Source organism: Pelagicoccus enzymogenes, from assembly GCF_014803405.1.
In the GTDB taxonomy this organism is placed as follows: Bacteria; Verrucomicrobiota; Verrucomicrobiia; order Opitutales; family Opitutaceae; genus Pelagicoccus; species Pelagicoccus enzymogenes.
The window spans coordinates 57,672-288,357 of the sequence record NZ_JACYFG010000002.1 but is presented as its reverse complement, the minus strand read 5'-3'; the positions used below and the strand labels follow the sequence as shown (position 1 = coordinate 288,357).

The 230,686-nt window shown below is 57.4% G+C and carries 158 protein-coding genes (2 of these 158 only partly in view); 67 read left to right on the top strand and 91 right to left on the bottom strand.

What is annotated here, in order from left to right:
- From IEN85_RS00995 to IEN85_RS00975, 5 genes are all read left to right on the top strand, one after another.
- A protein-coding gene (locus IEN85_RS00995; RefSeq protein ID WP_191615197.1) for a tetratricopeptide repeat protein crosses the window boundary here: on the top strand, nucleotides 1-1,393 show its 3' portion. It extends 206 nt beyond the left edge of the window; the window shows 1,393 of its 1,599 coding nt (coding positions 207-1,599); the start codon falls outside the window, past its left edge; it ends in the stop codon at nucleotides 1,391-1,393.
- Nucleotides 1,394-5,701: an FG-GAP-like repeat-containing protein gene (locus tag IEN85_RS00990; protein WP_191615196.1), complete on the top strand. Its 4,308-nt coding sequence runs from the start codon at nucleotides 1,394-1,396 to the stop codon at nucleotides 5,699-5,701.
- Nucleotides 5,702-5,869: 168 nt separating this feature from the next.
- A complete protein-coding gene (locus IEN85_RS00985; RefSeq protein WP_191615195.1) occupies nucleotides 5,870-7,330 on the top strand; it encodes an MFS transporter in 1,461 nt (486 codons plus the stop codon).
- A gap of 7 nt (nucleotides 7,331-7,337) precedes the next feature.
- Nucleotides 7,338-8,330, top strand: a complete 993-nt coding sequence (locus IEN85_RS00980; protein WP_191615194.1) for a LacI family DNA-binding transcriptional regulator — start codon at nucleotides 7,338-7,340, stop codon at nucleotides 8,328-8,330.
- A gap of 46 nt (nucleotides 8,331-8,376) precedes the next feature.
- Complete coding sequence (locus tag IEN85_RS00975; RefSeq protein ID WP_191615193.1) at nucleotides 8,377-10,686, top strand: glycoside hydrolase family 2 TIM barrel-domain containing protein; 2,310 nt, start codon at nucleotides 8,377-8,379, stop codon at nucleotides 10,684-10,686.
- Here the strand turns inward: IEN85_RS00975 and IEN85_RS00970 are convergent.
- Nucleotides 10,678-11,592: a helix-turn-helix transcriptional regulator gene (locus IEN85_RS00970; RefSeq protein ID WP_191615192.1), complete on the bottom strand. Its 915-nt coding sequence runs from the start codon at nucleotides 11,590-11,592 to the stop codon at nucleotides 10,678-10,680. The genes IEN85_RS00975 and IEN85_RS00970 overlap by 9 nt on opposite strands.
- 146 nt (nucleotides 11,593-11,738) lie before the next feature.
- Here IEN85_RS00970 and IEN85_RS00965 point away from each other — a divergent pair, with 146 nt between their 5' ends.
- From IEN85_RS00965 to IEN85_RS00950, 4 genes are all read left to right on the top strand, one after another.
- Entirely contained in the window at nucleotides 11,739-15,101 is a 3,363-nt protein-coding gene (locus tag IEN85_RS00965; protein WP_318186569.1) for a tetratricopeptide repeat protein, read from the top strand.
- Nucleotides 15,102-15,139: 38 nt separating this feature from the next.
- Nucleotides 15,140-16,672, top strand: a complete 1,533-nt coding sequence (locus tag IEN85_RS00960; RefSeq protein ID WP_191615190.1) for an SLC5 family protein — start codon at nucleotides 15,140-15,142, stop codon at nucleotides 16,670-16,672.
- Nucleotides 16,673-16,707: 35 nt separating this feature from the next.
- Nucleotides 16,708-19,098, top strand: a complete 2,391-nt coding sequence (locus tag IEN85_RS00955; protein WP_191615189.1) for a beta-galactosidase — start codon at nucleotides 16,708-16,710, stop codon at nucleotides 19,096-19,098.
- 107 nt (nucleotides 19,099-19,205) lie between these two features.
- Entirely contained in the window at nucleotides 19,206-20,279 is a 1,074-nt protein-coding gene (locus tag IEN85_RS00950; RefSeq protein ID WP_191615188.1) for a glycoside hydrolase family 43 protein, read from the top strand.
- A 37-nt stretch (nucleotides 20,280-20,316) separates the two neighbouring features.
- Here the strand turns inward: IEN85_RS00950 and IEN85_RS00945 are convergent, their stop codons facing one another.
- The 3 genes from IEN85_RS00945 to IEN85_RS00935 form a co-directional block, all read right to left on the bottom strand.
- The gene (locus IEN85_RS00945; protein ID WP_191615187.1) at nucleotides 20,317-21,414 is read right to left on the bottom strand and encodes an arabinan endo-1,5-alpha-L-arabinosidase; all 1,098 of its coding nucleotides are present in this window, start codon (nucleotides 21,412-21,414) and stop codon (nucleotides 20,317-20,319) included.
- A gap of 174 nt (nucleotides 21,415-21,588) precedes the next feature.
- Nucleotides 21,589-22,566 (bottom strand): glycoside hydrolase family 43 protein, encoded by a 978-nt coding sequence (locus tag IEN85_RS00940; protein WP_224772380.1) that lies wholly within the window; start codon nucleotides 22,564-22,566, stop codon nucleotides 21,589-21,591.
- A gap of 24 nt (nucleotides 22,567-22,590) precedes the next feature.
- Nucleotides 22,591-24,999, bottom strand: coding sequence for a glycoside hydrolase family 88 protein (locus tag IEN85_RS00935; RefSeq protein WP_191615186.1), 2,409 nt, complete (start codon nucleotides 24,997-24,999; stop codon nucleotides 22,591-22,593).
- A 245-nt stretch (nucleotides 25,000-25,244) separates the two neighbouring features.
- Between IEN85_RS00935 and IEN85_RS00930 the strand changes: the two genes are divergently transcribed.
- The 12 genes from IEN85_RS00930 to IEN85_RS00875 all read left to right on the top strand — a co-directional run bounded on the left by IEN85_RS00930 (nucleotide 25,245) and on the right by IEN85_RS00875 (nucleotide 43,837).
- On the top strand, nucleotides 25,245-28,157 hold the full coding sequence (locus tag IEN85_RS00930) for a glycoside hydrolase family 2 TIM barrel-domain containing protein (RefSeq protein WP_191615185.1): 2,913 nt from the start codon (nucleotides 25,245-25,247) through the stop codon (nucleotides 28,155-28,157).
- 79 nt (nucleotides 28,158-28,236) lie between these two features.
- Nucleotides 28,237-28,785: a sigma-70 family RNA polymerase sigma factor gene (locus tag IEN85_RS00925; protein WP_191615184.1), complete on the top strand. Its 549-nt coding sequence runs from the start codon at nucleotides 28,237-28,239 to the stop codon at nucleotides 28,783-28,785.
- Entirely contained in the window at nucleotides 28,782-30,428 is a 1,647-nt protein-coding gene (locus IEN85_RS00920; protein ID WP_191615183.1) for a LamG domain-containing protein, read from the top strand. Before IEN85_RS00925 ends, IEN85_RS00920 begins: the two co-directional genes overlap by 4 nt.
- 105 nt (nucleotides 30,429-30,533) lie before the next feature.
- Entirely contained in the window at nucleotides 30,534-33,083 is a 2,550-nt protein-coding gene (locus tag IEN85_RS00915; protein WP_191615182.1) for a glycoside hydrolase family 2 TIM barrel-domain containing protein, read from the top strand.
- 38 nt (nucleotides 33,084-33,121) lie between these two features.
- The gene (locus tag IEN85_RS00910) at nucleotides 33,122-35,302 is read left to right on the top strand and encodes a serine hydrolase domain-containing protein (protein ID WP_191615181.1); all 2,181 of its coding nucleotides are present in this window, start codon (nucleotides 33,122-33,124) and stop codon (nucleotides 35,300-35,302) included.
- A 40-nt stretch (nucleotides 35,303-35,342) separates the two neighbouring features.
- Nucleotides 35,343-36,302 (top strand): alpha/beta fold hydrolase, encoded by a 960-nt coding sequence (locus IEN85_RS00905; RefSeq protein ID WP_191615180.1) that lies wholly within the window; start codon nucleotides 35,343-35,345, stop codon nucleotides 36,300-36,302.
- Nucleotides 36,303-36,311: 9 nt separating this feature from the next.
- Entirely contained in the window at nucleotides 36,312-37,847 is a 1,536-nt protein-coding gene (locus IEN85_RS00900) for an alpha-N-arabinofuranosidase (RefSeq protein ID WP_224772379.1), read from the top strand.
- Between the two features lie 125 nt (nucleotides 37,848-37,972).
- Nucleotides 37,973-39,538 carry a carboxylesterase/lipase family protein gene (locus IEN85_RS00895; RefSeq protein ID WP_191615179.1) on the top strand — a complete coding sequence of 522 codons (1,566 nt, stop codon included), beginning with the start codon at nucleotides 37,973-37,975 and terminating at the stop codon, nucleotides 39,536-39,538.
- A gap of 19 nt (nucleotides 39,539-39,557) precedes the next feature.
- Nucleotides 39,558-40,055 carry a DUF3237 family protein gene (locus IEN85_RS00890; RefSeq protein ID WP_191615178.1) on the top strand — a complete coding sequence of 166 codons (498 nt, stop codon included), beginning with the start codon at nucleotides 39,558-39,560 and terminating at the stop codon, nucleotides 40,053-40,055.
- A gap of 29 nt (nucleotides 40,056-40,084) precedes the next feature.
- Nucleotides 40,085-41,860, top strand: a complete 1,776-nt coding sequence (locus IEN85_RS00885; protein ID WP_191615177.1) for a CocE/NonD family hydrolase — start codon at nucleotides 40,085-40,087, stop codon at nucleotides 41,858-41,860.
- 81 nt (nucleotides 41,861-41,941) lie between these two features.
- Complete coding sequence (locus IEN85_RS00880) at nucleotides 41,942-43,024, top strand: glycoside hydrolase family 53 protein (protein WP_224772378.1); 1,083 nt, start codon at nucleotides 41,942-41,944, stop codon at nucleotides 43,022-43,024.
- Nucleotides 43,025-43,210: 186 nt separating this feature from the next.
- Nucleotides 43,211-43,837, top strand: a complete 627-nt coding sequence (locus IEN85_RS00875) for a LysE family translocator (RefSeq protein WP_191615175.1) — start codon at nucleotides 43,211-43,213, stop codon at nucleotides 43,835-43,837.
- 585 nt (nucleotides 43,838-44,422) lie between these two features.
- On the opposite strand, the gene IEN85_RS00870 is transcribed toward IEN85_RS00875, so the two are convergent.
- Nucleotides 44,423-45,457 (bottom strand): LacI family DNA-binding transcriptional regulator, encoded by a 1,035-nt coding sequence (locus IEN85_RS00870; protein WP_191615174.1) that lies wholly within the window; start codon nucleotides 45,455-45,457, stop codon nucleotides 44,423-44,425.
- Nucleotides 45,458-45,627: 170 nt separating this feature from the next.
- Between IEN85_RS00870 and IEN85_RS00865 the strand changes: the two genes are divergently transcribed.
- From IEN85_RS00865 to IEN85_RS00835, 7 genes are read left to right on the top strand one after another with little or no spacing between them, the layout of a single operon-like run.
- Entirely contained in the window at nucleotides 45,628-46,110 is a 483-nt protein-coding gene (locus IEN85_RS00865; protein ID WP_191615173.1) for an MSMEG_0572/Sll0783 family nitrogen starvation response protein, read from the top strand.
- Nucleotides 46,111-46,130: 20 nt separating this feature from the next.
- Complete coding sequence (locus tag IEN85_RS00860; RefSeq protein WP_191615172.1) at nucleotides 46,131-47,108, top strand: Nit6803 family nitrilase; 978 nt, start codon at nucleotides 46,131-46,133, stop codon at nucleotides 47,106-47,108.
- Nucleotides 47,077-48,234 (top strand): MSMEG_0568 family radical SAM protein, encoded by a 1,158-nt coding sequence (locus tag IEN85_RS00855; RefSeq protein ID WP_191615171.1) that lies wholly within the window; start codon nucleotides 47,077-47,079, stop codon nucleotides 48,232-48,234. Before IEN85_RS00860 ends, IEN85_RS00855 begins: the two co-directional genes overlap by 32 nt.
- Before the next feature lie 15 nt (nucleotides 48,235-48,249).
- Nucleotides 48,250-48,525 (top strand): MSMEG_0570 family nitrogen starvation response protein, encoded by a 276-nt coding sequence (locus tag IEN85_RS00850; protein ID WP_191615170.1) that lies wholly within the window; start codon nucleotides 48,250-48,252, stop codon nucleotides 48,523-48,525.
- Nucleotides 48,526-48,531: 6 nt separating this feature from the next.
- A complete protein-coding gene (locus tag IEN85_RS00845) occupies nucleotides 48,532-49,836 on the top strand; it encodes an MSMEG_0569 family flavin-dependent oxidoreductase (RefSeq protein ID WP_191615169.1) in 1,305 nt (434 codons plus the stop codon).
- Nucleotides 49,837-49,861: 25 nt separating this feature from the next.
- Complete coding sequence (locus IEN85_RS00840; RefSeq protein WP_191615168.1) at nucleotides 49,862-50,428, top strand: MSMEG_0567/Sll0786 family nitrogen starvation N-acetyltransferase; 567 nt, start codon at nucleotides 49,862-49,864, stop codon at nucleotides 50,426-50,428.
- Nucleotides 50,425-51,387: a sll0787 family AIR synthase-like protein gene (locus IEN85_RS00835; protein WP_191615167.1), complete on the top strand. Its 963-nt coding sequence runs from the start codon at nucleotides 50,425-50,427 to the stop codon at nucleotides 51,385-51,387. Before IEN85_RS00840 ends, IEN85_RS00835 begins: the two co-directional genes overlap by 4 nt.
- A gap of 486 nt (nucleotides 51,388-51,873) precedes the next feature.
- On the opposite strand, the gene IEN85_RS00830 is transcribed toward IEN85_RS00835, so the two are convergent.
- The 5 genes from IEN85_RS00830 to IEN85_RS00810 form a co-directional block, all read right to left on the bottom strand.
- A complete protein-coding gene (locus IEN85_RS00830) occupies nucleotides 51,874-53,712 on the bottom strand; it encodes a DUF5060 domain-containing protein (protein ID WP_191615166.1) in 1,839 nt (612 codons plus the stop codon).
- 5 nt (nucleotides 53,713-53,717) lie between these two features.
- On the bottom strand, nucleotides 53,718-57,866 hold the full coding sequence (locus IEN85_RS00825) for a PVC-type heme-binding CxxCH protein (RefSeq protein ID WP_191615165.1): 4,149 nt from the start codon (nucleotides 57,864-57,866) through the stop codon (nucleotides 53,718-53,720).
- A 25-nt stretch (nucleotides 57,867-57,891) separates the two neighbouring features.
- Nucleotides 57,892-59,892, bottom strand: a complete 2,001-nt coding sequence (locus IEN85_RS00820; protein WP_191615164.1) for an alpha-amylase family protein — start codon at nucleotides 59,890-59,892, stop codon at nucleotides 57,892-57,894.
- Nucleotides 59,893-60,122: 230 nt separating this feature from the next.
- Nucleotides 60,123-60,986, bottom strand: a complete 864-nt coding sequence (locus IEN85_RS00815; protein WP_191615163.1) for an AraC family transcriptional regulator — start codon at nucleotides 60,984-60,986, stop codon at nucleotides 60,123-60,125.
- 345 nt (nucleotides 60,987-61,331) lie between these two features.
- Nucleotides 61,332-62,273: a glycoside hydrolase family 130 protein gene (locus tag IEN85_RS00810; protein ID WP_191615162.1), complete on the bottom strand. Its 942-nt coding sequence runs from the start codon at nucleotides 62,271-62,273 to the stop codon at nucleotides 61,332-61,334.
- A gap of 304 nt (nucleotides 62,274-62,577) precedes the next feature.
- Between IEN85_RS00810 and IEN85_RS00805 the strand changes: the two genes are divergently transcribed.
- The gene (locus tag IEN85_RS00805; protein WP_191615161.1) at nucleotides 62,578-63,846 is read left to right on the top strand and encodes a right-handed parallel beta-helix repeat-containing protein; all 1,269 of its coding nucleotides are present in this window, start codon (nucleotides 62,578-62,580) and stop codon (nucleotides 63,844-63,846) included.
- A 32-nt stretch (nucleotides 63,847-63,878) separates the two neighbouring features.
- On the opposite strand, the gene IEN85_RS00800 is transcribed toward IEN85_RS00805, so the two are convergent.
- Entirely contained in the window at nucleotides 63,879-64,844 is a 966-nt protein-coding gene (locus IEN85_RS00800; RefSeq protein WP_191615160.1) for a c-type cytochrome domain-containing protein, read from the bottom strand.
- 167 nt (nucleotides 64,845-65,011) lie between these two features.
- Entirely contained in the window at nucleotides 65,012-66,550 is a 1,539-nt protein-coding gene (locus tag IEN85_RS00795) for a sulfatase family protein (protein WP_191615159.1), read from the bottom strand.
- A gap of 96 nt (nucleotides 66,551-66,646) precedes the next feature.
- Here IEN85_RS00795 and IEN85_RS00790 point away from each other — a divergent pair, with 96 nt between their 5' ends.
- From IEN85_RS00790 to IEN85_RS00775, 4 genes are all read left to right on the top strand, one after another.
- The gene (locus tag IEN85_RS00790; RefSeq protein WP_191615158.1) at nucleotides 66,647-67,513 is read left to right on the top strand and encodes an AraC family ligand binding domain-containing protein; all 867 of its coding nucleotides are present in this window, start codon (nucleotides 66,647-66,649) and stop codon (nucleotides 67,511-67,513) included.
- 299 nt (nucleotides 67,514-67,812) lie between these two features.
- Nucleotides 67,813-68,109, top strand: a complete 297-nt coding sequence (locus tag IEN85_RS00785; RefSeq protein WP_191615157.1) for a VanZ family protein — start codon at nucleotides 67,813-67,815, stop codon at nucleotides 68,107-68,109.
- A 27-nt stretch (nucleotides 68,110-68,136) separates the two neighbouring features.
- A complete protein-coding gene (gene ligA, locus IEN85_RS00780; RefSeq protein WP_191615156.1) occupies nucleotides 68,137-70,140 on the top strand; it encodes an NAD-dependent DNA ligase LigA in 2,004 nt (667 codons plus the stop codon).
- Between the two features lie 101 nt (nucleotides 70,141-70,241).
- A complete protein-coding gene (locus IEN85_RS00775) occupies nucleotides 70,242-70,547 on the top strand; it encodes an ArsR/SmtB family transcription factor (RefSeq protein WP_425503159.1) in 306 nt (101 codons plus the stop codon).
- A 35-nt stretch (nucleotides 70,548-70,582) separates the two neighbouring features.
- Here the strand turns inward: IEN85_RS00775 and IEN85_RS24730 are convergent, their stop codons facing one another.
- The 5 genes from IEN85_RS24730 to IEN85_RS00750 all read right to left on the bottom strand — a co-directional run bounded on the left by IEN85_RS24730 (nucleotide 70,583) and on the right by IEN85_RS00750 (nucleotide 75,731).
- On the bottom strand, nucleotides 70,583-72,325 hold the full coding sequence (locus IEN85_RS24730; RefSeq protein ID WP_191615349.1) for a SulP family inorganic anion transporter: 1,743 nt from the start codon (nucleotides 72,323-72,325) through the stop codon (nucleotides 70,583-70,585).
- A gap of 131 nt (nucleotides 72,326-72,456) precedes the next feature.
- Complete coding sequence (locus tag IEN85_RS00765) at nucleotides 72,457-72,879, bottom strand: arsenate reductase ArsC (RefSeq protein ID WP_191615154.1); 423 nt, start codon at nucleotides 72,877-72,879, stop codon at nucleotides 72,457-72,459.
- Between the two features lie 27 nt (nucleotides 72,880-72,906).
- On the bottom strand, nucleotides 72,907-74,655 hold the full coding sequence (gene arsA / locus IEN85_RS00760) for an arsenical pump-driving ATPase (RefSeq protein ID WP_191615153.1): 1,749 nt from the start codon (nucleotides 74,653-74,655) through the stop codon (nucleotides 72,907-72,909).
- Nucleotides 74,656-74,708: 53 nt separating this feature from the next.
- Nucleotides 74,709-75,107: an arsenite efflux transporter metallochaperone ArsD gene (gene arsD, locus IEN85_RS00755; RefSeq protein WP_191615152.1), complete on the bottom strand. Its 399-nt coding sequence runs from the start codon at nucleotides 75,105-75,107 to the stop codon at nucleotides 74,709-74,711.
- A gap of 162 nt (nucleotides 75,108-75,269) precedes the next feature.
- A complete protein-coding gene (locus IEN85_RS00750) occupies nucleotides 75,270-75,731 on the bottom strand; it encodes a hypothetical protein (RefSeq protein WP_191615151.1) in 462 nt (153 codons plus the stop codon).
- Nucleotides 75,732-75,993: 262 nt separating this feature from the next.
- Here IEN85_RS00750 and IEN85_RS00745 point away from each other — a divergent pair, with 262 nt between their 5' ends.
- Nucleotides 75,994-77,805: a hypothetical protein gene (locus IEN85_RS00745; protein ID WP_191615150.1), complete on the top strand. Its 1,812-nt coding sequence runs from the start codon at nucleotides 75,994-75,996 to the stop codon at nucleotides 77,803-77,805.
- Between the two features lie 79 nt (nucleotides 77,806-77,884).
- On the opposite strand, the gene dnaA is transcribed toward IEN85_RS00745, so the two are convergent.
- The 10 genes from dnaA to rpiB all read right to left on the bottom strand — a co-directional run bounded on the left by dnaA (nucleotide 77,885) and on the right by rpiB (nucleotide 87,590).
- On the bottom strand, nucleotides 77,885-79,267 hold the full coding sequence (gene dnaA, locus IEN85_RS00740; RefSeq protein ID WP_191615149.1) for a chromosomal replication initiator protein DnaA: 1,383 nt from the start codon (nucleotides 79,265-79,267) through the stop codon (nucleotides 77,885-77,887).
- Nucleotides 79,268-79,762: 495 nt separating this feature from the next.
- Nucleotides 79,763-80,725: an HPr(Ser) kinase/phosphatase gene (gene hprK / locus IEN85_RS00735; protein ID WP_191615148.1), complete on the bottom strand. Its 963-nt coding sequence runs from the start codon at nucleotides 80,723-80,725 to the stop codon at nucleotides 79,763-79,765.
- An 86-nt stretch (nucleotides 80,726-80,811) separates the two neighbouring features.
- The gene (gene lptB / locus IEN85_RS00730) at nucleotides 80,812-81,597 is read right to left on the bottom strand and encodes an LPS export ABC transporter ATP-binding protein (protein ID WP_191615147.1); all 786 of its coding nucleotides are present in this window, start codon (nucleotides 81,595-81,597) and stop codon (nucleotides 80,812-80,814) included.
- Entirely contained in the window at nucleotides 81,594-82,265 is a 672-nt protein-coding gene (locus tag IEN85_RS00725; RefSeq protein WP_191615146.1) for an LptA/OstA family protein, read from the bottom strand. The genes lptB and IEN85_RS00725 overlap by 4 nt, the downstream gene beginning before the upstream one ends.
- Entirely contained in the window at nucleotides 82,262-82,702 is a 441-nt protein-coding gene (locus tag IEN85_RS00720; RefSeq protein ID WP_191615145.1) for an LptA/OstA family protein, read from the bottom strand. The genes IEN85_RS00725 and IEN85_RS00720 overlap by 4 nt, the downstream gene beginning before the upstream one ends.
- A complete protein-coding gene (locus IEN85_RS00715) occupies nucleotides 82,702-83,205 on the bottom strand; it encodes a KdsC family phosphatase (RefSeq protein WP_191615144.1) in 504 nt (167 codons plus the stop codon). Before IEN85_RS00715 ends, IEN85_RS00720 begins: the two co-directional genes overlap by 1 nt.
- A gap of 220 nt (nucleotides 83,206-83,425) precedes the next feature.
- Complete coding sequence (locus IEN85_RS00710; protein WP_191615143.1) at nucleotides 83,426-85,477, bottom strand: alpha-ketoacid dehydrogenase subunit alpha/beta; 2,052 nt, start codon at nucleotides 85,475-85,477, stop codon at nucleotides 83,426-83,428.
- A gap of 63 nt (nucleotides 85,478-85,540) precedes the next feature.
- Complete coding sequence (locus IEN85_RS00705) at nucleotides 85,541-86,161, bottom strand: hypothetical protein (protein WP_191615142.1); 621 nt, start codon at nucleotides 86,159-86,161, stop codon at nucleotides 85,541-85,543.
- Entirely contained in the window at nucleotides 86,115-87,098 is a 984-nt protein-coding gene (locus IEN85_RS00700; protein ID WP_191615141.1) for a potassium channel beta subunit family protein, read from the bottom strand. Before IEN85_RS00700 ends, IEN85_RS00705 begins: the two co-directional genes overlap by 47 nt.
- A gap of 54 nt (nucleotides 87,099-87,152) precedes the next feature.
- Nucleotides 87,153-87,590: a ribose 5-phosphate isomerase B gene (rpiB, locus tag IEN85_RS00695; RefSeq protein WP_191615140.1), complete on the bottom strand. Its 438-nt coding sequence runs from the start codon at nucleotides 87,588-87,590 to the stop codon at nucleotides 87,153-87,155.
- A gap of 165 nt (nucleotides 87,591-87,755) precedes the next feature.
- Between rpiB and IEN85_RS00690 the strand changes: the two genes are divergently transcribed.
- A complete protein-coding gene (locus IEN85_RS00690; protein ID WP_191615139.1) occupies nucleotides 87,756-88,958 on the top strand; it encodes an energy transducer TonB family protein in 1,203 nt (400 codons plus the stop codon).
- On the opposite strand, the gene IEN85_RS00685 is transcribed toward IEN85_RS00690, so the two are convergent.
- Nucleotides 88,948-89,781 carry a helix-turn-helix domain-containing protein gene (locus IEN85_RS00685; protein ID WP_191615138.1) on the bottom strand — a complete coding sequence of 278 codons (834 nt, stop codon included), beginning with the start codon at nucleotides 89,779-89,781 and terminating at the stop codon, nucleotides 88,948-88,950. The two genes, IEN85_RS00690 and IEN85_RS00685, sit on opposite strands and share 11 nt — an antisense overlap.
- Nucleotides 89,782-89,967: 186 nt before the next feature.
- Between IEN85_RS00685 and IEN85_RS00680 the strand changes: the two genes are divergently transcribed.
- A complete protein-coding gene (locus tag IEN85_RS00680) occupies nucleotides 89,968-93,180 on the top strand; it encodes an FG-GAP-like repeat-containing protein (RefSeq protein WP_191615137.1) in 3,213 nt (1,070 codons plus the stop codon).
- A 162-nt stretch (nucleotides 93,181-93,342) separates the two neighbouring features.
- Here IEN85_RS00680 and IEN85_RS00675 read toward each other — a convergent pair whose 3' ends face one another.
- From IEN85_RS00675 to IEN85_RS00665, 3 genes are all read right to left on the bottom strand, one after another.
- Entirely contained in the window at nucleotides 93,343-93,996 is a 654-nt protein-coding gene (locus IEN85_RS00675) for a VPDSG-CTERM sorting domain-containing protein (RefSeq protein WP_191615136.1), read from the bottom strand.
- Nucleotides 93,997-94,404: 408 nt separating this feature from the next.
- Nucleotides 94,405-97,503 carry a M6 family metalloprotease domain-containing protein gene (locus IEN85_RS00670; RefSeq protein WP_191615135.1) on the bottom strand — a complete coding sequence of 1,033 codons (3,099 nt, stop codon included), beginning with the start codon at nucleotides 97,501-97,503 and terminating at the stop codon, nucleotides 94,405-94,407.
- 359 nt (nucleotides 97,504-97,862) lie between these two features.
- Nucleotides 97,863-100,331, bottom strand: a complete 2,469-nt coding sequence (locus IEN85_RS00665; RefSeq protein ID WP_191615134.1) for an FtsK/SpoIIIE family DNA translocase — start codon at nucleotides 100,329-100,331, stop codon at nucleotides 97,863-97,865.
- 311 nt (nucleotides 100,332-100,642) lie between these two features.
- Here IEN85_RS00665 and IEN85_RS00660 point away from each other — a divergent pair, with 311 nt between their 5' ends.
- The 8 genes from IEN85_RS00660 (at nucleotide 100,643) to IEN85_RS00625 (ending at nucleotide 112,260) form a co-directional block, all read left to right on the top strand.
- On the top strand, nucleotides 100,643-101,587 hold the full coding sequence (locus IEN85_RS00660) for a type I phosphomannose isomerase catalytic subunit (protein WP_191615133.1): 945 nt from the start codon (nucleotides 100,643-100,645) through the stop codon (nucleotides 101,585-101,587).
- A gap of 99 nt (nucleotides 101,588-101,686) precedes the next feature.
- Nucleotides 101,687-102,340, top strand: a complete 654-nt coding sequence (locus IEN85_RS00655) for an AsmA family protein (protein WP_191615132.1) — start codon at nucleotides 101,687-101,689, stop codon at nucleotides 102,338-102,340.
- 158 nt (nucleotides 102,341-102,498) lie between these two features.
- Nucleotides 102,499-103,062: a hypothetical protein gene (locus tag IEN85_RS00650; RefSeq protein WP_191615131.1), complete on the top strand. Its 564-nt coding sequence runs from the start codon at nucleotides 102,499-102,501 to the stop codon at nucleotides 103,060-103,062.
- Between the two features lie 106 nt (nucleotides 103,063-103,168).
- Nucleotides 103,169-103,810: a nucleotide exchange factor GrpE gene (locus IEN85_RS00645; RefSeq protein ID WP_191615130.1), complete on the top strand. Its 642-nt coding sequence runs from the start codon at nucleotides 103,169-103,171 to the stop codon at nucleotides 103,808-103,810.
- Nucleotides 103,811-103,848: 38 nt separating this feature from the next.
- The gene (dnaJ, locus tag IEN85_RS00640; RefSeq protein ID WP_191615129.1) at nucleotides 103,849-105,006 is read left to right on the top strand and encodes a molecular chaperone DnaJ; all 1,158 of its coding nucleotides are present in this window, start codon (nucleotides 103,849-103,851) and stop codon (nucleotides 105,004-105,006) included.
- Between the two features lie 139 nt (nucleotides 105,007-105,145).
- Complete coding sequence (locus IEN85_RS00635) at nucleotides 105,146-105,367, top strand: hypothetical protein (RefSeq protein WP_191615128.1); 222 nt, start codon at nucleotides 105,146-105,148, stop codon at nucleotides 105,365-105,367.
- A 214-nt stretch (nucleotides 105,368-105,581) separates the two neighbouring features.
- Entirely contained in the window at nucleotides 105,582-106,730 is a 1,149-nt protein-coding gene (locus IEN85_RS00630; protein WP_191615127.1) for a baeRF3 domain-containing protein, read from the top strand.
- Nucleotides 106,731-107,196: 466 nt separating this feature from the next.
- Nucleotides 107,197-112,260: a hypothetical protein gene (locus IEN85_RS00625; RefSeq protein ID WP_191615126.1), complete on the top strand. Its 5,064-nt coding sequence runs from the start codon at nucleotides 107,197-107,199 to the stop codon at nucleotides 112,258-112,260.
- Between the two features lie 143 nt (nucleotides 112,261-112,403).
- Here IEN85_RS00625 and IEN85_RS00620 read toward each other — a convergent pair whose 3' ends face one another.
- From IEN85_RS00620 to htpG, 10 genes are all read right to left on the bottom strand, one after another.
- Nucleotides 112,404-113,150 (bottom strand): hypothetical protein, encoded by a 747-nt coding sequence (locus IEN85_RS00620; protein WP_191615125.1) that lies wholly within the window; start codon nucleotides 113,148-113,150, stop codon nucleotides 112,404-112,406.
- On the bottom strand, nucleotides 113,151-114,446 hold the full coding sequence (locus IEN85_RS00615) for a TonB family protein (RefSeq protein ID WP_191615124.1): 1,296 nt from the start codon (nucleotides 114,444-114,446) through the stop codon (nucleotides 113,151-113,153).
- A 188-nt stretch (nucleotides 114,447-114,634) separates the two neighbouring features.
- On the bottom strand, nucleotides 114,635-115,165 hold the full coding sequence (locus IEN85_RS00610; protein WP_191615123.1) for a hypothetical protein: 531 nt from the start codon (nucleotides 115,163-115,165) through the stop codon (nucleotides 114,635-114,637).
- A 37-nt stretch (nucleotides 115,166-115,202) separates the two neighbouring features.
- A complete protein-coding gene (locus IEN85_RS00605) occupies nucleotides 115,203-116,354 on the bottom strand; it encodes an ABC transporter permease (protein WP_191615122.1) in 1,152 nt (383 codons plus the stop codon).
- A 15-nt stretch (nucleotides 116,355-116,369) separates the two neighbouring features.
- Complete coding sequence (locus IEN85_RS00600; protein ID WP_191615121.1) at nucleotides 116,370-117,521, bottom strand: ABC transporter permease; 1,152 nt, start codon at nucleotides 117,519-117,521, stop codon at nucleotides 116,370-116,372.
- The gene (locus tag IEN85_RS00595) at nucleotides 117,521-118,234 is read right to left on the bottom strand and encodes an ABC transporter ATP-binding protein (RefSeq protein ID WP_191615120.1); all 714 of its coding nucleotides are present in this window, start codon (nucleotides 118,232-118,234) and stop codon (nucleotides 117,521-117,523) included. Before IEN85_RS00595 ends, IEN85_RS00600 begins: the two co-directional genes overlap by 1 nt.
- A 35-nt stretch (nucleotides 118,235-118,269) precedes the next feature.
- Nucleotides 118,270-119,718: an efflux RND transporter periplasmic adaptor subunit gene (locus tag IEN85_RS00590; RefSeq protein ID WP_191615119.1), complete on the bottom strand. Its 1,449-nt coding sequence runs from the start codon at nucleotides 119,716-119,718 to the stop codon at nucleotides 118,270-118,272.
- Nucleotides 119,719-119,869: 151 nt separating this feature from the next.
- Nucleotides 119,870-120,247, bottom strand: coding sequence for a hypothetical protein (locus IEN85_RS00585; RefSeq protein WP_191615118.1), 378 nt, complete (start codon nucleotides 120,245-120,247; stop codon nucleotides 119,870-119,872).
- 129 nt (nucleotides 120,248-120,376) lie between these two features.
- Nucleotides 120,377-122,056, bottom strand: coding sequence for a carbohydrate binding domain-containing protein (locus IEN85_RS00580; RefSeq protein WP_191615117.1), 1,680 nt, complete (start codon nucleotides 122,054-122,056; stop codon nucleotides 120,377-120,379).
- 685 nt (nucleotides 122,057-122,741) lie between these two features.
- Nucleotides 122,742-124,589: a molecular chaperone HtpG gene (htpG, locus tag IEN85_RS00575; RefSeq protein ID WP_191615116.1), complete on the bottom strand. Its 1,848-nt coding sequence runs from the start codon at nucleotides 124,587-124,589 to the stop codon at nucleotides 122,742-122,744.
- Between the two features lie 228 nt (nucleotides 124,590-124,817).
- Between htpG and IEN85_RS00570 the strand changes: the two genes are divergently transcribed.
- Together IEN85_RS00570 and IEN85_RS00565 are read left to right on the top strand one after the other, a co-directional pair.
- Nucleotides 124,818-125,084, top strand: coding sequence for a hypothetical protein (locus IEN85_RS00570; protein ID WP_191615115.1), 267 nt, complete (start codon nucleotides 124,818-124,820; stop codon nucleotides 125,082-125,084).
- A 28-nt stretch (nucleotides 125,085-125,112) separates the two neighbouring features.
- On the top strand, nucleotides 125,113-125,721 hold the full coding sequence (locus IEN85_RS00565; protein WP_191615114.1) for a YceI family protein: 609 nt from the start codon (nucleotides 125,113-125,115) through the stop codon (nucleotides 125,719-125,721).
- A 131-nt stretch (nucleotides 125,722-125,852) separates the two neighbouring features.
- Here the strand turns inward: IEN85_RS00565 and IEN85_RS00560 are convergent, their stop codons facing one another.
- From IEN85_RS00560 to IEN85_RS00550, 3 genes are all read right to left on the bottom strand, one after another.
- The gene (locus IEN85_RS00560) at nucleotides 125,853-126,848 is read right to left on the bottom strand and encodes a chemotaxis protein (RefSeq protein ID WP_191615113.1); all 996 of its coding nucleotides are present in this window, start codon (nucleotides 126,846-126,848) and stop codon (nucleotides 125,853-125,855) included.
- Nucleotides 126,849-127,140: 292 nt separating this feature from the next.
- Nucleotides 127,141-127,287, bottom strand: coding sequence for a hypothetical protein (locus tag IEN85_RS00555; RefSeq protein ID WP_191615112.1), 147 nt, complete (start codon nucleotides 127,285-127,287; stop codon nucleotides 127,141-127,143).
- On the bottom strand, nucleotides 127,284-129,035 hold the full coding sequence (locus tag IEN85_RS00550) for an SLC5/6 family protein (protein ID WP_191615111.1): 1,752 nt from the start codon (nucleotides 129,033-129,035) through the stop codon (nucleotides 127,284-127,286). The genes IEN85_RS00555 and IEN85_RS00550 overlap by 4 nt, the downstream gene beginning before the upstream one ends.
- A gap of 49 nt (nucleotides 129,036-129,084) precedes the next feature.
- Between IEN85_RS00550 and IEN85_RS00545 the strand changes: the two genes are divergently transcribed.
- The 3 genes from IEN85_RS00545 (at nucleotide 129,085) to asd (ending at nucleotide 132,933) form a co-directional block, all read left to right on the top strand.
- Complete coding sequence (locus IEN85_RS00545; RefSeq protein WP_191615110.1) at nucleotides 129,085-130,254, top strand: LptF/LptG family permease; 1,170 nt, start codon at nucleotides 129,085-129,087, stop codon at nucleotides 130,252-130,254.
- Between the two features lie 273 nt (nucleotides 130,255-130,527).
- On the top strand, nucleotides 130,528-131,913 hold the full coding sequence (asnS, locus tag IEN85_RS00540) for an asparagine--tRNA ligase (RefSeq protein WP_191615109.1): 1,386 nt from the start codon (nucleotides 130,528-130,530) through the stop codon (nucleotides 131,911-131,913).
- A gap of 126 nt (nucleotides 131,914-132,039) precedes the next feature.
- Entirely contained in the window at nucleotides 132,040-132,933 is an 894-nt protein-coding gene (asd, locus tag IEN85_RS00535; RefSeq protein WP_191615348.1) for an archaetidylserine decarboxylase, read from the top strand.
- Between the two features lie 62 nt (nucleotides 132,934-132,995).
- On the opposite strand, the gene IEN85_RS00530 is transcribed toward asd, so the two are convergent.
- From IEN85_RS00530 to IEN85_RS00485, 10 genes are all read right to left on the bottom strand, one after another.
- Entirely contained in the window at nucleotides 132,996-134,222 is a 1,227-nt protein-coding gene (locus tag IEN85_RS00530) for an anaerobic sulfatase maturase (RefSeq protein WP_224772377.1), read from the bottom strand.
- A 258-nt stretch (nucleotides 134,223-134,480) separates the two neighbouring features.
- A complete protein-coding gene (locus IEN85_RS00525) occupies nucleotides 134,481-135,455 on the bottom strand; it encodes a Kelch repeat-containing protein (RefSeq protein WP_191615107.1) in 975 nt (324 codons plus the stop codon).
- Nucleotides 135,452-136,363, bottom strand: coding sequence for a U32 family peptidase (locus tag IEN85_RS00520; RefSeq protein WP_191615106.1), 912 nt, complete (start codon nucleotides 136,361-136,363; stop codon nucleotides 135,452-135,454). Before IEN85_RS00520 ends, IEN85_RS00525 begins: the two co-directional genes overlap by 4 nt.
- A 35-nt stretch (nucleotides 136,364-136,398) precedes the next feature.
- Nucleotides 136,399-137,568 carry a mandelate racemase/muconate lactonizing enzyme family protein gene (locus IEN85_RS00515; RefSeq protein ID WP_191615105.1) on the bottom strand — a complete coding sequence of 390 codons (1,170 nt, stop codon included), beginning with the start codon at nucleotides 137,566-137,568 and terminating at the stop codon, nucleotides 136,399-136,401.
- Nucleotides 137,569-137,685: 117 nt separating this feature from the next.
- Complete coding sequence (locus IEN85_RS00510; protein WP_191615104.1) at nucleotides 137,686-139,092, bottom strand: four-carbon acid sugar kinase family protein; 1,407 nt, start codon at nucleotides 139,090-139,092, stop codon at nucleotides 137,686-137,688.
- Complete coding sequence (locus IEN85_RS00505; protein WP_191615103.1) at nucleotides 139,089-139,481, bottom strand: VOC family protein; 393 nt, start codon at nucleotides 139,479-139,481, stop codon at nucleotides 139,089-139,091. The genes IEN85_RS00510 and IEN85_RS00505 overlap by 4 nt, the downstream gene beginning before the upstream one ends.
- Nucleotides 139,482-139,580: 99 nt before the next feature.
- Complete coding sequence (locus tag IEN85_RS00500) at nucleotides 139,581-140,615, bottom strand: Gfo/Idh/MocA family protein (protein ID WP_191615102.1); 1,035 nt, start codon at nucleotides 140,613-140,615, stop codon at nucleotides 139,581-139,583.
- Between the two features lie 53 nt (nucleotides 140,616-140,668).
- On the bottom strand, nucleotides 140,669-141,922 hold the full coding sequence (locus IEN85_RS00495; RefSeq protein WP_191615101.1) for an MFS transporter: 1,254 nt from the start codon (nucleotides 141,920-141,922) through the stop codon (nucleotides 140,669-140,671).
- Between the two features lie 54 nt (nucleotides 141,923-141,976).
- On the bottom strand, nucleotides 141,977-142,603 hold the full coding sequence (locus IEN85_RS00490) for a cyclase family protein (RefSeq protein WP_191615100.1): 627 nt from the start codon (nucleotides 142,601-142,603) through the stop codon (nucleotides 141,977-141,979).
- A gap of 47 nt (nucleotides 142,604-142,650) precedes the next feature.
- Nucleotides 142,651-143,703, bottom strand: a complete 1,053-nt coding sequence (locus IEN85_RS00485) for an isocitrate/isopropylmalate dehydrogenase family protein (protein WP_191615099.1) — start codon at nucleotides 143,701-143,703, stop codon at nucleotides 142,651-142,653.
- Nucleotides 143,704-143,829: 126 nt separating this feature from the next.
- Between IEN85_RS00485 and IEN85_RS00480 the strand changes: the two genes are divergently transcribed.
- Together IEN85_RS00480 and IEN85_RS00475 are read left to right on the top strand one after the other, a co-directional pair.
- Complete coding sequence (locus tag IEN85_RS00480) at nucleotides 143,830-144,972, top strand: XylR family transcriptional regulator (RefSeq protein WP_191615098.1); 1,143 nt, start codon at nucleotides 143,830-143,832, stop codon at nucleotides 144,970-144,972.
- A 160-nt stretch (nucleotides 144,973-145,132) separates the two neighbouring features.
- The gene (locus IEN85_RS00475) at nucleotides 145,133-147,055 is read left to right on the top strand and encodes a DUF5060 domain-containing protein (RefSeq protein WP_191615097.1); all 1,923 of its coding nucleotides are present in this window, start codon (nucleotides 145,133-145,135) and stop codon (nucleotides 147,053-147,055) included.
- 298 nt (nucleotides 147,056-147,353) lie between these two features.
- Here IEN85_RS00475 and IEN85_RS00470 read toward each other — a convergent pair whose 3' ends face one another.
- The 5 genes from IEN85_RS00470 to IEN85_RS00450 form a co-directional block, all read right to left on the bottom strand.
- Nucleotides 147,354-148,121 (bottom strand): magnesium transporter CorA family protein, encoded by a 768-nt coding sequence (locus IEN85_RS00470; protein ID WP_191615096.1) that lies wholly within the window; start codon nucleotides 148,119-148,121, stop codon nucleotides 147,354-147,356.
- Nucleotides 148,122-148,281: 160 nt separating this feature from the next.
- Nucleotides 148,282-149,430 (bottom strand): glycoside hydrolase family 43 protein, encoded by a 1,149-nt coding sequence (locus IEN85_RS00465; RefSeq protein ID WP_191615095.1) that lies wholly within the window; start codon nucleotides 149,428-149,430, stop codon nucleotides 148,282-148,284.
- A gap of 99 nt (nucleotides 149,431-149,529) precedes the next feature.
- Nucleotides 149,530-151,485 carry an SLC5 family protein gene (locus IEN85_RS00460; RefSeq protein ID WP_191615094.1) on the bottom strand — a complete coding sequence of 652 codons (1,956 nt, stop codon included), beginning with the start codon at nucleotides 151,483-151,485 and terminating at the stop codon, nucleotides 149,530-149,532.
- Between the two features lie 135 nt (nucleotides 151,486-151,620).
- Nucleotides 151,621-152,937, bottom strand: coding sequence for a glycoside hydrolase family 27 protein (locus IEN85_RS00455; protein ID WP_191615093.1), 1,317 nt, complete (start codon nucleotides 152,935-152,937; stop codon nucleotides 151,621-151,623).
- A gap of 24 nt (nucleotides 152,938-152,961) precedes the next feature.
- Nucleotides 152,962-154,362 carry a sulfatase gene (locus tag IEN85_RS00450; RefSeq protein ID WP_191615092.1) on the bottom strand — a complete coding sequence of 467 codons (1,401 nt, stop codon included), beginning with the start codon at nucleotides 154,360-154,362 and terminating at the stop codon, nucleotides 152,962-152,964.
- 191 nt (nucleotides 154,363-154,553) lie between these two features.
- Between IEN85_RS00450 and IEN85_RS00445 the strand changes: the two genes are divergently transcribed.
- From IEN85_RS00445 to IEN85_RS00425, 5 genes are all read left to right on the top strand, one after another.
- Nucleotides 154,554-156,197 carry a sulfatase gene (locus IEN85_RS00445; RefSeq protein ID WP_191615091.1) on the top strand — a complete coding sequence of 548 codons (1,644 nt, stop codon included), beginning with the start codon at nucleotides 154,554-154,556 and terminating at the stop codon, nucleotides 156,195-156,197.
- Nucleotides 156,198-156,239: 42 nt separating this feature from the next.
- A complete protein-coding gene (locus IEN85_RS00440) occupies nucleotides 156,240-156,824 on the top strand; it encodes a redoxin domain-containing protein (protein WP_191615090.1) in 585 nt (194 codons plus the stop codon).
- Nucleotides 156,825-156,830: 6 nt separating this feature from the next.
- Complete coding sequence (locus IEN85_RS00435) at nucleotides 156,831-158,942, top strand: tetratricopeptide repeat protein (RefSeq protein ID WP_191615089.1); 2,112 nt, start codon at nucleotides 156,831-156,833, stop codon at nucleotides 158,940-158,942.
- Between the two features lie 17 nt (nucleotides 158,943-158,959).
- Nucleotides 158,960-160,267: a tetratricopeptide repeat protein gene (locus IEN85_RS00430; RefSeq protein ID WP_191615088.1), complete on the top strand. Its 1,308-nt coding sequence runs from the start codon at nucleotides 158,960-158,962 to the stop codon at nucleotides 160,265-160,267.
- Nucleotides 160,268-160,338: 71 nt separating this feature from the next.
- Complete coding sequence (locus IEN85_RS00425) at nucleotides 160,339-160,941, top strand: hypothetical protein (RefSeq protein WP_191615087.1); 603 nt, start codon at nucleotides 160,339-160,341, stop codon at nucleotides 160,939-160,941.
- A 47-nt stretch (nucleotides 160,942-160,988) separates the two neighbouring features.
- Here the strand turns inward: IEN85_RS00425 and IEN85_RS00420 are convergent, their stop codons facing one another.
- From IEN85_RS00420 to IEN85_RS00410, 3 genes are all read right to left on the bottom strand, one after another.
- On the bottom strand, nucleotides 160,989-162,371 hold the full coding sequence (locus IEN85_RS00420) for a sulfatase family protein (RefSeq protein ID WP_191615086.1): 1,383 nt from the start codon (nucleotides 162,369-162,371) through the stop codon (nucleotides 160,989-160,991).
- Nucleotides 162,372-162,457: 86 nt separating this feature from the next.
- Nucleotides 162,458-164,341, bottom strand: a complete 1,884-nt coding sequence (locus IEN85_RS00415) for an alpha/beta hydrolase (protein WP_191615085.1) — start codon at nucleotides 164,339-164,341, stop codon at nucleotides 162,458-162,460.
- Between the two features lie 445 nt (nucleotides 164,342-164,786).
- Nucleotides 164,787-166,526, bottom strand: coding sequence for a hypothetical protein (locus IEN85_RS00410; RefSeq protein ID WP_191615084.1), 1,740 nt, complete (start codon nucleotides 166,524-166,526; stop codon nucleotides 164,787-164,789).
- Between the two features lie 319 nt (nucleotides 166,527-166,845).
- Here IEN85_RS00410 and IEN85_RS00405 point away from each other — a divergent pair, with 319 nt between their 5' ends.
- Nucleotides 166,846-168,333 carry an alkaline phosphatase PhoX gene (locus IEN85_RS00405; RefSeq protein ID WP_191615083.1) on the top strand — a complete coding sequence of 496 codons (1,488 nt, stop codon included), beginning with the start codon at nucleotides 166,846-166,848 and terminating at the stop codon, nucleotides 168,331-168,333.
- Between the two features lie 184 nt (nucleotides 168,334-168,517).
- Here IEN85_RS00405 and IEN85_RS00400 read toward each other — a convergent pair whose 3' ends face one another.
- The 19 genes from IEN85_RS00400 to IEN85_RS00305 all read right to left on the bottom strand — a co-directional run bounded on the left by IEN85_RS00400 (nucleotide 168,518) and on the right by IEN85_RS00305 (nucleotide 203,603).
- On the bottom strand, nucleotides 168,518-169,594 hold the full coding sequence (locus IEN85_RS00400; protein WP_191615082.1) for a family 43 glycosylhydrolase: 1,077 nt from the start codon (nucleotides 169,592-169,594) through the stop codon (nucleotides 168,518-168,520).
- Nucleotides 169,595-169,596: 2 nt separating this feature from the next.
- Complete coding sequence (locus IEN85_RS00395) at nucleotides 169,597-170,982, bottom strand: CRTAC1 family protein (RefSeq protein ID WP_191615081.1); 1,386 nt, start codon at nucleotides 170,980-170,982, stop codon at nucleotides 169,597-169,599.
- 112 nt (nucleotides 170,983-171,094) lie between these two features.
- Nucleotides 171,095-172,477 (bottom strand): sulfatase family protein, encoded by a 1,383-nt coding sequence (locus IEN85_RS00390; RefSeq protein ID WP_191615080.1) that lies wholly within the window; start codon nucleotides 172,475-172,477, stop codon nucleotides 171,095-171,097.
- Nucleotides 172,478-172,604: 127 nt separating this feature from the next.
- Nucleotides 172,605-173,663 (bottom strand): family 43 glycosylhydrolase, encoded by a 1,059-nt coding sequence (locus tag IEN85_RS00385; protein WP_191615079.1) that lies wholly within the window; start codon nucleotides 173,661-173,663, stop codon nucleotides 172,605-172,607.
- A 58-nt stretch (nucleotides 173,664-173,721) separates the two neighbouring features.
- Nucleotides 173,722-174,792 (bottom strand): family 43 glycosylhydrolase, encoded by a 1,071-nt coding sequence (locus tag IEN85_RS00380; protein WP_224772376.1) that lies wholly within the window; start codon nucleotides 174,790-174,792, stop codon nucleotides 173,722-173,724.
- Nucleotides 174,793-175,150: 358 nt separating this feature from the next.
- The gene (locus IEN85_RS00375) at nucleotides 175,151-176,938 is read right to left on the bottom strand and encodes a hypothetical protein (protein WP_191615078.1); all 1,788 of its coding nucleotides are present in this window, start codon (nucleotides 176,936-176,938) and stop codon (nucleotides 175,151-175,153) included.
- Nucleotides 176,939-177,222: 284 nt separating this feature from the next.
- Nucleotides 177,223-177,900, bottom strand: coding sequence for a DUF6515 family protein (locus IEN85_RS00370; RefSeq protein ID WP_191615077.1), 678 nt, complete (start codon nucleotides 177,898-177,900; stop codon nucleotides 177,223-177,225).
- Between the two features lie 457 nt (nucleotides 177,901-178,357).
- A complete protein-coding gene (locus tag IEN85_RS00365) occupies nucleotides 178,358-179,611 on the bottom strand; it encodes a nucleoside hydrolase-like domain-containing protein (protein WP_191615076.1) in 1,254 nt (417 codons plus the stop codon).
- Nucleotides 179,612-179,725: 114 nt separating this feature from the next.
- Nucleotides 179,726-181,894 carry a sulfatase-like hydrolase/transferase gene (locus IEN85_RS00360; RefSeq protein ID WP_191615075.1) on the bottom strand — a complete coding sequence of 723 codons (2,169 nt, stop codon included), beginning with the start codon at nucleotides 181,892-181,894 and terminating at the stop codon, nucleotides 179,726-179,728.
- 53 nt (nucleotides 181,895-181,947) lie between these two features.
- Nucleotides 181,948-183,063, bottom strand: a complete 1,116-nt coding sequence (locus IEN85_RS00355) for a lactonase family protein (RefSeq protein WP_224772375.1) — start codon at nucleotides 183,061-183,063, stop codon at nucleotides 181,948-181,950.
- 395 nt (nucleotides 183,064-183,458) lie between these two features.
- The gene (locus IEN85_RS00345) at nucleotides 183,459-185,453 is read right to left on the bottom strand and encodes a sulfatase-like hydrolase/transferase (protein ID WP_191615072.1); all 1,995 of its coding nucleotides are present in this window, start codon (nucleotides 185,451-185,453) and stop codon (nucleotides 183,459-183,461) included.
- Nucleotides 185,454-185,478: 25 nt separating this feature from the next.
- Nucleotides 185,479-186,465: a glycoside hydrolase family protein gene (locus IEN85_RS00340; protein ID WP_191615071.1), complete on the bottom strand. Its 987-nt coding sequence runs from the start codon at nucleotides 186,463-186,465 to the stop codon at nucleotides 185,479-185,481.
- A gap of 74 nt (nucleotides 186,466-186,539) precedes the next feature.
- The gene (locus IEN85_RS00335; protein WP_191615070.1) at nucleotides 186,540-188,186 is read right to left on the bottom strand and encodes a hypothetical protein; all 1,647 of its coding nucleotides are present in this window, start codon (nucleotides 188,184-188,186) and stop codon (nucleotides 186,540-186,542) included.
- 11 nt (nucleotides 188,187-188,197) lie between these two features.
- A complete protein-coding gene (locus tag IEN85_RS00330; RefSeq protein ID WP_191615069.1) occupies nucleotides 188,198-191,425 on the bottom strand; it encodes a discoidin domain-containing protein in 3,228 nt (1,075 codons plus the stop codon).
- Nucleotides 191,426-191,496: 71 nt separating this feature from the next.
- Nucleotides 191,497-192,900: a sugar porter family MFS transporter gene (locus IEN85_RS00325; RefSeq protein ID WP_191615068.1), complete on the bottom strand. Its 1,404-nt coding sequence runs from the start codon at nucleotides 192,898-192,900 to the stop codon at nucleotides 191,497-191,499.
- A gap of 7 nt (nucleotides 192,901-192,907) precedes the next feature.
- A complete protein-coding gene (locus IEN85_RS00320; protein WP_191615067.1) occupies nucleotides 192,908-196,198 on the bottom strand; it encodes a DUF5107 domain-containing protein in 3,291 nt (1,096 codons plus the stop codon).
- Nucleotides 196,199-196,341: 143 nt separating this feature from the next.
- Nucleotides 196,342-197,910: a sulfatase gene (locus tag IEN85_RS00315; protein WP_191615066.1), complete on the bottom strand. Its 1,569-nt coding sequence runs from the start codon at nucleotides 197,908-197,910 to the stop codon at nucleotides 196,342-196,344.
- Nucleotides 197,911-197,948: 38 nt separating this feature from the next.
- Nucleotides 197,949-200,411, bottom strand: coding sequence for a glycoside hydrolase (locus IEN85_RS00310; RefSeq protein ID WP_191615065.1), 2,463 nt, complete (start codon nucleotides 200,409-200,411; stop codon nucleotides 197,949-197,951).
- Nucleotides 200,412-200,633: 222 nt separating this feature from the next.
- On the bottom strand, nucleotides 200,634-203,603 hold the full coding sequence (locus IEN85_RS00305) for a TonB-dependent siderophore receptor (RefSeq protein ID WP_191615064.1): 2,970 nt from the start codon (nucleotides 203,601-203,603) through the stop codon (nucleotides 200,634-200,636).
- A gap of 485 nt (nucleotides 203,604-204,088) precedes the next feature.
- Between IEN85_RS00305 and IEN85_RS00300 the strand changes: the two genes are divergently transcribed.
- On the top strand, nucleotides 204,089-205,012 hold the full coding sequence (locus IEN85_RS00300) for a helix-turn-helix domain-containing protein (RefSeq protein ID WP_191615063.1): 924 nt from the start codon (nucleotides 204,089-204,091) through the stop codon (nucleotides 205,010-205,012).
- 39 nt (nucleotides 205,013-205,051) lie between these two features.
- Nucleotides 205,052-206,782, top strand: coding sequence for a sodium:solute symporter family transporter (locus IEN85_RS00295; protein WP_191615062.1), 1,731 nt, complete (start codon nucleotides 205,052-205,054; stop codon nucleotides 206,780-206,782).
- Here IEN85_RS00295 and IEN85_RS00290 read toward each other — a convergent pair.
- Nucleotides 206,779-208,809, bottom strand: a complete 2,031-nt coding sequence (locus IEN85_RS00290; protein WP_191615061.1) for an FAD-dependent oxidoreductase — start codon at nucleotides 208,807-208,809, stop codon at nucleotides 206,779-206,781. The genes IEN85_RS00295 and IEN85_RS00290 overlap by 4 nt on opposite strands.
- Before the next feature lie 136 nt (nucleotides 208,810-208,945).
- A complete protein-coding gene (locus IEN85_RS00285; RefSeq protein WP_191615060.1) occupies nucleotides 208,946-209,824 on the bottom strand; it encodes a hypothetical protein in 879 nt (292 codons plus the stop codon).
- Between the two features lie 161 nt (nucleotides 209,825-209,985).
- On the opposite strand from IEN85_RS00285, the gene IEN85_RS00280 reads away from it, so the two are divergent.
- The 3 genes from IEN85_RS00280 (at nucleotide 209,986) to IEN85_RS00270 (ending at nucleotide 212,959) form a co-directional block, all read left to right on the top strand.
- Nucleotides 209,986-210,771, top strand: a complete 786-nt coding sequence (locus IEN85_RS00280; RefSeq protein ID WP_191615059.1) for a sugar phosphate isomerase/epimerase family protein — start codon at nucleotides 209,986-209,988, stop codon at nucleotides 210,769-210,771.
- A 98-nt stretch (nucleotides 210,772-210,869) separates the two neighbouring features.
- Nucleotides 210,870-211,883, top strand: coding sequence for an NAD-dependent epimerase/dehydratase family protein (locus IEN85_RS00275; RefSeq protein ID WP_191615058.1), 1,014 nt, complete (start codon nucleotides 210,870-210,872; stop codon nucleotides 211,881-211,883).
- 11 nt (nucleotides 211,884-211,894) lie between these two features.
- The gene (locus tag IEN85_RS00270; RefSeq protein ID WP_191615057.1) at nucleotides 211,895-212,959 is read left to right on the top strand and encodes a dihydrodipicolinate synthase family protein; all 1,065 of its coding nucleotides are present in this window, start codon (nucleotides 211,895-211,897) and stop codon (nucleotides 212,957-212,959) included.
- Nucleotides 212,960-213,066: 107 nt separating this feature from the next.
- On the opposite strand, the gene IEN85_RS00265 is transcribed toward IEN85_RS00270, so the two are convergent.
- The 5 genes from IEN85_RS00265 to IEN85_RS00245 form a co-directional block, all read right to left on the bottom strand.
- Entirely contained in the window at nucleotides 213,067-214,293 is a 1,227-nt protein-coding gene (locus tag IEN85_RS00265; protein WP_191615056.1) for an aspartate aminotransferase family protein, read from the bottom strand.
- A 4-nt stretch (nucleotides 214,294-214,297) separates the two neighbouring features.
- Nucleotides 214,298-216,289 carry a heparinase II/III domain-containing protein gene (locus IEN85_RS00260; protein ID WP_191615055.1) on the bottom strand — a complete coding sequence of 664 codons (1,992 nt, stop codon included), beginning with the start codon at nucleotides 216,287-216,289 and terminating at the stop codon, nucleotides 214,298-214,300.
- Nucleotides 216,286-218,151, bottom strand: coding sequence for a sodium:solute symporter family protein (locus IEN85_RS00255; protein WP_191615054.1), 1,866 nt, complete (start codon nucleotides 218,149-218,151; stop codon nucleotides 216,286-216,288). The genes IEN85_RS00260 and IEN85_RS00255 overlap by 4 nt, the downstream gene beginning before the upstream one ends.
- Before the next feature lie 283 nt (nucleotides 218,152-218,434).
- Nucleotides 218,435-219,193 (bottom strand): amidohydrolase family protein, encoded by a 759-nt coding sequence (locus IEN85_RS00250; protein ID WP_191615053.1) that lies wholly within the window; start codon nucleotides 219,191-219,193, stop codon nucleotides 218,435-218,437.
- A gap of 5 nt (nucleotides 219,194-219,198) precedes the next feature.
- Nucleotides 219,199-219,966, bottom strand: coding sequence for an amidohydrolase family protein (locus IEN85_RS00245; protein ID WP_191615052.1), 768 nt, complete (start codon nucleotides 219,964-219,966; stop codon nucleotides 219,199-219,201).
- A 116-nt stretch (nucleotides 219,967-220,082) separates the two neighbouring features.
- Here IEN85_RS00245 and IEN85_RS00240 point away from each other — a divergent pair, with 116 nt between their 5' ends.
- The 4 genes from IEN85_RS00240 (at nucleotide 220,083) to IEN85_RS00225 (ending at nucleotide 224,649) form a co-directional block, all read left to right on the top strand.
- A complete protein-coding gene (locus IEN85_RS00240; protein WP_191615051.1) occupies nucleotides 220,083-220,601 on the top strand; it encodes a hypothetical protein in 519 nt (172 codons plus the stop codon).
- Nucleotides 220,602-220,653: 52 nt separating this feature from the next.
- Nucleotides 220,654-222,297: a GxGYxYP domain-containing protein gene (locus IEN85_RS00235; RefSeq protein ID WP_191615050.1), complete on the top strand. Its 1,644-nt coding sequence runs from the start codon at nucleotides 220,654-220,656 to the stop codon at nucleotides 222,295-222,297.
- 171 nt (nucleotides 222,298-222,468) lie between these two features.
- Nucleotides 222,469-223,005 carry a hypothetical protein gene (locus IEN85_RS00230; RefSeq protein ID WP_191615049.1) on the top strand — a complete coding sequence of 179 codons (537 nt, stop codon included), beginning with the start codon at nucleotides 222,469-222,471 and terminating at the stop codon, nucleotides 223,003-223,005.
- Between the two features lie 6 nt (nucleotides 223,006-223,011).
- Entirely contained in the window at nucleotides 223,012-224,649 is a 1,638-nt protein-coding gene (locus IEN85_RS00225) for a GxGYxYP domain-containing protein (protein ID WP_224772373.1), read from the top strand.
- A 100-nt stretch (nucleotides 224,650-224,749) separates the two neighbouring features.
- Here the strand turns inward: IEN85_RS00225 and IEN85_RS00220 are convergent, their stop codons facing one another.
- Nucleotides 224,750-226,333, bottom strand: a complete 1,584-nt coding sequence (locus IEN85_RS00220) for a glucosidase family protein (protein WP_191615048.1) — start codon at nucleotides 226,331-226,333, stop codon at nucleotides 224,750-224,752.
- Nucleotides 226,334-226,531: 198 nt separating this feature from the next.
- Between IEN85_RS00220 and IEN85_RS00215 the strand changes: the two genes are divergently transcribed.
- Nucleotides 226,532-228,637 carry a sodium:solute symporter family protein gene (locus IEN85_RS00215; protein ID WP_191615047.1) on the top strand — a complete coding sequence of 702 codons (2,106 nt, stop codon included), beginning with the start codon at nucleotides 226,532-226,534 and terminating at the stop codon, nucleotides 228,635-228,637.
- A 325-nt stretch (nucleotides 228,638-228,962) separates the two neighbouring features.
- Here IEN85_RS00215 and IEN85_RS00210 read toward each other — a convergent pair whose 3' ends face one another.
- On the bottom strand, nucleotides 228,963-230,042 hold the full coding sequence (locus IEN85_RS00210) for a LacI family DNA-binding transcriptional regulator (RefSeq protein ID WP_191615046.1): 1,080 nt from the start codon (nucleotides 230,040-230,042) through the stop codon (nucleotides 228,963-228,965).
- Between the two features lie 161 nt (nucleotides 230,043-230,203).
- Nucleotides 230,204-230,686 carry the end of a Gfo/Idh/MocA family protein gene (locus IEN85_RS00205; protein WP_191615045.1) on the bottom strand. The gene runs 564 nt beyond the window's last position, so the window shows 483 of its 1,047 coding nt (coding positions 565-1,047); its start codon lies beyond the right edge, outside the window; its stop codon occupies nucleotides 230,204-230,206.

Sequence of the window (230,686 nt, the reverse complement as noted above, 5' to 3'; positions counted from 1 at the left end):
CGATTTCGCTATGGCCCGAACGTCCTTGTTCGATTGTTTGGAGAAAACGCCCGACTATCTGCCGGCCCGTCTCAAGTTGGCGGAACTGGAATACAAGTCAGGCGACGCCGACCATGCCTTACAGCGGTATCGCAGCATTCTCGATTCGCACAAAACGCAGCCACAAGCTTTGCTGGCAATAGCGCGCGACCAATTGCGCGAAAACGATGTACAAGAATCTATTGTCACGTTGAAAAAGCTGGTGCTCGCGAATCCCGGGTTTTCGGATGGGTTCTCATTGCTGAGCCAAGCATTGGAACGGGTCGGGCAGGGGCAGCTCGCAGCGGAAATCCGCGAGAGCGCACCTCGTCAAAAGCCTTCCCCTCTGGAGGATCCATGGCTAGATTCCTTGATGAGCGATTGCTACGACAGCCAGCGACTCGGTTTCGCGTTCGAGAATCATCTCAAGGCTGGCGAGCTTGATCGGGCTTTGGAACTGGTAGACCGGATGGAAGCGATACGGCCTAATGACCCGCACGCGTACCAGCAAAGAGGATACGCCTTCTACCAAGTAGGCCGTTACGCGGATGCGGCAGAGGCCTACGAGCAAGCCTTGGAAAATGGGGGCGACCCGTCCACCGTTCGCTATTTTCTTGCCGATTCTCTGGCGAAAGCAGGCTTGGGAAAACGTGCAGAGTCCGTCGTGCTCGAGGAAATCAACCGTACGGGAGGAGACGCGGACATCCTTGTTTTGATGGCCTCACTCGCAGGAGAACGTGGGAGCGCTGAACAGAAAAAATGGTTGGAGAAAGCCTTGGCGATGGATCCCTATCACGTTGAAGGAAATCGCGAAATTTCTCGGCTTTACTGGAGCCTGGGAAAACGAAACGAATCTGTCGAGGCCCTCCAAAAACTGCGTCAGTTGCTTACTCAGGACATAGCCTCGCGGGTTATGATTGGCCGCTATGCTCTTGAGCTAGACCGACCGGAGGATGCGATCGATCCCTTGCAAGAGGCGGTAGAGATCGACCCGAAAAATCAGGATGCCAGCGCTTTGCTCGCTTTGGCTTGCTTGCGTACAGGAAACGAGGAAGCCCGGGCGGGCGCATTCGATTCCGCTATCAGTTTTTACGATCGAGCGATCGACGTCTCGGCAGATGGCGAGGAGGCTTACCTGAACAAGGTGCAGCTTTGCCTGAAGCTCGAACGCTTCGACCTGGCCGAAGCGACCGTAGCGGACCTGATCGAGCGGCGCCCTGACGACCCCGTTTTGTATGTAAGCCTTGGAGACGTGAGAATGGCATCTGGAGATTTGGAAGGAGCTATAGCCAGCTGGAAAGAGGCCATGGTACGCAGCGAGGGAAATCGCGAATTGCGCAGGGTCATAGAACAGCGGCTCAAGGAGGACGGCTAAATGAAGGCGAGCCCGTCAGCTTTCATACGGACGTTCCTATGCGTCGGTGCCTTGATGTATTCGAACAACGGATTCGCGCGGTTTACTAACGTTAGCGACAGCGTGGGGATTGACTATTTGCATGCGGACAAGATCGAAGTCCCGAGTAACGAAGCCTTGGGCTTGGATCGAGTGACTCACACCCCGGTTTCAAACCATGCGGGCGCTGCCGCGTTTGACGCGGACGGCGATGGGTGGACGGATTTCGTAGCGGGGCGATACAACAAGCCTCCCGTGTTGTTTATAAACCAGCGGGATGGAACCTTCGTCGAAGAAGGCGATGCACGGGGGCTATCGGTGGCGCAGGACAGCGGAGCGTTTGCCGCAGGTGACTTCGATGGAGATGGTGATCAGGACCTATTCGTCGTACCGCATCGTGGCGAGCGCTACTATCTTTTTATCAACGATGGGACAGGCGTCTTCGTAGAGGAAGCCACGCAACGGGGAGCGGCGGTTTCGACCAGCGAGCTTCCGCACGAAGGGCACAGCGTCGGGCTGGTCGATTTTGATTTGGACGGGTACTTGGACGTCTACGTGAGCGAGTGGGGACCAGATGCTGGTGTGGAGCCAGACCTGCACTCCGTGCTATTGAGAAACCTAGGGGCAGAAAACCCAGGACACTTCGAAAACGTAACCCTGGCGGCCGGGCTGGCTCAACCTGAAAATGCTGTTGCCAGACAGCACGGGTTTTCTACTGGATGGGCCGACTTCGACGAGGATGGTTGGCCGGATCTCGCTTTGATGGCGGATTTTGGAGGAAGCCGCTTCTACTGGAATCGCGGGGACGGTACCTTTATCGAAGGCACCGATGCGGCTGGTGTTGGGCTGGACGAGTTTGGCATGGGGATCGCTATCGCGGACTACGATTTGGACGGAGACCTGGACTACTATGCGACATCGATTTTCGACCAGAAGCTCTTCGACGAAACGGGTACGAACACTGGAAACAAGTTGTATCAGAATTCTGGATCAAGGCGATTCTACGAAGTTGCCAAGGCGGCGGGAGTGGATCGTGTCGGGTGGTCTTGGGGTGCGGCGTTTTTCGAATACGACAACGATGGCGATCCGGACCTTTTTGTTACGAACGGCATGGATTCGGCTGAATGGGAAGTTTTCTTTTATCAGGACGCCCTCGACGACCCCACCACAGTATTTCAAAATGACGGTGCGGGACGGTTTAACGATATCACTCCAGCTTCGGGAGTGGCGGACCAGGGATATGGGAAGGCGGTCGTAGTACTGGACTACGATAACGACGGCGACGAGGATGTGATCGTCACCCAAACCTTCGGCAAGCCGATCGTTTATCGGAGCAACGCGTCCGAAAATGGAAAGAAGTGGATACGCTTTCGCTTACAAGGTGATCAGTCGAATCGAGACGGAATTGGAGCCGTGGTCCGCGTGACCGATGGAGCGAAGACCCAGACTGCTCTCTTCAATCCAAGCAATGCCTACATGGGGCAAAGGGAAGGCGTATTGCACTTGGGACTGGGGGATGCCGGCGAAACGGTAGACTCCATTCAGGTGATCTGGCCGAGCGGGATTCGGCAGGATATAGAAAATCTGAATACAAATGAAGTGCATTTGTTGGTGGAGCCGGATGTTGAGCTCATCGCTCCAATCATCGAGACACAGCCAGTCGGTGGGAGTTTCGAGGTAGGGGAAAGACTTGAACTGTCGCTGGCGGTGCTTGGCGACACGGGCGTGACCGTCAGCTGGGAGAAAGATGGTGTTCCGCTTGATGGAGCCAACCGACACGAGTTGAACATCAAGCTCCTACAGCCTTACGATGCCGGAGTCTATCGAGCGCGTGTCAAAAACGCTGCAGGGGAGACATTGACTAATGAAGTTTTGGTCGAGGTGGGGATCGCACTGGAAGATCACTCTGTGGCCCGATGGTGGAACGAGTTTTTGTTGGATGCCATCCGCAAGGATTTTCCTGCCCCAACGATTCACGGCAGAAACCTGTACCACCTTTCCGCTGTGATGTGGGATGTTTTCTGGGCCTACGAGTCGGACGGTTGGAACCGAGCCCGAGCAGTGTTTCATCAGGAACCCCTCTCCGAGGCGGATTGGCACGGGGACCGCATTGCGTCCCAGCGGGAAGCAATCAGCTACGCCTGCTTTCGAGTGCTTGAGCAGCGCTACCGAAACAGTGTAAGCAGCGAGCGAATACTTTACAATATCACCTGGCTCATGGATCAGTTGGGCTACGATGTCCTTATTGACTCAATCGAAGGCAATGCGCCTGCCGCCGTGGGCAATCGGATCGCTGCTAGTATTCTCCAGCAAACGCTCAACGACGGATCAAACGAGTCGAATGGATACGTGGACACAAGTGGCTACGAGGCAGCGAACGAGCCGATGGTCTTTAAGCTGCCCGGTACGAACATGGCCGACCCCAATCGTTGGCAGCCGCTTGCCTTCGATTTTAGGGTAACGCAGAATGGAATACCCACCGAGGAAAAGGTGCAGAGCTTCGTAGGCGTGAATTGGCGCGAAGTGGACACGTTCGCGATCGAGAAGGACAGCGGAATAACCATAGCTTGGGATCCCGGTTCGCCGCCCCTGTTTGGGACGGAGACGCACGACCAATTCGTGGCGGCTGCGGTGGAAGTGATTCGCTACTCCTCGCTCTTGGATCCGGCTGGGGGCGAGATGATCGACGTGTCGCCCGGAGGTTTGCTGAATAATCCTTTGGGAACGAATGATGGGCAGGGCAGAAGCGTGAACCCCTTCGATCTCGATCCTGAAACGGGAGAGCCAAAGCCGTACGAGCCGAATATGGTCAACCACGCGGACTATGGGAGAATCTTGGCCGAGTTTTGGGCCGACGGCCCAGCTTCGGAAACGCCCCCGGGGCACTGGAATACGTTGTTGAACGAAGTGAGCGAGCACCCTTTGTTCGAGCGCAAGTACATGGGCCTAGGCGTGGAGATGGACGAGCTGGAATGGAACATCCAATCGTATCTCGCCTTGAATGGCGCCATGCACGATGCGGCGGTGGCAGCATGGACCCTGAAGCGGCAATACGACTATTCGCGGCCCATCTCCATGATTCGCTGCCTAGGAGGATTTGGGCAATCGAGCGATCCCGATGGACCGAGCTATCATGTTTACGGATTGCCGCTGATAGAGGGCTTGATCGAGGTGGTAACTGAGGCAAGCGTGGCGGCAGGGCAGCGTCACGAGCACTTGTCTGCCGAGATAGGAAAGATTGCGATACGAGCTTGGGCCGGTGAACCGGCCGATAGCCATACCCAAGTCGGCGGTGTCGATTGGATCCTTGCGGAGAACTGGTTGCCGTACCAGCGCAGCACCTTCGTGACGCCGGCTTTCGCGGCTTATGTTTCAGGTCACAGCACTTTTAGTCGTGCCGGAGCTGAGGTCGTTTCGCTGCTTACAGGTTCGCCCTATTTCCCGGGCGGGATGGGGCAGTACACCTTTCCGAAAGGCGAGTTCCTCGAATTCGAGTACGGGCCAAGCGATGACGTGACCTTGCAGTGGGCAACCTATTTCGACGCCGCGGACCAAGCGGGCCTCTCGCGCCTCTATGGCGGTATCCACGTCCGAGCGGACGACTTTATTGGTCGAACGTTGGGAGCACGTATAGGGGTGGAAGCCTTCTTGAAGGCGCATTCGCTGAGAGGCAAGGCAGTGAAGCCGAGCGCGTTAAGGCAGTCTATATTCGGGCTGAAGACTGCCGGTGGGAGCGATGGCAACTTCGTAACTTTGGATTTCGATGACGGGCAACCGAGGCCTATCTCGCAAGCGAGCAGCGTCGACGCCGCTCAACAGGCGGGGGATGAAGGCGTGTTTTTTGTTTTCGATGACGATCCATCCACTTCCTATTCCCCTGATTACAAGGTTGTAGTGAAGGCGAGCGGCCTATCGGACGCATTGCTCGCATCGCCAGTGGGAACGCAGGAAGCGGTCTCGGCCGAGTTTGAAATTGAGAGTGGGGAAGTCCGGCTACTTGCCGTACGGGCTTGGACGAACGGCGAGGAATCCACGCGGCCAACGATTTCGCTTTCACGTGTCGACGCTGATGGAGAGACGCTTGTCGCCAGCAACAAAGTACGTGACCGAGGCAGCCTTGACTCGATCGTCGAGGTGCTGGCCTTGCGTGATGGCATGAGCGCAGAGGAGGCGAAGGCCTTCTCTGCTGCGCTCGTAGTTCCGCTGGATGCGGGCCGATTCAGGGTTGAGGCAAGGGGAGAGGGCCCAGCACAACCGATACGCCTAGAAATAGAGGAGGTGAAATGGTGAATACTCGCGGTGGTTCAACTTTAATAAAAAAGTATGACGAATGATTAAACTTTTGACCTGTTCACCTGCGCTCCCGAATGTCTGTGTCGGTGCGAACGCCCATGGGGTTGACCTGCTGACGATTGGGCAGTGCGCACGATGCGCTTCCAAAGAAAGAGTTTAGCCTGCATGATTGAATCCGAATCCAATTCTAGGTCGCTCTCCGGCGACGCACTCTTTAAGAGGGAGGGGGAGGACCGTCTGACGAAGCCTGAGGACAAGGTGAGTCTCGGCGAGAAGTCAGCCTTGGGCTCCGGCTATCTGTCATTGTTTTTTGGAAACATGGCCGTCAATAGCCTGGCGATGCCGGTTTATAACATGACGTTGCACGTGAGTCCGATTTTGCTAGGTACGGCCTTGTCGATCCCTCGGCTCTGGGACGCGATCACGGATCCAGCCGTTGGATACATTTCCGACAACCTGCATACGCGATGGGGCCGTCGCCGGCCATTGATCGTGCTTGGTGCGATCCTGCAAGCGATCGCCTTTGGCATGATTTGGATGGTGCCGATGGATTGGGGCGAGAAGGCCATGGCCGGCTACCTGCTCGGTTCGCTTCTAGTGTTTTACACCTGCTACACCATATTTGGGGTGCCCTTGACCAGCCTGACCTTTGAAATGACGCCTGATTACAAGGAGCGTACGCGGGTGACCTCCTTTTGCGGCTTTTTTCACAAGATCGGTGAGCTTGGCTATTCGTGGCTGTTTCCGTTGGCGACCTTGTCGGTTTTTGGTAGCGTGATGTATGGTGTACGATTCGTGGGCTGGGTTGTGGCGATTTTGCTTTTGGGCGTAGTCGGAATCTTGCCGGGCATCTTCGTGAAGGAGCGCTACTACAAAGTCTCCAAGAAGCAGAAGAAGGTTAAGTTTTGGTCGAGCGCCGCGGAGTCTCTCAAGAACAAAGCCTTTGCGGTGTTGGTGGGTTTGACCATCTGTCAAATCGTCGCTGGCATGTTCGCGTCGAGCACCGACTATTACCTGATCGTCTACTATATGTTCGACGGCGATATCACCGAAGGTTCGCATTGGAAGGCGGTGCTTTCCACAGCGTACGCGATCGTGGGAATCGTATCCATTTATCCGATAAACTGGCTTTCGAACCGCTACGGGAAGAAGACCGCGTTGAACGTGATCTTTGCTATGGTCTTCTTCGGATCGATCGGGAAATGGGTGCTATATACGCCGGGCAACCCATGGAAAATTTTGATCGATCCCTTATTCTGCGGTCCTATCTGGACCGCTATTGCGGTGCTGCTACCGTCGATGGTCGCCGATATCTGCGACGATGACGAGCTCAGGCATGGGCAACGTCGCGAGGGCATGTTCGGCTCCGTATTCTTGTGGATACAAAAGGTCGGCTACTCGCTTTCCATCTTTGGCATGACGATCGCGTTGCAGGTGTCTGGGTTCGACGCCGAACGCGGTGGTGATCAAAGTTCCGAAAGCATCCTGACGCTACGGCTCTTCCTCGCCATCTCGACTGCAGTGTGGGCGATCCTTGCCATCGCCATCTTGTTTTTTTATCCCATCACCCGCCAGCGAGCCTACGAGACTCGAGACGCTCTGGAGGAGCGTCGAGGTACAGTTTAGCAGCGAAATGAAGAAAGCGAAAACAATGAAGACGAACGGCAGCGGTACCGCGAAGAAGATTACGATCTACGATTTAGCCAAGCACACTGGATTTTCGCCCGGCACCGTAAGCCGCGTGCTCAACAACCGGGACCGAGTCAAGAGCGAGACCCGTGAGACCATCCTGAAAGCGGCCAAGGAGCTGGATTTGAAGCCTCAGGCCTCGGTTCGTGCGCGGCAGATCGCGATCCTGACGGATCCTCTATTTTCTGACCGCGTAGAAGGTTATGCAGCCACTTTGACTGCTCACTTATCGTTCGCCCTTTCTCGCAGAAAGATGGGCATCGTGCTGCCTACGGATCCCTACGAGGAGCTTCCCGGATTGTTCCTGGACGGCATCGTAGTGGTGACCTATGATGAAAAGTTGCTCGACTTCCTAAAGGATTTCGAGAAGCGGATTCCTATTGTTTACATGGATAAGTTCGAGGCCACGGAACGACAGTACTGCGTCTACTCAGATCACTATCATTCAGGCTATCTCGCAGCGAAATACTTTATCGAGCACGGCAAGCAAAAGCTCGCTTGCTTTGGCGGCGAAGGGCAGGGCTTTGAGCAGCGACTCGAAGGTTATCGGCAGGCGATCCAGGAAGCAGGCCTAGAATACCAAAACCGAATGATGATTTCAGCTAGGTCCGGTCGGGACTCCGCTGCGGTAACACGGATCATAAGAGGCGGAGCCGATTGTATTTACGTGCCGGGTACAAGCTTGCAGGCGATGGAGTGCATACATCTATTGACCTATGTGATGGGGCTCCGGGTTCCTGAGGATATCGGGATTATTGGGGGCGAAAACGAAGGGATTTCAGAACTGATCAATCCGCCGCTAACGGCGATTGAGGAACCTTTGAGCGAGATGGCGGAAGCCGCTGCAGACATGCTGGATGATCTTACCTTAGGGCAAAAAGTTAACAAGCGCACTGTGAAGATGCCGGTGCGAATGATCGAAAGGAATTCAGTTTAGACTCAAACTGACGCTGAATGTTCATCCGATTTGATGGCAGAGAAGAATGGCGATTTTTAGAAAACGTTTGATCGAGGGGTGGTCGTTCCGGATATTGGATACGGAAGATTTGCCGATTTCGGTCTGCTTGCCTCACAACCCGTTTGTCTCAGACCTAGACGGGTGTGACCACTGGCAAGGCCTCTGCGAGTATCGGCGAGCGCTGAAGTTAGACGCGATCCAAGAGGATGCCAAGTACGTGCTTCATTTTGGCGCGGCAATGCATACGACGGCGGTTGCCATCGATGGTGAACGGGTCGGAGGCCACTCTGGAGGCTACCTTCCGTTTGAAGTTGATATTACCCAGTGGGTTGCCGATGGATGCGAGCATGTTTTGACCGTCGTGGTCGACAATACAGACAACGCGGAAGTGCCGCCCGGAAAACCTTCCGATGAACTCGATTTCTGTTACTACGGAGGATTGTATCGCCATGTTGAGCTGAGAGTCTATCCATCCATCCATATTACGGATCCGGTCTCAGCTAGTGTTGTAGCAAGTGGAGGTATATTTGTACGTACCGAGAAACTGAACTCGGAAGAGGCGACTCTTGCGATCTCGGTCCACGTGGCAAACGGGTCTAACTTGAACCGTCCATATTGTATTCGTTATCGCATACTCGATGAGTCGAAGAAGATCGTTGCCTCAAACACCCATGAGTCGCAGGTGCTGGTAGCTTACGACGATCGAACACATGTGTTTTCGGAAGTTATTCGTAATCCTCAGCTTTGGGATCTAGACGCTCCGCTCCTCCACACGATCGTGGTGGAAATTGTTAGTCCGGAAGGGGTCCTGATTCATTGCGTAGAAGAGCGGTTTGGTATTCGCTGGATCGATGTTTCTCGCAGCGAAGGACTTCGCTTGAATGGAAAGCGAATACGGCCACTCGGAACCAATCGGCATCAAGATTATCCAAGAATCGGATACGCCCTTTCGGATGCTGCGCAGTATCGTGACGCGAAAAGGATAAAGGAGGCGGGCTTTGATTACGTCCGCCTCTCGCACTACCCACAATCTCCAGCCTTTCTAGATGCCTGTGACGAACTTGGCTTGTTAGTGATGAATTGTATCCCGGGCTGGCAGTTCCTCGGAGGCGAGGCTTTTAGGGAGGCCTGTTTCCAAAACGCGAGGGATCTCGTGCGAAGAGACCGTAACCATCCGTGCGTAATATTTTGGGAGCTTTCACTCAATGAAACGGAAATGGACGAAGCGTTCATGTCCGAACTGATGCGTATTGGCCACGAGGAGTTTCCGGGAGACCAGATGCTCGTCTGTGGCTGGATCGACCGCTTCGACGTATTCATCCATTCGAGACAGCATGGTAAGATCCATACTTGGCAGAACGGAGACAAAGCGCTTGTAGTTGCCGAATATGGTGACTGGGAGTTTTACGCTTCGAACGAAGGGTTCGATCAAAAGACGGGGGCAGGCCTACTTGCGGATTGGAGCAACAGTCGCGCCTTTCGTAGCGAGGGCGAACGCCGCCTGCGGCGGCAGGCACATAATCACATCGTCGCTTTGAACGATACTTTGTCTTCTCCTGCTGTTACCGATGGACTTTGGTCGATGTTCGATTACCCGCGGGGGTACAGTCCCACTCGGGCCGCCTGTGGGGTGATGGATATCCACCGTTTGCCGAAGTACTCTTACTTTTTCTTTCGGAGCCAGCGTTCGCCAGATCAGGTAAGCGACCGTTGGAAAGGGGGACCCATGGTGTACATCGCGTCGCGATGGGTGGAGAACTCAATTCTCGATGTCTTGGTATTTAGCAATTGCCAACAGGTTTCTTTGACGGTGAACGGCAAAATGCACGGACCGCTCGTCCCCTCGCTCACTTTAAACAATCAGCACCTTCGCTACCCGCCCTTCTTGTTTCAGTTAGACCGTTTTGAACGAGGGACCCTAGAGGCAACCGGGTTAATTGATGGGATAGCGGTGGCTCGACATTGTATTGCTACCCCGGGTACGCCGGCGCGTTTGACTCTACAAATTTCGGACGAAGGCATTTTCGGCAACCCGCATGAAGCTGATGTCCTGCTTGCTCATGCTAGATTGGTGGATCAAGCTGGAAATATCTGCAAGATGGCTACAAACGAAGTAGCCTTTGAGATCGTGGGAGGAGCAAGGATTGTTGGTCCGGAGAACGTGCTCTGCGAGTCAGGAGTTGCCTCGATTGTTCTGCATCGATCGCCCGGTTGCGATCGCTTCACCCTGGTTGCCACTTGCGAGGGGATCGGCGCGACAAGCTTCGAATACTGCATCGGTGGAACGATGGTTGGAAGCAGCGAACGACCGGAGGCCCCAAAGCCGCTAGGCTGATTCGCTATGACTGAGCTTATGTTGATGGACCTGCCGGTAGCGTCTTGGAGATGCTCCCATGATGCGGGAGAAGCTGCGGCTAAAGTAGTAGGGATCGCTGAATCCGCACTCGCTGGATACATCGCCGATGGGGTGGGATGTGGTCGCTAGCAGTGTCGCACCGTGCTGGATACGCTGCCGTATGAGGTAGTCGATCGGCGGGAAACCTGTGAGTCGCCGAAAGATCGTGGTATAGTGTGTCACGGATACACCCGCTGCTGCGGCCAGCTCTGGCAGGATATGGGGTTGCTTCCAGTTGTTTCGTAGCATCTCGATAGAGGCGGTGACGCGTTCTTGGGCGGAAAGGGCATTGGTGTTTTGAGCTTTTCTCCGTGCGATCGTCGCGAGGCACATTCGCAGGTTTACGGCTGCATCGAGAAGCTCGGGCAGCCCGTAGCCGGCGGCGAGCGAAGCGTGGATACGGTCGATACCGAGCGAATCCAGTTTCTCCGTAGGCGTGTGACAGGCTGCAAGTGCCTTGCCTTGGCTGGTGGCATGTTCGAACCATGCATCTGCCTCCTTGCCTGCGAAATGAACCCAAGCGATCGACCAAGGATCTTCGTCCGATGCTTCGTAGAGGTGAGGGTGATTCGCTCGCAAGCCCACGACGTCGCCGCGTACGAGCTGCTGGCGTCGCCCGTCGGCTTCAGCCCAACCCGAGCCGCGTAGGCAGGCGATTAGGACATGATCTGAACAACCTCGGGGACGATTCAGGAAATGGCCCTCTGCTCGGGGAAAGAATCCCGCGTGCGTGACGTGTAGCCCTGCCAAGAGCGGGTGCGTGGCCATGAGGCGTTGCTGGGCGTCGGGTACCATTAAATGGACTTGGCCCGTGAATCCGTCCTGTCGTCGCTCGATTTCCTTCATTGTGTAAGATCGTGCAGGTTTTCCAGAATACCGTCCATTGTAAATCATCTGAAGTTCGAGTAATATCGTGGCACTACCCCCGATTCAAACTGCCCCGAAAACCATTAAAGGAGTGAGTAGCTATGCCCTGCGACTATCGTACACCTGTGTCCCAATCCGTATCCGTAAGCCGAGAAATTGCTGAGTTCCCGACCTATCTACCGAGGACGCCGGACCGCCATCCGCAGTTCCTGGAAAAGCGCGTCTACCAAGGTTCCAGTGGTCGTGTGTATCCGATGCCCGTTTGCGATGCCATCGAGTCGGAGATCAAGCCGAAATCATGGGAGGTCGTGTATATAGAAAATGAATACATAAAGGTAATGATCCTTCCCGAGCTAGGTGGGCGTATCCATCGCATCTGGGACAAGATCCGCGAGCACGACCTGATCTATTATCAGCCAGTAATCAAACCGGCTCTGGTTGGTCTTGCGGGGCCTTGGGTAAGCGGCGGTATCGAATTCAATTGGCCGCAGCATCACCGTCCCTCGACCACTATGCCGGCCTACGCAGCGGTCGAGGAGGAAGAGGATGGCGCGACGACGGTATGGCTTTCGGAGCACGATCCCATGGCTCGGATGAAGGGGATGCATGGGATTCGGCTGCAGCCGGGCATCGCTCGGGTGGAGCTGAGGGCGCGGGCCTATAACCGTACGGACGATGTGCAGACGTTTCTTTGGTGGGCCAACGCAGGGCTGGAGGCTCATGAGCAATATCAGTCATTTTTCCCTCCGGACGTGAGCTACGTGGCCGACCACGCGAAGCGGGCCATGAGCACCTTTCCTTTGTGCGAAGGCTCGTATTACGGAGTCGACTATGCAGGTCGCTCTAAAAGCGGAGTGCCAGCCCACGAAACGCCTCGCAAGTATTTCCCTCCCAAGGACAGCGACGGAAATACGCCCCCGCCCAACGACCTTTCTTGGTATTCCAATATTCCCGTGCCCACCTCCTATATGTGCATGGGATCGACGGGCGATTTTTGTGGCGGCTACGATCATAGAGCTGGAATCGGCATCGTGCACATCGCGGACCACCTTATTGCCCCGGGCAAGAAGCAGTGGACTTGGGGGAATCAGGAATTTGGATACGCCTGGGACCGCAATCTCACAGACGCCCGCGACGATGGAAGCCACCCGCCTTATATAGAACTGATGGCGGGAGTTTTCACCGACAATCAACCGGACTTTTCTTTTCTCCAGCCGGGCGAAACCAAGAAGTGGAGCCAGTTCTGGTATCCGATCTATGGTATCGGCGTGCCGCGTCAGGCCAACGAGGAGGCGGCTGTAAATTTGCGTGTTTCCGAGAGCGGGTGCCGAGTGGAGGCTCGGATATCAGTGACACGGACCTTTCCTTCCGCTCTCGTGCAGATTGTGGGAGCGGATGGCCGTCCTCTGGCGGAGGAGACGGTTGAGCTCCTGCCGGGACATGCGGGCATTGTGCCGTTTGACGTGCCCAAGAGCAGTGCCCTTAAGGATCTGCAGTTGGTGGTGCGAGACGCCGATGGAGCCGAGATCATCCGCTACCGGCCGCGGGAAACGGTTAGAGAAGAGCCACCGGCTCCGGCAGAGGCTCCTCCTGTGCCTGAGCAAGTGGCGAGCTCGGACGAGCTATACTTGATTGGTCTCCACTTGGAGCAATACCGCCACGCCACCCGTTGCCCGAGCTTGTACTGGCAAGAAGCGCTGCGCCGCGATTCAGGCGATAGCCGCTGCCACCTCGCTCTAGGACGCTGGCGACTGCGGCGAGGTGAATTTGACATCGCTGAAGAACACTTTCGCAAAAGCTTGGAGCGGCTCGTTTCCCGTAATCCTAATCCCGCCGACGGAGAGGCCTACTATCAGCTCGGCCGCTGCTTGCGGTTCCTCGATCGCGATGACGAGGCCTATGCAGCCTTTGCCAAGGCGTCCTGGAATCAGGCTTGGGCAGGCGCGTCGCAGCTGGCAATGGCTGAGATCGAAATCGGCCGCGGACGCTGGGCGGAAGCGGACGAAAAGCTCACCCGTGCCCGTCGCCTCGACGAGGACAATCTCCGAGTTCGCAACCTGCAGGCGATCGTTTACGCCCGCTGCGGCCTCGAGGATTGGTCGACGGCCACCTTGGATGACATTCTCGAAACCGATCCGCAGGACGTTTGGGCGACTTGGTTGCGGGACGAAGAGATCCCGGACGACAATCAGCTGCGGCTCGATGTGGCGCACGACTTCGCCCGAGCAAGCCTTTGGCTCGAGGCTTTAGAGGTGCTGGAGACGGCAACCCTAGATCCTCAAGGCGGCAGCATGCCGATCGTCGAGTGCACGCGGGCTTGGCTGAATGACAAGTTGGGACGTTCCGCTGAAGCGGCTCGCTGTCGTAAGGCGGCTCGAGAGGAAAGCGGCGAGAGGTGTTTTCCTGTTCGCTTGGAAGAGCAAACAGTGCTGCAAGAAGCGATCGCTGCCGACGAAAAGGACTATCGGGCTCACTCCTTGCTCGGGTTCTGGCTTTACGATCGCCGGCGGCATGAGGAGGCGATCGCGCATTGGGAAGTGTCGGTGAGTATTCATAAAAAGGATGCAGTCGTTTGGCGCTGCTTGGGGATCGCCTACTTCAATATCCGCAAGCAGCCTGACGAAGCCCAGCAGGCTTACGAGCGGGCCATCGAATGCACTCCCATGGATGCTCGCCTCCATTACGAGCGCGATCAGTTGTGGAAGCGACTTGGGCACAGTCCGGCAAAACGTCTTCAGGCCCTGAATCAAGTACCAGATTGCGTGAACCAGCGCGACGACTTGGTCGTGGAAATGGTTGCTTTGCTCAACCAGACGGGGCGTCCTGAGGGCGCTCTGGAACTGCTCCAATCAAGAGTATTCCAGCCATGGGAAGGGGGCGAAGGGCTCGTTTCCCGCGAATACACGAGAGCCCGCATTCTGCTCGGTCGGAAACACTTGGAGCGCGGCGACGCCCTCGCGGCCAAAGAGCACTTCGCTGCCGCCTTGGAGATTCCGAGGAACCTTGGCGAAGCTCGCCACCTTCTGGTCAATCCCAGCGAGATCCACTGGTGGCTGGGCGAAGCTCATGCCGCTCTCGGCGACGACGCAGCGGCTAGAACCCATTGGCAGGCTGCTGCAAATTTCAAGGGCGACTTCCAGGGGATGAGCGTGCGTAGCTACTCTGAGACTACATACTTCTCCGCTCGAGCCAAGGAACGCCTGGGGCAGGCCGAGGAGGCACGCGAGTTGTTCGAGTCGCTTCTGGAGTACGCTCGGGAGCTCGCGGAAACGCCGGCGTCGATCGACTATTTCGCCACTTCTCTGCCGACGATGCTGCTATTCGACGAGGACCTCGACCAGAGACAGCACTTCTCCGCTCGACTTCTGGAGGCGCAGGCTCGGTTCGGTCTTGGTCAGAAGAAAGAGGCGGCAGCATTGCTGGAGACCTTGCTCAAAGAGGATCCTAGTTCTGCTGTGGCCGCTGATCTCATGGCTGCTGCCTACTAGTCTCGCCTGTTTTTGCCTCCCAAATCCCGACCGTAATTATGGCTCTAAGCGTCTTTGACCTCATATTCTTCGCGGCCTTCTTTGTCGTCGTCGTCGGCTTCTCTGTTTGGAAGAGCCGTGGGGGCAGCGATAGCAGCGACTATTTTCTGGGCGGACGTAGTCTTCCTTGGTGGTTGATTGGAATATCGATCGTGGCCGCCAACATCTCCACCGAACAAATGGTGGGCATGGCGGGGCAGGGCGCTGGCGACGTTGGAATTGCGGTGAGCCTTTGGCAGTTGGCTGGTTCGATCGGAGTCGTTGTATTTGCGTTTTCACTACTGCCACGGTTGTTGAAGTCTGGCATCTACACGATCCCCGAATTCTTAGAGTATCGCTACAACAGCTTGGCTCGAGCCATCATGGCGATGATCACCGTGATTATCTATATCGGGGTCCTGCTCACTGCAGTGCTTTACTCAGGCGGATTGACTATGCAGACGGTGTTAGGCGTCCCGTTGACGCAAGGCGTCTGGGTGCTTGGTGTGGTGGCTGCCTTGTATACGGTTTGGGGCGGCTTAAAGGCGGTCGCTTGGGCAGACCTTTTTCAGGGCTTGGCCTTACTGTTGGGTGGCCTGCTTGTATTTGGGTTGGGACTACATGCAGTCGGAGGATGGGATGCGTTTACGGAAGCGAATGAGGAGCGGCTGCACATGATTCTACCCTCCGATCATCCGGTGCTGCCTTGGACGGGTGCCTTTGCGGGAATGTGGATCGTGCTTCTCTACTACTGCGGACTCAACCAGTTCATCGTACAGCGTACCTTGGCCGCTCGTACGCTGCGAGACGGTCAGGCCGGGGTAATCTTCGCGGGAGCCCTTTGGCTGCTGGTACCCTTTGCTATCGTACTGCCGGGGACTATGGCCTCGCAGCTCTTTCCAGAGGTCGCGGAGACGCCGGACCGGGCGTTTCCGTACATGGTTACCAACCTTATCCCCGCCGGGCTACGCGGGTTCGTGCTGGCGGCGATCGCCGGAGCCATCGTGAGCTCTCTGGGATCCATGCTCAATTCCGCATCCACCATTTTCACCATGGATATCTACCGCCGTCTGTTTAGCCCTGACGCGAGCCAGTCGCGACTGGTGCTGGTCGGGCGATTAGTGACGGCGGCTAGCGTGGCCCTGGCGTGTTTTATGGCGCCGCAATTGGCGGATCCGCGCTTCGGTGGGGTGTTCCAGTTTATCCAGCAATTCCAAGGCTACATCTGGCCCGGGGTAGTGGCTGCGTTCGCGTTTGGTTTGTTGGTGCCCACGGCGCCGGCAGCGGCGGGTGTGTTCGCTCTGTTGGCGGGACCGGCATTGTACGGGCTGTTTCAAGCGTTCGCACCGGATGTACACTTTCTACTTCAGGTGGCCCTAACCTTTCAGTTGGTGGTGTTTGCTATGGGCTTCATTGCCTTCGTCTGGCCGCTGGAGAAGCCCCGCGTGCTACCTGTGCGGGAGGATCTCGATGTGAGCAGCTCTCCGCGACTGAAATTCGCAGGTGGAGCTGTCGTCATTGCAACTGTAATTATCATTTGGATATTTCGATGAAAAAGTTAATCTACATAACTTCGCTAACCCTTCTTATGGCTTTACCTGAACTGAACGCTCAGAGCACATATTCGCTCGACCTGGACCAGCCGCTGCCGCCAGTGCGGCGTGGGCATCTCGATCTAGGAGGGGAGAGTGTGACCGGTGAGAGCGTGTCGGTGAATAATCAATACATTGAGCTTAACGGAGAACCTTGGATTCCAGTCGTTGGGGAAATCCACTTTTCGCGCTATCCGGCGGAATATTGGAGTGAAGCCATCCGCAAAATGAAGGCCGGAGGTATCAATCTGATCGCGACCTACGTGTTCTGGAGCATGCACGAACGTGCCGAAGGCGATTTTGACTGGGAGGGCGATCTCAATTTGAGACGGTTTTTGGAGCTTTGCGCTGCGAACGACGTGCGAGCCATCGTGCGCATGGGGCCTTTTTGCCATGGCGAGGTTCGCAACGGTGGCATCCCGGACTGGATCTACGGACGACCCGTGGAAATCCGCTCCAATGATCCGGGATATCTCTTTTACGCAGACCGACTTTATAGCCAGATTGCCCAGCAGTTGGATGGGCTGCTGTTCAAGGACGGTGGACCGGTGGTTGGCGTGCAATTGGAAAACGAATACCAGCACAGCGCCGCGCCGTGGGAGTGGACCTACCCAGGTGCTCCACGGGAATTGACGGTGGCCGATCGCGATGTCGACGTGACTCATTACCAGATAACCGCGGGCGGACCGAAAAACAAGTTCGCCGACGAAGGGCGCGACCACATGGCGACCTTGAAGAAGATCGCCCGTTCCCATGGCATAGACGTTCCGATCTACACCGCAACTGGGTGGGGCAATGCTGCGATCGTAGAGAATGGTAGCATCCCGGTCACCGCAGGCTATGCGTATCCATTTTGGGCACCGCCCGCGCCGTCTGACTTCTATTTGTTCAAGGATATTCGCTTGAACCCTGACTACCCGCCGATCAGCTACGAAGCCGATTTGTATCCATCGATCCCTGCCGAGCTAGGGGCAGGGATTTCGCTGACTTATAAGCGTCGCACCACAGTGCTGCCCTCCAGCTTGGCCCCGCTGATCGTGAGGACCTTAGGCAGCGGAGCGAACGGAATCGGCTACTACATGTATCACGGTGGATCGAATCCGGTCATCGATGGGCACTTCTTCAACGAGCAGTCCGGTGGGCTACCGCGCATCAACTACGACTACCAAGCCCCGATTGGCGAATACGGCGAAATGCGCCTGCACCACCGGGAGCTGAAGCTGCTGCACTTGCTGCTGGACAACTGGGGCGACCAGCTAGCGCCCATGCCGCCGCTCCTTCCGGAGCCCAATGCCGCGATCGAACCCAGCGACGTGGATACGCTGCGATGGGCGGTGCGGACGGATGGCAGATGTGGCTTTTTGTTCCTGCACAATTTTCAGGACCATGTCGAAAACCGCGACCTAACTAGCCTGCGTTTGGAACTCGAAGGAAAGAACGACGAGAAGATCGCCTTTCCAAACGACGGTACCTTCACACTGGCCAAAGACGCGAGCGGGGTGCTTCCGTTCAACCTCCAACTCGCCGACCTGACGCTGCGTACCGCGACTGCCCAGCCGCTGACCGTTTTGCGAAATGGCGACGAGACGCATACGGTTTTCATTACGGTTGACGGCATGCAACCAGAGCTGGTGTTCGAAGGGAAGCATGCGTTCGAAACCGAGGATGGTAGCACGGCGAAGCGACGTGGGGAGGTTACTGTGGTAAGCGGAGCACCGGACAAGTCGTTCCGTTTTCGCCTTGGCAACCAGCATTTTCTGGTGGTCCCACGGGAGCTGGCCCTTTCTCTTGTGCATGCGGACGCTAGCAAACTGGTGTTTGCCGATGCGGACGGATTTCCTGCACCGGAGGGTTTGGAGCTTCGCACCGTAGGTAAATCTTCGATACGTCTGCGGGTCTATCCGGAAACTGCAGTCTCGCAGCTGCGGTCGAGCCGCGGAGTGGTGGAATCCAGGTCCGGACAGAAAAACGGCTTTGCCGATTGGCAAGTGAAATTCGAAGCCGTGGAGCCGCCGGTTGAGGTACGTCGTATTGGCGATCGCCGCTTGGCGCTATCCGTATCCGAAGGACAGTTACAGACGGACGACATATGGCTACAGTTGCCGTACATCGGAGATCGCGTGGCCGCCTTCATCGGAGGTGAGCTGGTGGCGGACCACTTCTATTTCGGCCAGCCATGGGATATCGGCCTGCGCAAGTTTGCGGACCGTTTGGCTGACGAGGAAATGATCTTTGTTTTCCACCCGGTTCATCCCGATGTGAGCTACCTGCTGGATCTGCCGGAATCAGTGCAGGCGGAAATCAAAGAGCGCGGCAAGCCGCTGCTACGCATCGAGGACCCCGCCGCCCAGAGCGAGTACCGCACGCGTTTGACCTTCGGTCAGTAGCGACGGGCGGTTCAGCGGCAGCTTCCCGACTCCAAGCCAGCTTTTCGCTGCTTTTGTGGTAGCGACAAATTTTTGGGAACACTTGAATTTGACCAAACTGTACAGATATGAAAAAATGGATACATGCTGCTTTTAGCCTGACCTGCGTGATAGTTGCTCCATTCCTTGAGGCAGATTCGAGTAATGGAGAGTCGAATGCCATGTACATGCCGGACATGCCGCTGCACGACCCCTTTATCGTGGCTCATGAGCCGACTCAGACGTATTACCTGTATACCCGCAACGTCTCTAGACTGACCGGCGTGGAGGAGCTCGGGACCATGGCGTACACGTCGAAGGATTTGAAGAACTGGGATCCGCCGAAGGTCGTCTTCACGGTTCCGGAGGATTCCTTTGCCCAAGAGGGGAACTGGGCGCCGGAGGTGCATGAGTACAAAGGTAAGTTCTATCTCTTCGTGACGCTGCACGACAGCGACGCCTATCTCAAGCGTCCACCAGAAACTTGGCGCGACACTTACGTGCGGGGTACGATCACTGCCGTTTCGGATACGCCGGACGGTCCTTTTGAAATGCTGAACAAGGACGGCCCCGTGGTGCCGAAGGACCTCATGACTCTGGACGGAACGCTGTACGTCGACCAAGACGAGCAGCCGTGGATGGTCTACGCTCACGAGTGGCTGCAGAGAATCGACGGTACCATCGAAGCGGTGAAGGTGTCTGACGACTTGTCGCGAGCGATCGATGATCCGATCCACCTTTTCAAGGCTTCCGATGCTCCCTGGCTCAACCAGTCGATTGAAGTATCCGACGCGGGACTACATTACGTGACCGACGGACCTCAGTTCTATCGCACCAAGGACGACGTGCTTTTGATGCTTTGGTCGAGCTACGAGTCTGGAAGCTATGTGCAGGCGATCGCGCGCTCGGAGTCGGGAACCTTGATGGGCCCGTGGGAGCAGCTCGATCCGCTGGTGAAACGTGACTCCGGGCACGGTATGTTGTTTCACACCTTCGAGGGCGATCTCATGATGGTGCTGCATCGTCCGTTCTACAACGCCCGTGGTAAGCTCTTCGACATGGCCGACCGCGGGGACCATCTGGAAATCCTTCGCCAGCGGGTGGACCTAGACGGCGATCCGGAATACGACGACTTGCAGAAGGCGCTCGGCCTGGCGGAGTAAGGAGTCGATTGTCTGAGGGGCTCTGGGCGCGTTTTTGCTACTCGTCTTTCGCTTCCTCGGGCGTGACGAGCTCGCCGACGGTGGGCCAGCCGTCATCGGTCCAGTCGATCTTGTTGATACGCAGCTTGGCGAGTCCGCGCTCGTGAGAGGCGTCGTAAGCGTGGTAGATGAGGTAGTCGGTGCCATCGAAGGTGTAGGCGGAGTTGTGCCCAACCCCGTACCAGTTTTCGTCGCCTTCGAGGAGGATGGTGCCGCCACCGCGATCCATGCGCTTGCCTTCTCGGTCGAGATAGGGGCCTTTGACGGTTTCAGAGCGACCCACGATCATCTTGTAGGTGCTGTCGGCTCCGCGGCAGCAGTAGTCGATGGAGGCGAATTGGTAATAATAGTCGCCGTGGCGGAAAATAAAGGGGGCCTCGATGGCGTTGCCACCCGCGTCCACAGGGTTGTTGCCGGGAGCAGGCGGGTTGGGGGCTTCGGGATCGGTCTTGCGGCTGGCGATGGTGGGGAGGTTTATCGGGTCCTCTTCGACGAGGCTGATAAGGTCGGGATTGATCTCCACGAGTTTGAGCCCGCCCCAAAAGGAGCCGAAGGACATGTAGGGGGTGCCGTCTTGGGCTTCGACGATGTTGGGATCAATGGCGTTCCAATTGGTGAGCCCGGGGAAGGACTGGATGACCTTGCCATGGTCGACCCATTCGAAGTCCGGACTTTCGGGATCGAGCGTGGTGTTGGTCGCTACGCCAATCGCTGAGGTGTTTTTGCCGAACGCGGAGATCGAATAGTAGAGGTAGTAGGTGCCGTCGTGGTGGTAGATGTCGGGAGCCCAGATGTGTCCTCGAAAAGTGGGTACGGTCTCGACTGCCCACGCCGGACGCTCGCTGAAGACTGGATCGAGTCGCACCCATTGCTTGAGATCGGGCGAAGACCAAACCCCGATGCCCCTGCCGGTGCAAAACAAGTAGTAGGTGTCGCCTTCCTTGGCCATCACCGGATCGTGCACGGGAATGTCCGAGTGCGGCTTGGAGAAGTCCGGCCAATCCTTTGGTGGCCCGTCGGACTGTGCGGAAGCGGAGGTTATGCTGGTGGTCAATGCCGTGGCGAGAAACAGAGATTGGAGTGTCGCAATTTTCATGGTGAGCGCGGGTTGTGGGGTTGGTTACGATAAGCAACGGGCATAGGCTCTGCCCGAGCGGTGCCTCTACAGGTTACATGCGCTTTTTGCTGCGGAAACCTGTCAGATTCCTGGCGATCCGCCTCTGAACCCGACTATCCGCAACGAACACTGAGGTATTCAGCGAGCCGCGGCTCAGTCGCCCCACTTTTGCTGCAGGCGGTGGAGTTCTTCTGCGTCGAGCGGGATGATGGAGCCGTGGCGGAAATGGAAGGGGAAGCTGAAGTCGTCGGCGGGTTCAAAGTCGCCGGAAGCAAGGTCGGAGGTGACGAAGGGATAGTAGCCCTCGCCCGTCGAGTACTTGTCGAGAATGAGGCACCAGCGTGCGGGCTGGTCGCCTTGAGCCGACTCGATCTGGTAGCACTCCGGGCCTTCGAAACCGCGCAGGTGGGCAAGCGTGAAGCCGTCGACATCGATCCAAGGTCCGGCGAGCTGAGGCGCGGTTTCCATGTTGATGGCTTTGAACTTCTCGTCCTTGGTGAAGCGGTAGTAGGCTTGGCCGTTGTTTATAATGGTGGTGTCGATGACGGTGGTCGGTTTTTCGATGAAAATGAAGGGCTCGCCGAAGGTTTTAAAGTCTTCGGTGCGAGTTGCCCAGATGCGGTGTTTCGCAAAGTCGTCTCTCGCGGTAGTGGAGGCCCAGAAGACAATGTAGTCTTCGTTGACGTCGTCGTAAATGGCCTCTGGGGCCCAGGCGCAGCCCGCGTCTTCGGGGGCAACCTCCACGAGACGCGGCTCCGACCAATTTACGAGGTCGGCCGATTCGAATACGACGATGCTCCGGCTTCCGGCGCGTACGGCGTTGCTCCAGTTTGGCTTCAGGTTGATGTTGAGGTCGGTGGCGACCATGTAGAATTTTTCCCCGTCGTGGGACCGGAGGATGTAGGGGTCGCGCAGGCCTTTTTCTCCTTGTTTGCTGACGAGGACAGGTTGGCCGTCGTTGAGCGCTTTCCAGTCGCGCCCGTTTTCGCTGAAGCCAAAGTAGATTTGCTCGGTGAGCGGTGTTTGCTCCCCCTTGAAGGTTGCGAAGAGATAGCCGGCTGGCTTTGCGGGGAGCGAGGCGACGCCGAGAAGGGAGGCGGCAATAGCGAGGACGTTGAAGCGTCGTTTCATTGTGGATACGGGTGTTGCAGGTTGCTATTCGGTACCGGGCTTTTCGAGGATGCCGACGATGGCGGTGTCGTAGTCTTCGTAGGTGGTATAGCGTCCGCGCACCCAGAGGGCGATTTTGTCGAAGTCGTGATCGCGGGGGACGATGGGGCGGATGTTGTCGACCTGGGCGTCGTGGGTGAGCTGCTGGAAGCTCCAGGAGCCGTCTTGGTAGGTTCCCCGGAACATCTGGTAGCGGCCGGTGGCGTTGGGCTTTCCGGTGGCGGGGTCGACGTCGGCGGAGAGATAGATTTGGTCGGTGTTCTGCGGGTCGATGGCGATGCCGCCGGCGTAGTGTTCCTCGCGGTCGTAGAGGTGGGTGCCGGCGTAAGCGACCTGGCCCTGTGTCCATTTTTTGGATGCGTCGTCCCAACGGGCGATGCGGTAGCGCAGGTCGTTGCCGATTTCGTGATCCACGGAGTTTATGAAGGCGACGACGGGCTGGCCTTTCTCGTCGTATTCAAGATCCCATACCCAGCCGCGACCGGCTTCGGTGCCGTCGTAGATGAGGGTGGCTTCGGTGGGAACCAGCGGCTGCGATTTTATGTCTTCCAAGGTGCGGATGAGGGTGCCGTCGCTCTTATGGAAGGCGCCGTCCTGGTAGTACATGTGGTAGACGTTGTTTTCGTGGTCCTTGCGCGGGTGGGCGTCGGTAAAGATGAGGTCGATGCGGTCTTGGCCGTTGTTGCTGTACTTGACGTAAGGGCGGGTCCTGTCGTTGCCCGAGCGCACGAGTTCGATGGGGTCGCTCCAGGATTTTCCGTTGTCTTCGGAAAGCACGAGGGTCGGGTTCCAGCCGATTACCCGCATGAAGTTGAAGACGCGTCCGTTCTCTTCCGAGAGCTGCACGAGGTTGTTGTAGGTCGTGTAGGCGGGGGCTTCGATGGCTTGTTCCTCGGACCAATCCACAGTTCGCCAGTTGTCGGGCCCTTTCTTCGTGCCGTGGCGGGTGTACCACACGGGCTCGAGATGGTGTTTCGAGTAGGCGGCGAGCAGGTCGCCGGTTTCGAGCTCGATGATGGCAGGGTTGTTGTGGTCGTCCTTGCTCTTCCAGCTGCTCAAGGCCTTGGGCTGGTAGGCGAAGGGGCTTTGAGTGAGAATGGTGCTGTAGTAGTCTATGCGACTGACGCCTTCCGAGTCGATGGAACCGATGTAGAGGCCGGCTCCGTCGTAGAGCACGCGTTCGTCGTTGAACCAGGTCCAGACGCCGTCGCGGGCGAGCGTCTTGATTTCGTAGGGATCTTCCAGCGCCGCGAAGTCTTGGTTGTCCAGGTCCATCTTGTAGAGTTCGCTAGCGGCCAGCAGGAAGGCGCCGTGGGCGTAGTCGATGGAATCGCTGGGGCGAACGTGGGCAGGGCCGCCGGCGACGAGCTGGGCGTAGCCGAGGCGGCCGTCGGTGTTGATGCAACCGACGAGGCCTTCCCAGGCTTTGAGCGCTACGGGCAGGTAGGCTTGCTTGTCGAGGAAGCCGCGGTTGATGCCGCCGAGCAGGCCGTAGGTGAAGAAGGAGGTGCCGCTGCTTTCCTTCGACGGCTTCCAGTCCGGATCGTTGAGGGCAGGGCGCCAGAGGCCGTCTTCATGCTGCAGATCGACGAGGGCTCGGGTCATCTCGACGAAGAGGTCGATGTAGTCCTGGCGGTGGGGATCGTCTTCGGGCAAGTGGTCGAGTAGGCGGATCAAGCCCGCGTAGACCCAGCCGTTTCCGCGAGACCAATAGACGGGATTGCCGTTAGGCGTCTCCTTGTCGAAATAGGTTTCGTCGCGAGCGAAAAGGCCGTCCTTTTCCTTGTAGAGGAAGTCGACGGTATCCCAGTAGAAATTGTTCAGCAGGTCGATGTAGCGTTGGTCTCCGGTCGCTGAATACAGACGGGTGAGCACCGGCGGTGCCATGTAGAGGGAGTCGCACCACCACCAGACGTTTCGGCCGGTGAAGGGGCGGCTTTCGTCGCGCCAGACGGCATGGCCGAGCTGATCGCGGCGAATGGTCTCCTGAGTGAAGTAGGGCTCGAGCGCGGCGACGGTGTCGGCGATCATCTCGGGATCTTTCTCGTCGAGGTAGACGTCGAGGAAGGTTTGGGCGGCGCAGATGTCGTCGGCGAAGAAGTGGTTTTCCGAGAGCTCCCAGTCCGCGTTTTCGCACCAGGCGATGGCTTGGCGGCGGAAGTCTTCGTCCCCCGTGGCTTGATAGGCGGCGTAGAGGCCGGAGTAGTAGGTGCCCGCTTTCCAGTCGGTGCGAATTTCTCCGCCGAAGTCGCGCTCCTGGTAGTCGGCGACGCGCAACATGATCTCTTTTACTGAGTCGGGGCGGGTGAGGATTTGCTGAGCGGTATTGATAGGCTCGGCGGAACCGAAGGCGGCGAGGCCGAGGGTGAGTGTGAGCAACAGTGAATTTCGCATAGGATGAAAGGGGTGATGTGGCTGGGGTGTGTTCTCAACGCGGTGGGAGTGATGGACCAGAAGAAAAGGAACACTGCGGGAATGTGGAAGCAAATCAAACTGTTTGATTAATTACCGAACCGTAACATCTTGATGGGATCGGGCCCTAAATGCGAATCTGCTCCCCTGCGAGCTCAGCCGACGGCCGGCCTGTGTGCCGTCTTCGCTGCGTCAGCGATCTAAACCCTATCAAAATTTTTTTGAAAATGACAAAGACGCGTCGGTCCCTCTTTCGCGCCAGCTTGGCTGGTTGTTTCGTTTTAATTCTGGCAACGCTGTCGAGTGCCGCGTTTCCATCCGCCAAGCCGGATCCCATCAATTTCGGGTGGCGCTTTGCTGAAGGGGAAAACGCCACCGCGATGCAGCCGGGCTTCGACGATTCGACCTGGGAAGCGGTCGACTTGCCGCACGATTGGGCGATCCACAAGAATTTCGACCCGGAGGGCGATCCGAATACTGCCAAGCTGGAATGGAAGGGCGAGGGCTGGTATCGAAAGACTTTCGAACTGCCCGCCGATGCCCAAGGGAAGCGGTTGCAGTTTCTCTTCGACGGCGTGATGGCCAACCCGACGGTCTACCTCAATGGCGAGGAAGTCGGATCATGGATCTATGGATACAACTCCTTCCATATCGATGCGACCGATGCGGCGAACTTCGGAGGCGAAAATGTGCTGGCGGTGCATGTGGATACCCAAGCTCACCATTCGCGTTGGTATCCGGGAGCAGGCATCTATCGCAAGGTCTCGATGCGTCTGGTCGATCCGGTGCACATTCCCTACTGGGGAGTCGCGGTTACGACGCCCCGAGTCGAGGACGATGAAGCGTCGGTGCAGGTCGACGTGGAGTTGGCGAACGAAACCGGAAAGGCTCAATCCGCTGAGGTCGTGGTGGAAATCGTGGACCCGCTGGGCGAGGTAGTGCGAACGGAAACTCTAGCGGTAGAGGTGCCGGTCGCGGGAATCAAGGCAACTCTCCAATTCGAGCTCGACGCGGTCAAGCGCTGGGACGTGGAGCACCCGCACCTTTACACGGCGAAGACCGCTATTCTCGCCGATAGAGGAATGTCAGATAATTTGGATACGAATTTCGGCATCCGTACCTACGAATGGACGGCCGACGATGGGTTTCACCTTAACGGGCGACGCGTGGACTTGCAGGGGGTGAACGAGCACCACACGCACGGCATGCTGGGAGCGGCGTTTTTTCCGCGAGCGGTGGAGCGTAAGTTCGAGATCCTGCGGGACATGGGTGTCAACGCCCTGCGCACTTCGCACAATCCGGAAGCGCCTGAAGTTTTGGAGCTGTGCGACCGCTTGGGAATCGTCGTATTCAACGAGCTCTACGACAAGTGGGATCGTACCGGTGGGGTGGATGTGGACACGGCGACCTTCGTCAACGAGTACGCGGAACGCGAGGTGCGTAATTTCGTGCGACGCGATCGGAACCATCCGTCGGTGATGCTTTGGTCGGTGGCCAACGAGGATGGCGCGGTGCTGACCAACCGCGATGGGAAGTCGGCGGAGCACGTGGCGAAGATGGTCTCGTATTTCGAAAAGTACGACAACACCCGTCCCACCACCATGGGCTGTCACGTGGCTAGTGGAGCCCGACGCGAGTGGGGAATCTTCGAGGCGCTCGACAGCTCGGGCTGGAACTACTCCCAGCGCTATATGAACTTCCGCAAGAACTACCCCGAGAAGCCGGTCATCTACAGCGAAACCGCATCGGCCTTCGGCACCCGCGGCCACTACGAACTGGATCTGCCCGAGTCGAAGATCGATTTCGGCGACGACGGATTCCAAAACGGCTTCATCCTGACCTCTGCTCCTTGGGGAGATATCCCGGAGCACGAATTCGAGCGCATGCGCAAGCATCGGTTTCTCAACGGCGACTTCGTTTGGACCGGGTTCGACTACCTCGGCGAACCGACGCCCGCTCGTGGCGTGAATTCGCCGCCAGAGCTAAAACTCGAGGCGCGCAGCAGCTACTTTGGCATCGTTGATTTGGCGGGACTGCCGAAGGACACCTTTTACCTCTACCGCAGCCAGTGGAACAAGGCGGACCGCACGGTGCACCTTTCTCCGCACTGGAACTGGTCGGAGGGCGATCAAGTGCCGGCCATCATCTATACCGATGGCGACGAAGCGGAGCTGTTTCTCAATGGCCGCAGCATCGGGCGAAAGTCGAAGGTCGACCCCGATCAGATGCAGACCGCGAATATTGCGTATCAGAAAACTAGTTACGCCAGCAGCTCGCAGGTGGTGCAGGACGAAGGTGGAAACGTGTTGACGGACAATACCACGGACAAGGCCTTCGACGGAAACCCGAACACGCGTTGGGCAGCTGCGGACGGGACCGCGCCGCAATTCCTCAAGGTAGACCTAGGAGAAGAGCGTTCCTTCAAGCAGATCCGTATCCAGTGGGAGAGAGCAGCTGAGATCTACGACTACGCGGTCTTGATCTCGAGTGATGATGAAAACTGGACGCCAGTGGGCGGCGAGGAGAGACGTATCGGCGAGCTCACTACCATCGAGTTCGATTGGGTTGACGCCCGCTTCGTGAAGCTGGAGGTGAACGAAATCGCAGATAACCGCTGGGCGAGCGTGAGAGAGCTTGAGGTTTTGGATAAGGAGACGGCCAACCGCAATCCCTACTACGACGTCGTCGACGCCTACCGTATCCGCTTTTTCGATATTCCCTACGAACCCGGCGAACTGAAGGTCGTGGCTTATCGTGACGGACAGCGGATCGGCGAGGCCGCGGTCCAGACGGCCGGACCCCCGGCAACGCTGGAGCTCACGCCCGACCGAAGGGTCATGAAGGCGGATGGTATGGATCTCTGTTACGTGGCGATCAAGCTGCTCGACGACGAGGGCCGCCTGTGTCCTTGGGCCATGGACGAACTTAGTTTCGAGACCGAAGGGGCTGCCACCTTCATGGGGGTCGCCAATGGCAACTCGATCGGCTTCGACGCCCTCACGGACGAGACCCATCCCTTGTTCTACGGACAAGCAGTCGCGGTGCTGCGGAGCAAGCCCGGCACGGCCGGACGAGCGACGCTCACGGTAAAAGCAGAAGGCTATCCCAAGTCGAAGGTCGAGGTTCTTTTCGCCGACTGAACGATGCTCCATTCCGTGGCGAACGCTTTTTTTGAAGAAAACTTGTCCAAAAACAGGGAGCGGCCGGAAGTAGATATGAATGGTTGAATCTGGGAAGCAGGGCGACGACGCGTTGGAGCGGCAGCGATTCCTTTCGCTTTTTCTGCGAAGCGAGAGGGAAATCTTCCGCTACGTGGCAGCCCTAGTGCCCAATGCTTCCGACGCGGAGGATATCGTTCAGCAGACGGCCATCGCCCTTTGGGAGAAGTTCGATTCCTACGACCCGTCGAGACCGTTCACCCCTTGGGCCTGTCGTTTCGCTCTGAACAAGGCCCGTCAGTGGATGGAGCGACGCAAGCGCTGGCAGGCATTGCTGGAGAATGGACTGGCCGAGGAAATCGTGGTCCGACGTGAGGAGCTGAAGCCGCGATTGGAGCGCCGCTTGAGCCGGTTGGAGGGCTGTTTAGAAAAGCTGCCCGAGGACAAGCGGTCCTTGGTGGAAGGCTATTACTACAAGCGCCAAACTATCGAGGCCTTGGCGGAAGCGTCGGGGCGGACAGTGGAAGCGACTTATAAGGCCTTGCAGCGCGTGCGCCAGTCGTTGCAAATGTGCATCGAGGGCGCGACTCGGACGGAGGGGGCGACATGACGCTCGCATTTCCGTCTCCAGAATTTGATGACGCGGTGGCGGCGGTTTGCCACGGCGAGGCCGACGAGGCTCTGTGCCGGGCCCTGAATGAGCTGCTGCGAAACGATGCGGCGGCGCTTGATGAATACATCTTGCGGACCGAACTGCATTCGCGGTTGGGGTCCGACGAGGATTTGTTCGTCGCTGCGAACCAGCTCTCGTCAGTGGAGACCGATACGGAGGAGCAAGGCTTTCTCGACGGGGGAGACCCCGATTCCGCAGCGAAGCCAAAGCGTAGCCTTTGGTGGGCTTGGGGAGTGGCGGCCTTGCTGGTGCTTGCTGCTTTGGGCGTCTGGCAAAGCGGGGTTCGCGAGCAAGCTCCTGATTGGCAAGTCGGCAGCCAAGCGGTGGCGATGTTGGACCGCACCGTTCGCGCTCGATGGGCGGATGCGGAAGGGCAACCTGTGGCGGGCGATTCTCTGGAGCCGGGGTGGCTGACGCTCGAGTCGGGCCTGGCTCAGATCGTTTTTTATAAAGGGGCCCGCTTGATCGTGGAAGGGCCCGCGGAGATCTACCTCCTAGCCCCGAACCACGTTTCCGTGCGAAAGGGTAAGATCACTGCTGACATACCATCGCAGTCGAGCGGATTTCGCATCGATGGACCGCATGCCAGCGTCGATGCCACAGTGGCGAACGTTGGCTTTGAGGCGGAGGGCAGCGGGACGGCGGTTCACGTGTTCGCCGGCCAGGCCGCAGTACGTCCTCGAAATGCTTCTGCCGAGGAATCGGTCGAACGCGGTATCGGAATTTTGGTGACCGAAACAGGGGATGTTCAACGGATACAGCCTGACGGGTCCGCGTTCGCGTCTCTCTATGATTTTCACGCGGAATCCTCCGCGGCTCTGGCGCTGCGCCGGGACTATTGGGAAGTGATGGGCGAGCGATTGAATCAAGAGGAGTCTCTGCTGGTGCGGCTGGATTTCGAGCAAGCGAGCCCGTCTCGTTGGGAGTTGCCCAATTTGTCCCAGTCAAGTTCGGTGGCGGAAATGGCGTCGGTGATTGGGTGCCAGTGGGGCAGGGGACGCTGGCCCGGAAAGCAAGCCATCGAGTTTCAAAACGTGAACGATCGGGTGCGGTTGGACGTGCCGGGCGAATACGATTCGCTGACCCTTTCGGCCTGGGTGCGGGTGCAGGGATTGGATCGCGAATTGAATTCCCTTTTCATGAGCGACGGCTTCATGGAGAAGTCGATTCACTGGCTGCTTCGCGACGACGGTGTACTGGGGATGACAGTGGTCGGCGACCAGCCGGGAGACTACCAGATCGTGGCCAGTCCGCCAGTAGTTGAGCTAGATGACATTGGAAGATGGATACACCTCGCAGTTGTCGTTGATGGTCGCTCCCGTCGTGTTTCACATTTTGTGAATGGGCAGGAGGTCGATCGCGAAGCTTTGATGATCAAGCCGCCGTACCGCGTCGGTCCCTCCGAGCTGGGCAATTGGTCGGCTCGCGGGTTTCCCGAGGACGACCCGTTTATGATTCGCAACTTCAGCGGGTCGATGGACGAATTTTGCCTTTTCAGCCGAGCTCTCGAGCCGGAGGAAATCGAGACACTCTACCAGGAAGGCCGACCGGACTTGGACCTTTTGGCCTTTCGAAGGTGACGTTTCTTAGCCTTCCCGCGTGCGTGCGAGCCTCCCTCAACCCCTAATTTTCAACTCCCGTCAACATACCCCACTACGTTACCTAAACCTCGAAAAGTACCCCATATGATGAAGAAGATCCTGCCCATCCTGTGCTGTGTCGTTCTTGCCTCGACGGCGTTTGGCGCCAGCGAAGCCGCGCTTAACCCTAACCAAATCAGCCTTGATTCCACGGCTGTCCGCGAACAGCAGACTTTCGACTTTGGCTGGCGGTTCTCCCTCGGCGACGAGCCGGAGGCCAAGAACCCAGGCTTTGACGACGAAAGCTGGCGTTCTCTGGACCTGCCGCACGATTGGAGCATCGAAGGTCCATACGACAAAGACGCGCCGAGCGGTGGTTCGGGCGGCTATCTTCCCACGGGCGTCGGCTGGTATCGCAAGACCTTCACCTTGCCGGACGAGGCCCGTGGAAAGCAGGCCCGTATCCAATTCGATGGCGTCTACCAGAACAGCACGGTTTGGATCAATGGGCACGAGCTAGGCACGCGGCCCTTCGGCTACGCGACCTTTCATTACGACCTCACGCCGCACCTCAACTACGGTTCCACGCCCAACGTCATCGCCGTCCGGGTGGACAACTCCGATCAGCCGAATAGTCGCTGGTACTCGGGGTCTGGCATCTACCGCCATACTTGGCTGACAATCACCGACCCGCTGGCGGTCGCCCCATTCGGCGTTTACGTGACCACCCCCGAGGTTTCCGCCGAGGCGGCAACCGTTCACGTGCAGACGAGCGTACGCAACGAACGCTCTGAGGGGACGCGTTTCACGCTGCATACTTCCCTTCTGGGTTCGCGTGGCGAGGCGCTCGCCCAGAATGTAGAGGAGGTATCCGCTCCTTCCGAAATCGCTGCGGGAGGGGAGCTCGAGCTGGCCGCGACTTTGCAGGTTCCCACGCCGCGTCTTTGGTCTCCGGATACGCCGGAGCTTTATCGGGCGAGGTCTGAGCTGCGGGTCGATGACGTGGTGGTCGATGCGGTGGAAACGACCTTTGGCATCCGTGAGCTCGTCTACGACGTGGATCGCGGCCTGCTGATCAACGGCGAGCAGGTCAAGCTCCGTGGCATGTGCCTGCATGAGGATGGAGGGGCAGTTGGCGCAGCGGTACCCGAAGCGGTACTCGAGCGTCGTTTGCGACTGCTGATGGAGATGGGCTGCAACGCGGTGCGGGCCAGTCACAATCCCATGGCTCCTGAATTCTACGAACTTTGCGACCGGCTCGGGATGCTTGTCATGGACGAAGTGTTCGACGAATGGACGGTGCGGAAGCCGCAAATCAAGTTTGGCTACTCCGACATCTTCGAGGAATGGTTCGAACGCGACGTAGTTGATTTTGTCCGACGCGACCGCAACCACCCGTCCATCGTGATGTGGAGCGCCGGCAACGAAATCGGCGAGCAGCGCTCCGAGGTCGGAATCGAGGTACTCGGAAAGCTCATAGAAATCTTCCATCGCGAGGATCCCACGCGTCCCGTCACGGCGGGCTTAGACAATGTCTTCAATGGTGATGGCCGGGCTCCGGAGGCATTTACCGAATTGCTCGACGTTGTTGGATACAACTACCCCGATCGTTGGGGGGACCGCCGCGAGCTTTTGCATTCCGATGACCGTCGCGATTTTCCGGAACGCAAATTCGTCCATACCGAGAGTACGACCGCTCGCGGCACTCGCGGTGAATACACCTTTGGCCCGCTGCTGGGCGGCGGATTTTCGTTCTCGGAAAGACGGGTGCTGCCGGGCAAGGGACCGGAGGCTGCGCTCTACCTCGACGATACGGTGCAGGCCGAACGGATCTGGAGGTTCGTTTCACTCAACGACTACGTGATCGGCGACTTCGGCTGGACGGGAATCGACTACCTCGGCGAGGCACGCTGGCCACGAAAAGGGGCCAGCCCGGGACCGCTCGATACCTGCGGCTTCAAGAAGGATCAGTTCTATTTCTATCAGAGCATCTGGACCAGCGATCCCATGGTGCATCTGTTGCCGCACTGGAATTGGCCGGATCGCGTTGGCGAGATCGTACCGGTCGTGGCCTACACCAACTGCGCGGTGGTTGAACTGTTCCTAAACGGACGCAGCCTTGGCCCGAAGTCGCACGAATTTCCCGCCCAAGGGGCTGAAGGCGGCTGGGCCAGCTATGCCAAGACCGTGATTCGCCCCACCACGGGCGACATGAAGTTCGTTTGGGACGTGCCCTACGAACCCGGCGAATTGAAGGCCGTCGGCTACGACCGCGACGGCAACGTGGTGGTGACGGAATTCGTGCGGACGGCTGGCGACCCGGCCAAACTGGAGGTGACCATCGACCGCGCGTCGATAGCCGCCGACGCCCGAGACGTTGCCCACGTGACGGTACGGGCCTTCGACGCGAACGGCGTCTTCGTTCCACTTGCCGACAATCAGCTGACCTTCGAGCTCTCCGGCGTGGCGAAACTGATCGGCGTAGACAATGGCGACCTCGCGAATCACGACAGCTATCAGAGCAACGAGCGACCCCTCTACTATGGAATGGCCCTTGCCTTGTTGCAATCCACGCTCGAACCCGGCGAAGCGCGACTCGTGGTGAGCAGTCCCGGCCTGCCGGACGCATCGGTCAGCCTAGCAATCGGCGACTAACCTAAACTTTTAAGTATCTAAAAACAGACTACATGCAAATGAGAACGATGATTCGCAGCTATCCAAGCGCTAGGTCCGTCATAACGGCCTCGGCTGTATTTGCCGCAACCGTGGCGAGTGCCTTTGCGGACTCGCCCCAAGAGTTTAACCACGATCCCGATCTCGCCGCCCTCGGTGTGAGCGCTGCGGAGATCGAGCAAACGGACGCGCTGCTGCAGTCCTTTGTAGACGACCAGAAGCTCAACAGCGTGGTGGGCTTCGTGGCGAAGGATGGCGACGTGCTTTACAAGAAGGCCTTCGGCTGGAAGGACGTGGAAAACAAGGTTCCTGCTGAAGAGGACGACTACTACGTTCTCATGTCGCAGACCAAGGCGGTCACCACGGTGGCGTTTATGACCTTGGTGGAGCAGGGGCTTGTCTCGATCCACGACCCCGTGTCGAAATTCTTTCCCGAGATCCCGGACGAGGTGGTGACGGAGGTTCACGAGGACGGGACCTACGAGACTCGGCCAGTGGAAACGCCCATGACCTTCGTGCATCTGATGACGCATACATCTGGCTTGGGCGCGGGCAAGGTGAGAGACATTCGCCGGGCCGAACGCAAGGGCGACGATGCTCCGGCTGGCTTCGGTGGCAGGATGCCTGACAAGACGCCAAGCGGCCAGCACAGCGGGGGAGGCAACCCGGAGGCGAAGTACCTCGAAGAAGAAATGCTCGCCCTGGCCAAGTACCCGCTAGGGTTCGATCCGGGCTCGAAGTGGAACTACCACGTGAGTTCGAATATGCTGGGCTACCTTGTGGAACGCATATCCGGTAAATCACTACAGGAGTACGTGAAGGAGACCATCCTCGAGCCCTTGGATATGGACGATACAGATTGGTACTACGAACCGGAGGCCTTGGATCGTTTTGTGAAAGCCTATCGTTCCGTGGACGGAAAGCTGGAGCCCGGCACCAATATGTACAGCGAGGGCACGATTAGCGAACAGCAGACCTACGCGGAGGGAGCGATTGGCCTGAATGGTCCGATCGAGGACTATGCGAAGTTCTGCCAGATGTTGCTCAACAAGGGGATCTTCAACGGAAACCGTATCCTGAAACCGGAGACGGTGGAGCTGATGACCATGATCGATCGTTTACCGGAGAATAGCGGCGCAGAGGAAGGCTTTCAATTCGGACTTGGGTTCGAGATACACGAGGAGAAAAAGCCCGCTCCTGCCGTTTCGGACTCCGCATTCGCCTGGGGCGGCATGCTGGGCACGGCTTACACCATCGATCCGGAGAACGATATGGTGACGTTGTTTTATACCAACATGTTTGGCCTAGAGCCCTTGTATCCAAAATTCATTGCCCAAGCCTACGAGCTAGCGGGATTGTCGGAATCCGGAGAAACGGTTGCAGAGGTTGTGCTGGAGGAGGGCGGACGTGGCCCGCATCCGGCGATCGTTACGGAGGACGCGTCCTTGCCGGGGATGACGATCTACCGGCCGAAGGACTTGTCGCCTTTCGGAGATTCCGAAAAGCTTCCCATCCTGCTTTGGGGGAATGGGGCCTGCGTGAACACGACGCAGGAGCATAAGCTCTTCCTAAACGAGATCGCTTCGCACGGGTACCTTGTACTGGGGATAGGCTTGCTGGACCGGCTGGATCTGCGCGACGATCTCGCCAACCAGAAGACGCAGTCGAGCCAGCTCCTAGAGGCCCTTGACTGGATTCTTGAACAGAACGAGAGCGAAGGCAGCGTGTTTTATGGAAAAGTGGATCCGGAGCTGGTGGCCTCCATGGGGATGTCTTGCGGCGGCTTGCAGGCGATTGAAATTTCCGGCGATCCGCGTATCCGGACTACGGTGGTTTGCAACAGTGGCGTGCTGAAGGATCCGTCTCCCATGCGCGGAATGCCTGCTCTGAAGAAGGACGCCTTGGAGAGCTTTCATGGTCCGGTTCTCTACCTGATGGGCGGTCCGAGCGACATCGCCTACAACAACGCCATGGACGATTTCGCCCGCGTGCAGCACGTGCCGATTGTCATGACCAACTTGGACGTCGGCCATGGCGGCACCTATGCCCAGCCCCACGGAGGCGAGTATTCTCCTGTGGCGCTCGCCTGGCTTGATTGGCAGCTCAAGGGCGAAAAGGACGCGTCTAAGATGTTTCTCGGAAAGGAGAGCCAGTTAGCTCGCGATCCGGATTGGAGCGTCGAAGTGAAGAATTTCGATTAAACTATATATGTATCTGAACCTCAAATACAGGAACCACCCCATGCGCTATCTCATTATAGGACTTTTGCTATTCGCCTCAACCATCCTTAAAGCGGGAGCCCCGCCGATCCCGGGCGATTGGACAAGCGGCTACGCTTACGTGAACGGAATTCGTGTCCACTACTACCGGGCGGTTCCGGAAACGGAAAAGCCTGTCATCGTCATGGTGCACGGGGTGACGGACAATGGCGTGTGCTGGTCGACGCTCACGTGGAAGCTGCAGAAGGATTACGATATCTACATGTTGGATACGCGAGGGCACGGACTTTCGGATCCCTTCACGCCCAACGACGACGGCGACACCTTGATCAAGGACGTGGTAGAGTTCGTGCGGGTGATGGACATCGAAAAACCGATTCTCATGGGGCATTCCATGGGTGCGGCCACGGTGATGCGCATTGGAGCCGAGTATCCGGATCTGGCTCGGGCAGTCGTCATGCTCGACCCGTTTGTGGGTCGTCGGGGACCTCCTCCGGGAAGCCGCGATGATGATGGCAAGGCCCCGGCCCGTCGCCCGGGACCGCCTGCTCGCGAGCCGAATCCGGAAACGCTGTCGTTCAGCATGCACAACTCGCCGGAGTATCTCGTTGCCCAGAACAACTACAGCTACGACGCCCTCGTGGCGAAGGCCCGCCGCGACAATCCGCGCTGGAATCTGGTGGATTGCCAGTATTGGGCGCTCTCTAAAAAGCAGTACCACGGCGCCTACAGCGACCAAGCGTGGCAATCGATGTCTGGCAGCATGCGGACCGAGGACGCCTTGGCGACGATCTCGGTTCCGGCCTTGATCTTGAAGGCCGATGCGTCCCCCGAGCAACGTCAGGCCCACCAAGAGGCTGCGAAGGTAATGCAAAACGGGAAGCTCGTGCACATCGACGACTCGGGACACAACCTGCACCACGACCAGCTCTTACGAACGACCGAGGTGATAGTGGACTTTTTCTCCCAGCTGAAGGACTAGTCTATGCTTATGAAATCAACCTACCTATTCGCATCCGGACTTGCCTTGGCCTCTCTCGCCGCAGCGGAGCCAGTCCATGAAATGACCGTCGATACCGGCGAGTCCAACGGCCACATCAGCCGCCACATCTACGGCCACTTCGCCGAGCACCTCGGTCGCGGCATCTACGACGGCTTTTGGAAGAAGGACGCCAACGGCGACTACATCATCCGTGACGACGTCGTGGCCGCCATGAAGGAAATCGGCGTGCCGAACCTGCGCTGGCCGGGCGGCTGCTTCGCCGACTACTACTTCTGGGAGCACGGCATCGGCCCCAAGGAAGAGCGTCCGACCGTGGTCAACAATCTCTGGGGCGGCGTAACGGAAGACAACTCTGTGGGCACGCACGAGTTTCTCGCCTTGTGCGAGGAGCTGGAAGCCGAGCCGATCGTGGTCGGCAACGTAGGCAGCGGCACCGTCGAGGACATGGCCAACTGGTGGCAATACATCAACCACCCCGGCGAGAGCCCGATGGCCAATCTGCGCCGTGAAAACGGTCGTGAAGAGCCGTGGGACGTCCACTATTGGGGCGTGGGCAACGAAAGCTGGGGCTGCGGCGGCCATATGCGTCCCGAGTACTACGCGGACCTGTACCGTCGCTTCTCGACCTTCCTGCACGGCTACAAAAACGTCAGGCCCTTCCGCATTGCCACTGGCCCAGCTGAAGCCGACTACAACTGGACCGAAGTCGTCATGGAGCGAGCGGGGGACCGGATCGACGGCCTCGATTTGCACGTCTACACGATCGACGGCTCTTGGAGCACCCATAAGGGCCAGGCGGTCAACTTCGACGAGAGCGGCTGGTACCGCCTGATGAAGCGGGCCATGTGGATGGACGAGCTCATCACGAATCACACCGCGATCATGGATGCGCACGACCCCGAAAAGCGTGTTTGGCTGATCGTGGGCGAGTGGGGCACCTGGCACGAGCAGGAAGAGGGCTCCGTTCCGGGCTTCCTCTATCAGCAGAATACCCTGCGTGACGCACTCACCGCGTCCGTAACCTTGGACATCTTCCACCAGCACCTCGACCGGGTTAAAATGGCGAACATCGCCCAAACCATAAACGTTTTGCAGGCAATGATCCTAACGGATGGCGAGCGGATGCTGCGTACGCCGACCTACCACGTGTTCGACCTCTACAAGCCGCACCGCGAGGCAACCGCCTTGCCCTTCGAATTGGACCGTGGCCAATACGAGTTCGCCGGCAACACGTTGCCGGCGATCAGCGCCACCGTTTCCAAGAACGACGAAGGGCGTATCCATGTGAGCCTGACAAACATCGATCCCCATCAAGCCCGCAGCGTCGAGTTAAGCTTCGACGGCATGAAGGGTATGTCTGTGAAGTCCGCCCGCATCCTGACCGCCGACGAGATGAACGCCCGCAACACCTTCGACGCCCCCGACGCATTGGTTCCTGTCGAGTTCGATGGAGCCAAGGTTTCCAACGGCAAGCTTGTTGTTTCACTGCCGGCGAAGTCCCTCGTGACGATCGCTATTGATTAAAACGAAAAGTATTCAACCGCTGAGGACGCGGAGATCGCTGAGATTCTATATTGGGTTCAATTCTCTGCGTACTCCGCGAACTCTGCGGTTAAAAAACAAGCCACATAATTCAATACCACTGATTCATGCCCCTAAACCGACTACCCCTATTCTGCCTGCTGCTCGCAAGCGCTTGCAGTGGTTCATTAACTGCCCAAGGCAACCTTTTGGTTGAGACCTCCGCCGGCTCGGTCGAAGGTGTGCAGGAAAATGACCTTCGCGTCTTTCGCGGCGTTCCCTTTGCCGCTCCACCGGTAGGTGAGTTTCGTTGGAAGGCCCCGCAGCCCCTCGAACCGTGGGAAGGTGTGCGGCCGGCCAAGGAATTCGCCAACGATCCATATCAAGGCGACGGATCGGGTAATGTGGGAGAAGACTGTTTGTATTTGAATATCTGGACACCTGCCGAAACCGCAGAGGATAAGGTGCCAGTGCTGGTCTGGATCTACGGGGGCGGTTTTTCCTTCGGCTCCTCATCGATCCCGGTGCACAACGGCGAATACCTCGCTCGCAAGGGCGTGGTATTGGTCAGCATCAACTACCGCGTAGGTCCGCTGGGCTTCCTCGCCCACCCAGAGCTGAGTGCGGAGTCGCCGCGTGGCGTTTCCGGCAACTATGGCTTGCTGGACCAAATTGCCGGTTTGAAGTGGATACAGGAAAATATCGAAGCCTTTGGTGGCGATCCGGATCAGGTAACGATCTTCGGCGAGTCAGCGGGCGGCATCGCGGTGAGCATGCTCTGCGCCTCGCCAGAAGCGAAAGGCTTGTTTCACGGAGCGATCTCGCAAAGCGGGGGATCGTTCGGGCCGACGCGCCCAACGACGTACCCGGGCGAAAACATGAAAAGCCTGAAGCAGGCGGAAGAAGCGGGCGTTGCCTTCGTGAAGCGAGCGGGCGCGGAATCGCTGGCGGAGCTACGCGAGCTCGATCCAAGTGCCATGCCTCCCGGCTTCGGAAGCGGGGCGGCCTGGCCGATCGTCGATGGCTGGGTCATTCCGGATGATCAGCATGTGTTGTACGAGAAGGGCAAATACAACGATGTGGCAGTGCTTGTCGGGTACAATTCCGACGAAGGGCTGAGCTTCCCGTCGGGTAGGACGGCGGAGGAGCATATCGCCAACGTGGAGAAACGCTATGGACCGTTCGCGGATCGATTGCTGGAAGCGTACCCGCTCGATGGGGACAGAATCGGGCACGCGGCTCGCGGCCTGATGCGCGATGCTGCGTTCGGATGGCAAACCTGGAGCTGGGCGAAACTGCAGGCCGAGACTGGCGAGGCTCCGGTCTATTTCTACTATTTCGACCAGCATCCGCCGCGAGATGGAGAGTCGCCCGAAGCTGATCATGGAGCTCCTCACGGTCTGGACGTTCCCTATGTTTTCCAGACGCTGGATCGCGACGATGCAAAGCTTACGGAAGAGGATTGGGAGCTGTCGGATACGATGGCGACCTATTGGACGAATTTTGCCAAGCGCGGCGATCCCAACAGTTCGGCAGTTCCGCAATGGCCTCAGTTCGCTGAAGAGCAGGAGAAGGTTATGGTATTGAAACATCCGGTCCGGGTCGGTCCGGTTCCCGATGCCGAAGCTCTCGAGGTGCTGGACGACTATTTCGAATGGCGTCGCACTGAGGAAGGAAAAGCGTGGGCCAAGTAGAAAGACGGAATAGACGCGTATGATTCGAATCATCATTTGCTTACTCGCTTCCTTCGTCGCCGTGAGCGACGGCTTGCGAGCTGACGATGCCCGGGATAGAGGAGGGGACTTTGAAACGGAATTCGTCTACGAGGCGCATGTCACGATCGGCGACATCGTGGAGGTGGGCGAGACGGCCAAAGGCATTCGTCGCTACATCCCGATTACAGGAGGCCGCTTCGAGGGACCCCGACTGAAGGGGACGGTCCTTCCTGGTGGCGCGGATTGGCAAACGGAGCGCACGGATGGGGGGATCGAACTGGACGCCTTGTATTCGATGCGTTGCGACGACGGAACGGTGATCATCGTTCGAAATCAAGGGATCATCTCGCCAGGCGGATCGTATCTAAAGACGACACCCACGTTTACCGTCCCCGACGGACCGCACAATTGGCTCGACGACTTTTTGTATATTGGAACCGTAAGCGGTAGCGAAGAACCGGATACAGTGGTGATTCGCGTTTTCCGCGTAAAATAAACCTCGTTCAGAGAAGCGAAAATCCTCACATGAACTACCCCAAAGCCTTTCTCAGTTTCCTAGCAGGAACGCTCGTATGTTGCAGCATGCAGCGTTCGTTGATTGCCGAAGCGAAGATTTCCAAGCCCGGCGTTTACCAAGGCTACAGCGAGGCGATCTATGCGGACGATTTTGATCTCAGCTCGCGCTACATCGAGATGAGGGATGGCGTAAAGATAGCCATCGATATCTATCGTCCGAAAGATAAGGAGACGGGCGAAGTCATCGAAACGCGCTTGCCGGTCGTCTGGATGCACACGCCTTACAATCGCAGATACAATGGGAGCAAGGACAAGCTGACCGTCGAGGACTACGCGGGCAGCGCTATCGAGTTAGTAAAATATGGATACGTAGTGGCCACGGCTGACTTTCGGGGGCTGCATGCTTCCTTTGGGCACAATCAGGGCTACAACCGCGGCGAGTGGGTGGGACCCGCCCGCTACGACGCCTACGACATTACGGAATGGCTCGCTGACCAGCCATGGAGCAATGGCAACATCGGTATGTGGGGCTGCTCCGCCACAGGCGGGAGCCAGATGCAGGCTGCGACCACCGCGCCGCCGAGTTTGAAGGCCATGTTTCCCATGAGCTTCGAGTTCGATGTCTATGACTTTCGAGGCGCGGGCGGTATCGTGGCTCCGAGCCGTTGGACGCCGAAGCCCGACGATCCTCCACCGCATGAGGTTCGCGACAAATTGGCGGCTCCGGTGGACGAAGACGTCGACGGTTCGCTTCTCGAGGCTGCCAAGGCCGAGCACGAGGGCACGATCGAAACCGTCGGACACATTCCTTATCGCGACGGCTATTCGCCAAACCTCACGGATGACAGCGCCAAGCAGTGGTGGATCAAGAGCAGTCCCGCAAACTACTTGGACGAGATCAACGATTCCGGGATCGCCATGTACATGGCCGTCAACTGGGACGAAGGCTACACCAAGCCGGGACCGTTTTTCGCGATCAACAATTTCAAGGTTCCCTCCAAGTTCATCGTAGGCCCTGGAGTCCATTGCGATTGGTGTCCGGCGAAAGAGATGACAGGGCTCGATATCCTGACCGAGGAGCTCCGTTTCTTCGACTACTGGCTGAAGGGGATCGATAACGGCATCATGGATGAGGATCCCGTATACTATTTCACATATAACGCTCCACAAGGGGAGGAATGGCAATCGGCGAAAGCTTGGCCGTTGCCGAATGAAAAGCGCGTCGATTTCTATCTCGGCGAGGGCTCGCTGAGCCGCTCGCAGAAAACGGAGGGCGAAGGTAAGGACGAAACGGTAGTGATCTATGAATACAGCCGCGGGGAGATTCCGCCGGGTTCCTTGATCTACGAAACCGAGCCTTTGCAAGAGGCCGTGCAGGTGACCGGACACCCAACGGTGAATCTATGGGTTTCCTCCACCGCGACGGACGGCGATTTCGTTGCGACGTTGCGAGATGTCGCGCCCGACGGAACCATCACTTCCTATAACGCCCAGGGACAGTTGAGAGCGTCTATGCGCAAGCTCTCGGAACCGCCCTACGACAAGCTCGGCTTGCCGTACCGTCGCTTCGTGGAAGCCGATGCTCAGCCCTTGGTGCCGGGAGAACCCGTTGAGTTATGGTTTGAGATTCTGCCGATTTCTATGATTTTCCAAGAGGGGCATCGGATCCAGCTTGTGGTTAGCTTTGTGACGCGCGGCACGCCTGAGATCGACCCAGCTCCAGACGTCACTCTCTATCGCGATTCGAATCACCCCTCTTACCTGACGCTGCCGATCGTCGAGTAGCGTCATTGCCAACCCAATACAGAAAATGTCATCATGAAAAACACCCTACAATCACTGCGAACCTTTCTATCCCGCTTTTCAATGGCGGCACTGTTGGCCGCGCCTTCCAGCCTATTCGCTGCCGGCGCTTCCGACTACGCGATCGGAGCGGATGTTTCCTTTCTGGCGTCGGCGGAAGAGAGAGGAACGGTTTTCAAGGACGAGGGCGTCGCCAAGCCGGGCCTCGAGATCCTGAAGGACAATGGGTACAACTGGATTCGCCTGCGGCTATTCCATACCCCGTCGAACTCTGAACGCTTCCCGCTGCCAAACGATCTTGAATACACCATAGAGCTCGCGAAGAAGGCTCACGACCTCGGCTTCAAGTTTCTTCTGAACTTCCATTATTCGGATACATGGGCGGACCCCTCGAAGCAGTTTCTGCCGAAAGCGTGGGAGGACCTTACTCACGATGAATTAGTCGAAGCCGTTTTCACTTACACGCGTGATACGATAGTCGCCTTCCGCGAAGCCGGTGTAATGCCGGACATGGTACAGAATGGAAACGAAATCACTAACGGCATGCTCTGGCCACATGGCAAGTTGCCGGAAAACGAGGACAACTTCGCGGAGCTCGTCCAGGCAGGAATAAATGGCGTGGATGCGGGCCGGGGGAACTTGCCTCGTCCGAAGATTATGGTGCAAGTCGAGTCGAGTGGCAACAAGGCGAAGACCAAGCGTTTCTTCGACGCCCTTTTCGCGCGTGGGGTTGACTGCGACGTGCTCGGCCAATCGTACTATCCTTGGTGGCACGGATCACCGCTCGACCTGCGTGAGACGCTCAATTTCATGGCTACCGAGTATGGCAAGGAAGTGATGGTGGTGGAAGCTGCCTATTGCTGGCGTCCGACCGAGTATACCGAACACCCTGGTCCATTCCCTGAAACACCGGAAGGTCAGCGAGAGTATCTGGAGACGGTTCACGAAATTTTGCTAAACGTTCCCAACGGTCTTGGAACCGGCATTTTCTGGTGGGAGCCCATGGTCCATATTCGACCTGGAAGCACTGGCGGCATCGGCAGCCGCGGCATGTTTGACGACGAGGGCAACGCCCTGCCGGTTATGGATGTATTCAACAAGTGGACGCGCGGAAAGGTGCCACAGGACGCGGCAGAGGGCGGTTAAAATCGTTGTTTGGCTCTCGCATTCGGAAGTCGCACGAGAATCGCGTCGTGCGGCTTGAGTATGGCTGGTTGCATCCCATAGGCATTTGCGAATGGGAGTTGGAACCGGCTTCGATTTTTTTAAATCCTAGACACCGCAGGATTCCCCTCGCAAAACGACCTTCCTCCGCTAAGCAGAGGCCAAATCATGCTTTCGACTGAACTGATTTTAACGTTTTTAGCGACGTCTGCGTTGCTCGCGATCACTCCCGGTCCCGACAATCTTTTCGTCATGACGCAAGCTGCGTTGCACGGAAGAAAGTCGGGCTTCGTTGTGACTCTGGGATTGTGCACTGGCCTCATCGTGCATAGCGTAGCGGTCGCGTTGGGTGTATCGGCTATCTTCCAGTCCTCAGTCGCAGCGTTCAACCTGCTCAAGTATCTGGGCGTCGCCTATTTGGTCTACTTAGCTTGGAAGGCGTTTAGAGCTTCGTCGGATGCAGTTGGGGAAGAGCAGAAGGTCCAGGCGAGCTACGCGAATCTGTATCGGCGTGGCATCATCATGAATGTTACCAATCCCAAGGTCTCGATATTCTTTTTGGCGTTCCTGCCTCAATTCACCGACCCGTCCGCAGGAAACGTAACGAGCCAGATTCTCGCGTTGGGCGGATTATTCATCGTCGCGACGCTCGTAATATTTGGATCGATCGCCACCTTGTCAGGGCTTCTGAACGACCTGTTCAAGAAATCGAGCCGGGCGCAAACCATCATGAACAAGATCGCTGGTCTTGTTTTTCTTGGAATCGCTGCAAAACTGATGGCGGCAAAACAGTAGAAATTAAATTTGGGTTCCAAGCCTGAAGGGGAGGCGTTTCCAGGGTGGGTTTTATGGCTTACATTGTAGCAAATTTAGGAATCTTGGAGATTTCCGGGGATTCTAGGGGCTTTAGCCTTTGGCTCCTAGATCGATCACGGGCTGACACCTTCGAATCTAAGCAATCTGCTTGAAAACGGAACGCAGCGAGGCAGCTTTACTGCCATGTACGTTTGCCGCGTAACCCAAATTGGATTCCTGCCATTTTCCTGCCAAAATGGGTGCAGTAACTTGCCGTTCTGTGCAGGTTGTTGCTTCGGTAACACTCGTAAGTCGTTAACTTAGAGTAGATTATGCGATTTCTAATCCCGCTAGCCCGACCATTTCTTAAAAAGCTACTTTCTTACGGATAATGAAAGTAGCTTTTTTGTGGTCCTTGTGTCACGCGACACGTTGAAAATTCGCGAAGAATCTTGTTGGGTTTTCATGCGAGATGTTCCGCTTGATATTTGCTGGCGGGGGCGGATTTCGATAGGGCATTGATCAGATGAAGCCGTGAAGCGTGATGCCCGCCAGTGTTGGAGGTTTCTGACCTTTCGAGGTTTTTTAGACTATTATTCTCTTGAGTGTCCTTCCGTGACGCCAGGTCCCTTTGATCAAAACTTCCTTTGGGGTCGAGGGCAGGCCCACTTGATTTGTGTTTAGGCTGCCGACGACTAGGTCAACGGTGGCTGCTCCTACCTGCTGCAGGTTTCCGTCTATCCCGGCAGCTGTATCCATTTCTTCCTGCGTCCGGAAAAGGTAAGCGATGCCGATGTCGATGGGAGCTCGCAGCCCGAGTTTCGACAGCCAGGTCGAGACCGGGAGTTTGTATACGAGCAATGAGTCAGGGCGCTCATGGTCTATCCATTCGCGGAACGCAGCTTCGGAGTCTTCAATCTTTGGCGCAAAGGGAGCGCAGCGGTCAGACTCCGGTAAGGTCCGCTGCCAATCTAGCGCGCCTGCAGTCCATTGGCCGCCGGAGATGCGGTTGTTGAATTCCGGTACAACCAAGCCCGTTTTTCGATAGCCAAGCTTTCGCATCTCTTCGAGGGCGAGGCGGACGTTGTAGAGGCCGTGAAAATTGGTTCGATCAACTTGGGCCATGCGGAAATAAGCGCTTAAACCAGCCACCGCGAATCGATCTGTTTCGATCAGGTTCTTTCTTTGCCGATCACGTGAGAACCCAAGGATGACTCCGCGAATGCCTCGATTATAGATCACCTCAGAAAGCTTTTTGGCATCACTCTTATAATTGGCTAGGGCGAACTCTTCTATTCGGTACCCCAGTTCGTCGGCGCGTTTCGCAACGCCGTCAAACTCCCAGCGGCAAACATCTTTGGCCTGCCAATTGATAGATCCTCCATAGTCTGTGACGAGGGCGATCGTGTTCACAGCGACCTTGTCGAAGTGTGACTTGCGGCTGCTTATCAGAGCGCTCACCAGGGGATTGGGCCGATAGCCGAGTCTCTGTGCGGTGTCCTTGATGCGTTCGCGCCTTTCGACGCTGATCCTTGGATCGTTTCGCAGAGCTCGCGAGACGGTGGATGTCGAGACGCCGATCTCTCGGGCGACATCAGCCATGGTAATGGGTGTATTCATGCGTCGAATGACACAGCAGGAAACGTGCGCAATGATATGCGCACGAAATGCCGCTCATCTTTGAGCAAAACCAATGCCGTGGCGCCACCGGTGCTCAAACTTGGCAAAATCTAGACGCCCGCTGGCTGTCGAGATCCTGAAATAGAAACACAATACTAATCCATCATATCATGCCAAAAGTAGATCAACCGATGCACAAGGACGGAGACTTCTTCGTCGATTATGAAGAGAAAGTCTTCGAGGACGTCAAAGCGGAGCCGGGCGAAAAAGCCTTGGTGACTTTTCACACGGTCGCGTTCGAAGGCTCGATCAGCATCGTAAACACACTCTCCGCGACCCGTCTTCTGCGTAAGGGTTACGAGACTTCTATTCTCCTTTATGGACCAGGTGTCACTATGGGTTTTCAGCGAGGATTTCCGACTTTAGGGGACGAAGCGTTTCCAGGACATCTTTTTGTTAACCAGCGTCTAGCCAAGTTCATGGAAGAGGGTGGTAAAGTCTACGCTTGTCGCTTCTCGACCCAAGCCTTGTACGGCCAGACTGAAAAGGCCTTCATTCCAGGAATAATACCGATCAATCCGCTCGACGTGCTCGACTGTATTTTGCTGCACAAAAAAGCGAATGCGGTGATCATGGACTCTTGGACGGTGTAACCTTCTAACCATTGCCAGATATGATCCGAGCCGCCGCCATCCAGATAGCGCCCGACCTCAAAAGCGGGGCCGCAACCGTCAGCCGCATGTGCGACGCCGTGTCCGACGCGGCGAAGGAAGGCGCGCGGCTCGCAGTCTTTCCGGAAACTTTTGTACCGTATTACCCTTACTTTTCCTTTGTCGAGCCACCTGTATCCACCGGACGGGCACACCTGTCGCTCTACGAGGAAGCGGTAGCCATCCCCGGGCCCATTACCGAGACACTTTCTCGCGTCGCCATCGATTTCGATATGGTGCTTTGTGTAGGAGTCAACGAGCGAGACGGAGGATCTCTTTACAATACGCAACTCATCATCGACACGGATGGAGCGATCAAATTGAAGCGCCGTAAGATCACTCCGACTTTCCACGAACGAATGATCTGGGGACGGGGTGACGGCTCCGGTCTCAAGGTTGTGGATACAGCTGTCGGACGTGTCGGTGCCCTAGCCTGTTGGGAGCATTACAACCCGCTGGCTCGCTACACCTTAATGGCCGATGGAGAGCAAATTCATTGTGCACAGTTCCCGGGATCGATGGTAGGGCAAATCTTCGCGGACCAGATCGAAGTGACGATTCGGCACCACGCTCTCGAAGCGGGATGTTTTGTTGTTAACTCGACTGGGTGGCTGAGCGATGAACAGCGTGCGTCGATCACGGATGACCCGAAAATGCTAAAGGCTCTCAGCGGCGGCTGCTACTCGGCAATTATAGGACCGGATGGCTCTCATCTTTGTGAGCCGATTACTGAGGGAGAGGGCATCGCTATTGCCGATCTCGATTTTGAGCAAATCACCAAGCGCAAACGCATGCTTGATTCGGTGGGCCACTACTCGCGTCCGGACCTGTTTTCGCTCTCCGTCAACAAAGCGCCGCAACCAGCTATAAATTCCCTAAACGAACGAGAAATTGAACCAATCGAATACAATGAAAGCGTATCCGAATTCCAGCCCGTATAGCGAAGGTATCTTCGAGCAAAAGAGTTTCCTGTTGTCGGAATTGCAATCCTATGGCGTTCGTTTGACCGTGGACGAGGGTGCTTCGTCGCGGGTCGGCGGGGCGGGACCGACTGATCACAAGGCAATGACTGTTTTAGGAACCACCATCATGGTGCCGGTCCACACCCACGCTGCCGCTTCGTCGCCTTTCGCAGCGGGATCGACGCTGCCGGATGGTCGGGTAGAGCTTCTGCATCAAAATGAGAGAATCGCTTATGTTAGCTACCCGCCTCAGCCCAAATTCTACAGCTTCACAACTGAAGAAGGCGTGCCCTATTGGAAGATCGCGACCTTGCATTCGAAGGACGTGCTGGCCACGACAGTATTGCAAACTTGCATACGCTACGGAAACAAAAGCACGAAGTGCCAGTTTTGTGCTATTGGCGAATCGCTCAAGGCGGGTCGCACCATACCTCACAAGAGTCCTGCCCAACTGGCGGAAGTGGCGACGGCCGCTCAACGCTACGATGGGATTAGCCAAGTCGTAATGACAACTGGCACACCGGTCACCAGCGATCGGGGTGCAGCAGTCTTGGCCGATTCCGCACGCGCTATCAAGGAAGCGACAGGGCTCCCCATTCAGGCCCAGTGCGAGCCACCCGATGACTTTGGTTGGTTTCAGCGCCTGAAGGATGCGGGAGTGGATACGCTAGGGATGCACCTCGAGGCGTGGGACGAATCCGTTCGAGCGGAGATCATGCCCGGCAAAGCGGAGGTGCCGGTTGCATTCTACCTGAAAGCTTTTCGGGCAGCGGTCGCGGTCTTTGGTCGTGGCCAGGTCAGCACTTACTTGCTCGCGGGACTCGGCGATTCCAGAGAAGGGCTTATCGAAGCTGCTCGCGAGCTGATCGATATGGGTGTCTATCCTTTTGTGGTGCCTTTCGTGCCAGTGACCGGCACCCAACTGGAGAACCGCTCGGCTCCGAGTTCCGAGTTCATGCGCTCGGTCCTATCGCCGATAGGCGAAATGCTCGCGCAGGCGGGCATGACCTCCGACAAGCAGAAAGCCGGCTGCGCCAAATGCGGCGCCTGTTCCTCGCTTTCCAGTTTCGAAAATCCTCAATCAAGTGGTTGCTCGGCAGCCTAGTAAGCAAAGTAAGAAATGCCAGAGACACCTTTTACCGTTGAGCTACCGGACGGAAGCGTCCGCGACTGCTACTCCCCTTCGTCTGTTGTACGCGAGTATTTTACCCGCGGCGAGACGCTCACCGTGGAGGAATTCGTATCCAAATCTCGGATCGCTCTCAATGAAGCCTCTTCTCGGGTTGAGGCGAAATTCGGTTTCGCCTGCAGCGGAGCCATGTCGTCGCTCGCCAACATAGAACGATGGAGCTCAGCTCTTGAAAAGGGCGACCTCCTGAAAATCACCAAAATCTAAATATCAATGAAAAACGAAAGCCAACGCACTGAGGTCGTCATCATCGGCGGCGGTCAAGCAGGACTCAGCATATCGTATTACCTTTCCAAATACGGAATTTCTGACCAGGTTATTCTGGAAAAAAACAAAGTGGCCCATAGCTGGCGAGAGGAGCGTTGGGACAGTTTTTGTCTGGTCACTCCCAATTTTCAGTGCCGCTTGCCGGACCATCCCTACGATGGAGAGGACCCAGATGGTTTTATGCTCAAGGACGAGATCGTCGCCTACGTTGATAGATTCGCCCAGAAAGTGACCGCGCCGATCCACGAGGGCGTGACTGTTCTCTCGGTACGAAAGTTGGACGATGGTTTCGAGGTTGAGACCACCATCGGTAACTGGATGTGCGAGAGCGTGGTCAGTGCCGTCGGATCCTTCCACATCCCCTTGCGTCCTCCAGGCTTTGAACGGATTCCGTCCGGCATTCAGCAGATATTTGCCACGGACTATCGCAATCCGGATCAGATCCCAGAGGGTGCGGTAGCCATTGTCGGGAATGGTCAGTCAGGCTGTCAGATCGCAGAGGACCTACAGCTTGCAGGCCGTCAGGTTCACCTCTACTTGGGAAATGCACCGCGTTCGCCGCGCCAATACCGTGGTAAGGACGCCGTGGCGTGGCTCGAGGAAATGGGGTATTACGAAACCTGCTACGATGAGCATCCTGATCCGGAAAAGGCTCGAGGCGGGACGAACCATTACCTCACTGGCAGGGACGGTGGGCGTGAGATTGACCTGCGCCGTTTCGCCCTCGATGGCATGAAGCTTTACGGCTACCTAGAGGAAGTGACGGAGTCGGGTTTCCGCTCGCGACCTGACGTGAAGGAGAAGCTCGACAAGGCGGACCGCTCCTACCTCGGGATTCGCCAGCGGATCGACGAATACATTGCTGCCAACGGCATCGACGCTCCGGAGGAGCCGCCTTATGTTCCCTGCTGGAATCCTCCGTCGCCGGAGGAAACCGAACTCGATTTCGAGTCCGCAAACGTTTCTAGCGTGATTTGGTGCCTTGGTTTCAAGCCAGACTTTTCCTTCATCGAACTCGACATCTTTGATCATCGAGGAATGCCACATCACAAGCGCGGCGTGACAGGGGAGTCTGGGCTATATTTTCTTGGATTACCTTGGCTGCATACTTGGGGTTCGTCCCGCTTTGCTGGGATCGCGCAGGATGCTGAGCACATTGCCAATATGATTTTGAAGCGGAGAAAGCGGGTGGAGCCTTGGCCTGAAATCCAGCGCATGAGAGCCGAGACAATCGGCGCCGAAACTGCTTGAAAATCACGAACCTAATTTGCCGACCATGTTGATCGAACGATTCAGAGCGTTTCAGCCGCAAGACTTTGTATTCAAGCTCGCTCAGAGCGAGGAGGACCAAGCCGGTTTTCATGCCTTGCGCCGTCGCATTTTTTGCGACGAGCAAGGCGTGTTTCAGGACGACGATCGCGATGCGATCGACGAGAGTATGATTCCCATTGTCTGCAAGCCAATCATCGCTGGGATGGAGGACGAGGTCGTGGGCGTTGTACGCATCGACGAGCGCGAGCCAGGCGTTTGGTATGGCAGTCGATTAGGTGTTGCGCTCGATTTTCGTCGTATCCGGCGATTTAGTTCAGCAGCGTCGGTGCGTAACCAGCAACCTTGCAACGCCGGTCTTGGAGCGATCGGAGCAGGACTGATCTATAAAGCGGTGTCTACTGCCAATGCGATCGGGTGTCATGAATTTTTGGCGACAGTGCAAAAGCAGAACGCCCGCTTCTTTGAGCGCTTGCACTGGCAGCCGCTGGAAGAGATCGAACTTTTTGGCCTGCCGCACGTGAAAATGCGGGCGGACCTAAACTATTACCAACCAGCGGCGAGTGTCGCATGACGCAATTGTCGACGAAGCCCATCGATTTGCGCGAGCTCGCGGCAGCTCTCGCTCATCACCCGTCGGTGGTGGAAAAGGCAGGTATTCATAAAGCATATACTAGAGCCCAAGACGTTTGCGGAAACGTGAGCCTTGGCGACGACTGTGCGGCGATTGAGGATCCCGAGAGTGGCGGGTATCTGCTATTTGCGGCGGAGGGTATGCTCGAATCATTTGTAGCCCAGGACCCCTGGTTTGCCGGGTACTCGGCGGTGATGGTGAATCTCAGCGACGTAGCGGCCATGGGGGGACGTCCTATCGCGATTACAAATACTCTGTGGGCGTCCGAAGGGCCGGCATGTGAAGCGATTTGGCAAGGCATGCGGGCGGCGTCAGAAGCGTATGGGGTCCCGGTCGTTGGCGGTCACACGACCCGGATATCGGCTGAGGCTCCTGCCCATCTTGGAGCCTCGGTGTTAGGACGAGCGGGAAAGCATTTGCTTACGAGTTTCGACGCGCGGGCAGACGATCGACTCGTTATTGCGGTCGACTTGAATGGAGCCTACCGAGGCGACAAGCCATTTTGGAATGCCAGTACTACGACCGATCCCGAGATACTGCGTAGCAATCTAAGGCTTTTGCCTCAGCTTGCGGAAGATCAGCTCTGCAGTGCTGCTAAGGACATTTCTAATGGAGGAATTATCGGCACGCTGGCCATGCTCTGCGCCTGTTCAAGAGTCGGAGTGGTTGTCGACCTTGATCGATTGCCATGTCCTTCTGGAGCGGAAATGATGAAATGGTTAATTTCGTTTCCAAGTTATGGATACGCATTTGCCGTATCCGAAAATAAGGTAAACGAGGTCGTGAGTATTTTTGGTGAAAGAGGCGTAGCTGCTGCGGAGTGTGGCTTTTTCACGAAGGAAGAGGGGATTTCACTCAGTTTCGGAAATAAGGTCGAGCCGGTCGATTTCGCCGTCTAGTAGCTGAGCAGTGGCCCGGCTTTCACGGGATAGAACCGCTGAACGAGTTCGATCGAGCTCTCGACTCGCTTTGGCCCCGGTGCCTGTCTGGCATTCTACCTAGCTTGCAATTGGATCGTGAAGGTTTCGAAGATACCTTAGAATCAGATTCTAAAGAACAGTCCTAGAGCTCGTTATGCGGTTTTGAATCCCGCGAGCCCGACCATTTTGAAAAGAAAGCCGCTTTCGTAATCACTTACGAAAGCGGCTTTTTTTGAGGCTAGTGGCTGGTCGACGAGTGATGAGCGAGAAGCCTATTGTCTGACGGTTCTTTGGGAAGCGAGGATGAGCAAACTCTATTTTGTTGCGAGCCCGATACTGAAAGGCTCAGTCCCACTCGGGATTTGCCGTCCGTTGAAACTTTCGTGCCGATCTAGGTTATCCCACGAGGATTGTCCGCTTCAGGAAATCTCGTTTTTATCGGTACGAGAGCCCTTGGCTTTTGAGCTAGCGAGCAGTAATGAGAATAGCCCAATCTTGCTCGGGCGAGTGGGGCGGTGTGCCGAGTGGGGTAGTAGTCGAGGCGTCAGCGAAAGCGATCGATCCGAGTTGGAGAGGGCCGCCTTTTATGGGGTCGTACCAACGAATGTCGAAGATGCCCTCGACGTTGGCGAGGTTGAGGGAGGCGGTGCCTCCATTCTTCAAATACACGACGTAGGTCTGTCTTGGTTGGGCGAATACGTAATCGTCCTCGCCTTCAACCAGATCGTTCGCGGATCGCATGCGGTGAAAAGGGACGTACTGCGAGAAGAAGTCGTGAGCGACCTTGCTTTGTTTCCACATGGTCTCGCGCACGCGGAGGTCTTCGCTGCTCAGGTCGCTGGTAGGAGCGTTGTTTTGCCAACCGAAGTACCATGAGACGCCGGAGCCGCCTGCCATGAGGGTCCCCCAAAGGACGTCTTTTCGAGCGTGGTCGCGGGTGGGATCGTCGGCGTCGGGGCGAAGTCCGTATTCCCAACCTAGGGGTTCGTCCATGGATACGAGCCACGGGTGACCGGCGTCGCGGGACATCTTCAGGTGGTCGAGGATGTCCTTGTTGTAATGTTCGTGGCGTTGCAAGGTCGGGCCGTCGAAATCTGGATACCCGGCGAGCTGCGGGTAGATTTCCACGATGGAGATTTCGTGCACCTTAATCGGGTGGTTGTAGGGATCGAGCTGGCGGATGAAGGAGGAGAACGCTTTGCGTTGCTCGTGGGTGTTGCCGAGACCGGCGTCCTTGCCCTTTTCGTCGGTCCAGCCGTTTTCCTCGCCGAGATCCCAAGTGAGGGCGAGGTGATGTCCGAAACGGGCGATCATTTCCCGATAGTAAAGCTTGCGGGTATCGGCAAAGGGAGCGCCGCCGTCGCGGAGTTCGAAGAGGTTCTCGTTTTCCGTTTCGGTGAGCAGCATGAGAATGTGGATACCGTTTTGCTGCATGTGGGAAAAGGCGATCTCCCATTGCTCCAGCTTGCTGATGTCAAAGGTTGTACGTTGTGTAGGATCGATCCAGGGCCATACGTCGCAGCCGTCGCCTTCGTAGGTGAGCGGCATGAGGTAGGCAGAATTCAGGCCTTGGGCTGCGGTGTAGTTGATCAAGCCGATTAGGCCCTTGCTGTCGTGCCCATCTTCGTCGGTCCAGTGAGGGTCGCCTTGCGACCAGTCTTGGCGATGCGGGCCGTAGTGGTGAAGCTGGTCTTCGCCCAGAGAAGGGAATTCCGGATTTTTGGCGTCGTCGTAGGTGCCGTCGAAACCATCGAAAGCGAGCATGTTTTCGGGACTGCCGAGTCCGACTTTGAGGAAGTATTCTGCGGACCCTTCGAATTGCTGGTAATGGGCGCCAACGTAGTTGAGGCGGCCTTTCGCTCGAAAGTCCGTGGCGCTGGAAGAGAGTTCGCTGGGGTTGATGGTGAAGGTGCCGGAGGCGTTACTCAGGGGAGCAGGGACGCCTTCGGCTTGCGAGATGGCGATGTCTTCACCGCTTACGAGTTCTGCTTGGTAAGTCCATTTACCTGAGCGATTCGGAGTGAAGCGTGCTTGCCATTTGTTTCCGCTTACGGCGTGGGAAATGGCGGCATTGCCATCGGCGGCGAAGTAGCCCGGGACTACGTATTTGGTTTCTCCGTGGCTAAAGGTCACGGTCAAGCGATGGTCGAGGAAGGTGGAAGGATCGTTCTCGTTGGCTTCGGGGCCGTCGAAGGTGAGGATGATCGTATGCCAGGTTTGTAGTTCTCCATCGACTACGGCGGCGTTGGCGAAGGGGACAGCCAGCAGGATGCTGGCTGAGAGCAGGTGGGTGAGAGTTTTCATGTGATTTAGTTCGTGTTGTATTTCTTCTCCAGGTTCTCCGCTGTCCAGAATCCGGTTTTTCCTTGGCTGCTGGCCCGGACCTTGGCGACTTGTTCGGGGGTGATGGGGCTGGCTTCGTTGCCGAATGCGTTGCGCACGTAGGTGAGCACGGCGGCGACTTCATCGTCGTCGAGCAATCCGTAGAATTGGGTCATGGGAACGTGTCCGGCGTATTTTTGGCCTTTGACCTGAATGGGGCCCATCAGGCCGTAGAGGGTCAGATCGATCAAGCGCTCGGGGTGTCCATTGGTCCATTCGGTATCAGCGATGGGAGGGAAGGAAGCGACGGGCAGGCCTTGGCCGTCCTCCTGGTGGCAGGTGACGCAGTGTCCCTCGCGGCGGTAGATCTCGAAGCCAAGCTTCCAACGTTCTTGTTCCGTTTCGCTCAAGCGATCAGGGGCTGCAGCCTCGTTCCCGCCGGTTTCGATTTTCGGGATTCCGCCGAGGTTTACGAGGGCTTGGCTGTAGGCTTGCCGTGTCCATTCGTCCAGCGGCATCTCTCCTATTTGCTCGACGATTGACTTGGAAGCGGGGGTCTCGAGTCGCGAGGCTGCGATGATGGTTTCCAGTCTCACGCGTGGATGTGCGTCCTTGGCGGCTCGTTCAAGCAATTCGGTAGTGTTTTCAAGCAGATGGCTGTTGTAGCGCAGGGCTCGCACGGCAGCGGCGCGAACTTGGTAGGAATTGGCTTGGAGCAGGTCTTGCAGCAGTTCGATGTCTATTTGGTTGAGACCCCAAGTCGTCCAAAGCGCTTCCAGTTTATACCTCTCGTAGTTCTGGTCCTTCGTATCGATATTTTGGATCCAGGACTCTAGAGCGGCGAGCACTTGAGAAGAGGGCCTGCCTCTAAGTTCTCTCCTGATGCGGTAGCGGGTGCGGGCTTCCGGGAGGGAGAGTCCTTCCACTAGTTCTTCGATGCTTGCCTGGGTGAGGTCGAAATTTTGGACGAGCGGACGCTCAGTGTGAGTGATGCGATAGATGCGACCGTGGGCGTGGTCGCGCAGTGGATCGCGGGCGTTGTGTTGCATGTGCCCGATCAGCTGATTGTGCCAATCGACGATGTAGAGGGAGCCGTCTGGCGCGAATTCGAGGTCGACAGGGCGGAAGTTGGGATCGTTTGAAGTGAAGAGGTCCTGGCGGAACTCGCTTTCGTATCCGGCGCCCGAATCGGTGATGCTGTGCTGTTTCGCGCCCAGAAATCCAATACAATTATTCAAGAGGTAGTCACCCTGAACCTCGTCGGGAAAGTGTGTGCTGGAGACGAATTCGAGGCCGGAAGTGGGGCGAACGCGGTGCGCTTGTGGGATGATGCTCTCGGTTCCGACAATCAATTGGCCGTATTTCGGCTTTACCTGAAATGGCAGCATCCAGTGCATGTCGGGATCTGAGGTGTTGAGGAAAAAGTCTTGGCCCCATTGGTCATGGGCGATGCCCCAAGGGTTGGGGATATGGGTTTGCACGATTCTCTCCAGTTTCTGGCGCTGCGGGCTGAATCGATAGAAGCCGCCGTTGACGGCTCGAACCGGTCCATAGGCGGTTTCCACGTTGCTGTGCAAGAAGACGCCTTCGCCCATATAGATGGCTCCGGCCGGATCGGCGGTGAAGGCGGAGATGGCGTGGTGCGTATCGTGGGTGTCGAAGCCAGTGAGTAGAATTTCTTGATGGTCGGCTACCCCGTCGCCGTCGCGGTCCTGAAGCAGAAGGAGGTTGGGGGCTTGGGACAGGTAAACGCCTTCGGGCGCAAGTTCAAATCCGATGGGAAGGTGTAAGTTATCTGCGAATACGGTTTCTTTGTCGGCCTTTCCGTCTCCGTTGGTATCCTCGTAGATGAGCAGCTTGTCGTCGGGATGGGAATCTCCGGGGCGGAAATGCGGGTAGCTTGGCAAGGTGGCGACCCAAAGGCGTCCTTGGTTGTCGAAGGAAAGCTGGGCGGGATTGGCTAGGTTTGGAAACTCCTTTTCCGAGGCGAAGAGCTCGATCTTGTAGCCTTCGGCGAGCGTGAAGGAGTCGATAGCGTCCTGTCCGTAGCGGTACGAGTTCTCGGCCCGTTCGGGAGCGTTGGTTTCGATTTTGCTGAGGGCGCGAGTGTTGCGGTCTGCAGCGGCGAGATCGAAGGTCTTCCCCGCTAGCAGAGCGTGGATGGCTCGGTCGCGATTGGCTGTAAGCTGGCGAACCTTTTCGATTTCCTCTGGATAGTTCTCGTCGCCAAAGGGTTGATAGCGGCGGCCGTAGGCGTGGACGCCATTCGGCATCTGGTAGTCGTGAAACCAATACCAGTCTTTTTCGAGAACGAGCTCTCTGAGCTCTTGTTGGGTTTCGGGAGTCGCATCGCTGGACGATCGTGGCGCAAGACCGCTTCCCACAAAATGATTGGCGAGGATGGTTGCGAGTTGGCGGTAGCCGGCGTCGTTGAGGTGGGCGCCGTTGACGGTAAGGGCTTCGGTTGTGGAGTCGAAAAGGGATTTGGTGGGAGTGAAGAGGTCGATGAAAGGAACGCCCTTCGCGGAGGCCACTTCGGCGATAGCCTGTGTGTAGAGGGCTAGGTTTCGGTTTTCCGTTTCGCCGTCGGGAAGGTCGTGGTTTCGGCTGAGGTCCTGGAAGGCGATAGGGGATGCGAGAGCGAGCTGGGGAGGGGAGTCGCCATTGTAGCGTTGACTCAAGGTGTGGTCGACGAAGGCGGCGAGTTCTTCCTTGAATCGTTCGAGTCCGGAGGGGCCGGCGAAGGATTCGTTGAAGCCGTAGCAGGCGAGAATGACGTCGGGCTTTAGTTGGGCGAGCCATTTGTCCTCGGTGGGGTAATGGCCTTCGCCGCTGTGGTGCTGGAGCTCGGGATGGAATTTCTCGGCTCCGGGGAAGGCCCACTGGGAATGGCGGGAGGGGTGTGGGCGAAAGCCCGGGGTGGAGCCGGATCGAGAAAGGTTGCGAACCGTGAGCCCGCTCGCGGGGAAGCGTAGGTGGAGCTCTGTCTCGAAGTGGCCGTGGTGGAGCATGCGCTCGCTCAGGCCGTTGCCTAGTACGACGAGTCTAGCGTTTTTTTTTAAGTCGATGGAGGCGTTGGATGCTGGAGTCTGCTTGGCGAGCGTATCCAATTCTTCGGGACTGAGGATGGATCGGGCGGAGTGTCCGATGCGATAGTCGGAAACGCGCAGTTTACGCTTCTGGAAATAGCCTTTTTCTTGGAACCCGAAGAAAGATGGATCGAAGGGATCGACGTAATCGACGTTGGCTCGCTCGGGTACTGGCAGGTCGAGCAGGTGATAGGTCGCGTTGACGAAGAGGCGGCGCAGGTCCTCGTCCTGCAGGTCGTAGGCCGCTCCGGCGGTGGTGGCGAAGCAGACGCCTTCGTTATTGCCGTCGGGAGTCGGGTAGGATTTCAACCAGGCCAGCGGCATCATGGGATCGTTTTTGGGGCCTTCTAGGTTTCGGGAGTCGGGTTCCAGGGTCTCGGTCACGGCGCCGCGCAGCAGCACGGTGGCGGCTTGCTGGTCGAGGTGCTCGATGCCGTAGATGTCGGACCAGGTGAAAATGTCGCCTACCGCGTTGAGGACTGGATGCTGGGCGTTTTGAGGAACGACGACAGCGCGGCCCCCTTCAACTTTGTGGACTCCGTGGTGGTTGAGCCAGTTCTCTCCGACCACGTTTTTGCCGAAGTTTCGCCAGTCGTAGCCTCCGTAGAAATCTTCGTTCTTGAAAGCGTGGGTGGCGGTGCGGAAGGCGATCAGCGGTTTACCCGCGTTGAGAAAGTCAAGGATGGGCTGAAGCTGTTCGCCGGGCAGGATTCGCCAGCGCGTTCCGAGAATCATGAGATCTGCTTCGTAAAGCGAATCGAGTCCGGGGATGTTGCTTACGTTGTTAGGATCGATGTATTCAGTTTTCGGATCGATGGCGAAGAGAACGGTGCAGTGGAAGCCATGGCGTTGGGTGAGGATCTTGGCCAGCATGGGACAGGACTCCTCCGAGCGGTATTCCTCGTCGCCTGAGATGAGGACCACTCGTTTCCCGTTGTCCTTGTCTGGAGCGGGTTCGAAGACCAATCGGTCGCGACCGTTGGAGTGAGCAAGGGTCGCGCATGAAAGGAGTAGTGAGGCGAGGGCAAGTAGGCGTTTTAGGGGCATGCTTTATATTGTTAGCGCGGAAAGGCTAGAGTTCGATGACAATGGCTTCGTGTATGTGAAGTTTCGGCAGTTTGCAAACCAGTTGCCCGTCTTCGTAATGAGTATCGATAGGGCGTTGGTCGTAGGCGGAGTAGACTTTGCTGGGCGCTTTCGGAGGAGCGATTTTGGCTTCCAGGTCTGGAAAAGGGGCGATGTCCTCGATGATTTCGATCGTGGTGGGGCCATGAGCGCCGTTGATGATGTCGCCGCGGGCTTGAGGCTGGGCGTAGAGGAGGTGCAGCACGAAGCGGTTGTGCTCGGCTTGGTGAGCGAGGGTGACGCGTCCGGTGCTCGGTAGGTTGGTCTGCACGACGGGATCTCCGATGAGGCGCTTGATCGCAGACGCGAAGGCGTATTTGATTAGGGGTTGGCCAAACTTCCGGTACTCCTCGCCAATTGGATGGGCAAAGTAGACAATGTTGTCTGTAGCCAAAATTCCTTTACGGTTTTTTGCAGCTTCGAGTTGGTAGGGCGTTTGTTGATGGGAGCAGAAATGCTCCGGGCGGCGATTGAAGTAGGGCTCGTGGATGTTGGCCAATCCCGCGGCCTCGCTGCTCCTTACTTGCTGGGCGTGAGTGTAGGCGATAAATGGCGACGTGGGCATGCGACTGTCGAGAGTTTGGTCGACGCGGAGGTATTCTTGTTCATACTGGGAGGGCCCTTCGACGGTGGCGGGGAATGGTAGCAAAAAGCGGTCGGCTTTTTTGTTCATTCCGGAAGTGCCGGAGAGGAGTAGCTTGCCGCCTTTTTCCAGGTAAGCTTTGAACTTTTCGAGAAGCTTGCCCTCTTCGAAGGTGATACGGTCTGGGAGTATGATCAGCTTGTAGGCGCCGAAGTCGCAATGCTCGTCGATGACGTCAAAGGTGAGTTGAGTCTCTAGGAGCATGCGGGAGATGCCGGTGTCGTGAGGGTCGTCCGCATTTTTCGGACCGCGCGAAAAGTGACCCTCGGAGCTGTAGAGGGCGATGGGGGAAATTTGCTTCGCTTCCTCGAGATAGGGTTCGAGTTGGCTGATGCGTTTGTAGGCAGGCGCTATGCTCTGATAGGTGTTCGTATCCAGTTCTCCTGACGGATGAAGCTGGTCGCCGATGCTGCAGCGGGCTCCAAGGGATGCCATGAGGCAGCATTCGTATTCGAGGGCGGCGGCTTGCTTGAATCCGCCGAAGTCTCCCCACCAGTTGTGGAACTTGCCGGTCATGCCGAGGAAGTCCTTGTCGAGGGCTGGGGCGTAGCGAGCGGACAAGGGGAAGTGGTCGTAACCCCAGCCTCCGGTGGGCAAGGATTCGATTTCTAGGTGGTCGAAGTACTGGTAGCGTTCGCGTTCGTTCTTGTAGATGTGGCCGCTGTTGAAGAAGAGACGCAGGTTCGAGCTGAGCGTTTTGGTGGCTTCGGCGAAGGCTTTGTAGAATTCCAGGACGATGCCGCGGTCGTTCTTGACCCGGTCCTCGCGGAGCTCGGGATTGAGCCCGTGGTTGAGCATGCGTTGCAGGGCACCGGAGCTGACGTCTTCCCAGTCGATAAGGATGTCGGCGAAGATGCCAGGTGGGTCGTAGCGTTCGACGATTTCCCGGCCGAGGTCGCAGATGTGTTTGACGAGCCCTTCATTGGCGAGGGACACGGGCGACCATGTGGGAACCGGTTGATTGGTTCCTGTGTTTTTGGATACAACTTTCCAGTCTGGATTTTGGCGAGCCATGAGCTCGTCCCATTGGATGGTGAGGTAAATCGGGGTGGCGATTCCGACCTTGTTGCAGGCCTCTACCATCTCGCCAAGCAGATCCGGACGCTGGAGGTGCGGGTGCGGGGTTCCGTGTTGGGTGGGGTAGTAGCACCAGCCATGGTGGCACTTGGAAAAAAGGGTGACCGAGTTCACGTTGGCGTCGAGCAGCGTGCGAGCGAAGCGTTCCGGATCGAAGTCTTGGCCTACATCCGGGATGTGCTCGGAGGTATGGAAATCCAAGTGGATCTGGCGGTAGGGAAGGGACATGCTGCCGGAGTGTTGACTGGAAAAGCCTGAACTTTGTGTTTGGTGCATTCTTGGAAGATGACCCGCAGGGACAATCGTGGGATTTCGGCGTGGAGCGGGTTTGTAGTTATCGTTTCAATACGAAGCGACTTTGGCCTTTAGGCTCTTGCTTCGAGCGGGACATGATAACTGCGTATGCTGGAATTAGAAATAGACCAAACAGGTTTCAATAAGGCGATTTTAGGTTGGGTTTAATTTCGGTTTACAGACTTTTTGAAGTATTTGGGAGACACGCCGTACGTGCGCTTGAAGGTACGGGAGAAATGTAGCTGATCGGGGTATCCTATCAGGTCGGAGATTTCCTTGATGGTAACGTCTTGGCTGATCAGGATGCGGGCGGCATGGTTCATTTTTAGCCTGACGAGGCATTTGTAAGGGGGCTCCTTGTCGAACTGCCGGAAGAGCCGAGAAAGGTAGGTAGGGTCGACGTTGGCGGCATCGGCCAGTTCGTTCGCGCTGTTGAGTTCAAGGAAGTGGTCCCGCAGGTACTTGCGGCAACGTAAGTAGGTGCTGTGGGCGATGGACAGGGTCGAGTTGATGCTCTTGCGAAATTCGGGATCGAGCTGCAGGAGCAGCACTTCCGCTAGGCGTGAGCAGGTGTCTACTGCCAGCTGGTCTTCCGTAGCCCCGAACTTGGTGATTTGGCGGAAGGTTTCCTCGATCCATTGCACTCCCGGAAAGTCCACGGGGGCTTGGCTCTGAAGGGGAGAGGCGTCTAGGAGCTGTTGGGCGCTGCCGCCACCGAGGGCCATGAAGTACTTGCGCAAGGGCGTCTTGCCTACGCTGGTCATGGTCCAGAGGGTATCGTGCCGGTAGCCGAAGAGGCTGCCGGGCTGAAGCTCGTATCGCTTTCCTTCCAGCTCGAGCAAGGCGCGGCCAGCAATGATGTACTCGATGCTGAGGTAGTTGGCCTCGTTGCGGCGATATTGATAGTCGAGCGAGCACTGCTCGTAGCCGCCGCACACCACGGTGAAGTCCTGTCCTGGCTGGAGGTTGAGGAAGTAGTAGTCTCCTTTTGTTATTTGCTTCGAGATGAAGGCTGGCGTCGTATCCATATCTGAAGGACGGGGTGTTTTAATGGGATCTTGGGGTAGTAACAATGAAAAGTCCCAAAATTCAAATAATGGATGTGTTAGATATGGCGATTATTAGTTGTGAAACGCGGAAATATTGAACTGCTTTCCTAGGATAGGCCCGCTGTAAGATACTGAAATTGAGTGGCTTCTTCATTCTGCAAGCTGGGGACGGGGGGAGTTCTGCTAGTGGCAGGTCGGCCGAGAAACGCGATCGCAAGTGTCTCGCTTTTCCTTCTCGGTAATTTGATTGCTCTGTCGGTTTAGGTTTAAACTAGCGTCGAACTCACGTTGTTCCTTCGTGGCATGCCTCGAATTGTCAGAGAACTAGAGACGGTTGTGGCAGAGGTCTACCAGCGTTTGTAGCTGGATGGTGCCGGCGCACATGACGGTGTCGGCTCCCCCGTAGTAAACCTTCACTTCGCCGTCAGGCTCTACGATGGCTCCGGTGATGAAGCAGACGCTAGGGGTTTGGCCGTGTAGCTCGTAGTTAGCCATGGGCGTGATAATCGGTTTTTCGGATACGGCGATGACTTTTGTTGGGTCCTCTAGGTCGTGCAGGCAGACACCCGACTGGTAGACGTAGTGGGACTTGCACTGGGTGCGAACGCCATGGAAGAGATTGAGCCAGCCGTGCTCGGTTTTGATAGGCGTGCAGCCGCCTCCTACCTTGGACCAGGCCCAGCGCACGGCGGAGTTTTTGAGGACGCATTCGCTTTGGCCCCAATGCACCAGGTCCGGGGAGAAGGACATCCAGATGTTGCCTCCGTCCCAGGAGGTCATTGGACGGTCGAAGCGGGCGTAGAGTCCGTTGACCTTCTCGGGGAAAAGAATGCCGTTGCGGTTTCCAGGATCCGAGACGAAGCCGTGCCATTTGAATTGCTCGAAGTCGACGGTGCTCAGCAGGCTGAGGCGGCAGTCGTACTCGGAGTGGCAGGCGTGCATGATGTAGTAGGTGTCGCCGATTTGGGTAATGCGGGGATCGTAGTAGTTGATCGACGCATACTTCTGGAACAAGGGGTTGTCCTCGGGCATTGCGATGGGGGCGGGGCGCGGCGTAAAGTCGTATCCGTCGTCGCTTTCAGCGATCCAAAAGTAGGCCTTAAGGGAGCAGTCCTCGAGGCGATTGAGCATAAGGTACTTGTCCTTGTACTTGATAATGCCCGAGTTGAAGCAGTGGAGAATATGGTACTCGTCGGGAAAGTCCTTTCCGGTGAGGATCGGATTTCCCTCGTAGCGTTTCACGAAGGAGGCGTTGCTGTAGTTCATGATGTTCTTTTTTGTTTAGAGTGGTAACTGCGTTAGGGGCAGCCTGGGTGTGGCTCGGCTTGTTTCAAAGAGAGGCGAATTTTGGCCTCGGTCAAAAATCTACCAATGTTCGCCCGCAAAATACCTTGATTTGCCATGTTTGGCCATTCGGCCTTAAGGGTGGTGGAAGGGCGTTTCTTGGATAGTGAGTCGATTATGGGTCAACTGAAGCTATCTTTTGCCATATCGCTTTGAGCTGATGAGCGCTAAGATGGTTGTCACCCCCTTTGATCAAGGACTGATGAATCGACCGATAAGCTCCCTCATGCCCACAAGGGCACTTTCTTTCAACCGCACCGCCTTTTGTTGGGTAATTGCTTTCCTCGCTCTCCTCGTTTCGGACGCGAAGCCGAGCGCGCTGCAACATGGAAATTTGGCAGGGGAGCTTAAAGCCCACGGCTTCGATGGCGACGTTTGGCATGTCAGTCCATCCGGGAAAGCGGGGGCGAGCGGCAGCGTCGAGGATCCGCTTGCCAGTATCCAAGAGGGATTGGATCGTTTGGGGCCAGGGGACACGCTCCTTTTGCGAGGTGGCCTGTATCGAAACTCCAATGACGAAGCGATCGCTATCGCGACCTGCGAGGGTACTGCCGAAAATTGGATACGCATCGCCAACTATCCGGGGGAGACGCCTGTGCTGCGCTTCAACAGCCAGAGGGCTTTGATTTTGCAGGGAGTCGCTTATGTTGTGGTCGAGGGACTGGAAATAGATGGACAGAGCGATCTCATCGATCCTGAAGAAGCGACTGCCTATGCCCTTGCGTTCGACAATACTGGGGAGCGCGATGCGAAGTTTTTCGGTGTTGGCATACGAGTGGAGGGAGGACCCGGCCAAGATTATCCGCATCATGTTATTATTCGGAACAATCGGATCTACCGAACCTCGGGCGGTGGTATTGCTCTTGCCCGCTCTGACTATGTTTTGATCGAAGGAAACGAGGTTTTCGAAACGAGCTATTATTCGCCCTGGGGTGAAAGCGCCATTTCGGTCTGGGAAAGCTCCAACTACGACAACAGGCAGGACCTCTACCGCACTGTGATTCGTGGGAATAAGTGCTACCGCAACGACAACCGCGTCAAGTTTTGGATTACGAAAACCTTCTCTGATGGAAACGGCATCATCCTTGACGCGTTGCGCACCAATCAGGATATACTGAAAGATGGATACGCGGAAGCGTACACCGGAAGGGTCTTGGTACAAGGGAATGTCTGCTTCGAGAACGGAGGGCGGGGGGTGAATCTTTACGAGAGCAACGCTATCGACCTGATCGGGAACACCCTGCTGCGAAACAGCCAGCGGTCCAACAGTGAGTACGAAATAGAGTGCGGACGGGTGAAAGGGATTATTATTCGGGGCAATGTGGTCGTGGCTCGGAGCGACAGAGCGTCGATTGGTGGCTATCAGTTCGAGGAGATTGAGGTCGTGGGGAATGTGCTTTCACCTCGAAGCGGAAAAGGCTTCGATTTAGTATCGGGTAACCTTGTTGTTGCTGCCGATTCCGCTGGTGCGGTGTCTCCAGACACTTCCCGCTAATCTCAAGTGGGCTTGTCTAGGAATGTCGGCTATTACTCGGTCTCCGTTGCAGGGTCGCCAGTTTCCGTGGGCTTTTCCAAGAGCCGGTAGTTGGTGACGAGGAAAGGCTTTAGCGCTTCGGGGGCCTCGGAACGAGTGATGCTTTGGTCGGCTTTGGCTCCGTTGTCTATCCACCATTTGATGACGTCGATTTCTGCTTGGGTGAGCTGGGGTTCGTCTTCGGGCGGCATGTGGTCCTCGTCGTCGATCGGGTACTCGAGGAGCTCGACTAGGAGACTGTTGTAGGAGTCGCCGGGTTCGACGCAGGCCCCGAAGTCGCCGCCACGCATGATGGCGTCAAAGCTGTCGAGGCGCAGCTTGCCTTTCTTTTTCTCTTCCCCGTGACAGGAGACGCATTTGGCGTCCATGATGGGCTGGATGACTGCGAGGTAGGGGTTGAAGGGGTCGCCGACTTCAGGGAGCAGGCCGTAGTTGTTCTCTGGGGACGCCGCTTTTTTCCAAGGAGCGTTGGCGAAGGGGTCGCCGTGGACCATGAGGCCGCCGGGATGGCTGGCGAGCACGAGGGAGCAGCAAAGGGCAGCGAGGGAGAAGACTCGCAGGAGGCGGTGGGTAGTGAGCAGATTGATCGCGAGCGTTGACCAGCAGATTGAGGTGAAGATGCCGGCGGCCCAGAGGTGGTCGGTGAGCAGCTCTTGCTCGTATCCGCCTTCCTCGCCGAGCAGGTAGCCGGTGGCGAAGGACACGGTGGCGGACAGGGCGGTGAGGTGCCAGAGGAAGTTGCGAATACCGCGGTCGACGTTTTTGCCGCAAAGGCGGGCGAGCTCGAGGGCGAGTTGTGCGGCCAGCATGCCGATAGGCAGGTGCAGGACGAGAGGATGGAAGCTGGCGATGAATGGGGTCCAAGGCGAGCTGGCTTCTTCGCCGGCTTCGAAGAGCAAGGGGGCGGCGGCGAAGAGGACGGCGAGCGAGATGTAGATAAAGGCGCGGAAGCGTTTCATGGCATGCTGCGGGATAGGGAGATGTTCCCAACAGCTGAAAGCCATCCGCTGCAGCACGCAAGAAAGACTGTGGTTGAGGGCGGAATCGGAAAGGATCCGTCCAACCCATCTTCGCCTCCTCCTCAGGCCTTGGCCCTCCGCTGGGAGGTCCGGAGATCGAAATCGAGTCAGGCCATCGATACGCGGGGCATGGGGAGAGGTTCCTTGCCCATCTCGGCGTGCAGGAGCTTGAGGACGAGAGCGGCTTTGAGATCTTTGTGGTCGGGGGAGTCCCAGAGGTTGTTGAGCTCGCCGGGGTCTGCTTGCAGGTCGAAGAGTTCGCCGTACTCGCGATTGTAATAGGTGGTGAGCTTGTAGCGGGCGTCGACGTAGGTCTTGAGGTGGAGGGTGGTGGGCTGGTGTCGGTTTTCCACGACGGCGTGCGTGCGTGCGGGCGCTTGCTGGCCGGTCCAGCTTTTGCTTTGGTCGAGGCCGGTCATGCTGCGGGGGATGGCTGTTCCAGTTGCGGCGAGGAAAGTGGGGGCGAGGTCGACGAGGGACTGGATAGCGGCGGAGCGGCTGCCGGCTTCGATCTGGCCGGGCCAGCTGGCGATGAAGGGGACCTTGACGAGGTCCTCGTAGTGGAAGGGCCCCTTGGCGTTGAGCCCGTGGTGGCCGTAGAAGTGGCCGTGGTCGGAGGTGAAGACGATGAGGGTATTGTCGGCGAGGCCGAGGGCGTCGAGCTTGTCGAGGATCTGGCCGATGTACTTGTCCATGCAGCTGATCATGCCGTAGTAGACGGCGATTTCCTTGGCGAGGGATTCCTTGTCCTGCAGGTGGGAGCTGCAGCCGTGCATGGCGTTGCCGCCCTCTTCCTTCCAGTCGGAGAAGTCGGGATTTTCCTCTTGGGTCTTGCGGAAGTGTTCGGGATTTTTGTCGTGCTCGCCGGGAGTGGCTTGGGGGACGGTGACTTCGGCGGGATCGTATAGGCTGTCCCAGGGCTCGGGCACGATGTAGGGAGGGTGCGGGTCGAAGAAGCTGGCCCAGAGAAAGAAGGGTTCGTCCTGGCGGGCGCTCTCTTCCATGAGGGCGTTGGTACGTTCGGCGATCCAGGCGTTGTAGTGGTACTCCTCGGGGATGGACCATTTGAGGTACTGGGGAGAGGTATCGAAGTCGGTGAACTTGTAGTCGCCCCAGGCGTTTTGGAAATGCTTGGCCCAGTCGGTCAGGCCTTTCTCCTCCATCCAGAGGGCGTAGTGCTGGCCGACGTGGCATTCGTCGGCGTGGTTGCGAGCCAGCTCGACGTGGTCAAACCCGTAGAATGTTTCGTCGTACTTTTTCCAGTAGTCGAGGTCGCGGAGAATTGGATACGACTCGATGGAGGGATATTCGGGAGTGGAAATCAGCTGCTGGAAATGGGCTTTTCCGACGAGGCTGGTCTTGTATCCATTTTTCGAGAGCGCTTGGCCGAGGGTGGGGTGCTTCTCGTCGAGTTTGGTGCCGAGCGAGTAGGCTCCGTGCTGGCTGGGGTACATGCCAGTGATGATAGAGGCCCGAGTGGGGGTGCAGGTGGGGTTGGGGCAGTAGGCGCGCTCGAAGAGGCAGCCGCGTTGGGCGAGGCGGTCGAGGTTGGGAGTCTTCACCTCGGGGTTGTCGAGGCCGATGGTGTTCCAATGTTGCTGGTCGCTGGTGATGAAGAGGATGTTGGGGCGGCGAGCGAGTTTCATGTCTAATTCTATGAAAGTATTTTCTGTAGAAACACATATTAGTAGATTAGAGAATGGTTGGACATGTCTAATCGTCTGATTTAAATGTCGTTTCGTATGATTCGGAAACTTCAATATTCGGTCCTGCCCAGCCCTTCGGTGGACTTGGCGGAGGCGGATCCGATCGCGAGCCCGCTTTTTTTGCGCTCGATTGGACGGGTCCCGCCGGGTTACGGCATGCTGACGCGGCGGGAGCGTGGGATGGACGAGTACATCTTGCAGTATTGCGCGGAGGGTCGGGGTTGGTTTGACGCGGGCGAGGGGAGGCAGGCGATCGAGGCGGGATCTTGCATTTTGATCCCGCCAAAGGCCATGCACGCCTATGGAGCGGACGAGGGGGAGCCTTGGTTCAATTATTGGATACACCTGCGAGGAGAGCGGGCTCGCCGCTATTTCGAGGTCCTTGGCTTGGATCGTAAGAATTGGTTGGTGGAGATCCGGCCGGATGCGGAGGTGGTTGATTGCTTCGACACGATTTTAGGAATTTACGAGGAGGGGTATGGCGTGGAGCACTTGCTTGACGCTTCGTCTTGGCTGAATCGCCTCTTGACGCGAATCGTGCTGTGTCAAAGAGGACGGGAGAGTCGAAGCCGAGACGGCGTGGCGGATTCGATTCGCTTCATGAAGGCGAATATCGACCGCAAGCTGAGCTTGGGGGAGCTTGCGGCTAGCGCTTCGTTGTCGAAGGCCCGCTACCATGAGCTCTTTCGGGAGCGAATTGGACAGGCGCCGATGAGCTATTTTGCCCAGTTGAAATTGGCTCAGGCGGGCGATGTCCTTGCCACGCGAGACGACACGATCGAGGCGATTGCCCAACGTTTTGGCTATGCGAACGGCTTCTACTTTTCGCGGGTTTTCAAGAAGACCATGGGGATGCCGCCTTCGGCGTACCGGGAGCGGTATCGCCTCCGGCGCGAGGGATAGGTTTGGATGTTGCTGAAAGGTGGATCGGCCGCTCCGCGGGCGATGGAAGGGGATTGCGATTTCCTTGACGCCCGCGGAGCGGCCGTCCCACCGAGCGTCTTCAAAGTGCCGCGCCATCTGATTGAGTTTTTGGGCTGGTGTGGGAACTGAAGCTGGGCTTTGTTTTGCGGCTTATGGAAAACGCGTTTCGGCCAGATCAGAATTACAGCCAGCTGAGGCTTTGGGCTCCGGCGGTGGCGGTGATGGTGACCTTGGTGATTAGCTCGCATTTTTCGGGGAAGCCGGCGGGACCGAACATCATGGGATTCGACAAGGTCGCCCATTTTTTCGTTTTTGGCCTCTTGGGAACCTTGCTGTTTCGCTCGCTCCGGATGGAGTTTCGAGCAGCGCAGCGCTGGCTTCTAGCGTTTGCGGGAGTCATGGCTTACGCCGCAGCCGACGAAACGCTGCAGTTTTTCAATCCGGATCGAAGTTTCGATCCTTGGGACTGGGTCGCCGACGGTGCGGGGGCGTTGCTGGCAATCTTCCTTTATCGAAACTGGAAGGTGTATCGCGGTATCTTGGAATACAAATTCGGACGACGGCTTGCCAAATAGCGGGCGGATACCTGTAATTCGTGGCGTATGAGCAAGGCTTCCGATCACGAAAAAATCGAACAACTGCGCGCTGAGGTGCGTCGCCATGACGAGCTGTACTATCGTCAAGCCGACCCTGAAATCAGCGATTTCGATTACGATGCGCTCAAACGTGAGCTTGCGGATCTGGAAGCGGCGAATCCGGAATTGCCGCTTGAAGCCTCTCCGACGGTAGCGGTTGGCGACGATCGCGTGGAAGGTTTCGCCTCTTACCGACACCTGCTTCCCATGCAGAGCTTGGACAATACGTATTCAGAAGATGAATTCGTTGCCTTTGTCGCCAGGGTTGAGAAGGGATTGGAAATTGAGGGCGCCCGATTTACGGTGGAGCCGAAAATCGACGGCGTAGCGGTGAGTGTCACCTATGAAAAGGGTGAAATGGTACGCGCGGTAACGCGAGGGAATGGAATCGAGGGCGACGACGTGACGGCCAACGTCCGGTTTATCGAATCGCTGCCGCAAAGCCTGGAAGGTGGCAACCTACCTGAGGTCATCGAGATTCGCGGGGAAATTTTCATGCGGGTTGAAGAGTTCGAACGGCTGAACGCGGAACGTAGCGAGGCTGGCCTCGAGCTGTTCAAGAATCCGCGCAACTTGGCGGCGGGCACCGTCAAGATGTTGGATCGCGGTGAAGTCGCCAAGCGCAAGCTGGATATCGTGCTTTATGGATTGGGAGAGTGCCAGCCCGCGGTCGTGTCCTCGCAAGCTGAATACCGCAAGCAACTCGAAGCGTGGGGCTTGCCGATCGTGGAAAAGTTCTGGGAGGTCGAAGGGGCTGCGGAAGCGTGGGCGGCGGTAGAGGAGCTTGACCAGATCCGTCACGATTTCGCTTATCCCACGGACGGGGCGGTCGTGAAGCTAGACAGTTTTCGCCAGCAAGACATGTTGGGAGCTACGTCCAAAGCTCCCCGTTGGGCGATCGCGGTGAAGTTTGCCGCGGAGCAGGCGGAGACTATTTTGGAACGCATCACCATTCAAGTTGGGCGTACCGGTACGCTGACGCCGGTGGCCGAACTGGTACCGGTTCAACTGGCGGGGACGACTGTATCCAGAGCGACCTTACACAATTACGAGGAGATGACGCGCAAGGATGTGCGGGTGGGCGATACGGTGATTGTGGAAAAGGCGGGAGAGATCATTCCTGCAGTCGTGCGAGTGGTTCGCGAGAAGCGACCGGAAGGGAGCGAGCCGTTTGTTTTCCCGAGCGAGTGTCCTGCTTGCGGTACCGAAGTAAGCAAGATCGAGGGTGAGGTTGCGGTGCGCTGTTTGAATATCGAGTGTCCGGACCAGGTTCGAGGTCGGCTTGAGCATTACGCCTCGCGTCAATGCCTGGACATCGAGGGCCTTGGCGAAGCGGTGGTCGACCAGCTTGTGAGAATCGGAGCTGTATCCAATATCGCTGACATCTATAGGTTGGAATACGAGCAAGTTGTGAGCTTGGAGAAATTCGCAGAAAAGTCCGCTCGCAACCTGCTTGCGGCCATCGAGGCCAGCAAGGCGGTAGAGTTGTGGCGCTTGTTGCATGGCCTGGGCATTCCTCAGGTGGGAGCTTCGGCGGCCAAGGATTTGGCGAAAGCCTTTGGCGGAGTGCAGGAGCTGATGGATGCGACGTTGGAGCAACTGGTAGAGGTGGATGGTATCGGCGAGAAAACGGCGAGCGGGATCAAGGCTTACTTCGAAGACGAAAAAAACGCTGCCATCGTGAAAGAGCTCTTCGAGCTCGGCATGAACCCCGAGGCTCCGGAGCGGTTGAGCGAGGAGGATGCGACTCTTGCGGGAAAGACTTTCGTGATCACGGGTACACTGCCGACTTTGAAGCGCAACGAGGCCAAGGCCTTGGTGGAGAGCAAAGGGGGAAAGGTCGCGGGAAGCGTAAGCAAGAAGACCGATTTTTTGGTGGCGGGCGAGGCGGCCGGCTCGAAGTTGACCAAGGCGGAATCTCTGGGGGTCGCGGTCATCGACGAGGCGAAGTTGCTGGAGATGTGTTCTTGAGGTTTGACTGAATATTCCCAAGTAAGAATATAAGAGGCATGGACTGTGTAGCGATTTACAAGAGCTTAGCCGAGGAGTCTCGACTTCGGATTCTTAACCTATTGCGCAAAGGTCCTTTGTGCGTTTGCCATGTGCAGGAAGCGTTGGAGATGCCGCAGTCGAAGGTTTCGAAGCAGCTTTCCTACTTGAAGAAGCACGGTCTGCTGGCCTCGCGTCGTTACAACAACTGGACGATTTACGAGATCTGCGCGGGAGATAACTCTCTTGTTGCGGCCAACCTTCGGGAGCTCGAAAAGGTGTTCGAGTCGGGCCAGTATCGCGAAGATTCGAGTCGTCTTGAGAAGCTGGATACTAGCGTAGCTTGCTTGCCGCGCGAAGAGAGCTGCTGCGAAGGCGGAGCTTGCTAGGATTTTTTGGAGGGCGTGTCCAAGCGTGTCCCTGCTTATTCTTCGACGACTTTTTTGCCGAAAAGCATGATCTCGGCGGACTCGACACCCAGTACGCTTTGGGCTCTTTTAAGAGCGTTGCGAGTGCTGAGCGTCACGTTGTCGGGAGTGTAGGGAAAGAGGTTTTCGCTTCCGAGAATCTCGCTGACGCCCGTATTTTCCAGCACTCTGAGAATCTCTGGCATGGCGCCGCTGACTACCACTTCCACATTGCGGAGGCGAGCTTGCTTGACGAAGTCGCCGATAGCGAGGGCTCCGGTGGCGTCTAGGTGGCGAGCGTTCTTGAGCCGCAGGATGATGACATTGATCTCCGGCACGCTGACGAGTTGGCGTAGTTGCTCTTCGAATACGTCGGTGGATCCAAAGAAAAGGTCGCCTTCGACGTGCATGATTGAGATGGCCGCTTTTTCTGTGTCCTCCTGTTTCTCGGCGAGTTCGCCGCGTTCGTTGAAACCGTATTCGACGAGGTCGGGAGAGGACGCTTTCTTCAGGTAGAGGAGAATGGATACGGCGACTCCTGCGTAGATGGCGGTATCGAGCGGAAAGACCAAGCCGGCGAAGAAGGTGATGAGGAAGGTGGAGGCGTCGGATTTGGTTGCCTTGACGAGGGCCTTGATGGTTGTGGGGCGAATCAGCGAGACGCCTACAAGGATGACGAGGGCGGCGAGAGCGGCCTTGGGGATGAATCCGATGACGGGTCCGAGCAATAGGGCGCCGACGACGAGGATAGCCCCGCTGGTCATGGAGGAGAGAGGAGATTTGGCTCCGCTGGCGTAGTTGAGGGTAGAACGGGTGAGGGATCCGGACACGGGCATGCCGGAGCCGAATGCGTTCACGGTGTCCGCCACGCCCATGCTAATCATTTGTTGGCGGATGTCGACGGTGTCGCCCGCCTGCGAGGCAAGGGCTTTGGCGATAGAGGCGCTCTCCAGCAGCGAGAGAAAGGCGATGGCGAAGGCTACGCCGAGGAGGTCGTGCATTTGGTCCCAATCGAAGCGCGGCACGCTGAGCGGCCAGCTACCGACGGGCACCGAATCCAAAGATGGAAAGCTGATTCCGAAGCGGGGCAGGTACCATGCTGCGAGGGCTGCCAAGGCGAGGGTGACGGCGACGTAGGGAATTGACTTGAGCCAACGTTTGAAGGCGAGGGCGATGACGATGGTTCCGAGAGAGAGCCCTAAGGACGCTGGTGAGAAGGAGCCGAGGTGCTCGAAAGTGACGATGAGCGAATCCAGGAAAGTCGCGGCCCGCGGGGCGTCGATCCCGAGGGCTGGCTTGAGTTGGTTGACGATAATGAGCAGGGCCGCGGCGCTGACGTATCCGGTGACCACGCTGCGAGAGACGTAGCGGATGACGATATCGGCTCGAGCCAAAGCCCCGGCGATCATGATAGCTCCGATCATGAGGAGGAGCAGTGGCATGGCGGCGATGCGGTGGGCTTCTGGCCAATCGAGGGAGAGGAAGCCGCTTAGCAGAAGGACGGCGCTGGCGTTGGTGGGGCCCAGCATGAGGAAGCGGGAGCTACCGAGGAGGGGGCCTACGAGCGAGCCGATGGCGCTGGAGTAGATGCCGAAATTAACTGGGAGCCCCGCGATCATGGCGTAGGCCATGCCTTGGGGAAAGTCTAGCAGGGCGACGTTGGCGCCAGCTTTGGTGTCAGAGAGTAGGTCCTTCTTTCGGTATCCTTTGAGAAATTTGAGAAGAGGGAGAGTGAATTTGCGCGGCTTGCTCTGGTTCACGGTGGTTTGATACGTCCGCTGCGAGGAACGGAGGATCTGCCGCACGTGTCAAAGGATTCCTTTGCTGGGGGCTAATCGATGGCGCTAATTCAGATCGATTGGCAGCGAAGAATTCGCGACCAAGGTCGCTCCTACTTCTCGAGGAGGCCGGCGGCGTAGGCTTCGAAGACGAGCTTGATCTCGTCGCGGATGCGACGGAAGGCGTCCACGAGCTCTTCGCCTTCGCGTTGGGCGTGAGGGGGATCCTCGAAGCCCCAGTGGTAGCGATTGACCATGCCGGGAAAGGTGGGGCAGGCTTGGTCGGCGTTCCCGCATACGGTAATGACGGTGTCGATACCGGCGTCGAGGAATTGTTCGAGGTGCTTGGAGGTATGGCCCGAGACGTCGATGCCGATTTCCTTCATCACTTCGATGGCTTGCGGGTGTACGTAGCCGGAAGGCTTGGCGCCGGCGGAGAAGACTTGGTGAGCGTCGCCGAGGGCATTTCTGAGGATGCCTTCAGCCATGTGGCTGCGGCAGGAGTTTCCAGTGCAGAGGATGAGGATCTTTTTCATTTTGAAGGGAAGCTTTCTCGAATCGTTTTAGGAATTAGCGGTCCAGGGGGAGAGCGCGTAGCGGCTGGCGAAGTTTTGGGCAACTTCCTGGATGTAGTTTTTCTCGTGGGTGGCTTTAGCGAGCAGTCGAGGATCGTCCGTATCGGAGGAATCGATACATTGGTTTAGGATCCATGCGTGCGGTTCGATGCCAGCTCTCCGTAGGTCTTCTTGCAAATGGGCTGCTTCGTGGACGGGAGTTGCTTCGGGAAGCGTGACGATAAGCGTCTTTGTGTAGTTGGGATCTCGCAGACGTGGAAGCAATCGCTGAACTGCCTCGGGCAGGGCGGCCGCGTTCTTCAAGACTTCTCGATGGTATGCTTCGGTGGCGTCCAGCAACAGCAGGGTGTGTCCGGTGGGAGCTGTGTCGAGCACGACGAATTGCTCTTCGCCTTTTGCGACCTCATGGGCGAAGGCGGTGAAGACGGCGATCTCCTCGGTGCAGGGCGAGCGGAGCTCCTCTTCGAGCAGAGCGCGGGCGGAGGCGTCGAGGCCTTGTCCTGTCGTCGCGAGCACGTTTTCCACGTGTTTGCGGGTGACTTCCTTGGGATCGATGGAGCTGACGGTGAGCGGAAGGTCCGCGTCGGCAGCGAGGTCGGAAACGTGGTTTGCGGGATCCGTTGTTGTGAGCAGGGTGCGTTTGCCCCTCTGGGCTAGCTCGAGGGCGATGCGTTTGGCGAGGGTGGTTTTTCCGACACCGCCTTTGCCCATGGTCATGATGACACCGCGTTCGGAGCGTGCGAGCTCGTCTACGAGTTCTGTTAGGGGAGGGTGTTTGGCGAGGGCTGTGGTTGTCTTTGGGGCGGACGAAAAATCGTCGTCGCTTTCTGAATACAAGGATCTGAGCCGGTCGATGCCAGTCAGTCCGCTGACCCGGAAGGGGGACTCGAAGAGCGGTAAGGCAGAGAGGGCGACGGGAATGCTTTGCAGGGCTGCTTGAGCTTTGGCTTCGAAAGCTTGGCTCAGTGGGTCGAAGGAGTCGGCAGCTCGGAAGACAGCGTTGAGCACGAGGGCCTGGTTCTGGATTCCGAGGTCGAAGAGGTCGGCCCGGGCTCGTTCGGCTTCGTTGAGGGAAGGGGTGTCGGCGCGCGCTACGAGAACGAGAGTGGTCTGGGCGGAATCTTGCAAGACCGAGAGGGCTTGCTCGTAGGTGTCTCGCTGGTCGGAGAGGCCGGAAAGGGGGCCGAGGCAGGTGGAACCTGTTTTGTTGTCCGCTATGAAATTGCTCCAGGCAGCAGGCAGGGCGAGGAGGCGGAGGGTGTGGCCGGTGGGAGCTGTGTCGAGAATGACATGATCGTAGCCGGCTACCGATTCGGGCTTGCCGAGTAGCGAGGAGAATTCGTTGAAGCTGGCGATCTCGGTGGTGCAGGCCCCGGAGAGCTGCTCTTCGATGTTTTGCACGGTGGCTTCGGGGAGCACTCCGCGAATGGGGCCAACGATGCGTTCACGATAGTCGCGGGCGGCGGTTTCGGGGTCGATGTTAAGGGCCTTGAGCTTTTCTCCGGTCCCCTTGACCGAGGTGGGGCGGCTCGACAACTGGGTGTCCAGAACCTCGTCGAGGTTGGATGCGGGGTCGGTGCTGACCAGAAGGACCGATTTGCCGGAGTCGGCGAGGGCGACCGCGGTGGAGCAGGCGAGCGATGTTTTCCCGACGCCGCCCTTTCCGGTGAAGAATAGGAAGCGGGTGGCTTGTTCGAAAAAGACGGGAAGCGGCTTTGCTTGGGTGAGTTGGAGCATGGTCGTGATTTACGCTTGTTATTGGACGCCCGCGGAGCGGCCGTTCCACCTTTCTAGCAGCAACCGGTGGAGGGATCGCAGCAGCTCTTTTGGCTCACCGTCGTTTGGGGAGCGTCAGCTTTGACGAAGTTGAGGGGCGCTTTTTCTGGCGAGCTCCCCAGCACTTTTTCGAGTTGAGAGGCTGTGGGGTAAGTTCCGCGGAAGTGGAGATTGCCGTTGATGAAAATGAGCGGCAAAGCGGAGTCGCCGTCCTTTTCGAGGATGGCTTTGACCTCGGCGTTTTGGGCGAAGGCGAGCGGCTCCTGGGCGAGGTTGTGGCGAGTGACCGTCACCTCGCTGGACTTGAGAGACTCGAGGCTCGATGCGAATGCCGCGAGCTCGGAGTCGGGGGTGGGGCCGCAGACTCCGGTAGAGCAGCAAAGGGCGGGATCGTAGACTGTTACAGTATTCATTAAAGTGAATATCTATGTGGCTCGATCGGGCCGTCAAGAGGAATATTCACTTTTGGGAATGTTATTATCGAAGCCGCCGCTAGGTCGTCGGCCAACGCGATAGCACTTGGCACCGCGTTTCAGGGATGGCGGGTCGCTGGCTGAAGCTCAGCGCTACGTTTATTAGAAGCCGGCGGGGCCCTGCTGCATTTGACGCTGCAGCTCGAGCTGGAAGGCTTCGATGTCTTCGGGGCTCGGCTGGTAGCCTTCTTGGTCGGAGTCGAGTCCGAGGCGGCCGTAGGGGTCGACGGTCCAGTTGGCTTTAACGCCGTCGCTGAAGGTGACGGATCCGCTGAGGGCGGCTCCGGGGCGTTTGATCTTGTCCATTTCCACGGATACGGAGCCGTTGCCTCCTCCTACGAGTTCCGCTTCGGCGGGAACTGCTTCGAGATCTGCGTCGGCTTCCGGTTCAGGCTCCGGCTCAGGCGCGAGCTCCAGGTTGAGGTCGTCCATGAGGAAGCGGACTTCCATGTAGGTCATGGGGATTTTGTACTCGTCGACGATGATGCGTTGGATGTCGGCGATGGAGGCTCCGTCGGCGAGGCGTTGTGCGAGAGTGTTTTTTTGGTCGTCTGAGAGGGCCATGTTGAAAATTGAAATGGTAAGTAGTGAATAGCGAACTAGGGCGCGTCAGGGCAACCCTTGAAAATTTCAGCGTGAAAGTTGGTGAAAAAATGTAACCACTTGAGCCGCGGCGGGCACATGGGGGGCGATGAATGGAATTCTTGTATCGTGTTATGGGCTGCTGAGCCGCGCTCCAATGGAGAGTAACGAATCCCGAAAGGGTCAAGGTCGCAGTGCGGCTGGACTTTTCCGCAGGGTATTATGGGCGGCGCTGCTTTGGTTTTTGTCGCCCGCGCTGGGTCTGGCCCAGACGGTGTTCTACGTCGATGCTGAAGCAGAGGGCTCAGGGGATGGAAGTTCGTGGGAGGACGCGTTTGCGGATTTGCAGGAAGCTTTGCTGGCGGCGAGCGCTGGGGATGAAGTTTGGGTAAAGCGCGGAGTCTACTATCCCACTGTCGGAAGCGAGCGGTCGGCTAGTTTCGTGATCGCTGCGGACATTGCCGTATATGGAGGATTTTCCGGGGGAGAGGTAGCTCGGGATGAGCGGGAAGCGGATCCTAGGCGCAATGGGTCGGTTTTGTCCGGCGATATCGGGGTGCGCTTCGAGGATGCCGACAACTGCTATCATGTGGTGAGGATCGAGGAGGGCGTGCGCTGCGTAGTGGACGGGTTTGTTGTCGAAGGTGGCCGCGCGGATGGGGATGGAAATGAAGCCGATCAGAGCGGCGGCGGGATTACGGGGCGGTTTTTGCAGGGGACGAAACTGCGCAATCTGTGGTTGAGAAACAACTACGCTAGAACGAGCGGCGGTGGCGTGTTCGCTTACGAAAGTCAGCTTGAGATCGAGGATTCTTTCTTTGAGAAGAACGAGTCTCGCGTTGGCGGCGGCTTGTACTTCATCGCGGCCGATGGGGTGCAATCCAAGGTTTCCGCAACGGCGTTCACCTTCAACTTCGCTGGCTCGAGCGGAGGGGCGATGGCTCTGAATGGGGAAGGGCCGATTCAACTGTCGTCGCTTTCGATTTATCGTAACCGGGCGCATCGGTCGGCTGGAGCGATCTATTGTTTTGCTCGAAACGTGATGCTCACTCGCTGCGCCTTTGTCGAAAACGAGGGCGGCTCGTCAGGTGCGGGGGCCATTTATACGGTCGGTTCCAGCATGATTCTCGATGGGGTGTCGTTTTTGGGGAATCGCGGAGGTGTAGGAGTCTTGAATTTGCGGAATTCCAGCTCGGTGAAAATGGCGAACTCGATAGCTGTGGGGAATAGCGGAGGCAGTTTGCTCGGCGGCGACGAGAGCGACTTGGAGGTGATCAGCAGTACGATCGTTTCGAGCGAGGAAAATCAGTATGCCCTGAGCATGAGGTATGGACGGATCACGGTGGTAAACTCGATATTGAAGGGGATTCCGCAGGAGCAGCAGATTCGCCTGAGCGAGTCGTCGATGACCACCGCTGTGAATTTGATAGAAGGGAGCGACGACTATGAGGAGCCGCTCTTTGCTCGCTTGCCGGATGCGGGAGATGGGGATTGGTCGACGTATGGAGATAACGACTACGGTGACCTGCGGCCCTTGGCTGAATCGCCCGCGATTGATGCGGGGGGCGTTTGGGGAAATGGCTTCTTTACGGAAGATTTGGGAGGTGGGCCGCGCAAAGAGGATGCTTCGGGGAACTCCGAAGAGGGAGTGATCGATATCGGCGCCTATGAAGGCGTGGGAGACGCGGGGTTTGAGGAGCTCTTTCCGGGGCTCTTGCCCTCGGGAGATTTGAATGGAGATGGAATAACGAACTACGATGCCTATGCTCACGGTTTTTCTCCGTATGCGGTGGCTGTCGCCGACGCGCTCTTGCGGGCGAAGCCAGTGGCGGAAGGGATGGAAATTTCTTTCGTGAGACGTGTCGGCGAGGGGGTGCCTGAGACGTATTGGGGCGTTTCGGAGGATTTGGATGCTTGGACGTTTCAGGAGCTTGATGCGGAGGCGCTCGAAGCTTTTTCCGTGGAGCCGATCGATACGGAGCGAGAGCGAGTGACGAGAGTGGTGTCGTTTCCCGAAAGCCCGGTTTTCTATACGATCAAGCATCGGGATTCGTAGCGTTTGGGCATGCAAAAAGAAAACGCCTCCGCGGGGGAGCGGAGGCGTTTAGGAACCAAGGGTTTGGTAAGGGAAATTGCTACTTGGAGAGGATGTTCTTCAAGTACTCGACGCTGTGGCGCACGGAGTCGTCTTGCTCTACGAGGTTGTCGACCTGCTTGCAGGCGTGGATGACGGTGCCGTGGTCGCGTCCGCCGAAGGCTTCGCCGACTTCCTGCAGGGAGTGCTTGGTGAGCTCGCGGCTGAGGTACATGGCGATCTGGCGTGGCACGGCGATGTGGGCTGGGCGGCGGCGGGAAAGCATGTCCGAGTGGCGAAGCTCGAAGTATTCGGCGACCTTTTTCTGGATGGTGTCGATGTTGAGCTGCTGCTTGGCAGCTTCCATGAGCACGTCGGAGAGGAGTTGCTCGCAAGTCGCGATGTTGAGCGGCTTGTTGGTAAGCGAGGAGTAGCTGCAGACCTTGATGAGGGCGCCTTCGAGGCGGCGGATGTTCTTGGCGATATGCTTGGCGATGAAGTTCACGACTTCGTCGGAGATATCGTAGTTATGCTGCAGGGCCTTCTTGCGCAGGATGGCGACGCGGGTTTCGAAGTCGGGCGCTTGGATGTCGGTGACCAGTCCCCATTGGAAGCGGGAGACGAGGCGGGACTCGAGCTTGGCGATTTCGTTGGCTGGGCGGTCGCTGGAGAGGAAGATCTGCTTCTGCGACTCGAAGAGGTCGTTGAAGGTGTGGAAGAATTCTTCCTGGATACGTTCCTTGCCGCTGAGGAACTGGACGTCGTCGATGAGGAGGACGTCTACGTTGCGGTAGCGCTGGCGGAACTTGGTGAGGGTGTTTTCCTGGATGGCGGAGATGAACTCGTTGGTGAACTTCTCGGAGGAGAGGTAGACCACGCGGGCGTCGGGCCGGTTTTGCAGGATGTGGTGACCCACGGCGTGCATGAGGTGGGTCTTGCCGAGACCGGTTTCGCCGTAGAGGAAAAGGGGATTGTAGGCTCCGGCGGGAGCGTGGGCGACCGCGATGGAGGCGGCGTGGGCCAGCTGGGAATTGGAGCCGATGACGAAGTTCTCGAAGGTGTTGCGCGGATTGAGGTTCGCGTCGCCGGACTTCTTGGCGGTGTTGACGCGAGGGCGCGGGGTCTCGGTGACGAGGCGTTCGCGAGTAGGAGCGGGTTCCACCTTGGCGGCTTCCTCCTTCTTGGCGGCGCGGTCGTTGGAGATGGAAACGGACACGGGATGTCCAAGCTCGGCTTGGAACGACTTGGCGATGAGGTCCAAGTAGTTGTCGTTGATCCAGTACGCGGTGAAGGCGTTCTGCACGCCCAGGACGACGTTTTCACCGTTTACGTCCAAGCATTCGAGGTCGGTGAACCAGCTTTGGAAGATGTCGTTCGGTAGGACTTGGGAAAGTTCGGATCTGACTTTTTCCCAGAGGAGATTCTGCTCAGTGAGCTGTGGCATGGGTTTACGTTAGAAGCAGGCGGTTATTCACAGGAATGTTGAGGAATGGAGTTGGACGGTTGTTCTAACGTAATCTTTGCCAGTTTTAACGATGCGGTGGGAATAAATTGTTCTGCGTGGGAAACGGAGGAAATTGTGTGATCGCTAAAGTGTTGGAGGCCAGTTGTTTGTGTTTTCTGGTTCTGTTAAAGGCTATAAATCAGAGGCTTAGAGCAACCGCGGCTCCACGGAGGAGGGCAGAGGTGCTGTCGAGTGTCACAGTAACGTAAACTGAATCCGCTTTCTCAAGCCCTAGTTTTCGACAAGTTGTTAACAGTCGATTGAGGATAACTTTTTATTGCTTTTTCGGGCTTGGGAGAACTGTCGCCGAAGCCCTGAGGAACGGGGCTTGGCGGTCGTATTCGCGTTACGAAAATGTGAAAAACAGGCCTTGGGGATGGGGGTCGCGGGCCCGGAAAATAAGATTTTTTTGCCGTGAGGCGAAAGGGGGCGTTCCTAAGCGTTTCGGGCCATGAAAGCGATGAGGCGATCGTTGAATTCCTTGGCCGGGTCGTGGCCCAAAAGCTTAAGGGCTTGCACCATGGCGGCGACTTCGACGAGGCGGGCCATGTCGCGTCCGGGGCGCACGAAGAGTTCTACGTGGGGGACGTCGATTCCGAGAATCGGGTAGTACTGCTGCTCCAGTCCGGTGCGGTCTTCTTCGGTTTCGCTGTTGGCTTCCACCAGGGAGATTACGAGGTCGATGCGCTTTTCCAGGCGGACGGAGCGAACGCCGAACATTTCGCCGACGTTGATGATGCCGATGCCGCGACATTCCATGTGGCCTCGGTTGAGTTCCATGGAGGAGGCGGTCAGCTCGCGCTCGTCGATGAGCTTGATGCGGGTCATGTCGTCGGCGACGATGGAGTGGCCGCGTTCGATGAGGGCGAGGGCGCATTCGCTTTTGCCCACGCCGCTGGATCCGCGGATGAGGGTGCCGATGCCCTTGATGTCCATCATGGTGCCGTGCTCGGTGGTAGTCGGCGCGAACTCCCCGTCGACTGCCAGGGTGGCGGCGTTGAGGAAGTTCATGGTGATCATGGAGGTGCGCAGGATGGGCAAGCTGCGCTTTTCGGCGAGCTCGAGCATGACAGGCAGCGGGTTGTAGTTGCGCGCGATGATGAGGCAAGGGATGCCCTTGCTGATCATGGTATTGAACCGCTCGTGAACGACCTCGGTCGGCAGGCTGCGCAAGTAGGTCATCTCGGCGGCGCCGATGACCTGCAGGCGTTTGTTGGCGAAGTACTTGTAGAAACCGGTGAGGGCGAGGGAGGGGCGGTTGACGCTGCCTTCTTTGATGATGCGTCGCAATCCGCGCTTGCCTGCCACGACCTCCAGCTTCAGCAGCTCTTGATGCTTGTCGAGAAAGTCGCGGACCGAGAGTCCGTCGATGCGCTTTACAGGTTTGGGGAGTGGCATGGAAGTGGGCTTGAGGCTGAAGGTTGGAGAGGGAGCTGGCTGGAAAGGAGCTTGGACCCGCTTCCGGGGGCTCGCGCCTGCAGCGGTTACATGTTGAAGTTTTCGCCGAGGTAGATCTGGCGGCTTTGCGGATCGTTGACGAGGAAATGCCGGTCGCCGCTGGCGAGGATTTCGCCTTTGTTCACGATGTAGGCGCGGTCGGTGATGGAGAGGGTGTCGCGAACGTTGTGGTCGGTAATGAGAATGCCGATACCGCGGTCCTTGAGTCCGAGCACGATGCGCTGGACTTCGGAGACGTTGATGGGATCGACGCCGGCGAAAGGTTCGTCCATGAGGAGGAAGTCGGGCTGGGTGACGAGGCAGCGCGCGATCTCGAGGCGGCGGCGTTCGCCGCCGGAGAGGGTGTAGGCCTTTTGCTTGGCGAGGGAGAGCAGGCCGAGGTCGTTGAGCTGGCGCTCGATCACGTCCTTTCGTTCCTTGCGGGTGAAGGGGATGGTTTCGGCGACAGCTTGCACGTTTTGCCAGACGGTCAGCTTCTTGAAGACGCTCGGTTCTTGGGCGAGGTAGCCGATGCCTAGGCGGGCGCGGCGGTGGATTTTGAGGTAGGCGACGTCCTTGCCGTTGAGGATTACGCTGCCTTTGGTCGCCTCCACCAGCCCGGCGATCATGTAGAAGGTGGTAGTCTTGCCGGCTCCGTTGGGGCCGAGCAGTCCGACCACTTCCCCGGTGTTCACTTCAAGGTCGATGCCCTTGACGACAGTCTTGGAACCGTAGGCTTTGACGAGCCCCTTGGCGACGATGCTCTTCTTGGGGCGGCTTTCGGTTTCCTTGGCTTCTGGCTGGGAATCGGTCGGTGCGGTGGTTTCGGTCATTCGGCGTTGTCTGCTTCTTCGGTTTGCCCTTCCGCAGGATCGGCCTTTTCGGCCGCGGGTTGGTCGGACTCGAGAGTGGCGGGTACCTCTTCGCCTTCGATGGAGTGGCCGCTATCGGTTGGAATCGGTTCCTTGGTTTCGAAACCGAGGTCGCCGATGGCGGAACTGGTGAGGCGGAGCTTGCGTGGGCCCTTGGTAATAATAGAGATGCGGCCGTTGCCGCGGTCGAGCAAGATTTCGTCCTCTGGATTGTAGGTGACGATGCGGCCGCCTGGCTGCACCACGACGGGATTGCCAGTTAGGATGATGCGTTCCTCGTTGGGTTTGACGATGGCCTTTTGGCAGGTGGCGGTGCGTTCCTCCTGCACGATGCGGACGTTGCCAGTGGCTACGATTTCCTTGATGGCGCTGAACTTGCCGATGGCGCTTTGCTCTTCGGCTTCGCGGGTGGCGAATACTTCGAGGCTGTCGCACTCCACGACCATGTTGGTGGCGGTGAGCTTCACGGCGTCGCTGAAATGGAAATAGGCTTTTTCGCCGTCGTTCTGCACTTGCAGGCGGACGGATTCGATCTCGGTGGCGACGGGCTTTTTTTCCTCGCTTTGAGCGAAGACGGAGACGGCGAGGAATCCGGCGGCTAGAAGGGTGATTGGCGTGCGGTTTCTCATTTCAGGATGTCTCCGATTTCTTCGTAGAGGGTGACTTTTACGGTGTCGTTGAAAGTGATCTGTTTCTTCTCGCCGAGCCAAATCCAATCGTAGCCAGTGATCTCGAAGGCCTTGGTTTCGACGTGCAGCTCGCCGGGACCGTAGGCGGTGGTAGTGTCGAAGTGAAAAATCGCCTCAGGGCTGGTGAGTATGGCGATCTCTCGGTTTTGTTCGTCGGCGACGAACTGGCTGACTCGCATTCCGTTGATCTTGATCTGTGTCTCGCTCTGGTAGGTGGCAAGTTCGCCGCGAAGTTGCCAGGTTCGGTAGCCAGTTTCGTCGAAGAGCGGGATGCGGAAGCCTTCGATGGCGGTGTCGGGACGGAGCTGGCCGTAGGCGGCGAGGGTTGCTGCTATGGTCCCAAGGGCGAGTATTCGGTTTTTGGTGACGCGTAGCATTACTTTGAAATGGCTTTGTAGATGAGATTGCAAACTTCCCGAACGGCGCCGTTGCCGCCGGATTTCGAGGTGACATAGTCGGCGGCGGCGAGGGCTTCCTCTTGGGCTTCGGGCACGGTGACTCCGATGCCGGCGTGTTTGATGGCGTCGACGTCGATGATGTCGTCGCCCATGTAGACGGCTTGGTGGGGTTCGAGTTCCAATTCTGCGAGGAGGTCTCTGAGCCCGGAGATTTTGTCGAGCTTGCCTTGCACGAGGTGGGGGATTTTGAGTTCTTTGGCGCGGACGGTGGTGGAATCGGAGTGGCGGCCGGAGATCCAGGCGAGGGCGATGCCGGCCTCGCGGAGACGGGCGAGCCCGAGGCCATCTATTATAGAGAAGCGTTTTGCTTCGGTGCCGTCGGAGTGCGTATAGATGGTGCCATCGGTGAGAATGCCGTCGACGTCCATGGCGAAGACTTTGATGGCGGACCAGTCGAGGGAGTTGGTTGATGTGTTTGGCATTTTTATTTTCTGCCCACGAAGTACACGAAGAGGCACGAAGAGGTTGCGTTGTTATTTGAACCACCGATGGGTACGATTTGCACCGATGATTTGGTTGTGAATGTTTAGATGACGACTCGCGTCCATTATGAACCTCGATAGCGCACCCGATTATCTTGTCGCTTTCTTCTTTCAGGAAAATGCCATCGGTGCCCATCGTCTTGATCGGTGGTTTTATTCCTTACTCGGCTTCGATCCAGTCGATCATTTGGTTGAGGATGGAGTTGGTGCTCGGGCGATAGGTGGCTTCGAGCTCGGAGGCGAAGGGGACGGGCATGTCTTGGGACGTGATGCGCAAGGGTGGCGCCTCTAGGTCGAAGAACTGGCTCTCGGTGATGCGGGCGACGAGTTCGGCGGCGAAGCCGACGTTGCGGCGGCTCTCTGTTATGACGACGAGGCGGCCGGTCTTGCGTACGGATTCTTGGATACGTTCGAGCTTTAGCGGATTGAGAGCCCGCAGGTCCCAAAGGGCGCAGGTGAGATCGTATTCTTTTTCTAGATACTGGATGGCTTCGTTGGCCCAGAGCGTCATCTCGCCGTAGGTGACTACCGTGGCGAAGTCGCCTTGGCGGCGCAAGGCGGGTTGCCAGACGTCTTTGTAGTTGGGGTTAAACGTCACGGGCGCCTTGAGCAAATTGTAGAGGTTCTTGTGCTCGAAGAAGATGACGGGATTGTCGTCTTCGTAGGCGGCGAGCATGGCGTCGTGGGCGTCCTGCGGGGTGCTCGGGTAAAGGAACTTAAGTCCGGGGATGTGCAGGTAGAGTGCTTCGAGGTCTTGGGAGTGGAAGGATCCGAAGGTGAGGCCGCCGCCGCAGGGGAAGCGAAAGACCATGGGGGCCTTGGCTCCGGAGCGGAAATGGTAGGTGGCGGCGTTGAGGGTGATCTGGGTAGTGGCGTCGGTGGCGAAGTCGGCGAACTGGAATTCGACGATGGGGCGGTGTCCGTTTACGGCTTGCCCGGTGGCGAAGCCGACCATGGCGGATTCGCAGATGGGTGTATTGATGACGCGAGTACGTCCGTACTTTTTGAAAAGGTTCTTGGTGACCTTGAAGGGCCCGCCGTAGTCGGCGATGTCTTGGCCCATGATGAGCGACTCGGGGGAGTCGGCGAGGATGCGGTCGAGGGCTTTGTTGATGGCGAGGGCGAAGGTGAGCGGTTTTCCTTCGTCGGTCTCTGGCGTCCAGGTGATTGGAGTGGTGGTGGGGGAGAAGACGTCTTCGAGCAGGCCTTCGGGCTCGCACATGGGTAGTTTTAGGGCGTGGTTGACGGTGGCGTTGACGAAGGTCTTGAGTTCGGCTTCCTCGGCTTCGATGCGTTCGCGGTAGCCTTTTTCTAGGAGGCGGGCGCGGAGGTTTTTGAGGCAATCTTCGTCGAGCCACTTTTGGGTGAGTTCGGGGTCGATGTAGTCGAGGGTGTCGTAGCCGGCGTGTCCGAGGAGGCGCAGGGTGTGCATCTCGATGAGCATGGGGCGGCCGGTTTCGCGGGTTTCGTCGATGGCGTCTTGGAAGACTTTCAGGTTTTCTTCGATGTTGGCGACGTCGAGCTCGATGCCTTTCATGCCGTAGCCTTGGGCCCGGTCGACGAGCTTGGAGTTGAACTGCTCGTGCAGGGGGGTGGAGTAGGCGTAGTTGTTGTTCTCGATGACGAAGATGACGGGAATGTTGAGCACGGAAGCGAGGTTCATGCTTTCGTGGATCTCGCCGGTGGAGGAGCCGCCGTCGCCGAAGAAGGTGATGCCGATGGCTTTGTGTCCCTTGCGGCGTTGGGACTCGGTGCCGCCGAGCACGTTGGAGGACATCTTGCCGAGGTGGGAAATCATGGGGTAGGAGCGGTTGGCGGGGTCGCCGTGGTGGGCGTTGCCTTCGCGTCCTTTGGTGGGGGAGCCGGAGTTGCCGAGGAATTGGCAGACGTGGTCGCCGAGGTGGTCGGACCAGACGAGGTGGCCGGGCATGCCGCGGTGGGTCCAGGAGACGCAGTCAATTTCCTTGTCCATCATGAGGGCGAGGGGGGCGACGAGGCCTTCGTTTCCGTCGGATACGGTGACGGTGCCTTTCATCTTTCCTTGGCGGTAGAGCTCGAAGATGCGCTGGTCGGTGAAGCGGCTGTAGCTCATCCAGCGGAAGGCGAGGAGCAGGTCTTCGTCGGTGGCGCCGGTTTCGGCGATGCGGAGATCGCGTTCGAGCAGGATGCTCGGAGTTTCAGGAAAGGCGACTTTGCTGCGTGCGACTGACATTGAGATTCAGTAAACTGTGAAGTGAGTGAAAGGGATGGGGGAGCGGTGAGGGCTCCGGAAATTTTAGGGCGTAGTGAAAGGGACGCTTTGGGCGTCGGCAAGGGCATCTTTGAGCTCATCGATCGAATCGATGAAGGTGACTTCCGGGTTTCCGTTCCACTTCCAGGTTTTGCCGAGGACGTAGTGGCGGACGACCGGCTCGCTGGAGCCTAGGTGGCGGAAGCTGATTTGGTTGGAAACGGTGGAGAGCACCTGTGCGACCATGCCGTCGGGCGCGCTGAGGGTGTGGACGCAGAGGTACTCGTTTTCGCTCGTTCGGTAGAGCATCATGGGAACGAGCTTCCAGGCCGGAGTGGGCGTTTGCAGAGTGAGGGTGTGGGTGACGCCGGCGGGCTGCTCGGATTGGGTGACGAGGTTGGGGGCGGTAAGCTCGACTTGGGAGGATGGGGGGACGTTGCTGCAGGCTGCGAGGAGGAAGGTCCAGCCGAAGAGGATCGCGGCACAAGGCCGCTTCCCACTGGATTTGTTGTCGCCCGCGGAGCGGCCGACCCACCTTAGGAGGAGAGCGTCTTCGGAGAAGCCGCGCCACCTTGGGGAGAAGGGCGGATCGGAGCGGTCGACTCTCTTAGGGGCGCTATTAGGCGTCGATTTCTTGGAAGCGGCTGATGGCGATTTCGATTTCATCCATGATCTCGTCATTGAGAGTATCGAGAATGTCCAGAGCCTTGAGGTTTTGTTCCAATTGCTCGGGGCGGGAGGCACCGAGGATGACGGAGCTGACGTTGGGATTCTTGAGCAGCCAGGCGATGCTGAGCTGCGGCAGGCTTGCTCCGAGCTTTTGGGCGATGGCGGTGAGCTCTTGCAGGACTTGGATGCCGCCTTGGGCTTGCAGTCGGGCGAGCTTTTCCTGCATCCAATCGAATTCGGTGTAGGCGAGGCGGCTGTCGGGCGGGATGCCGTCGTTGTACTTGCCGGTAAGGATGCCGCCGGCGAGGGGGGAAAAGGTGGTGGTGCCGAGGCCGATTTGGGAGTAGAGGCGGGCGTACTCGACCTCGAAGCGGTGGCGCTTGAGCAGGTTGTACTCCGGCTGCTCCATGGTGGGCGGCGTCAGGTGGTACTGCCGGGCGATGGAGTAGGCTTCCATGATCTCCGCGGCGGACCACTCGGAGGTGCCCCAGTAGAGGATCTTGCCTTGCTGGATGAGCACGTCCATGGCTCGCACGGTTTCCTCGATAGGGGTGTCGGGATCGGGGCGATGGCAGTAGTAGAGGTCGAGGTAGTCGACGCGGAGGCGCTTGAGGGCGGCTTCGCAGGCTTCGATGACGTGCTTTTTGGAGAGGCCGACTTGGTTAGGCTTTTCGCCGCCCCAGAAGACTTTGGAGGATACGACAAAGGTGTCGCGGGCCCAGCCGGCCTTGGCGATGGCGGAGCCCATGACTTCTTCGGATTGGCCGTTGGCGTAGCCTTCGGCGTTGTCGAAGAAGTTGATGCCGGAGTCGTAGGCAAGTTGCAGGCAGGCCTCGGCGGTCTTGTTGGAGGCCTGGTCTCCGAAGGTCACCCAGGACCCGAAGGAAAGGGCGCTGACTTGGAGGCCGGATTTGCCGAGGCGTCGGTATTGCATGCTTGAGTTACGGGGAGGAGGGAAGTCGCCCGCGGAGCGGCCGACCCACCGATTTTAGGCGTCAATCTTGTCGATGCGGGGTTGGTGGCGGCCGCCTTCGAACTCGGTGTTGAGCCATGTATCCACGATATGGAGCGCGTCCTCTTGGGTGACGGTGCGTTCGCCGATGGAGAGAACGTTGCCGTCGTTGTGGGAACGGTTCCAGATGGCGATTTGCTCGTTCCAGCAGAGGCCGCAGCGCACGCCTTTGACGCGGTTGGCGACGATGGCTTCGCCGTTGCCGGAACCGCCGAGCACGATGCCGCGGTCGTATTGGCCGGCTGCAACCGCTTCGGCGACAGGTCGGATGAAGTCGGGGTAGTCGCAGGATTCGGGCGAGTTTGTTCCGTAGTCCTTGACGGAGTAGCCTTGGCCCTCGAGGTGGGCGATAATGGCTTGCTTGTACTTGTAGCCAGCGTGGTCGGAGCCGATTGCGACAGTGAGTTTGCTCATGGTGGGGCGGTGTTTAGGGTGAGGGGAGCGGAGGTTCAAACCAAAAAAGGTGTGGCGCGCGCAGGCTTGCGGCAAGCCTCGCGATGCGGCTTTTTATTTGTGGGCCTGTGGCTTGCGGTGGTTGCAGGGCGGTGATAGTTTTACGATTCTACGTCTTCTAGATTCATGAGATATTCAGCGGTGAAACGATTGCTTGGGACCATGGGGCGCATTGCTGGTTTATTCTCCGCGGTCCAGTGGGCGCCTTTCCTCTTTTCTCAGGCTCAGGTCTTGGTGTCCTATGAGGACGAGATGCTGCCGGTCGTTGCGATGAGCGGTTCGACTCCGGTGGTAGAAGTGCAGGGGGAGCGCATGTTGGTGCCGGACGCCCGGGTGCGGGTGGAGAATGCCGAAGCATTCACGGACGGAGCGATCGAGGTTTTGGAACGCGACGCGATGATGGGGCAGGATTACGGGTCGCCGGTGGGGGGATTCTACTTTCGCTTTGTGGCGACGGTGCGGGCGGAGCGGGATTTCGAGGACTGCTACGTCTTGTTTGTCATCAAGCCGGAGCAGGGCGAGCCCTCCTTCATGCTGCGGGAGATTCCGGACATCAATACCAAGGGTACGGAACGGATTTTGATTACCTTGCCGGCCAATCCAGGCTTTGGCGGAGGAGCGTTCGCTTACCATATCTTTTCCCGGGGTCAGGAGGTTCGTCGCTATGAACCGGATGATCCGATCGTAGTCGATGGTGTGGATGGAGGGGGCGGCAATGCGGGGCTGGGCCGCTCGCGGGCGAGCGCGTCAGAGGCGGGCGAAGTCGAACCTGCAGAAGTCGTGAAGCCCCGTTTGCTGGATTTCCCCCGATCCTTGCAGGGCAAAGTGGGGGGTGGCTATGCGACGGCGATCTATTCCATTGGGCGTAATGGCGAAGTTGTAGAGTTCCTCGACTTCGCGGCGGACCATGTGGAATTCTTGCCGGAGGTTTGGAAGACGGTTGTGGAGTCCAAGTACCGAGCCGGCACTTTCAAGGGAGAGCCCTTGGTGACCACCGTGCGGCAAAACTTCTTCTTCAACGAGTTCGCCCCGTTTTCGGAAGCTTTGGAGGTTATCCCGTATCCGGATATGCAAGACAGGAACGCGACGCCTCTCTACGCCCCTTTGCCGCAAGTTAAAGTGGCGTCTTCCACTGTAGTGAAGCTGGAGCTGCTCGTGGACAAGCTGGGCCGGGTACGCAGTTCGCGGGTGGTGGAGGGGGAAAACTCCCCTGTCGCCGCTGAATCTCGCAAAGCGGTGGAAAAGTGGATCTTCCGTCCGGCAGTTGTGGGCGGCTATCCGGCTGACCAGACGGTCACGGTGCCAATCGCCTTCGACATCAAGGGATAGTGGAGTAGTTTTGCCCGGTTTTGCCGGTCCCGTAAGCGGTGCCCTTGATCTCAACCTGCAGGTTTTCGCCAGCAGTGTAGTCGATCTTTACCGGGCCGCTTTTCTGGATGGCCTCTCTTTGGCCAGCAACCATTGGGAAGTAGTCGAGCAAGACCTTACCGGTGTTCCGTTCGGTCACGGAGACGCGCACGTCGCCGGTGGCGATGAGGGTAATGGTTTCGGTCGCGGCCGCGGGCGCGGTTTCGGCAGGAGCGCTTGCCGTTTGTTGAGTCGGTACCAAGCCAGTGGTGTTGGCTTGCGGCCCATCGTCGATGCCGCCGCTGGTGAGCGTGCGGAACAGCCAGACGATGACCAGGAGGAACATGATGGCTACGACGGCCACGATGCCGATCTTGATGGCGGCTTCCTTATCGATCTTGTCGAGGAAGCTTACCTTCTCGTCTTCTTCCTCTTCCGCCCGGAGCTTGTCGTCGTCGATGGTGGCAGTGCCCTTGGGGGCCGACTTGGTTTCCTCGTTGACGAGAGGGGTGTGCTGCAGCTCCATGCGGCCGAAAAATTCCCGGTGTTCGCGTTTGGCTGCCTTGGCTTCGCCCAGCAGTTCCGCGTTGTAGTCGGTGATGACCTTCTCGCTATTGACCTTGAGGAAGTTGCAGTAGGAACGCAGGAATCCGCGCACGTAGATGTCGGGCACGTTGATCTGGAAATTGTTGTTCTCGAAGCTGTTCAGGTAGTCACCGCGGATCTTCGTCGCTTCGGCCGCTTCGCGGATCGTGACACCCTTGCGCTTGCGCGCCTCTTCCAGTCTTTCGCCAATACTCTGCATCAATTTCTGTGTTTAAAGGGAATTTTTCGTAAAACAAGCCTCCATACCAGAGAGATCGCAGAATTCGAGCGGATGCAACGAATTCCAAATCCCGAGATAGGCAGGCTTTGCGAGCCTAAGTCCAATTAAAGGTTGTACCTCGCGACCGCGCTTGGTTCCACTCGGATTGTTTCCCCAGACTTCCCTATGCCTCTCAAGCAATTTGCAGCCCTGAGTTTCTGTCTGTTTCTTTATGCGAGCGCGAACTGCCAAGTCGTGTCCGAGCGCGAACTCGTGCCGGCCAATACCAACGATGCCGGGCAGACCCTGTTCGAAAGAATGGATACGGCCCGCACGGGGATCGCTTTCGAGAATCGCTTCGACCACCCGCGTCGCTGGCTGGAACTTTGGAAACAGTACTACAACGGATCGATTGGAACCGGAGTTGCGATGGGGGATGTGAATGGCGATGCCTTGCCGGATCTCTTTGCGGTGGGAAAGGATTCGCCCAACGGACTTTTTCTGAACAAGGGAAATTTCGAATTCGAGGACGCGACGGCCGGTTCCGGCCTTGCGGGGGGTAACGGTTTCGGAACGGGAGCCGCTTTGGTAGATATCGACAACGACGGGGACCTCGACCTCTACGTTTGTTACGTCGCGGGAACCAACGAGCTTTGGATCAACGATGGTACGGGGCATTTCGAGGAGCGAGCCGCAGCCTGGGGACTGGACTACAAGGGAGGTTCCAATGCTCCTTCGTTTGCGGACTACGACCGGGATGGGGACTTGGACTTGTATTTGCAGCAGAACTACCTTCACGACGCTGGGCACTTGGACGGACTTCCGGATCTGCTTTTTCGCAACGACGGAGGACGATTTGTAGACGTTACCGCAGCGGCTGGAATCGCAGGGGAAGGACAGGGGCACACGGCGCTCTGGTGGGATTTCGACGAGGATGGATGGCTAGACATCTACGTGTCGAACGACTTCGAGCCGGTGGACAAGCTGTATCGAAACAATAAGGACGGCACGTTTACCGATGTGATCCGGGAGGCCTTGGGAGGGGCTCCTTACTCTTCCATGGGAATCGATTCGGGGGATTTGAACAACGATGGGCACATCGACTTTATCGCTGCAGAGATGTTGGCCCGAGACCGAAGCTACTACCACCAGGCAGTGGGGCCGCTCTCGGGAAAACTTGTTAGCGCGAGGCGCTCCGGGGTTAGCCAATACATGCAAAACATGCTTTGGGCGGGGCTTGGCGATGGGACTTACTTCGAGCTGAGTCGTTTCGCCGGCTTGCATGCCACCGATTGGACCTGGGCGACTCGCTTCGTGGATTTGGATAATGATGGCTGGCTGGACGCCTTTTTTGCCAACGGCATGACGCGGGCGTTTCATGACGGCGACCTCGCCTACAAGATGACCAAGGCGCGAAGCTTGGCGACGCGGGTTCGCATTTTCGAAACAAGTCCTCCGCTACGGGAGCGAAACCTCGCTTTCCGCAACGAAGGGAATTTCAAGTTCACGGAAGTAGGCAGCGCTTGGGGACTGGATACGGAAGGGGTGAGTTTTGCGGCAGCCTTTGCGGACTTGGACTTGGACGGAGACTTGGACTTGGTGACCAGCAATTGGAAGGAAGGGCTCGGAGTTTATCGAAACAACAGCTCACAAGGCGGGCGCTTGCTTGTTCGCTTGCAAGGCGTCGAAAGCAATCGCATGGGCCTAGGAGCGAAGGTGAGCTTGAGCGCTTCCTCGGGCGTGCAAACGCGGGAGTTGTCCTCGATGCGTGGATACATGTCGGTCGACGCACCCCTGCTGCACTTTGCGGGAAAAAGTGGGGAGCGGGTCGAATCGCTGATGATCGAGTGGCCGTCGGGAGCGACGCAGCGGATTGAGGGGCTGAGTTTCGGCAAGCGCTATGTGATCCGGGAGGCGAAGTCGGGGGATTCGCTTGTGCCGCGGCTTAAGAAAAAGACGTTTCGTGCGTCCGCTATCGAAATCGACGAGGCGAGCTGGAGCCGGGAAGAGCTTTTTCTGGCGCGCCGGGGCCAGTTTCTCCTGCCGTTTACCGAGGATCGTTTGGGGCCGGCCCTGGCGGTCGCGGACTTGGATGGAGACGGCTTCGAAGACGTTTTGCTGGGGGGCGCCACCGGACAGGGCTTGCGCGTTTTGAAGAACGAGGCTGGCCAATCGCTGCGCTCGCTCCGAGTCGCTGCCTTTCGGGAGGACGAGCTTGCCGAAGACACGGCTATCGTCCCTTTCGACGTCGACGAGGATGGCGACTTGGATCTCTTTGTGGCCAGCGGTGGAGTGGAGTTGGACGCCGGCGACGAGTTTTATCAGGATCGTTGGTATCTCAATCGAGGCGACATGCATTTTATTCGTGCTGAGCGGGAATTTTTGCCTCAAGCCAGTTCGTCAGCGATTGTTTTGCAGGATGGTCAGCTGTTGACGACGGGCGGCACGGTGCGTGAGTGGTATCCGCGATCCTTTGGGAATCAGGTTTTCTCGCGAAACGGTGGCGAGGTGGATCACCCGTTCAAGGGCAGCGGTCGCAGCTCGCGTTTGGTGGCGGCGGATCTCGACGGGGACGGGGATCGAGACCTGATCCAGCTTCGCGAGTACGGATCGCCTTTGGCTTGGAAGCAGCAAGGAACGCAGCTTGTCGAATGGCCCGAAGTGTTTGCGTCGGTGGATAGCGGGCTTTGGAAAAGCGCGGCGGTGGCTGACTTCAACGGAGATGGTCGCATGGATATCGCTCTGGGGAATTTAGGAGAAAACAACAAGTATGTGGCGAGTGCTGAGGCACCCGCTGTTCTCTTTGCCCCAAGCAAGGAAGCGGTGAAAGGAAAGTACATCGAAGCCGAGACGATTGTTGGAAAGCTTTACCCACGAGAGTCTCGCATCTTCCATCAGGTCGATTTTCCAGACATCGCGAATCGGACAGGCAGCTATCGGCAGTTTGCGGGGATGACGGTGGAGGAAGTCTTTGGGGCTGAAATTCTGGAAAACTACAGCCGGTACGAGTTTACGGAGCGCCGTTCCCTGTTGCTGCTGCAAAGCGAATCGGGAGCTTTCGAAGCTTTGCCATTGCCTGGGCTCGCTCAAGTGGGTGTCGCCATCGAGCTGTTGGCAGCCGACATCGACGAGGACGGAGACGTCGATCTTATCATGGTGCTGCAGTCGCTATCGTCCCAGCCGGTCGCCGCAGTCCAACCCGAACGCAGTCTTGTTTTGTTGATGAGAAATAGCGGGGCGGGGCGCTTCGTGGGGGAATTGCCCGGGCAATCCGGGCTGGCGATCCCGCAAGGGGAAGCCCGGCGGCTCCTCTGGGCGGACTTGCAGCAAGACGGAAAGAACGAGTTGCTGGTATCGACCAGCGAAGGGCCGCTGTATGTGTTCGAGTTACGCGAGTGACGATGACGGCAGGTCGCGCAGAAACCAAAGTGGCGGGTGCTTCTAGGTTCCGGATCCAATGCAGCTCGGGAGCAGGATGCTCCCGCCACTCTAGATAGCGAGTAAGCACAAAAAAGAGCCAAGCTGTGAAGCTTGGCTCTCTGAAAGTTGGTTCCGAAGGATTTACTTCTTGAAGCGGCGGAAGCCGATTACTCCGAGAAGCGCAGCGCCGAGGAGGGCAAGGGTGGTGCCGGAGTCAGGGACAGGGTCGGGACCTGGGCCCGGGCCTGGGTCGTTTGGATTGTTAATGTAACCTTCAGATGCGCCCTGTTGTCCGATGGCCCGAACGTGCATGCCCAATCGAACGCTTCCACTATTCAGTCCAGTAATCAGATCAGCGAAGGATACGCCGTTCGTGAGCGTCAGACCAAAAGTTACCCATTCTCCAGGGTCGATCCCGTTACCGTTACCTGGGGCTGCTTCTGCTCCGAAGTCTGAAGTGAACGTTGGCGAGACGGAATTGCCTCCGGGGAGGTTCGATGGGTTGGGGCTGAAGTCGCTGAAGTCGACTCCTGCTGAGTTTCCGAGCACCGAATCCAGCGAAGCGAGAAGACCAGAATGGTCGAAATATATTTCACCGATAGTAGATGCAATTGGACCAGTGTTGCTAAATTTGAAGCTTACCTGCGTGCCATTGACGTCTTGGACGTCTGCTGAGAGCTGGGCCGAAACGTCTTCAGGGCCGTTTGATGTGATCTGTGTGAAGCCAAAGCTGATCGCATTTGCCGAAATTGTAGCAGTCAATGCGATGAGTGAAGTGATCAGAGTTTTTTTCATGGTTATTGTTGGACTGTTGCTTGCACGAAGTAGTGCAAGCTTTGCGCCATTACTCATGATTAAATGTGTTTTCTGTTATAAGTGTATGGAAGTAAGTGGCTTATAAGTTGTTGCTTTTTCTGTCGAGGAAACTGGTTTTGTTGGTTTTCTTTACTACGTACATTCTCTAAGCAAAGGGCTGTAATTTAAGTTGTTGTTGGACAATTAGATGTGGTTTTTCTGCCGTGTAATTGAAAAACTGTCAGCTAGCTTAACACTTTTTTAGAGTCCCACGACCGAGGAATGCTGCTTAGAGGATGAAGCTCATCTGCTTTGTTTTGGAGCTAATTTGTGGCTACCTCCCAAAACAGAAAATCCCTAGCTCGAGATCGAGCTAGGGATGTGAAAAGCGGATTCGGTTCAGAAAGCCTACAAGCTCGTTGTAACGGTGGCAGAGGTGACCGATCCGTCTGGAGACGCGATGTAGTATTCGATCGAGTGGCTTCCTTTTAGGCCAAGGTTGTCTCGGTAAGCGCCATCATTTGTGGTGCTGATCACTTGAGTGAATGTGCCACCATTAACGCTGCGGTAGACAGCGACGTTGTTGAGGCTAGAGCCGCCTTCCCACCTGATGTCGACGTAAATCTCTCCCTTGCTCTTGCCGCCAGAGAGGCCGGTGATGGTTAAGCCATCGGGGGTCTTGACAGTGTTCGAGCTTGCTGAAAGGGACTCGAAGCTCACGGAGTAGGCAGAAACTCGATAGGTGTAACTCGTGTTTGGCGAGACGGTATCGTCGTTGAATGACTCGGTGTTTGAGGCTAGGCTAGCGATGGTTTGCCAACCGCTTCCGTTGGCGGATCGCAGGACCTCGTAGCCACGTTCGTTGATAGCGTTGTCCGCCCAGCTGAGGCTCACGCTGGAGTTACCGGACAGGCTGGCTGAGATGCCTGTTGGAACTTCAGGGGGGAAGTCATTGGCATCGATATCGGTTCGGATGAAGAGTTCGTCGATGCTGACCGAATCGGAGATGCGAGCTCCCTTTGTGTTGTCGGTATCGATAACCCGAATGTAGACGGTTCCGGAAATGGTATCAGGTAGCTCTCCGACTTGAGTTGAACTCGTACCATTTTCGACGACGAGCGCAGGGGAGAAGCTGTTCCAGCTGCTGCCGCCGTTGTTGGAGTATTGGAACTCGAAGTTATCGCCTTCGGAATTGGCGGGAGCGGAGGCCTTCACGCTCAGAGTGACCATCAAGCCGCCACGCACACCATCGAATTGCCAACGATGGTCGAGGTAGCTGTGACGATTGGAAGGCTTGCCGCCGCTTTCCACTTCAGTGATCTTTTGAGAGACGCCATCAGCGGAGCGCGTTGCAAGGTAGCTGCCGGAGACGTTGCCTGAAACTGCCCAATCCTGAGATGCTAGGGCGAAGACGAATGGCGGAGGAGCGCTGGTGGTTGCGGAAGCGACTCCGGAGATGGATTGACCCCAGCTGCTGTAAGCACGAACGCGGTAGAAGTATTGGGTAGATGCGTTGAGCGAAGAATCGACGTAGCTTGTTGCGTTTACACCGAGCGTTGCGATCTGTGACCAATTCGAATTGTCGAGCGAACAATCCACATAGTAGCCCGATTCGTCGGAGGCGTTATCGCTCCAATTGATCGCGATTTGCGTGTTGCTCAAGGCGCTCGCTGAAACGTTGCTGGCTGCAGCTGGAGGCGGTGGTGCTTGGTCGGTGACTACCGTGCTTGTGTTCGAGTAGGCGGAACTTCCACCTAGGTTGTAAGCTTTCACGCGGTAAGCGTAGCTCGTATCCGGCTGCAGGCCGGAGTCTTGGTAGCTGGTGATGTTCGCTGAAGTACTCGCGATTTCGGTCCAGCTTCCTCCCTGAATGGATCGTTCGATCTTGAACCCGTGTTCGTCGCTGGAGCTGTCAGCCCAGGAGAGAGAAATGCGATCGTAGGATTGGCTCGTGCTCGTTAGGCTATTAGGTGCCGAAGGAGGTGCATCCGCTCCGATGATTTCGAAGCTGAAAGTCATGTCGGTTCCTGGCGAGCTGATGTTGTAGATGCGGTTGTTGGTCACATCGTCGACCCCTCCCTGGTAGGAATTGGTACTCGGGTTGGTGCTCGGACTCAACTCGTCACGGTAGCCCGCCCGGAACATATCGTAGGCGTCGCCGCGGTCGGCCCCACGCTCGAGGTCGCGAGCTCCGTCCGCTTGCAGGAGGGCCACGCGGTAGTGGTGTGTTTCGTTGGTGTAGCTCGCAGTTTCGTCGATGTGGAAAATGGCCAGACCTCCTTGCGGCATGGCCGATTCGATGCCGACAGGTTGCCGGTTTTCGATGAGGAGGTATTCGCCGGACGGATACCCGTTATCAATACGGAACGCGTGCGGTGCAGTCTCCGCTTGGGTCAGGGTGTAGGTGCCGGCGCTGTCGATGACTGCCGGGGTCATCCAACCCAGCTGGGTCTTGCTCCAGGCGGAAAGGTGGGGCGGGTGACGCTGGGAATTGTCGAAACCCCACGAGTTTGCCATGAGGCACCAAGATCCGAGCCCGTTGCCGCGCTTGCCGTCGCCGTTGGAATCGTCGCCATCGTAGAGGTCAGGCAAACCGAGAAAGTGTCCAGTCTCGTGGCAAATCACCCCGATGCGTCCAATCGTGGATCCAGAAGTGCCCCAAACAGCGGGGCTGATATGGTAGTTGCTAACGCGAACGCCTTCACTGGAATACCAGCTCCCTAAGCTCCACTTGTGAGACCAAATGCGGTCGGTGTAGTAGGCACCGTCGGCCGAGGTGCCACCCCATTCAGCAGCGTATCCGGAATGGAGAAAAGTGATGGCGTCGATGTTACCATCGCCGTTTTGGTCGAAATCGGTGAAATTGAAGTTCGGATCGGCGTTGATAACGTCGAGGGCAGAGCGGAGCGCTCCGTGAATCGATGAAGCCAATCCGGAGCTTCCTCCGGCGTAGTAGGCTTCGGTTTGTGGGAGATCGACCCAGTAAGTGACGGTGGATTCCAGGCTGAGTAGGCCATAGGAATTCTCTTGGAATACATCCCAAACGCTACCGGTGGGAGCGAGGGTCGGGTGTCCGCCGGGCTCGTTCATGAGAATATCGACGTCGGAGATGCTCGGTAATGTGCGGCTGGAGTGGTTCGAAAACCTTAACATCACCACGAGATTTTTGAGGCTGCCCTGCCATTGGGAGGCGCTGGAGCCGGTTGCAGAAGCCGTACCGTCTGCCTGTTGCGGTTCAGTGAGGTTCGAGCGACGGTGAACTGCGTCTGGCAAAGTGCGTCGCGTTAGTCCGAGGGCAGCTGGATTTGTTTTTCCGACGCGGTTGCCGCTGGGGACCAATTTCCCGTTGGGGCCGCGTTCAGCGTAGACGAACCAACCTCTGTCTTTCAGTACTGTGTATCCGTCATGGTCGCATACCCAGTGGAAATGTTCGTCACCGTGGATGTGGAGATCGATCTCCGATCCATCGGGTTGAATCTCGATAAAGCAACCGGGAAATGCCGACATGGCATGGACGGACTTTCCGAGTGAGAGAAGCGAAAGGAGGAGTAAAGAACCTTTGGCGATCGTCTGTTTGCATTTCGTGTAAGAGAAAAGGCGGTCTGTTAACATGAAGTCGGTAATCGGCTTCTGGGTTTGTAATCTGATAGGCGAGGTCGAATCTGGGCAAAATCGCTAAGAAGAATCGTTAACCTTGCTTAAGGTCGCCGTTGCTAAGCGAGGATTTGCCTGAATCGAAGGGGCGTTAAACACCCCAATTCCCATTAAGTTTCATCCTTTCTCAACAACTCTTGAGAGGATCTTCACCAGTGAGGAGTGAGCTCTTGGCTGTGAGCGCCTTAGACTTTTTTCTTCGCTTTCAGAAATTACATCGAGTCGAGGTCGACGAGGATCTCACGGGGGCTGGAGCCGTTTTCGGGGCCTACGATGCCGCGATCTTCGAGCTGGTCCATCAGGTTGGCCGCTCGGTTATAACCGATTCTGAGGCGGCGCTGCAGCATGGAAGTGGAGGCTCGTTTGGTGGAGCGGAGCACGTCGATGGCTTTGCTGAAGAGCTCGTCGCCATCGTCGCCGCCTTCTCCGCCGCCGCCGAGATCGAGCTCGTCGCCGGCCTCGATTTGCTTCTGCACTTCTTCCGCGAATTTCGGTGGGCCATTGGCTTTGAGGAATTCCACGATGTCGGCGATTTCCTCGTCGGAGACGAAGGCGCCTTGCGAGCGCACGAGACGCGAGGAGCCCGGGGGGGAGAAAAGCATGTCACCGCGACCGATGAGCTGTTCCGCTCCGCCGCCGTCGAGAATGGTGCGGGAGTCGATCTTGGAGGAGACCTGAAAGGAGATACGGCAGGGCAAGTTGGCCTTGATGACACCGGTGATGACGTTGACGGAGGGGCGCTGGGTAGCTAGCACGAGGTGGATGCCGGCGGCGCGGGCCAACTGGGCGAGGCGGGCGATGCCGGTTTCGATGTCGGCGGGGGCGACCATCATGAGGTCGGCCAGCTCGTCCACGATACAGACGATGTAAGGGAGCTTGTCGGGGATCTCGTCGAGCACGCCTTCGTCGCGGGGGACCTTGATCTCCAGCTCGCTCTGCAGTTCCTCTTCCAGCTTTTCCTCTTCGGTCTTTTCCTTCTCTGGCTTCTTGCGTCCGTTGAAGCCGGCGATGTTGCGCACGCCCACCTTGGCGAACATTTCGTAGCGGGACTCCATTTCGTTGAGCAGCCACTTGAGGGCGCCCGGCACTTTCTTCGGGTCGGTGACGACCGGAATGAGCATGTGGGGGAGGGAGTTGAACACCTTCATTTCCACGATCTTGGGGTCGACCATGATGAAGCGCAGGTTTTCCGGGCTGGAGTGGAAGAGCAGCGAGGTAATGATGGCGTTGATACACACGGTCTTACCTGCGCCGGTGGCACCCGCGATGAGCAAGTGAGGCATCTTGGTAAGGTCGGAGATGATCGGCTTGCCGGATACGTCGCGGCCGAGGGCGATGGGGATTTCCGCCTTGGACTTGACCCAGTCCTCCGATTCGAGGATTTCACGAATGCCGACGGGCATGGGAACTTGGTTCGGCACCTCGATGCCCACGCAGCCCTTGCCCGGCACGGGGGCGAGGATACGCACGGAAACGGCCCGCATGCCGAGGGCGATATTCTTGTCGAGGTTGGAAATCTTCTCCACGCGCACGCCCGGCGCGGGGTAGACCTCGTAGCGGGTGATGACCGGGCCGATGTGGATTTCGCCCATGGTGACGTCGACCCCGAATTCCTTGAGGGTCTGCTTGAGGCGCTCCGCGTTTTCGGTGTGTTCCTCCTCGGAGTTGGCGCCTTCCGGGGCTTCCAGTTCGGCGAGCAGGTCCAGCTTCGGGAAGGTGTAGTTGCCGGAGGCGACCGGCAGGGTCGCGGTGCGGGCTTTCTTGGTCTTCTCCGGAGCCACGATCTTGAGAACTTCGCCCAAGGTTTTCTTCTTGGGTTCGTCCTCTTCCGGCTCCGGTTGAGGGGCGGCCTTCTTGGTGGTGGGGATGTTGACCTTGATCCTGGGCTCGGGATCGATTTCCGGTTCGGCAGCCTTCTTGCCTTTGGCTTCGCGGATGAGGGCTTTGGTGGCTTCGCGTTCTTCCTGGGCGAGGCGTTTGGCTTCGGCTTTCTCTTCTTTGAGACGTTGCTTTTCCTCCTTGGCAGCGATCTTGGCGAGCCGCTTGGCTTCGCGGCGTTCCTCGGCGGCTGCGGAGCGACGTTCGCGCCACTGCGCCAGCGATTCGCGGAAGAAGTCGCCGGACTCTGGCAGGCTGGGGAAAACGATCATGGTCAAGCAGGCCAGATAGATCGCCCCGAGGATGACGGCGGAGCCGACGGTTCCGAGGTAAACGTGCAGCAGGTTGTTGTAGAGAAGGTTCCCTGCAGTTCCGCCGGTTCCGGTGACGTATACTTCCGGGTTGGCGAAGGTGGTACCGGTCGCGGTGAAGAGGCCGGACCCGGTCACCATGGCGACCAGCATTACGATGGAGAGCACGACCTTGTTGCGGCGGTCGCGGGCGAGGAAGGCTCCGCCCAGCCAGCCTACGAAGAGTGGCACGAACCAGGACATGCGTCCGAAGGCAGCGATGAGCTTCTCGGCGGATTCGGCGCCGAGGATGCCGACCATGTTGTTTTCGTTGGGATTGGTGGATCCCACGGATTTTCCGATGGAGACCTGGTAGGGCGTGTAGTCGCCGAGGGCCAGGGCCAGCAGCACGGCTATGAGAAAGCACAAGCCAGCCCAAATAAAGCGGCTTTTCATGCTCGCTTGCTTGATGTCGGATTCAGGTTCTTTGGTCGAAGTACGCTTTTTCGCCATTCGGAAGAGGAAGGAAATTGGTGCCGCGTCACGGGAGGCGGCGGAAATCAAAGGTTCGAGAAGAGCGGTTTACAGGAGCTTTGCAATTAAAAGAATTGTTGGATGAGCGAGGGTTCGAGGGAGACCCGAGTGCGGCAGGAAGGTTGCTTGTTCGATTGTGATCGGCGGTGAGACGTGGGCGTCGTCGTCGGTGGCTGGGCTGGTCCGCTCGAACGGGAGAGACTCAATGGCAATAAATCCGTGGTCGGGGCAATTCCTTCTTGTTTAAAAAGAGGGGCGTGGCTTTGGTTTGGTTGCAAACCACCTTTGTCATGTCAGCACCGATCTTCTTCAAACCTATCTACCAAGAACGCGTCTGGGGCGCCCGCAACCTGAGCGAGGCTTTGGGCAGGGAGTTGCCCGAGGGCAAGGTCATCGGGGAGGCCTGGGAAGTGGTCGATCGCCCGGAGGCCCAATCCGTGGTCGCCGGCGGCGAATTCGATGGCAAGACCATTCGGGAGCTCATCTCGGAAAACGCCGCCTCGGTGATGGGCGAAGGATACGACCCGCAGCGTCCGTTTCCGATTTTAGTAAAGTGGCTGGATTGCGCGGACCGGCTCAGCCTGCAGGTGCATCCGCCGGCTTCGGTCGCGCCCCAGCTCAAGGGAGAGCCCAAGACCGAGAACTGGTACATCGCGGACTGCAAGCCGGGCTCGTCTTTGATCGTGGGCCTGAAGAAAGGAGCGACGCGCGAGGAGTTTGAGCGCCGCCTGAAGGACGACTCCCTGGAGGAGTGCATCCATCGCTTCGCGGTGGAGCCGGGCGATTCGATCTTGGTGGAAAGCGGGCGCCTGCACGCCATCGATGCGGGCAACCTGATTTTGGAAATCCAGCAAAACTCGGACACGACCTACCGCGTCTACGACTGGGGGCGTGTGGGCTTGGACGGCGAGCCGCGCCAGCTGCATATTGAAGAGTCGTTGGCCAGCATCGAGTGGAACGACTTCGAGCCGAGCGCCATGAAAACCGATGGTGAGCAGGTCGTGCTGGCGGACTGCCAGGAGTTTCGCTTGGTGAAGTTCACCTTAAGCGAAGCTGCCTCGAAGGTGACCATTCCCGCGGGCGAGGGGCGTTTGCTCAGTCCGGTCGAGGGCAAGGTGCTGGCGAACGGCGTCGAAGTTTCGCGCGGAGACAACGTGTTGCTGCCGGCGGACACGGAGTGGGAGATCACGGGCGACGCTGGAGCGGCTTTTCTGGTTACCGAGAAATTTGTTTAGACAAAATCGACTGAAGTGCTGCTTGCGGGGCTTGTTCAGCGACGTCCCGACCTGTCATCTTTTCAAACGCTGGATTTTTTGAGGACTTCGATCTCCACCATGCTTGTATCCAAAAACCGAGTTCAGCGACATTTTCTTCGCAGCAAGAGCGGCGGCGTTCTCAAGTCGGCTCTTGCGCTGCTCACCGTGCTCAGCGCGGGCGGCGTGCTGGGCTGGATGTTGCTGATGCCGGGGGCCGTGCAGCTGGAGATCGAAACGCGTACTGGGTTTCCGGCTACAGCGGAATCGATGGCGGTGAATCCGATTGGTGGATTGAGCTTGGAGGGGAAGAAGCTGGTGATCGGAAATCCCGGCACTTATGGCGGAGGGGACGCCATGCTGGAAATCGAGAGCATCACTGGCAGCGCCAGCTTGCCTTCTTTGGGGCGGGGCGAAATTTGGCTCTACGAGTTGGAAATGCACATCACGCGGGCGACCTTGGTGGTGAATGAGAGCGGCCGCCTCAATCTCGACGCCTTTGCCAGCCGCTTGTTTTCCGACCCGGTCAAGGGAACGCAGCTCCCGTTCTTCGCGGAAAAGGTGCGGCTGGTGGTGGACGAAGTGGTTTTCGTGGACAACAGCAAGATCGTGCCCTCGCGCCACGCGATTCGAGCTTCCCTGGACTCGGAGCGGGCGGATTTGGAGGAGTCGAAGGAGATTTTTGCTCCGCTTTTCGACTTGGCCCGCAGTGTAGGTTCCTTGCCAGTCCGCTAAGATATTGAAACGCACAGACGCCTCCAGATTCACCCCAAGGGGTGAAGAGGGACCTTCTTGAGTTTTGCTAGGGAACGCTATGCGCGTGTGGCTCCGCGCTCCTGCGGTGGATTCTCCTTTCTGGAGCGATTGGCCTGTCTTTTTGTTCCTGCAGGGCGATGAAGGAAGCGTGTCTTGCTCGTCATCCGGGCAGCTTCGATTTCATGGCTAAATTCCACACCTTAAACCGAACTCAAATTGCGGTGGTTCTAGGGCAGGGGCTTTCCTTTCTGCTGATCATCACATTCATTTTCGCCAATCAACGCTACGGCCTGCTGGAGAGCATTGGCGGGACCGAGTCGCGGATCTCACTTCGTTCCGCCTACGTGTCCTCCTGCTTGGTCGGACTGGTTGGGGTTTTCAGCATTTGGGTGACTTTGCACTACCTGAGCAAGTCGAACGCGATGCGGGACATGGTGGTGGTTTGCGCCTGGACCCACAAGGTGAAGGTGGACGGTCGTTGGGTGTCCTTCCGCGAGTTTCTGAGCGACCAGCTGGGATATGCGGTTTCTCACGGGATGTGCGAGGAGAAGCTCGAGGAATTGCGCGGAGAGGTGGACAAAGGCTGGAAAGGAGGGGCGGAAAAGGAGTCGCTCCCCTCCGAGGTGAAGCCCTTGGGCATGCGTCCGGTCGAGAAAGCGAAGGCTCGTTCGAAGGGGATCCTTGCTCGGAGCGTCGATTGAGCCAAATCTAGCCCTCGAGGGAACCTTTCTCTTAAAAAGGGGCTCGACCTTGACGAAAATCTCTTTGATTCCCGGAGGAACTGATCTAGAGAATCTCAGTTTGGCTATGGAAAACGCTAAGGAAACACCAGAAGTAGAAGAAAACGTAGACGCGCAAACCGAGGAGGCGAGCGCTGAAGCAGCAGAGGCTTCTGCGGAGGCCACGGAAGCTGTCTCGGAAGAGGCAGCCGAAGCAGCGGCGGAAGTCGCTGAGGAGCCGAAGGAGTTGACGCTGGAGGAACAGCTCGAAGCCGCAAAGGCCGAGGCTGCGGAAAATTACAACAATTACCTCAGGTCGGTCGCTGACCTCGACACCTACCGCCGCCGCGTCATGCGCGAGAAGGACGAGCTCAAGCAGTACGCGATTTCCGGTCTGTTGGAGGACTTCCTGCCGATCTACGACAACCTCGGCTTGGGACTCATGTCGGCCGAACAGTCGTCCGATCCCAAGGTGGTCGTGCAGGGCATCCAGATGGTGATGAACCAGTTCAAGAGCTTGCTCGAGGATAACGGCATTGCGGAAGTAGCCCCGGCTCCAGGTGATGACTTCGACCCAAACGTAGCGGAGGCTTTCCAAACTCAGCCCAGCGACGAAATCGAGGAGGGCAAGGTCCTTTCGCTCATGCGCAAAGGCTTCAAGCTCAACGGTCGCCTTATCCGCCCAGCCAACGTTGTGGTAAGCGGCGGACCTGCCACGGAAAGCGAGTAGTCGCTCGTCAATAAGGGAACCAGGAGGAAACCCACACTGTGAAAGAAGATTACTACGAACTGCTCGGAGTCAGCAAGCAAGCGACTCAGGACGAACTTAAGAAGGCTTACCGCAAAATGGCGGTGAAGTACCACCCGGACAAGAATCCGGGCAACAAGGAAGCCGAGGAGAACTTCAAGAAAGTCTCCGAAGCTTACGAGGTTCTCAAGGACGAGCAAAAGCGGGCAGCTTACGATCGCTACGGCCACGCTGCGTTCAGCGGAGGCATGGGCGGTGGAGGCGGCGCCTCGGCGGGTGGTCCTTTCCACGATCCTTTCGATATCTTCAGCGAAGTGTTCGGCGGAGGCGGCGGAGGTGGCAGCATCTTCGAAGAGTTCTTCGGCGGCGGAGGCGGCGGTGGTCGCGGACGCGGCGGAGCCTCTCGCGGCTCCGACTTGCGCTACGACTTGGAGATCGACCTCGAAGAAGCGGCCAAGGGAGTGGAGAAGGAAATCTCTTTCCGCAAGCCCACCACTTGCAGCAAGTGCTCGGGATCGGGGGCGGAGCCAGGCAGCGGCGTAAGCACCTGTCCGACGTGCGCAGGTCATGGGCAAGTCACTGCTTCCAAGGGATTTTTCTCGGTTCGCCAAACCTGTCCTACCTGTAACGGCAGTGGTCAAAAGGTGGAAAAGCCATGTTCGGCTTGCGGTGGAGAAGGGCGCGTCAACGAGACGACCAAGATCAAGGTCAAGGTGCCGCCGGGAGTCGATACCGGTTCCAAGCTTCGTTCCGCAGGCAATGGCGAAGCCGGTTCCCATGGAGGGCCGACGGGGGATCTTTACATCGTTCTCCATGTGCGTGACCACGAGATCTTTGATCGCCAAGACGAGAATCTTTACTGCGAGATTCCGATCAAGTTCACCCTTGCTACCTTGGGCGGTACCATCGAAGTCCCGACTCTCAGCGGTAAGGCGAGCCTGAAGATTCCCGCCGGTACCCAGTCTGGCACTACGTTCCGTCTCAAAGGCAAGGGTATGCCCAGCTTGCGTGGCGGCTACTACGGTGACCAGATGGTACGCGTAAAGATCGAGGTTCCTAAATCCCTAACCTCCGAACAGCGCGAAAAACTGGAAGAATTCGCGCTCGCATGCGGGGATGCGGGAGACGATGACGAGCCGAAGAGCTTTTTCGAGAAAGCGAAGAAGATATTCGACTAGATTGCTTCGTAGTTGAAATTTGAAGACGCGGTGTCCCGTTGGGGATGCCGCGTTTTTTTGTGGGGAAGCGAGGGCAATCGCGAGGAGTCGCCCAGGTTCGCGTCGGGCTTTGGCATAGGCTATGCAATGTAGAAGCCGCATGAAAAAGAAAACCGTAAGCGAACGAGGAACAGGGCAGGGCAGCGAGTCGCCTCCGCCTCCTTACAACACGAATTTGGACCCTGACAATGCCACGAGTCCGCTCGAGTTTGACGAGCGAATCGAGGAGGGGAAGGTGCACTTCTTTCCCGAGGGAGGGCCGGAAGAGCCGCCCGTGCGGAATTTTACGAAGGAGTATGGATTGAAGATCGATACCGCGTAAGGATCGGCACCCTATCCTGACGGGGTTTAGGGAACGACGTTGCTATTGCAGTTTGCACGCGTGCCCCAATCTGGGTCTAGCGATTTGCAAGGGCGGCCCATAATGCATAGGTTGCTATGCCCGTCAGGTCCAACTCGACCGTAGCTTTTGACGATGCCACCCCAGGCATCCAAAGCCTCACGACACTACTCACAAACGAAAGGACGTTTATACCATGAATGCACAGCTCCCCAAGAAGGGACAGGACTATTTGAAAGAAGCGACCGAGCAGATCGGTCCCTGTCTTACTCTATCAATCGAATGCGACGGCGGTGGAAGAAATTCGCAGATCCACAGGGATCGTCTCCGCCGGAGCGTAAACCGACTCAAAAAGCGCTCGCAGGACTCGCCGGCCAATCGTGCGATGTTTTCGAAGCTCCAGTCCCTCATCGACAACAGAGAAATGTGGGCGGGTGACTATCAAGGCGTTTGTATCCATATTTCGGAACAAGTGACTCGTTTTCTTAAATTGCCTTATCCGCCCGTAGAGAAGGCTAGGATCGAAGACGAGTTTTGTCTTAGACCCGCGGCGGATGCCATTGCCGCATTGAGCGATTGGTTGGCATTAGACGTTAGCTTGAAGTCGCCTCGACTGTATCACTACGACGGGGAGAACGTGCGGCGCATGGACGAAGTTGAGCTCCCGAGCAGTGTGCACAGCTTTTCGGAAGCGGGCGCTTTGGACAGCGGCCAAAATGCCCACGTTCGTCGCTCTCAAGGGCGCGGCTCACCTCGCTTGGTAAGCCAAGGCGTGAACGACGCCAAGAATCCGCGAGAACTCAACGAGACGATTTTCATGCGCGAAATCGCTCACGCGCTGCAAGCCTTGCCGCAAGCCAAGGAGTTGCCGTTGGTTGTCATCGGAGACAAGCGAGTCGTGTCAGGATTTTTGAATACGTATCGCCATCGAGGTGGAGAAGTCGTCACGGTAAGCGACGCTCAAGCTCATCCAAGCTCCTTGGAAGTAGCGGAGCTGTGTCGGCAAATCGCTTGGGAGGAGCAGCAGCAACAAAAGTCCCAAGTGTTGGAAACGATCGAAGAGATGAGGTCTCGCGACGGGGTTTTTTCCAACAACGTGAGAGAAGTTTACGAAGCGGCCCGACAGGGTCGGGTATCCGCTGCCGTGCTCGCTTGCGACGACGACATCTGGTGTCGCATCGGGGGGGACGATCTTCCGAAATCAGCTAAACCTGAGGATGAGGATGCATTTGAAGCCCTCGACCGCATATATTTGGAAACCTTGCTCAAGGACGGCAACGCCATCGTGTTGCCGGAAAGCGAGATTCCCGGCGGGAAGAGCGTAGCCGCTGTCTTCAAGTGGTAGGTACAAAGAAGATCCGATAAGCAGGGATTGTCGTTTAGCGACAAACTAGCCCGGGACGCATTAGCGGTCCGGGCTTTTTGTTTTTGGAATTAGCATTCGGCCCCAATTCTTTGGGCAATATCAAACTCCAAAATTGTTATTTGGCGCATGAATGCTCGCTTTACATTTCAGTAGAATCTGCGAATTGCTTAGGGTAAGTGTTCTTTTCTAGTACTTAGCCTTATCCCCTCAGATTACTATGGCCTCGCGTTGCCTTCTCTTGCTTCTTCTTTGGACGTTCGCTTGTCCTCCCGGATGGGCAGCCAATGATGGGTTTTCACTCGATTTAGCTAATTCCAATTCTTGGGGCCAGGTGCCAGCTGACGTTTTGACGAACATTGAGCTCACGCTGGAGGACAGCGGCTTTTTTATAGCGGTGGATAAGGCGAAGGACGTTGCCAACGGTCTTGTCAGTGGGAAGGTACCAATGGTTGACGACCTAACCGGCATCTTGGAAGGAAACGTGCAAAAGCGGATCAACGAGACGGTTTCCCAGACGACCGATGCGACCAACTTGCTGGCTGTTCTCGATGTGGTTGCGCTTGAGAATCTATTCGACTACCTGGGCAATACGATCGCGACGCCACATGAGTTTGCCTTTTCCATCCCTAACGGTCGGCTCGTATTTCGCCGCACTTTGTCGGATGTATCGCTTTGGGCCGTGGTGACTGGTCCAGCAGGGGCGCGTGTTACATTGGGCATGAGCAACGCCCCGCAACTTTGCGGCAATCCTGCTGAGCGATTTACCAACCCTGGGCGGACGCCGGTGTTTTTTGCCGATATAGCTTTGGGCTACTCAAGTATACAAGCGCGGCGAAATATCGGAGATGTCACGGGCTTCTCTACGAGCCTTCAGGCGGTGACTTACTTCAGGATTCACGACGATTGGGTGCAGCTACGTTTCGCGGGCAGAGATCCGCAGTCGCTTACCTTGAGTTTGGAATTCTTGTTTGGTGTAAAAGGGGGGATCAGTGCAGTTTTGCAAGCGGAGCTGGAAGGGCAGGTGCTCTTAAAGTTGAAGGTTGGCATGGATCTGGCGGCCGAAATTCTCGATGAAGTCCGGCGAATTATCCTCGTGGAAATGAGTACCGCTTCGCCCGGCTCCCGAAGATCAAGCCCAACGGAGTTGGCGAGGACCCTTGTCGCTGTACTCGCCTACCTCAAAGGGCTCGAAGATCGCGGAGAAGACTTGGGCGATGGCTCGTTGCAGATCGCCCTCGACGGTGGTGTTGGTATTGGATTTTGGGATACGGGTATAAATTTAGGATCAGTCGGAGTTTCTTACACGCTTACCCAGCCGATGGAGGGGTTTTATGCGATGGGCCGTGACGTCATAGAGCATATCGTCGTCAAAGGGCTAAACAGCGCAGAGCAGCTGCAATTACTGCACGAAGCAATGTGCGTAGGCAGCTTGGACGCCTCGGAGCTCGAAACGAGGCAAGCTGGTATTCAAGAAATGTCTAGGCAGTTTGGTGGAGCTCTGATCGAGGGACTGGATACCTACATTGGCGAAGCCATTTTGACGGTAGAGATGGGCATCTATGCGTTGGGAGATATCGGGCAAGTCGCCGACGAGACGGTGCCGCTCTTAGTAGTCATCGCTGAGATCCCAGTCGGCAAGATCATCCTGAACGGCGCCCAAAGCCTTCCCGCTTTTTCCGAACTCTTCAGCAGAACGGCACAGGCTCTGACTTGGTATGCCCAAACTGCCATGTCTGCTGGCTTGGAGCTGCCAGAGCCGATCAGTCTTGGCGATATTTTCGGCGACATCCTTAAGATCCCCTCGAACCCGGGCATCGTGCAGCAACCACGAGGAGATGCTCCACCGCTGCCCAGTGCGGGCGATTGGGCGGAATTGCTCACGCCCTTGATGGACGACGTTACCGTTTCGTTCAGATTTGGATTGGTGGTGATCGAGGACGTTTCCCTTGGCAACATCGTCCGGCTATCAGCAGCAGCGGTCGATGTGCCGCTCAAGATCATGGTTGCGGCGATCGAATCGGCCATCGCATACAGCGAACAGCCTCTGGTCAATGCCCTGCGGAGCATACTTGTTAGGGGGATTTTCGGCGCGGAGGACTTGTTTTATCTCAACATGAAAAGATTGTCGATCGGCTTCAGCGGTCGTTTCGGGGCGAACGGTTCGGTCGGGCTTGAGGCAGCCGCGGGGGCAGGAGGGAGCATCTCGTTCGATGGGCGGCTGAAAGCGAGTACGTTCTTGCTCCTCGATGATGACCCTCAGTACGACGAGCCGGACGGAACGCTTTTAGCAGGCGTCGAGATACCGATAACGTTCAGCCTAGCAGGAGGGGTTTCCATGGGCGAAAGCGTCGAGTTTACGACGGAAGGGGGGCTCACGGCGGGCGGAAATTTGATCGGCCTTACGGTAAAAGATTGGGGCGATGAACTCCCAGTGCCGGCTGGGCTGCGTGTCGCGGGCTTCGAGCTTCTCGATTTCAAGGGAGCGAATACACAAGACGAAATCATCGAAGGCAGCGGCTGGCTTCTGCTGCCAACGGGAGGTTTGGTTCAGGCGACCCATTTCAAGCTCGATGCCCAGGGCAAGGTTTTAAGCGGGACTTGGAAAGGGGTGGTCGAGTTGGGGCCGTTTGGAACGCTCGACGTCGTGTCGGGGACGATCACCAACGATGGGCTCGTAGGTGATTTCCAAATACAGATAGGAGGAAATTCGCTGGCGGCCGATTTTCTTTTGCGCAGCAATGGTCTGCTTTTTGGCGATGCAGCGGGCAACTTGAACTTGGGCGGCTTCGCTTTGGCAGACCTGAACTTGAGCCTCACCAAGGAGGGCGTATTTGCGGGCACGGCTACTACCAACGTTTTGGGAGCGAGCAGCCAGAGCGATGTTTTCGTCTCCTTGGCTGGATCTCCGAAGGTGACCATAGAAACCCGTTCGCAGTTTGCCGACAACTGGGTAGACCTCAGCCTCGATCTGAGCGCCAGCGGATCAAGCGGTATTGCGAAGGTGAGAGTATTCCCCAATACGCTCGACTTCAACATGGTGGGCGACGCGAACGGTAGCCTAATTGGCTCCTACATTGGTAGCATTTCGGCTCCTTGGGGATACGATTTCAACGCTTCGCTAACGCTCGATACTAACGGAATCACTGGCAGCGGCACCACGACGATCCTAGGGTCGACTTTTACCTCATCAAACTTGAAGGTACTGCCCAACGGCTGGATGGAAGGCAGCTTCAGCGGAACGCTCGCGGTCGATGGCCAGCAGCTTGTTCTCAACAAGCTAGATATCGTGGGCAACCGCTTGGAAGGCACGACCGCTATCAACATCGCCGGTCAAACCGGTCTCGAGCTCTTGCTGACGGTCGAGCCCGGACTGGTTTCCGGGGTTCTCAAGAACACGATTTCCCTATATGGGGCTGGCGGCTCTGAAGTTTGGGTGCGGATAAGCGACAGGATCGAAGTCTTTGGTCGGGTTGACCTGACGTTCTTCGACCAGCTCGCGAACGTGATGACGGGGCAGCTGCTTGCTGGCATTGGCGATACCCAAGAGACGCTTAGACGGGAGCAGGAAGCTCTGGAGGAATTCAAGGGCGAGCTCGACGAGTTCGATCGCCAATTGGCCGAACTGGAGGACAGTATACGGAACGAGCAGATGGCGCTCAAAGATGGAGCCCAAAAGGCTTACGACGATGCCGAAACCGCCTTGGAAGATGCCGAGAGAGAACTCAGAGATGCGATTGGCAATATCGCGTCGGCAGTCAGCGACGCCCTCGCCGCGGAACTGGCCAAGAAAGATGAAGCCTTTCAAGTCGCCCGAGCAGCCTTGAGTTTGGCCCAAGGCGAAGTCAACAAGATCGATGGCGATATCCGGGCTCTCGATGGCTGGTACAACAGTCTCGATGCCATCGGCAAAGCCTTTCATTTCATTGGTTACAACATCGCTCGCGGGACTTTGCTGGGGGTAATGGAGGGAGCAACGTTTGCCCTCGGCGAGGCTCAGAAGGTATTTGATACTGCAAAAGCTGCGCTCGATGTGGTGCAGAATGAGCTCGAGGAACAGAATGCGTTGCTCGCGATAAAAGAAGGATGGGAGAAGACGGTCGCTGAAGCGGAAAACATCCGCGACGACGCGAAGAACAAGGTCGATACCATAGCCGCCACGATCTTGAATCCCAAGATTGACCCCCGCTATATCGCGCTTGCCCTCGGCCGCCAAGTCATCGAGTTCTCAATCAATGCGGCGCAAAATGCGATCAGCGTTGCGAGCGCAGCTCTGGATGGCGTGTCGGGATTAGTTGGATACATCGATGCGTTTGGGCAGTCGGCGCTCGTGAAAGTGAACCACGTGCGCTTCCGCTCTTACCTTGCTGATCTTAATGTGGGGCGGGCCCAGCTTACCGTCGAAGCCTTGGTCGCAGGGCAACCGCGCATCTTCACCGTCACCTACAACTTCACTGGGATAAACAACCCTGCCGATCTCGCTTTGGCTGCTCGCCAGCTCGGCGGAGAGCTTTACCCGAGCGCGGATTGGAGCGTGTCGGCTTGGACGGGAGATGCGGACTCCGGCGTTTCTTCCAGCTCCGTGATTTGGGCTTACAACCTAAACAGCTCCGCTGCCGCAACGGTGAACGGAGTTTCGTTTTCGGCAGTTCAAGGCGTCCTACCCGCGGTTGGGGGCGCGTTCTCGACCCAAGGTTTCGATGCCCCGTTCCCCAACGACGACAACAGCCTGACCGCGGCCGCGGACGGGAGCTCGGTTTTGGCCCGCGACTTCGTCTACAACGGGAAGCCCGGCGTCGTTACTTTCGAAGGATTAACCCCTGGCGTCTCCTATATCGCAAACTTTTATAGCGTCGGCTGGGATGAGGATTATGAACGTGCGAACACCTTTGCCGGCTCTGGTGGAAGCAGCTATGGCGTGGAGCAAAACACGTTTGGCAACAACAAGGGCATCCGCATCGAGCACTCCTTTACGGCGACCGATGAAACTTACACCGTTACCATCACGCCATTTGGTATCGATACCTTCCACCTTTATGCTTTGTCGCTGAGTTCGCAGAGCCCCATTGTGACGGAGATCGACCTATGGCTTCAGGACCAGTTCCAAGCCGACTATTCAAATCCAAGGATCGCGGGGCGGACTGCCGATCCGGATGGCGACTTCCTCACTAATCTCATGGAATACGCCCTTGGCACCGATCCACGAGTTGCGGACGCGGAGGCATACCGTTCTCCCGCCTTTGTTCTCAGCAATGGGGAACTAAAGGGCGTCGAGCTGAGCTTCCCTTACCGCTCGGATCTCGGCGAAATCATCTATCGCGTCCAGCACTCCAAGGATCTCAAGAATTGGACAACAGCCTTTAGCTTGAATCCCGAAACAGGCGAAACGACGCAAGCGACAGGAGTTGTGAGCGACATCGACGAAACTGTACGAGTAGTGATTATCCAGATACCGGACTTGAGCGCGATCCAAGACGCTAACTTTTGGCGTCTGTCGATTCAGCTGCCGTAGGAAATAGAAGCGATCTCATGTGGGAAGCGGCCTTGTGCCGCGATTGCACCCCAACTTCGCGACACAAGGTCGCTTCCCACAAAAGCTTCTCTGTTAGTGATGTATTGAAATTCCCTTACACCCAATCTAAGGGCTCTGAGGACTCAATTCTCTCGGAATTCGATTCCCAGCTTGTCCGCGTACGCATGAACGGCCTGAGGAGGGACAAGCGCTTTCCATGTTTGGTCGGGCATCTGTATCAGATCGAGTTTGATGGATTTAGGAGAGTCTAGGTTTGAGGTGAATACCATAAAGACCTCACGTGCTTCATCGGTGATCTCTTTGAAAGCGTGTAACCTGGCCTTAGCGAGGGGAACTTGGTCGATGGTCATCATGGCCATTATGGAAGCGAAGGAGCCTTGCTCTTCGCGGACTGAGAGCGGTAGACTTTCGAACATACGTTTCGCCAAGGCTTCGCATTCTGGGGAATAGACCAGCGAGGTTTTCATGGTTTCGAGATCGCCGCTGGCTGCGGAGTAGATGAGCGTTTCTATGCTCTCGAAAGGTGTGTCGAAGCCCTTGTGGCTCCATTGTTCGGGCGTGAGTCCGGCGTGGCTTATCGAGTCGGCCTGCGTGTATTGTTGTTCCTTTTTGCGTTGGGCTAGGACCCGCTCGCGCTTCTCGACGCGTTGGGCGAGCGCGGTGATCTCCTCTTGCAGTGACTGGATTTCAGCTTCCTCGTTCGTTTTTTGGGGCAAGCTTGTTGCTTGCAGGGGCGATCTATCCGCAATGCTCGAAACTTGCTCCGCGGCGAGTTGAAATTTTGGGGTTTCGACGATTCGTATGGCGAAGAGGGTCGCAACGAAAACAGGCAAAAGCCAAAAGGTTTTAGCGGTTCGAGAGGAAATCATTTAGAACCAGGTTTGGGTTTCAGCTTGGTCCTCGGCTGGATTTGGAGTGAACATGATGGGTATCCGCACTCTGGATTGAACAGCGGTGGCACCGATTCTACCGGGCGTGAATTCGCTCCCTGCGATCGCTTCTAAAGCGCTTTTTCCGAAGTCAGGATGGGTTGCGGTTATGACCCGCAGATCACTGGTCGTTCCATCGGTGCCGAGTACGAATTCGATTACAGCTTTCCCTTTTTCTTTGGTTGCCAGATGGCTAACTGGGTAATCAGCCATGCGAATTGCCGAAGCGGTTGGTTTTGTATCCAATTCGCTGATGCTATAGATCTTTTCCGACGACGGCCTTCTGTTATGCAGCTTCTGAATTTCGAGTTCGATTTCTTCAAGCCGCTGAGCGAGCACGGTCGCGTCGTTGTCCAAGGCAGCGTAGGCGAGATCGATAGCGTCGGGATTACTATCGCTTGGACTTGTAGTGGGTGGTGACTCGATATGCTCTGCTTGGGTGTGAGCAACTTGTTCAACGGCTACCTTTGATTCCATAGCCGCATCAGTGCTTTGGCGCTCTATTGCGATACCCGTTAGTAGGATGGCAGCGGTTGCCGCTAAAGGTAGTTTAAGGGCGGATACGAGACCTACGGTCGCAAGACCGCCGAGGTTCGCTACGCTCACGTTTACCACGCTTGTTGCCAGATAGGCAGGCAGTGAGCAGTTTGCGTAGGTGCTGAAGGCGGCGCTCAAGGCTGCTCCGGTTGTTACAATGCCTCTCTTCTTGAAACTCGCCTGCAGTTTGTCGAGGGCCCGCTCTACTTTCATGCGAGCTGTGTTTGGTTCCATGCTTAGACGTATCCCGATCGATTTGTAGTCCATCGATTCGAAGAAGCGAAGGAGTAGCACCTCTTGGTCTGCTTGGGGTAGCTGTTCGATGGACTCGTCGATAAACTGCGTCAGGTTTTCTTTCTCCTCGGGGAGCGAGGGATCGCGCACGTATTCGTAATCATGTTCTCTCATTTTCTGGCGAACCTGCGATCGAACTAGTTTGGCAGCGGTGAAGTGGCTCGTTTTGAAGAGCCAAGCTTTGACGTTACCATGATGCCTTAGGCTTTTGGCACTGCGGGCGAGTTGGGAAAACACGATCTGGCAAACGTCTTCCGCCAATTGGGCATCGCCACCGAGACGGTTTTGGGCGACTGCGAACACGACTCGTAGATGACGCTCGACGAGCAGGGTGAAAGCAGTTTCCGATCGTTCGGAGCAGAAGCGGTTGAGTAATTCGGAATCGGATTTTTCCTCCAGGGACATGGCTATTTTCTAGTAAATACTAACTTAAGAGTTCGTGCACCCTATAATACCCGTGGCCCCGCAAAATCGCACAGGATCTGATCCACTTTTTTAGATTTGAGGATTTTGGACAGCAAAAAGCCCGGATCGCTGGGGCGGTCCGGGCTGCTGGTTTTTAGTTGTGTGATCGCGACCGAGGTCGCTCCTGCCTATTGGGCGGTTCCTCGGTAGATGCCGGAGGCGTTGATGATCAGGTTTTGTGGGGTGGAGGCGGGATCGACAACGCCGGCTACGATGACTTCGTCGAGCTCGGTGAGGCCGCCGACGCCTTTAAGGCTTCCGCTGACAGGTTCGCCATTCTCCAGAACCTGTACGCTGGCTCGTAGGGCAGTTATTTTCTCCTTGGGTTCGCAACAGGCGTCCCAAGGACTGCCGCAATTGTCGCCGGGTCGTTCGTTGCAGAAGTCGAGAGCCTTGTCGCCGAGAATGAAGGAGGCATAGCTTGCGGCGAAGGGGTCGTGTGCGGCACCGATTTGTCCAGTGACCACGATGGGCTGTCCCGGGACCGCCTTTTGGCGGGCTTCTTCCACGCTCATTGCTCCGCTGGGAGCAGTATCCAGAATGACGGATGTGAGTTGTGGGGCGTTGCCTGTGTCAGCTGATGTGTCGAGGTCTGACGAACAGGAGATGAGGGCGATACCGCAAGCGAGTAGCGCTGAACTGTATAGGATTTTTTTCATGATGCGTTTAGAGTTTTGGTTTCGATAGTTTAAAAGATTAGCTGGAACGAAGGGCCTTGGGAAGGGGGGCTCGCAGGCAGCGGAGGGCTGGCGGTATGGCTCCGAGCGAACCAAGGAGCAAGCCGGAGAGCAAGGCCAAGCCTATCACGTTGGGAGTGAGCAGGAGGCGAAAGGTTCCGATAGAGAAATTTACGGTCACGCCTTCGAGAAGCATCACTGCCATGAACGAAGCGAGCAGGGTGCCCAGGAGGGCGGCGAGCAGGCTTTCTTGCAGCAGAGAAGAGAAAATCGATACGCGGGAGTATCCGATGGCTTGCAGGGTCGCGATTTCGCGGATCCGGGAAGCGAAAGCTGCGTAGAGCATGTTCATTCCGCCGAGAGCTGCTCCCACCGCGACGAGCACGGCGGTGAGCCATGTCATGCCGCGAATGGGGGCGTAGAATGCGGCGAGCTTGCCGTAGTATTCGGTTTCGCGAAGGGCGACGAGTTCGAGGTCGAGGCGTTGACGCGCGAAGAGGTCTGCTCGGGCAAAGTGGTCCGCGTCTGCCATGCGAACCACTACGCAGGAAAGGTTGTCGCGTTGGGTGAGTGTCATCAGGTCGCTTCGGTTGAGCCAGACTTCAGATTCTAGGACCGTGCCCGGCGCGTCGAAGTGGCCGACGACTTTGAGTTGTTGTCCCTCGAATTCGAGGCTTTGTCCGACCGCCAATTCTTGGGTATCCGCCTTGAGCGTGCGGTAGGCGAGGCGTCCGACAATGATTTCTCCCGGCCCCGGAAAGTGTCCCTCAATGATGCGGACCTCGCGGTGCACTTCGAACGCTGAGGGAGTGACGCCGCGCAGTAGGGCTTGCGACTCCTCGCCGTCGGAGAGCGTGACCTTTCCCATGTAGTGGACTTCTCCGGACACAGCGGGGACGCCGGCACGCGTATCGATGCCGCGGATACCGGCGGCTACCAGCGTTTCAGCTTGAACCGCGACCTCGCTGCGTTCGACGCTTTCCTCGGAACCGGCCCCCAGCAAGATGACGTTTTGCTCGGAGCCGGTGGCTTGCAGCACCCGTTCCATGCCGCCATTGAAGGCCCCGGCGGCGAAGACGAGGAAGACCACCAAGGCGGCTCCGCACACTTTTTGCAGGAGTCGGGTGGGGTCTCGCAGGAGATTTCTAATGGCGTAGCTGAAAGGGAGCATCGGTTGTTGGGGCGCTTAGGCGCTGCGTAAAGATTCCACGATCGGTTTGCGAGCCGCGACGTAGGCGGGCCAAAGGGAGGCGAGCAGGCCGAGAGCGATGGCGACGAGCAGTCCCGAAAGGATGACGGGAAGCTGCGGGCGTAGGGCGAGGGTGAGGCCCTCGTTGCCCAAGGTGAAACTCTTGAGCCGGAAAAAGAGGGCGGCTGAAAGGCTGCCGAGCAGACCGCCTGCGAGTCCGAGGAAAACGCCTTCCCAAACCATCACTTGGGCCACCGAGCTGCGGGAGAAGCCGACGGTTTGCAGGATGGCGCTCTCCTTGACGCGTGAACGGGCAGCGAGGAGGAGGGCGTTGGCCACGAGGCCGAGTACCGCAAGCACGGCGCCGAGGCCCAGCCAGCGGGTGAAGCCCACCAGCTCGACTAATTCGCTGGCGGTTTGGGCGAAGAATGCTTTTTCGGGGCGGGTGTCGGTGGGAGATTGGTCGGCGGCGAAAAGGGCGTCGATCTGATCGGCGACCGTTTGCAGATTCGACGCGTCTGCCACGCGTACATTGAACTGGGTGACGAGTCCCAAGCCGATCCGCGAAGCTTGTTGCAGGAAGGGAAGGTGGACGTAGGCGACGTTGTTGTCCTGAGGTTCGGGGGAGCTGATGATGCCGGCCACCCAGACCCGCACGCCGACCGCCTCGAACTGGTCGCCTGGCTGCAAGCCGCGTCGTTGGGCGAAGTGTTGCCCTACTAGGGCGGCGTCGCTGCGGTTTCGCCATTGTTCGAAGGATCCCGCTGTTATTTCTATGTCGGGATTGTAGGCCTGTAGTGAGTCTGTGGGCACGCCGCGAAAAGTAATCACGTCGAGGCTGGCTCCGCAGTTGTTGACGGCGATTTGTATGGGCAGGGCTTCGACAACTCCGTCGATTCGCTCGATTTCGCTTTGGTAGTGCTCGGGCAAGCGTGAGGTGGAGGGGCAGAAGCGGTTTTCCCGGTAGACGACAAGAGTATTGTCGTCGGGACTAGATTGGGTGACCGACTTGAGCGAGCTTTGCATGGTCTCTACGGCGGCGTAGAGAAACATGCCGATTGCTACGCCGAGCACGGTCAGGATGCTTCGCAGCCGATTGCGCAGCAGTTGCTTCAGGGCGAGGGCACTGAGTTTTCGCAGTGTATGCATCAGTCGAATTGTGGGGCGAGGGCTTCGGGAGTTTCCTCGAGGCGGCCTTTCTCGAGGTGCAAGGTGCGGCTGGCGGCGGCCGCGGCTTTGGCATCGTGCGTGACCATGACGATGGTTTTGCCGTGGTCGCTGGCGAGGCTTTGCAGGAGTTCGAGTATTTGTCGGGCGGATACGCTGTCGAGGTCGCCAGTTGGCTCGTCGGCTACGAGCAAGCCCGGGTCGGCCACGATGGCGCGGGCGATAGCGACGCGCTGTTCTTGCCCTCCTGATAATTCGGAGGGGCGGTGGTCGGCGCGGTCGGCGATGCCTACCAAATCGAGCGCTCCCGCCACGCGGTCGTGGCGCTCGCGGCGGGACAAGGATTTGTCGAGCAGCAAGGGGAGTTCCACGTTCTCGAATGCGGTGAGGATGGGCACGAGATGGTAGAGCTGGAAAATATACCCGCAGTGCTGGGAGCGCCAGCGAGTGAGATCGGCTCGCGAGAGGGTGGTGAGGTTGCGTCCGTCTACCACCAGTTCACCTGAGGTGGGCTGGTCGATGCCGGCGATGAGATTGAGCAAGGTGGTCTTGCCGGAACCGGAAGGTCCCATGAGGGCGAGGAACTCTCCGCTGGGTACATCGAGGTCGAGCTCTTGCAGCGGGGTGACAGTGTTGGACCCTTTTTGGTAGCTCTTGCTGAGCTGGCGGCAGCGTATGAAAGGTGTTGTATCCATGTTTTGGTGTTTTGGATTGGAAGTCTGAGGTGGGCTTAGTTGGCGGTGGCTTGGCGTATCCGTTCGCCTTCTTGCAAGTCGGCGGCGGGCTGGGTCACGACGCGATCGCCGGCCCGCAAGCCAGTGATGACGAGGCGGTAGTTTTCGCGTCGCTCGCCGCCCAGTTCCAAACGGCGCTTTTCGATTCGCTTGCCCGATGCGTCGACGACCCAAACGTGGGCCTGCGAGCCGGTTTGGTCGGCGAGGGCCGACTCCGGTACGAAGATGCGCACGCGGGTGGGGCCTTGTGCGGAGCTGAGGCTTGGGTTGTTGCTTGCGGCGGTTGTGGCAAGGAATTCGGCCCGGCATAGCATGTCGGGACGGAGGCGCGGGTCGTTGTCGAGGAGACGAACCTTGGCTTGCAGGGTATTGCGTTGGAGGTCGGCCCGGCCGTCGATGCGGATGACTTGGCCGCGGAATTTTTGGTCTGGGAGAAAATTGGTGCGGAGGTGAACGGGCTGGCCTATGGCGATGGCGGACGCTTCTGCGAGGGGGACGTCGATGCGGGCTTGCAGTTGCTGGGGGTCATAGAGGTGGGCGATGTCGGCAGAGTGCGGATCGTCTGCTCCGTGCATTCGTTGTTGTCCTGGCACTACGAAGAGTTCGGAGATGCGGCCGGAGATGGGAGCGACAATGCGAGTGCGGTCGAGGGCGAGCTGGCGGCGTTGGAGCTCCGTCTCCGCAGCGGTGACTAGAGCGGAGAGTTCCTGGGAAACTTGTTCCAGGCGATTGGCCTCGGCTTCCGCTTCTTCGATTTGAGCTTGCAGGGCGGCGATGTTCGCTTTTTGCGATTCCACTTCTTGGCTCGCTTCAAGTATCTGCAGTGCGGATACGGCGCGGCTTCCGAGGTCGCTTCGGCTGCGGGCTTGCTCCTCGAGATAGACAAGGCGAGCGTTGGCGGCGTTTAATTCATGTTGCAGGCGTCGGCTGCTGGCGGCCTGGGATTTTTGCGCTTCCACGTTGGCGTTGCGCTTGGCTTTGGCTGCAGCTACGGCCGCAGTCGCGGTTTGCAGGTCGAGTTGAGCGTCGTCGTCGATAAGGGTCGCGATGAGGTCGCCTTTTTCCACGAGCTCGCCTTGCAGAACCATTACATCTTTCACGACGCCAGAGACGAGGGCGGTGGCTTTGGTGGTTTGCGGGAAGGCCTCGATCCAGCCGGAGGCTTGGAAGAGCATGGCTCCTTGGAAGGAGATCTCCTTGGTAGGAGAAGGTTGCGGGGCCGGTGAGGGCGAGCGTTCGCTTGCAGCCAAGGTGGCGACCGTCTCTAGTTGGACGCTGCGGGCAGGGAGGAGTTGCTCGCCGAAAAGGACTGCCAGCAAGACTAGGACCGCGATAGCGATCCCTGTGGGAATGGCCCAGGTTGCGAGTTTTTGGCGTTTGCTCGCCTTGCGGGGCGTGCTTGTTTGCGGTTCCCGTTTTAGGAAGCCAAGCGATGGTTTCGACATGATAGATTCGTGCGTTTTCGGCGTGTACGCCGAGGTAGGGGCTGCATCTGGGCAGCGGTGGTGTTCGGGCTGCGGCGAACAGTCAGAGTTCGCTGAGCCGGAGAGGTGTCCGCTCAATCGATTGAGGGCGGACGGCGACGAATCAGTGGGATCAGAGCAAAAGACTCTGCTGCAGCGCTAGGCGTAGCCGGGAATGGGGGGATCGTTCGCTCGCGTGTGGCGCTGGGAGCTTATGGACGGCGGCGAGGGGAGGAGGGTGGGCGAAGACGTGGCGCACGATTTCCCGGGCAGGCGTGTCGAAATTTTGCACGCGCCAGGGCGAGAGGGCGGAGGTCGTTTCGGGGGCTTCTGTCTGACTGATACAGCAAGAGCAATCTGCGATGGGCTTGGAGTCGCAGCATTCGGAGCAATCTTGGGATTGAGTCGATAATTCGTCCTCTGCGCCGCAGGGGCAGGCGTCGGTCATAGGGCTCGCCTGCATGCAGCAGGTCGCGGCCAGTACCGATAGTATTACCCAAAGTTGCTTCATTTTCGCTCAATGCTTGAGAGTTTGCGCCTTAGAGTCAACGCGGGAGGAGCGTGTCGAATTTCGTTGTGCGCCAAAAAGCCCGGATCGCAGGAGCGAACCGGGCTTTGTTGAAAACGTCTGTTGGGTGGCTTAGTCCACCTTGGTGAGACTGATTTGGTCGAGGTAGTACCAATCGCCGGGTCTGGCGTCATCGGCGAACCAGAAGTAGAGCCTTCCGTTTGAAACCCACCTGCTGAAGTTCATGGTGTCGAAGCGGATGGTGTAGGTTTTCCAAGCTGTCGTCAGGTCCACGACCTCGCGGTTGAGCCCGTAGTTCGTATAGGGCGCGTCGTGCTTGCCGAGTGACACGCGGAAGTCGTGTCCAGAATTAGAATACGCTGAGAAGGTGAGTTCGTATGTGGCGTTTGGAGCGAGCTGGATGTTCGATTGGAAGAGTTGAACATTGGAGCCCGTCGCGTTGAGGGCGATCAAGGCGGCATTGCCCGTCCCGTTGCCTGTGAAGTCTAGCTTCATGTATCCGGATCCGCTTGTATAGAAATTCCAAAAATAGAGATTCGAATCGAAGCCACCGTTCCGCAGGACGCTATCGTCCGGGATGGGAGAGGGCTCTGGCTCCGGTTCGGGCTCTGGTTCCGGTTCGGGATCTGGTTCTGGATCGGGTTCTGGTTCAGGATCTGGCTCGGGTTCGGGGGTTGAGCCTGCTTCGTAGAGTCGCACGTTGTCGAGGTAGTAGCGGTCACCGTTTCGGGCGTCACTGGCCAGCCAGAAGAACAGACGGCCGTTCGAGACGGAGTTGTTAAACCCGCGTGTCGTGAAGTTCAACGTATGCGTTTGCCATCCCTTTGTCAGGTTCACCCTCTCTCGGCTGAGGCCATAGTTGGTGTAGGGGGAGGTGTGACGGCCTAGGGAGACGCGCAGGTCGTTCCCTGAGCTTGAGTAGCCGTCGAAGGAAAGCGTGTAGTCGGTGTTGGCCTTGAGCTGGAGATCGTACTGGTAGAGCTGTATATTCGATCCGACCTTGTCGATCGCCAGTTCCAGAGCTTTTTGGGAGCCCGTATTTCCGGGGCTAATTGTCTTCGCTCCCCCGGATCCGTTGGTATAGAAGCTCCAAGATTTCAGGTCCTCCTCGAAGGTGCCGTTGGAGACGAGGTCACTTGCCGGCTCTGGATCCGGTTCAGGATCGGGGTCTGGCTCGGGATCCGGCTTTGGCTCGGGTGTTTCACCGTCGATGTAGTTTTCCCAGCCCGAGAAGGTACTGCCCTCCGACACGACAACGACGGTATAGCGAAGGTCTAGCGGGTACCACTTGGAGGGGTCTTCGCCGTTCCAGTTCCAACCCTGGAAATCGCTGACGGGGCGTCCGTCGGTTTTTTTCACCGCGATGCCCATGCGATAGCGAGGCCTGTGCCACTCTATGGAAATGCCATCCTTTTTCCACATCCGATCTAGGGCTTGCTCTGCGGTGACGATGGTGCCGGGAGTTCCTTTGACCAGCACTTGCTTGGTGGTGGATTCCAACCCGAACCTGTCGCCATTTTTTTCCTGCCAAACTCCCATTTGGAGATGCATGTCTTGGGCAACCGGCTGGCTGCGAATCTCGATTCGAGTGTAGAAAGTCCCGCCGGCGTAGTTGATGGGGCTCACCCAATCCCCGTTTTCGATAGGGGGCGTGTCATTGGGGAAGCCTCGGTGGCTTTGGTAGACGGGTCCGTTCCAGTCGAACACTTTCATCTCAGCCGCAGTTAGGTGTGCCATTGAAAGGAACGGCAAGCCGACTAGGCTTAGAATCTTGAATACCTGTAATTTCATGACTGCTGGTTTGTGAGTGACGCTGCTGTTTTGATGTCTTTGCTTCGCGTCCTGCTTAAAGGCGCATCACTGCTCTATTTAGTGTAGCGTTTCCCGCGTCGCGCAAAGTGGACAGCTTGGTTTCGAGCCGTTTTGCTAAGTTCCCACACGACTCAATTATTGGCGTCGTTGAGGAGGATTAATCATTTTTTAATGTGAAACCCGCTGCGTGGCGTGCCTCACCTGTTTGCCGTAGATAGAGCCGCTGGATAGCGACTCTGCAACGACAAGTTTCGCTATGGGCAAATTTGGGTATATGTAACTAGTGGAGCGCGGTCGGAGGCTATTGGGGAAATGAAGGTGTGTGTAAATTCCTGATACGGAATAACCCGCAGTCTGCCCTATCGTAGAGGGGCGAAACGCATCGACGTTCCCCATGGCGCCGACTGCTTGGCATATTATAAGTAGGTCCCCGTAGTGGTGTATTTAACTCCTTGCTACAACGGCGCTATAGCGCGTTTGAAAATATTTTTTAACAACGCGGCATGGAGTCGCCATTGGGAATGGATAGCGGACATGAGGTCGCTTTATAATCAGCGACCGCTCTGGGGATTGTGGCGAAAAAAATCCCGGTTCGCGGGAGCGAACCGGGCTTTGTTTTGAATTGGTTGTGGGCGGACGAGTTGGAACTCGCCCCTCCAGATGCTTACTTGGTGGCGGCTTGTTCGAGGATCTGGTACATGCGGGCGACCATGTCCTTGGGGTCTTCCATGAGACCGGCTGCTACCAGCGCGTTGTCGAAGGACTGCTGGGCGATGAGCTTGGCGAGGTCTTCGTTGCTGGAACGCTGCGTATTCAGATTCTTGATAAGCTCGTGGCGCGGGTTGATCTCGAAGAGCACTTCAACAGGCATGGGCATGTCTTGTCCCATTTGCTTCATCATGCGGCGCATCTGGGTGGACATGGCGTCGGGAGAGAGGGCCATGACCGGGCTGCTGACGAGGCGCTCAGAGACTTTGACTTCCTTGACACGGTCGCCGATGGCGGTCTTGAGCCACTCGCAGAGAGACTTGGCGTCGTCGTCGGAGAGGGTTTCGCCTTCGGGCTTGGGGGCGTCGTCGAGCTTGATGTCGCCTTGGTCGGCGGAGGTGAGCTCCTTTTCCTCGAAAGTGCCGAGGTTGGACATGACGTATTCGTCGATGGGCTCGTAGAGGAAGAGCACTTCGATGCCGCGGGCCTTGAAGCCTTCGAGGTAGGGGCCGGACTCGATGGACTCGCGATTTTGGCCGAGGATGTAGTAGATGCTCTTTTGCTCGTCCTTCATGCGGGAGACGTAGTCAGCGAGGCTGGTGGTCTTGCCCTTTTCGGTGACGGAGGACTCGAAGTAGAGGAGCTTGGCGAGGTCGTCGCGGTAGGTGAAGTCGGTGGCGACGCCTTCCTTGAGGTAGATGCCGAAGTTCTTGAAGAATTCGGCGTACTGCTCTGGGCGCTTCTTAGCCTCTTCCTTGAGGAACTTGAGGTAGCGCTTGGTGATGACGCGGCTGAGCTTCTGGGTGAGGCCGTTGTCCTGCATCGTCTCGCGGGAGATGTTGAGCGGAAGGTCGGCGGAGTCGATGACGCCCTTGAGGAAGCGCAGCCATTCAGGGAGCAGTTCGGTGGGCTTGGAGTCGATGAGGACCTTGCGGCAGTGCAGGGCGACGCCGGGGTCGATGCGAGGGAAGCCGATGCGCTCGGGATTGGTCTTTGGAGTGAAGATGAGGGCCTTGATGTCGAGCGGGGCGTCTGCGGAGAAGTGCAGGCGGTAGTGCGGCTCGTCGAAGGCGTTGGCTTGGAACTTGTAGAATTCGGTGTATTCCTCGTCGGTGATTTCGGACTTAGAGCGCAGCCAGAGAGCGTCGACGGTGTTGACCTTCTCGTCGTTGAGCTTGATGGGGAACTGGACGAAGGAGGAGTAGCGTTTGATGATCTCCTTGACGGTGTCGGCCTTGGCGTAGTCCTTGTAGTCGTCGCCGAGGTGGATGACGATGCGGGCGCCGCGCTGGGTGTCGTCGGAGGTTTCGATCTCGTAGGAGCCGACCCCGTCGGAGGACCAGACGTGGCCGGGTTCGTCCTTCTTCCAGGAGTGGGTGAAGACTTCGACCTTGGTGGCCACCATGAAGGCGGAGTAGAAGCCGACGCCGAACTGGCCGATGAGGTCGGCGTTTTTCTCGCCGCCTTCCTTGAGGGCTTGCAGGAACTGCTTGGAGCCGGAGTGGGCGATGGTGCCGAGGTTTTCCACGAGCTCTTCGTGGGTAAGTCCGATGCCGTAGTCCTGGATCGTGAGGGTGCCGGCTTCCTCGTCCGTCTTGATGTTGATTTCAAGCTCGAGCTCGTCCTGATGCACATCCTTTTCGGTGATCTTGAGGTGACGCAGCTTTTCCAAGGCGTCGGAAGCGTTGGAAATGAGTTCGCGGACGAAGATCTCCTTTTCGGTGTAGAGGCTGTGGATAACGATATCCAACAGTTGTTTGATCTCAGCTTTGAATTCGTGCTTTTCGGTGTTTTGTGCGCTCATGATGCTTTGATTAGATAAGTGCTGTGAAATTTTGAGGGCTAAATGGGTAATCCTCCGCGTGACGGCTTCAAGCAGTATTTTGGCAAGGTGAGGGGTGTTGCGGGATGGGGCGCCGGGGGCGTGGCACGTTCGACTGGATCCCTCGATTTCTTGATTCGGCTGCGCATGCAGTTGAGAGCGGGCATCGTTGGGTTGAGGACAAGCGAAGGGGATCTCCCTTGTTTTACTATGAAAGCTCTTGGATTTAGACTGGCAGGTATCGGAGCCATGGTGCTCGGTTTCGTTTTTTGGATGTACGGCGGAGCCCGTCTCGGCTGGTACGCGGAATTCTACGTCGTCGAGAAGGTAGACCCGATCATGGAGCTCACCTACACGGAAGAGGTTCCGGCTTTCTTGCCGGGGGTGGAAGCTCTCGCTCTGGGCTTCTTGGCATTCGTGGCCTTGATGGCGATAGGCGCACTCATTGATCGCAAAGGAGCGTCTTTGGGGGCGTAAGGACTTTTTAACTACCAAGAAAACGTTTATGAAGAAACATATACTAGCTTTTGCAGCTACTGCAGCACTCGGTCTGGCGCCTTTGGCGAACGCGATCGATTTCGATCTGGAGGATCCCAAGGGGGTCAACAACATCGTCTTCCTCTTGGACGCTCCTTTGGAGTCGATCAACGGCACGGCGACGGGTATTACCGGCAGCGTTTCCTTTGACCCGGCGCATCCGGAAAAGACCAGCGGAAAGCTCGTTGTGGCGGTCGATTCCCTTTCCGTAGCGAACCCCAAGATGGTGGAGCACATGATGGGCGGCAAGTGGCTGGACCAAGCGAACCATCCTACCATCACCTTCGAGCTGAAGGGATTGACCAATGTTTCCCAGGACGGCTCTAAAGTGAAGGGGACCGCCAAGGGAGTGATGACGATCAAGGGCGTAAGCAAGGAGATGGATGTTCCCGTTTCTCTTTCCTATCTCAAGGGCAAGTTGGCCGACCGCCAGCGGACGCCGGGCGACATCCTCGTGATTCGTTCCAACTTCTCCGTCAGCCGTTCCGACTTCGACGTGAACGCTGGCCAACAGGAGGACAAGGTTGCGGACGAGGTCGAGCTTCGCCTCAGCGTAGGAGGCTTTGCCCCTTACTGATAAACCGATTTTTAGTCGTTAGATAAGCGTGGGGAGTACGGCCCCCGCGCTGGGAAAACAAACACGCCCGTCGCTTTCGAGAGAAGGCGGCGGGCGTTTCAGAAATTGGAAGTTGGTTAGGGAGTGGGCGCCTAGGAAAGCAGGTCCACGATGTTTTCCTCTCCCTGCACGATAAGCCGGTCGATAATGTCCACGATGAGATTGACCTTGGGCTTGGTGCCCCAGCCGTTGGCTCCCACTGCCTTGCACTTGGCGATCATCTGGTCGTTGATGAGGGATGAGAAGACGATGACGGGGGTCTCGAGCTTGAACTCTTGCTTTACGTTCTTGCAGAAAGTGAGGCCGTCCATGACCGGCATTTCGATGTCGGTGAGGATGAGGTCGTAGTAATCGGAGAAAGGTAGTCCGGACTCTTTGGACTCAGTCACGGCAGCGGCTATCTTGTCGAGGGCCTCCTTGCCGTTGGTGGCGAGTTCCACGTTGGTGAAGCCTACGTCCATCAATTGATTGTGCACCATCTTGCGGATCATGGCCGAGTCTTCGGCGAAGAGGATCTTGATGTGGTCGCGCGGCTTGTATTCCTGTTCGATCTTGGCGATTTGCCCGTGGTCGATGGACATGCCCAGACGCGGGTTGATGAGAGTGAGGATGTACTCGAGGTCGAGGATGAGCACGAGGCGGTCCTCGAGGCGAATGATTCCGTTAACGTAGGGGTTCTCTTGGGCGAAATTGGAGCTGATGGGTTCGAAGCTCTTCCAGGAAACGCGATGGATACGCTCGGCTCCGTCGATGGCGAAGGCGACGATCTGGTCGTTGAACTGGGTCACCAGCATCAGGGCGCGGCTGGGATCGGGTTCCTCGTCGTAGATGCCGAGGATTTGGCGCAGGTCGATCACCATGATCGGCTGGCCGCGGAAAGTGATGCTGCCGAGCACGCCGTTGGGCGGGCAGTCGGCGCGAGTGATCTTGAGCTGCTCGCGTTGTACGATCTGGTTTACCTTGGCGACGTTTACGCCATAGTGCTGTCCAGCTAGGTTGAACTCGAAGACTTCTACTTCGTTCGTTCCAACTTCGAGGAGGATATCGGTCTTGGTGCTAGCCTTGGTCAGGGTGCTTTGCTGTGACATTTGCGATCGGTCGTTTCGTTGCGTTGCGCCGCCGTCCGGTAATGGATGAGGGCGGGCGAGAGCTCGCAGGGAGTTCTCTGCAGGAATAATCGGTCTAGTCGGAGCATCCCTTGAGAGGCCGCTAGGCTTTTTTGGTTAAAAAAGCTTAAGCGTGTCTTGAGTAGGAACCCTCATCCCCTCGATTCCTGCAAGCGTCTAAGGAAAGCTCCCTAGGTCGTCCGCGGCTCATGAAAATGCCCGTTTCCATGGCGGAAACGGGCAAGCAAAGTAATAGGCAAGGCAAGCGTCCGGCTTACTTCTTGTCGGGCGTTTCGATCTCGAAGCCGTGCACTTTTTCCTCTTCGCCTTCGGTGGTGAGCACTTTCCAGATGCACCAGCAGAAGAGGCTGGTTACGGAAAGGGTGGAGACGAGCATGATGATCCAGCCGCCGGTTGTCATTTGGAGACCTCCTCGTTGATGGTTTTGCCTTTGAAGACCCCGCCTGCGGTGAGGAGGGTGAGAAACGCTGCGGTTAGGGCGATAACCCCGACGCTGAGCCAGGCGCTGCGGTTTGGCTCGATGAAGAGGTCCACGATGTAGCTACTGTACTTCTTCTCGTCGCTGCCGAATTGGAATCCGAGCACGCTGGTATAGAACCAGGCTCCGAATACGATAATGAGGAAGGCAGGGCTGACGTACTTCATGACGAACTTGAAGAAGCCTGGAATCTTGATGGCGGCGCCACGGTGGGCGATCTCGAAGCCGCGCTCGATGCCGATGACCCATCCGAAGATGATGATTTGGATGGTCGCGAGCACTACCATGAGCAGGTTGGTCACCCAGAAGTCGATGGTGTCGAGGGCTTTGACTCCGGCGGAGAAGTAGACCACGAAGGCGCAGCCGGCGGCGGTGACGAAGCCGAGGATGGCGACGGACTGCTTGCGGTTGATGTTCATGGCCTCTTCGAGGAAGGCGATGCCCGGCTGCAGCATGGAGAGGGAACTGGTGACGGCGGCCAGGAAGAGCAGGAAGAAGAAGGCGAAACCGAAGAACTGTCCGCCGGGCATTTCGGAGAAGACCATGGGCAGCACGTTGAAGCCAAGGCCGAAGGTTCCCATCCCTGCCACTCCGGAGATACCGAGGAAGGCGTAGCCGGCGGGCAGGGTGGTGAGTCCGCCGAGTCCGACTTCGCAGAATTCGTTGGTGCTGGTGGCGGCGAGGCCGGAGAGCACGACGTCGTCGTTTTTCTTGAGGTAGCTGGAGTAGGTGATGATGACCCCGAATCCGACCGAGAGGGAGAAGAAGATCTGTCCGGCGGCGGCGAGCCATAGCTGAGGGTTAAGGAGCTGCTTGAGCATGCCGATCTCGCGCAGCTCGAGGTTGGGGTCGGCGTCGGCTCGAGCTTGGGCGGCGGCGATCATGCGCGGGCCGACCACTTCTCCGTCAGGCAGTGGTTGCCAGGTTTCGGCGCCGGTGCCACCGTCGGCCACGCGCTCGTAGAGAATGGTCTTGGTGGGGTTCCACATGAAGCCGAGGCCGTTTTGCACGTTGTTTTCCGGATGGGCTTCCACAGGCGCTCCGAGGGTCAGCACGCGAATGAGGATGATGACGGCCAGCACGATCAAGGTCGGCATGGCGTACTTGCAGAACAGCTCGATGCCTTTGGAGAGGCCGCGATAGATGAGGTAGAAGTTGAACAGGAAGACGACGAGCAGGAAGCCGCCGACCTCGGTCCAGCCGAAGCCGAGAGCGGAGCCGTCTTCGCCGATGCCGATGAATCCGCCCCAGAAGTCGCCCGCTTCCTTTACGGTTTCGAAGTTCATGGAGCCTTTGGCGAAGTTCACCGCGTAACCCAAGCACCAAGCCTCGATGTAGACGTAGTACATGTAGATGACGACAGGGATGACCACGCCGATGATGCCCAGATAGCGAAAGCGCTTTTGGCCTGTCACTACGCCGAGGATTCCGGGGCTGGAGTTGAGGCCGGCTTGCCCGCCCTTGCGGCCGATGGCCCATTCCGCCCAGCAGATGGGCAGGCCTATCAGCACGAGGGCGATGAAGTAGGCGATCATGAAGGCGCCGCCGCCGTATTGGGCGGCTTGGCCTGGGAATCTGAGGAAGTTGCCAAGGCCTACGGCGCTACCGGCAACGGCGAGGATTATTCCGAGTCTGGAGTTCCAGGACTCTTTAGGGACTTTCGACGACATTACCGACGGACTTGTAAAGTGACTCTTGTGAAACGCCAGTCAAAACCTGATGTCAAAAGCCGCTGGACTTCACGGGCGCCGCTCGCAGTGTCTCTGGTCAATCCGCATGTTAAGCGTCGCCGACAGATATGTTTTCACCGAATGGCTCAAAGCCTTCGTGCTCGTGTTGGGCTCGATGTTCGGCTTGCTGCTGCTTTTCGAGATTCAGGACAGCTTCACCGACCTCATCGGCTACGAGGCGACTTCGGGGCAGATCTTGAAGTACTACTTGGTGATCGCTCCCAGCTTTTTGACCATCACTTTGCCGGCGACGGTACTTGTATCCATTTTGTACGCGTTGGGGCAGCTGCACCGCTCCAACGAGTTCATCGCCCTGCGGGCGGCGGGCATGAGCGTATATCGGGTGACCCGATCCATTTGGCTGGCCAGCTTGCTGATCTCGGCTGGGCTTTGGTACTTGAATTCGAGTTTGATCCCTTGGTCGGTCGAGCAGTCGGACCAGTTGATCAAGACGATTCGTTTGGACAGCGAGGCTAAGACCTTGAGCACGGACGAGGTTGGCATCGTGGAAGGATTGGCCTTCGACAATCGCAACGAGAACCGCATGTGGTTCATCAATCGCTACAGCGAGTACAAGAAGGAAGCCTACGGCATTTCAGTCTCTATCATGGACGAGGAACGTCGGGAGGTGCGCCGCGTGATGGCCCGCTACGGCTGGTACAACGAGGAGGAAGGCTACTGGTCGCTCTTCGACGGTCGCGAGCGTCTTAACGATCTGGATACGGGGCGCGAGCTCTGGCCGCCTTTCGAGCGTTTGGAGGCCAAGGACCTGACGGACGATCCGTCGCTGATGTTGCTTTTTGGCAAGCGACCCAAGGACCTTTCTTTCCTGCAGCTCAAACGCATCACCGACAATTTCAGGAAGGAGGACAATCCCTCGGTACTTGCTTACGAAGCCCGCTTGCACGCCCTCATGGCCAGCGCGGCGAGCTGCTTGATCGTGGCAGGGATCGCCATCCCCTTCGCAGTATCCGGTGTGCGAACCAATCCTGCGGTGGGCGTTTCCAAATCGATCGGCCTGTTTTTCGTCTTCTATATCCTGACCAGCGTTCTCAATGCCCTCGGTCGCGAAGGCTCTCTCTCCCCGGAGTTCGCGGCGTGGTCCCCCATGGCTATCATGATTGTACTCGCCTACGTGCTGATGCGTCGGGTGAAGTGAGGAAGTAGCGCGGTACCGACCGCAGGGACACGACCCACTTCAGCCCGCGACCGCGAAGAATTGATAAAATGACTCGGACCGGGTGGAACCGGTCCCTCCAGTCATTGGCAATGGGAGGGATGGCTTCGACATGTGGATTGGCTGACGCGGCGTGTCGCGAGCGACAGCCCTGCAGAGTTGGAGCGAAGAATGCATCATGCTCTGCAGACACTGGCTAATGCTTAGCGCTACGGGTCTTGCATCTGGAGGCTTCTTTGATTCTCTTGGGGCCTTATGACGCGACTGTTGATTGCTGACTTGATGAAGAGCGAAGGGGAACGCGATGCAGTTCTCTTGCAGGGTTGGGTTCGCACCCGCCGGGATTCCAAGACTTTCTTTTTCTTGGAGGTGAATGACGGCTCCTGCCTCAAGTCCATGCAGGTCGTGGTCAACGAAACGGCGGAGGGCTACTCCGATTCGAAGGGAGTCACCACGGGATCGTCCGTATCCGTCAAGGGACGCCTCGTTCGCTCGCAGGGCAAAGGGCAGATGTGGGAGATCCAAGCGGATTCGCTGGAGTTGGTCGGCGGCGCCGACGAGACCTTTCCGCTGCAAAAGAAGCGTCACTCCAACGAGTACTTGCGCGAAATCGCTCACTTGCGTCCACGTACTAACCTTTTCGGGGCTGTATTCAGAATCCGGAGCAAGCTGGCTTTCGCCATCCATCGCTTCTTCAACGATCGCCAGTTTTTCTACGTGCACACCCCGATCGTGACGGCGAGCGACTGCGAGGGAGCGGGGGAGCTGTTTCGCGTTTCGACTCTCGATCCCAAGAATCCGCCGCTTAACGAAGAGGGCGAGGTCGATTTCAAGGAAGACTTCTTCGGGCGAGCGGCATACCTGACGGTGAGCGGGCAGTTGGAAGGCGAGACTTACGCGACCGCTCTCGGAAACATCTACACCTTTGGTCCGACCTTTCGCGCTGAAAATTCCCATACGAGCCGCCATGCGAGCGAGTTTTGGATGATCGAGCCGGAGATGGCATTTTGCGACTTAGCGGCCGACATGGATCTTGCCGAGGAATTCGTGAAGTCGGTGATCGCGGAGGTCATGGAGACCTGCGAAGAGGACTTGTCATTGTTTTTCAACTTCGTGGACAAGGAGCTGAAGCAGCGGCTCGAGTTCGTGCTCTCGCGTCCCTTCCAGCGAGTCACCTACACGGAGGCGGTGGAAATCCTGTTGGCTTCGGGCAAGAAATTCGACAACCGGGTGGAGTGGGGAGTGAACCTGCAGTCGGAGCATGAACGCTACTTGACGGAGGAGCATTTCAAGAGTCCGGTTACGGTCTACGATTATCCGAAGAACTTGAAGCCCTTCTACATGCGGGCCAACGACGACGGAAAGACGGTCGCGGCCATGGACGTGCTGGTACCGGGAATCGGCGAAATCGTGGGCGGCAGCCAACGCGAGGAGCGGCTTGAGCTGCTGCTGGAGAACATGAAAGCCCACGGGATCTCGGAAGAAGACTACTGGTGGTATGTAGACTTAAGAAAATATGGTAGCGTGCCGCACGCGGGCTTCGGCCTCGGATTCGAGCGCTTGCTCATGTTCATCACGGGCGTAGCGAATATTCGCGACGTGATCCCGTATCCACGCGTCCCAGGTCACGCGGAATTTTAGAATGTGATTGAAGGGAGTTTCTTAACCACAGATTTCTCAGATTTGAACGGATCGAATCTAAAAGATCTACTCATTAGATCCTGAAAAATCTGAGAAATCTGTGGTCAAAAATTGTTTTTGAAAGTGATGTCGGAAATCCGGTTTTATAACCGCTACAGCGGGCAGGAAGAGGTTGAGGAAGTTTACGGGGAAGGATTTCTGCGTTGGACCTACGAGACGAACATGGGTAAGATTGGGCTTTGGCTGCTCGCTAAGCGTGCCATCTTTTCGCACTGGTATGGTTGGCGCATGAACAAGCCTGTCAGCGCTCGGCGGATACGGCCCTTTATAGAAACCTACGGCCTTGACGAAGGCGAGTTTTTGGAGGGAGTGGAAACGTATTCAAGTTTTAACGACTTCTTCTATCGCAAGCTCAAGGATTCGGCCCGCCCTCTAGTGCAGGGTGAGAGGGAAATCGCTCTGCCAGCGGATGCGCGGCACCTCGGAATTTCCAATTTGGGCGAGGTGGAGGGCTTGTTTGCCAAAGGTCAATTCTTCGACTTGAAGGCCTTGCTTGGTAGCGTGTCATTGGCTGACAACTACCCGAGAGGCACGGCAGTGATATCGCGACTTTGTCCGGTAGACTACCATCGCTATCACTCTCCGGTGGCGGGCAAGATTGTGGAGCAGCGCTTGATCAATGGGCCGCTCTACAGCGTGAGTCCCATCGCTCTGAGGCAGTCGATGGGCTACCTTTGGGAAAACAAGCGGGTGTTGACGGTGATTGATACGCCAGACTTGGGTCGTGTTTGTTTCATTGCGATCGGGGCGACCTGCGTGGGCTCGATTTTCATGACGGCAAAGGAAGGGGATTCGGTTCGAAAGGGAGGCGAGCTGGGATACTTCGCTTTCGGTGGTTCCTGCGTGATCACCTTATTCGAGCGTGACCGGGTTAAGTTGGCGGATGATCTCGCGGCCAACGGAGCGAAGCAGTTGGAGGTATACGCCAAGGTCGGCGACCTGCTAGGGACGGCGGTGTAGGAGCGAGCTTGCTCGCGATTATCGAATGTGGTTCGCGAGCAAGCTCGCTCCTACAACGGCACTCACTTCATCGGCTTGTAGCCGGGGAGCTTCTTGTTGATGGCCAGTTCCATGATTTCGCTGGCGGGGCGGCGGTTGCGATTAAGGTGGGCCATGGCGCGCATGGGCACGTCGATGTGATTGAAGAACTTGCGGTAGCCTTTGCAGAGATAGTGCAGACCGGGCTGACCGTCTGGAGTGTGCAGGAAGCGGTCCTTCGGACAGCCTCCGTTGCAGACGAAACGCACTTCGCACCTCTTGCAGTAGTCGGGCAGCGTATCGCGTTTGTTGAGACCGAATTGCCGTTGTTTCGGCAGGCTGACCAAGTCGACTAGCGGAGTGTCTTTCAGGTTGCCGAGCTTGTATTGTGGATACACGAAATGGTCGCAGGAATAGAGGTCTCCATTATGCTCGACCGCAAGGGCGTCGCCACAGGTTTCGGCGTGCACGCAGAGTCCGCCGGGGGTGCCCAGCCATTTGCTGAGAGCTGTTTCGAACAGCTGCACGAAGATGGTACCCACATCTTTTCGTATCCACTTATCGAATATCTTAATGTAGAAGTCGCCGAAATCTTCCGGTAGCACGCTCCAGCCGAATACGGGGAGCTTCTCGTCGTCCACCACGCCTTCCTCGGGAGCGGCGAGGTCGAGTCCCCATTGCCTGGCTTGTTGGCCAGGGCGGCGTTCGACGATCGGGATGAACTGCTGGAATTCGCTGCCGATGCCTTTGAGGAAGCGGTAGATTTCGAGCGGCTTCTTGGAGGTGACGCGGTTGAGGCAGGTCAGGGTGTTGAAGCGTACGTCGCCTTTCTGCAAGACTTCGATGCCGCGCATTACCTCGTCGAAGGTGGAATTGCCCTTTTTGTCGACGCGGTTGGCGTCGTGGATCTCCTTGGGACCATCGATGGAAACGCCGATGAGGAAGTCGTTTTCCTTGAGGAAGCCGGCCCATTCGTCGTCGAGCAAGGTTGCGTTTGTTTGCAGCGCGTTTTCGATCGTTTTGCCGTTAGCGTATTGCTTTTGCAGCTCCACTACCTTGCGGAAGAAGTTGACGCCCAAGAGGGTGGGCTCGCCGCCTTGCCAAGCGAAGCTGACGTGCTGGGTGGGTTGAGCCTCGATGTACTGGCGAATGTAGTTTTCCAGCACGTCCGGAGCCATGCGCCATTTGCCGTCGGTGTAGAGGGCTTCCTTTTCCAGGTAGAAGCAGTACTTGCAATCGAGGTTGCAAATCGGACCAATGGGCTTGGTCATCACGTGAAAGGGAGCTTTGGCGATCGTCGACATAAACTTTGGGCGAATGAGAAACCCCAGAGAGCATAGGATCGCTCAATCTGGGGCGATAAAAAAGTAGCGATCGTGTTGGTGAACGCGTTGGATCGGCTAAAGATTCGTCCTGCAGAGAATGGGTCTCGCCTGTCTGCGGACGAGGTGGTACCGAACGCAGTGACACAAGTCACTCGTCCCTCCAGACCTTGTTTTCGCGGTACTAGGCTTTTGTTTTTGGCAGCTCTAGTGGAAGGTCTCGCAGGGAGTGGCTTCGATGTCGGAGAGCTCGGGGCGACCGCCACGATTGCCGGAGCCGGAGGCGGTGTACAGGGTACACTTGATAATGGCGACGCCGGTACCGTGGCGACCGCGGTTGAGGGAAGGGAGCGACTGCCAATTTCGGGCATCTACGTCGTAAGCCTCGACCTCGGCGTGGGCGGTTTGGTTGTGTCCGGTCTCGCCGCCGATCACGATGACCTTGCGTCCGAAACTGAAAGTGGTGTTGCCCGCTCTCGGAGTAGGCAGTTCCTTTTCGAGCGTGCTCCAGGTTCCGGAGGCAAAATCGTAGACGTCGACCGGAGCCACGGTGCGGGAGAAGACCTCGTTGGTTTCGCGAGAGGTTTGCCGTCCGCCTGCGAGGTAGAGCTTTCCGTCGAGCACTGCGGACTGGAAGTGGTCGCGGGCGTGGGGGGCGTCGGGGAGTTGGGTCCATTCGCCGGTTTCGGGATCGAGGACGTCGTGCCAGGGAATGAAGCCGCCCATGTGGCCGCGCGTGATGCCGGCGCTCAGGTAAATTTTTCCTTCATAAAGGCTGACGCCTGCTCCGCCGCGGGCACGGCCTTCGGGGATTTCGGGACCCCAGCGCCATGCGTCCTTCTCCGGATTGTAGATGAGAACCTTCTCTACCGGCGTTTCGTTGGGAAATTTGCCCGTCATGGCGCCCACTACCCAGATTTCGCCTTTGTATTCGACCGGTTGGAAGTGATGGATCTCGATGGGGGAGGCGGCTCCCTGGGTCCAGGTGTTGGTCGCGGGATCGAAGATGCTGACAGGATTGATGCGTCGTCCGCCGACGAGGTAAGCCTTGTCTTCTACGTCGAGGAAGCCGGCTTCGTGGCGGGCCACTGGCTCGCCGTTCGTCTCCAGCGTTTTCCACTCGGCAAAGGCTCCGGGCAGTAAGACGAGGGCAAAGAGGGCGGATTTTAATGGTCTTGTCATTGGGTGGCGGGTACGGCTAGGTCGGCGTGGCTCTGGTTTGTTGCAGAGATAATAGCTTCGGGAGCCTGACGTTGTATGAGGTCGTAGACAAGCTTGGAGCGACGCACGCGTTCGCGGGTGAGGCTGAGGGCGAGATTCTCCAAGTGGCCGCCGTAGGGATAGATATCGGGGGAATTGCGCAGCCCGAGCTTTACGTAGAGCGGCGCCGCAAAAGTGATCATGTCGGGCGTTTCGTGGTGACGCACGAAACCGCCGAGTCCGTCGGGGGCTTCCACGTACATGTCGATGGGAGCGGATACGACCTGGCGGATGGCGCTGAGCTGCTGAATCGTGAGGTCGGTCGCGACGTTGATGGTGTCGCTACCGATGCGTTCGAGGATGCGGCAGCTGGCGGGATTTGCGGGCGCGATGACGGCAGAAGATTTTATGATGAGGTTGGAAGGAAGCTGCCCTTGAGCCCTCAGTTCGCTGACGATTTCGATGAGTCCGATGTCGGCGAGCAGGAAGCTGCGGATGCCGAGGTCCACCGCTCTTTTTACTTCGTCGAGGCTGTAACGGAGCTGGTCGGAGCCGCGTACTTGCCACTGGATAAACTTGCCGGCGGGAGCGTTCCACATACCGCCGATGTCGAAGCCGGCTCTCGGAGTTGTGAAGAGGCACACCTCGATAGCCCGGTCGGCGCCGATTTTCGCGTATTCGCGCATATCGTCGTCGCTGAGCATTTGAATGCCGGATCCTTGGCTCACTCGATGGATAGGGCAGCCGATCTTGTCCGCTTCTTCGAGAGCGACGCGAAACGCTTTAGGCGTTTCCGTACTGGGGATTTCGATACGGTATTGAGCTCCGTCGGCGAAGCGTTTTTCGGAGCGGACGAGCGCGTCGGTGGCGGGAATGTCTGAATTGGGCATGGTGATCGTGATTTGCGTATTGGGGAGGAGGGGCTTTATTTGTCGTCGCGCTGGGCCCAGTTGGCCTTCTTGAACATGTTGAGTCCAGGGTCGAGGATGATTCCGTTTTCGATAGCAGGCGGATGAGCTCGGATGAAGTCCATGTCGAGCTCGATCCCCCAGCCTGGTCCTTCCGGCACGGAAAAGTGACCGTCTACAACTTCTGGATACGGATGGCCTGCCTTTTTGACAAATTGGTCGGTGAAGTCGTTGAAGTGTTCGAGAATCTTACCGTTTCTCAGGGTTAGGATGAGATGCAGGCTCGCGAGAGTGGATACGATGCCACCCACGTTGTGGGGGGCTGCCATCACGCTGTAGGTCTCGGCGGTTGAGCAGATCTTCTTCGATTCGAGGATGCCTCCGCATTGGGTTAGGTCGAGCTGCACGACGTTTACGCAGCGGAGTTCAAAGAGCTCGCGGAATTGGTTCGCGGAATAGAGGCGTTCGCCGGTAGCGATGGGGATTGTGGTGTGTTGGGCAACTTGCTTGAGGGCGGGCAAGTCCTCGGGACGGCAAGGTTCTTCGATCCAAGCTGGCTTGTAGTGTTCGATGTCTCTTGCTATCTCTACCGCTTGGTGCGGAGCGAAGCGCCCGTGCATTTCGATATGCATTTGAGCGTTGTCCCCGATGGCGTCGGCAACGGCTTCGATGATGTCGAAGGACAGCTTGTACTCTTGTCGCGAGAGCTCCAAGTTTCCTGCTCCGAAGGGGTCGAACTTCAGTCCAGTGTATCCAGCTTTCACTACCTTTTTAGCAGCCTCGTGAAAGAGCTCTGGCGTGCGGGGGCCTTTGTACCAGCCGTTCGCGTAGGCTGGCACCTTGTCGCGTACTTTGCCGCCGAGTAGCTTGTAGACGGGTTGCTTGGCGAGTTTGCCGATGCAGTCCCAGTGGGCCATCTCGATCATGGCGAGCGCGGTCATCTCCAACTCGTGGGCAACCCCGAAGTCGAGCAGGGTAATGCGTTCGTAGAGCGCTTCGATATCGTGGACATCATGGCCTATGATGTGGCGCTTGATGTCTTGGAAGTAGGTGTGTAGCGTCTGCGTTTTGCCGAGGATGCGAGATTCGCCGATTCCGGTCGTGCCGTCTTCAAGCTCGATAACGAGGTAGCTGATGTTACGCCATGGGGTACCCAGGACGAGAGACTGGAAGTCTACGATTTTCATGGTGTTGCGGGGGGCTGTCGTTCGTTAGAAAGGGAATGTTCCCAGCCTGCACTGAACACCGTTTCTGCCGCGACTTTAAGCTGCCTTCCACTGATCCGTTAAGGACCTTGTAAGAGTCTAGCGGATACGCTTGAGCTTGTGGTAGGCTTCGCAAAGCGAATCGGGTCCTCCCACGTTTCCGGGGAAGATAACAAGGTCGATCTTGGGAAAGCGCGCGTCTTCCGAGGCTCGCCAAACGGGAACTCCCGGAACCAGTTGACCGAGCACTTGGGCTTTGCGAATCCTCAATGCCTCGGTAGCGATGGTGCTGGAAGTGATGCCGCCCTTTGCGATGACGAAACCGGGACTGCTCTTGAGGTTTTTGGCTAGTGTTACCAAGGCGTCCGCCACGCGTGCGCCTATGTCCAGGTTTTGCTCCTTTGCCTCACTGAATACGAGTCCGCGACTGGTGTAGACGACTACGTCTTCCCCGGCATCGAGAGCGTCTTCGATCGTTTCGCCGAGGGAGAGCAGGTAGCTCGCTGGGTCCTGCGAGCTGAGGAGTTCGTTCACGTCGAGCTCGAAGGATTTCAGTTCACCGAGCTCGAGGAGTTTGGAAAGCTGTTCGCTCGACTTGGGTACGTAGGAGCCGACGATGACGAGCCCACCGCGCTCCTTGCTGTTGGAGATGAATTCGGGAAGCAGCGGTGGGGGCGGGCGGATGCCTAGGCGGGCCGCAACGAATGCGGCGGCGGTTCGGTAGAGCACGCTAGCGCCTGTGTTTTCGAAGCGCAGGGCTGCTGCTGCGAAGACTTCCATATCTTTTTGCGTGCAGGCGTTGACGATGCAGGTGGAACCTTTTGGGGCTCGGCTCAGGATTTGCAAAACGCCATCCGGGCCTTTGCTGCGAATGGTCTCGAGGGGAATGGTGACGACTTCGCTAGCCTTGGTGGCTCCCGCAGTCTTCTCTTCAACCCAGCTTGGCAGGTGAGAGGTTTTGTATCCAAAAAACTTGTCTTCAGCGAATGGAGTCTCGTGGCAAGGAATGAAATTGCCTTGGTCGACGAGGTAGTGGGTGTCGTTGAGCGTATAGCGTTGGCCTGCTTGGAAGAAAGGCGCGAGAACCACCATGTCGAAAGGACCCTTGAATTCGCCGATGACTTGGGATTCGGCCAGGAAATGGCCGCGAAGAGTGGAGTCGCTGCGGCTGACGAGGGTGTAGGGATGACCGTTGGCGGCCTCTTGCAAACTGGACAAGATTTCGCGGTGCAGCTCTGTGGTGCCAGTTTCGGTGAGGGCTCGAGAGTTGGTAAGAATGAAGAAGCCGGGCGTTTGCTCGGCGAAAGCCTCTCGTAGGGTATCGAGGTCCCATTGGGTGACGACCGTGATGTCCTCCACGGTTTGCGTGCCGGTGGGATCGTCGTCCAGCACTACGACTTTGCGGGGCGACTCGCGCAGGTTGCGGCGAATTTCGATGAGGGCCTCCTCCGGCCAAGGGGCGGGAAGGTTCGCGAGGACTTGAACCGCTTCTGGGTAAGCGCTCATTTTCCGGTCAATTCCCAAATGCAGCCGGCGGTGGCTGAAGCGTCGAGGAAGACGGCTTTTTTTCCTTTGGTGCCTTGGTGGGGCTTGGGGGCGGTGGGCACGGGTGACTCTTTCATAGACGCTTCGACATCGTCGACGTTGAGACACACATGGTGCAGGCCGGCTCCGCCGTGATCGGCGATCCATTGGTTGAGGGGGTGGCCCTCGACGAGCGGTTCGACGAGCTGTAGTTGCGTGTTGCCGAGGTCTAGATGGGTGAGGCGGACGGCTCCGTCGTTGACGACCTCCGAGTAGAGGAGGGGGAAGCCCATGGTGTCGCGCCAGATCTTGAGGGCTGCTTCGGTGTCTTTGACGGCAATGGCGAAGTGATCGAGTCCGTTGTGTTTCATTAAATTTGGGGGTGGGTTGTAGGGCTGCCGCTTGCGGCATGCCGCGTAGCGCGAGGGGGGACTTGCGGCGTGGCGCAAGCGCCAGCCCTACATCGATGGTTACAATTTGATGACTTGGTTGGTGGCGTTGGATTGGTAGCAGGCTTCTACGAGGGCGACGGACTTGAGGTAATCTTCGCCAGTGCTCTCGAAACTGCCTCCGGACTGCATGGTATCCACGAAATGGCGTTGCAGGTTGTAGACGCAGTCGCCGGCGAAATTGATTCGCTCGTGCTTGTATTCAATTTTCACTGGTGCTTCGCCCAATTTCTTAAGCGTGAGGCTGCCGTCGAAGTTGAGTTCGATGTGACCTCGGCTACCGTCGATGCGCACCGTACCGAAGGTATATCGCGGGTCTTCTGCTTCGCTCTCGTTGTAACGGCTGCCGTCGAGGATGGCGGTGCCGCCGTTCTGGAAGCCGAGGACAACTTGGCCGGCGTCCTCGCCTTTGATGTCGGGGTTGCGCTGTTGAAGGCGAGCGTAGACGGATGAGATTTCGCCACCCAGGAAACGGAATGTATCCAAAAAGTGGACGCCTGTTTCGTAGATGAGCAAGCGTGGGTAGTCGCGGAAGAATGGCTGGCGGGCGAGGTAAGCGTCCTTTGGCCAGCCGTCGCCCATGCGCATGCGAACGGCGATGGAGTAGAGATCCCCGATGGTGCCCGCCTCCAGCTGTCGTTTGATCTCTCGGTACCAAGGCTGCCAACGCCAGTTCTCGTGCACGAGGAATGGGACCTTCGCGTTCGCTGCGGTGGCTACGATCTTTTCGCTTTCCTCGAGGGTGGGAGCCAGCGGCTTTTGGCAGATGATGGCGATGCCCTTTTTCGCTGCTAGCTCGACCACCTCGAGGTGCGTCTCCGGGGGGGTGATGATATCGACGAAGTCCGGCTTCTCGGTATCGAACATTTGTTCGAGCTGGTCCCAGCCGTAGGCTTTGGGAATGCCGTACTGGTTAGCCACTTTCTGGGCCTTTTCTTGGGCGCGATTGCAGCAGGCTACGATTTCGACTTCCGGAATGCGGGTCCAGGCTTCGTACTGGAATTGGCTGAAGTAGCCTGCCCCGAGGCAGACGCCTTTGAGTTTCTTTTCGCTCATTTGGTGAATTGGTTATCGCGGCTTGAGGCCGTTTCCTACGAGGGGTAATGCGATCAGGTGGCGATGAGTTTCTTGGGGTTGGAGAGAATCCAGAGCAGGATGGCTACGGCGTTGAGGCCGGCGCAAATGTAGAAGAAGGCTTCGGGGCCGCCTGTCCAAGCTTGGAGGTAGGGGAAGGCGAGCGCCACGAAGAAGGAACCAAGGTTGCCTGCCATGTTCATGGTGCCGGAAATTTTGCCGGCGTGCTTGCCGCCGATGTCGATACAGAAGGACCAAGAAGGACTGAGAGTCATGTCGGCGCCGAAGACACCGATGGTGAGCCAGAGCACTGCCCCGAACACTTCAGCTTGCCCATGGCTCATGAGAAGTCCGATGGAAGCGAGGGTGAAGCCGATGATAGCAGGGAGACGGCGTGACCAGGATTTGTATCCAAGTTTATAGAGCAGGTCGACGAGGGCTCCGGAAACAACATTCCCGAGGGCACCGCCTAGAAGCGGAACCATAGCGTAGAAGCCTGCTTGCTCGTAGCTGAGGTTGTATGTGTTCTTCACATACGGGAAGAGCCATGTGAGGCAGAAGAAGAAGGTGAAGTTGCTGGCGAAGTATTGCCCCATCATCAGCCACATATTGGCGGAGTTGAAGTAGCTGATGCCTTGGCCGCGGTCTGGAGTATCTTCCTTGCCGGCGATTTCTGCGGCATGGCTTTCGTTGATCAGATCCAGCTCGGCTTGGGAGATCGACTTGTGGTCGGCCGGGTTGTCGCGGAACCAGACCCACCAAGCGGCCGCCCAGACGAAGCCGACAAACATGAGGACCACAAAGGTTAGATGCCAGCCGAGGGCTGTAATGACTAGCGGCAGGATCGGCATGGTAACGGCGGCGCCGATACGGGAAGCGGAAAAGTTGATCCCCTTTACGAGGCCGCGTTCTTTTTGCGGAATCCAGGAGTGGACGGCCTTGGCCATGCCAGGGAAGGCTCCCGCTTCGCCCGCCCCGAAGAGAAAGCGCACGATGACGAGCGAAGCCAGGTTCCAAGCGGCAGCGGTGAGGCCGGTGAAAATGGACCAAAGGGTGACGACCGTGGTGAGGACCATGCGTGAGCCCATCTTGTCGGCGAGGGCGCCGGAAGGCGCCTGCAGGAGGGCGTAACCGAGCGCGAAGGCCGATAGCACCCAGCCGAATTGCTTGTCGCTCAAGCCGAACTCGGCAACGATCGGACCCTTGGCGGTGGAGATACAGGTGCGGTCAATGTAGAGCAGTAGCGAAAGGAGAAAGGTTCCAACTACGAGAATATGGCGTTTTTGCATGGGGCGGGGTGGGGACGAATAGTGATTGGTAAAGAGTGAGTAGTGAGTTTTTGATTACACCGTGGCAACAGCTCGGACGGGGCATCCATCGCCTGCCTCCAGTTTCAGTGGAAAGGCTTGGAAGTCGCAGCGGTCTGGTAGCTGGTCCAGGTTACAAAGTCCTTCGACGATGGTAATTTGGGCACCGAGTAAGGTTTTGTGGATACGGGTGACTTCCGGTAGATCATTGACATCGGCCACCGAGGGCGGCTCCACTCCCAGGAGCTTCACTTTGCGGTCGATGCACCATTGCGCGAGCTCGTCGCTGATGCGCGGTAGGCCGTCGCGGTAGATTGCGGTGTTGTCCACGTGCTCGCTCCAACCGGTGCGCAGGAGGAGGCAGCCGTCGGCCTCGAAGGTGTCTTGGACGGGACCGAGATCGGCTGGCGTGAGAAGTTGCTTGGGCTTGACGTTTTCGATGTGGGCGACCCAGGCGGGTCCGCAGAAGAGCTCCAGTGGCATCTGGTCGACGGTGATAGGGTGGGCTCCGAAGTGGATGGGGGCGTCGCAGTGCGTGCCCGAATGCGAGTACAGTTCCCAAGTTGCCGCGTTCCACCCGTCTCGCTCCAAGAGGTACTTCGGGCGTACGTCGACGCCGCGCGTTCCTGGACGGACGGGAAGGGTGAGATCGATTAGTGGCATGTCGGGTGAATTGGGTTGCGAGTATCGCGAGCAAGCTCGCTCCTAGCTTACAGGTTTTCGATGATTTTATCGGTCATTTCGACGGTAGTCATTTTGCCGCCGAGGTCCACAGTTCGGTTCGCAGGATCGGAAAGCGTCTTTTCGACTGCTGCCTCGATTTGTTCGGCTGCCCTGACGGCTGCCGGGTCAGCCAGCCAACGCAGCATGAGGGCGCCGGATAGGATGGTGGCGATCGGGTTGGCGATGCCTTTGCCGGCGATGGTGGGGCCGGAGCCGTGGGAAGGTTGGAAAAGGCCATACTTGTCGCCGATGTCTCCGGATGGGGCCATCCCCATGCCGCCTACGAGGCCGGCCGCGAGATCCGAGAGGATGTCGCCGAACATGTTTTCGGTGACCATGACGTCGTATCGGTAGGGATCTTGCACCATGAAAAGAGCCATGGCGTCGACGTAGACGCATTCGGTTTCGACTTCTGGATACTCCTTGGCAACCCGTTCGAAGACCCGACGGAAGAAGGCCATGGACTGGAGCACGTTGGCCTTGTCGACGAGAGCGAGCTTCTTGCGGCGCGTCATGGCCAGTTCGAAGGAGGCCCGGCAGATGCGTTCGGCTCCGGCCTCGGTGATTTTCATTGTATCCGTTTCGAAGTTACGTCCTGTGGGGCGTGGCTCGAGTCGGTCGGAAAAGAGGCCTTCGCAGTTTTCGCGCATCAGCACGAAGTCGATGGTTTTGCCCTCGGGAACGCGCAGCGGGCTATGACAATGGTGGTAAAGCTTGATGGGGCGCACGCCTTGGTAGAGGTCGAGCTTCTCGCGCAAGTCGATCTGCGGGGTCATTTCTACGCCGTTGGGCCAGCGTACGCTAGGAAGCCCCATGGCTCCGAGCAGCACGGCGTCGTAGGCCTTGATGGCCTCGAGGGTTGCTTCGGGGAGCGGGTCGCCGCTTTTGAGGTATTCGCCGGCGCCGACGGAAAATTGCTCGAAAGTGAGAGTGAGCTCGGGGGATTTTTCGCAGCATGCGTTCAGCACCGATTCGGTGGAGCCGATGACTTCGGGGCCGATTCCGTCGCCGGGGAGGACAGCTATCTTGTAGGAGGGCATGCGGCGAAGAGTAGCGCTGGGCCGTTCAATCATCCATGTGCATTTGCTTAATTAATCAGAGGAATTGCGTCGATGGAAGCTTGCCAGTTCGAGGTGGATTCGTTGTGTTCTGGATCGACCCCTCTTATGCCCCAGACCCGTTCTCGCATCGCCCTTTTGATAGAAACGTCCAACGTCTACGGACGGGAGCTCTTGCGTGGCATCCATTCTTGGGCGGGCGACAACGATGCCCATTGGTCCTTCCGCTTAGTGGAGCAAGGGCGCGGCGCGGTGGTGCCGGATTGGTTGGATGGCTGGGAGGGCGACGGGATCATCGCTCGCGTGGAGAACGAACGTATTGGCTCTGCCTTGCAACGGCTCGGCATACCGGTCGTGGACGTGAGCGCCGGCTTGGAGCAACCCCTGTTTCCGCGCGTGGTAACGGATAGCGAGAAGGTGATACGCCTCGCTATCGAGCATTTCCAGGAGCTGGGCATCAAGGACTTTGCCTTTTGCGGGGACCGAAGCTTTTTCTGGTCGCGGGTCCGAGAGAAGCATTTCGTAAGCATCTTGGAGGAAGCTGGAAAGCGGCCCTGGATCCGCTCCAGCCGTGCCAGCAAACCGGATACGGAAATTGGACGGCTGGCCCGATGGTTGAAAACGCTGCCTGCCCGTACGGGAGTGCTGGCCTGCTACGATATTCGCGGGCAGGAAGTCTTGGAGGCCGCTCGGGAAGCTGGGTTGCGAGCTCCGGACGATCTGGCGGTATTGGGGATTCACAACGACGAGATCCTTTGCGAGCTCTGCGATCCGCCGCTTTCCAGCGTGACGCCGAACGCGCGCTTGGCAGGCTACGAAGCGGCGGAGGTGTTGCACCGCTTGATGAAAGGCGGGGAGGTGGATTTGGTGAAGCGTGTCTCTCCGGTGGGAATTGCCAAAAGACAGTCGACCGACTTGGTGGCGATCGACGATCCCAAGATCTCGGCTGCAGTTACCTATATCCAGAACAATGCCTGCAAGGGGATTTCGGTGCAGGACGTATTGGCTAAGGTCCCGATGGCCCGCACTCAGCTCGAGCGTCAGTTTCGCAAGCTTTTGGGACGAACCCCTCGCGAGCAAATCGAGCGCGTGCGCATGGAGCGGGTGAAGGAATTGCTAGTGCGCAGTTCGCTACCGATCAGCGCGATCGCGGAGAGCGCGGGCTACGAGTATCCAGAATACCTGACAGTCGCGTTCAAGCGCATCTTCGGGGAGAGCCCCCGCGATTTCAGGGCCCGCGAGCAGCGTTAGCGCTTTTGCATCAATTGATGTAAAAACACAGATTAATTGAGCAAATAAACATATCGGATCAAGTTGCCTTCGCGCTATGATGTCGTCTCGAACCTGTGCAGTGAGCGGCGTGAAGGAACGCCGCCGTACAAGCGAATACCAATCAGATACCCTTGACCCAATGAAACAAAACCTAGCATTTTTAGCCGGGCCTCGCCTTTGCGCGTTTGCCCTTCTGCTTGGCTCCGTGGGAGCCAGCTTCACAGCCAGCGCTCGAGAGCACGGAGACGGATCGGTCGCGATCACCGGCGAGTTGAGCCAGTGGCATGCGGTTACGCTTGATCTCGACGGTCCCTACGCGAAGGAGGGCGACGCGTCTCCTCGCACCTTCCGCGACTATTCGTTTTTCGTGACCTTCACGCACGAGTCGGGCGTCCCTAGCTACACGGTTCCCGGTTACTTCGCAGCGGACGGCGATGCAGCTAACACCTCTGCTGAGGCGGGCTCGACTTGGCGGGCCCACCTGTCTCCAAGCAAGACGGGGAAGTGGTATTATCGCACTCACTTCGCTGCAGGCGAGGACGTGGCGGTGGCGCCCTCCAACGGAAGCCCGCTGGCTCCATACAACGGGCTTACAGGCAGCTTCTTAGTGGGGGGATCGGATAAATCGGCTCCAGACTTCCGAGCTCAGGGCCGCTTGGAATACGTGGGGCAGCGTTACCTGCGGTTCGCGGGTGACCAGAGCTACTTCTTCAAGGCCGGTCCCGATGCTCCGGAAACCATGCTCGCCTACACGGATTTCGACAACACTCTAACGATGCTGCCAGAGAAGGGTCCGCTCAAGGACTGGGCCCCGCACCTTGGCGACTGGAACAAAGGCGATCCCACTTGGGGGCAAGGGCGTGGCAAGGCCTTGATCGGTGCCATGAACTATCTGCACGAGGCAGGCGCTAATTCCGTATCCTTTTTGACTTACAATGCGGGTGGCGATGGAGACAACGTCTGGCCCTTCGTCGAGCGCGACGACAAGTTTGTCTACGACTGCTCGAAGCTGGACCAGTGGAACGTCGTTTTCAGCCATGCTCAGAGCCTCGGATTGTTCCTGCACTTCAAGACGCAGGAAAACGAATCGGACGATAACCGCCGCGGCGCCAAGCGAGCCGACTCGGAAATTCCGGAATCCATGGATGGCGGACTGCTCGGACCTGAGCGCAAGCTTTACTACCGAGAGATCATCGCTCGCTTTGGCCATCATTTGGCTCTCAACTGGAACCTCGGCGAGGAAAACACGCAGAGTTACGAGGAACAGCGGGATATGGCTCACTACGTTGAGCAGATGGATGTTTACGACAATCCGATCGTCATTCACACTTTTCCTCAGCAACAGGACGGCGTGTACAATGGCTTGCTCGGCTCTCAGAGCGCAATCGTGGGAGCTTCGCTGCAGAACGAGTGGGACCATGTGCATCGTCGTACGCTGCAGTGGGTAGAGGCCTCGCAGCTGGCGGGAAAACCGTGGGTTTGTCCCAACGACGAGCAAGGTCCTGCGGGAATGGGCGTGCCTCCGGATCCTGGATACAAAGGCTTCGATGGCTTCGCAACGGACCGCCATGACGGAAAGTACGATTTGCATGACATTCGTAAGCTCACCCTTTGGGGAAATCTGATGGCTGGCGGCGCGGGCGTAGAATATTATTTTGGATACAAGCTTTTGGAGAACGACCTCGTAGCTCAGGATTATCGCAGTCGCCACCAATCATGGAAGTATGGTCGGGTCGCCATCGATTTCTTCCAAGAGAGTGGATTGCCGTTCGAGCGTATGCACAATGCGGATGCTCTCGTTGGGAATCCTGAGAGAAAGAATGGAAACTTCTGCTTGGCCGAGACGGAGAATGCCTACCTAGTCTATTTGCCGGAAGGCGGGGAGGTGACGCTGGACCTCAGCGATGCGACTGGCAAGTTCAAGGTAGAGTGGTTCAATCCACGCGAGGGAGGCAAGATGCTCAAGGGATCGGTCAAGAAGGTGAGCGGCGGCGGCAAGGTTTCTCTTGGCAAAGCCCCAGCCGATGCAAGCGAAGACTGGGCGATCCTAGTGACTCGCTAGGCGTATCCATAATTCTCATTCGTTCTATGCGAAGCGGTCCATGTGCAGTGGGCCGCTTTTTTTGTGTAATGCAATCCAGGTGGTCCGGCCGATCCGCGGGCGGTTTACTCGATCCGCGTATAGCAAGTCGCAAAAGGTGGCGCGGGTTTGGGCGCTTTGCTTTGTCGGCAAGCCTCGGTACGGAACACGCTCTGGGCCTTGTCCTGTCCAATAGTCGTCTTCGGATAAGCCGACCCACCTTAATCCGACCGAGAGTCGTCCGCGGAGCGGTCGATCCACCTTGAAGTATCGGAACGCCCTAGCTCTTCGGCTTCTTTAAGATCCAGCCTCGTACGAAGACGCCGATGAGCACGCCGATCGCCAGCACGCTCCAGAAAATGTAGGGGCTTTGCTTTTCGAAGCCATGGCGCAAGTTCATGCCGAGCAGGGTAGCGAAGGCCATGACGGGAAAGGTGAAAGCGGCCAGAACGTTCAGCTTGTGCTGGGCGGCTGCGATCTCTTCGGACCGCGCGTATTGCAGCTCGGCTTTTTGGGCGATGCGAAAGTCGAGGGCGGCGCGCAGGTCAGCGAGCAGGATTTCGAAGGCTCGGGCGATATCCATTGCGGCGTCTCGGGTACCGATGAAGTAGCGGTAGTCTTTGCTCAGCTCGCGAGCCCTTTGCATGGCAACGGCCATGTTGGCGGAGGAACGCTTGAGGGGAGTCACTGCCTCGATGAGGTCAAAAAGCTCGGCGGGCCCGGAATCGAGTTTGTATCGGTTTTCCAGCTCTTCCCAGCGTGCGCGATAGTCGGCTATGAGCTTGTTGAGTCGCGGAATGCCGTCCTGCTTGCCGTTACAGTACAGTTTCTGTTCGGGAGTGAGCAAGAAGAGGATGTGCTCGCGTCGCAGGTCGTCCTCGTTTGGTGGACGGTGTAGCACCAGCAGGAGGTGGTCGGACTCGAAGAGGGCGCGCTGGGGACCGTAGGATTCGTCGCTGAGGCGGGACTCGATTTCTGGAGGAAGTTGCCAGTCGTAGCGTTTGCGGGGCATGGCAGGGGTGATGGGCCATTTTTCTGTGTGGGGCAAGCTTGGAGGCGGGGGTGATTAGGGCCGCCGCTTGCGGCGAGCCGTGTTGCGAGAGAATATTTGCCCGTTGCGGCGTGGCGCGAGCGCCAGCCCTGCAAAACGAAAAAGCCGTATCGCTTTTTGCGATACGGCTTCAAGGGGGCTTGGGGGGAGGCTGCTTCTATTTGAGAGAGATTGTTTGTGGAGTGTAGGTGGGCCCCTTGGAGGTGACGGTTCCGTCTTCATGAAAGTCCAAGGGGTCGATCACCAGCATGGGCACTCCGTCTTCGCCGATTCCATGGCAGGAGAGCCACAGGCGTCCGTCGGGGCCGGTGAAAATCTCGTTGTGGCCGACTTGGTTGAAGTACTGGTCGGGATCGCCTGTAAATTCGAAGCCGTTCTTTTCGACGGCTTTCGGATTCTGGGCGCCGTAGAAAGGGTTGCTTGGGTGCTTGGTCCAGGGGCCGGTAATCTTGTCGGCTGTGGCGTAGCCGATCTCGTATCCGCGCGTCCACGACGAATAGAAGAGGAAGTAAGTCCCGTGTCTTTTCACGACGTAAGCGCCCTCGATGCCGATGCTGTCCCATGCGTAGTACTTGGCGACCTTGTCGATGGGGCGGCCGTCGTAGCCAGGCGTCTTGGCCCGGCTACCGTCAGGGTTGTAAGCGTAGTCGACTTTTCCCGGTTGGATGGCGCTGGTTGGCTCAGTCAGAAGAGTGGCGGTGGCGAGGTCGATTTGGGCGAAGCCGATGCCAAACTCCTTGCCGCGGTTCCAGAAGGCCCAGACCTTGCCGTCGTCATCCTCGAAGAAGGTCAAGTCGTTGCCGTTGGAGAGCGGCTTGTCTTCGGTCACGACGGTGTAGGGACCTTCGATGTGGTCGGCGACTGCGTATCCAGTGTTTTGGCCTACGGCGCCGACGAGGTCGTTGCGAGCGTTGAAGAGAGCGTAGTATTTGCCTCCTATCTTTTGAATCTCGGGGGCCCAGAAGCGGCGATAGTACCACTTGTCCTTGCTCCCTCGTTCTACGATGTACTTGCGGAATTCCCAATTGAGCAAGTCCTTGGAGCGGTAGAGGGCCACGCCTTTGTTGAAGGTCGACTCGTCGTCCTCGTCCTCTTGCCGACTCCAGTGCGGATAGGAGGTGCCGGTCATGTACCACCAGTCTCCGTCGCGCAGCACTTGGCAGTCGCGCAGGCCGTTTTCGTCAATGCCGTTGCGGATGGGGTTTTGGTAGGTGAAGGTTTGGGCTTCCGATTTATCGGTATCGGGGGATTGGGTACAGGCTGCTAAAAGGGCTAGAAGCGGGATGAGGTGTAAGGGGAATTTCATTACGGGATTGGTTTAGAAAGGACGTTTGTGTGGGAAGCGACCTTGTGTCGCGATTAGTCAATGCAATCGCGGCACAAGGCCGCTTCCCACAATGAGTTTTTAAAGGACGATCGAGAAAAGGATCACGAAAAAGAACATGCCTCCAAGGGCGACTGCCCACCAAAGGGTGACGCTCTTGTACCACTTGTCGCCGAGGCCGCCGCCGAAATCCATTTTCTTCCAGTTGAAGGTGAGGTCGTCAGAGACGTTTTTGGCGGGAGGGGGAGCGGTGAGCACGGTTGAGATCGCCAGGGTAATCATGCAGATGACCCAGACCGCGACGCCTTGGTTCGCGAAGGGCTTGAGCAGGTCGGGCAGGTTTTCCGGGAAGTAGAACTCCATGACCTTGAGGGCGGACGCGAATGCGAGCGCCACGATAGTCGAGATCAAGGCGTCGAAGCCGCTGACGCGCCGCCATAGCGATCCCATGAGGAAGGTTGCGGAGAAGGGTGGGGCGAAGAAGATGTAGAGGATCTGAATGAATACGAAGAGGTTCACCTTGGTGGCGGTTGCCAAGAGGATCGCCATGCCGATGGATAGCGCCAAGATGATCGCCCCCGCGACGCGACCGACCACGACTTCGTCGGCTTGGGTGGCGTTGGGCTTGAGGAACATCTTGTAGAAGTCGATGGTGAAGACGGTCGAAGTAGAGTTCAGGACCGAGCAGACCGTTGACTGGATCGCTCCGAAGAGAGCGGCTAGGAGTACGCCGATCATGAAGGGAGGAACGAGATCCTGGATCATGAGGATGTAGGTCTTGTTGGCCTTGTCGCTGGAGTAGCCGAAGCGAGCTTTGCTGAGAGCGGCCATGGCGGCTTCCGCCTCCTCGCTAGAGAGCTCACCGTTGCGGGCTCGATAAGCGTCGGCAACGATTTGCGCTCCGTTTGGATAGTCGACGACGATGGTGGCATCCGTAGGATCGAGAAGGAAATTGTCTTCTTCCAGTTGGTACTCGATTCCAAGTTCGGCTAGAACTGCAGCCTCTGCTTCTCCGTATCCAGTTTTTGGAGTTTCAATCAAAGGGTTCATGGCGAAGAAGATGAGACCGGGAACGACCACGATGAAGGGAAGCAGCAGTTTCAGTCCGGAGGCGAACACCATGCCCATGCGGGCGTGGTAGAGGTCCTTGGCCGCCAGCACTTTTTGGATCATGTGCTGGTTGATGACGGTATACCAAAGACCGATGTAGAAGAAGCTCAGAACCCAGTGGGACCAAGGGTTGGAATAGTGGTTGAGAGGCTGCAGCACGGAGAGTCGACCGTACTCGTCTCCGGGCTCCGAGCCTTGCATGATATGGGGCACGGACTCGGCTATGAAGTTTTGGGCGAATTCCGCGTTGCCGGCGTTCACATCGATCATCTTTTTGACACCGGCGATAAGGCCCTGCCCGTCGCCGAGGTAGTAGAAGCCAAGGAAGGTCACGGTGAGGCCGCCTCCGACCATGACAAGAATAGTGAGAACGTCCATCAGGGCGATGGACTTGAGTCCGCCCCAGATCGCCCAGAAGCCCGAGAGGATGGCGATGATGACGATCGACCAAATGATGGGGATGGAGAACAGTTCTTCCAAGACGAGGGCTCCGCCGTATATGACCGGTCCTAGAAAAGCGAATACGTTGATCGCAAGGGTAACGCCGGCGAACAAGGTTCGCATCGGCTTGTTGAAGCGCTTTTCCAGGAATTCTGGCGCGGTGTAGACCTTGCTGGTCAGGAGATAGGGAATGTAGAGCCAGATCAGGAAGCTGAAAGCGATGACTGTCGACCACTCGCCTGTCGCGACGCTGATGCCGTAGATGACAGCGGCTCCGATGAGTCCGATAAAGTGCTCGGTCGAGATATTGGCCGCGATGTAGGAGCTGCCCACCACGTACCAAGGCAGGGATCGGCCAGCCAGGAAGTAGTCGGCGGCATCTTCGCTTTTGTTTTTGCCAGCAATGTAGCCGATAAAGCTAAGGGCGACGAAGTATCCAAAAAAGGATACGTAGTCGAGGACGTGCAGTTCAAAGGTGTGTTCCATGATCGGAGGGGAGTGACGGTATTGGTTTTCGGGGTAATCCCACCGGCACGTTTGTGCCGGCAGGTGATTTGGTCGGGGGGATTGTGGAGTTATTGGGTGGTAAGGGATATCGCGAGCGGCATCCCTACCTTGTAACTAGCGGGCGGATACGCGGTAGAAGGCGCAGTCGTGGGCTGACAGTTCTTTGCGGATGGTTTGCTCCGTGGCGCCAAGGTCTTCCTTTTTCCAGAGGTCGCGCAGGGCGACCTTGGGACCGAGACCGATTTGCTCAAGCGTCACCGGTACGGTATCGGTCTTGTCGGCGAGGTTGAAGAGAGCTAGGAACTTGTCGCTCGATTTCGAATCGTCGGAAATCCAAGCCACGAGCGTTTGGTGGCGATAGAGTTGGTATGGATTTTCTCCATACTTGTTGGCTGCCAGTACCTCCTCGTTGGTGAGCAGCGAGAGGGTGGTTTCGTCCAGGGTGGGGACGTCGCCGCCGAGCATGAGCGGAGAGCGGAAGATGGACCAGAGCGTCATCATGGTGCGTTGCTCCTCGGTGGTGAAAAGGGAGTCCCGGGGCTCACCTTCCGGTCCGCAGAGGGCGATGCGTCCCATGGGGAGCATGTCCGCGTCCGGCCAGTAGCCGGGGCCGCCTAGGTCGGTCCAGGCGTTGCAGAGGTAGAACATCTCGTAGAGTTTCCTCCATCGGTCCCAGAAGTCGGCTGACATGCGCCACATGTTGGCGTGGGCGCCGAGGTGCTGGGCTTGGTTTACGGGTGCCGGTCCAGGAGAAAGGCTAAGCACCATAGGCCGTCCGCATTTCGCGATGGCCTTGTGGATGGCTTCGATTTCGGCGGCATGGTAGGGGCCTGGATAGTCGGTGAGGATATCGTCGGCCTTGATGTAGTCGACTCCCCATTCCGCGTAGAGTTCGAACAGGGAATCGTAGTAGGCTTGGGCTGCTTCCTGTTCCATGTCGACCCCGTACATGTGGTTCAGCCAGGTGCACTTGCTGCCGACTTGGGCAATGTCGGCTGCGGTGGCGTTGGTGCCTTTGACAGGCGTTTTCGCTTCCACTGCTTGACGGGGGATACCGCGCATGATGTGGAGCCCGAACTTCAGCCCCTTGGAGTGGGTGTAGTCGGCGAGCGGCTTGAGTCCTGCTCCATTGGCTGCCGAGGGGAAGCGCTCCACTGCAGGGAGGAGGCGTCCGAATTCGTCGGAGGCGAGATGAGGCGTGTATCCAGCTTCTTGATTCGGGTTGGCGACGGGACCAGGATCCGGATGGGACCAGCAGAAGTCGAGCACGCAGTATTCCCAGCCGGTGCTGGCGAGCTTGTCGGCGAAGGCGTCAACGTTTTCCTTGAATTGTCTTTCGGTTACGGAAGAGCCGTAGCAGATAAAGCTGTTCCAGCCGAGAGGCGGGGTTTGGGCCCATGCGTGATGCGGATACGTTTCTGTATTTTTCATGTCTTTTGTTCGGGGGGAAGCGCATTAACCTTGGCGGCCACCGAGGCTGGGAGCCCATCTTTCAGGGATCCACTTTTGGAATCGGCGTTTTATGCCGGCGAGGCGCGGCTCGTCGGCGAGGTTTTCGAATTCGTGGGGATCGCTTGAATGGTCGTAGAGCTCCTCGCTGCCGTCGCCGTATCGAATGTAGCGATACGAGCCGTCGGTGGCGGAAAAGTGGTCGACTTCGTAAACCGTTATAGCAGGTCGGTCCCATTTGTAGCTTGGCTGCTCGAGGGCAGGCCGCATCGACAGGCCGTCGGTACCTTGGGGAGGCTGGGGAAGGCTGCAGTAGTCGACCAAGGTAGGGTAAATATCGATCAAGCCGACCGTTGCATCTGAGACTGCGGCGGCGTTTTGCTTGCCCGGGAGACGAATCGCGAAGGGGACGCGAGCCGAAGCGCTCCAGAGGGTCGACTTTTCGAAGTGTTCCTTTTCGCCCACGTGGTATCCATTGTCGGATACGAAAATTACGATGGTGTTGTCGGCGTAGGGGCTTGCATCCAAAGCTTCGATGACCCGTCCGGTCGTGTCGTCGGCGAAGCTAGTTGTCGCGGCGTAGCCCCAGAGAATGTCTCTCCATTTTTCCTTGTCTGATTCTCCGGATACGATCCAGCGCTCTCCCCAGACCCGAGAGAGTTCGATGCCCTGTTGCGGGACGTCGTCCAGGTCGCCGCTTTGGAAGCTCGCGGGCGGGAAGGGAAGCGTGTCTCGGTCGTACTGGTCGAAGAAACGCTGCGGGGCGGTGAAAGGGGTGTGCGGACGCCAGAGGCCGAGGACCATAAAGAAGGGGCGGTCGTGGACTTCGTTCAGGAAGGCGATGGCCTTCTCTGCGTTTACGACGTCCGGGAAGTCCGTATCGGGTCCGTCCCAGGCGCCGGCGCCCCACCACTTGCTGCCCATTTGGTCTTCCTCCTTGAGGAAAGGCCCGAAGTCGCCAGCCCAAGGCTCGTTGTCGAAAGCGGCTTCCTTGCGTTCGGGAGTGATTTTGGTGTGGAAGACTTTTCCGGATCCCCAGGTGATGTAGCCCGCTTGCTTGAAGATCTCCGGCAGGGAGACGATCTCGTCCATGGCTGGCTTGGTCCAAGGGTCGCTGCCGTTGAGATAGGAGCCGGTGCTGTAAGGGTAGAGCCCGCTGAGAAAGGACGCTCGCGAAGGGACGCAGGAAGGCGCGTTGCAGACGGCGTTAGGGAAGGTGACGGCGCTCTTGCGGAACGTGTCGAAGTGCGGCGTTTGGATGCCGGCTTGCTCGTGGGAGAATCCGTAGTGGTTGAGGTCGTCCGCGATGATGAACAGAACGTTGGGCCGATCGCTGGCTTGACTTGCAAAATTGAAAGCGATGGAGGCCGCCAGGGGGGCGAGGCCAATAATCAGTCGGGGGGTCATGGTGAAAACGATACTCTCAGGAAGGGGCGAATCTAAGCTTTAGCGGGCTTAACAGTTCAATAAAAGTGCCGAAATGGGGCTCTTTTGGCTATCGATCATGCCGAAAGTGAAAGAAATAAGTTCCAAAATCAAAAACAAAAAACTTCACAAATAACAAAAATGAAATTAAAACTTGAGAAGATATGTTAGAAATGAAGTTTAAGCCCCTAAGCCACGTCTCCTTTCGCATGTTCGGAGCATTGACCGCCCTTTGCGCGTTTTGCGCGAGCGTGTCGACTGCGCAACAGGCGCCTTCGAATCAGCAGGAGGAGGCTCTCAATATCGTGATGATCGTGGTCGAAGACTGGTCGGCCTTCGCGATCGGCGCCTACGGTAACGAAGTCGTGCAAACGCCCAATGTAGATCGCTTTGCGGAAACCGCGGTGGTTTTCGACCGCGCCTATTGCCAAGGGCCGGTTTGCAACCCCTCTCGAGCCTCCTTCGTGACGGGGCTGCGCCCCGACACCACGCGGGTCTATGGCAACGGGGAGGAGATGGACGACTTCATACCCGCCGGGGCGCCGAGTATGGCGGAAATCCTGTCCCGCAAGGATGGAGCCTATCTGGCGACGACGGGCAAGATCGTGCACAAGTGGGAAGATGCGGGACGATTCGCCAAGGGCTACGATTTCCTCGAGTATTCACATCCCTACGACAAGCCGCCCGGTTTCGAGGGAGAGCTGCGTTTTCTTCCGTGGGTGCAAGGCGGTCCGCGCGAGCCCGAAGAGGAAGCGTTCTATCTTGCTGACAAAGAGATGGCGCGTCGGCTGCGGGAAGCTCGCGAAGAGCGCGACGCCAAGCTAGCGGCAGGGGCGGAGGACAATTGGCCTTTACGTAAACCTTTCCAGCAGCTGCATGCCGAGCAGCTTGGCGATTCCGGCTTGCCTGCGGAGATGATGGAGGACGGACGCATCGCCAGGAGCGCTTCTGGCTTGCTGGCGGACTTGGCCAAGCGCGAGGAAGGGCCCTTTTTCCTGTCGCTCGGATTCTATGCCACGCACACACCTTTGCTCGCGCCCAAGGAGTTCGTGGACCTTTACGACTCCGATGAGATGGAACTAAGTCCGGCGACTCCTAGCAAGGACGTGAAGGTGCCGCAGGTCGCGCGTCGCAACGGTCGCAACTACGATATCTTCAACGGCTTCTATCCGGAGTTCGATCCGACTCCCGAGCGCGAACGCAAGGCGTTGGCTAGCTACTACGCGTGCGCCAGCTTCGTCGATGCCCAGGTCGGGATCGTTCTAGACGCGATCGAGGCCAATGGCTTGGCCGACAACACGATTGTCGTGCTGTTTTCGGACCACGGCTTCCAGCTCGGAGAGCACGGAATGTGGAGCAAGTACTCGCTCTTCGAACAATCGACCCGTGTGCCGCTGATGGTGCGGGATCCGCGGGCGAAAGCCAACGGCCAACGCTGCGACGAAATTGTGGAGCTGGTGGACCTCCTGCCCACTTTCTGCGACTTTTGGGGGCTGGAGAAGGACTCGCTGTTCGAGGGCGTCAGCTTTGCGCCGTTGCTGGACGACCCGCAGCAAGAGTGGAAGCAAGCTGCGTTCTCCATGATTCCCATCGGAGGTTTGGGGCGTGGCGTGCGCACCAGGGACTTTCGTTATGCGGAGTGGCGCAAGGACAAGGCTCACGCTACGGACCAAAGCGGGGAAGTCGTGCACGAACTCTACGACTTGACCCGCGATCCCCTGGAGCAGGTAAACGTCGTTGACGATCCGCTTTACCAGGAGCAGGTCCGCTACCTGTCTCAGCTGCTTCGCGAGGGCTACCACGCGGCTCAGCCCTAGCCCTTGGCCAGAACGTCACCCCCAGAAATCGCTATTCGGACCTTGAGCAGTAAGTGTGGAATCATCGTTTTGATCCTGGCGGCTCTCGCCCGGCAAGCTTGCCTTTGGGCCGACCCCCCGCCTTTCCCGCTTGGATTGGATGGGGGTGAGGTCGATGTCTTCGCCGACGCGGAAGCGAGGGCGCTTGTATGCTTCTTTGTTGAGGAAAACTGCCCGATATCGAATCGCTACGTTCCCCGCATGAAGGCGCTCGCCTCGGATTGGTCGCAAGCGGGAGTGACGTTCTATACGGTGTATCCAAGCATGGATACAACGTCAGAATCGGTGCGGTTGCACCGCAAGGAGTACGACTTGGAGATTCCAGCCTTGATCGATCGGGAACACGTTTTGGTGTCTCGTTCTCAGGCGAGCGTGACTCCGGAGTGCTCGGTTTTCGCGCGGAAGGAGAACGGCGAATTCGAGTTGGTCTACCATGGTCGTATTGATGACCAGTACCTCGCGTTTGGGAAGTGGCGCCGAGCGCCCTTGCAGCATGACTTGCGGGATACGTTGATCGATATTTGCCAAGGACGTCCTCCTGCTTTTCGTACGGAACAGGCGGTTGGTTGCTACATTTCGAAGGATTAGACTGCCATGCTTCGACCAGTTGGACTCGCTCTTTTTTGCACCGCTATCGCGTCGCTTTGCCCAGCAAGCGAAGGGGAGCCAAGCTTTGCGGAAGACATCGCTCCCATTTTGTATCGAAGTTGCGTGTCATGCCATCACGACGAGGGAATCGGTCCGTTTCCACTTATCGAATACAAGGACGCAGCACGTCGTTCGCGGCAGATTGCGGAAGTGGTGGAAGAGCGGTACATGCCGCCTTGGAAACCGATTCCGGGACACGGACCTAGGATGAAGGGGGAACGGCGGCTTAGCGATGCGGAGATCGATCTGATCGTGCGTTGGCATGATGCGGGAGCGCCGGCGGGGGATTTTGCGGCGCTGCCGCAATTGCCTGACTTGACCAGTGGTTGGGAATTGGGGCAACCGGATTTGATTTTGGAATTGCCGGAGGCCTACGAACTGAAGGCGGAGGGAGCGGACGTGTTTCGCAATTTCGTTATTCCGGTACCCCTGGGTCGGAAGCGATACGTGAGGGCGTTCGAGTTTCTGCCGCAAACGAAGCTAGCGGTGCACCACGCAAGCTTTGCCTTGACGACCGGTGTTGCGGAGCGGCTGCGTGACGAAGCCGATCCAGAACCTGGATACGAATCTTTAGACTTGGGCGACTCCATCAATCCCAGTGGACACATCATCGGCTGGACGCCCGGTCAGGTGCCGTATCAAGTGTATCCCGGGACTGCGTGGGAATTGGATCCGGGAGTAGATTTGCTGATGCAACTGCATTTGCTGCCGACCGGAAAAGTCGAATCGGTCAAGCCTCGCATCGGCCTTTACTTTACGGATGATCCACCGACTCGGGCGAGCTATGTGGCGCTCTTGCGGGAGTACGATATCGATATCCCCGCTGGCGAATCGAATTACGAGGTGGAGGAGCGCGTGGAAGTGCCAGTTGACGTGGAGGCATTGGGCCTTTTTCCGCATGCCCACTACTTGGGTAAGGACTTCCGCGTATTCGTCGAGCTTCCCAATGGCGAGACGCGTTGGTTGCTGCGCATCGACGATTGGGACTTAAATTGGCAAAGCGATTATAGCTTTGAGGAGCCCTTGCCTATCCCTGCGGGGGCGGAGCTGGTGATGCAACTGAGCTACGACAATTCCTCCGACAATTTCCGCAATCCCAGCGTTCCTCCGCGCCGGGTAGGGGCAGGATGGGGGAGCTTCGACGAGATGGGGGAGGTGGCGATCCAGCTGCTACTGAAGGATGTCGATGACCTGCCACGGTTGGAGGAGGCTCTTGCCCGCTACGATACGCAACGTGCGGACACGGAAATTCAGGGTTGGTACAACCTTGCTGTCGCCCTCTTTGATCAAGGGCGTATCGCGGAGGCGATCGAGGCTTACGAGGAATGTCTGTACTTGGATCCTGGGCACGCTAAGGCCTTGAACAATTTGGGAGCCATCTACGAAGAACGGGGGCGGATGGAGTTGAGCCGCTCGTTTTACGAGAAGGCGATCCATGCGAATGCCAACCAAGAGGATGCCTACATGAACTTGGCTCGAGTTCAGGCTCGTGACAATTTGGATGCGGAATGCATCGCGACGCTGCAACGGCTCCTGCTGGCGAATCCCCTTCACAAGGAGGGACGGCGAATGCTCGGTCTCTCGTATCTGAAAGTTGGCGACGCTCGATTGGCGGTTCAAGGCTTGGAAGAGGGGATGCGTTGGCATGGGAAGGACCCGGTTTACATCTTGGATTTGGCAGATGCGTATGCCATGGGAGGAAGCGTCGAAAAGGCTTTTGCAGCCGTTGGTGACGCGCTCGCGCTCGATTCCGACTTTGTGGACGGTCATTTGATGTTGATGTACCTTGGATACCAGTCTGGGGAGCTTGGGTTTGCCCGCCGGAAGATGGATTATCTTTTGTCCTTGGATGCGTCGGTCCGTCCCAGCGTCGATCGATTGGCCAGTTCGGTCCTTTTTCCCGATGGGATCATTGACCTGGCGATGGGCTTGGCGGATGTGGGATCGAAGGGAGCAGCGGACGTTCTTTTGGAGCAAGCTGAGGCGTTTGCTCGCGCCCAAGGGAACGGTGGCGACGCGGAACGAATAAACGAGACAAGGAGAAGGATAGGACAGTGAAACGAGCAGTATCCAAAATGAGATTGCGAGCCGGGCTTTGGGGAATGTTGGCGATTCTTTCGATAGGGACCGAGGGCGCGGACGCAGCGGATGTGGAGAGCAGGATAGGGACGCTGGCCGATGCCCAAATGGCAGATCTGCTGGGCAAGCACGATGAGGAGGAGCTTACCAAGTACCAGCGCGTTTTGGGGCAGGCTCGAAAAGCGATCGCGCAAGGCGAGCACCGCAAAGCGTTTGGTCTGTTGGACGAGGCCCGGAAGATCGAACCGCATTCGGCTGCTGCGTACATCGTTTACGCCAAATTGCATTTAGCGCGTGAGGAGTACGCATCGGCGGAAGGGGCTGCCCAGCACGCGGTGCAAGTGGCTCCGGAGAATGCAGGAGCATGGTTTCAGCACTCGAAGATACAGGCGTTGAAAGGCGAAACGGACCTAGCAGTGCGAGCGGCTCGCGAGGCGGTGAAGTACAGTGTCGATCCGCGTTGGGACTACCAGAAGTGGTTGGGGGAGCTGCTTCTGCAGTCGGGCAAGGTTGAGGAGGCGGAACGACGTCTGGCTGCTGCGGCGGCCTCGCTCTCGAACGCTCTGGAAACCTTGGAGACGGGGATCCATTTGGAGGAGAGCAAGCGCGAGGTGGTAGGGATCCATGAAGAGACCGAACTGGTGACAAGCATCGGCGGATCGGTGACGGAGCGGCCCGTCACGCGACTGGAAAAGCAGTACAAGGATGCTCCCGAGGAGTGGTACCAGATGCAGCGGCTGTTTACCGAACAGATGGGGGAGGTCTGCTTTTCCCGTTTCGACGCATTGTTGTCGCTCGGCAGGCTAGAGGAAGCGGCTGGCTTGTTGCCGCAGGTTTTCCAGAGGGATGCGGACTATCGCGGCAGCGCCCGCTATGCCTTCGCGGTGAGGGACTTTGCGGAGGTGTTGCAGGGGCTTGAGGCAGCTCATGGGTTTTGGTCCAATGCGAGCGATTCCGAGTTGGCGACTTACGTGGTCGCCTTGGCCAGCAGCGTTGACGAGAAACGTTTGGAGCGTTCGGGCAAGCGTCTCAGGAGGGCGATCAGCCGTAGCGATTCGCCGTGGCTGCTCGCCTTGTTGCATTACATGAAGTCCTACGCTCCAGAGCTCAAGACGCTGCCTTCTCGGGCAACGGAGTTGGCCGGAGCGGATCAAGCATTGTTGGAATTCTATAGGGCGCAGTTTCATTTTGCCCAAGGGTACGAAGAGCTCGCATGGCCGCAGTTGGAGCTGGCGGTCGCTAGTGGTTTACTGGAAGGCTTCGAGCTCAAGGTGGCGACGGTTCAGCTTGGACTGAGGGAGTGAGCCAAGTTTGTGGGGACTTTTGCAACTGGATTTGCAGTTTGGCCGTACCCACTTAGTGTATGTTGTCTGTGTTGAAAGCCCCACGAAACTTCGTTAACCGAATCCTGCTGCTCCCGGTTCTGGCGCTGGGCCTAGCCGGTTGCGACACGCTGCAGGAGGTCCCGGACAGCGACACTTATATCTTCTTGGATCCAGAGGAGACCTTGTACGTTCGCTTCACCTTGGCTCCGGATCTGGCTTTGGAGAACCGTTTCCCGGATTTGGCCGACACGATCGAAGAGCGTCGCTACGAGCAGTTTTACGCATCGATGCGCAGCCTCGCGCAGCTTTACCGTTTTCCTATGGATATGCACCTGCTGGAGAAGTTTGAGACGCCTGGGGATGGTCCGGTCCTGGACCTTTTCGCCATTCGGTGGGAGCAGGACCAGATGGGGGAGATCAACGCGGTGCTCAGGGCGCGGCTGGAAAAGTATGGCCATTTGAATACGTTGGGAACCTTTAAGCAGCGCGAGATGCCGTCGGTGATGAGCAACTACGAACGCACCGAGCAAGTTTATGCCAGAACCATGGAGGACGCGCTTTCGCAGATGTTCGTAGAGTTGAACAACCACTTTGAGACGGCCGCGGAAGAAGCCTATGTAGAAGGGGTGCCTAGCGTGGGCAGCGAGCCCTGACTTTCGACAGGCTGGCGACGGATGGCTGGCTCTCCGCGGTTGCAGGGTCAAGGCTGGGCCTCGAAGAAATGGGCGCGATGGGCGTTCGCGTAGGCTTGGAGTCTCTTGGCGATCTCCGGATGCTCGGCGATGATGTTTTTTGTCTCGAAGGGATCGTTTTTCAGGTCGAACAAGGACAGCTCTATCTGGCGGTTTTCCGACTTTCCGAATTGTCCATCCACGCCGGGCTCCACGACGGTGTGGTAGCCGTGCGGCAAATGGAGCTTCCAGCGGCCGTCGCCGCTCATGATGGCCTCGAGGCGCTTGACGGTGGTGAAGGCGTAGTAGTCGTGGCCATTGCCTGCTTTTCCGTCTCCGCTTAAGATCGGCCATTGATCCTTGCCGTCGATTTCCATTTTTGCGGTATCTATGCCGATTCGTTGGCAAAGCGTTGGCAGCAAGTCGATGGAACAGAAGGTTTGGGCGGACTGGGAGTTCGCAGGTATCTGTCCTGGGAATTTAACTACGAGCGCGGAGCGAGTGCCTCCGTCGAAGCTGGTTCGCTTGCCTTCGCGAAAGGGCGTCTTGCCGGCGTGTTCGCCGAAGGTGAGCCAGGGGCCGTTGTCTGAGGTGAAGATTACGATGGTATTTTCTTCCAGGTCATTGTCCTTGAGAGCTTGGTTGATTTGCCCGACGGACCAGTCGAGTTCCATAATGACGTCGCCGTAGAGACCGGCTCCGGACTTGCCCTCGAACGAATCGCTGGCGTAGAGCGGCGTGTGGGGCATGGAGTGCGGAACGTAGAGGAAAAACGGTTGGTCGGCGTGTCGTTGAATGAAGGATACAGCCCGCTCCGTATAGCCTTTGGTGAGTTGCTTTTGATCCTCCGGTGTGATTTCGGGATCGGTCACCTCTCCGTTTTCCCAATACTGCAGCGGATACTTGCCCCAGAACTCGGGATTGCTTGGGTGGAGGCTCCACATGTCGTTGGAGTACATCAGGCCGGCTGTCTCCTGGAAGCCGCGGGCATGCGGGCGGGTGTCTTCATGGTCGCCGAGGTGCCACTTTCCGAAAAGGGCGGTGGCGTACCCGTGTCGACCGAGGACTTCTGGGAGGATGGGAAAGCTAGGTTCCAGTCCGCGCTCGCGTGGCGCGTGGGCGCCGAACACTTTTACCCGCTCGGGGTAGCTGCCGCTTAGCAGAGCGGCTCGAGAGGCGGAGCAAACCGCTTGCGGGACGTAGAACTGAGTGAAGGTGCGCCCTTCGCGTGCCAGTTGGTCGACATGAGGCGTTGGGTAGGCGAGCTCCTTGCCGAAGGGCTGGAAGTCGGCCCAGCCAGCGTCGTCGAGAAAGATGATGACGATGTTGGGTGGAGCGGAAGGGGTTTTGCTCGGTGAGCAGGATGCGAAAAGAAGCGGCAGCAGGGCGAGGAGGAGGTATTTGGGGGGCATGTACCCATCCAAGGAGGGAAGGCGGGGCCTGGCTAGGCTTTTCGCTTCGCTCGCAACTCGCCTTTATGAGGAATTGGGGCAGCCCTTTATTTCCAGTCGCGGAAGATCCAGCGGAGGGTTTCGGGGAAGACAGCCGCTGCGTGGCGGGAGTCGTGGCCGCCGTCTCCCCAGACTGTCTTCAGATCGTAGCGTTTGGCTTCGAGTTCGCGGGCAAGGCTGAGGTTCGCCTGCCACCAATCTCCGAAGACGCTGATCTGGTCGTTGACCCCGCTAAGCAGGAAAATGCGCAGGGGTCGTGGCTCGGAATCGCGTATAATTTGCGGATAGTGATGGGCTCCGCGAATGGCGGTAAAGCTGCCGATATGGCTGACTACGTTCCCAAATACGTCCGGGCGATGCCAGGCGGCGGTGAAAGCGCAGGATCCCCCGGAGCTGTTGCCGATGAGGACATGGCGTTTCGGGTCGGTTGAGAGCGAGAATTTTGCTGCGATCTGCGGCATAACCTCTTCGGTCAGGAAACGGGAAAATCGGTCATCGATGGAGTCGTACTCGACGCGGCGGTTGGAAGCTTGCTTGGGTTTGGGACTGATGGGGCGAGGGAAAGGTCTTTGCTCAGCGGGGTAGTCGCCCGCTTCGATGAAGAGGGCGATCGTCGGTGGCATGTCGCCGGCAGCGATTAGGTTGTCGAATACGGTGGGAGCCTGGAAGCGGCTCTTTTCGCTGCAAAAGCCGCGACCGTCCATGAAGACGGCAAGTCCGGCTCCTTGTTTCGCATCGTATTGGTCAGGTACATACAGCCAAGCTTCTTGCGTGGCGCCTGGGTAGATGGAGCTCTCCGCGATGCTGTACGGTTTGAACGTGCCGGCTGGCGTCGAGGGGACTTTGCGGGCCTCGAGCGCGATCGGATAGTCGCCCGGAGCGCGAGAGTACGCCGCGGGCTTTTTCTCGTAGCTCTGAGGCATCGCCGGAGCTGGGATCTGCACGAATACGGTCTCTGAGGGAGATCGGGCGGAGATGCTTTGGCTCAAGACGTAGGGGTGGTCCCGCCAGATCCAGCGTAACGTCTCTGAGAGCGTGGCGCCTGCAAAAGTCGGATTATGCGCGGAGTCGCCCCAGAAGGCTCGCAGATCGTAGCCTTTGGCCGCGAGCTCGCTGGCCAATTCGCGGTTGGCGTCCCACCAGCTGCCGTATTCGTTTAGAAGGTCGAAGGGACCGCTGGTGAGGGAAATGCGCAGTGGCTTGGGCTCGGACTTGCGTACCCAGTCGGGCACTACGTGACCGCCCAGCAAATCGACAAAGCTGCCATTGTGTACCATGACTTTGCCAAAAACGTCAGGGTGTTGCCACGCGACTTTGAAGGCGGCCATCCCGCCTGAGCTATTGCCGACGATCGCCCAATCGCTAGGATCGGAGCTGAGGTTTCGTTGGGCTCTGACAGCTGGGATGATTTCGTTGAGCAGGAATTTCGCGTAGTCGGTGTTGGTGCTATCGTACTCGATGCGGCGATTGAGCGGGAGGTTGGGATTTGGCGGGGCCTTGCCTTCGTCGGGAAGGGGCGGGCGTTGTCCAGGATTGACGAATATGCCGATGGTGGGCGGCATGAGCCCCTGGTGTATCAGCGAATCCATGACGAGGTTTGCCCTCAAGTTGCGGTCCTCTCGAATGAAGGAATGGCCGTCTTGGAAAACGATCGCGGGAGTTGGGGAGCTTGGATCGTATTGAGCGGGTGTGTAGATCCAGTACTGGCGCGTGGTGGTGGGGTAGACTTCGCTGTCGTTCCAGTCGAAGACCTCGATCGAGCCCCGGGGGGTCTCCCGGTTTTCTTGGCTGTGGATGCTAGGCGGATAGTCGCCAGGCTGCCGGAGGTAGGCTTCTTTACTGCGCTCGGGAGCGGGTATGTTGACGTAGTCTGTTTGAGCGACTGCGAGGAAGGGGAGACAAGTAATAAGGCCGAGGGTAAAACGAATCATTCTTTTTTATGATCTCAGACTCACGGGTTCTGGAGGATCTCCTGAACGCGTGTTTTTTTTGGGGGGGAGTTGAGTTCTGAGGCGCTCGGTTTGTCTGAGCAAGCTGTTCTTTTGATTCGATGGCCGTGTTGGACGCTTTTGCTTTAAACGGTTGTAGTTTCTTCGTGTATACAACGAGCAAGCCCGACAGAGCTGGGCGAAAAACGGTGATCGATTTGCTGCCCGGTTGATCGCGACGCAAGGTCGCTTCCCACGGAAAAATTGCAGATTAGAATTATGTAAGAAACTGTCGCATGAAACAAACTCGCTTCACTGAGTAAGGTTGCAGCTTGCTGCAGACCGCGGTGCTAACCCGTTTCACAGCACGACGCGGTCTGGATCAAGGTCCAAGCCTACAGAAACTCGAATTATTGGGCAGTCTCTAAGGTACTACAACGGCTCCGCTCTAGGGATTTGCCTTTTCGGTAGTAGATTCGTTGAGGCTAAACGTGCTGCCGCTTTGGGCTGCTTTCGACCAATCCAGCATGATGTTCCACGTGTAGGTACGGTCGTCGGGCAGAGTCGGGGTCTCCTCGTTGTTGATCGCGTCGTAAACGTTCTGGGGTGGCGTTAAGTTCGGGTCTCTGCCGTAAATGTAATCTTGGTCCTCGACGATGGTCTTATAGGCCTTGTTCAGGGCAAGGGCTCGTTCTCGTGAGGGGGTGATTAACTCGTAAACGTCCTTTGCGTTCATCACTTTTTCGCGATTCACGCTGCCGTCTTCGTTAAACCAACGCTCGAACATTTCGTCGTTGTTTCGAAACTCGCTTCCGCCTCCGACGCGTTCCAGGTAGGTAAGGATTTCGCCTGCGATTTCGCCTTCGTTGGGAGCGTCGGGCATGCCGCGAAGATCGATATAGCCCCAGCCTGCAGGTCCGTCGACCTTACGGGCGAAGCTGAAGGTTTTGTCGACTGTCGAACCGATCGAATTGTGACAGCCCATGCAGAAAAGGTTCTCTTCGAAGGTGTTGGCACGGAGTCGCCCTTGCTTGTCCTCGATAAAGCTGTGCAAGGCCCAGCCGTTGCCGTTGTCCAATCCCCATTCCCCGAGATTGTGATAACCTGGGAGGTTTCCCACTTCCTTCTCGAATGCTTCAAGTTGATACTTGCGAGCGTATAAGCCTTTTGCATACGACTTCCACTTTTTCATATAGCGGACTTCCTTGATGCGAGGGGAGGGCTGGATTTCGTCATTGGGTCCGAGGCCGAGATAGCGGACGGTATGCAGAAATTCGGTGCCTTCCGGGTAGAGGTGCGTATCGATTTTGTCCCATTGCCCCGACCCGACGAAGCTGCTCACCTCGACAATTCGATTCGCTGTCCCCAAGGCTCCGTTTCCGTCGAGGTCTTTTCCGATTGCTTCCTCGTCGACGGGCAAGCATGCGATCTCGGGCTTGCCCTTCATATTCGCTTCAAGAATGGCAAGGTTTGCCTTGTACACGTCGATTGAATACGTTCCGTCTTCGGTTGTGCGGAAACGATCAGGCAGACGGATCATCACGTCGTCGGTTGACCCGTTCGTTGGCCAAAAGGTGCTGGGGAAAGGCTTGTAGTTAAAGGCGACCCAATCCGATCCGTCCTTCGCGAATCCGTTCTCGTCGAAAGCGTCAGCCCCTTCGTGCAGGTTTTTGAGGTCCGGTATCCAGCCTTCGAATCCTGCTTCTTGAAGGCGTCCTGCGAGTTCGCTGTAGTTCTCGGAATTTACGTAGTCGAGGATCTTCTCGTCGCTAATGCTGGCAACGCGGGCCGTGCGGTCTTCGAAGAGGTTCTTCCAGTGGTTGAGTGTTCCAAGGTCGCTGAAGCTGTAGTCGATTTGCAGGTCGAAGTCCTCCATCCTGTTTTCTCTGCCAGGAATGGAGCTTTGATGGCAGACGTAGCAAGGGTTATGGGTTCCCTCCGTTTGGGTGTAGCATTGTGGCGGCACGATGGCTTCGCGGTTGTACACCGTGACCACGGGATGAGCGTCAAGATTGGGTGGAATGACGGATTCGCTTCTTTTTAGGATTTCGATAGTCTGCTCATGTAGTGGAACATCGGGTACGGGAGCGACCAGTTGAGGAGCTTTCTTCTGGTATTTCGCTGCACCGAGGAAAAGTGTGTTCGTTACGAGGATTGCCCCGATGGGCAGTATGTACGCTGCTTTCATTCTTAGGAGAGTATAGGTTGGTCTGTCTCTAGGTACCTGTTAAGGAATTGATATGGCTAGCTGCTTTACGTGCCGAATCCCAACCGTTTTTTGTGAAATGGAGGTCACGATGTGACGGCTATGTTACGCATGTGTAATTGAAGCGCAGTAGGTTACGAAACTGTATCAAAGAAACAATTACTCGAAGTTAGACGCGAAAACGTAACCTGCCCAGCTGGAATTGAGTTTGAATGGAGGCGCTTCCACCCGCTTTGCTTCGGACGCCGTTTTATCAATCCAACGGCACTTCGTAGAACTAGCCAAAAAGTTAATATCTCTAATGAAATCCACATTCAACCTGCTTAGCAGTGGCGTTCTCAAAGCCGCTTCTGCCGCATCTATCCTGGCTCTTGGCCATTCCGCTTATGCTGGCGGATCCGACACTTGGTTCATCCCTTTGACTGAGTCTGCTCCGGTTACCAATCCCAATTCTCCAGAGGAGCTTGCAGCTCCTTGGGTGACCCCTGCGGGTATCATGCAGAAAAACATCGTTAGTCTTCGTGAAATCGAAGACCAGGTTCTGAGCCCCGGGCAATCCATCATCCGCGTGCCCGGACTGGCGAGCAACGCCTCGATGATCGATATGATGGCCTTTGACGACTCCGGGGAGTATCTTTTCCTTCCTCATGAAACCTTGGTTGGCGCTGGTGTTACGCGCTACGATTTCACGATGGACGAGGCTCACGTTCTCTTCCAGGGCGACATGAACGGCGCCCAAGGTGACTGGTCGAACGATTGGGGCGCATTCGACCCTTCACGTTGGACTCCCAACGGCACGCTTTGGCTTGCCGAGGAATGGTCCGGTGAAGGTCGCGTTATTGAGGTACTGAACCCGCTGGCTGCGCCGGAGGACATCGAGATCCGCGAATTGCATAGTATCGCTAACGTCTCTCACGAAGGTATCAATTTCAGCGAAAAGTTCCTCCGTCCGATCTATTATATAGACGAAAACAATTCGGGCTCGGTCTATCGTTTCATGAGAACGAATCCTAAGGATTACACGAAGGGGCAGACTTTTGTACTCGTGGTAGACGACTTTGCGGGCGATGCTTCCCGTAATTGGAACGATGCGGCCAATGCTGGCCAGCCTCGTACCGGTTTGGGCAGATGGGTACCGATCACCGATTGGTACGGAAACACGCTTCCTGGAATCACCAATCCGTTTGAAGTTACCGAAGGCGACAACCGTCCCGGTCGCACTGCTGCCGACGATATTGGAGGAACTCCTTACGGTCGTCCGGAAGACATGGAAGTTAGCCGTCTTCGTAACAACAATGAAGTGATCTACTTCACGGCGACCTCGGAAGCCTCCGTATACAGCGTTGAGATGATCGGCGGAAATCGCGTCAAGGTAGGTGTCTTGGTCGATGGCAATACTCCTAAAAACCTCGGTTTCCCGGGAACGACGGGCGTACTGAACTCTCCGGACAACCTCGCGCAGGATGCCTTGGGCAACATCTACGTCATCGAAGACGCTCCTAACGGTTCCTCGACCGGTGGAGACATCTGGTTCGTCCGCGACCGCGACAACGACGGTGTCGCTGAGTCCCTTGACCATTTCATGAGCATTCGCGCGGACGGTTGCGAAGCGACGGGTATGATCTTCAACCCAGTCAACCCAACCCAGTTCGTGGTCGCGGTTCAGCATCCTGACAGCACGAACTTGTCCAACGTTCAAGACGGTCTGGGCGACTCTGTGTGGAGCTTCGACATCTCCTACGTGGACAACCAACGTTTCGTTAACGAGCTCAAGAGAAAGCTCAAGTAAGTCGGCTGATTCCCGGAGCCAGATATTTCATCGAGGCGGGCTGGAGGGCCCGCCTTTTTTGTGCGCAAATGAAGGTCAAGGGTGGGGAGTCGGCGCCGTTCCTCGCGTTCGCGCCTGTTGCATCGCTATCGATGCAGGTTCTCCCTTTGAGGCGAGGGAGCGAAGTGTAGAATTGCAGCTCGGCTCAAGGCAGCCACCAAGGGGCTTTGCCTTCCCACTGCGCGGGTACGCCATCGACTGCCAATTGGCGTATAAAGGCTTGATCCTCCTCGCTAGGCTGGAAGCGTGGGTCCTTGGAGCTAATGAGAATGTCTTCTTCCGTGATCTCGACATCGATGGGGACGAGCCAAAGGCTCCAAAGGTCCGTGAACTCGTGGTCGAAAGCGGTGCTCCACCAACGCCCCTGCTTGTCTTGGAAAAGGTTGCCGTGGCCAGCGTTTTTGAGAGCCATACGGCGAGGTCCATAGGGACCGTATAGGTTTTTGGATACGGCGTAGTAAAGGTCGTAGGAGTTGGTGGGCTCGTAGCCGTAGCGGCCGGAGGCGATGAAGAGGTATTTGTCGTCTAGCTTCATCATGTAAACGCCTTCATAGCCGAGGGGATGGTTACCATCGTGCTGAAGATCCACGAAGTCTTCGGCAAGTCCGCCCATATTTGGCTCCATGCGGGCGAGTTTGTTGGCTTGATAGAGATAGTAGGTAGTCCCGTCGCTGTCTTCGAAAAGATGGGAGTCGATGCCTTTCTCTCCGATGCGAGGCATCGCTTCGTAGGGGCCTTCCGGGCGACCGCTGACGCTGCGCAGCAAGCCGTGTCCGCTCACGTTGAGGCAGGTGGCGATCCACCATGTTCCTTTTTTGTAGTGGATTTCTGGAGCCCAAAGGGCGTAAGGGTTTTTGAACTGAGGGTTTTTGACGGGTTGATTTAGGTGCCAAGCGTCTTGTTCTGCCCCATCTTTGTAGAGGTTCCAAACGTATCCCATATCGTCCCAGTCCACGAGATCCTTGCTTCGCCAAAGCTGAATGCCGATCGTATCCCCCCAATGACTACCAGCGGTGGTGCCGGTCAGGTAATACATGCCGTCAGGACCGAGCGTGATGTAGGGGTCGCGGATCTTTTCGGCGAGGGCTTGGAAGGCTCGTTCGTGGCTCTTGACGAGCGAGGTGCGCTGTTCGCGGTCAAGATTGAGTTCAGGGGCAGGAATCGGCTTTGCATAGAGGGAAGAAAGGCAAAGCAGTACCAAAAGTAAGGGGGTGGCTCTCATAGCTAGTGGATGTGCGGCTGGTGTATTTGTCGTGTTGGTGTCAACTGAGGCAGGGTAATTGGAGTGGCTAATGGGTCACCTTCTTTCAGTTTGTAGAAACGCTTGGGCGATAGCTGGGTGAAAACTTGGTACGCTCCGCTAGTCCAGTGTATCTCGACCTGTACGATGGACTTTGCATCGCTCAGACCAATTCCGACTCTGAAGGGATTGCATCCGAAACTCCCTCCGGTGCCAACTGTTCTGTGCAATGAACGTTCAGTCCCGTTGGGTGAGATTGTAACGACCTTGATTCTCGTTCCGGTAGCGTCTCGAGGAGACTCGGATCCCTCCAGTCGCAGTATCAGGTATTGGTTGCCATGACCTGGATTCTGGAAAAGAGCATTCATGTATCTATCGCCCGAATACGCGCCTCCCATGACGATGTGTACATCTTGGTCCCCATCGTTGTCGTAGTCGCCAAAAGAGACAGCATGGCCCTTTTGCAAGTGTCCGAAGCCGCCAGCGCTTGTGACGTCCTGGAACCCATTGCCTTCCGCGTTTCGATACATTTTGTTGGGCAAGATAGTATTCATCGGCGTGTCGCCAGTGCCGGCGTAGAAGTCCAGATAGCCGTCGTTGTCGAGGTCCCCGAAGTTTGCTCCCATGGGGACCCAGCACCGTTCGAGTCCAGAAGTCGAGGAGACGTCCCTGAAGGTACCGTCGCGGTTGTTAAGGTAGAGTTTTGGCGGAACGATTTCATGGGGCAGGCCGAGGAAGGATGCTGCTACGTCGCCAACGGTGCCGATTTTGAACCCCGCCACAAAGAGGTCTTCCCAGCCGTCGTTGTCGTAGTCCCAGAACCAACAGGGAAAGGAGTGTATAGGTTCATTTACTCCCGCCTGTGCGGCGACCTCGGTGAAGAAGCAGTCGCTATCGGCCTGCGGTCCGTCGTTGCGGTAGAGCAAATTTGGCTGACCGAGGGCGGATAGGTAGAGGTCTGCGTCGCCATCGTTGTCATAGTCGGCAGCGGTTGCTCCTTTGATCCACGCGGTGGCGGAAATACCCGATTGTTCTGAAACGTCTCGGAAAGTCCCATCCCCATTATTTAGATACAGTTCGCTTTGGTGCCGGTCGCCGGGTGTGGTTTCGTTTCCAATGAACAAATCGAGCCAGCCGTCTTGATTGAAGTCAGCAAAGACGCCTGTTTGAGTGGGGTGAAAACTAAGAAGGCCTGCTTCATGGGTGACATCTTCAAAGGTTCCATCGCCTTGGTCTGCGATGGGTTGACGCTCGATTTGGATTTGGGCGATGCGGTCGCGATCGGCTTCGGATAATTTGAAATCCGAGGCTGAGCTGAACAGAGGGGTGAATGATGAAGCGAGAAGGATTGCGGAGAGAGTGGATTTCATTGTTGGGGGAGAAGTTGTGGGAGCGTGCTTGTCACGCGATTTGTTTGCATGGGATATCGCCTGACAAGCAGGCTCCCGCAGCTCGGGTTGTGCTTCGCGAGCAAGCTCGCTGCTACTTCTTGTAATAGGGCGGCCAGTCGGAATGGGGTTCGAGGAGTTCTGCTTGGCCGGGAAGCCAAGGTTCGGGGACGACGGTTTGGGGGTCGCCTTGTTCGTTCATCCAGGCGTCGAGCTCGCAGCGGAGCGTATTCAGTATCTGGGCATACTTTGGATTTGCGGCGAGGTTGTTGAGCTCGTCGGGGTCTTTCTCGAGGTCGTAGAGTTCTTCGCCAGGGCGCTGGCGGTAGCGGTTCATGATGAGAGCCGCTGTTTTGTCATGCATCGCGGCTTCTTCCCAGGACCAGAAGTAGGCACCGGCGGTGTCGAGGCGGTAGCGGTCGCTATGATTGGAATGTATCCACTCGGGGTGGAGGTTGCGGATGTATTTCCAACGCTCGCTGCGAACGGAGCGTATGGGATAGACGTTGGCACGACCGTCATTGTCGTGAGTGGTGAAGATGCGGTCGCGGTGTGTTTTCTCGGGGTGGGAGAGGACAACGGTGAAGGAAATGCCGTCGAGTCTCGTATCCTCAGGAGACCCGGCTATATCGAGCAAGGTGGGAAGCATGTCAATCCAGCTGACCATGGCGTCGGTGCGGGAGGTGGGAGCTATTTTTCCGGGCCAGCGTACAATGAGGGGGACGCGAATGCCTTCGTCGTAAAGGTTCCACTTGCCGAAGGGCCACTGGGCGCCGTGGTCGCTTGAGAATAGGGCAACGAAGTTCTCTCCCCAGCGTTCTTCTGCGATTGCGAGGGTGTTGCCGAGATCGGTGTCAGCTCGAGTGACGTCTGTGTAGTAGCGAGCGCGGAAGAGTCGTGTATCCGGAGTGTCGATATGGAAGGGTGGGATGATGACCTGTTCTGGATCGTAACCGTCGACTTCCGGCCAGGGCACGTGTGGGTCCTTTGTTCCGACGAAAAGGGCGATGGGGCGAGCACTGTCAGTAGAGTCGAGCCAAGCCGCTATCTTTTCGGGATCGATAGAACGCTCGTGATGGTCGAAGCCGTGGTCGGCGACATCCTTGCCGTGGGCGATCTTTCCGAAGGCAGCGGTTTGGTAGCCGAGAGCAGTGAAGAGGGGAATGAGAGAGGGAACGTCATCCCTGCGGTAGGTATGGTTCGCCTTGGCTCCGTTGTGGTCGGGAGTGAGTCCAGTGAGCAAAGCGGCCCGACTGGGGGCGCAGGCGGGAGAGATGATGAAGGCTTGGTCGAAAGTGAGTCCCTCCGCAGCGAGCTGGTCCATGTTTGGAGTGCGTACGTCGCTGGCTCCGTAGCAACCGAGGTCACGGGCGCTAAGGTCGTCGGTGAGAAAAACGAGGATGTTTGGGGGCGGAGCGGCGGAGAGTGACGCTTCGATGGCGAAGAGAGCGCAGAAGAGGATGACGAGGGGGTTCATGGAGCTTTTGTGGGAAGCGACCTCGGGTCGCGATTTGTAGCGTCGATTATCGCGGCACAAGGCCGCTTCCCACGGATCGGGTTCGGGCGGGAATCGCGTGAGAAGCACGCTTCCACACGGGAGGTGGTTAAAATTGTTGGACTTCTTCGGGACCGGGATTTGCGTAGTGCGGGTCTTTAGCTCGTACGAAGACGTCGCCGTCGCGTTCTTCGATTTCGAGAGGCACGATGGTGGTGCCGATAGGGTTAATGGTGTAGGCCGTATCCGAAAGATCCATACTGGCTGCTTTGTCGGCGGGCACGGTGGGTTTGTTGGCGTTATAAAATTCAGTGCACCACCAGCGGCCTTGTTTGTCCTGGAAAGGAGTGCCGTGGCCGAGGAAACGTCCGGCGAAGCGGCGCTCGCCGTAGGGGCCGGTGAGTGAATCGGAGGTGGCGTAATACAGGTTATAGGTGCCGTGACGCATGGTGTCGGTGGACCAGGCGGTGCCGAACCAGACGTACTTCTGGCCGATCTTGATAATGTAGGAACCTTCGTGGCCCATCTTGCGATCGGAGGGTGCAAGCGAAATTTGCGGCCCGGCCCAGCCAGAAAAGTCGGGCTTCATTTCGCGCAGATCGAGTACGCCCCATACAAGCCATGGTTTGCCGTCCTCGATATAGAAGGCGGGGTCGTGGTGCTTACCGAAATCGGCTGCCATGGGTTCGGTCCAAGGTCCTTTGAGTTCGGGGCTGTCGTTGACGAGGAGATTGGCGACGCCGGCATTGGTGGTGTGAGTGATGACCCAGCGGTTTCCGATCTTGTAGAACTCGGGGGCCCAGACGAGGGTTTCGGGGACGTTGTGGCGACCTCCGTGTTTTTCGGGAAGCCAACTGGAATCGGTCATTTTCCAGAGGCGAGGAAGCTTTTCCCATGTAATGAGATTCTCGCTACGCCAAGCTGGGATGCCGATGACTCCGTCGTCCTCTGACTTGAGAGTGGTTCCGGTCAGATAGTAGTAGCCGTCGTCGTTGAGGTAGATGAAGGGGTCGCGTATCCAATGGTCGTGGATGTGCACGGCTCGGTCGTGAGCCTTGAGGGCTTGGCGGAGTTCAGTCTTCGATAGAAGGGATCGTTCCGAGGCGCTGTCTTGGGCAGAGAGCGTCAAGGCGGCGGCGAGTACGGCGGCAATGGCTAATTTTTTCATGGTTTGGGTTGTAGCGTTTGTCTTTTGGGGCTCTGCGGTCGCGGGCTAAAGCACCGCGCTACGGAGCGAATTGTTGGGCCTCGTCGGGGCCGGGGTTGGCGTAGCGGGGGTCTTTGGCGCGGATGTAGGGCTCGCCATTTTCGAGTATCTTGACTTCGAGAGGGACGAGGTTGACGCCTTGATCGTTGATGGTTTGGGCGTTTTCGCCAAGGTCGCGGGTTTGTATGTTTTCGTCGGATACGGGTGGAATATTGGCGTTGTAGAACGCGGTGCACCACCAGCGGCCTTGATTGTCCTGAAAGGGGGTGCCGTGCCCGAGGAAGCGACCCGCAAACTGGCGGGGGCCGTAGGGACCCATCGGATGGTCGGACGTGCAATAGTACAGGTTGTAGCTGCCCTTGCGCATCTGGTCGGTGGACCAGGCGGTGCCGAAGTGCACGTACTTGTTGCCGATCTTGCGCAGGGTGGCTCCCTCGTGCCCGATGATGCGATCCGCAGGGTCGATGCGGACCGGCTCGCTGGCGAAGTCGCTCATGTCTCTAGTGAGAGAGGCGATCCAGGTATTGCCCCAGAGAAGGTAGACGGTGCCGTCGTTGTCCTGGAAAAGCGAAGGGTCGTGACGGCCTTTCATTTTCTCGCCCATCGGATGGCTGAAAGGACCGTGCAGTTTGTCTCCGGGTGCAACTGCGAGATTGGCTCCTTGTTTCACTGGCGTGGGCGTCGTGTGGACGATGATCCACTTGCCATTTAGAAAATGGACCTCGGGTGCCCAGAGGTGCCACTCGACCTCTGGAACAGTTTCGAAGGCTTCGGGTTGGGCTTTGGCCCAATAACCGTCGCGTAAGGTGAAGGGCGTTTCTTGCTCTTCCCAGTCCAAGAGGTTCTCGCTCCTCCAGAGCCGAACCGTTGAACCTACGATAGAAGGCACGGGGCTACCGGTGATGCTGGGGTCGTCGAGGCCGGAATTGTAGCGGTCGGCGGGCCAACGAGGATCGTCTCGATTGGCGGTCGTGCCGGTTAGATAGAAGGCATTGTCGGGACCTTTGGTAATGTAGGGATCGCGCATCCAAACATCCAATACGTGGATGGCTCGGTCGTGGCTTAAGAATGATGCCTCTTGTTCAGACATGTTTTTCGAGCAGGCGGTAAGGACGGCGAGAAAGGGAACTAGGCTAAGTTTCAGTGTTGTGGGAGTGAGCATTTTTCGAAATTTCGGATTTCGCGCATAGCCGGTGAGGGCGGTCGTCTTGGTCATCGCATTCATGCCGCAACGCCCGATTTGCAATGTGAGTACGGAGTTTAAGATTGTGGGGTTCGAATTCGAAATCTGAATGAACTCTGTGAGCTTGGCTATCAAAAACAGGCAAAAAAATGAAAGTAAGTTCTAAAAACGATCTTTAAACTGAGCTAAAGGTTTCAAAAACGAAACAAAGCAGAAGGTCGGCAATCTTGTCCTTCCGTTAGCAAGCGACCAAACAGATGCGTTTCTACTCAGATGCCTCGAGGCGTCGAATGTGGGCGTAGCTGCTGGTACCAGAGGGGAAGAACAGTGACGGTATTTTTATGGGTGCGCCGTTGCCGACCAGGGGGGTGGAGTTATGTTGCCAGCTCTCGAGGTCGCTGGAGGTGCTGAAGTTGTAGAGATGGCGCTCCTTTCCGAAGAAGGTCGCGTTTTTTTTGCTTCGGTCGAAGGCGACGGCGATCGTTTCCTGATCAGAGCTCGGCGGTGTGTAAGTGAAGCTGATGTTGGCGGTGGTGGTGGCATCGATCTCGAAATAGTCGGCGGCGTTTGCGGCGGTGACAGGTGTGCCGTCGATGGTCAGGTTTTCAAAGGTGACGTTTTCGATGCGGAATTCGTCGTCTCCTCGTATCAGGCTTTTGGATGCGCTTTGTACGCTGCGGTTATAGTTGTAGGTGTACTGGTTTCCGGTGACGACGAAGTCCTTGAAGACGACTTCGAAAATGCCACCGGGCTCGCCCGCCTTTTCTTGGTCTTCGTTGCGCTTCAGGTTGGTGATGGCGGATACGTTGCCGTCGACGCGCACGTTCTCGAAGCGGATGCGTTTGCTCTCGGCGTTGTAGGGAAGTTGGGAGGCGAGGATTCCGTTGTTGTTGCCGATGCCGTTCCACTCCGGGTAGATGATGTGGCAGTCCTTCATGAGGAAGTCCTGCGTATCGTAGGGATTGCTGGGGCTGCCCCAGCCGCAGGTGACGACGGCCCCGTTGAAGCTTTGCCAAATGACGGTGTCGGTGACGACGAGGTTGCGGCCGCCTACGTAGAAGGCGTCGTCGGTGGGGCGTGTGAAGCAGTGGTCGACCGTGCCGCCCCAAGGTCTGAAACCGTCGCTGTTGTAGTGCCAGCCCCATACTTTTGCGTTGCGAATAGTGGGGCTGAAGCCCGGCACGATGCCGTGCTTGTTATTATCCATGGCGTAGATGCCGTCGATCATGATATCGTCACCGCCTGCCTCGATAAGGGCGGAAATAGGTTGTCCCGGTTCCCATGGGAATTCGCGTCCGGAGATCGCTCCGCGCCCAAAGATCTTGGCTCGATCGGCTCGTCCGTGGGCCATCATTTTTCCGATGATGAAGGCGCCGCCTTCGAGGTAGATCTGCATGTCTGGCTTGAGTTGCAGATTAGCATCCTCGAATTGTCCGGCGAAGTCGTGGAAGCCCGCCTCGAAGTAGGTTAGGGTGGCGGCCTCCACGTCGGCTTGGGTGCTCTTCGGACCGAAAATGTGTACACCGGGAGCGTTCTTGTCCGGGACCTCCGTTTCCATGTTGTCGGCGAAGATCATGAGGCAATGGGTGATGAGCCCGTCGGCAGCTTTGAGATTGTCGGCTGTCTTGAAGTTGACGGAAGCGTAGCGTGAGCGATCGAGCTCGAAACGCACGGTCTTGCCGTCTTCGCTAAGCTGCGGAATCAAGTTGTATCCAGAAGGTACGATTTCTACCTCGGCGGCTCCCTCGCCGTAGATCTTCTCAACCTCGACGATGAGTGGCGTTTCGAAGTCGGAAGAGAAGGGGGCCCAAGAAAAGGTACGGTCCCGAAAGATGTCCGGCCCGCCGCCTTCTTCAGTCCAAGACAGGGACATGAGGGTTTCGACTTCTGTCACTTGGCCGTTCTCTATGACGCGAACTGCATAGCGGTCAGAAAGCAAAGCCTGTCCCGGTTCGGTAGGCCAGTCGTAGGAAACGACGGTGGCCCAAAGGTTGAAGGTAAGGGCTGGAAGCGCGAGCGCTGCGAATGCTTGGGCGATGCTATTGTGCTTCATGGGGGGCTGAAACGTTGGGTTGTCGGACGAGGGATCTCTAGGGCTTCCGGTTCGTTGGATTGCAAATCTGCCGAAAACAGCGATTTCAATACAGGGGTGCGTAGCGTAACCGTTAAGAACTTCCATTAGTGGAAGTGGGGCGGGGCGTTTGTCCAGCGGAGGGTAACGGGTGCCTACCGCGAAGGCGAAGCTCGTTATGCAGACGGGTGAGGAGGCGTCCGAAAAGCTTGCAGGCGGCAACCCTTTCGAGCTGCCGCCTGGTTCAAGCGTTTATCCTTGGGATGCTAATACTTGGTCTCCCAAGGGGGAAGAATGATTCGGTAGCCATCAGGCGTCTTCTGGAAGTGCACGCCGTCTTTTTCGTAGTATTCAATTTCTTGGTACCAAATGGATGTAAAATCGGAAGGAAGCTCTTTGGCGATGGCCCCGACTGGAAGCGCGACCCAGACGAGGCCTTGGGGACTATTGCGAAAAAACTGTCCGTTTTTCATGACAAGCTCTCGTTCGCCATCGATCCAGACAGTGTAGGGGGCGTTTTGCTTTTCGACCGCAACGACCTCTGAACTCTCTGCTTCGGTCTCGACCACCACGACCTTGGGTTCATCGACTACGATGTAGCGGTTGGAGCTTCTGACGTAGTAGACGTTTTCGTGGCGAAAGTAAGTGCGGCCCCCGATGATGACGCGGGTGTAACCGTGGGGGAGTCGTTTGATGGCGGCTCCTCTGGGGGCTCGCACTGTGACGTAGCCGCGTGGCGTTTTGCGGTAGTAGCGACCCTCGTGGTAGTGGTAGCGATGGTCGCCGACGCTGACGTTGACCGCTCCTTTAGGGAGGCGAAACCCGATGTTGGCTCCGATTGATATTCTGGTTTCCGCTTTCGCTTCGGGAAGGGCGATGGGAGAAAAGGCGAAGCTTGCCAGCAAGGCCGCAAAGCAAAGATGTCGAGTCAGTTTGGTATTCATTTTGGATCAATGGTTCTCCTGAGAATACGCAATAGACTCGTTCGCGGACGTGGTCGTTGCATTACATTTTTGTAATTTGGAAAAGCTGCTCATGGAGCATGACTCTGGCTGCGAGGCATTCACTTGTCCTCGGGCAAGGCTCCCTCTTTCTACGGGTGCTGCCACGACCTCAAGGTCTCCACCATCTCGCGGTGGTGATCCTCTGGGTTGCCAGGAATCTTCCAATTGTTGTAGCCGATAGGGCCAGAGTAGCTGCCTTCGATGAGGAGGCGATGGAAGGATCGTACGTCGAACTCGCTTTGCCCGAGGGCCTGTACTACGTCGCTCCAGTCGCGGGAACCGGTGGCGTAGTTGCCTGATGGGTTCGCTCCGCTGAGGGTAACGAGTTTGGTGTAAGGCAGGGCAGCGGCTACGACCTCGGAAAGACGGTGCAGGCCAGAAAGGTTAAAGTCTGAGTTTACTTGGTCTTTGTTAGCTCTGCGACCTTGGTGAAGTCGGTGGACTTGACGGTGACTTGATAAGGGCCGAGCGGAAGCTGCGAGAAGTCGAGTTGCAGGTTGCCATCGACCTTGCCGCTCAGCACGAGCTTTCTGGAGGGAGCGCGAACTTCGTAGTTCGCGGGAAGCGGAGAGTATATGTAGTATCGACCGTTTAGATACTGGTAGATGTAGGTGAAGTTTTGGGCGATGAAGGAGTTGGGAAAAGGATTGCCCGCTTGAGCGGCTGTGTTCGATTTGGCGAGGGAGTCGTCGAGCAGGTCGTAGGTCTTCTCCAAGAAGAGATCACGAATGCGTTTTTCGTTTTCCATCTCTAGACTACCGTCGTGAGCCACGTCGGAAAGGGTGGGGCCGAAGGCTTCGGTGATCAGCCAAAAGGTGGCTCCGTCTGATTGGTCGGGCTTGCCATGGTAGAATTTTGCGTAGCGGAAAATCTGGCCGAGGCGGCTGTTCGCGAATTCGTCCATCTCCGGGTAGTTTGCCGAACCGTTGACTATGCCGGTTTGTCCGCTGGATCCGAGCTCGATGTATTTGACGTCTGGATGCTCCAGCGCGATCTCGTGCAAGTAGTGGCAAGCCGCCTCGTCGTCGCGGCAGTTGGCCACGTGAAAGGGCTTTTCTGGTGTTCCTTGGGCAATGAGAGACTTAGTCCAATGAGCTACGAAGGTCATGTTGCGGAGGGCGGCGTCATTGCCAGTGGTGAGGCAGTGCTGAACGGCCATGGCTGCCTCGGTAGCCGGGCCCCAAATCAGGACGTAGACAGGATGCTCGCTGGCGTAGGAGACGAGGTCTTGTACCGTAGAGAGCTCGCTGAGATCCCTGTAGTCTTTGTCGCGGTCGAAGGGAGTGGAACTACCGTTTTGGTTGATGCTGGAAAGGGCGTATGAAATGCTGTCCGGATATCCGGAGTACTTTTGTTTAAGATAGGGGAGGTCGTGCTGGTAAGCGGCCACGAATACCTCGTTCACGAATGCGGTGGGGTCTTTTAGCCCTTCGCGTTGGTTCGAGGCGTAGACGATGCGTTCGATGTGGAAGCGGTTGGCCTGCAGCAGTAGTGAAGCCAAGGATACAATGTCGTCTGGATCGTTTTGAGGGTGCCCTCCGGCTCGACGGTCGTTCGGATCCGACATGTCGGTGAGGACCCAGAGGTTCGGCTTTTCGGCGTTTGCTGATAGTGGGAGGAGGGTGAATAGGAGAAGAATGAAGTGTTTCATGGATGAGAGGTTGTAATGATAGCGTGACGACAGTCTTCGCTCGGCGAGGGAGCTACGCACGTCAAGAGCACGCTCCCGCAATTGTCGAGTTGCGGTTCGCGACCAAGGTCGCTCCTACATGTTGGCGGCTTTTTTGAGGTGTTGGGGGAAGGCGGTGATGGGGCGGATCTTGATGTCGCGGTAGTAGACCTCGGCCCCTTCGGATTGGATCTGTAACTTGCCTTTGTTCAGTGGTCCTTCGACGTCACGCTGACGGATATTTTCGATAGCGAGCACGACTTCGTTGTTTACGAGATGGATGGCCTTGTCGCCGATGGTGTAGACTTCGATGAGGTTCCATTTTCCATGCTCGGCCTCGTGGTTTTCGCTTCGCTCGACGCGACCGATTTGGCGAAGCGGCTGGCTGGGATCCCAGACGTACTTGGCTTGGCCGGGCTGCGGATCGGTGTAGTTGGTTTCTCTGACGCGCACGGATCCGCCAGTGCCCGCCAGCATGAAGAGGTCGCCGAAGTCGTTCTCCTGGATTTGAAATTCGACGCAGCGCATCCAAACGTTCCAGAAGGCTCCGTGGGGTCCGACGCAATGGTAGAGAAAACCGCTGTCGCGGCGTCGGTCGAGGCGTGGCTCCCACTTCTTTTCTCCCCACTTAACCTCGGCGGAAAAGTGGTAGTTTTGATATGCTTCGAGCGTGGTGAGGCCGCCGTAGATTTCGCCGGTAATCTTGAGTACGGGCGTGCCGTTTTCCTCGATGACGGAGAATACGTTTTTGGGATCGTTGCCCAGTCCGAGCGGGACTCCGTCCTGAGGACGTGGAGCAGTGGGAGTGCCGTCTGGCAATCCGGATACGGATGGATGAGGCACGCCCATCCAAAGTTCCCACTTTGAGAGCTCCTTATCGAGGAGCGGCTTCCATTGGTAGGCGTTTTTCCAGAGACGGTCTTCAGCGGCGAGCTCGGTGGCGACGCCTTGGTCGCCTTGCTCCTTCATCCAGTCATCGAGCTTGGCTGCGAGTTCAGCCTTCTTGTCAGCGTAGGTGGATACGTCTGCGAGGTTGTTCAGGTTCCAAGGGTCGTTGAGGCAATCGTAGAGCTCCGCTGCAGGGCGTTTGGTGTAGCGTTCGACAGCGCGTTTTGCGAAGGGATTGCCAGCATCGGCGGCCGCGGTCCACTCTTTCCACCAATCGCTCTTCGTTGCCCAATTGCTGAATACGCGTTCGGGCGAAAGATTTAGAATATAGCGGTAGCGTTCGTCGCGCACGCTACGGATGCCGTAGTGCCCGGGGCCATTGTGGATGCCCACTGACGTTTGCAAGCCGTAGACGTGTTGCTTGTGGCTTTGTTTTTTCCCGCTTAGGACTGAGGCGAAGGAACTGCCGTCAAGGTTCGGTGGAACAGGAAGGCCAGCGGCTTCGAAAAAAGTGGGGATGATGTCGGTGTACTCGACGAGGGCCTTGCTGACGGATCCAGGTCTGATTTGTCCTGGCCAACGAACGATAAGGCCGGAACCGAGGCCAGCGTCGTAGCAGGTCCATTTCGCGAAAGGAAAGGCGCTGCCCTGTTCCGTGAGCACAATCACCAAGGTATTGTCGGCGAGCCCGTGTTTCTCCAAGAGCTCGAGCGCTTGGCCTACTTGGCTGTCGAAGTAAGTGATCTCGGCAAGATACTTCGAGAAGTCTGATCGGGTGCTGGGAGTGTCGACTAGCGTGGGAGGCAACTCGATCTCATGGGGCGGGTAGGCGGATGCGTCGCCGCGGGTCCAAGGGGTGTGGGGTTCGTTGGAGCAGAGAATAAGGCCGAAGGGGGTCTTGCCGTCGGCGCAATCTCCGAGGAAGCGGTCAACTTGCCCGAAGTCCGGGTTCTTGTTTTTGGCTTTAACGGATAGGAATTCGAAGGGGAAGGAGGTGAGCGGCTGGATATGGGTCTTCCCCGAGAATCCCGCTCGGTAGCCGGTGTCCTGCAGGAAGTTGGCAAAGGTCTCAATTTCTGGATACAAAAAGGTGTGGTTGGGCCAGGCTCCCGAACGAACCGGGTAGAGACCAGTGTAGAGGGTGTGGCGGGTGGGCGAGCACATGGGAGCGGCCTGAAAACAATTGTCGAAGCGCATTCCTTGGGCCGCTAGCCGCTCCATGTGGGGGGTCGCTGCTTGTCCACCGTAGACGGAGGCGTCGGAGTAGGTCATGTCATCCGCCAGGATGAGCATCAGGTTGAGCTCTTCGCCGGCGGTTGCGAAAAGTTGCGCTGTGGCGAGAATGGAGAGCAGCGTGAAAAGGGATAGATGACGCATTGCGGTGAATAGGGGGCTGGAATTACGGGGTGGAATCGCGACCAAGGTCGCTCCTACCTTATGAAAACGAGGTGTAGGGGCGCGGGAATACTCAGTTGCTTGTCTGTGGCGGTGAGGAGTCCCGAAACTTGATCTATCGAAAATATGGATACGGAATCGGTATGGCGGTTGCTGCAGAGCAGCCACTTGCCGGTGGGATCGATGGCGAAGTAGCGAGGGTGTTGGCCTCCGCAGGGAATGTTTTGAATCGGCTCAAGCGCTGCAGCGTTTCCGACTCGAAAGACGCTAATGCTGTCATGGCCGCGGTTGGTGGCATACAGGTAGTTGGAGTTTGGATGCAGAGCGATTTCTGCAGAGTAGTTCTCCCCGTGGAAGGTTCCGGGAACCAAAGGGTAGCTCGGACCCTCGCTGATCGATCCCGTTGTCGCATCGATGGAAAATGTGGTAACGCTGCCTCCGATTTCATTGACCACGTAGGCCCGCTTCTCATCTGGATGGAATGCCATGTGGCGCGGTCCGGAGCCGGGTCGCACGGATAGGTAGGGCGGGTCGGTCGGGACCAAGCCTTCTTCGGTGTAGCGATAAGAATAAATGCGATCGGATCCGCGATCGCAGGCATAGGCGAGGGTTCCGCTCGGGTGGAAGCTTATGGAGTGTGGGAAGGAATGGGCTTGGCGTTGAGGGTGGATACTTGATCCGGCAAGAATTTGGGGGCGATTGCTTGCAGTCAGAGAACCGTCGGAATGTACCTGTACGCTGGATACGGTTGGCGTTTGGTAGTTTGCGACCACGAGCGCGTTGCCTTGGGGGCGCAGGTCGAGATGCAGTGGAAGTTTACCGTGAGTTTCCGCCTGAGACCGTTTTTGCAGCTTCTTGGTCCGAGGATCGATGTCGTAAGAAACGACATACCCGGGTTCCGCCGTTCCGCGCTCCAAATTGTAGGCCGCAAGAAGGTGAGAGCCAGTAGCGGTGAGTTGAAGGAAAAAGGGGTGAGGGGCAGGCGCAACCTTCTCGGCAATCTCCAACTGGCCCGTCTCGACGTTGAATTCAGTCAGAAATAAGCCGGCATGCTCCCCATGTCCGGCTGAAGCGAGGTAGGCGTAGTGGCTTTCAGCAGAACAGAGAGTCACCATGGCAAGCAGGGGCATGAGTTTGCAAAAAGGGGGCATGAATTGGGGGGCGGGCAATTTTGCCAAAACTATCGAAAATGAAACAAAAAGAATAAAAAGTTTCAAAAAAAAGAAAAGAAGTTTTAGGGTTTCATATATTGCAAGCAAATTTGCTTTTGGATTTAGGTGAGCTGCTGCTCGCCGTCGCGTTACAAGCGAGGATGCGAACCCAAACGCCACGACCGGGGCGAGAGGCGAGACGTCTGGACGCGAAAAAGCCTGAGCCGCTGCCATTGCAGCGGTGTCAGGCTGTGGAAGAGCTCTTTTGCAGTGGGTCGCTCGAGCTAGGAGGATCGCTTTCGAGTCCTAGTGTTTTGCTTCAGCGCATCATTTGGCCGACTTGTTCTCAGAAAAATGGGTTCCTGCCAGCTTTGAAGTTATTCACGAACACGCCTTCAGAGGCCGGGGAACCAATTTTTGAGTTCGTCTAGGACGAGTTGATGGCCTTGGCGATTCGGGTGGTTGGACTGGGCCATGATGGGCTTGATGGTGCCGTGTTCCTCGAGGTGGTCGAGGAAGCTCTGGTAGCTGTCGACGAGGCCGACGCCGTGTTCCTCGGCCAGTTCGCGGACTTGGGCGGCGTGCTGGGTGAGCGGATCGTCGGGGGAAGTCATGTCGGCTTTCCAGTCGCCGGTGGGCGTGAGAAGGAGGACTTTGACGCCTTGCTGGAGGGCGGCTTCGATCATGCGCTCCCAGCCTTCGCGGGCGTTGCGAAGTCCGAGGTGGCGGTCGTTGAGCGAGTAGTCGATGGTAACGATGTCTGGCTTGAGGGAGAGCACGTCTTTCTCGAAGCGAAAGGAGCCGTTGATGGCGTTCTCGCCGCCGATACCGGTGGGGATGACGTTGATGACGGCGTGCGGATAGCGTTCCGCCAAGGCAGCCTCGAGGAGGTGGGGATAGGCGTCGTGCGGCTTCACCACGCCGCCAGTCGTGTATCCGGTCGGCACGCTGTGGCCGTGGGCGGCGATGGTGATGCGGCGGTTCTTGGGCCAACGCTTTTCGAATTCCTTCTGGAACTCCGACAGGTAGGAAGCGGGATCGGCGGCGCCTCCGCGGGAGAGCTTTTCGATGCGACGCATTTGCTCGAGGCCCTTGTCGCCGGTGTCTTCGAGCCAGGTGTTGAGTTGCTTGCTGAGCGATTCTTTGATGGACGCGTGGGCTGCGGAGTCGGCGAGGTTGTTGAGTTCGTAAGGGTCGTTCTGGAGGTCGTAGAGTTCTTCCAAGGGTTTGGTTTCGGCGAGGAATACGCTCTGGGCTGCGTTCAGCTTACCCTGTTTGTGCAGTTCCTGAATAACTGGATACATTGGGCGGTTCTGTTGCACGTAGCGGCAGTCGAGGTATCCGTTTTCGGGAGTGTAGTTGCGGATGTATTTGTAGCGATCGGTCCTGACAGAGCGGATACGGTCCATCACTTCGTCGACGAGGTCGCGAGCGGAAAAGATGGTTTGGCGTGGCGTGTAGTCGTCGGCGATGAGGGAGCGGCCGTCGAAGTAGTCGGGGACTGCGATGCCGGCTAGTTCCAGAATCGTCGCGCTGATGTCTATGGTGCTTACGAGGTCGTCGTTCACCGCTCCGGAAGCGAAGTTTCCGGTCGGGTCTTGGGCGATGAAGGGCACGCGCAGGCCGGCGTCGTAAAGCCAACACTTGCCGCGCAGGTGGCATTGACCGTTGTCGCCGATGAAGATGACGATGGTGTTGTCGGCAATGCCTTCGTCTTCGAGGCGTTGCATGATTTCGCCCACGCTATTGTCGATGTACTGGATGGATTCGAGGTAGCGGGCCCAGTCCTCGCGCACCACGGGGTGATCGGGAAAGTAGGGAGGGAACTCCACGGCGTCGCGATCGACGGGACGGGTGGCGGTTTCCGTTATCTTTTTCCAACCGTCGGTGAGGCGGTGCGATTCGTAGAGGGTGATTTGGGCGAAAAAGGGTTGCCCCTCGGCGCGGCCGGACCAGTCGCGGCCGTCGAAGAGATTGTCGACGGAGAAGTTGAGGTCGGTCTTCTGGCTGTAGCCGCAGCCGATGGCGGTGTAGTAGCCTGCTTCTTGCAAGATGTGGGTGATGGGGCGCATGGGGTGAGGCAGGGTGATGCCGGTCCGCCGTTGGTCCTGCAGGTCGACTCGTGTTTGGTAAAGCCCGGTCATCATGGCGTTGCGGTTCGGAGTGCAGCTGGAGGCGGTGCCGAAGGCTTGGGTGAAGCGCGTTCCTTGCTCGGCGAGGGCGTCGATGTGCGGCGTGTGGATCGCGGGGTGCCCGTAGCAGGACAGTTCCGGTCCCATGTCTTCTCCCATGAGCCAGATGATGTTCGGGCGCGTGTCCTCGGCGGATACCGAGGCGGCTAGGGAAACGATTGAAGCGAGCGCGACAGCGAGGTGACGGAGTGATTTCATGAAAATGGTTTGAATGGGTATTGCTTTAATTGGAAGCGGCTTTCAGGTCTTGCTGCAGCTCCTGTACGAAGGTGGAGCCGACGGAATTTTCGGAATGCCAGTAGCTGTAGGAGTCACCGTTGTCCCAGCCGTGCCAGTGGTAGGTGCCGGTGATCTTAGCTCCTTTTTGGTTTAGAGATGTGATGGCTTGGCGCATGCCGAGAAATAGGCTGGCGGAACCTTTTGTATTGGAATCTGAATACCCCTGCAATTTAAGGCTTGTTCCGAATTCGGTGATAAGGATCTCGTTGGGCAGGTCGGCCAGTTCGGCCACCATAAGCGTGCCGTAGTCGCTTGCGCTATTGTTGCGTCCTGGGAGCCAGTTCGGGTAGATGTGGTAGGCGAGGGCGCCGGTCCAACCCGCGTCGGCGACGAGGCGAACGTTGTCGGCGTAACCAAGTCCGTCGAGGATGCAGCGGTCTGCGGGCAAGCCCGCCTTGTCGATGATGTAGCGCATGTCCGATAGGTAGCGCTTGGCGCCTTGAACATTGCGAGGATAGCCAAAGGGTTCGTTGAAGATCTCGTAGCGTAAATGCGGATACGGGGAGAACTTTGCGTGGACGCTTTTCCAGGCGGCGGCGAGGGCGTCGAGATCGTTGGGGAGACCGTTGCCGTGCCCGGTTTCGTCGCCCTGGTTGGTGTCCCACATGCAGAGGATCCCGTGGAAATCGGTGAGCGCGGATAGGGATTCTAGTTGCTCAAGGGCCCTGGCGTCATGGGCGGTTTCCACGTTGAGAGAGAGACGCAGGTGCGTGAAATGCGAATCGACTATGCCTTGTCGGATTTTTGGCGCGTAGTCGAAGGGGAAGACGCCCGGCTGGAAATTGCCAGCATTGGAGGTGCCTTTGGTCGCGGGCAGGTTGAGTCCTGCATCTATTTCACTCGCGATGAGGCAGGCGGAGAACGCGAACGGGACGAGTGCGATGGCTATTTTGAGCAGGGAGATGTGTTTTTTCTTAACCGCAGATATCACAGATTTACACTGATGTTTTATGGGTGAGGCTTGAGCACTTTCCTAGGGGGGGGCGCGACAGTTGGAAAGCCCGACTACTTGACTCTCTCTTGTGTGGTCAGATCGATGGTGACGGGCCAGCCGGGAAATTGGGACGCGTTGTCTTGAGACAGGTTCGCGCTGCGTGCCCAGCATTCGAATACGACTTGATTGGCGCGTTTGCGAAAGCGGATGAGGCCGTAGCCGGCCCCGTGGTCGGCGTTTTCCGGATTGGCGTAGGCGTGCATGGTGAGGGGATTGCCGAAGCCGTCCTTGAAGCGGCCGGTCCAAGGAAGCTTGGAGGCGCCGATGGGAGAGGTGGCGGCGAGTTCCTCTTCGCTGGGTTTCCACCAGCGGCTCCAGTAGTTGTTGACAATGGCAGGCGAAACGAAGGACCAGGGGCCGTTGTCGTGTTCATCGATGCCGTGTTGCAGCACGGTGGCGAGGTGCTGGTCTCCGGCGATGTGGATGGCGTTGGCGTCTCGAATGATACGAAGGGCCTTGTTTCGGCCGGAGCGGGGCCAACCGTTGCTGTCGAGGTCGGCGTAGACGCGATTTTCGAGATTTCCGCTGAAGTGGGCGGCTCCGGCGAAACCGGTTTGCGAGAGCACGGCCCGAATAGGTTGGTTCGGTTTTGGCTGAGCCCAGTTATGGAGGAAAGCGAGCTGGCGTTCGCCGAGAAGTGTCAGGCCTGGAAGGTCGAGGGCGTCGGGGTCGTAGTCCTTTTTTAATACAAGGTCGACGCGTTCTCCCATCATGGGAACGCGGTCGAGGGGACCGGACTTGAACTTCCGGTCTTCGATGATGGCGAGCTCAATGCCGCCGATCGGATAATCGGTGTAGTAAACGCCGATGCCTTGCTCAACGGGAGCTGGATCGTAAGCGTCTGGCAGGTGCCAGGTCTGGCAGCGCTCGACCATGCGAACGTAGTCGGGGCTGTAGTAGTAGCCGCCGTCGTCGCCGTGGTAAGTAGAAGCTTTTTTGCCGCCTTCGCCCCAGAGGTTGCCTTGGCCGATATCGTGGTCATCGGGGATGGTGATGGTGGGGCGGTCGCGAATGATGTCGCGGAATTGCTTGCCCCAGAGCAGCCAACCGGCTGTGTGCTGGTTGTGGAAATAGGACTGGTCGCCAGCGAAGAACAGGATATCCGGGTCTTGGATACGCAGGTTGCGAACGTAGTTGTCGCGTGGTCCGCGGTCCTGGTTGGAATTGCAGGACAAGGAGGCGAGCACAATTTCGTCTTTGTGGATGGGGTTGGCTCGAATCAGTCCCTCGAAGCTGGCCGCATCCCCATGGCGGAGGCGATAAGGCGTGTCTTTTGTGTCGTCCCAGTCGGCGATACGAAAATGGGCCGACCAGCCGAGGTCGTAGACGGGCGCCTTGGCTATTTGTTTCCAGCGTCCGTTTTCCTTGATGTCCAGGTAGACGTCGCGTGATTCGTCGGGATAGAGCGGGTAGAGCTGGGCGGTGAGCTTGAGGGTCTGGCGGGCAACGGTGTAGAGGCCGAAGGCCAGCACCTCGTCGCGCTCGACTTTCATCGGCGTGATCCAGCATTCGTTGCGGTTCCACCAGTCGTTGACGGCGAAGGTGTCAAGCTCCTCGAAGGGCGCTTTGCGATACGCTTCTGTGGCCTCTTGGGCGGGACTTTGTCCTGCTAGGCAAGTGGCGAAGAGCAGAGTTGTGATGCTCTTTTTGAGTTCCATCTGAAAGCCGATCAATTGTTGAAGCCGTCGATGAGGCCGAGGTCGTCTACGTTTGCATTTCCGTCGTCGAAGATGGGAGAGAGTTCGGCGATGGCGGCATGGGTGGTTGTTGAGACGTCCGAGAGTACGGTTAGACGTAGGAAAAGCGTGGATACGGATTCCTTGAACTTGATTTGCTGAACCTCTTTGCTGTTGGGAAGGGTGCCGCTTGAGGCCGTTTTCCAGTTCTTACCATCGAGGCTGGTTTCGATTTTGTAATCGGCGACGCGGGCTCTCTCGCTGTTTTGGCGAGGAAGGTACTTCAAGCCTGCGACCTTGAGTTGTTCCTTCATGGCAATTGTGATGACGTAGGGATGCTTGGTGTCCTTGTCGTTCCAATCGCTGTGCCAGAAGGTGTCGGCCTTGCCATCGAAGAGCTTGTTGAAGTCGTGGTTCGGATGGCTGGTACCTCGGCTGAGCTCGAAGGTGTAAGGCTTCACTTGGAAGAAACTAGCGAGTGTTTTAGCGTCGATTTCGAAGTCAGGCGCGAAGGCCTTGCCGCCGATGTAGTCCAAGAGGGATGCCTTGAGCTGGCGGGCGACGATGCGACGCTCGGGATCGGAATCGAGGTCGAGGGTACAGACGAAGAGCTTGCCGGGACCAACCTTGGCTTCCCACATGATGGCGGGGAGGCTGTTGCGATTGTACTTGTCGATGAATTGCATGACCGGCTCGAAATCAGGACCGAGGGAGTCGGCGGTGATGGAAGTCGAATCCGCGAGCAGCTCCCACCATTGCCAGTCGGTGTGGGTGTCGGTGGGGAAGGATTTAAAGGCCGGGTGGTCGCTATCGATGAGCGTTCCCAGCGAGCCGGCTTGATTCGGAAAGTGTAGTGGACTCCAGAATACAGGTATGAAACGACCGGCCAGTGGGTTGGTTAGTTCTTCCACGGAGGGGAGGAAGAGCACGTTCTCGCCGGCGGCAAGGGCGTCGAAGAGCGGCTTGCCGTAGCGGCGAATGACGGTGACGTTTTCGGGAGTCGTTTCGGCGTTGTTGGGGTAGACCCAGATGTTCCAGGCGTTTTTGTAGTCCGTGCCTTTGAGGGCGACTTCGACGCTGAGCTTGGTGGCTTCCTTGATAGACTTGAGCGGAGCCTCGATCTGACCGAGGTCGTGCCCGTTTCCGAGAGGGACGTTACGAGATGGGAGGTTTGCCTTGGCGACGGTTTTGCCGTCCTCGGTTTTGAGTGACCAGGAGATCTTCGCGTTCTTGAGGGTGGCGTCGGAGAAGTTGGCGATCTCAATGGAAGCAGTAAAAGTCTCGTCGTTGCTCCAAGCCATCTTCGGCATTTTGATGAGAGGTACGACGGGAGAGGTGAATTGGCGGAACTCTTCTGGAGTGACCAATCCCTTGGACTCCCAAAAGGCGTCGAGGACGCCTACGGTGGCGGTGCTTTGGCCGGGGAAGTCGTTGAGATTCAAAAGTTGGATACCGGAGAGGTCCTTGGTACGCAGGGCGCGTTCGATGTCTTCCTTGTAGAGGATGACGGCGAGCTTGCCGGAGTTGAGCGTGTAGTCGTCGGCCTTGTCGAGTCGGCCTTTCTTTTCGAGATCTTCTTTGATGGCTTCGAAGTTGAGGGCGCGAAGGTTGCCGTCGTATTTTGGGAGTTCGGAGAGATTTGGATACACGTTGTATTGTCCGACTTCGTGGGTGATGAGGGGGACGTCGATGCTGGACATGCCTTCCGCGTAATTGCTGTCGGTGGTAGGCCAAGTTGTATTGATAAAGCCCTGACCGCGTACCCAGCCGGTGTTGCTGCGTTGGGTGATGAAGATGTCGTCCTCCGGGCCTTCCTTCGCTCCGCGTTCGGAGAAAGAATAGGTGGTGCTGGTGTAGAGCAGGTGAGGCGCTTTTTCGCGTAGGCGGCGGATGAGGCCGTCTAGGTAGGAGTAGTCGCCCGTCAGCTCGTTGCCCATGCTGAAGAAGACGAATGACGGGTGGTGGGCGTACTCGCGCAAGATGCGGTAGCCTTCCTCTTCGAGCCAGGCGTCTACCACGGGATCCTGGCCGTTTTTAAAGGTCCAGTTCGGGAGTTCCGGTTGGAGGTAGACACCGAGTTTGTCGGCGGACTCGAAGGCGGCTGCCGGCGGGCACCAGGAGTGGAAGCGCACGTGGTTGAGTCCGTAGTCGCGTACGGTTTGGAAGATTTTGTCCCAGCTGGCCACGTCCGTGGGCGGGTAGCCGGTCTTGGGAAAGATAGCGCAGTCGAGAGTGCCGCGCATGAAGGAGACGTTTCCGTTTATGGTGACGTGGCGCTCGTCGGTAAGGATTTCGCGGATACCGGATACGATGCCTTCGCTGTCGGAGAGCTTTCCGGCGGAAAGTTGTGCCTCGAAGCTGTAGAGCTGCGGGTTGAATTCGGACCAACGGTTCAGCTTGTCGGCGGGGAGGGTGGCGGAGTGATGAGATGTTCCGGCGGGCGCGGTGAGAGAGAGTGAGGTGGAGGCGACGGTCTTGCTCTTTCCCTCGGGGGCCGCAGAGAGCTGGATGTTGGTTTTCTGCTCTTTGCCAGTGGTGTTGGAGAGTTCGAAAGTGACGTGTACCTTGCCATCGATGGGTTGTGGTTCGACGGAGAGTTTTGCGATGGAGAGAGGGGCTTGCTTGCGCAGTTCGATGCTGCCGAGGATGCCGTTCCAGATGGTTTGCGTCTGCTCGGTGTAGGCGTGGCCAAGGGTGCCGATGTCGACTTGCATACGATTGTCGATACGGACCATGAGGGTGTTTTTGCCGGGCTTTAGCTTGGTGCCGAGGTCGAAGCGGTGTGGGGCGATGAGCGAGTTTTGGGTGTCGATCTTTTCGCCGTTGAGCCAGACGTCACTGCGCCAGAGCACGCGTTCGAGCAAAAGCTCCACGGGAGCGTTGGCCCAAGACTCGTCCACTTCGATTTCGCGCGAGTACCAAGCGGCCCCGATGTAGCTGTTCCGTTGATGGAGGTACTCGAAGACTTGTTTGGTGAGGGCTGGTTCGAGGGCGAGGGGCGTGCCGAGTTCCGCTTCGCCGATGGTGCCGGGAAGGGTGATCGGACTCGACTTTAGGTCTTTCGGCCAGCGGGTGGGCTCCACTTGGTCGTCGGTGTCGAGGCGAACTTCCCAGGTTCCGGAAAGGTCGATCGTATCTTTGGCGTGCGCCACGTAGTTAGCGATGATGGCAATGGAAATGGCGACGGTGCAGCGAAGGCAAAGTAAGAGCTTCGTTTTCATAAGCGTGTTGGGAAAGGGGGATTCAGGGAGTAGTGGATGCCTGCTGGGACAGCAGGCGCCACCTTTGGGGGCTAGGTGAGTTCGCGTTCGATGTCTTCGAGGGACTTGCCTTTGGTTTCCGGTACTTTCAAAGCGAATACGAAGAATCCGACGGCGCAGATAATTCCGTAGAGCCAGAAGGTGCCGGAGGCGCCGAGGGCTGCGTTGATGGGCGGGAAAGTTTGCACGAGCAGGAAGTTGGCGATCCAGAGACTGGATACGCATATAGCCATGGCGGCACCGCGGACGCGATTGGGAAAGATCTCGGAAAGGAGTACCCAAGTGATAGGGGCCAGAGTCATGGCGTAGCAAGCGATGGCGGCAAGCACGATGACGAGTACGAATACGCCTTGCACTTCGAAGAGGTAGAGGGCTCCCATGATGGCGTAGATTACGGCAAGGCCTCCGGCGCCGATGAGCATGAGCGGGCGGCGTCCTAGCTTATCGACTACGGAAATGGCGACGAAGGTGAAGACCAGGTTGACGCCACCGGTCCAAACGATGTTGGTCATTTGGTCACTTAGGTCGTAACCGGCGGAAGCGAAGACTTCGCTGGCGTAGTAGAAGATGGTGTTGATGCCGCACCACTGTTGGAACATGGCGATGAAGACGCCGAGGAGGACCACTCCGAAGAGCTTCTTTTGCAGCAGGTCGCTGAAGCGGAAGCCTTCGGTGTCTTTGGACAGGGTTTTGCCGATGTCGTCGACTTCGAAGTCCGAGTATGCCTTGCCACCAATTTTTTCCAGAATGGAGGCCGCTTCGGCGCCTCGCTTTTGCTTGATCAACCAGCGAGGCGATTCCGGTATGAAGAAGGCCAATACAAGGAAGGCGGCAGCGGGCAGTGCTTCGGCAGCGAACATCCAACGCCACCCCTGTTGCCCGTTCCAAGAGTCGAGAATGAGCTCCGCGGTGGCGTCGGTATCGATGGGAGCGTAGTTGTAGATACCCAGGTTAACCAGCTGGGCAGCCAGTACGCCGATGACGATGGTGAGTTGGTTAATGGATACGAATTTGCCGCGCATGCTGGAGGGCGAGACTTCTGCGATATACATCGGCGACACGTTGGAAGCGAGGCCGATGCCGATACCGCCAAGGATGCGGGCGATGACGAATCCAGTTAGAGAGCCGGCCAAGGCGGTCCAGATTGCCGATGCGGTGAACATGACGGCGGCCAGGATTAGGATACGTTTACGGCCGATTCGGTCGGTGATCGCACCTGAGAGTATGGCGCCTGCCAAGCAGCCTAGCAGGGCGGAACCTGCGGCCCAACCCGCCATCCAAGCGTTGGCCTCGCCAGTGAGCCCGAAGTAAGGTTCGTAGAAGGCGCGGGCCCCGCCGATGACGACCCAGTCGTAGCCGAAGAGCAGTCCGCCCATGGCGGCTACGAGCGAGATGCAGAAGATGTATTTACCGTTGAAGGAGTGGTTTGTTTGCACGGGGTTTTTAAGGGGTGACAGTTGATGCGTTGGGTAGGAACTGCTGCAGGATCGCTCCACGGTGGAAGGGGGCGGCTTCGAGGAGTTTTTCGAAAGCGGCCGCCGCTTTTTCCGTTTCGCCCAGACCGGTGTAACCGAGAGCGGAGATGAAGAGGCAGTGGATGCGGTTTTGCTCGTTCAAGTCTTCATCGAACACGAGGAAGTCGGGAAGGGAAACGGCAAAGTAGTCCATCTTAACGTCGTCGTCGATATGCTCCTCGGCGTAGCTGACCAAGCGCTCGAAGATGGTTTGCGCTTTTTCGTGTTGCCCGAGCTTTTCGTTGGCGAGCCCTTGGAAGTAGATGCTTTCCGGCGGCTGGTCGTTGTAGTACATGGCGGAGGTTGGCTCCGATAGGCCGGTCGAGGCGGTCTTGAAGCAGGTTTGCGCCTTTTCCGTTTCGCCTAGGCCTTCGTAGGCGCAGCCCATGAAGTAGAGGACGTCGTTTTCCTGAGCCCCGTGCAGCTTGCCTTCGCCCAAGTTGTCTGGATAGCTTCGCGTCTTTTCCAAGTGGGCGAGCGCGTCGGCGAACTTGCCTTCTTGCAAGGCTTGCTTGGCGAGGCCGATCAAGCTGGCGGTGAACTGGTAGGCGACCTTGCCTTCTCCGCCTTCCCACGGATGGAAGTTTCGAGACTCGAGGATTTCCAGGGCGTCGCTGTAGCGGCCTTGTATGTTGTAGAGCGATACAAGTTCAACGGTTTGGTCGTCGCGCTCGAGCACGAGCTCGCGTTTCGCTTCCATGGCGGCGAGGCGTTCCTCGAGGGAGAAGCCCGTTTTCTTGCGGAGCTGGTCGAGCTCGAAGAAAATGCGAGCATCGTCGGAGGCCAGGTTGAACGCGGTCTCCAATCCTTGCAGGGCAGCTTCGGAATGTTGGCGTTTGTTCATGTAGGCGAGCCCAAGGTTGCGCCATGGGATAGCAAAATTCGGGTCGAGTTCGACGGAGCGTTCCCAGCTGGAGATAGCGTCGTCGTACTGGCGGCGTGAATACCAGAAATTTCCGAGGTAGTAGGGGGCTTTAGCGTCCTCCGCGTCGCATTCGATGGCGGCACTGAGGGCTGCCACAGATTCAAAGCGATTCGGGAAACAGTAGTCGGGCGAGGCAATAGAGGCTTTTTCGAAGGCTTCGCTCGCTGCCTTTTGCTTGCCGCGCTTGAGCTCGATCCAACCGGCGTAGTAGTTGACCATCGGGTAGTCCTGCGGCGCTTCTGAGAGCAAGGTAACGGCTTCCTCGAAGAAGCCGGCTTCCGCGTAGTCGAGGGCGATTTCAATGTAGTTGTGTACGTATCCACGAATCAGCGACGTGAATTCGCTTTCGCCGGTGAGCAGAAGCTTTTCGCGCAGGGCACCGAACTCGATGGCGTCGTGGGAAAGGGCCACTTCGATTTCGGCTTTAGCTTCCTGCTCGCGATCCAGCTGACGCAAGACCGCGATTTTTAGGTGACGGGCCTTGTGGTGGTGGATGTTGCGGCTGAGGGAGCGGTCAACTTGCTCGAGGGCTTGTTCGAAGTCGCCGTCGAGACAGGACAAACGGGCTAGCTCGAAGTATCCGGCGCACTGCCAGGCATCGTTCCAAACCGCCTTGTGCAAGGCGTCGAAGGCAGCTTGCAGCTTGCCTTGGCGCTTCAGGGCGAGGCCGAGGTTGTAGTAGGCTTCGCCGTCGTAAGGGTTCGGGTTGCGCAAGGTTTGGCGCTCCACGGCTTTGCGGAAATAGGGTTCTGCGGCTTCCGGCTTTCCGGAGCGCAGGAGCAGGAGTCCCATAGCGTTGTTGCAGCGGCTGTCGCCTGGATCGCGACGAAGGGCTTCCTCGTAGTAGGGCTCGGGACGGTAGGTGGCGTGACGGTATTGCTCGAGGTGCAGGCCGTTGAGGAAAAGCTCCTCGTTGGATTCGATGTCCTGCGGCGCCTTGGCGGGCGTGGCGGGAGCGGGCACGTCCGGCTTTTCGTCGGACAGCGGAGTGAAGCTGAGCTTCCGCTTGGCTGAGCGAACGGTGAGGGTGAAATCTTGGTCGGCGAGCGCTTCGTTGACGGCAAGGGTTTCGACGAACGGGGAGGTAGGATCAAGTTCCAGTTCCTTCTGCCAAATCTGGTCGCCCTTAGCGGTGAGCGTGACGGTGACCTTGTCCTTAGAAGTTAGATACACGCCGATTCTGGCGGAGTTGCCGTTACGGTCGAGGCTGAGCGCGCCGCTCTTGTCGGCGTTGCTGGCCGGTCCGATGCCCTTGTAGGGCATGAAGATCTGGGTGAAGCGCTTTTCTTCGCCCGGCATGAGCCAAGTGAAATCAGGCTGGTTGTCGGTGTAGGCGCCGCACATGAGCTCGATGTAGGGGCCGTTTTCGTCTGTGAGCTGGCGATCCCACACGCGACCGAAGTCGCCGTTGCCCCAGGTCCATTGCTTCTTGCCCGGAACGACGTGGTGGTTGGCGACGTGCAGCATGCCCGCTTGCGGACCATGGTCGTAGCAGCCCACGAAGTCGAAGTCCGAGTGGTAGGCCATGTAGGAGGTCGGCACTGGGATGTTCTTGTAGCGGGAAATGTCGGTGCCGGGAGAGTAGTCCATCTTGTAGTACTCGCCGGTAGCGATCGGGAAATCGGATACGGCTCGTTTGCCGTGGTCCATGACCGCGTGGACGTCGGGCGGGAATACGGATTGGTAGTCGTCGTTGACGGCGACGGCTGGGTTGGCCCACCAGAGGAAAGTCTGCGGTTCGCTGGTGCGGTTGTAGAGGCGGACGTCCAGTTCGAGGTAGGACTTTCCTGGATACAGGCGGAAGCCGACGAGGGCCTTTGTGCGGAACATACGTTCGATTTCGCCTATCCAGACCGTTGCGGATCCGTCGTCGTGCTTTTCGAGGCGATGGTCGGTCGGGTCGAAGGTGCTGGGGCGGTGGTGTTGCGGCCAGTTGAACTCGATGCCGCCGGAGATCCAGGGACCGGTGAGTCCGACGAGAGCGGGCTTGATGACGTCGTTTTGGTAGACGAAGTGATAGTCGTTGGTCTTGTCGTAAGCAGAGTGGACGCGGCCACCCAATTCAGGAAGCAGCATGACCTTGATGTATTCGTTCTCTAGGTACACGGCTTGGTAGTCCTTGTCCTGCTTCTCGTCGAAAATCTTCTCGATGACCGGATGCGGGTAGACGGCGCCGGAGCTGCCTTGGTAGACGCGCTTCTCGAGAAACATCGGATTGCGGTTGGGCTTTCCGATTCCGTAAGTCGGGAGGGATACGGTTTCCTCCCAGATTTCGACTGATTTGAAAGTGCTCATGCGATTAGTTGTAAAATTAGGTTGGGTCGCCTGAGGGGCTGTAAGTGGGCGATAGGACAATATTAGCCTAAATGATGCTGGTGTTGAATGGCCTAAGGTGCGTTTTTGGATGGATTATATTGCCCTTTCGGGTTTTCTCCGCTCTAGGGTTGGCTTCCCCACCAACTGGGGTTGGGCTTCCAGTTCTCGTCTAGAATTTGGGCAGCGGCCTTCTCTTGCCGTTCTTTAGCGGGGCCAGGGATACGCTTTTGAGCCTGCTGGAAACGTTCTTCGTCGAAGTTTTTGTTGGGGAAAGGCATCTTGGCTTTCATCTCGTCCAGCCATGCGAGCAGCTTTCGCTCCAGCTGCTGGGCGTGTTCTGGATACATGGCGGAGAGGTCGGAGCGTTCGCCTGGATCCTCGTCGAGGCGGTAGAGCTGCGAGTTGTCGGTTTCGTGGAAGAAGAGGAGTTTCCATTGTCCCTCGCGGATGATGGAAACCGGGTCGCCGCCTTGGTTGCCGTAGTGCGGGTAGTGCCAGTAGAGTGGGCGTGCGGGAGTTTTTTCGCCTTTCAAGGCAGGGGCCAAACTGATGCCGTCGCGGTGTTCCTCGGGGCGAGCCGGGAGGCCTGCCAAATCGAGAATGGTAGGATAGACGTCCATGCCGATGGCCGGCAGGTCGCTCACGGATCCGGCAGGTATGTTGCCGGGCCAGGAGATGAAATAGGGGACGCGTATGCCGCCCTCCCACTGGTAGCCTTTTCCGCCGCGCAGCGGCAGGGCGCTGGTGGCCCAGTGGTCTCCGGAGGCGACGCCGCCATTGTCGGATGTGAAGACAACGATGGTGTTTTCGGATAGACCATTTTTCTCGAGGGCTTCCATGACGATGCCGACGGCTTGGTCCATGGCTTCGATCATGCCGCCGTAGATTGGGTTGTCTTGTACGATGCGGATGGGATTGCGGGCTTCGACTCCCATGCGGTGGGTCGGCTGGGGCTGCTTTTCGGCCTTGTCGCGGTACTTGCTCCAGAGCGCTTCCGTGGTTTGGGCGGGGCCGTGCACGGAGTAGAAGCAGAGGGTGGCAAAAAAGGGCTGGTCCGCGTTTTCCTCGATGAACTGAGCGGTTTCGCGGCCGAGGCGCAGCGGCAGGTATTCGCCGTCCGGGCCGTCTTCGAGACGCGGATTTTGGTAAGGCGAGAAGTAGCCGCCCGGAGGACCTCCGCGGTCAAAGCCGCCTTTGTTGATGTCGAAACCGTGGTGTTCCGGCCAATCGCTTTCGCGGTCGCCGAGATGCCATTTGCCTGCGAAGAAGGTGGCATAGCCCGCTTCCTTCATGGCCTCGGCGATGGTGGTGCGCTCGTGCGGGAGTTCGTGCTTGTAGGTAGGCGGGAGCATGGCGGTATTGCGTTTCCACTCATCTTCCTCCGGGGCGCCGATCCAGTCGGTGATGCCGAGCCGGACAGGTGACTGGCCGGTCATCAGGCTGGCCCGCGATGGGCTGCAGACTTGGCAGGAGGCGTAGCCGTTGGTGAAGCGCGCTCCCGAGTTGGCCAAGCGGTCGAGATTCGGGGACTCGTAAAAAGTGCTGCCCTGAACGGACAGGTCCTTCCAGCCAAGGTCGTCGGCGACGATGAGAACAACGTTTGGACGCTTTTGCTCTGCATGCGTAGCGGAATTTAGAATACTGGTGGCGAGGATTGCGGCCAAGGTGATGAGTGATCTTCTTTTAGACATGAGAAAAGACGATTGTTGGTTTGGGCTTCGGCGTTGCACTATTCGACGGGCGATACGCTGAGGCGGTAAAATTTTTGTTGGTCGGGATTTAGTTCGAGGGTGACGATATCGGAGTTCTCGCCAGTTATTTGCTCCACGATTGAGAGGCTGTCGCTTTCGATGCTCCACGTTTGTTCTCCGCGATAGAGGCGATGGCCGCTCGCCGACCAGTTCTCCAGATCGCTGGAAGTGAAAATCTCGAGTATCAAGTCCGAGGCTTCCGGATTGAGTTGGAGGGACCAGGTGGGATTTCGTTGGACGCTGTAGACCCGAGAAGCGTTGTCGGGTAAAAGCGGGTGGGTGCCGGTGGCGTATTCAAAAAGGTTGGACGCTTGGTCGCGATCGGGGTCGGCGTCGTAGCTTTGATTTTCTGCAGCTTGGTCGCCGAGATAAGTTTCCACCCACTGAGCCCAAGGGCTGGCGTCGTAGACGAAGGTAGAGATGGAGCGAGGCGGCAGGGCGATCTGTTCTGTGGCTGAAACTTGGCCTAGGAAACGGAGGTCGCGTTCGCGGTCGGTAAGGTAGACTTTTGCCTTTGCGAAAGCCGTATCCGAAAGGTCTATACGTGTGGGCTTTTCCTGGTAGGACATGTTCATCATGACGACAACGAGCTTTCGCTCGTCGGGGGAGAGGAAAGCGGATCCGAATAGACCGGATGGGTCGTCCGCATTTCCCAGCTCGATGCGCCGGTAGCCAGGACGCACGAAGCGGCTGAAGTTTCCGAGGGTCCAGAGCGACTTGTGAGCGGCATAAGTGCCCGGAATTCGTAGGTCCAGTTCCCCTTCCGGCGGTTCGATGCGAATCAGGGCGAAGCGGTTTTTGTGTCCGTAGCGCTCCGGGCCCACGGTGGACCAGAACGCCCAGGATACGGCGTTGGCAGCGACGAGGTCGGCTTGCAGGACCTTGGCGTGAAATAGGGCGATATCGGTGTAGCTGTCGGGGGTGTCTTCCGTGATCTTGTCGATTCCCAGCAGGCTGTACTCGGTTTGGCGGAAGGAAAGACCAAGGGCTTCGGTTTGCTCGCGAATCGCTTCCCGCAGTTCGATGAGTTGTTGGTTGTTGTTGTAGGTCCAATAGGAGTGGGCAGCGAATTGGGGCGCGACCTTCGAAAGGTTGCCCACGTAGCTGGGACTATCTGGGGAGAAGAGGGCGGGGAGGTTGCCCGGGTTTCCGTGGCTGCCGGTGAGGGCATAGTCGTACTGGGGAGCCTCATCCAGTATGATCTGGGTGGATACGCCGTCGCGATTGAAAGCAAGGTCGAGCTCCTGGGTGACGCGAGCCGCGTTCTCCTGCGACCAGTAGGATCCTTCCTGGGTATTGCCGTTCCAGTTGTAGTTGGGTTCGTTGAGGGGACTGAGGTAGTCGAAGGGAAGCCCTTCGTCCTGGTAGTGTTTCATGACGGTGGAGAGGAAATTGGCGAATTCGTCGTAGGCGTCCTCTTTCAGGTTGGTGACACGGGTCTGACCTTCGCTGAGGTGGCCGAGACCGTTTTTCGTCATCTGCACGGGAGGGCTGACGGAAAAGGCGGTTTTCTTCTCGACGCCATAGTCCCAGGCTTTGCGGAGGAACCATTGCACGCCTGCTTGCTTAGACCAATCGTAGGTGCCGTCGTCGTTGAGGTAGCCTTCGGTGCGGCGGTTGGGATCGACGATTTGGGACGCTTCGCCCTGCTCGAAAGTGCCAGCTCCGATGTAGAAACGGATGAGGGAAAATCCAACACCGAGCGGGTTTCCATTTTCATCCATATCTTTTGAATACAGAAGTTTTGCGATTTCTTCTCGGGTGGATTCGGGCCAGTGCTTTCCCAACCATTCCATATTCCAGCCGGTGGAAGACCCGATGCTCTCGATGGTTTGGTAGCGTTGCTCTGGTTGAACGCTGATGGTCTGAGCGGAGGTTTCGACCGTGGTGGCAAAGTTTCCGGCGAGGTAGGAGCGATGGTAGTGGCTGGAGCCAAGGAGATTGGGCGGTTGGGAAATTTCGGAACCTAGCGGGCCCCAAGCGGGAATCGCATCGCCCGAAACGTAGGGAGCAAAAACTGTGGCGAGGGCGTTGGGATCGCTATTTAAAAAAGGGTCGCCTCCGGCGAACACCTCGGCGGCAATGAGGTAGGTTTTGCCGGCCTCAATAGAGACCGGCGTATCCAATTTTACCCAACGGCAGGCATAGGAATAGAGTGTCTCATTGCCCGCAGGAATGGTTGCGGTGGCGGACGCTTGGCCGGTGGCAAGATCGAAGAGGGCGACTCGGTGGGAGCTGAGAAGTCCGTCGCCGTGCGCGTCATAGAAGCCGAGGTGGGTGATGGACGCGTCGGCTGCGGCAGTGAAGCGGGTGCCGACGACGTTGTTGGCGTTCGAGCGTTCGGGACCTCGGTGGTAGGCCATGAAAGGGGAAAGCGATGCGTGGCAGGCTAGGCTAAGAGCGGCGCTCGCGGCGGCGAGTAGCGCGAGTTTTTTCAGCATGTTTTTTTGGGGGGGTGCGGGCGGTGGTTTGGTGGGAGCCAATCTCATGCATAGCGGACCGGGTGGAACCGGTCCCTCCAGGGAATACCGTTTTTCGTTAATAGTTGGACTTGGAGAAACCCATAAGGAAGCCCGCGAGCGACGACTGCGATTGCTGCGGGCTTCTTGGGAAAGATATGTAGTGCCTCGCTCACTACGACGGGTGAGCGAGGCAGTTGAGGGCTACATTCTGAAGTTTACTGTGAAGATCACGCGTCGTGGTTCGAAGAAGCTGGCAGCGTCGATTATGGATGGATCGCTGTATGGGTTTCTCTCGTTGGCGTTGTTCGCGTTTTCGATAGGAATGGTCGCGTAGCGGATCGGAATGATGCCGTCTTGCTCGAACAAGTTGCTCACGTTGAGGCCGATGTCCCAAGCGACCTTGTCGAAGAGCTTCTGGGAGAATTTGTAGGAGAGGCGGAGGTCGACGTATTCGAGAGCTTCGCCCTTCAAGACGTTCCCGTCTTGGTCCACGCCGACGATGTTGGCGCTGTTGTAGCGGACGCCGCCGCCTACGGATAGGCCGTCCATGGGGCCGTCCTTGAAGTCGTAGGTTGCGAATAGGTTGGCCTTGTACTTGCGAAGGCCACGACCGATTTCCTCAGCGATGCGGTGACCTTGCACATCGTCGGACCATGCGAGGAAGAAGCTTTCCGCAGACTCGCCGACGGTTTGGTCTCCGACAGGATCGCGAATTTCGGTGTCGAGTCCTTCAGCTTGGGTGCTGGGAAGGGAAAGGAACCAGTTGCGGTAGTTTTCGATGAGGCGGTCCGCGTCGACGTAGGTGTTGAAGCGATCGCGATTGGTGATCGAAAAGTTGGCTTGCATGCGGAAGTTGGGCGTGAGGTTGCCGGTGACGCTCAACTCGTAGCCGTCCGACTTGTCGTCGAGGAGAGTGCCTTGCACGTTGTCGAGGGTGCGTAGGTCTTTTGTGGCTACATCGATGAGCCCCTTGGTTTCCATAGCGGAAAGCAGCTGGTTTACTTGTCCGGTAGTGATGCCGTATCCGTAGGACCAGTTCGCTTGGCCGATGTTCTCGGCTTCGAAGTAGGTGAGGCGACCGTTGATCTTACCGTCGAACAAGTCGAACATGACGCCGGTATCCCAGCCTTGACCTTCGGTGGGATCAGGCGTGACGGAGGGGATTTCGCCGTCGGGACTGAGGTCGCGTGGCAGAACGTTGATGAGATAGTCCGGATTGTTGGTGTTATCCGACTGGTTGTAGAATACGCTGAACTTTTCGTTTACGTGGTAGACGGCGCCAGCAGTGATGGTGGGAGCGCTGTTGCTCTTGTCGTTCGGGCTGGTGTAGTCGATCTCATAGTAGAACGGACGGATGACGTCGTAGGTCGAGTAGTCGATCTTGTCGTAGCGGTATCCAAATGTGGTTACAAGGTCGCCGCCGAGCCAGAAGCTTTGGGCTGCGATGAGGGCCGCGGTCTTGTCGAAGGTGTCGTCGTTTTGAGCGGAGTGGTGCTTACGCCAGTCGTAGGCGACGGCCGAACCGCTGGTAGGACCGTTGATGACGGAACTGCTCATGACGTCTTCCCAGCTCGGGATGTGGAAGTTCTCCCAGTCGCCAAGCTCGGGGAAGTACTGGCGGAAGCTTCCGCGGTAGATTCCGTTGGTCGGGTCGGTGGTGTTGCCTAGGATGTCCGGGCTGACGATGTAGAGGGCTTCGTTGGTGAACTTGACCTTTTCTTCGGCGATGGACGCCATGGCGACGAAGTTGTGGCGTGAGTTCTCTAGGTCGAGCTTGTAGGAAGCCGTTGCCCGCAGGGTGTTTTCCGAAATGTCTCTGGTGCGACGGTCCCAGCCCCCTTCGAGGTAGTATTGGCCCGCGTAGGGATTTTCGGCGCCGCCGAGGCTATTGGCGTTTGGATCGCGGCGGATTTCCGAGTTTCCGCTCCAGTGGCTAACCCATTCGGAGTCTTGGTGGCGGGCTGCCAGTTCGAGGAAAAAGTCGTCGCCGATCTTTTGCTCGTAGTAGGCGGAGAGAACCTCGAGGTCGAGGAAACGTTTACCACCTGTACCGGAGGTAACGACGGAGGTGGGGACCACGTCGGGATCTGCCACCGCGGACGCGGATTGCGCTTCGCGCCACCAGGTCGTGTAGTTGTTGTTGTAATAGTCGGCGGCTTCGTAGAACCAGTTGTCGGTCCTCATTTGAGACTTGGTGTCGACGACAGTGCCGTCGTTACCGACGTAGTTGAGGACGTGAGCGCCCCACCACTGGCTACGATTGATGCCAGGAGTCACGGCGTTCCAGTGGCCGCTTTGCAGCAAGGTGCCGTCCCATTGCGAGTAGTCGTCGCGCATCTGGTAGGGGCGACCTACGATGTCGTCTTGGGAGACGATCTCGTATTCAGCTCGCAACTTCGCGTTTTGATTGAAGTTGAAGGTTCCCGCGATGTGGGCGCGGCGATCCTCTTCACCGAGGTTGTAGCGCCAGTCGTCCGAATCCTCGACGAGGAAATTGGTTCTGATTGCGAATTTGTCATCGATGATGACCTGATTGATATCGGCGCTCGCCCGCTTGAAGTTCTCGGAGCCGAAGCGGAGTTGCAGGTGGGCGAAATCTCGATTCATGCCAGCCTGCTTTGTAGTGGAATTAATGATACCACCGGCTTCGCCGACTCCGAACAATAGCGAGTTGGGGCCGCGGGACTCGTCGAGACGTCCGATGTTGTAGACGTCGATCGGCATGCCGTAGTTGAAGAAATTCTGGGCGCGGGTCGAGCCGAGTCCACGCACGCGGAAATTCGCGGCAGGGCGGGAGTCGACGACGTTGTTGCCGCCGGGATTCTGGCTGTTGTCGCCGATGTCGAGCTCGGCGCTGGGAGAGTAGGCGAGGATGGACTTGAGGTCGGTGGCGCCGATGTCTTCGAGAAATTGCTCGGTGTAACCGGTAACGGTTGCGGCGACGTCCTTCATCTCGGAGTTCAGGCGGGTGCCGGCGAGGGTGTTGGACGCGCGGTAGCCGGAGTCTTCCGATCCGTCGACGGTGAAGGGGCTGAGTTCGAAGACCTCATCCTCCTCGCTTTCTTGGGCAAAGGAAAACAGCGGCAGGGAAAGGATTGCTAAGGGGCATAGAATCCCACGCAAGAGCGGGATACTCGTGCTGGAGGTATTCAGTTTGGTTTGAGTTTGCATAGGTTTCATGGGTTTTTGTGAGCCTGTTTAACTCGATGGGCGTGGGGTGGCAGGTGTTGACCGACGGGAGACCTTTCGCGTTGAGCGATATCCGGCAGCCTGAATCGAGGTTTATTGGGGGGCGGTCGGTGGCTAGCATAACTCTTGTTGCAGAAAAACTGAATGGACGATCAATTGGATTCTAATGGATTATTTTGCACAGAAAGAGAAGTTCAGAGAGACTATTACATGGAGTGATGTATAAATGAGTATTTGGATGTGTATTTGACTTTTATCACCTCAATATGAAATGTCGTTCTTGCTCAATTAGCGAGGGTCCTCCTGTTCAAGGCATGTTTTCGGGCTTTGATGGATTTGCTATCAGCTTATAATAAAGGGATTTTGGACCTGTTCTCAGGAGGGGGTCGCTCTCGAAGCGGAATTCAGATCGTTTTCTGGTGGACAAGGATTGGAATAAATTGTCCTAGTTGTACGCCATTCTAGTTATGGATAACTTAAACGAAGCGGAACCAGAGAGCCCTGCTTCCTCCGATGACGCGCTCACGCGCATGGAGGGGTTTCGCGGACAAAAGCTGATCCGTATTCCGGCGGATCTGGAGCGCAGTTTCGCTGAGGGGCAGATGTCGAGGCAGCTCTACTTGACGGACATCGGATTTTACCCGCCGGTGGACAAGCATCGCGTCGAGCGGGAGTCGCCGCTGGAGAGCCACGTGCTGATTTATTGCGTGGGAGGAGAGGGATGGTGTCGCTTGGGGAATCGGCGTCAGAGCTTGAAGCGTCACAGCTTCGTGGTCTTGCCCGCCGGCGAAGCCCATGCTTACGGAAATCGATTGGGCGAATCCTGGGAGATATACTGGGTGCATTTCAAGGGCGAGCAATCGAGTCTGATGGCGGAGCGCTTGTGCGATGGCCGTTTCGGAACGGGGATATTGCTCTCTCCCCGCCGGGAGTTGCTGCAACTGTTCCAGCAGACGATTTCCGACTTGGAGCAGGAGGCTTCGAGAGAGGCCTATTCTTTTGCCAATGCCCGGCTGTGGCACCTTCTTGGCGACATGGTTTATCGCCGCCGCTTTGACTTGGGAGGAGAGGGTCGAGCGATCGATCGTTCCTTGGAAATAATGAAAGCGCGAGTCGAAGAGTCGATTTCTCTAGCGGACCTGAGCAGAGAGGTTGGGCTTTCGAGCACCTACTTCTGCCGCTTGTTCAAAAAGCGCATGGACCAGGCGCCGATCGACTACTTCATTCGGCTGAAGATCCAACGTGCGTGCCAGTATTTGGATTTTAGTGACATGGCGGTACAAGAGGTGGCGATGGCTCTTGGTTACGAGGATCCGTATTACTTTTCGCGCGTGTTTAAGCGGATCATGGGAGTGTCACCCTTGCAGTACCGGAAGGGGAACCAGCACTAGAGCGTGTCTTTCTTGACGGACGTGCTAGGGTGGTGAGGCATGGGATCCGTCGACTATTGGATAGTAGGAGCTTATTTGGTGGGCCTTCTTGGCTGCGGTTTTGTGCTGGCTCGGAAGGCGAGCCAAAACTCAGAGGCGTATTTTCTGGGGGACCGGAATCTGCCATGGTGGGCGCTCGGCGCTTCTGGAATGTCGAGCAACTTGGATGCTGCGGGAACGATGACGATCGTAACCCTGCTGTACTTGTTCGGGGTGCACGGTTTCTTCATCGAGATGCGAGGTGGCGTGGTGCTACCGATAGCCGTGTTTATGGCATTCATGGGCAAGTGGCATCGCCGTAGTGGAGTCGTAACTACAGCGGAATGGATGGGCCTGCGTTTCGGAAGCGGGTTCGGTGGCAAATCGGCCCGAGCCTTGGCGGCCTTGACCTATCTGGTAATCACAGTGGGGATGATCGTCTTCTTTTTGGCGGCGGCAGGTAAGTTTCTGTCTACGCTGCTGCCGTTCGATGCGACGACCTGTTCGGTTGGCATGGCGACGATCGCCTTGGTCTACACCTTGCTAAGTGGGTTGTATGGGGTGGTTTGGACCGACGTACTGCAAGGCTTTTTGATAGCGGGAGCAGCGGTCTATGTCGCGGTGCGCGGCGCTCTGCTTCTCGATGCTAACTTGCTGGCTCAGTGGGAGGGGGCTCGCTACAATTCGCTCTTGCCCCGGTTGGCGGATAGCGGACTGGGCGAGTACGAGTTTTTTATCGCGTTCCTGTTGGCTTGGATTGGCAAGGGCTTGCTGGAAGGACTGGGCGGCAGCGGCGGGTCGGCTTACATGGCCCAACGTTTCTACGCGACTCGCTCCGATGCCGAGTGTCAGAAAGTTGGAATGCTCTGGATCGTGCTGTTCTCCTTTCGCTGGCCGATGGCTCTCGGTTTCGCGATTATCGGAATCTCTCTGGGGGTAGGGGCGGAAGATCCTGAGCGTTTGCTGCCACACGTTCTTTTGTCGGATGTATTCCCAGAGGGGATACGTGGATTGACGATAGCGGCTTTGCTTGCGGCATCGATGTCGACCTTCGATTCCACCATAAACGCGGGAGCCTCGTATGCGACGCGAGACTTGTTCGTTCCGCTTTTTCCAAGCGCTTCTGAACGTGCTCAGGTCTGGTTCGGCTATGCGGCATCCACGGCCGTAGTGTTGTTGGGCCTTGGTATCTCGTTGTTGGGAGTTGAGTCGGTAGTCGATGTTTGGGTGGTAATCGTGATCCAGCTTTTCCCGGCGTTCCTGGTTCCATTCGCCTTGCGTTGGTATTGGGGGCGTTTCACCGGCGAAGGCTTCAGCCTAGGCATTTTGGCCGGTTTCGGCACTTCGACTTGGATGGCCTTGACGGAGGCAGGGGCGTTGCTCAACGAAATTGAAACCTTGTTTGGAGTGATGGGAGTCTCCTTGCTGGGCTGTATTGCTGGCACCTATTTTTCGCAACCCCAGCAAGAGCAGAAATTGAAGTCGTTCTACTTTCAGACGCGGCCCAATGGACTGTGGCCGAGGGCGTGGAAAGTCAGCTACAAGAAGGAACTCAAAGAAAACTGGTTGAGACTTGGCGCGGCTCTGGTCTGGCAGCTTAGCACCTTTATGTTGCCGATGATGCTTGTATTGAAAAAATGGGGATCCGTTTTGCTGCTGGCCCTGGTTTGGGCGGTTTCCTTCTGGGCGCTCAGGCGATTGCAGGAGGCGGAGGGAGCTCTCCCTGCGCAAGGTCGGAAGGACGCTCCCTAGTGGATCGTTTCTAGTAGGTCGATAATCGCGATCATGCCGATAGGGCGGTTGTCCGAGTCGGTTGCGATGGCTTTGCTGGAATTGGAACGCGTCATCAAGGTGAGGGCATTGCGTAGCGAAGCGGTTTGTTCGATGCTCGGCAAGTTGACCTTTGGCAGGGTGGATACGGTCGCTTGCCGATCGAGCTTCGAAGTCAGCATGCGCATATAGATGGTCTCTTTGTGCACGGCTCCAGAGCAAGCGCCGTCCGGCTCGATGACAGGTAGGTAGTTGCGGGAAGATTCGGAAAAGATGTCCAAGGCGTCCTCGATTTTCGCTTGGGAGGAAACGCTGACGAGCTCGGCGTTCATGTAGGCGCTGACGGGTTGTTCGAGCTGTTCGGAGGGAAGTCGGTTCAGAAGGAGCTCGAGTTCCTCGGTCGTGAGGTAGGATCGGGCGCTCTGTTGCAGGGACTTTCCGAAGGCGGAGTCTGCGGAGACGATTTGTTGGAAGACGTCCTTGCGGATGGTGACCAGGGTAGTCGCTTCCGTGGCGACGGCTTGGAAGAGGTAGGGGCGATTTTCGAGCAGCGCCCGTTCCCCGAAGTGTTCGTGCTCGCCCACCTTTTTGATGAGGCGTCCCTTGTCTCGCAGCTCGATCGCTCCCTTCTTGACCAGGTAGAAGGAGAAGGAGGGATCGCCGGCGTGGAAGAGCGTATCGCCCGGTTCGAGATGCGTTTCCTTGATATCGGTAGTGAACCTAGGGTTGAGCAGGTTGATGTCGCGGGGGAAGAAAAGCTCCAAAGTCCAGTCGAAGAGCACGCGCAGCTTGCGTTCCACTCCGGGGAGTTTGCCGAGGTAGATGGTGCGCCACATCCACCAGGCGAAGGCTCCAGAGAAGCGGAGCCCTTTTATTTCGGCCACGGCGCTGTGGTGACCGATGGTGGCCAGTTCGCCGATCGCCTTGAAGGTGAAGGGGCGGGTTTCTTGCCCTTTGAGTCGGCGAGCGATATTGCGTCCCATGAGCTCGCCTTGACGGAGGGCGAATTGGGCGGTGGGAGGGCTGGGCGTACCATCGGTTTGGGGTACGCTGGAGCAGTCGCCGGCGGCCCACAGCCAAGGTATGCCTTCGATGGAGCAGTCCGGCAAGGTGGTGATACGTCCTCGATCTATGGATACGGGAGCAGGCGCCGTTTTCTCAAGGTTCAGGATGAGCGGATGCGGGGCGTTGCCGACGGTACAGATGATATTGTTGGTGTCGATGCCGCTGCCGTCGTCGAGATAGACGCGATTCGCGGTGACAGCCTTGGCTCTGCGATTGAGCACGATGTCGAGTCCGCGTCTCTTCAATTGTGCGGCGGTGTATTCGCCGAGATTGCGATGGAGGGTGGGCAGCAAATGGTCGCGGCTGTGTACGAGGGTGAAAGAGAAGTCGGCCCAATCGACGTGCTGGTAGTGCTTGTGGATGGCTTGAGCCAAGTCGATGAGCTGGCCGGCCGTCTCGACGCCAGAGTAGCCACCGCCCACGATGACGAAGGAGAGCAGGCGGCGTTTGGTGGGGCGGTGCGAGGTGAGGTTCGCCTCCTCGATCCGGGAGATGAAGTGGGCCCGGATACGCATGGCGTCGCCCACGTTTTGCAGCAGCAGGGCGTGCTCTTGCATTCCGGGAATGCGGCTGAGGTCGACCTTGGCCCCGAGGCAAAGGGCTAGGTTTTGGTAGGAGAAAGTAACGGGACCGGCGAAGTCGCCCGCGTGCATGGTTAGTTTCCTCTCGTCGAGCTGCAGCGAATCGACCTTGCCCTTGAACACGTGCACGCCCTTGCAGAGGCTGCGAATGGGGTTGACCACGTGCCTTGGGGAGAGGGCGGCGCCGGCTACCTCCGGCAGCATGGGCTGGAATACCATGTGGTTTTCTTCCGCGATTAGAGCGACGCTGGCCGACGAAGCGGATCGGCGTAGGGCGCGGGCCAGCTTTTGAGCGGCGTAAACTCCTGCGAAGCCGCCACCGAGGATGATGGCGTCGAATTCCTCTGGGTAAACGTTAGACATAGCGAGATGGAGGCATGTTGGCGTGCAAATGCCACTCTCAAGCAGAAGTCGGGCCGCGTCGAGGGAGGAAAGTCCCGAATGCTAATTTGGCGCATGGTCCTCCCGAAGGCAGCCTGGAGCGACTCGCTTTTGCCGACTAGGAACGGAGCAGCTCTTGCACGCTGGAGAATTCTTCTTGAGCGATGAGCTTGAGCAACAGGGCGTCCTGCCAACGGTCTGATGATTCTGTGGGTTCCCCTTGGGAATTGAGGTAGGTGGGAGCGTAGTAAATACATGGAGGGAGCAGCTCTGGAGCGAAGATGAGGTAGTCCCCGCTCACGGCGGTTGAGAGGAACCCTTCGAAACAACGCCTCCAGATCTCCTTGAAATGCTCGATGTATTCACCGTTTGGATTCGATTGCAGGGCTGCCTGTATGGCCCCGGGAGTGGATATGCGGCCGTGGATGAAGCGTACGCGTTCGAGAACGGGTTGAATGAAGCGAAGCTTTTCCTCCCAGTCTCCGTAGACCATTTCGTGTCCCGTGTACCAGTGCGAGAAGTCGCCGTTGAATCGAATTTCGGGGTAACGTTTCACGATCTGTACGGTTCGCCAGCTGTCTTGCGTGATCGTGGCCCGGTGTGTCTCGACGTAAAGCGGGTACCGATAGTGGTCTGAGGCCTGAATGATTGCAGTGACGAGCTTGTCCACCTCAGAGTCGCATTCGCTTCCCCATCCCACGTGCAGGGTGGTCGCGAGCATCCCTTCGCTCAAATGCTTCTCCACTAGGGGGGCGACGTCGGAAGGATGGTTTATCCTGCCGCTTCCGCAGCGGGCCAGGTTTTGCCTTTCGCAGGTCGCTGTCTCGCCGTCCTGCAAGCCGAGGAAGCCGGCAATCCGGATCGCCTCGTATTGCTGATCCAAGCTTTTGCCTGCCATTTCGCTGCCCTTGGGGAGATCTCGCAGGGTGCCCGCGTTTAGGAAAGCTTTCAGAGCGGGTGGGTTGCTGGAGCCGTCGTTTGTATTTGGAACCGTCATCGGACTTTTGGCTGAATGATGCTCGGCTTGTGGAGCCCTGTCGCCTAGCCGCCTGGTTTATCGTAAGCTTGGCGGGACCTTGTTCTCCTCGCATCGCTTGAGCTTATTCGGCGTTCAAGCGGCTGTGAGCCTTAAAATTTCCGCTTTGAAATTTCGATCTTATGAAAGCAGGTTTGGTATCCATAACGTTTAGGGCTTTGAGTCCGGAGGAAATCGTACGGCAAGTCTCGGCGGCCGGACTTGAGGGAATCGAGTGGGGTGGCGACGTGCATGTGCCGCATGGTCGTTTGCTGCGGGCCAAGGAAGTGAGACGCCTTACGGAAGATGCCGGTCTCGCAGTATCGGCCTACGGTTCCTATTATCGTTTCGACGATTGCATTTCCCATTGCGCGGAAGATGAGCCCTCCTGGAACGCGGTGCTGGATACTGCTTGCGAATTGGGGGCACCGTCAGTCCGAGTTTGGGCGGGGCGGCTCGGCTCGGCCGCGATTTCCGGGGAACACCGCAGTCGCATCGTGGAACGCTGCCGCGAAATCGGCGAGCAAGCTCAGGGTCGCGGAATCACCGTCGACCTGGAGTTTCATGACAACACCTTGACCGATACGAACGATTCGACGGCTCTTTTTCTCGATGAGGTCGCTCACCCGAACGTATTCACGCTCTGGCAACCTTACTTGTCGGTGGAGCAGGGATATCGGCTTCGCGGACTGCGACAATTGTTGGGAAAAGTGAGCAACATCCACTGCAACCACTTCGCGAAGGAAGGTTGGCCGCACTCGCTTTTGCTGGAGGAGGGCGAGGACGCGTGGTCGGAATTCCTGGAGGTGCTGCGGTCCGACGGGCGAGAGCGCTGGATCAGTATCGAGCACGTGAAGGGCCATGAGCTCGAGAGCTTCCGCAGAGACGCGGCAACCTTGAGGCGCTGGGTGGCTGGAATGGGCGAATAGCCCTGTTTTTCGGTAAACCGAGCCGGCGGTTGAGCCCCAGCTTGAGCCTGGCGGAGAATGTGGCTATGCCCCATCCAGAGACTCAGCCCCAACTGCCTGTGCCCCGTTCCGAGATCGACTTGTTCCTGGCCCGGCCGGACGAGGCGGTGTGCGATGCCTTACGGAACTTGGAAGGCGACATCGTGGTTTTGGGGGCGGGCGGCAAGATGGGTTTGCACCTGTGCTTGATGCTTCGATTCGCCTTGGACGAGCTCGAGCAGGACAATCGGGTCATCGCGGTGTCGCGATTCGGGAATTTGAAGTCGAAAAGTGAATACGAGGAGCGGGGGGTGCTTACGGTGGCGGGCGATTTGCGCGAGGAGCGATTCGTGGCGGAGCTTCCCGATGCTCCGACAGTTTTTTACCTGGTGGGAGCCAAGTTCGGAACAGCGGACCGGCCTGAAATTCTTCGCGAAACCAACGTGGATCTGGCGCGGTCCTTGGCCCTACGTTACCGTTCCTCCCGTATCGTAGCCTTTTCTACGGGCTGCGTGTATTCTTTCGTCACTCCAGGATGCGGTGGATCGCACGAAGGCTCGCCAACGGAACCGGTGGGCGAGTACGCGCGGTCTTGCCTCGAGCGGGAGCGGCGCTTCCAGCAAGTGTCCGAGGAGGAAGGCACTGAGGTCGTTTTGATCCGACTCAACTACTCCGTGGAATTTCGCTACGGGGTGTTAGTCGATGTCGCGAGCAAGGTTTTGGCTGGCGAGCCGGTGGACGTTTCGACTGGTTTCGTGAACGTCATCTGGCAAGGCGATGCCCTCCGCCAAATCGTGCAAGCGCTGCCATTGGCCCAGTCGCCAGCGATTCCCCTCAACATTACCGGACCCGATATCTTGAGCGTGCGGGAAATCGCGGAGGAGTTCGGCCGTCGCTTTGGTCGCAAGGCTTTGATCGAAGGGGAGGAAAGCGAGACGGCTTGGCTGAACAATGCGGGTCGGTCCCACCGCCTCTTTGGCGAGCCATCCGTCGAGATCGACACGATGATCGATTGGGTGGTGGCTTGGTTGTCTGGAGGAGGCAGCACCTACGGCAAGCCCACCGGATTCGAGAAGCGAGATGGAAAGTTTTAAATTCTGAATACATGAGTTCTACGAAAGCTCTTAGGAGCGTTACACGTGAACGCTTGATGGATGGGGTGGTGATCCCGGCTCATCCATTGGCGCTTGATAGTTCCCGAAAGTTGGACGAACGCCGGCAAGTCGCCTTGACCCGATACTATTGCGATTCGGGAGCAGGTGGCATTGCGGTGGGAGTGCACACGACCCAATTCGAGATTCGGGAAACGAAGTACGGTCTTTATCAACCTGTTCTGGAACTGGCCGCTAAGACGATGGACGCCTGCGAAGCGGATCAGGATCGCGGATTGATACGAGTCGCCGGGATTGCTGGCAAGACCCGACAGGCTGTAGCGGAGGCGGAAATGGCGGCGGAACTCGGCTACCACCTCGGTTTGGTCAGTCTCGCTGCCCTGAGCGATGCTTCGAACGAAGAACGGATCACCCATATGCGAGCGATCGCTGAGGTCTTTCCTGTGTTTGGGTTTTACCTACAGCCATCGGTGGGCGGCTGTCGTCTCGATTTCGAGTTCTGGAGGGAAGTTGTCGAGATCGAGAATCTGCTTGGCATCAAGATGGCTCCATTCAATCGCTATGAAACCTTGAATGTGCTGCGGGCCGTTTATGAATCTGGCCGAGCGGGCGAGATTGCCCTCTACACAGGCAACGACGACAACATATTGGTCGACCTCGCAAGCGAGTTTCGTTTTTCGGAGGATGCCGAGCCATTGCGCATTCGAGGCGGCCTGCTTGGCCAGTGGGCAGTTTGGACGCATCAGGCGGTCAAGGATTTGCAAGCTGTGAAAGCGGAGCGCCGCAGCGGTTTATCGAAGGAATTGTTGACGCGTGCTCACCAACTGACCGACGCGAACGCGGCTATTTTTGACGTAGCGAACGGTTTTGCGGGTTGCATCCCCGGTATACATGAGATTTTGCGTCGACAAGGTTTGCTGGAGGGACGCTGGTGCCTAGATCCGCAGGAAGAGCTTTCCCCCGGACAGATGGAGGAGCTGGACCGTATTCATGCGGCGTATCCAAGTTTAAACGACGATGAGTTCGTGCGTGAGAACTTGGATCGGTGGTTGAGTTGAACGGCTTGCAGGCGGGTCGTTCTGTACTGGGTGACTTACTGTGGGAAGCGACCTTGTGTCGCGATTGGAGCGGTTTCATTCGCGGCGCAAGGCCGCTTCCCGCGGGGTCAGACTATCGACTTCACCGAGTCTCGGAACTTTTCCAGCGTTTCGGCAATGTCGCTTTCTTGGTGGGAGTAGGTGATGAACCACTCTTTATTGGCGAAGATGCCTCGCTGGTAAAGCTGGTCGAAGAGCTTGATGCGAGCGGCGCTTTGCTCGTCTTCGTTGCCGGCGAACTGGATGGTGGGAGCGTGGGGGAGTCCTTCGGTCCTTGCTGGGAAACTCAATTCTTGGAAGACGGAATCGAAGCCGTCGCGCAGCGTTTGTCCAAGCGCGGCGATATGTTCGTTAACGGGTTCGCGGCGGAGCACGTCCATGGTTGCCTTGGCAGCGGCGAGGGAAAGGCATTCGCCAGCGTAGGTCGTGGTGATTATAGTGCGGTCGAGGGCGTCCATGAACTCTGACTTTCCGGCGTAGGCTGAAAGTGGATACCCATTGGCGATCGCTTTGGCGTAGGCGGATAGGTCGGGTGTAACGCCGAAGTATTCGGCGGCTCCTCCTTTAGCGAGACGGAATCCGGTGAGGACTTCGTCGAAAATGAGGACTGTGCCATACGCGTCGCATTTATCTCTCAGTTTTTGCAAAAACTTCGGGCTCGGTGCCTTGTGCCATTCGACCGGAGAGACGATTACGGCGGCGAGTTCGTGGCCAATGGAGTCGAATACTTCGTCGACGGCTCGCAGGTCTCCGTACTCGATGGCGTGGGAAAATTTATGCAAGTCGGTGGGGATGCCGTTGTTGGGCCAGGCCAAGGCGAACCAATCTTGGTAGCCGTGGTAGCCGCTCGTGAGAAAGTGGTTTCGGCCAGTCTTGCTGCGGGCGAGTCGAAGGCAGGAAGCGCAGACGTCGGCTCCCGTTTTCATGTAGCGAATCTTGTCGGCCCATCCTACGGTATCGAGGATGGCTTCCGCCGTTTCCAGTTCGAGAGGGCTTGCCATGGAGAACAGCACGCCGTCTTGCATCTGCTTGCGGACGGCGTCGTCAACTTCTGGATACTGGTACCCGAGAATGATCGGACCGAGAGATGCCTTGTAGTCGATATAGGATTTGTCGTCCAGGTCCCAGACGCGACAGCCTTGGGCCTTCTTGAGGAAGGGAGGGCGTGAGGGGATGAGTTCACCGTCGTAGCGTTTAGCGTTGGTTTGGGTGGCCCAGGGGATGCGCTTGGACGCGTTCGCGTAGTGGGCCGCGTGAGCGGGCGTCATTTTCGATAGGTCGATTTGACTGTTCATTTGCTTAAGCGAGCGAAAGCTGGATCACGGGAGTGGCGGATTGGGTGTCGATGTGGAAGGTGGCTTGCTTGCTGTTGAGCTTCCAACCTTTTTCGGTGGAAGTGACATTGACCTTCGCGGGGGAGCTGCCGCGCGGGTTTGCTCTGAGCACGGTCACGATCTCGTGCGTAAAGGCGGGCGAGGTCTCGATTTCGATGCAAGGGAAGTCGCCGGTTTCGGGAGTCACGTCCAGTTGTGTTGAAGTGATGCTAGGGGCGTCGGATTTAGAATAGACGGTGCCGTGCAGCTGGGCTTGAGGACGCTCGATGAGGAAATCGTTTTTGCCGGTTTTCAGTTTCGCTTTGGCGTCACGGTTATCCGGGAAGAAGCGTATGCTCATGGGCTGTTCGCCGAAATGCAGGCGTACTTGATCAATCACTATGACGAGATCCGGTTTGTGGAAGATAACGGTGCGAAGGACTTTTGTGATGTGGTCGTTTTCGATTAAGTAGGCGGCGGTGGCGTCGCTGGTCCACCAGACCGTGTCGCCTTGTATCTGGTATTGAGTGATGGCTGCGTAGGACTTGCTGTCGTTGGTGCCCTCTTGCCCATCGTGGTAATGGTTGCCCATGCCGTTCACGAGGACGGAGTTGTGGGCTTTGGTTTTTCGCATTTCCCAGCCCGAGTGGCGGCTGTCGTAGGCGGCGCCGAAGAGGTCGGTGAGCAAGCGTTCGCCGTGAAACTTGTAGGTGATATGGTTTCGGTCCGCGTGTTCGTGGTTGCAAGGGCCGCCGCTGCGGAAGGCCAGCACGGCATCGTCAGGGTCCCAGCCGCTGCGGCAGAGTACCCAGTCGAGTTGGTTGCGGACGTTTAGCAAAGCAGGCGGCGGCGGGCTGGAGGCTTTGCCGGGCTCGTACCAAAGGAAGTCGAGAAAGTAGGTGGGGAGGCTCATTTGCTCGACCTGGTACTGGGCGAGGGGGTTGCCGGTTTGTTTTCCGATCCAGGCGGGCACGCAGGCGTAGACGCTGCTGCGGGCGTCGCTGAAGTTGACGATGTCAGGAGTTCCGTCGGCGTTTTTCCCGGCTTGCATGCTCGCGATGAAATCGAGCATGCCGTCGAAGTTGGCCTTTTTACTCCAGTCGATGCCGCCGACGCTGCGAGCATGGGCGTCGAAGAAATTAAGGGCGGTGCGAAGGGTGTAGTTCGCATAGCTGAGGCCTTCGAAGTAGCTGCCATCCGGGGAAAAGAGCCGAAGGACGCGTTGAAAACTGGATACAGCGGTGTCGAGCCACTGCTGGGCCCGCGGATCGTGCCCGAGCAATGCGATGGCTCCGATCCCTAAGGCGCTGCTTGGAGCGGAGCGGAGGTTGTTGTCGCCGAGGATCATGGGCCATCGCTCCATGGAGAGCTGGTAGAAGCCTTCATGGCGGTCGTCGAATCTCCAGCCAGTGACGGTATCCGGATGGTCCATACCGTAGACGGCGCGGTAGCAGGGCAGGCATCCTTTGGCCGCAATCGCGTCGAGAATCTTCTTGTCCAGGCTGTCGTCGATGGCGTCGTCCAGCACTTCGCGAGCAAAGAGGATTCGCACGGTGGCGAGGGAGGAGCGTTGGATTCCGATCTCCTTGTCGCCGTCGAGGAAGTAGTCCCATTTCGGGTAGCTGATCAAGCGCTTGAGGGCGGAAAGCAGAGCATCGCGTCTTTGGGAACTCGGTTCCACGAGCTGCACGAGGGAAAATTCGGTTAAGCGGTTGATGATGGTAGCGAAGTCGCGAACGATGTCGCCTGATTGCTCGAAGGCGTGGAGGGCGTCCTGCAATTCGCTCAAGTCGCGGCTTGCCCATTCTCGGTAGGTCGGGGCCAGCAGGGCGCTGCGGGCGTTGGCCCGTATTTTCCCGATCTCGTACCGTTCGAAAAAGAGGCGTTGGGAGGAGGTGTTTTTGGCGCCGAGGGAAGCGGGCAGGCTGGCTAGCAGGAGGCTGCCGCTGGCGTAGCGTAGGAGGTCGCGTCGTGTCATGGCTGGATAGGGGCGGGAGGGTTGGGGTGATGGCGCGCTTGGTATTGGCGCACGGCTTTGACGATAGTGATGCCGATGGTGGCTGAAATGAGTCCTGCGATTGTATTGAGCCAACCGCTACGTTCGAGGGTCAGGAAAGTGACGAGCAGCAGCACGGCTCCAATGAGCAGGGAAAGGTAGCCGAGCAGCTTGTAGGCGATCAGCCCTTCTGGGCCGATCTTGGCGTCTGGCTCGGCGTAGGCAGGCGTTTTTAGGTCTGTCTCGAAAGATTCGATACGCTTCTTGAAGGCCCCTTCACGTTTATCGAAGAAGGCGGTAGCGAGGAAGACGCTGCCGCTGGCGAGGATGCCGACGATGGCGTTGAGTTCGTAGCGGGTAAGCTCGAAGCCGAACCAGTTTGCTTGGATGTCGGCGAAAAGAACGTTCATCACGGTGATTCCGTCCTCGGCTCCGGACGCGGCGGCGATTCCGACGAAGAACACGCCAAGAACGCCGGCGCTGACGGAGGCGATGGCGGACCACCAAGGCGTTCTGGTGTAGAGCAGTCCGAAGAATACGGGAACGAAGAGGGTGATCTTGTAGAGCGATTCCGCCTTCATGTAGACGTCAAAGGCTCCGCCGAAACGCTTGATGTTGAGGGCGACGAAAATGGAGAAGAGGCCTAGGCATGCCACGGAGGCCTTGCCGAACCAAAGTTGGGTGCGTTCGGAGGGGGCTCTTCCTTTGAGGGAAGTTGTGAGCGGGACGTAGACGTCTTTGGTCAGCACGGCTCCGAGCCAATTGAAGAGCGTGTCGGTGGAGCTCATGGTGGCGGCGAAGATGGCGGCGGTGAGAAGGCCGAGCATGCCGTGCGGCAGAACCGCAAGGGCGAGGGTGACGAAGGAGGCTTCCTCAGGACTGGTGAGGCTAGGCCAGAGGGATGCGATATCTGGAAAGATGATAGGTGTGGTGAAGATGGGCAGGATCCAGAGCATGGGGAGGACAAAGGAAAGTCCGGCGCACCAGAGGGCCATCTTGCGAGTGTCGCGCTCGTCAGCGACGCTGTAGTAACGTTGGGCGATGTGCCAGTTTACGTTGTATCCGAATATTATGTACACGAAGTAGACCGGCCAGAAAAGCAGCGGCTTGCCTTCGAGGTTGATATCGAAGTAGCCGTCCGGAGTATCGCTGGCGATTCGCTTCAGCCCGTCGATAATGCTTCCGTCGCCGATATAGGAGTAGGACAGGGGCGTGATGATGAGGGTGACGAGCAGAACGATGAGAAACTGGATACCATCGGTTACCATGACTGCCCAGAGCCCACCCAGAGTGGTGTAGATGACGATGACGCTGCCGGTGATGAGGATTGAAAGTTCGAATCCCTTGATGGTGAAGAGTCCGAGGTCGAAGACCTGCTCGCTGATGCCCAGGGCGGTGGAAGTGAAAATGCAGAGGGTGTAGACCATGATGCCCAGCACGAGGGTGTTGGGCACGACGGCGAGCAAGGTGTAGAAGTAGGTCGTTTCGCGGGAGAAGCGGCGGGTCAGGAATTGCAGGGGGGTGTCGAGGCGGGTGCGGCGCCAGCGGATGGCAAAGACGTAGTAGCCGAGCAAATACGCTGGAAGGGCGAGGCTGAAGAGCAAGATGGCGCCGCCGCCGTTTTTGTATGTTATTCCAGAGGCGCCGACGAACATGAAGGCGGAGAAGCCCGAAATGAAAAGAGAGACCATGGAAAGTTGCCATGGAATGTGTCCGCCGCCTTTGAAGTAATCGGTGGTTTTCTTGTTGAAGCGGGCCACGTAGATTCCGATGGCCACGATCATGACCATGTATCCAGCCAGTATCGTATAGTCGAGCGCGTTTAAGAAATGGAGTTCAGGCATGATGATCTCAGGGGTACGGATCACCAATAAACCGTAGTTCCGGCTTAACGGTGATGGAGTAGGCGGTTTATGGTAAAATCGGAAGCGGTAGGCCTGGAACTGAGATGCTGTCCAATAAATGTGGGAGCGTGCTTGTCGTGATGAGTTATGGGGTGGGAAAAACGCAAATTGCCATAGAAGGTGGATCAGCCGCTCCGCGGGCGATGAGTAATGGTTTGGAAAGCGATTTTTTGTCGCCCGCGGAGCGGCCGCCCCACCTTTCAAAAATTCTAGGGTGAACGGGTTAAAGCTCGAAGAAGCGTTGGGCGTTCCCGCGGGCGATTTGGGTTTTGAGCGACTGGGAAATGGTGGAGCTTTGGAGCTTGTAGGTATTGGCTTCGGTGACCATCAGGGGGGTGTGGGAGCCGAAGAAAAGGCGGTCTGGGGTGATGGTTTCCAGCAGGCCGTTCACGAGCTCGTGCCAGTCGGCGAAGGAGAGGTCGAAGTTGAGGTTGGGGCAGTCGGGAGCGAGTTCCAGGATCTCCGGACGGAAGAGGCCGGTGCAGAGGATCTTGAAGTCAGGGAAACGTTGGGCGAGGCGGCGGATCTGTTGGGTGCGGACGCCTTGGATCTTGAGGCCATGGTACTGGTGCCGCTCGTCTTGCACCCGGACGTTTACGATGAGTCGGATTTTTTCCGTTTGCAGGTGCTGGACGAGTTCCGTGCAGGCCCGGCTGGCGAGGCGAAAGTTATGGAAATTTGGATACAGTTTGACGGCCTTGATCTCGGCGGCTGTTCGGTAGCTTTCGAGGGAGGCTAGCCAGTTTGGCAGGGCGAGGTTGAGGGCCGGGACGGGCACGAGCTCAGGGATACGTTTGCATGCCGAGAGGAGTTCTCGGTTTGCGGGGTCGGGGTCGGCGAGGAAAAGCGTTTCTAGGTGGGAGACGAGTCCAGTCTGGATCTGATGCTTCTGCAGGTGGGTGGCGAGTTGCTGGGGGCTGCGTTGAGGGAGGCGAGCGAAAGGCCAGCGTCCGATGGAAAGGTTGCTGTCGATGAAGGTCATGACTTCTAGGCGAGATTGAGAAAGGTATGGGCGTTTGAATACAGGATCTTGCGCTTGGCAGATTCGTCTATGTCGGAACCGGTTACTCTGCCGATGCACTGCCCAAGCTCTCGAATGGGAATGTCGGATCCGTAGAGGATGCGTTCGGGGCCGAGCTTTTCGACGGCGTATTCGATTAGCCCGGCGAAGGGAAGGCAGCTGGAGGTGTCGATGTAGAGGTTTGGCAGGTCTTGGGCTTCGAGGACGCCCCGCAAGCCGAACCCGTAGAGATGAGCCATAATGATTTTCACGTCGGGAAAGCGCCGGGCAAGCAGGCAGGTGTCCTTGGGGTCGCTGTGGGTCTTGCGCATGGGTTTTCCCAGGGTGTCCCAGGTGTGCTGGAGGACGGGGATGTCGTGCGCGGCAGCCGCTCTCATGAGCGGGGTCATGACGGCGTCCCGGGCGTTGTTGGCAATTTCCAGTTTGATGCCTTGGAAGCCCTCGGCGAGACAGCGGTCCAATTCTCCGCGTATGGCTTTTTCTCCCAAGGTGGGATTGAGGTAGCAAAAGCCGATGAAGAACTTTGGGTACCAGGCGAGAAGCTGGCGGGTTTGCTCGTTGATGGCTCGCAGCTCTTTTGCCGAAGGGCAGGGACCGTGCACGAGCACGTCGCCGAGGCAGACCATTTTTTCGATTCCGAGCGACTTGCTATAGGCGACGAGCTGGTCAACCTCGGGCTTCGTTTTTCCTTTGCCGAAGAAGACTGGGTGAGTGTGGACGTCGATGATTTTCATGCGGGGAACGGAATGAGAATGAGGGGGATCGGGGGCACATGACACCGCTTCTCTGTTTGACCGTAAACTGGGAAGAAGGTGTGCGTGGGGATGGTATTGGGTGAAGGTCTGTCGTTATGCTGAAACTGTTTTTCATCTCGGCGCTTGTCTCGCTGATGTTCGCGACTGCATCGGCTCAGCCAGGGAGCCAATTCATAGGGACTTGGGTGATCGATTCGGAGCTGAGCACGGCCTTTGACCCGTGGCGTAGCATCCAACTGGATATCGAGCTTGTCGAGGGGGGAGTGGTGATTGAGGAACTGTGCACCACGGGACGTCGCCGGTCGACGCAGCGGTACGAGCTGAAGCTTGGTAGTTCTCAAAACGTGGTGCCAATCGAGATGTGGACTGGGAATCGGCACATCGGGGCGTACATCGGAGGGGATCGCGCCATGAGGATTGATGCTCGCTTGGACGATGGCGGTCGTACGCTCGTTCTAGACTGTCGTTACCTATTGGATACGTCCCAGGGAGAGACGGCGGTAAGGTCTCACAAGGAGTTTCGCGTGTCTTCAGACGGGGATCAATTGGTAGTGATGGAGCTTCGATCCACCCGTCCGCGACCCATCCTGCAAGTCTTCAACAAGGCGAATTGATGAACGGAATCTTTTAGGAGCCTGATTGGCGGAAGAGAGAAGGAAATTTGTTATGGAATTGAATACGGGGAAGCGTTTTTTGGCCGTTGCGATGCTGGGCATCATTGGAGGCTGCCTAGGGTTCGGCCAAGCTAAGGAAGCGAGCTACATGGAGTTTGATGCGGACTGGAGCCTCGACGGAGACCTGCCCGAGAAAGCCATGTTGATCAGCTTGCAGGGGGTGGTCAACAAGGCGGGGCCCAAGCTCTACTTTCGCTATCCGGAGTCATGGCCTTGGAAGATAACGGGGGAATTGAAGTCCTTTTACGAAGCCCGGCATGGCTTTGACTTTCTTGAAGTCGAGAATGCGGAAAGAGCCTTGAGCGCCTACGCTTCGCAGGTGGACGGATATGTCGTTTGGGACAAGCAAGTGCGCACTTCTCTGATCGTAGCTTTCACGGTTTGCGGTTTGGAGAATGCGATTGCGGTGAACGAGGATCTCATTCCGCTGGCGAAGGCGGCAGGCTTGAAGCCGGTAGCGGACCTGTGCGGAGCGTTTCGTGGCATGGACGACGCGGAGATTTACCAGATCGCTTACGATCGCTACTGGGAGCGATGCAGCAAGGAGGTCGCTATCTGGATGGGAGGCGTGCATGGATCCCGCATGGAACCGGGAATCGCCGATTACGGAATCTATCGAGGGGCCTTCTTTTGCGACTTGTCGGCCAGTCCGGAAGACGAGGAAGAACTCGCTTTGCACAAGCGGATTTTGAGCGAACTCGATTCCGATGCCACGATCATGGGATGGCATTCCTACGCCAAGGATACGGAAGGGCAACACGTCAGCTTGATATCCAGCTACGGCTTGAAAATGGAAGGCTTGAACAGCCTGCCCAATATCAGCTTCAACTGCCAGATCCCCTTTACCGATGACTTTGTATTCAAAAATAACCACAATGTGGGCGCGGAGGACGTGTTGAAGGCGGAGGAAAAGGTTTACGTTTCTCTGATTCAAACGGATAGCATGGGGATCGGAGCCTGGACGAAACCGGGCCGCGGCCGCATTCCTTACGCTTGGCAGGTTTCCATGAGTTGGAGTCGCACCTCGCCGGGGGCCTTGCAGTATTTCGCGGAAGCGGCCACGCCGAACGACTACTTTATCGGAGGCCTTTCCGGTCCGGGCTACATGTACCCCAAGCCTATTCCGGAAGCGCGTTTTTGGCCCTTGATGGAGGAGGCGAACGAATTGATGGATACGCTGGATTTGCGAGTGATGGAGATTATGGACTACTCGGAAGGGAATCGCCATGTGGGCAATACCGATTTGCCAAAGGAACTTGTGGATCGCTACTACGAGGCCTTCCCCGATGTGATCGGCTTTGTCAATGGTTATGGCTCCGCTCGCACTTTCGATCTCCGCGGGCGGCGGCCCATGCTTTCCTACGATTATTACCTTGGATTGAATCGTCCCACCGCGGAAGCGATCGCGGACTTGGAGGAGCTGATCCAGATGAACCGGAAACGCCCTTATTTTCTGCTCATTCATGTGAGGGAATCGACCACCATCGATCGGGTCGCCGATATTTTGGATGGCGTGACGGAGGATATGGAAGTGATTCCGTTGGACGTTTTTCTGAAGCTGGCCGCGAGCGAGCAGACTTATGAACGCCGTTTCTTGCAGGAGTCGGATCCGGTTGACCGCAACGCATTCCGTTGAGCCCAGTGAGGTATTATGCGTCAAACGTAGCGTCGCAGGATCAGTCCTCTGTGGCCGCTGGCTAAAGTGAGGGTTGTCGCCTTCGACTCGTGACGCGATACACGCCTTTATTGTAAAGCAGCAAATGCATGGCCCTGCAGCCTGCGGTCCCTAGGTTTGTGTGTACCCGTTATGAAAAGGTTTTGGATCAAGCTATTGGTGGGAGTCTCCGTTTTTCAATGGATGGCGTTCAGCGCGAACCCAGATTTCGAAGGTCGTTGGCGTCTCGATCGCGAGCGTAGCTCGGCTCTCGACGGTTGGACGGCTATGGACCTCGAGATCGCGATCGATGGAGCGGAAGTAGAGGTCACCCATGACATGCGCTGGCGATCGACTCGAGTGGTGGAATCTAATCTTTTGGATACGAAGCGGGCGAAGGAGATCGATAACTTTTTCCGGATCGAGCAGCGTCACATGGCGGTGTATGCTCCGAAGCAGGGAGTCTCGTCGGTGCAGGCTGCTTGGCTGGACGAGGGGGACACGCTTCGGGTGGAAGCCCTATCGCCTGTGGAGGTTTCGCAGGGCACGGCGACGATCCGTTCCTATTACGAGTATCGAGTGGGCGAAGGCGGAGAAACGCTCACGCTTATCGAGCTACGTTCCTCGCGCAACAACCCCTTGGTCTACCGTTTCAAGAAGCTTCCCGCCAACGACAGCTCACGTCCCTAGTTTGCCATGACACGTACTTTAAAGATTTCTCTCGCAGCCGTCCTGTCGCTGGCAATGGGCCTGACGACGTTGGCTGAACCGTCCAAAAAGGCTTGGGTCATGCGCTTCGACTTGGATTGGAAGGTCGCAAGCGGGCTTCCGGAAAAGGCGATGCTGGTGAGCCTGCAAGGCCTTGCCAACCGCGAGGAAGCCCAGCTGTACATTATCCATCCGGCCGACTTTCAGTGGGAGATCACGGAGCCGCTCTACGACTTCTATCAGCGGAAGCATGGGGTGGCGTTTAGCGAGATTCCCGATGCGAAGGCGGCGCTGAAGCGTTTCAAGTCTGCGGCCAAAGGTTATGTCGTGTGGGACAAGGAAGTGGGGCCCTCCCTGAATGTGGCCTTCACGATCGCTGGCCTGGAAGACGCGGTCGTGGTGAGCGAGGAACTGATTCCCTTGGTGCGCAAGGTTGGCCTGAAGGAGATCGACGATTTGCGGGGGCGCTACACTGGGCAGTCCGACGCGGAAATTTACGGAGACGCGATCGAGCGCTACTGGCATCGCTGCAACCGGGACAAGATCATGTTGATGGGCGGACATCGCGGCCGCGTGATGATGCCAGCCATGGCGGACTGGGGGATTCGCGAGCGCATGTTCTTTCACGACTTGTCGGCGGATCCGAACGAGGCGGACGAGCTTGTATTGAATCGGCAACTACTGGAGGACTTGAATCCGGGGGCGACGGTTTTTGGCTGGCATCCTTATGGAAAGGATACGGAAGAGCAGTCTACGATGTTGCTCTCGCTCTACGGATTGAAGATGGAAGGGCTGCACAATTTGCCGAACTTGAGCTACAACTGCCAGTTCAGCTTCACTCCCGGTTTCAGGTTTACGAACAACCATCATGTGGGCCTCGACGAGACCTTGGTCGCGGAGGAGAAGGTTTATATTTCCTTCGTGCAGTCGGACAGCATTGGAATCGGCGTTTGGACCAAGCCCGGTCGGGGCAAGCTCCCCTTTGCCTGGCAGGTGACGATGAACTGGACCAAGTTCTCCCCGGCGGCGCTAGAGTATTTTCACGAGTCGGCCACGCCCAACGACTATTTTATCGGCGGGCTTTCCGGGCCAGGCTACATGTATCCAAATAACATTCCGAAGGAGCGTTTTCCGCAGTTGATGGAGGAGGCCAAGGAGTTGATGGCGGTGCTTGACGAACGCGTGATGGAGATCATGGACAACTCGGCAGCGGATGGAAACGTGGGCAATGCCGACTTGTTCAAGGAAACGGTGGACGCATACTATGAAGCCTTCCCGGATGTGATCGGTTTCATCAATGGCTATGGACCGGCTCGCACGTTCGACCTGAGGGATACGCGTCCCATGCTGTCATACGACTATTATATTGACCCGAAACGGCCGCGCGAGGAGGTGACGGCTGATTTGAACGAGCTGATCGTTCTCAACAGCAAGCGACCCTATTTCTTGCTCGTGCATGTGCGAGAGTCGAACGACGTGAACAGCTTGGTGGAGGTCGTGGAAAACTTGGAGGGGCCGGTCGAGGTGAAGCCGCTGGACGTCTTTTTGAAGCTTGCTGCGAGCAACAAGACTTACCAAACGCGCTTTCGCCAGCCGGACGATCCGGTGCATTTCAAAGGGTACTAGGTATTGGGTCGGACGCGAATGGGAGGATGCGTCCAAAATGGGGAAGGCCGGAGCGGGGGCTCCGGCCTTCGTCGTTCAAGCGTTAAGCAGTGAAGTCGCTCTATTTAAATTTTATTTGGATGTCGGCTCCGTCGGCCACAGCGAGTTTGAAGTCGAGATAGTTGCTTTGTTGCACCTTCGATTGCTCGAACTCGATGGACTGCCCTTGCGATTGGACCGAGGCGACTTTCGCGCTCTCCGGGATCATCAAGTGGCACTTGCAGCGGCTGTTCTTGCTGGCGACGGAAAGGGAAATGCTGTCGTTGCTTTCTTGATACGTGTACTGGAATTGAGCTCCGGAGCACTCGTATCCGACGCTCGCTTCCGCCTCCGCGACTCCGGCGGCGTGCCAGCGAGGGCTCAAAACGATGTCTTCCCAAAGGCTTTGCTGATCCTGGACGCCCACGAGGCCTTCGACGAAGCCGTGCAGCATGGAGCTCGATCCCCAACCGTCGGTAGGGGTGGCGTCAGGACTGGAGCTGGTTTCGATGGAGGAGGCGGTGCCGTCCGGGAAGTACCAGAGGTAGGTCTCGTTGTTCTTCGAAATGAGGTCGTGGTATTTCTTGAGGGTGGCGACGCCTTGGGACTCGAAGCCGTGCTCGAGGTAGGCGCGAGCGAGTTCGCCACCGACCAAGGGCATGATCCCGCCGTTGGAGTAGGCGCCGGCCACGATTTTCTCCTCGCCGAAGATGCCGTCGGGGAAGGCGGGCGTGATTGAGTACCACTCTGCGAAGGCGTTCCCGTCGGCGTTTCGTTTCAGGTATTCGTTCAGCAAGGACACGGCTTGTTCGTGGCTGGCCACGCCGCGGTTGACGTTCATGGGGTTGCTGAAGCTCAATTGGCTGGCTTCGTCGACCCCCTCTATCTTCACGGGGTTTTGCTTGACGAAGTGGGTGTAGAAGGTGCCGTTCCAGCAAACCTCGTTCATTCGCTTCTTGAGCTTTTGGGCGAAGCGGGTCCAGTGGGCGGCCTTTTCGCTTTGCTTGTCTCGCTTGAGCATTTTGGCGAGCAGGAGGCACGCTTCGTAGAAGCCGCTGTTGTCCCCGTGCATGATGCCCCAAAAGGTGTTGTCGTCGATTTGGAACTGCAGCCAGTCGTGGCTGCCGGCCGTGTAGGCGAAGTCCCAGGAGTCGATGGTGTAGGCCCGCTTGACGAGCTGGCGCTCCGGATCCCAGCGCCACGGGTGGGTGAAGGCGTAGTTGAGGGCCTTTTCCATGGAGGGAATCAGCGAGCTCATCCAAAGGTCGTCGCCGGTTGCCTGCCAGGCGAGGAAGGCGGCCTTGATGAAGCGGTATTCCACATCGGCCTCCACCGGGACGCGCACGTATTTGGTCCAGTTTTCCTTTTCGCAAGGGACCTTTTCCGGTTGTACGGTGAAGTAGTCGAAGATGCGGCCGTTGCGGGCTTGGGTGTTGGCGAAATGGGTGACGGCGGAGGTGAGGTCTTGCTCGAAGAATCGGGCTCCGCGCATGATGTCGCTGTGGTCGCGGATCCAGACGGCGGGGGTGTCCGGCGAGCGGTAGCCGCGGATCGGTTCGCCGTCGATAAGCATGTCCATGGTGTCTTTCGCCAGGAAGGCGCGGATTTTGGGGACGAGGGTATCGAACTCCGGTTTGCCGGTTTTAGTGTAGGTCAAATTTTGCATAGGCTCAGGTGAATACGTTTCTTTTTCCCTCTAATCGGGAGCAATCCCAAGGCGGCCCCCGTTTTACCGTACATCGTTCAGATCGGTTGTTTACCTAGGTTGGATTGGTGACACTGTGTTGTAATTGAGCGATTCGTTTCGGTTTGCGGAGGCAAGCGGGGCGGGTCGCATTGTTTGTTATACCTTCTACCACCCCTCATGCAATTTCTCGGACTTCACGTTTTAGACATAATCGTACTACTCATCTACTTGGTAGTGATCCTTTGGCTCGGCAAAAAGGCGGGCGAATCGAATGACGATACCTCGGAGTTTTTCTTGGCCGGGAGATCGCTTGGAAAGTTCTACCAGTTCTTCCTGAATTTCGGGGCGTCGACCAACGCCGACCAAGCGGTGGCAGTCACGCGCGAGACTTACCGGCAAGGAGTAGGGGGAATGTGGATACAATTCCTCGTTTTGTTCATCACGCCTTTCTACTGGTTTACTGCTCTCTTTTTCCGTCGTGTGCGCCTGACGACCTTGGGCGACTTCTTTACGGAGCGTTTCAAGAGTCCCTTTCTCGGCGGCAGTTACGCAGTGTTCACCCTCTTGATGGCCTTCGTGGGCGGGGGAGTCGGCTACATGGTTGCAGGGAAGACCATGATGGCAATCACTCCCAAGCCGGCGGAAGCTCTCACAGTGGAGGAGCGTACGACGGTTGAGGAATTCAACGAGTACCATGAACTCGATGCCTTGACGGTTTCCGAGCGAAGCGAAGTGCAGCAGGAGCGCTACGAAGTGCTGCGGCAAAAGAACCTGCGAGGCGAGCTGCGTTCGTTCTACTCTTACACGAACCCCTTGGTGTTCTACGTCGGCTATGGCCTGATTGTGGCCATCTATACCATGATGGGAGGGTTCAGGGCGGCTGCCATCACGGACGTGATACAGGGCTTCCTGATCGTGCTGTTTTCCATGATCCTGATTCCGCTGGGGCTTTCCAAGCTGGGCGGCTTCTCCGGCCTGCACGCGGCGGTGCCCGCCTTTAAGTTCGAGCTGTTCGGATCGATTTCGTTAAGCGAGTACGGTTGGTATACCATTTTCGCGATGGCCTGTTCGCAGTTGGTGGCGATTGTGGCGGTGGCTCAAGCCATGCTCACCGCGGGATCGGCCACCAACGAGAATTCCGCGCGATTCGGCATCATCGGCGGCATGTTCTTCAAGCGGCTGCTCATGTTGTCGTGGATTTTGGCAGGCCTGATCGCGGTAGGACTGTACGCCGGCAAGCTGCACGACCCGGATTTGGCTTGGGGGCACATGAGCCGCGACCTCCTGCTTCCGGGGGCGATTGGCCTGATGCTGGTGGGAATCCTCGCTGCGAACATGTCTACCTTGGACGCGCTCTCGGTTTCCAACTCGGCGCTTTTCATCAAGAACCTTTACCAGCCGTTCCGTCCGGAGAAGTCGGAAAAGCACTACATCAAGGTTGGCCGGGTCGTGATCGGCGTGACTTTGTTCGGAGGCATCGGAGCGGCGATCTACGTCGACAACCTGCTGGAGCTCTTCAAGTACTTCATCTCGATTCCGGCGATATTCGGGGCACCCATCTGGTTGGGCTTCATTTGGCGGAGGCTGACGAAAGTGGCCGTCATCGTGGAGGTCGCGATTTGCTTCGCTATCTTCGCCATCGTTCCCAACGTTTTCATGTCCTTGGATTGGGCCCGCACCAACCCGGCGTTCCTGCAGCAAACGGAGTCCTTCTCCCACGTTTACAAGGCTCCGGCCCTGAAGGAAGACGTTGCTCTCGGGCGAGCGGAGCAGGTGGGTGACACCATCGAAAAGGAGGTCTACGTCGAGCCCAAGGGCATCTTCTTCGAGAAGGTGGTCCGCCAGGATCCGGAAGATCCGAATTCGCCTTTGATCGGCATCGGGCGCTTCGAGTCGGAGCTGTGGGTCATGAGCTGGTTCGGCATCGATTTCACCGAGTTCAAGAAGTCTCAATTGGTCGCGGCCCGCTTCTTCTTCAACGCCTTCTTCCCGTTCCTTATTTTGATTGTGGTATCGCTCGTTACGCAGCCGGTGAGCAAGCGTCGCCTCGACTACTTCTTCGGCAAAATCTATACGCCGGTACAAGCGACGCCGGAGGAAGACGAAAGGGCGGTCGCTTACGCGGCGGAGAACCCCGAGGAGCGCGAGGCCAAGAAGATGTTCCCCAACAGCAACTGGGAAATCGCCAAGCCGGACAAGATGGACATCCTCGGCTTCGGCGGAAGCTGGCTGGCCGTGGGCGGCGTGATCTTCCTGCTGTGGGTGATGGTTTCGATTCGCTGAGCTTTTTTTTGGGGGGGATTCACCCTTTTGCGGGGATAGTGATTTTCATTGGGAAGTGCCCTTGTGGCACGATCGATTCTGTCCAATCGCGGCACAAGGCCGCTTCCCACAGTGGGACCGAATGCATAGCCAGCAATTTCCACTGTCTTTGGTCGTGAACCTTGTTTTTTTGGGGGGTCTTTTCAAGGAGGCAGAGCGGACCGGGTGGAACCGGTCCCTCCCGCCTTCTTTTATTACGTTTGAGGATCGTTAAAAAAGAGCGGCCTTCCCCGGGTAGGGAAGGCCGCTTTGCGGTGTGCTTAAATGTGTTTCGAACTGCTCGTTCCTATCCCACCTTTTGCAGGTTTACGGGCTTTTCCTCTTGGGCCTTGGGGGAACCTTTGGGCGGCTTGACGCTCTTGCCTTCGACCCACTCGCCGCGAATCAAGGTGACGGCGGGGTTGTGCATGGGACCGACTTGCTCGTTGGCCAGTTTCGACTTGAGCAGGTCGACGGCGGTGGCTCCAATTTTGCGGAAGCCGATGCGAACCTGAGCGATCTCGCCGGTTTCCTCGGTTGCAGGGTTGAGTGCGGCGAAGCTGAGGTTTTCGGGGACCTTGAAGCCCGCGTCCTTGAGCCATTGGTAGTGCTCGATGTTGGGGCTGAGAACGACGTCGGGCTTTCCTTTCTTGACCCAGGCGATGAACTGCTCGCGGGTGATCTCTTCGCTCGAGAGAATGGGCACGCGGTTCTTGGCCGGTGTATTGTTTTGGTGCCAGAGGAGGTAGCTTTGGTACAGGTGGTTGGAGCGTTCGTCTTCCGAGTGCGTAATGCAGAAACCGATACGGTTGAAGCCTTGCTCCATCAAGCTGGATACGCCCATGTGCATGGACTGGTAGAAGTGCGGGTGTACTTGGTTGTATCCAAGTTTTGCTGCCACGCCGCAAGTGGCGACGCCGGTGAAGTTTTCTTGCGGCAGGGAAAAGACGTCTTGCAGGTTTTCCACTGGCAATACCACGATGCCGCGAATGCCGCGGGTCTCGAGGATCTGTACGATGCGCTTGAGCCTCATGCCCGGTTCGTGCAGCCAGAAGTCTTCGGTTTTGAAGCCCAGTTCCTCCGCCCGTCGCTTAACGCCTTCCCGGATGAGAAGGGAGTCCTTGCACAGCTTGTTCAGCGGGGCTCGCTTGGGGTTAAGGATGGCGATGACGGGCTCCTCCTTGCTGATATCCCGCTTGCGCAAGTAGCGCATGAGTTCGGTCAGGTTGGGGTCGGGGGTGTAGCCTTGTCGCTTGGCGATTTCCTTGATGCGTTCTCTCGTTTCAGGCGCCACTCTGGGGTGGTCTCGAAGGGCCATTGAGACAGTCATGCGGCTGACGCCGGCTTCCTTCGCGATGGTCTTGCATGAGGGTTGTATCTTTTTCATCGGCTTGGGGGCTGGTTTGTTGGGGTGTTTGATCGATGTATCCAGTTTTTCCTAGGTTTAGGGCTTACATGGAAATTGGGGTGAAAGTGGGGTGTCGTATTAGGGTGGATCTCGGCGCTGCTGTCTGGCCGCACGCTCGTTGGCTCGTGGGGATGCTTGTCCTACGTTTCCAGCTTGCTGTTGAGTGATAGGAAATCGGATACGAAGCTCTTTTTGTGGTGAGCTTCCCTGATTGCATCGAGGACTCGCGTGCCTTGATAGGCATCTTCGAGCGATGCTCGGAAGGGCGAGCCTTGGCGCAGCGTTGCTGCGACGTCGCGGTAGATGTGGGCCTCGTCGCCGAAACGTTTTCCTTCGATGGGGAATTCGTTGCGTCGGGGGACCTTGGTCGAGGCTGGGTCCTTTTGCACGAGGGTGATCGTTTCTCCGTCCGATACGATGGTACCTTGAGTGCCTTGTACAAGAAAGGATGGGAGCCCCTCGGTGGCTTGAGCGTACTCGGCGATGCCGAGAATGCCGCTTTCGAATTCCAGGAGAGCGAGGAAATTGTCGTCGCCGTCTCCGCCGTTGATGACCTGCTGAAGGTGTCCGCCGACTCGCGTTACCGGACTGCCTGCCAGCTCGAGGAGCGGTTGCACGATGTG

Coding starts and splice junctions, on each gene's coding strand:
- IEN85_RS00310 (WP_191615065.1), bottom strand. CDS start 200,411: ATGCTGAAAAAACTCGCGCTACTCGCCGCCGCGAGCGCCGCTCTTAGC.
- IEN85_RS00605 (WP_191615122.1), bottom strand. CDS start 116,354: ATGCTCCCTTTCAGCTACGCCATTAGAAATCTCCTGCGAGACCCCACC.
- IEN85_RS00610 (WP_191615123.1), bottom strand. CDS start 115,165: ATGAAAAAAATCCTATACAGTTCAGCGCTACTCGCTTGCGGTATCGCC.
- IEN85_RS00855 (WP_191615171.1), top strand. CDS start 47,077: ATGAAAGCGTATCCGAATTCCAGCCCGTATAGCGAAGGTATCTTCGAG.
- IEN85_RS00955 (WP_191615189.1), top strand. CDS start 16,708: ATGGCTTTACCTGAACTGAACGCTCAGAGCACATATTCGCTCGACCTG.
- IEN85_RS00560 (WP_191615113.1), bottom strand. CDS start 126,848: ATGTCACAGCAAAGCACCCTGACCAAGGCTAGCACCAAGACCGATATC.
- IEN85_RS00980 (WP_191615194.1), top strand. CDS start 7,338: ATGAAGAAAGCGAAAACAATGAAGACGAACGGCAGCGGTACCGCGAAG.
- IEN85_RS00885 (WP_191615177.1), top strand. CDS start 40,085: ATGAACTACCCCAAAGCCTTTCTCAGTTTCCTAGCAGGAACGCTCGTA.
- IEN85_RS00380 (WP_224772376.1), bottom strand. CDS start 174,792: ATGTCTGAACAAGAGGCATCATTCTTAAGCCACGACCGAGCCATCCAC.
- arsD (WP_191615152.1), bottom strand. CDS start 75,107: ATGAATACTGTAACAGTCTACGATCCCGCCCTTTGCTGCTCTACCGGA.
- htpG (WP_191615116.1), bottom strand. CDS start 124,589: ATGAGCGCACAAAACACCGAAAAGCACGAATTCAAAGCTGAGATCAAA.
- IEN85_RS00925 (WP_191615184.1), top strand. CDS start 28,237: ATGGTTGAATCTGGGAAGCAGGGCGACGACGCGTTGGAGCGGCAGCGA.
- IEN85_RS00790 (WP_191615158.1), top strand. CDS start 66,647: ATGATTCGGAAACTTCAATATTCGGTCCTGCCCAGCCCTTCGGTGGAC.
- IEN85_RS00565 (WP_191615114.1), top strand. CDS start 125,113: ATGAAGAAACATATACTAGCTTTTGCAGCTACTGCAGCACTCGGTCTG.
- IEN85_RS00505 (WP_191615103.1), bottom strand. CDS start 139,481: ATGAAACACAACGGACTCGATCACTTCGCCATTGCCGTCAAAGACACC.
- IEN85_RS00820 (WP_191615164.1), bottom strand. CDS start 59,892: ATGTCCCTTCCCTACCGCCAGATCCACTTGGATTTCCATACCTCCGAG.
- IEN85_RS00630 (WP_191615127.1), top strand. CDS start 105,582: ATGAATGCACAGCTCCCCAAGAAGGGACAGGACTATTTGAAAGAAGCG.
- hprK (WP_191615148.1), bottom strand. CDS start 80,725: ATGCCACTCCCCAAACCTGTAAAGCGCATCGACGGACTCTCGGTCCGC.
- IEN85_RS00940 (WP_224772380.1), bottom strand. CDS start 22,566: ATGAAACGACGCTTCAACGTCCTCGCTATTGCCGCCTCCCTTCTCGGC.
- IEN85_RS00335 (WP_191615070.1), bottom strand. CDS start 188,186: ATGGAACTCAAAAAGAGCATCACAACTCTGCTCTTCGCCACTTGCCTA.
- IEN85_RS00840 (WP_191615168.1), top strand. CDS start 49,862: ATGTTGATCGAACGATTCAGAGCGTTTCAGCCGCAAGACTTTGTATTC.
- IEN85_RS00415 (WP_191615085.1), bottom strand. CDS start 164,341: ATGATTCGTTTTACCCTCGGCCTTATTACTTGTCTCCCCTTCCTCGCA.
- IEN85_RS00660 (WP_191615133.1), top strand. CDS start 100,643: ATGTCAGCACCGATCTTCTTCAAACCTATCTACCAAGAACGCGTCTGG.
- IEN85_RS00785 (WP_191615157.1), top strand. CDS start 67,813: ATGGGATTCGACAAGGTCGCCCATTTTTTCGTTTTTGGCCTCTTGGGA.
- IEN85_RS00595 (WP_191615120.1), bottom strand. CDS start 118,234: ATGGATACAACACCTTTCATACGCTGCCGCCAGCTCAGCAAGAGCTAC.
- IEN85_RS00480 (WP_191615098.1), top strand. CDS start 143,830: ATGCCCCAGACCCGTTCTCGCATCGCCCTTTTGATAGAAACGTCCAAC.
- IEN85_RS00920 (WP_191615183.1), top strand. CDS start 28,782: ATGACGCTCGCATTTCCGTCTCCAGAATTTGATGACGCGGTGGCGGCG.
- IEN85_RS00600 (WP_191615121.1), bottom strand. CDS start 117,521: ATGCATACACTGCGAAAACTCAGTGCCCTCGCCCTGAAGCAACTGCTG.
- IEN85_RS00655 (WP_191615132.1), top strand. CDS start 101,687: ATGCTTGTATCCAAAAACCGAGTTCAGCGACATTTTCTTCGCAGCAAG.
- IEN85_RS00225 (WP_224772373.1), top strand. CDS start 223,012: ATGACACGTACTTTAAAGATTTCTCTCGCAGCCGTCCTGTCGCTGGCA.
- IEN85_RS00435 (WP_191615089.1), top strand. CDS start 156,831: ATGCTTCGACCAGTTGGACTCGCTCTTTTTTGCACCGCTATCGCGTCG.
- asd (WP_191615348.1), top strand. CDS start 132,040: ATGTCGGAAATCCGGTTTTATAACCGCTACAGCGGGCAGGAAGAGGTT.
- IEN85_RS00915 (WP_191615182.1), top strand. CDS start 30,534: ATGATGAAGAAGATCCTGCCCATCCTGTGCTGTGTCGTTCTTGCCTCG.
- IEN85_RS00270 (WP_191615057.1), top strand. CDS start 211,895: ATGAGTTCTACGAAAGCTCTTAGGAGCGTTACACGTGAACGCTTGATG.
- asnS (WP_191615109.1), top strand. CDS start 130,528: ATGACGCGACTGTTGATTGCTGACTTGATGAAGAGCGAAGGGGAACGC.
- IEN85_RS00515 (WP_191615105.1), bottom strand. CDS start 137,568: ATGAAAATCGTAGACTTCCAGTCTCTCGTCCTGGGTACCCCATGGCGT.
- IEN85_RS00550 (WP_191615111.1), bottom strand. CDS start 129,035: ATGTCGTCGAAAGTCCCTAAAGAGTCCTGGAACTCCAGACTCGGAATA.
- IEN85_RS00345 (WP_191615072.1), bottom strand. CDS start 185,453: ATGAAATCACTCCGTCACCTCGCTGTCGCGCTCGCTTCAATCGTTTCC.
- IEN85_RS00460 (WP_191615094.1), bottom strand. CDS start 151,485: ATGGAACACACCTTTGAACTGCACGTCCTCGACTACGTATCCTTTTTT.
- IEN85_RS00625 (WP_191615126.1), top strand. CDS start 107,197: ATGGTTGACGACCTAACCGGCATCTTGGAAGGAAACGTGCAAAAGCGG.
- IEN85_RS00375 (WP_191615078.1), bottom strand. CDS start 176,938: ATGAAGCACAATAGCATCGCCCAAGCATTCGCAGCGCTCGCGCTTCCA.
- IEN85_RS00880 (WP_224772378.1), top strand. CDS start 41,942: ATGGCGGCACTGTTGGCCGCGCCTTCCAGCCTATTCGCTGCCGGCGCT.
- IEN85_RS00645 (WP_191615130.1), top strand. CDS start 103,169: ATGGAAAACGCTAAGGAAACACCAGAAGTAGAAGAAAACGTAGACGCG.
- IEN85_RS00405 (WP_191615083.1), top strand. CDS start 166,846: ATGAAATCCACATTCAACCTGCTTAGCAGTGGCGTTCTCAAAGCCGCT.
- IEN85_RS00700 (WP_191615141.1), bottom strand. CDS start 87,098: ATGCAATACCGACGCCTCGGCAAATCCGGCCTCCAAGTCAGCGCCCTT.
- IEN85_RS00300 (WP_191615063.1), top strand. CDS start 204,089: ATGGATAACTTAAACGAAGCGGAACCAGAGAGCCCTGCTTCCTCCGAT.
- IEN85_RS00795 (WP_191615159.1), bottom strand. CDS start 66,550: ATGAAACTCGCTCGCCGCCCCAACATCCTCTTCATCACCAGCGACCAG.
- IEN85_RS00370 (WP_191615077.1), bottom strand. CDS start 177,900: ATGAATACCAAACTGACTCGACATCTTTGCTTTGCGGCCTTGCTGGCA.
- IEN85_RS00240 (WP_191615051.1), top strand. CDS start 220,083: ATGCTGAAACTGTTTTTCATCTCGGCGCTTGTCTCGCTGATGTTCGCG.
- IEN85_RS00615 (WP_191615124.1), bottom strand. CDS start 114,446: ATGTCCCTGGAGGAAAAATCCGATTCCGAATTACTCAACCGCTTCTGC.
- IEN85_RS00720 (WP_191615145.1), bottom strand. CDS start 82,702: ATGCTACGCGTCACCAAAAACCGAATACTCGCCCTTGGGACCATAGCA.
- IEN85_RS00690 (WP_191615139.1), top strand. CDS start 87,756: ATGAGATATTCAGCGGTGAAACGATTGCTTGGGACCATGGGGCGCATT.
- IEN85_RS00990 (WP_191615196.1), top strand. CDS start 1,394: ATGAAGGCGAGCCCGTCAGCTTTCATACGGACGTTCCTATGCGTCGGT.
- IEN85_RS00865 (WP_191615173.1), top strand. CDS start 45,628: ATGCCAAAAGTAGATCAACCGATGCACAAGGACGGAGACTTCTTCGTC.
- IEN85_RS00845 (WP_191615169.1), top strand. CDS start 48,532: ATGAAAAACGAAAGCCAACGCACTGAGGTCGTCATCATCGGCGGCGGT.
- IEN85_RS00365 (WP_191615076.1), bottom strand. CDS start 179,611: ATGAAACACTTCATTCTTCTCCTATTCACCCTCCTCCCACTATCAGCA.
- IEN85_RS00555 (WP_191615112.1), bottom strand. CDS start 127,287: ATGACAACCGGCGGCTGGATCATCATGCTCGTCTCCACCCTTTCCGTA.
- IEN85_RS00905 (WP_191615180.1), top strand. CDS start 35,343: ATGCGCTATCTCATTATAGGACTTTTGCTATTCGCCTCAACCATCCTT.
- IEN85_RS00960 (WP_191615190.1), top strand. CDS start 15,140: ATGGCTCTAAGCGTCTTTGACCTCATATTCTTCGCGGCCTTCTTTGTC.
- IEN85_RS00230 (WP_191615049.1), top strand. CDS start 222,469: ATGAAAAGGTTTTGGATCAAGCTATTGGTGGGAGTCTCCGTTTTTCAA.
- IEN85_RS00680 (WP_191615137.1), top strand. CDS start 89,968: ATGCCTCTCAAGCAATTTGCAGCCCTGAGTTTCTGTCTGTTTCTTTAT.
- IEN85_RS00210 (WP_191615046.1), bottom strand. CDS start 230,042: ATGAAAAAGATACAACCCTCATGCAAGACCATCGCGAAGGAAGCCGGC.
- IEN85_RS00900 (WP_224772379.1), top strand. CDS start 36,312: ATGAAATCAACCTACCTATTCGCATCCGGACTTGCCTTGGCCTCTCTC.
- IEN85_RS00455 (WP_191615093.1), bottom strand. CDS start 152,937: ATGAAAAATACAGAAACGTATCCGCATCACGCATGGGCCCAAACCCCG.
- IEN85_RS00260 (WP_191615055.1), bottom strand. CDS start 216,289: ATGACACGACGCGACCTCCTACGCTACGCCAGCGGCAGCCTCCTGCTA.
- IEN85_RS00495 (WP_191615101.1), bottom strand. CDS start 141,922: ATGCAAAAACGCCATATTCTCGTAGTTGGAACCTTTCTCCTTTCGCTA.
- IEN85_RS00245 (WP_191615052.1), bottom strand. CDS start 219,966: ATGAAAATCATCGACGTCCACACTCACCCAGTCTTCTTCGGCAAAGGA.
- IEN85_RS00665 (WP_191615134.1), bottom strand. CDS start 100,331: ATGGCGAAAAAGCGTACTTCGACCAAAGAACCTGAATCCGACATCAAG.
- IEN85_RS00800 (WP_191615160.1), bottom strand. CDS start 64,844: ATGAAACGCTTCCGCGCCTTTATCTACATCTCGCTCGCCGTCCTCTTC.
- IEN85_RS00590 (WP_191615119.1), bottom strand. CDS start 119,718: ATGTCGAAACCATCGCTTGGCTTCCTAAAACGGGAACCGCAAACAAGC.
- IEN85_RS00410 (WP_191615084.1), bottom strand. CDS start 166,526: ATGAAAGCAGCGTACATACTGCCCATCGGGGCAATCCTCGTAACGAAC.
- IEN85_RS00585 (WP_191615118.1), bottom strand. CDS start 120,247: ATGAAGCAACTTTGGGTAATACTATCGGTACTGGCCGCGACCTGCTGC.
- IEN85_RS00265 (WP_191615056.1), bottom strand. CDS start 214,293: ATGAACAGTCAAATCGACCTATCGAAAATGACGCCCGCTCACGCGGCC.
- IEN85_RS00715 (WP_191615144.1), bottom strand. CDS start 83,205: ATGCCAAACACATCAACCAACTCCCTCGACTGGTCCGCCATCAAAGTC.
- IEN85_RS00910 (WP_191615181.1), top strand. CDS start 33,122: ATGAGAACGATGATTCGCAGCTATCCAAGCGCTAGGTCCGTCATAACG.
- dnaA (WP_191615149.1), bottom strand. CDS start 79,267: ATGCCACAGCTCACTGAGCAGAATCTCCTCTGGGAAAAAGTCAGATCC.
- IEN85_RS00525 (WP_191615107.1), bottom strand. CDS start 135,455: ATGACAAGACCATTAAAATCCGCCCTCTTTGCCCTCGTCTTACTGCCC.
- IEN85_RS00295 (WP_191615062.1), top strand. CDS start 205,052: ATGGGATCCGTCGACTATTGGATAGTAGGAGCTTATTTGGTGGGCCTT.
- IEN85_RS00520 (WP_191615106.1), bottom strand. CDS start 136,363: ATGCCCAATTCAGACATTCCCGCCACCGACGCGCTCGTCCGCTCCGAA.
- IEN85_RS00305 (WP_191615064.1), bottom strand. CDS start 203,603: ATGCAAACTCAAACCAAACTGAATACCTCCAGCACGAGTATCCCGCTC.
- arsA (WP_191615153.1), bottom strand. CDS start 74,655: ATGCTCCAACTCACCCAAGCAAAGCCGCTTCCCGTCTTTTTCGAACAA.
- lptB (WP_191615147.1), bottom strand. CDS start 81,597: ATGACCGAAACCACCGCACCGACCGATTCCCAGCCAGAAGCCAAGGAA.
- IEN85_RS00685 (WP_191615138.1), bottom strand. CDS start 89,781: ATGCAGAGTATTGGCGAAAGACTGGAAGAGGCGCGCAAGCGCAAGGGT.
- IEN85_RS00400 (WP_191615082.1), bottom strand. CDS start 169,594: ATGAGAGCCACCCCCTTACTTTTGGTACTGCTTTGCCTTTCTTCCCTC.
- IEN85_RS00390 (WP_191615080.1), bottom strand. CDS start 172,477: ATGAACCCCCTCGTCATCCTCTTCTGCGCTCTCTTCGCCATCGAAGCG.
- IEN85_RS00465 (WP_191615095.1), bottom strand. CDS start 149,430: ATGAAATTCCCCTTACACCTCATCCCGCTTCTAGCCCTTTTAGCAGCC.
- IEN85_RS00475 (WP_191615097.1), top strand. CDS start 145,133: ATGAAACAAAACCTAGCATTTTTAGCCGGGCCTCGCCTTTGCGCGTTT.
- IEN85_RS00930 (WP_191615185.1), top strand. CDS start 25,245: ATGACAAAGACGCGTCGGTCCCTCTTTCGCGCCAGCTTGGCTGGTTGT.
- rpiB (WP_191615140.1), bottom strand. CDS start 87,590: ATGAGCAAACTCACTGTCGCAATCGGCTCCGACCACGCTGGCTACAAG.
- IEN85_RS00395 (WP_191615081.1), bottom strand. CDS start 170,982: ATGAAATCCACTCTCTCCGCAATCCTTCTCGCTTCATCATTCACCCCT.
- IEN85_RS00870 (WP_191615174.1), bottom strand. CDS start 45,457: ATGAATACACCCATTACCATGGCTGATGTCGCCCGAGAGATCGGCGTC.
- IEN85_RS00445 (WP_191615091.1), top strand. CDS start 154,554: ATGAAGTTTAAGCCCCTAAGCCACGTCTCCTTTCGCATGTTCGGAGCA.
- IEN85_RS00215 (WP_191615047.1), top strand. CDS start 226,532: ATGCAATTTCTCGGACTTCACGTTTTAGACATAATCGTACTACTCATC.
- IEN85_RS00355 (WP_224772375.1), bottom strand. CDS start 183,063: ATGCCCCCTTTTTGCAAACTCATGCCCCTGCTTGCCATGGTGACTCTC.
- IEN85_RS00235 (WP_191615050.1), top strand. CDS start 220,654: ATGGAATTGAATACGGGGAAGCGTTTTTTGGCCGTTGCGATGCTGGGC.
- IEN85_RS00285 (WP_191615060.1), bottom strand. CDS start 209,824: ATGACGGTTCCAAATACAAACGACGGCTCCAGCAACCCACCCGCTCTG.
- IEN85_RS00890 (WP_191615178.1), top strand. CDS start 39,558: ATGATTCGAATCATCATTTGCTTACTCGCTTCCTTCGTCGCCGTGAGC.
- IEN85_RS00835 (WP_191615167.1), top strand. CDS start 50,425: ATGACGCAATTGTCGACGAAGCCCATCGATTTGCGCGAGCTCGCGGCA.
- ligA (WP_191615156.1), top strand. CDS start 68,137: ATGAGCAAGGCTTCCGATCACGAAAAAATCGAACAACTGCGCGCTGAG.
- IEN85_RS00970 (WP_191615192.1), bottom strand. CDS start 11,592: ATGAAGGAAATCGAGCGACGACAGGACGGATTCACGGGCCAAGTCCAT.
- IEN85_RS00290 (WP_191615061.1), bottom strand. CDS start 208,809: ATGTCTAACGTTTACCCAGAGGAATTCGACGCCATCATCCTCGGTGGC.
- IEN85_RS00895 (WP_191615179.1), top strand. CDS start 37,973: ATGCCCCTAAACCGACTACCCCTATTCTGCCTGCTGCTCGCAAGCGCT.
- IEN85_RS00320 (WP_191615067.1), bottom strand. CDS start 196,198: ATGAGCACTTTCAAATCAGTCGAAATCTGGGAGGAAACCGTATCCCTC.
- IEN85_RS00570 (WP_191615115.1), top strand. CDS start 124,818: ATGAAAGCTCTTGGATTTAGACTGGCAGGTATCGGAGCCATGGTGCTC.
- IEN85_RS00765 (WP_191615154.1), bottom strand. CDS start 72,879: ATGAAAAAGATCCTCATCCTCTGCACTGGAAACTCCTGCCGCAGCCAC.
- IEN85_RS00810 (WP_191615162.1), bottom strand. CDS start 62,273: ATGAACTACAGCAACGCCTCCTTCGTGAAACGCTACGAGGGAAATCCG.
- IEN85_RS00330 (WP_191615069.1), bottom strand. CDS start 191,425: ATGAAAACGAAGCTCTTACTTTGCCTTCGCTGCACCGTCGCCATTTCC.
- IEN85_RS00825 (WP_191615165.1), bottom strand. CDS start 57,866: ATGCCCCTAAAACGCCTACTTGCCCTCGCCTCACTACTCCTTTCATGC.
- IEN85_RS00280 (WP_191615059.1), top strand. CDS start 209,986: ATGAAAGCAGGTTTGGTATCCATAACGTTTAGGGCTTTGAGTCCGGAG.
- IEN85_RS00705 (WP_191615142.1), bottom strand. CDS start 86,161: ATGAAATCGAAATCGCCATCAGCCGCTTCCAAGAAATCGACGCCTAAT.
- IEN85_RS00710 (WP_191615143.1), bottom strand. CDS start 85,477: ATGTCAGTCGCACGCAGCAAAGTCGCCTTTCCTGAAACTCCGAGCATC.
- IEN85_RS00815 (WP_191615163.1), bottom strand. CDS start 60,986: ATGGATACGACGCCAGCCTTCATCTCGAAGCAAATAACAAAAGGAGAC.
- IEN85_RS00985 (WP_191615195.1), top strand. CDS start 5,870: ATGATTGAATCCGAATCCAATTCTAGGTCGCTCTCCGGCGACGCACTC.
- IEN85_RS00805 (WP_191615161.1), top strand. CDS start 62,578: ATGCCCACAAGGGCACTTTCTTTCAACCGCACCGCCTTTTGTTGGGTA.
- IEN85_RS00220 (WP_191615048.1), bottom strand. CDS start 226,333: ATGCAAAATTTGACCTACACTAAAACCGGCAAACCGGAGTTCGATACC.
- IEN85_RS00860 (WP_191615172.1), top strand. CDS start 46,131: ATGATCCGAGCCGCCGCCATCCAGATAGCGCCCGACCTCAAAAGCGGG.
- IEN85_RS00420 (WP_191615086.1), bottom strand. CDS start 162,371: ATGCCCCCCAAATACCTCCTCCTCGCCCTGCTGCCGCTTCTTTTCGCA.
- IEN85_RS00490 (WP_191615100.1), bottom strand. CDS start 142,603: ATGCCACTAATCGATCTCACCCTTCCCGTCCGTCCAGGAACGCGCGGC.
- IEN85_RS00510 (WP_191615104.1), bottom strand. CDS start 139,092: ATGAGCGCTTACCCAGAAGCGGTTCAAGTCCTCGCGAACCTTCCCGCC.
- IEN85_RS00360 (WP_191615075.1), bottom strand. CDS start 181,894: ATGCGTCATCTATCCCTTTTCACGCTGCTCTCCATTCTCGCCACAGCG.
- IEN85_RS00485 (WP_191615099.1), bottom strand. CDS start 143,703: ATGCCCTCCTACAAGATAGCTGTCCTCCCCGGCGACGGAATCGGCCCC.
- IEN85_RS00850 (WP_191615170.1), top strand. CDS start 48,250: ATGCCAGAGACACCTTTTACCGTTGAGCTACCGGACGGAAGCGTCCGC.
- IEN85_RS00580 (WP_191615117.1), bottom strand. CDS start 122,056: ATGAAATTACAGGTATTCAAGATTCTAAGCCTAGTCGGCTTGCCGTTC.
- IEN85_RS00670 (WP_191615135.1), bottom strand. CDS start 97,503: ATGTCGGCATTTCCCGGTTGCTTTATCGAGATTCAACCCGATGGATCG.
- IEN85_RS00950 (WP_191615188.1), top strand. CDS start 19,206: ATGAAAAAATGGATACATGCTGCTTTTAGCCTGACCTGCGTGATAGTT.
- IEN85_RS00530 (WP_224772377.1), bottom strand. CDS start 134,222: ATGACCAAGCCCATTGGTCCGATTTGCAACCTCGATTGCAAGTACTGC.
- IEN85_RS00315 (WP_191615066.1), bottom strand. CDS start 197,910: ATGTCTAAAAGAAGATCACTCATCACCTTGGCCGCAATCCTCGCCACC.
- IEN85_RS00975 (WP_191615193.1), top strand. CDS start 8,377: ATGGCGATTTTTAGAAAACGTTTGATCGAGGGGTGGTCGTTCCGGATA.
- IEN85_RS00650 (WP_191615131.1), top strand. CDS start 102,499: ATGAAGGAAGCGTGTCTTGCTCGTCATCCGGGCAGCTTCGATTTCATG.
- IEN85_RS00935 (WP_191615186.1), bottom strand. CDS start 24,999: ATGCGAAATTCACTGTTGCTCACACTCACCCTCGGCCTCGCCGCCTTC.
- IEN85_RS00450 (WP_191615092.1), bottom strand. CDS start 154,362: ATGACCCCCCGACTGATTATTGGCCTCGCCCCCCTGGCGGCCTCCATC.
- IEN85_RS00250 (WP_191615053.1), bottom strand. CDS start 219,193: ATGACCTTCATCGACAGCAACCTTTCCATCGGACGCTGGCCTTTCGCT.
- IEN85_RS00430 (WP_191615088.1), top strand. CDS start 158,960: ATGAGATTGCGAGCCGGGCTTTGGGGAATGTTGGCGATTCTTTCGATA.
- IEN85_RS00620 (WP_191615125.1), bottom strand. CDS start 113,150: ATGATTTCCTCTCGAACCGCTAAAACCTTTTGGCTTTTGCCTGTTTTC.
- IEN85_RS00675 (WP_191615136.1), bottom strand. CDS start 93,996: ATGAAAAAAACTCTGATCACTTCACTCATCGCATTGACTGCTACAATT.
- IEN85_RS00875 (WP_191615175.1), top strand. CDS start 43,211: ATGCTTTCGACTGAACTGATTTTAACGTTTTTAGCGACGTCTGCGTTG.
- IEN85_RS00545 (WP_191615110.1), top strand. CDS start 129,085: ATGTCAAAAGCCGCTGGACTTCACGGGCGCCGCTCGCAGTGTCTCTGG.
- IEN85_RS00635 (WP_191615128.1), top strand. CDS start 105,146: ATGAAAAAGAAAACCGTAAGCGAACGAGGAACAGGGCAGGGCAGCGAG.
- IEN85_RS00255 (WP_191615054.1), bottom strand. CDS start 218,151: ATGCCTGAACTCCATTTCTTAAACGCGCTCGACTATACGATACTGGCT.
- IEN85_RS00945 (WP_191615187.1), bottom strand. CDS start 21,414: ATGAAAATTGCGACACTCCAATCTCTGTTTCTCGCCACGGCATTGACC.
- IEN85_RS00750 (WP_191615151.1), bottom strand. CDS start 75,731: ATGGCCCTCTCAGACGACCAAAAAAACACTCTCGCACAACGCCTCGCC.
- IEN85_RS00385 (WP_191615079.1), bottom strand. CDS start 173,663: ATGAAAAAATTAGCCATTGCCGCCGTACTCGCCGCCGCCTTGACGCTC.
- IEN85_RS00500 (WP_191615102.1), bottom strand. CDS start 140,615: ATGAGCGAAAAGAAACTCAAAGGCGTCTGCCTCGGGGCAGGCTACTTC.
- IEN85_RS00830 (WP_191615166.1), bottom strand. CDS start 53,712: ATGAAAACTCTCACCCACCTGCTCTCAGCCAGCATCCTGCTGGCTGTC.
- IEN85_RS00725 (WP_191615146.1), bottom strand. CDS start 82,265: ATGAGAAACCGCACGCCAATCACCCTTCTAGCCGCCGGATTCCTCGCC.